Consider the following 227612-nt stretch of genomic DNA (forward strand, 5'->3'; position numbering starts at 1 on the left):
AAGGGCTCGACCATCCAGGAGGGCCACCTCGACGAGCGCACCCTCGCCCACGTGCGCCGGCTCAACGACATCGCCGCCGCGCGGGGCCAGAAGCTCGCCCAGCTCGCCCTGCAGTGGGCGCTGCGCGACTCCCGGGTGACCTCGGCCGTGATCGGCGCCTCCTCCGTCGAGCAGCTCGACACCAACCTCGATGCGCTCTCCGGTCCGCCCCTGACGGAGGAGGAGCTCAACGCGATCGACCGCGACGCCGTCGACGCCGGCGTGAACCTCTGGGCCAAGCAGACCCAGGAGTAGACGCGGGGTCACCTCTGGCCGGACGCGGGGTCACCTTTCGCCGGACGCGGGGTCACTTTTGGCCGGACGTGGGGTCACCTTTCGCCGGACGCGGGGTCACCTCCCCGGCCTTGAAGGGGCAGATGACCTCGGGATGGCTCAGATGTGACCCCGCGTCCTTGGGAGGTGACCCCGGGTCGCCTCAGACCTGACCCCAGGACGCTGGGACGTGACCCCGCGTCCCGGACGTCCCGGACGTCTCGGACGGCGGGGCCGGCGACGCCGGGCCGTCGGGGGAGGCGGGCGTCCTGGCCGGGCGCGAGGGCCACCAGATCGCCCGCCCCACGTCGTAGGCCACGGCCGGCACGAGCAGCGACCGCACCACCACGGTGTCCAGGAGCACGCCGAACGCGACGATGAACGCGATCTGCACGAGGAAGAGGATCGGGATGACCCCGAGCGCGGCGAACGTGGCCGCGAGCACGACGCCCGCGGACGTGATCACCCCGCCCGTCAGGGAGAGCCCGCGCAGGATCCCCGGGCGCGTCCCGTGCGCGAGGGACTCCTCCCGCACCCGGGTCATGAGGAAGATGTTGTAGTCCACGCCGAGGGCCACGAGGAACACGAACCCGAACAGCGGCACCGCGGCGTCCGCCCCGGGGAACCCGAACACGTGGTTGAAGACGAGCGCCGAGACCCCGAGCGCGGCGGCGTAGGAGAGCACCACCGAGCCGATGAGGATCAGCGGCGCCACGATCGAGCGCAGCAGCAGGATCAGCACGAGCAGGATCACCCCGAGCACGAGCGGGATGATCCTGCGCAGGTCCGCCTGGGCCGTGAGGTTGGTGTCGAGCGCGATCGCGGTCACGCCGCCCACGAGGGCCTGGGGGTCGACGGCGTCGAGCGAGGACCGCAGGTCGGTCACCGTCCGCTCGGCGTCGGCGGAGTCGGGCTGGCTCGCGAGCACGGCGTTGACCAGCACCCGCCCGTCGCGCACGACGGCGGCACTCGCCGCCGTGCCCGGCGCACCGGGCGCCGTGGCACCGGCATAGACCGAGGCCGAGCTGATGCCGGGGGTGTCCTGGACCTTCTTGAGGACGTCGGCCGCGCGGTCCTCGGAGGCCACGACCACCACGGGGCTGCCGGTGCCGGCGTCGAAGTGGCGGGCGAGCGCCTGCTGGCCGGCCACGGAATCGGTGGCCGTGAGCACGAGCTGGGTCTGCTCGACCCCGTTGGCCTTGAGCTGGGGGAGCCCGGCGGCGCCGAGACCGAGGAGCACGAGGGCCACGATCCACGTGGTGCGCGGCCGCCGGGCGATCAGGCCGCCGACCCGCCGCCACAGGCCCCGCACGTCCTCGAGGCCCACGGGAACGGCAGCCGCCCCGGCCCGCGCGGACGGTGCGGCGTGCCGCCGAGCCGCGGGCCCGGCGTCGTACGCGGGACGCAGCGGCCAGAAGGCGGAGCGGCCGCACAGGACCAGCAGCGCGGGCAGGAACGTGAGCGAGGACAGGAGCGAGAAGGCGATGCCCATCGCGGCGATCGGTCCGAGGCTGCGGTTGGAGTTCAGGTCGGAGAAGAGCAGGCACAGCAGGGCCAGGATCACCGTGGCACCGGAGGCCAGGATCGGCTCGAACGCGGCGCGCCAGGCCCGGCGCATGGCGTCCCAGCGGGATTCGACCGCGTGGAGCGCCTCGCGGTAGCGGGCCACGAGGAGCAGCGCGTAGTCCGTCGCCGCGCCGATCACGAGGATCGAGAGGATGCCCTGGCTCTGGCCGTTGAGCGTGATCCACCCGGCCTTCGCGAACCAGTAGATGGCGAGGATCGCCCCGCACAGCGCGGCGATCGCGGAGAACAGCACCACGAAGGGCAGCACCACGGAGCGGTAGACGAGCGCGAGGATCACGAACACCGCGCCGACCGCGACGAGCAGGAGGATCCCGTCGATCCCGCCGAAGGCCGAGACGAGGTCCGCGGTGAGCCCGGCCGGGCCCGTCACGTAGGCGCGCAGGCCCGCCGGCACGGTGCCGGCCGCCTCCCGCAGGCCGGAGACGACGGCTCGGACCTGGTCCGCGTCCGCGACCGGGACGATGAACTCGGCCGCGCGGCTGTCCTTGGACGGGATGGGGCCCACGACGCTCGACGGCGCCCCGGCGGCGGGCGGGGCCACGCCCGCCACGGACGCGAGCTTGGCGCCCAGGGGGGCGAGCGCGGCCAGGTCGTCCCGGGAGAGCGTGCCGTCCTTCTCCACGACGACGAGCGCGGGGATCGCGGTGGAGGCCGTGAACTTCTCCTGCCAGGCGCGCACCTCCGTGGACTCCGCGCTCGCGGGCAGGAAGGTCGCCTGGTCGCTGCTCGAGACGGAGGAGAGCTTGCCGAAGGTCGGGCCGCCGAGCCCGCTGAGCGCGAACCAGGCGAGGACAAGGAGGGCAGGGAAGAGCCAGCGCAGGCGCCGCCGGAACGTCGTCATGGATGGTCCTCTCGGGGAGCGGCGGGTGCGGCGGGTGCGGCGGATGCCGCGGGAGCGGCGGGTGCGGCGGGGGCGGGCGCGGACCGCTCGGCCTCCGCCGCCGCGGCGATCCGCGAGGCCATGCCCCGGAAGATCACGCCGTGGAAGGGGAGCACGGAGAACCAGTACAGCCGCCCGGCCAGCCCATGGGGGACGAACACGGCCCGCTGCGAGTAGGTGCTGCCGGTGCCGCGGGGCTCGACGGTCATCTCGAGCCAGGCGCGCCCCGGCACGCGCATCTCGGCGCGCAGGCGCAGGAGGCGGCCGGGCTCGAGGGCCTCGACGCGCCACCAGTCCAGGGCCTCGCCGAGCTGGAGCCGGTGGGGGTTGCGGCGCCCGCGGCGCAGGCCCACCCCGCCCACGGCCTTGTCGATCCAGCCGCGCACGGCCCACGCGAGGGGGAAGGAGTACCAGCCGTTCTCGCCGCCGATCCCCTCGACCACCTCCCAGAGGCGCTCGGGCGGTGCGGTGGAGGCCTCCGTCCGCACATCGGTGAAGACGGTCCCGCCGGACCAGCCCGGGTCGCTGGGCAGCGGGTCGCTGGGGGCGTCCAGCGGCGAGGAGCTGGCCCACGTGGTCTCCACCTCGCCCTTGGCGATCTTCCCGAGCGCGAGCTCCACGGCCCGCTGGTAGGAGGTCAGGCCGCCCTCGGGCCGGGGCACGTAGGCGTCGATGCTGTGCTCGCGGACCACGCAGTCGTTCTGCAGCGATTCGACGAGCGGGATCGCGAGGGCGCGCGGGATGGGGGTCACGAGGTTGACCCACTGGGCCGCGAGCCATGGCGTGAGCACGGGCAGGGCGAGGATCACGGGCGGGCGCAGCCCGGCGGCCTTCGCGTACCCGCGCATCATGTCGGCATAGGTGAGCACGTCCGGTCCGCCGATGTCGAAGGCCCGGTTCACGTCGGAGGGGAGGTCCGCGGCGGCCTCGAGGTAGTGCAGGGCGTCCCGGACGGCGATGGGCTGGACCCGGTTGAGCACCCAGCGCGGCGCCGGCATGACGGGGAGCACGTCCGTGAGGTGGCGGACCATCTCGAAGCTCGCCGAGCCGGAGCCGATCACGAGCCCGGCCTGCAGCACGGCGGCGGGCACCCCGGACTCCAGGAGGATCCTTCCCACCTCGGTGCGGGAGGCGAGATGGCGGCTGAGCCTGGTGCCCGGGTTGAGGCCGCTGAGGTAGACGATCCGCTGCACTCCGGCGTCCCGCGCGGCGGTGGCGAGCGTCTGGGCGCATGCGCGCTCGCGGGCCGGGAAGTCGTCGTCGGCGTGGCTGCCCATGGAGTGCACGAGGTAGTAGGCCACCTCGGCCCCGGCGCACAGCGCGGCGGCCGCCTGGGGATCGTCGAGGCTGCCGGTGACCACCTCGACGTCCTGCCCCCAGGGCACGTCGCGCAGCTTGGAGGTGTCCCGCGTCAGCACGCGGACGCGGTTGCCGGCGGCGAGGAGGCGGGGGACGAGGCGGCCGCCGATGTACCCGGTGGCGCCGGTGACGGCGATGACGCGGCTCATGCTGGGGCCTCCTTGGACCGGTGGGCGAGGGGACGGCCGGGGCGCCCGGCCTTCAGGCGCGCGGCGATCGCCACGGCGAGGATGACGGCGGCCGCGACCGCCGCGGTGACGCCCACCACGGGCATCGGGGCCGGTCCCGCGAGACGTCCCACGGCGATCCAGGCGAGGCCCCACGCGAAGGAGAGCAGGGGGGAGATCCGGCCGCGCAGGGCGAGGGCCACCCCGACGGCGGCGGCCACCGCGAGGACGACGACGGCCACCGCCGCCGCGCTGATTCCGCCGGGCAGTGCGGGCTGGGCAGCGCCGGGGGCGATGCCCAGCAGTGCGGCCACGAGGGCGGCGGCGTTGGCGACCGTGGCCACGCAGATCCAGCCGAGGTAGAGGCCGAAGGTGCCGTCGGAGACCACGGACTCTAGGAAAGAGGCCGACGGGGTGCTGAGGTGGAGCACGAGCATGCGGCACAGCACGGCAAGGAGGGCGAGCATGACCGCGAGCGAGACCGGCAGCGCCACGGAGGGGGAGCCCAGCTGGGCCGCCCACAGCCATGCGGCGTTGAGGAGCATCGATGCCGCGGCCCAGGGCCTGAGCGCGCGCTGCCGCCCGCTGGCCAGGGCACCGGGCAGGAACTGCCACACGGCGTAGGCCAGCAGGCCCAGGTAGATCAGGCTCCAGATGGAGAACGCGGCGGCCGCCGGCGCCACGGGCGTGGCCGTCGCGGAGAGGTACCCGCCGGCGGCGTCCTGGACGGTGGTGCCCCCGAACGCGCCGGAGCCCCAGGCGGCGAGGAGGAGCGCCGCGACGGCGGACGCGGCCGTCGCGACTGCGGCGGCCAGCGGCCTGGGTCGGGCTCCGCCGGCGGTGTGATGGTGCTGGTGCATCGGTCCCCCTTTACAACCGTACGATCCTAGACAATCATATTTGTAGTTAATCGAGACATCAAGAAGTCGAGAGGACGGGCTGGGAACGGCCCCCAGAGGAGGACCCATGCGATCCGCGACCACGACCCCCGGTCTCACGCTTCCTGCCACCCGGTCCCGCGCTGCGGCCGAAGAGCCCCAGGGGGCCGGCCGCCGGCTCACCTGGGACGAGGTGGGGCCGGCCACCGAGCGGGTCCTCGAGACCTGGGTGGCCACCTCCCGCGGCACCGCCGGCACGCCGGGGCTCGCGCTCCTGTGGGAGCGGATCGAGGAGTGCCTCCAGGGCGGCAAGCGGCTGCGCCCGCAGCTCGTCTTCCACGCCTACTCGGCCTTCGGCGGCACCGACGCCGAGGCCTGCGCGACCCTCGGGGCCGCCGTCGAGCTCCTGCACGGGGCGCTCGTGGTGCACGATGACGTGATCGACCGCGACTTCATGCGCCGGGGCCGGACCAACCTGGCCGGCCAGTACCGCGAGGACGCGGCGGCGCGCGGCCTGCCCGACGCCGAGGCCCGCCACCTGGGCGCCTCCATCGCCGTCATCGCGGGCGACCTGCTCCTCGCCGGGGCCTTCCGCCTCGCGGACCGGGCATGCCGCGACGAGGAGCTGGCCCCGCGGATCGCGGACGTGCTGCACTCCGCGGTGACCGACGCGGCGGCCGGTGAGCTCGACGACGTGCTCATGGCCCACGACGCCGAGCGCACGGTCGAGGACGTCCTCGCCATGGAGCAGCTCAAGACCGCCGCCTACTCCTTCGCCGCCCCCCTGCGCCTCGGCGCCATCCTCGCCGGCGCCCCCGCGGAGCGCGCCGAGGACGTGGCCCGCGTCGGCATGCTCGTGGGCACCGCGTACCAGGTCATCGACGACGTCCTGGGCACCTTCGGCGACGCCGGCCAGACCGGCAAGTCCGTCACCTCGGACCTGCGCGAGGGCAAGCTGACCATCCTCACCGCCTACGCGCGCACCCACCCCGACGTGGCCCGCCACCTCGCCCCCGGCACGGCCGCGCCCGGCGAGGAGGCCGACGTCGACCGCGTCCGGGCGGCCCTCGAGGCCAGCGGCGCCGAGTCCTACGCGCTGACCCTCGCCCACTCGATGGTCACGGACGCGCTCGAGGAGGCGCGCCGCGGCGACCTCCCCCCGGCGCTGCGGTCCGAGCTGACCCGGATCTGCAACCACGTCCTCCACCGGGAGCGCTGAGATGGGAGCCCTCGAGGAGTACACCGCCGCCGCCGTGGCCGGCGCCGCCGTCGTGATCCGGCGCTACTCGACCTCGTTCGGCCTCGCCTGCCGGCTCCTGGGGGCCGGGCAGCGCGAGGACATCGAGAACGTCTACGCCCTCGTGCGGATCGCCGACGAGGCTGTGGACGGGGCCGCCGCCGAGGCCGGCCTCACCGGCCCCCAGGTCCTCGCCCAGCTCGACCGGCTCGAGGAGGAGACCGGGCTCGCCCTCGAGCTCGGCTACAGCACCAACCCCGTGGTCCACGCCTTCGCCCAGACCGCGCGGAAGGCAGGGATCGGCCGGGACCTCGTGGCCCCGTTCTTCGCCTCGATGCGCCGCGACTGCGACCCGCATGCCCATTCCGAGGACTCCCTCGGCGCCTACATCTACGGCTCGGCCGAGGTGGTGGGCCTCATGTGCCTGCGCGTGTTCCTGTCCGGGCTGGCCGTGCTCCCCGCGGACCGCGCCGCGATGGAGCACTCGGCCCGCTGTCTCGGCGCGGCGTTCCAGAAGGTCAACTTCCTGCGCGACCTCGGGCAGGACGGCGAGGAGCTCGGCCGCGCCTACTTCCCCGGCGTTGACCCCCGGCGCCTGACCGAGCAGCAGAAGCACGCCCTCGTGGCGGACCTGCGCAGCGACCTCGACGCCGCCCTGCCGGGCCTGCGCATGCTCCCGCAGGGCTCCCGGCGCGCCGTGGCCCTCGCGCACTCGCTCTTCTCCGAGCTCGCGGACCGCATCGACGCCTGCCCGGCCTCGGTGCTGGTCACCACCCGGGTCCGCGTCCCCGGGCACGTGAAGCTGCGCCTCGCCGCCGCCGCGGTGGCGGGGACGGGTCCGGCGTTCGCGCCCGCGGTCGCGGGCTCGCCGGCGGCGGCCGAGGGGAGGGCGGCGTGAACCGCCCCCAGCGCCAGCGCGCCGCCCGGGTCCCGGGGCGCCCCCGGCACGCCAGCACCGTGGTGGTGGTCGGCGGCGGAATCTCCGGCCTCGCGACCGCCGGACTGCTGGCCCGCGACGGCCACGCCGTCCAGCTCCTCGAGCAGCAGCCCGTGCTCGGCGGCCGCGCCGGGCGCTGGGAGGCAGACGGCTTCGTCTTCGACACGGGCCCCTCGTGGTACCTCATGCCCGAGGTGATCGACCACTGGTTCCGGCTCATGGGCTCGAGCGCCTCCGCCGAGCTGCGCCTGCGGCGCCTCGACCCCGGCTACCGCGTGTTCTTCGAGGGCGAGCAGCGCCCGGTGGACGTGCCGGCCGGGCGCGAGGCCGCCGCTGCGCTGTTCGAGTCCCTCGACCCCGGCTCCGGGGGGGCGCTCACCCGGTACCTCGAGGAGGCCGAGGACGCCTACACCGTGGCCCTGGCGCACTTCCTCTACGACGACTTCGCCTCCCTCCGCGGGCTCGGCCACCGCGAGGTCCTCTCGCGCCTGCCGCGCCTGGCGGCGCTCCTGGGCCAGACCCTGCACGGGCGCGTGGCCCGGCGGTTCCGGGACCCGCGGCAGCGCCAGATCCTCGGCTACCCGGCCGTGTTCCTGGGCACCACCCCCTACCGGGCGCCGGCCCTCTACGAGCTCATGAGCCACCTCGACCTCACCCAGGGGGTCCTGTACCCCGAGGGAGGCTTCGCGGCCCTCGTGGACGCGATGGTGCGCTTGGCCCGCGACGCTGGCGTGCAGATTCGCACGGGCGCGCGGGCCGAGAGCATCGTGACCGGCCCGGCCCCCGGCGGAGCCCGGGTGGAGGGCGTGGTCTGGAGGGACGCGGACGGGCGCCAGCACCGTTCGGGCGCCTCGGTGGTGGTCGGCGCCGCGGACCTGCACCACCTCGAGACCGAGCTCCTGCCGCCGGCGCTGCGCAGCCAGCCGGAGTCCGCGTGGAGCCGCCGCGACCCGGGCCCTGGCGCGGTCCTGGCCTGCCTGGGCGTGCGCGGGCCGCTGCCCGAGCTGGCCCACCACAGCCTGTTCTTCTCGCGCGACTGGCAGGACGGCTTCGCTCGGATCGGGGACGGGCGCGAGCCCGCGGCCACGACCTCCCTGTACGTCTCGCGGACCAGCGCAACGGATCCCGGCGTGGCCCCGGCCGGCGACGAGAGCCTGTTCGTCCTGGTGCCCACGGCCGCCGCCCCGGCGTGGGGCCGCGGCGGCGTGGGCGGCGCGGGCTCGCCGCAGGTCGAGGCCATCGCGGACGCCGCCGTCCGTCAGATCGCCGCCTGGGCACAGGTCCCCGACCTGGCCGAGAGGATCACGGTCCGCCGCACCATCGGCCCCGCGGACTTCGCCGCCGACGTCAACGCCTGGCGCGGCGGAGCCCTCGGGCTCGCCCACACCCTCGGGCAGAGCGCGTTCTTCCGGCCGCCCAACGCGAGCCGGCGCGTGGCCGGGCTGCTCTACGCGGGCGCCTCCGTCCGGCCGGGCATCGGGGTGCCGATGTGCCTCATCAGCGCCGAGCTCGTGCTCAAGCGCGTCCGCGGCGAGCGGCGCCCCGGCCCCGTCGGCCCGCCGCTCGTGCCGGTGCGCGGCCTGGTGGACGCCACGCCGCGCCCCGCCGAGCGCGCCCCGCGCGACCGGGAGGAGGCCCCATGGCCTACCTGATCGCCCTCCTCGTCTCCGCCGCCGGCGTGGCGACGCTGGACGCCCGCTTCCGCCTCGCGTTCTGGCGCGCGCCCCGCGCCGCGGCCCTCACCGTCGCGGCCGGCACCGTGTTCTTCCTCGCGTGGGACGCGGCCGGGATCGCGGCCGGGATCTTCCTCCACCTGGGCTCGCCGCTCGCGACCGGGATCATGCTCGCTCCCCAGCTGCCCCTCGAAGAGCCCGTGTTCCTCGCCTTCTTCTGCTACACGGCCCTTGCCCTGTACGCCGGGGCGGAGCGGGCGCTCGCCGCCCGCTCGGGGCGCCGGCGGGGGGTGCGGCCGTGAGCTACCTCGTGGTCGACCTCGTCTTCCTCGCCCTGGCCGCGGCGCTCGCCGCGCTGCTGTCCCGCCGCGCACGACGCCGGCCGGGAACCTGGGCGGCCGTCCTCGCCGGCGGCGCCGTGCTGCTCGTGCTCACCGCCGTGTTCGACAACGGGATCATCATCCTCGGGCTGTACGGGTACACGCCCTCGGCGCTGTCGGGCCTGTTCCTCGGCGCCATGCCGATCGAGGACTTCGGCTACCCGCTCGCCGCCGCCGTCCTCGTGCCCCTCCTGTGGCGCGCGCTCACCGCCCGGCAGGCTCCGGGCAGCGCCAGCCCGGAAGACCGCCGTCGTGCGCCGCGGGCGCGCGCCCTGAGAACCGAGGAGCGCCCATGACCGCCGCCTCCGCCGCCCCGGCGAGCCCGGCCCGCCACTCCCTGGCGGGGGCCCTGCTCGTCTCCTCCCGACCGCTCTCGTGGGTGAACACCGCCTACCCGTTCGCGGCCGCGTACCTGCTTGCGGGCGGCGGAGTGGACTGGCGGTTCGTGGTGGGCACGCTGTTCTTCCTCGTGCCGTACAACCTCGCGATGTACGGCACGAATGACGTCTTCGACTACGCCTCGGACGTCCTCAACCCGCGCAAGGGCGGGGCCGAGGGGGCCGTGCTCCCGCCGCCGATGCACCGGGCCGCGCTCGTGGCCGCGTGGGGGGCCTGCGTCCCGTTCGTCGCCGCGCTCGTGGCCGGAGGGCCGCCGGCGAGCTGGGCCGTCCTCGCGGTCTCGCTCTTCGCCGTCGCCGCGTACAGCGTCCCGCGCCTGCGGTTCAAGGAGCGCCCGGTCCTGGACTCCGTCACCTCCAGCACCCACTTCGTCTCCCCGGCCGTGTACGGGCTCGCCCTCGCGCACGGTGCCGCCGGCCCCACGGCGGTGGCCGTCCTCGCGGCGTTCTTCCTCTGGGGGATGGCGAGCCACGCGTTCGGCGCGGTGCAGGACATCGGCCCGGACCGCGAGGCCGGGATCGGCTCGATCGCCACCCTGTTCGGGGCCCGCGCCACCGTGCGGCTCGCCGTCCTCGGCTACCTCGCCGCGGGCGTGCTCCTGCTCGCCCTCACCGTCTGGGCGGAGGGCCTCGTGCGGCTCGCCCCCGTGCTCGCCCTCCCGTACGCCGCCAGTTCCGGTGCGTTCTGGTCCGTCACCGACGCGACGGCCGGCGCCACCCGGGCCGGCTGGCGCCGCTTCCTCTGGCTCAACTACCTCACCGGCTTCGCCGTCACCCTCCTCATCATCTCCGTCTGGATGCACGCATGACCTCCTCCGACACCACCGCCACCCCTGCCCTGGTCTGGTTCCGCGACGACCTGCGGGTCCGCGACAACCCGGCCCTGCGCGCCGCCCTCGCCCACGGACCCACCGTGGCGCTCTACGTCCTCGACGAGGAGTCCCCCGGGATCCGCCCGCTCGGCGGCGCCGCCCGCTGGTGGCTCCACCACGCGCTTGAGGACCTGGCCGCCTCCCTCGGGCAGCTGGGCGTGCCCCTCGTGCTGCGCCGCGGCACGGCGGCGGCGGTCGTGCCCGACGTCGCCGCGAAGGCGCATGCCGGCTACGTGGCGTGGAACCGCCGCTACGGCGGACCCGAGCGGCGCGCCGACACGGCGGTCAAGTCGGTCGTGCGCCGCGCCGGGCGGGAGGCCGAGAGCTTCCAGGCCTCCCTCCTGCACGAGCCCTGGGACGTCCTGACCCAGCAGGGCACCGGCTACAAGGTCTTCACCCCGTTCTGGAAGGAGGTCTCCGGCCGGGACCACCGCCACCCGCTCCCTGTGCCGCGGCCCCAGCGCGAGGCGCCCGAGCATGTGCCCTCCGGCGACGACCTCGGGGCGTGGGCGCTCCTGCCCCGCGACCCCGACTGGTCCGGGCCGCTCGCCGAGGCCTGGACCCCGGGGGAGGAGGCCGGGCTCGCCCTCCTGAAGGACTTCGTGGGGCCGGACACCGCGGACACCGCCGTGGCACTGTACCCCGACGAGCGGGACCTGCCCGACCGCGCCGGCACGAGCCGCCTCTCGCCCTACCTGCGCTGGGGCCACGTGAGCCCGTTCCAGGTCTGGCACGCGGTGGCGGACCGCCGCCGCGCAGCCCCCGAGGGCAGCGCCGTATTCGCCTCCGAGCTCGGCTGGCGCGAGTTCGCGTGGCACACCCTCTACCACCACGCCGACCTCGCCTCGGAGAACCTCCGCCGCGAGTTCGACGCCTACCCCTGGTGGCTCCCGCACGCGGGGAGGGGCGGCGCGCACGACGCCGCGCACGGCCGCGCGCACGGGGCCCCGCCCGCCGTCGTGCTCGGCGACCGGGAGGCGAACCGCCTGCTCGACGCGTGGCGGCGCGGCCGCACGGGCTTCCCGATGGTCGACGCGGGCCAGCGCGAGCTGTGGGCCACGGGCTGGATGCACAACCGGGTCCGGATGGTCTCGGCGAGCCTGCTCGTGAAGAACCTCGGCATCCACTGGCGGCTCGGCGAGCGGTGGTTCTGGGACACCCTCGTGGACGCGGACCCGGCATCGAACCCCTTCAACTGGCAGTGGGTCGCGGGATCTGGCGCGGACGCCGCCCCGTTCTTCCGCATCTTCAATCCGCGCACCCAGGCCGCCAAGTTCGATCCCCAGGGGGCGTACGCGAGGGCGTGGATCCCCGAGCTGGGCACCGACGAGTACCCCGACGAATGCGTGGACCTCGGCGAGAGCCGGGCCGAGGCGCTCGAGGCCTACCGCTCGCTCGGCGCGGCCCCGGGGCGCGGCCAGGGACGGCGGCGAGCCTAGAATGTCCGCCGTGCACCCTTCCGATCCCAGCGAGAGCCGCGACATGATGCGCGGCGCCCCGGGCTTCGAGCTCATGTTCCTGCTGCAGAAGTTCACCAACGAGGCGGACCGCTACGCCGAGACCGTGCGCCGCAGGCACGGGCTCGCGCGCAACGACGTCCACGCCCTCAGCGCCGTCATGGAGGCCGAGCGCCAGGGGGAGCGCGCCACCCCCGGCGCGCTCCGCGAGCGGCTCGTGCTCAGCTCCGCCGCCATGACCTCGGTGATCGACCGGCTCGAGGCCTCCGGCCACCTCGAACGCCGCCACTCGAGCACGGACCGCCGGCAGATCGAGGTGACCCCCACCCCGAGCGCCCGCGAGACCGGCCGCGAGATGTTCGACCCCATGGTCCGGCACATGCTCCCGGTCCTCGCCGAGTACACCCCCGCGCAGCTCGAGCTCGTGGAGGGCATGGTCGCCCGCCTCATCCAGGCCATCACGGACGCCCGCAACGAGGTGAACGCGTCGGGCTGACGCACAGGCCGGAGGGCAACCCCCTTGCGCGCCGCGCGTCACGGCCCCACAATCATGTGCTAACAAACAATCGTTGGCAGGCGCTACCGCGCGGCCGAATCCATCGATGCCTTCTGGCGGGGGCAGAGGCAGGAAGACCCCCATGAACACCATGAAGATCACCGTGTCCGTCCCGCACGCCGCCGTGCGCGACTCCCTCCTCAACGACGCCGAGGACTCCCTCCGGCCGCATGCCCTCGCCGTCGGACACGGCATCCTCGTCACGCGCCACAGCCCGACCCAGTACAGCGTGGCCACGTCCGCAGCCGTCCCGGTGGGCGAGACGCACGAGACCTGCCTCCTCGAGCCCGCCTGAAGGTCACGTCCTGAAAGTCACCTTCTGAAAGTCACCTTCTGAAGGTCACCTCCTGAGGGGCACCTCCTGAAGGTCACCTCCTGTGGGTACCCACGGGAGGTGACTCCCAGGAGGTGACTTTCAGAAGGTCCTTCGCCTGGGGCCCGCACGCGTCTGGGAGTTCCCGGGGAGTTTCCCGTCCCCTCCGCCACAACGGCCGCCGGCAGCCCTAGGGTGAAGGGGTCCGCCCCGGTCAGAGAGCGCAAGGAGCTGCCCATGCACCTGACACCCCGCGAGCAGGAGAAGCTGCAGATCGTGGTGGCCGCAGACCTCGCCCGCCGGCGGCAGGCCCGCGGGCTCAAGCTCAACTTCCCCGAGGCGGTCGCGATCATCACCTACGAGCTCATCGAGGGTGCGCGGGACGGCAGGACCGTCGCCGACCTCATGAGCTACGGCACCACCATCCTCACGCGCGAGGACGTCATGGAGGGCGTGCCCGAGATGGTGCATGACGTGCAGGTCGAGGCCACCTTCCCCGACGGCACCAAGCTCGTCACCGTCCACCACCCGATCCGCTAGGAGCACCGCATGATCCCCGGCGAATACGTCCTGGCCGATGGCCCCGTGCTGTGCAACGAGGGGCGCGAGACGGTCGAGCTCGAGGTGACCAACACCGGCGACCGCCCCATCCAGGTCGGCTCCCACTTCCACTTCTCCGAGACCAACAGGGCCCTCGACTTCGACCGGGCCGCCGCCCGCGGCTTCCACCTCGACATCCCGGCCGGCACGGCCGTCCGGTTCGAGCCGGGCGACCGGAAGACGGTCCGCCTCGTGGCCATGGCGGGCGCGAGGGCCGTCTACGGCTTCTCCAACGCCGTCAACGGACCCCTCGGCTGAACCGGACCCCACGGGAGGAGAACCCATGAGCTTCGAGATGAGCCGGCGCCAGTACGCCGACCTCTACGGACCCACCCGGGGCGACGCCGTGCGCCTGGCGGACACCGGCCTGTTCCTCGAGATCGAGGAGGACCTCACCGGCCACGGCGACGAGGCGGTCTTCGGCGGCGGCAAGGTCATCCGCGACGGCATGGGCCAGGACGGCAACACCGTGCGCGACGGTGCGCCCGGAGACCTCGCGGTGGCGGACACGGTGATCACGAGCGTGGTCGTCCTCGACTACACCGGGATCTACAAGGCGGACCTCGGGCTGCGCGACGGGCGCATCCTCGCGATCGGCAAGGCCGGCAACCCGAACATCATGGACGGCGTCACGATCGTGATCGGGCCCAGCACCGAGGTCATCTCGGGCGAGGGCCGGATCGTCACGGCCGGCGGCATCGACACCCACATCCACTTCATCAGCCCCGACCAGTTCGCCACCGCCCTCAACTCCGGGATCACGACCTTCATCGGCGGCGGCACCGGCCCGGCCGAGGGCACCAAGGCCACCACGGTCACCCCCGGGCCGTGGAACCTCGCGAACATGCTCAAGGCGGTCGAGGACGTGCCGCTCAACGTGGGCTTCCTCGGCAAGGGGCACGCGAGCTCGGTCGAGCCGCTCGCCGAGCAGATCAAGGCCGGCGCGATCGGGCTCAAGGTCCACGAGGACTGGGGTGCCACCGCCGCGGCCATCGACGCATCGCTGAAGGTGGCGGACCACTACGACGTCCAGGTCGCCATCCACACGGACACGCTCAACGAGGGCGGCTTCGTCGAGGACACCATCGCGGCGATCGCCGGGCGGGTCATCCACACGTACCACACCGAGGGCGCCGGCGGCGGCCACGCCCCGGACATCATCCGGATCGCGGGGCTTCCCAACGTGCTCCCCGCCTCGACCAACCCCACGCTGCCCTACACGCGCAACACCGAGGAAGAGCACCTCGACATGCTCATGGTGTGCCACCACCTCAATCCCGACATTCCCGAGGACGTGGCGTTCGCGGACTCGAGGATCCGGCCCGAGACGATCGCCGCGGAGGACGTCCTCCAGGACCTCGGAGTCTTCTCGATCACGAGCTCCGACTCCCAGGCGATGGGCCGCGTGGGCGAGGTCATCATCCGCACCTGGCAGGTCGCGGACAAGATGAAGGCCCAGCGCGGCAAGCTCGAGGGGGACACCGAGCGCGGGGACAACTTCCGCATCAAGCGGTACGTCTCCAAGTACACGATCAACCCCGCCATCGCCCACGGGGTGGCCGAGTACATCGGCAGCATCGAGGTGGGCAAGCTCGCGGACCTCGTCCTGTGGGACCCGGCGTTCTTCGGCGTCAAGCCGTACGCCGTCATCAAGGGCGGCCAGATCGTCAGCTCGCTCATGGGCGATTCCAACGGGTCCATCCCCACGCCGCAGCCCCAGACCATGCGCGCCTCGTTCGGCGCGATGGGCACGGCCGTGCACGCCTCCTCCATCACCTTCATGTCCCAGGCGGCCGTGGACGCCGGCGTTCCCGAGGCGCTCGGCCTGCGCAAGAGCGTCCGCCCGGTCCGCGGCATCCGCGGGCTGCGCAAGGCGGACCTCAAGTTCAACGGCGAGACGCCGCAGATCGAGGTGGACCCCGAGACCTACGAGGTCCGGGTGGACGGCGAGAGGGCCACCTGCGACCCGGTGGACGTCCTGCCGATGGCCCAGCGCTACTTCCTGTTCTGAACCATCGGACCCGTCACGAGCCGGCCACGCGAAGGGAAGGTGGAAAGCCAGTGATCGTCGAGAGCATCGCCGGGAACGTCGAGGAGCTCGCCCCGGAGGAGCTCGGGCGCCTCCACGTGGAGAAGGTCGTGCTGCCGAGCGCCGCCCTCGTCCGGCGCATCCAGCGCGTGACCACGGACCACGGGCGCGAGATCGGGCTGCGGCTCGCCGCGGCCCCGGGGCCCGACGGCGACCTCCGGGACGGCGACATCCTCGTGCGGGACGAGCACGGCCTCGTGGTGGTCTCCGTCGAGGCCACCGACGTGCTCGTGATCGCCCCGCGGTCGATCCACGAGATGGGGGTGACGGCGCACGCCCTCGGCAACCGGCACCTGCAGGCGCAGTTCTTCGACGCCGCCTCCGAGTACGGGGCGGAGGTCATGGTGGTCCAGTACGACCACACCGTGCAGGACTACCTCGACCACCACAACGTCCCCTATGCCCGGGCCGACCGGGTGATGCCCGTGCCGTTCCGCCATGCCGGGCACACGCACTGACGGTCCGGAGCACGCGATGGACTGGCTCCTGCCGCTCCTGCAGCTGAGCGACTCCGCGCTGCCCACGGGGGCCTTCGCCCACAGCTTCGGGCTCGAGACCTACCTCGCCCGCGGCGCCGTCCACGACGAGGAGAGCTTCCGGGCCTGGCTCGAGCGGTTCCTCGACCTCCAGCTCGTGCCGGCCGACGGACTCGCGGTGCGCCTCGCCGCCGAGGCGAGTGCCGGCGTCGGACGCGATGCCGCGGACACCCTCGAGGACCTCGACGCCCTCCTGCACGCCCAGGCCCTCCCCCTCCAGCTGCGCACCGCCGGGGTGACCATGGGGCGGCGGCTCATCGAGATCGGCCGGAACGCGCTGCCGGGCCCGCGGCTCGAACAGTACGGGCGGCTCGTGGACGCCAGGCGCTGCCGCGGGCACCAGGCCATCGCGTTCTCGCTCATCGGCGTGGACCACGGCGCGCCCGCGGACGTCCTCGTGCGCACGTACCTCTTCTCCACCGTGACGACCCTGACACAGAACGCGGTCCGCGGCGTGCCGCTGGGCCAGAACGCGGGGCAGCGGGTCCTCGGCGCCCTGCGGCCCCGCGTCGAGGCGGCGGGGCGCCGCATCGGGAGCCTCGACCGCCGGGACCTCGGCGCCGTGCCGCCGGGGCTCGAGATCGCCCAGATGCAGCACGAGACCCAGAGGGCCCGGCTCTTCATGAGCTGACGACGGAAGGACAGCAGCATGCACCCGGTGAAGATCGGAATCGGCGGCCCGGTGGGAGCCGGCAAGACCCAGCTCGTGGAGCGCCTGACCCGCGCCCTGAGCCACGAGATCTCCATGGCCGCCATCACCAATGACATCTACACGGTCGAGGACGCCAAGATCCTCGCGCGCACGAGCGTGCTCCCGCTCGACCGGATCGTGGGGCTCGAGACCGGCGGCTGCCCCCACACCGCGATCCGCGAGGACACCTCCATGAACCAGGCGGCCGTGGACCGGCTCATCGAGGCCCACCCTGACCTGCAGGTGATCTTCATCGAGTCCGGCGGGGACAACCTCTCGGCCACGTTCAGCCCCGAGCTCGTCGACTTCTCCATCTACATCATCGACGTGGCGCAGGGCGAGAAGATCCCGCGCAAGGCAGGCCAGGGCATGATCAAGTCGGACCTGTTCATCATCAACAAGACCGACCTCGCCCCCCACGTCGGCGCCGACCTGACGGTCATGGAGGCGGACTCGCGCGAATTCCGCGGCGAGAAGGCCTTCTGTTTCACGAACCTCAAGACGGACGAGGGCCTCGAGCATGTGATCCGCTGGCTCAAGCACGACGTCCTCATGATGGACCTCGTGTGAGCCTGACCGCGCGCGGCGAGCTCGACCTCGTGATCAGGCGCCGAGGGGAGCGGTCCGTCGCCGCGGCGCAGTACCACCGCGGGGCGCTGCGCGTGCTGCGCCCCATGTACCTGGACGGGACCGGGCAGGTGACCTACGTCGTCGTCAATCCGGGCGGGGCGTACCTGGACGGCGACCGGTACCGCCTGGACGTGACGGTGGAGGACGGCGCCCAGCTGCTGCTCACCACCCAGGCGGCCACCAAGGTGTACCGCACGCCCCGGGACAAGGCGGTCCAGGACCTGACGGTGCGGCTCGGGCCGGGGAGCCGGCTCGACTACCTCCCCGACCAGCTCATCGCCTACCGGGCCTCCCGCTACGAGCAGGAGACGCGGATCGAGATGGACCCGTCCGCGAGCCTGGTCCTGGCGGAGGTGGTGACGCCGGGCTGGTCGCCGTCCCGGGCGCCGTTCGGCTACGACCGGGTCCGCCTGCGCACCGAGGTCAGCATGGGCGGGCGGCCCGTGGTCCTGGACAACCTCGTCCTCGAGCCCTCGGCGAGCCACGACGGCCTGGCGGGACTCGGGCTGCTCGAGGGCCGCTCGCACCTCGGCTCGCTGCTCGTGGTGGACCCCCGCGCCGGCGAGGAGACGGTGGGCCTGGCCAGGGCACTCCTCGCCGAGCGCGCCGACGGCCTGCTCGGGGGCGTCTCGGCCCTGCCCGTGCCCGGGTTCGCGCTCCGCGTCCTCGGCCACTCCACGCAGGCCGTGGACGCGCTCATCCTCGCCGTGGTCAACGCGCTCCGCGCCGCGTGGCACAGCCAGGGCGCCCTCGACCTGCGCAAGTACTGACGCGGCGGCCCGGCCGGGCAGGCGATACTGGGCAGATGCGCGAACTCGTGGTCCTCGGCACCGCCTCGCAGGTGCCCACGCGCGCCCGCAACCACAACGGCTACCTCCTGCTCTGGGACGGCGAGGGGATCCTCTTCGACCCGGGCGAGGGGACGCAGCGGCAGATGATCCACGCCGGCGTGGCCGCGACGAAGGTGACGCGCATCTGCCTCACCCACGTCCACGGGGACCACTGCTACGGGCTGCCCGGCGTGCTCTCGCGCCTGGCGCTCGACCGCGTGGAGCACCCCGTGCACCTGCACTACCCCGCCTCCGGCGAGGAGGTGGTCCGGGCCCTCGTCGCCGTCTCGACCCCCGGGATCGACCTGCGCCTCGTGCCCCACGGCGCGGCCGGGGAGATCGCCCCCGGGCTCGCGGTCGAGCCGCTCAGGCACCGCATCGGCACCTTCGGCTACCGGCTCGCGGAGCCGGACGGGCGCACCATCGTGCGCGAGCGGCTCGCGGCCGCCGGCATCCGCGGCCCGGACGTGGCGCGGCTGCAGCGCGAGGGGCGCCTCGGCGGCGTGCGGATCGAGGACGTGAGCGTCCCGCGCCGCGGGCAGCGGTTCGCGTTCGTCATGGACACCGCCCCGTGCGAGGGCGCCGTTGCGCTGGCCGAGGGCGCCGACCTGCTCGTCACCGAGTGCACGTTCAGCGACGACGACGCCGCGCTCGCCGACCAGTACCTCCACCTCACCGCGGGGCAGGCCGGGTCCATCGCCGGTGCCGCCGGCGCCCGGAACCTCGTGCTGACCCACTTCTCCTCCCGGTATCCCGAGACGGCCCAGCTTGAAGGCCAGGCGCGGCGGCGGGCGGGGAACGCCGTCGTGCGCGCCGCGGCGGACCTGGACCGGATCGGCTTCCCGCGGCGGCGGGGCGCGTGGATGGGGGAGGGGGACCGCGATGGCGATGGGTAGCGGCGAGGCCGAGGAGCTCACCGTCGGCCAGCTCGCGGCCCGCAGCGGGCTCTCCATCTCCGCCCTGCACTTCTACGAGCGGCAGGGCCTGATCCACAGCCGCCGCACCTCCGGCAACCAGCGGCGCTACCCCCGCTCGATCCTGCGCCGCGTGGCCGTCATCAAGGCCGCGCACCGCGCCGGCATCCCCCTCGCCACCGTCGCGGACGCGTTCGAGCTGCTCCCGCACGACGGCGTGCCCACCCAGCAGGACTGGGGGCGGCTCTCCAGGGCATGGCGCACCGAGATCGACGAGCGGATCGCCCGCCTCGAGCACCTGCGGGACCGGCTCGACGGGTGCATCGCGTGCGGCTGCCTCTCGCTCTCGACCTGCAGCCTCGTCAACCCGCAGGACCGGCTCGGCGCCTCCGGGGCCTCGGCACTCGAGCCGTAGAGGGGTGACAATGGTCACGTTCGATTGACCTCAACGATTGTTGAGGTCCTAGCGTCGTAGGAGGTCCCGAGTGCTCGGGCACCCCGACGAAAGACCAGGCATGACTGTGACCCCGACCTTCCTGAGCGTCTCCGGCGCCGACTCCGCCCTCTTCCGGGACGCGTTCCGCTCCCATCCCGCGGGAGTTGCCGTCGTGACGGCCGCGAGCCCTGAGGGGCCGGTCGGGCTCACGGCGTCCTCCGTCGCCTCCGTGGCGGTCGATCCCCCCTCCCTGGCCTTCTCCGTCTCTGGCGGACGCTCGGCCGTGCACATCGCGGAGGCGGAGACGGTCCTGGTGCACCTCGTCGACGCGGAGCAGGTCGGCCTGGTCCGCACGTTCGCCACTCCCGGCTCGCCCCGCTTCACCGAGGCGATGGACTGGGAGGCGCTGCCCACCGGCGAGCCCTGGCTCCGCGCCGCGCCGTGGGCGCTGCGCTGCGCCATCACGCACCGGGTGCCCGTGGGCGGGTCCGTCCTGCTGGCCGCGACGGTGCTCGAGGTGCTCGCCCAGGAGCGCCACGGCGCGCCGCTCGTGTACCACGACCGCGCCTTCCATGCCCTCGGGGCGCATTCGCAGCTCGACTAGCCTGATGTGGGCCCCGGCCGGCCCGCAGCCGCGCCCACGGCGCCCGTAACACCGAGACCTGTCCGCTGCGTTTACAGGACACCCACAGGTCCGTGCGGTATCCGTGTGGACCGGAGGGACAGATCATGCAGCTCGAAGATTTCCCGGTCGGCGCCCAGGCTCAGCAGCAGGCACGGCGGCCGCACGGTATGGGCCGGTACGGCACTCACGGCGAACAGCTGCCCGACGGGACCAGCCTGCTCAGGCGCGTGGTGTTCGATCCCGTCCAGGCTGCGGCCCTGGACGCCGACAGGGTCGTGGCCGCGTGGGCACACAGCCACCGGCGGCTGGCGCGTGCGGTGGACTGGGTCGGGCGCGGGCTCGTCCTCGTGCTCGGGCTGGCGCTCGGCTGGTCCGTGCTCTCGGGGCGCGCCGAGCTCGTTCTCGCGGCGGCCGCGGCCGCCGCGCTCTTCGTCGCGCCGGACCTGCTGGCCAGGCTGGGCCGCGCCCTGAGGGCACGGCGTGAAGCGGCACTGTCCCGCCTCGCGATGGCCGCTCACTTCAACCACCACGCGGCGCCGTGGCTCGCTGCCCTGTCGCCGGCGGAACGGGCCCGCTGCTACCGGAGCCTGCTCCTGCGCGGGGAGGCCCTTCTGCTGGGCGTTCGGGCCCAGCTGGTCCGCGCCGAGGGCGGCGCGGCCCACCTGGTCGTGACCACCCTCCCCGCTCTGGGCGCCGCACTCCGGCCTGCCCGCCCCTGAACGAGTAGGGCACGACGCCGAAGCTCGCCTCGACCTCAAGGGTCCCGTAGGGCAGCCGGTCGCCACGGAGGAGGGCCGGCTCCGGGACCCGCCGCCGCCCCCTGTCTGAACCTATTGACAATGCTGTGATCCTCGTCGCACCATCGATGCATACACATTTGGATGCCGAATAAAAATGTCGGTAAGCCCGATACGCGTCATCGAAGGCAGAGGAGACGAACAATGACGTCACGTCCAGCGGTGCGACTCGCAGGGGCGGCCATGGCCGCAGCGATCGCCGTGCTCCCCCTGGCGGCATGCGGCCAGGACAGCAGTGCGGGATCCGGCGGCAAGAAGGTGATCGGCGTCTCCGTGGCCGACCAGAAGTCGCTCTTCTACGTCGCCGAAGTCGCCGGGATCAAGGATGAGGCCAAGAAGCAGGGCTACGACGTCAACGTCACCTCGGCCAACAACGACTCTTCGGCGCAGATCAAGCAGGTCAACGACCTGCTGACGAAGCAGATCGGCGCCCTGATCTTCACGTCCCAGGACTCGACCGCGGCGGCGGCCGGCGTGCGGGCGGCAAACCAGGCGCAGGTGCCCGTCGTCGCCGTCGACCAGCGGCCGGAGTCGGGGCAGGGCAAGCTGGCCACCTACATCGCCACGGACAGCGTCAAGGCCGCCCACGATATCTGCACCTGGATGTTCAAGCAGATCGGCGGCAGCGGCGAACTCGCCATCCTGCACGGCGTGCTGGGCTCCACCGCGGAGATCCAGCGCACGCAGGGCTGCCAGAACGCGCTCAAGGAGAACCCCGGGATCAAGCTGGTCGCCGAGGAGACCGCCAACTGGGACGAGACGGAGGCCTACAAGGCCACGCAGAACATCCTCACCGCCCACCCCAACGTCAAGGCCGTCTTCGGTGAGAGCGATGCGATGGCCCTCGGCGCGGCGAAGGCCTCCAAGGCGGCCGGGAAGCAGATCTTCTCGGTGGGGATCGACGGCTTCCCCACGATGTTCGACGCCGTGGCCAGCGGGCTCACCCAGGGCACCGAGGCCCAGCAGCCCTACAAGATGGGCAAGCTCGCCGTGGACAACGCGATTGCCCTCATGAACGGCAAGGGCGGCGACATCCCTCAGGAGCAGTACCAGGACACCGTGCTGATCGACAAGGCAACGGTGGGCCAGAACAAGGTCGAGGACTTCTACGGTCCTGACGCCAAGTCCTTCAAGTGACCCGACGGGTCCGCACGGGTGGGAGGGATCATGGGCGCAGAAGGCGCTGACGGCCTGGTGGCCGAAGGCCTGGTCAAGGCATACAGCGGTGTGACTGTCCTGAAGTCGGTCGACTTCCGGGTCGCGCCGGGGACGGTGGTGGGGCTGGTCGGTGAGAACGGTGCGGGCAAGTCCACGCTGAGCTCGGTGATCACCGGCGTCGTCAAGCCGGACGGAGGGCGCATGACGCTCGACGGGGCGGACTACGCGCCCTCGAGCCCCGCGGAGGCGCTGCGGCAGGGCGTGGCGCTCATCCATCAGGAGACGAGGCTGATCCAGGACCTGTCCGTGGCCGAGAACATCTTCCTCGGCAGGGTCCCGCAGCATGCCGGACGCGTCGACTGGGGCCGGATGCGGCAGGAGGCCAAGTCGGTCATGGACTCCCTGGGAGTCGACCTGGACGTCCGCCGCCCCGTGCGCGGCCTCTCGATGGCACTCCAGCAGGAGATCGAGATCGCCAAGGCCCTCAGCCGCAGCCCGCGGTACGTGGTGTTCGACGAGCCCTCGGCGTCCCTCGGCGAGTCGGAGACCGAGCATGTGCTCGAGAGGATCCGCACCCTGCGCGCCGGGGGAGCCGGGGTCGTGTACATCTCGCACCGGCTCGACGAAGTCCGGGACGTCGCGGACGAGATCGTCTGCCTCCGCGACGGCTCGCGCGTCATGTCCTGGTCCTCCGGCGACGTCGCCAAGGAAGCCATCATCAACGCGATGGTGGGGCGCGAATTCACCTACGAGCACATCCCGCCGCAGCCGAGCCGCGACCACACCGTCCTCGAGGTCCGCGGGCTGGGTCGCCGCGGGGCCTTCGAGGGGATCGACTTCGAGCTCAGGCAGGGGGAGGTCCTGGGCATCGCGGGCCTGGTCGGCGCCGGCCGCACCGAGGTGGTCCGCGCCATCGCCGGAGTGGACCGTCCCGATGAGGGCGAGGTCATCCTCGAGGGGCGCAGGCTGCCCTGCACGAGCCCCGAGTCCGCGATCCGGGCCGGCATCGTCATGGTGCCCGAGGACCGCAAGGGCCAGGGGCTCAACCTCGACCGGACCGCTGAGGAGAACCTGACGCTCCCGTGGGAGCGCCGCCTCACCCGGTGGGGGCTGGTCACGAAGAAGGCCATCCGAGAGGTGGCCACCTCCCAGGGCCGCCGGCTGGATGTGCGCGGCAACATGACCCTTCCCGTGAAGTCCATGTCGGGCGGGAACCAGCAGAAGATCCTCATCGGCAAATGGCTGGTGAAGGATCCCAAGGTCCTCATCGTCGACGAGCCCACGCGGGGGGTCGACGTGGGGGCGAAGATGGCGATCTACGAGATCATCAGGTCCCTCGCAGCCGAGGGCATAGCGGTCATCGTGGTCTCCTCCGAGCTCGAAGAGGTCCTGGGACTCTCCCACCGGGTCCTCGTCATGGCCGGCGGCCGCCAGCGGGGCATCCTCCCGCGCGCCGAGGCCACCCCCCAACGAGTCATCGACCTGGCCTTTCATTCGGCCGCGACACCTCAGCGATAGAGAGAGCAGTCATGGGAACCACCACTCACCAGGCATCCTTCGGGGAGCCCTCGGCATCCCGCGGGGACACGCAGGTCCAGAACACGGCGTCGCCCGCGACGCGCACCGCCAGGACCTCTCCCGCCGGCGTCCGATCAGGGGCCGCCCGCGCCCTCCGGGCCCTCCCGGGCCCGCTGCTCGGGCTCGTCGCCGTCATGATCGTGTTCTCGATCCTCTCGCCCTACTTCCTCACGTGGCGCAACCTGTCCAACATCATCAGCCAGAACGCCGACCTCGGCATCATGGCGGTCGGGGCCGCGCTGGTCATCCTCATCGGCGGGATCGACCTCTCCGTGGGCTCCAACCTCGCGCTGTCCCTGATGGTCAGCGCGTGGCTGTTCCGCTCGGGGGGCCTGCCGTTCGGCCTGTGCGTCGTGATCGGGCTCGTGACCGGCGCGGCCGTGGGGCTGGTCAATGGGATCCTCTCCACCTACGGGCGCATCCAGCCCTTCGTCGCGACGCTCGCCACCATGTCCGCCTGCGCGGGCCTGGCGCTCTACGTCACCAACGGCAACCCCATCAACGACTTCCCGGACTGGTACCTCGCCCTCACCAGCACCCCCGTCCTCGGCATCCCGCTCGAGGGGCTCATCATGGTCGCGATCTTCGTGCTCGCCGCCTTCTGGCTCCGCTTCCGCCCCACCGGGCGGGCGCTGTACGCCATCGGAGGCAACGCCGAGGTGGCGCGCCTGTCGGGCCTGAACGTGACCAGGATCAAGATCGGCGTGTACATGATCGCCGGCCTCCTGGCCGCGGTGGCGGGCGTGATCGTCGGATCCCGGCTCGACTCCGCGCAGCCGACGGCGGGCACGGCCGACCTCCTCAACGTCATCGCCGTGGTCGTGATCGGCGGAGCGAGCCTCTCCGGCGGCTCGGGCGGAATGCTCAACACCTTCATCGGCCTGCTCATCATCGGGGTCCTCAACAACGGGATGTCGCTGCTCAATGTCTCCCCGAACCTCCAGCCCGTGGTCATCGGGGTCGCCATCATCGTCGCCGTCCTGACCGACCGCGCCAGCCGAAGCCGCCAGGGCTCATGACGCCGGGCCGCGCGCAGAAGAGGAATCTCCATGTCCACTGAGACGTACATCGTCGAACCGATCGCCGAGATGCTCGACGAGGCCGATCCGGGGCGGACGCTCGCCCCCTGCGGCATCGACCAGCTCATCATCGGCCCTGACGCGCTGAGCGCCGTGCCGGCCACCCTGGGCGAGCTCCTGGCCTCCGCGGCGGCGCCGCGGGACGGGGCTGCCCGGGCGCGCGTGGCGCTCCTCGTCGACAGGACCCCGATCCTGCGCGGCGAGCAGAACGTCAAGGACGCCGTCGAGGCGCAGCTCGCCGACCAGTTCGACGTCACCCGCACGGTGCTCGACGACGGGCACCCTGAACTCCACGTGGTGGACCCGATCCTCGACGAGGCGGCCGAGGCGGCCGCGGGCAAGGCCGCGGTGGTGGCCATCGGCGGGGGCACCATCAGCGACATCGCCAAGGTCGCCGTCCAGCGGGCAGGGGAGGCCGGAGAGCGGCCGGTCCTGCTCACGGTGCAGACTGCCGCCTCCGTGGACGGCTTCACGGACGACGTCTCCGTGGTCCTCCGCAACGGCGTCAAGCGCACGGTGCCCTCGGCATGGCCGGACGCGGTGGTCTCGGACACGCTCACCATCGCCGGCGCACCGGAGGCCATGAACCGCGCTGGCTTCGGCGAGATGACCTCGATGCTCGTGGCGCCCGCGGACTGGCGCCTCGCCTCCCTCGTGGGGACCGACCCGACGTTCAAGCCCAGCGCGGTGACGCTGCTCGCCTCCGTCGGCAAGGACCTCGAGAGCTGGAGCGCGGGAGTGCGCGAAGCCCGCTCCGATGCGGTGGCCTCCCTGGCGCGCGCACTCGCCCTGCGCGGCATCGTCACCGGGGTGGCAGGGACCACGGCCGTGCTCTCCGGCGTCGAACACCTCATCAGCCACATGCTCGACCAGTACCGCGGCGGCCACGGGCTGCCGATCGGCCTCCACGGCGCCCAGGTCGGGGCCGGCGCGGTCATCGCCGCGACCGCCTGGGAGATGCTCTTCGAGCGCCTGGAGCGTGCCTCGGACCGGCCGAGGATCGCCACGAAGGCGCTGGACCGGGGCCGCAGCCGGGAGCGTGTGCTGTCCGCCTTCGAACGGGTCGATCCTAGCCTGCAGGTCGCCGAGGAATGCTGGAAGGACTTCTCGGCCAAGCTCGACGCCGTGGAGCGGAACCTCCCTCGCATCACTGCTCTGCTGGGCGACTGGGCCGAGGCCCGGGACGAGCTCCGCGGCCTCGTCCGCCCCGCGGACGCCATCGCCTCGGCCCTCACCGAAGCGGGCGCACCTGCCGCCCTCTCCGATCTCGAACCGGCGGTGGAGCCCGAACTGGGCCGCTGGGCCGTCGAGAACTGCGCGCTGATGCGCAACCGGTTCACGGTCGTGGACCTGCTCACGCTCCTCGGATGGTGGGAGCCGCAGGATGTGGACGAGGTGCTGGAGCGGGCCGCGCGCGCCGGCGCGAAGGCGGAAGCAGGAGGGAAGTGACACCATGCAGCGGGACTACGTGATCGGCGTCGACTGTTCGACCACCGCCGCCAAGGCGGTCGTGTGGAACTCCCGCGGCGACGCCCTCGCCCAGGCGCGCTGCGCCTTCGGCCTGAGCCAGCCCCATCCGGGGTGGGGCGAGCAGAATGCAGAGGACTGGTGGGCGGCCTCGGTCGAGGCGATCCGGCGGGCCTCCCAGGCCGTCGACGTCTCGCGCATCGGCGCCGTGTGCATCACCCACCAGCGCGAGAGCTTCGTCTGCCTGGACGCCGAGGGCCTCCCCCTCAGGCCCGCGATGCTGTGGCTGGATACCCGGGCCACCAAGGAGGTCTCCGCGTTCGGGACGGAGGAGGTCCACCGGCTCACCGGCAAGCCCGCCAATCCGACGCCGGCCTGGTACAAGCTGCACTGGCTGGCCGCCAACGAGCCCGACACCGTCGCCCGGATCGGGAAGGTGGTCGACGTCCACGGCTTCCTCGTCCACCGCTTCACCGGGCAGTGGCTCACCTCCTGGGCCTCCGCCGACCCGCTCGGCCTCGTCGACATGACGACCTTCGACTACGACCAGTCCCTCCTGGACGCCGTGGGCCTCGAGCGCGGCCAGCTCAGCGAGCTGCGCGCCCCGGGGAGCGTGCTGGGTCGTCTGACGGACGACGCCGCGCGGCAGCTCGGTCTTCCCCGCGACGTTGTCGTCGTGGCCGGCGCGGGGGACGGCCAGTGCGCCCAGCTCGGGTCCGGGGCCACGGTGGGCGGGCGGGCATACCTCAACCTCGGCAGCGGCATCGTCTCCGGCACGTTCTCCGAGCACTACTCCTACGCCCAGGAATACCGGACGCTCTCGGCGGCCCAGCCGGGCGCGTACACGCTCGAGACCTTCATCGGCGGCGGCACCATCAACCTGACCTGGTTCGTCGAGAAGTTCTCCGGGATCACGCAGGGCGCGCTCGGCCTCGACCTCACTCCCGAGCAGATCCTCGAGACCGCTGCGGCGAAGCTGCCCCCGGGCGCCGAGGGCCTGCTGGCGCTCCCGTACTGGACCGGGGCGCTCACGCCCTACTGGGACCACCACGCCCGGGGAGTCCTGGTCGGGCTGACCGGCATCCACGGCAAGGCCCACGTCTACCGCGCCCTCCTCGAGGGGCTCGCCTTCGAGCAGCGCCTCCTGACCACGGGGGCCGAGCAGGCCCTCGCGGAGCCGGTCGCCGAGATCATCGCCCTGGGCGGCGGGTCGCGGAGCCCGGTGTGGTGCCAGATCATCGCCGACGTCATGCAGCGCAGCGTCTCGGTGGTCCGGGAGCCGGAGAGCACCTGCCTGGGTGCGGGGATGCTGGCGGCCTCGGCCGTGGGCCTCCACGAGTCCGTCGCGGCCGCGGCCAAGGCCATGAGCGGGCTCGGTGTCTCCTATGAGCCGCGGCCGCAGCAGGCCGCGGTCTACGACCGCCTCTACGACGTCTACCGGGACATCTACCCGTCCAACCGGGCACTGTTCGCCCGCCTGGCAGAGGCGGTGCGGCCATGAGGGCGCCGGCTCCCGGGGCGCCGGGGGTGCCCGAGGCCACGGACGTGAAGGCCTACGAGGGCTACCTCTTCGACCTCGACGGCACGATCTACCTCGGAGACGAGCTCCTGCCCGGAGCCGAGGACCTCATCCGGGGGCTGCGCAGCTCCGGCCGGGAGACCCTCTTCCTGTCGAACAATCCCACCAAGGACCCCCAGATGTACGCCGACAAGCTGACCAGGCTCGGCCTGGCCACGTCGCCGGAGCGGATCGTGAACCCCTTGGTCACGATCGTCGCGTGGCTGCGTCGGGAGGCGCCGGGCGCGGCGGTCTTCGTCATCGGCGAGGACCCCCTCGTGCGGGCCATCAGCGCGGCGGGCTTCCGCCTGACCGAGGACCCCCGGGAGATCGATGTGGTCGTGGCCAGCTACGACCGCGGCTTCGACTACCGCAAGCTGCAGATCGCGTTCGATGCGCTGTGGCAGTACCGGCGGGCGCGGCTGGTCGCGACGAATCCCGACGCCTACTGCCCCATGCCGCAGGGCCGGGGCGAACCGGACGCCGCGGCGGTGATCGCCGCCATCGAGGCGAGCACGGGAGCCAAGTGCGAGGCGAACGTGGGCAAGCCCGCGGCCGTCATGCTCACGACGGCGCTCGAGGTGCTGGGTCTGCCCGGGGCGCAGTGCCTCATGGTGGGCGACCGGCTGCACACCGACATCGCCATGGCTGCCTCGGCCGGCATCGACTCCGCACTCGTCCTGACGGGCGAGAGCACCGAGGAGATGGCGCGCCAGCTTCCGCGGGACCGCCAGCCCACCTACATTCTGCCGCGGATCGACGCGCTTCTGGCCCCGTTCGCCGGGGCCTAGGAAACCGGGTTGAAGAAGCCCTTGCTCCATGGCCGCACCCATCGGTAGAATTTCAATTCAGATCAGGAATATTTACTCAAAGCGAGGAATGATGGATCTCTCCCCAACCACCCAGCTGGAGATGCAGCGGCGCATGCTGCGGATCCGCCGCTTCGATGAGCGGGCCTCGCGCATGGTCAAGCGCGGGCAGATCCCGGGAACCGTGCACACGAGCATCGGCCAGGAGGCCCAGGTCGTGGGCGCCTGCATGGCGCTCGGCGACGGCGACTACATGTCCGGGAACCACCGCAGCCACGGGCACCCCATCGGCAAGGGCTCGCCGCTGGGCCCGCTGATGGCCGAGCTCGTGGGCAAGGCCACCGGAGTGTGCCAGGGCAAGGGCGGGTCCCTGCACCTTGCGGACTTCGCCGTCGGCAGCCTGGGGGAGTCGGGCATCGTCGGCTCCTCGATCCCGATCGCCACCGGTGCGGCCCTGTCGAGCAAGGTGCTCGGCAACGGCAAGGTCTCCCTGGCGTTCTTCGGGGACGGCGCCGCCAACCAGGGCTGCCTGTACGAGGCGATGAACCTCGCCGGCGTCTGGAAGCTGCCCGTCGTCTTCCTCTGCGAGAACAACCAGTACGCGCTCTCGACCCCCGCCCACACGGTCACCTCCGGCGTGATCGCCGAGCGTGCCGCCGGATTCGGCATGCCCGGCGTGCGCGTCGAGGACGGCCAGGACGTCCTCGCGGTCCACGAGGCCGTGGTCGAGGCGGTCGAGCGCGCCCGCCGCGGAGAGGGCCCGTCCCTCGTGGAGGTGGTGACCTACCGCTTCAACGAGCATTCCGAGGGCCTGCGCCTCGGCACCGACTACCGCGACGCGAGCGAGAAGGCGGCCTGGGTCGAGCGCGACCCGATCGTCCTGTTCCGCCAGCGGCTCGAACGTGAAGGGGTGGCCTCCGCCGAGGAGCTGGACGCCCTCGAGGCCGAGGTCATGGCCGAGGTCGACGAGGCGGTGCGCTTCACCGACGAGAGCCCCTACCCGGACCCCAGCGTCGCCTTCAAAGACCTCTACACCGAACCGATCGGAGCGATCGCATGACTGTCATGAGCTACCTCGGCGCCATCGGTGCCGCCCAGCGCGAGGCCATGGAGGCCGACGAGCGGGTGGTCATCATCGGCGAGGACGTCGAGGCCAACGTCTACGGCACCACGGGCGCCGGCAAGTCCCGCAAGGACAAGGGCGACTTCCTGGAGATGTTCGGGTCCAACCGGATCCGCAACACCCCGATCTCCGAGGAGGTCATCGTCGGTTCGGCCATCGGCGCCGCGATGACGGGCCTGCGCCCTATCGTCGACCTCTCGTACTCGAGCTTCCTGTACATGGCCATGGACCAGTTCGTGAACCAGGCGGCCAAGAACCGGTACATGTTCGGCGGCCAGGCCTCCATCCCCGTGGTCTTCCGCTCGGCGATGTTCTACGGGCTCAACACCGGAGCGCACCACTCGGACCGCCCGTACCCGATGTTCATGAACGTCCCCGGCCTGAAGATCATCGTCCCCGCCACCCCGTACGACGCCAAGGGGCTCCTGCGCACTGCGGTCGACACCGACGACCCGGTGCTGACCTTCGAGGCCTGCATGCTCTGGGGCAGCAAGGGCGAGGTGCCCGAGGAGGAGTTCTGGATCCCCTTCGGCCAGGCCCGGGTGGCGCGCCAGGGCAGCGATGTCACGGTGGTCGCGATCTCCAGCGCCGTGCCCGAGGCCCTCGCGGCCGCAGAGGTCCTGGGAGAGGACGGCCTCTCCGTCGAGGTGATCGACCCGCGCACCCTCGTGCCGTTCGACACCGAGGCGGTGATCCGGTCCGTGCAGCGCACCGGCCGGCTCGTGATCGCCGATCCCGCGCACCGCACGTGCTCCGCGGCGGCGGAGATCTCGGCGATCGTCGCGGAGGAGGCCTTCGAGTCGCTCAAGGCGCCGATCATGCGCGTCACGACGCCGGACACCCAGATCCCGTTCAGCCCGGCGCTCGAGAAGCAGCTGTACCCGAACCGGGCCAAGATCGAGGACGCCATCCGACGGGTCACCGGCCTGATGGCGAACACCTCCAACCCAGAACTGACGTCGCCCGCGCCGCGGATGTGACGGTCCTACAGAACACCGATTGAAGGAGAGAAGACATGGCTAGAGTCGAGGTCCTGCTGCCGCAGTGGGGTATGGGCATGAGCGAGGGCACCGTTGCCACGTGGCTCAAGAACGTCGGGGACAGCGTCGCCGAAGACGAGCCGCTCGCCGAGGTCGAGGCGGAGAAGGTCGAGGAGACCCTCGAGTCGCCGGCCTCCGGCGTCCTGGCCGAGATCGTCGTCCCCGAGGGCGAGACGGTCGAGGTCCGCGCCGTGCTGGCCTACATCGAGACGGCCTGACCGGGGCCGGGAGCAGGAAGGGACAGGACCATGCCACAGGTTGACCCCCGCCAGATTGTCGACGAGGCCACCAGCGGCGGCTACGCCGTCGGAGCGTTCAACATGCACAACGAGGAGACCACCGAGGCCCTCGTCAGGGCCGCCGAGCGCGCCCAGTCTCCGGTCTTCCTCCAGGTCGGACGGGCGATCGTCCCGCACATGGGCCTCAAGAAGGCCTACGAGATGACGCGGCGGATCGCCGAGGAGTCGGACGCGGAGTACGTCATCCACCTGGACCACGGCCCGTGGGACGAGGTCTTCGAGGCGATCAAGCTCGGCTTCACGTCCATCATGTACGACGGCGCGCACCTTCCGTTCGAGGAGAACATCCGCACCACCCGCCGGGTGGTCGAGGTGGCCCACGCATTCGGCATCCCGGTGGAGGCCGAGCTGGGCAAGATCCCCAACGCCGACGAGCAGGTCGACTGGTCCTCGTACTACACCGACGTGGCCGAGGCCGAGCGGTTCGTTTCCGAGACGGGAGTGGACTTCCTCGCGATCTCCGTGGGCATCGTCCACGGCGTGCCCCTCGCCAAGCCGCAGCCGCTCGACATCCAGCGCGTCAAGCAGATCGAGGCCGCGGTCGGCATCCCCCTGGTCCTGCACGGCGCCTCCGGGGTGCCCGACAACGAGATCCTCGCGGCGATGGCCGCCGGCGTGCACAAGTTCAACGCCGACACGGACCTCCGCCTCGCCTTCCGCTCGGGCATCGAGGATGTCTGGGCCCAGGGCGACCGCCAGCTCGAGGAGGCCATGGCCGAAGGCCGCGAGCGCATGATCGAGGCAACCGTCCAGAAGATGAAGCTCTACGGCTGTGCCGGCAAGGCCCAGCATCGCCGGCAGCTGGTCCAGCAGTGACCACCGAGCAGCGCGAGGACAGCGTCACCACCCCCCTCAAGGGCATCCGGCGCACCGCCGCGCGGCGGATGACGGCCGCCTGGGGCGCGCCGGCGTTCCACCTCTCGACGAGCGTTGACATGGGTTCGGCGCTCTCCGTGAAGGAGCGCGTCCCGGGGGCCACGGTCACGGACGCCATCCTCGCGGCCTGCGCGGCGGCGCTCCTGGAGCATCCGGCGATCAACGCCCACTACGCCGACGAGGCCGTGACCGCGTTCGGGCAGGTCAACCTGGGCCTCGCCGTCGACACCCCGGCCGGACTCATGGTGCCGGTCATCAAGGATGCGGCCCGGCTCGACCTGACTGGCATCGCGGAGGCGAGGCGCGACCTCGCCCAGCGTGCCCGCCAGGGCAGCCTGACGATGGCGGACGTCTCGGACGGGACCTTCACGGTCTCCAACCTGGGCATGCTGGGCATCGACTACTTCGACGCCATCCTCAACGTGCCCCAGGTGGCGATCCTCGCCATCGGCACCACGCGCGAGGAGCAGGTCAGGGACGGCGACGGCGCCATCAGCTGGCGCCCTCGGGCCCGGATCACCCTGACGTGCGACCACCGGGCCGTCGACGGCGCGACCGGGGCCCGGTTCCTCACCACGGTGAAGGACCGGCTGGAGACCGCGTAGCGCAGCGCGGACTGAGGCCACTGCGGCAGAGAGGGCGCCCCCGGCCGGGAAGGCCGGGGGCGCCCTGTGGCTTGGCGCGAGAGGGCACGTCAGCTGTTCGCGGGCACCTTCCGCGGCTCTGGGGCATCCTGCGAGGCCAGCCATTGGGCACGGTCCTCAGCTGGCAGCCAGCCCTTGTCGACACACCGGACTTTGAAGATCCAGGCGGACGCGACCAGAGCCAGGGCGAGTGCAATCATGCTCACCGGGGCGAGCGGCATGCCCGTCCGCGCGATCAGCCCGTCCACGGTGCCGAACCACCCGAAGTCGGCGTCGCCGAACGTGCTGTTGGCCATGCCGAGCGAGCCGAGCACGGTGAGCAGGAACGCGGGCAGGAGCGTGATCAGGACGCCGTTGAGGAAGCCGCCCACGATCGCGCCCCGCCGGCCTCCCGTGGCGTTGCCGAACACCCCGGCCCCTCCGCCGTCGAAGAAGTGCGGGACCATCCCGGGAAGGATGAGCGCCAGCCCGAACTGCGGGCCGAGCCAGACGGCGATCAGGGTCAGGGCCACGAGGCCGCCGGTGAAGGACGCGAGGAACCCGATGAGCGACGCGTTGGGTCCGAAGGGGAAGACGATCGGCACGTCCAGCGCGGGCTTGGCGCCCGGCACCACGCGCTGGGCGATCCCCTGGAACGCCGGAACGAGCTCACCGAGGATGATCCGGACGCCGTAGAGGATGATGCTGACGCCGATCCCGAACTGCAGCGCCTGGGCGAACGCCGCCATGACGTAGGCGCCGATGTCTGCGGAAGCGCCCGACGTGGAGTCCGCGAAGACCTTCAGGAGCGCGTCGTGCGGAATCGCGATGATGCCCCAGACGGCGAAGACCATGTAGAGCACCATCATCAGCACGGTGGTCGAGACCATGGAGTCCCTGAGGAAGCTGAGCCCATGGGAGAACTTCACTTCCTCGGCGGACCTCGAGCGCTTCCCGACCGCGGCCCCCGCGGCTCCGGCGATGATGTAGCCCAGGGTATTGAAGTGGCCGATGGCCAGGTTGCCGTCCCGCGACCCGACAATGCGGTTCATGAACGGCTGGGCGAAGGTCGGCATGACGACCATGATGGCGCCCATGAGCACGGACCCGACTGCGATGACCCAGAAGTCCTGGTGGGCGCCGAATCCGACGGACAGGACGACGGCGAGGAGCGTCGACATGAAGACCATGTGGTGTCCCGTGAGGAAGACATACCTCAGGGGGGTGAACCTCGCCAGCAGCAGCATGATGATGAATCCGAAGACGATGATGTACGCCGACTGGGCTCCGAACTGGCTCGCTGCCTGGGCGGTGATCACCTCATTGGTCGGGACCACACCGTGGGCCCCGGTGTCCTTGAGGATGAGATGCCCGAAGGGCGACAGGGAGTTGATCACGACGGTGGCGCCGGCGCCGAGGATCAGGTAGCCCATCGCGGCCTTGAGGGCCCCGGCGACCACTTCCCCCGGTTTCTTCTTCATGGCGATCAGCCCTACGGCCGCCACGATCCCCATCAGGTAGGCGGGGACGTTGAGAATCTGGACGCTGATGAAGTGCAGAATCGAAATGAACCACGACATTGTAGTACCTCTCTCCACGAAAGCCGTGAACTCAGGCCCGGGGGAGATGGCCGGAGAGCGCGGACTCGATCTCCTGGGCGTCCATGAAGTTGTTGACCACGGCGACGGGCGCAGGGATGTCGGCCAGCTTGTCCGCCAGCTCGGCCGAGGTCAGCACCAGGTCGACCCCCTGCGCAGCGCCGCGGGCGGCACTGATGTCGGCCGTCGTCACCGTGCCGGGGACATTCAGCTTGCCGAGGGCGGACTCGGTATTCATCTTCAGCAGGATTGACGTGCCGATTCCCAGTCTGCGGACATCATCATGACCAACGCCGAGATGGCCCGGCTGCTCGGCGACCTTGCGAGCCCGGTCGCAGTGATCGCCAACTTCATGGACACGGACGAGATCATGCGGGCGGTTCGGGCCGTCATGGAGAAGCCGTAGATCCGCTGCGCCGAGTGCCGTGGCGTGGGACCTCGCCTGCCCGCGGGACGTGCAGAAGGGCTCCCCGGGCATGAGGCCGAAAGTACTTCAGCCCCGTGCCCGGGGAGCCCTGCAGTGCGGCGCGGATGCTGGTGTGCCGCGGCCGAGCTGGACGAGCGGGTCGCCGTCAGTGGAGGCGGCTCACCACCTCGCGGATGAGGGGCCACACGCGCGCCACCGAGGTGAAGTTCACCGACTCCTTGGGGGAGTGGAGGTCGTGGAGCTCCGTGCCGATCGAGATGATGTCGAGGCCTGGCAGCTTCTGGCTGAACATGCCCAGCTCGAGGCTGCACTGGGAGACGTGGACCTCGGGATCGGTGCCCATGACCTCCGAGTAGGCCTTCCGGGCGACGTCGAGCAGCTTCGAGTCCGGCCGGTAGGGGAACTCCGGCGCGTCGAGCCCGTACTGCTCGACCGACGCGCCGCCGCCCGCGAGGGCGACCAACGAGCGCACCCTGTCCAGGATCTCGTGCTTGCGCGAGGTGACGGCCGCCGTGATGGTCGACATGAGCCGTGCGCCGTCCGCGGTGGTGCGGACCGTCCCGAGGTTGTTCGAACTCTCCACGATGCCCGGCACCGTGAGGCTCCAGCTCAGGACGCCGTTCGGGATCAGCGCGGTGAGCCGCGCGAAGCGCGCCCCCGCGGCCGCCGAGAAGACGTCCTCCGGGCGCTCCGCCGAGTCGAGCTCGAGCCGGATGCCCGGATCGGCCTTGCGGTACTCGTTGAGCAGCGTGCGCTCGAGCTCGGAGACGGCGTCGGCCACGGCGCGGACGTCCTCCGGCCGCAGCGACAGCACCACCTGGGCGTCCGCCGGGATGGCGTTGTTCTGCGCTCCGCCGTGGGGATCGCTGATCCTGACGTCGAACCGGTCCATCAGGGTCGTGAGCGCCCGCGCCAGGACGAGGACGGCGTTCGCACGCTCCAGGTGGATGTCGAATTCGCAGTGCCCGCCGGCCAGGCCGCGGACCTTGAGCAGACGCGTCTCGGTATGCGTGCCGGGCACCGGCTCCCACTCTGCGGGCACGTCGACGGTGAAGGTCACGTCGCCGCTGCAGCCGGCGAGGATCTCCTTGTCGGTGATCCAGTTGAAGTCGATCATCCGCTTCCCGGACAGCTTCGACGTGTCGAACTGGGCGGCTCCCACCTTCCCCTTCTCCTCCATGGCGGTCAGGACCGCCTCGAGGGGCGGGTGCGGGATGTCCTTCGAGTCGAGGAGCGCCAGGATGTAGGAGACGCCGATGCCGTTGTCGGCCCCGAGGGAGGTCCCGTTCGCGGTGACGAAGTCACCGTCGATGAGGAGCTCGATCGGATCCTGTTCGAAGTCGTGGGTGACGCCGTCCTCCTTCTCGCACACCATGTCCAGGTGCCCGTGGAGGATCAGCGGCGGTGCGCCCTCCAGGCCATGCTGGCCGGGCTTCTTCACGAGGACACAGTGCAGATCGTCCTGCGTCGCCTCGAGGCCGCGCTCGCGGGCGAAGTCGACGACCCAGTCGGCGACCTCCTTCTCGTTGCCGGAGCCGCGGGGGATGTTGGACAGGCTCTCGAAGAACGAGAACACCTCTTGGGGCTGGATCGATGTGAGGGTGGGCATCGGGCTGTTCCTTCTCTGGCTGCCCGGGCCGCCTGCGAGGGGCGGCCCCGGATGGTGGTCGTGGAGGCTGGGGGAGCGACCTGGGGCTACTTCACCACGCCTTGGCGCTTCCTGCCCATGGTCAGGGCAACGGCGACGATGATGACGAGCCCGTAGACGAGGCTCTGGGCCTGGGGGCTGATGCCCACCGAGGTCGCGCCGATGGGCACGAGGCCCACGGTGAGGGCGCCGAACACGATGTTGATCGGATTCGTGACACCGCCGGTGATGGCCGTGCCGCCCACGATCGCGGCGGTGATGCCCGGGAGCAGCAGGTCGCTGCCGAGCCCGAAGGAGGAGGCTGCGCCCGCCTGGGCGATGACGAGCACGCCGGCCAGCCCGGACAGCAGGCCCGAGAGGGCGAAGGCTGCCACCTTCAGCCAGCGTGTCCGCAGGCCGGAGAAGAGGGCGCCGCTCTCGTTCAGGCCCACGGCGGTCATCCCCTGCCCGGACCGGGTGAACCGGAGCACGGCCCACAGGACGACGGCGCACACGACGCCGACCCAGAACGCCAGGGGCAGGCCCACGAGCGCGGTGCCGAACAGCGGGGCGAGCAGATCCGTGTTGGCGGTGGCGTAGACGGTCGTCGCGTGGCTGACCTCGAGCGATGCGGCCTGCACGATGCCGAGCGTGCCGAGCGTGAGGGCGAACGAGGGGATCTGGCCGAAGGCGATCAGGAACCCGTTCACGGCGCCGATCAGGGTCACCACGACGAGCGTGAGCAGGGGGGCCGCCGGGCCGAGGGGCTCCAGCGCCTGCGCGAGGATCATCGCCGAGAGCACCACGGTGGCGGCGTTGGAGAGGTCGATGGAGCCGACGTTGAGCACCATCGCCTGGCCCAGGGCCACGAGCAGGATGGGCGCTGCCTGCACCGTCAGGATGCCGAGGCCGCCGCCTGTGACGAAGGTCGGAGTCAGGACGGCCACCAGGGCGAACAGGGCGATGAAGACGGCGACCGGGCCCACGGTCTGCCACAGGCCGGCGGGGCGCAGGGTCACCCGCTTCTGCTTGCCCGAGGAGGGGGCGGAGAGCGGCTCCGGTCGGAGAACGGCGTTGTGTGTCATGGGATCACACCATCTTTTCCAGGAGGTCTAGGGCTGTGGGGGACTCGACGGAGAGGTCGAAGCTGCCGGTGATCTCGCCGTCGCGCATCACGAGGACGTCGTCGCCCATCTCGAGCGCCTCCTCGAGCGTGTCGGGGAGGAGGACGACGGCGGCTCCGGCACTCTGGGCGGCACGGATCTGTTCGTTCACCGTCTGGGCAGCTCCGGGGTCGAGGCCCCTGAGCGGGTGGTCGAGGAGGAGGATCTTCAGCTCGTCCGAGGCGAGCCACTTGGCGAGGACCACCTTCTGCTGGTTGCCGCCGGAGAAGCTCGCGAGGCGGAGGCGCGGGTTGCGCGGGCGGATGTCGAGCCGCTCGAACCAGTCGGCTGCCGCCTTCGCCTGGGTGCGCCGCTTCAGGAACGGGCCCCACGCGGCCTTCCCGGGGTGGGCGAGGGTGAGGTTCTCGGCGGCGCTGAAGCCTCCGACCATCCCTTCGACCTTCCGTTCGGCGGGGATGTAGGCGATTCCGGAGCGCACGGCCGCCCGGATGGACCATGAGCGGACGGGACCGCCGGCGACGGCGATCGTGCCCGAATCGAAGGTCTCGGCGCCGAAGATCGCCCGGCTGAGGGATTCGCGTCCTGAGCCGAGGGCGCCGACGATGGCGGTGCAGCGGCCCGGGGCGAGGGAGAAGGAGATGTCCTTGAACTGGCCCTTCTTCTTCAGGTCCTTCACCTCCAGCACGGCAGGCTCGGGCGCGGTCCGCTCGGCCCGCTGCTTCGGGGCGGCCTTGGCCTCGTGGCCGATCATGAGTCGGAAGAGGTCATCCTCGGTCACGGATTCCCGCCGCCGGTCGGCAACGACCTGGCCGTGCCGCATGACGATCACGCGGTCGCAGATCCTGAGGATCTCGTCGAGGCGGTGGGAGACGAAGAGCACCGAGCCGATGCGCTTGAGGGCGCGGATCTCGCGCTCGAGGATCTCCGTCTCGTTGCGTTCCAGGACGGCCGTGGGCTCGTCCAGGATGACCAGGGGCGCGGCGTGGACTGCCTCGTCGACGCGCAGCGCGCGGGCGATCTCCACCATCTGGCGGTCCACGAAGGAGAGATCGCCGACGGTCGCGCGGGGATCGATCGTGGAGCCGACGCGCTCGAGGACCTTCCCGGCCTCCTGGTTGAGGCGGTTCCAGCGGTAGAAGCCGTACCGGGTGGCCGCATCCTTCGAGGAGAGGGCGTTCATCGCGATGTTCTCGGCCACGGAGAGGTTCGTCAGGAGTGACTGCTCCTGGTGGACGACGCCGATCCCTGCTGCCACTGCGTCCTGCGGCCGGCGGAACTTCACCTCGCGGCCGTCTGCCTCGATCACCCCGGAGTCGGGCTGGTGGAGGCCCGTGAGGATCTTCAGGAGCGTGGACTTGCCGGCGCCGTTCTCGCCGATCAGGCCGACGACCTCGTGCCTCGGGATCTCCAGGGAGATGTCCTTCACGGCCTGGACGGGGCCGAAGGACTTCGAGACGCGGGTGAGCTTCAGGGCGGGGCTGTGGAGCGCTGCTGTGGCGGGTGCCACGGATGCGTGGGTCATTTGACGATCCTCAATCTGCTGCGATGGGGCCAGGCTGCGGCGAGGACAGCCGCGATGAGGACTGCTCCGGACACCGCGGACTGGAGGTTCGGGCTGACGCCGCTGAGGATGAGCCCGTTGTTCAGGACGGTGAGCATCAGCACCCCGACTGCGGTGCGGAGGATTCCGCCCTTCCCTCCTGCGAGGGAGGTCCCGCCGATCACGACGGCGGCGATGGTGAGGAAGAGGTTGCCGGTTCCGACCGTAGCCGAGCCTGCGCCGAGCTGCAGGCTGGCGAGGATCCCCGCGCCGGCACTGCAGGCGCCTGCCGCCACGAAGACGTAGACCTTGTACCTGCCGACGGGCACGCCGTTGGCCCGGGCGATCTCCTCGTTGTTGCCGATCGCGTAGGCGAAGCGGCCGAGGCGGGTGAACCTGGTGACGCCGATGCCCACCAGGGCCACCACGGCGGCTAGGAGGAACGAGTTCGGCAGGCCGAGGGTGAGGCTCGTGGGCCAGGACTTGAGGCCCTGGTCGGAGAGGAACGGGATGGACGCCTGGCCGAACAGCAGCGTGGCGATGCCGAGCCCGACGAACCACACGCCGAGGGTGACGATGAAGGACGGCACCTTCAGCTGGGTGTGCACGAGGCCGTTGACCAGGCCGAGCCCTGCGCCGACCGCCAGCGCGACCGGGATGGCCCAGAACCCGAGGTCGGCGGTGCCGCGGCTGTTGGCCGAGAGGAGGACGAAGGTCATCCCGGCGGCCCCCATGAGGCCCTCGACCGAGAGGTCGATGGAGCCGGTCAGGATGACGAGCGTCGACCCGACCCCGATGATCAGGGGAAGCGCGGCGTGGTCCAGGATCGTCCGGGCGTTGTCCGGGCTGAGGAAGGAGGAGGGGTTGAGTGCCGCGAACACCGCGATCAGGGCGATCAGGGCGGCAACCTCGCCGAGATTCCTGAGCTCGAAGCGGTGCCGGCTCGGGGTGGGTTTGTGCTGAGCGGGTGCCGGGATCAGAAGCCCCGTGCCGCTGTCCTTTGCTGTCATTGCTCTCTCACCTGCTGTTGTTCGGGTGTGCGGCGGCTCCGTCAGGAGTCCGGACGGAGCCGCCGCACGGGGCCGTCAGGGCAGCTTCTCCGGACCGCCGCCGACGAGGGGGGTGGGCTGGGTGTCCCACGGCCCGTTCTTCACCAAGTCGTCGATCCAGCCGTCGATGTTGCTGTCGTACTTGGTGAACTCGGAGAGGTTCTGCGGGGTCACGCAGCTGAGCTTGAAGAGGCTGTCCCGCTTCTCGTGGGGCAGCTCCGAGGGCTTGATCGCGCCGGTCGCCGCCTGGTAAGCGGTGTACAGGCCGATCGCTGCGGCCATGAAGCCGCGGTGGAAGGTCTCGCCGACGATCGCGTCATTGCCCATGTGGTTCTGCATGTCGGCGACCTCCTGCGGGTAGAGGCCATCCGTGGCGAACTTGACGTCGTTGATCCGCCCGGCGTTCTGCACAGCCTGGATCGCGCCGATCGTCATGCCGTCGTCGGCCGACCAGATACCGTTGATCTGGTTGCCGTACTTCGCCATGAGGTTCTGGGTGACCTGGAGGGCCTGCTGGGGATCCCAGTTGGCCGGCTGCGTGTCGAGCAGGTGCACGTTCGGGTAGGCCTTCAGGGCCTGCTGCATGCCCGCCACGCGGGTCTGGCTCGTGGTGCTGTCCTGCACGCCGCCGAGGGCGACGATGTTCCCCTTGCCGCCGATGCTCTTCGCGAGCGCGTCGGCCGTGCACTGCCCGCTCTGGACGCCGGAGTACTTCTGGAAGGCGACGAAGTTGTCGCCGACATTCCAGGGCTCGTAGTTGTCCGGCTTGTTCCACCAGACGCTCACGTAGCCGCCGGCGGCCTTGACCGCGTTGACGATCGGCGCCGCATCCGAGCTCGCGACCGTGTTGACCATCAGCGCGACCTTCTTGCCCTGGGCGAGGATGGCCTGGATCTTCGAGATCTCCGTCTGCGAGCTGCCCTGGGAGTCGACGATCTGCAGGGGGACGCCGAGCTTCTTCGACAGGGCCTGCGCGCCCTGGATCATCGACGCCATGTACGGGTTGGTGGTGTTGATGACGGACGCGACGAGGACGATGTCCTTCTTGTCGATCGGCTGCGACGACGCGGCGGTCGTCGAGGTGCACGCTGTCATCGCCGCCAGCAGGCCGACTGCGGCCACGCCGGCCGCCAGCCGCTGTCGAATGCTGTTCCGGAGGGGCATCAGTGACTCCTTCGTAAGAGATGGCCCGGGGTTCCTGCAGATCGATGAATAACAATTCAGTGCCTGCATTTGGATTCTTCGAGTGTGCGGCACGTCACTTCTGCGTGTCAAGGGATCAAATTCCCGCGGGGCCAGAAGACGCCCGCGGCGCGGAAAGAGGGAGGACCCTGCGGGGCAGGGTCCTCCCTCTTCGGGCGGCGGCGAGCCGTCAGCGGAAGGCGCGGAAGAAGGTCCTCACGTCGTCGACGTACGTGTCCGGCACCTCGAGGGGGGCGAAGTGGCCGCCCTCGTCATGGACGCGGTACTGCTGGAGATTGAAGTACTTCTCGGTCCACGTGCGCGGGGGCTTGTAGATCTCCCCCGGGTAGATGGACACCGCGGTGGGGGCACCCACCACGGGCAGCCCGTCGTGGCTCGGGCGCCACGGGTTCCCGCGGCATTCCCAGTAGTAGCGTGAGGAGGTCCCGCCGGTGTTGGTGAGGAAGTAGACGGCCGCGGTCGTGACGAGATCCTCCTTGGGCCACACCCGCTCGAAGGGCTCGGTGCCGACGCCGCGCTCCTCGAGTCCCCAGAAGTAGCGCTTCTCGGTGATCCAGGCCAGCTGGCCGGCGGGCGAGTCGGCGACCAGGGCCGCGAGCGTCTGCGGCTTGGTCAGCTGGATCTCCCCGTAGCCGCTCTCGTTCTGCACGAAGAGCTTGCCGCGTTCGAACCACCCCTTCTCGGTCGAGTCGTCGTACTCCTCCGCGGCCGGAAGGCCCAGGACGGGGTCGAACTTGACCCCCGGAGGGGCGTCGGGGTGCTCGGCCAGGTAGTGGCTCATCTGGGCCGGGAAGTGCGTGTAGACGCCGAAGACATCCTTCTCGTACTTGTGGCCGTGCTGCTGGGCCACGAGGGCGCCCCAGTCCCCTCCCGCGGTGGCGTACTTCTCGTACCCGAGCACCTTCTTCATGAGGGTGTTCTCGAGGTCGGCAGTCCGCCACCAGTTCCATCCCGGCTCCGTGAGCGGAGAGGAGAACCCGTAGCCGGGGAGGGAGATGAGGACGACGTCGAAGGAGTCCGCAGGGTCGCCGCCGTAGCTCGCGGGATCGGTCAGGGGGCCGATCACCTTGCGCAGGTCCCAGAACGTCCAGGGCCACCCATGGTGGATGAGGAGGGGCATCGGGTTGGGCCCCTTCCCCTTGGCATGGATGAAGTGGAGCGGCACGCCCATCAGGTCCGTCTTGAAGTGGGGCAGCTCATTCATCCGCCGCTCCACGTCCCGCCAGTCGTATTCGTTGATCCAGTAGTCGACGAGCTGCTTGTGGTACGCCGTGTTGTAGCCGTACCGCCAGTCGTCGTTGGCGAAGTCCTGCGGATAGCGGGTCTTGCGGAGCCGCTCGTACATGTCCTTGAGGTCTTCTTCGGGGATGGAGATCGTGAAGGGACGGATCTCGCCTTCGTGGTGCGCAGCCATTGCGCCTCCTCGTGAGATGGGTGGGGTCGGAGGATGAAGTTCGTGGGGCGCCCAGGGGGCGCCGGGCGCCGTTCAGGCGATGTTGTAGAGGGCCCGTGCTTCCTGCTGGGTGGCGATGGGGCGGCCCACTTCGCGGGCGATCTCCTGCACCTGCTGGAGGAGCTCGAGGTTGGTCGGGTTGCGCGCCGGGTCGTAGAAGAGCTCCAGGCCGGTCTTGACGTGGCCGCCCAGCTCGATGGCCCTGCGCAGGATCCCGGTGTCGTCCAGTGCACCCTGGCCCCAGACCGAGACGTACCACGGATGCTTGACCTTGGCCTCCTCGATCATCCAGAGGTAGTAGTAGAGGCTTTCGAGGCTCGGCTTCATGCCGTTGGTGCCGATGGGCTCGGTGGCCGTGAGGCCGTAGTCGCCGATGAGGTAGAAGTCCCACATCGAACCGGGTGTCGAGAGCCCGCGGTTCACGTAGTGCATCGCGTGGCGCAGATGTCCGGGCTCGTAGATGCCGAAGACCATGGCAAGATCGCGTTCTCGGAACATCTTGACCTGGCTGGCGACCCGCTTGAAGTTGAACCCGAACTCCGGCCCCGAGAGGTACCCCTCCTCGTCGGTGTCCACTGCGAAGAGCGTCAGGCCGGTGTCGACGCAGCCGATCCGCACGTTCGCGCCCTCGTAGAGGAACGGCACATGCTCCAGGCCGTTCTCCTCGGGCTGCAGCCGGAGGTTGTTGCAGGTCGTGGGGTACCAGGTGATGTCCGGGTACTTGGCAAGAACGCTCTCCCACGTGCGCATGTAGTCTTTGTAGGCGTTCTCGCCGAGCAGGTCGAAGCTCGTATTGTGGGCGTGGATGGCGCCCGCGCCGGCCTCCCAGCACCGGATGGCATCCTCGGCGATCTCCTCGTAGGTGATCGGGGTGTTCGGGTTCATCTCCTTGGTGCGGACCCCGTTGATGTGGGACTCGATGACCACCGGATAGTCCCACTGCGGTTCCATGTCCGCGTACTTGTCCAGTGCAGTAGGCACGGCTACCTCCAAGAGCGACGGACCGAGCGGCCCGATGACAGCTGTGAATTGATATTCGTAGATCCAATCAATATGCACTCATGGTGCGATGCGGATCACACTGCTGTCAACGGTCCGTGCGGAATCGATGCTCTCCGCGCCGTCAGGGGGCGGTGCGGGCCCCTGCCCGTGCGGCCTCGGCGGCTGAGCCGGCCGGCTCGCTCAGGAGGAAGGCCGCGGTTCCCGCATCAGTGACGAGGGTGTCCACCCAGCCTCCGGCCACCGCGGCGCGGATGGCCTGGTGCTTGCGTTCCCCACCGGCCACGGCCCACCGGTGGCGGGCGTTCCGGAGCTGGTCGAGCGTCACTCCGACCACGAGGTCTTCGAGCTCGGAGTCGATCGGCTTCCCCTCCGCATCGATGAAGTGCAGGCATACCTCGCCGACCGCGCCCCGCTCCCGGACGTGCTCGAACTGCTCATCCGTGAAGAAGTTGTCTCCGGAGCGCAGCTCGGGGTCCCGCTCGCACGTGCCGATGCCGACGAGCGCGACGTCGATGGAGTCCAGCATCTCCATGGCCATGCGCACGTACGGGTCCCGCGCGATGAGGAGCTCCTTGATCTCGCGGCTGGGCACGACTCCCGGGGTCCGGAGGAAGACCGGCTGGGCGCCGGTCAGCGTGGCGAACTGCTGGGTGGAGCGGGCCGCATCGTGCTGCAGCTCGGGCGGCCCGAGGTCACCGAGGGTCTCCACCACGTACTCGCCGCGCGTCCGCAGGGGCAGGAGGGCATCGACCATGAGCCGCAGCGTCTTGCTCCACGAGGTGAAGGCGATCGTCTTCACCTCGAACGCCAGCTCGTAGAGGAGGGAGGCCATGGTGTGGGCGAGGTCCTTGTTGACCTCGGACTCGTCGTGGCTGACCGTGTCGACCACGTGCACCTCGCTGAGTCCGTAGCGCGCCTCGATCTGCTCCTCGAGCTCGGCATGGATGTGCTGGGGCACGGCGACGACGGTCCGGACGATCGAGGCCTCTTCGGCCTGGGCGAGCAGCCGGGAGACGCGCGACTGGGAGATCTGGAGACGCTTGGCGATCTCCGTCTGGCGCACGCCGTGCGTGTGGTAGAGCCGCGCCACTTTGATCATGAGGCGCTGGGTGTCATTGTCAGCCATGGTGCTCCGTTTCTTGCCTGTCAGGGAGGAGTATCGCGCGGCGGGCGCCGTCACCGGAACCCCCGACCCTTGACACCGGGATCGCCGCAGCAGACACTCGTAAATGTCCATGCGACTGCTAAATATTTATTCTAGCGATGTTCCGGCAGGAAGGAAACTGCAATGGAGGAGCTGGCTGCCCCGTTCGACCTCATCGTCGTAGGCGGGGGCATCAACGGGCTCGGAATCGCCCGCGACGCCGCGGTGCGCGGCCTGCGGGTGATCCTGCTGGAGCAGGACGACCTGTGCAGCGGGGTGTCGGCCTGGTCGGGCCGCCTCGTCCACGGTGGCCTCCGCTACCTCGAGCATCGCGACTTCCCCCTCGTGCGGGAGTCGCTGCGCGAACGCGAACGGCTCTTCCGCCTTGCCCCGCACCTCGTGAAGCCGCTGCGCCTCCTCATGCCAATGTACTCCCACAGCAGGCGTCCGGCGTGGCTGATCCGGGTGGGGATGTACCTCTACGACGCGCTCTCGTTCGACAAGAAGACCGAGGGCCATGAGGTCCTCAGTGCCGAGGCGACACGCAGGCGGTTCCCCGGCATCGCCGACGACGGCCTCCGGGGCGCGGTCGTGTTCACCGACGGGCAGGTCGAGTACGCCGAGCGGCTGTGCGCCGAGGTGGCCGTCGCCGCGGCCGGCGCCGGGGCCGTGATCCGGACCAAGGCCCGGGTGGAGGAGCCCGTCATGAAGGCCGGGCGGGTGGCGGGCGTCCGGTTCCGCGACATGCTCACGGGAGAGATGCACGAGGCCCTCGCGCCGGTCGTCTTCAACGTCGCCGGTCCGTGGATCGACCGCATCTTCCGGCGCGGGGCGCCCGAGCAGCCACGGCTCAACGGCGGGACGAAGGGGAGCCACCTCGTGGTGGACCCGTTCCCCGGGGCGCCCTCCGACGTGGTCTACTACGAGTCCAAGACCGACGGCCGCCTGGTCCTCGTGATCCCCTGGATGGGCCGCTACCTGATCGGCACCACCGACCTCCGCTTCGACGCCGATCCGGGCGAGGCCAGGTGCGACGCCGACGAGATGGCGTACCTGCTCGGCGAGGTGAACGAGCTGATCCCCGAGGCGCACCTGACGCCGGACGACGTGCTGTTCACCTACTCCGGGGTCCGGCCGCTGCCGTACGCCCCGGGGGTGCCCGAGTGGCGGGTGCCGCGCAGCCATATCCTCCACGACCACGCCCCCGACCTCCCCGGCCTGGTGACCGTGGTCGGCGGGAAGCTGACGACGTATCGCCAGCTCGCCCAGGACGCGGTCGACGACGTGTTCAAGCGGCTGGGCCGCAAGAGCCCCGCCTGCGTCACGGCCAACCTCCCGCTGCCCGGGGCCGCGGGGAACCTCGAGGAGGCCCGAGGGCACCTCCTGGCCGGTGGCCTGCCGGCGGCGACCGCAGACCGGCTCGTGGCCCTCTACGGAAGCCGGGCACTCGACGTCGTCCGCGAGGCCGAGGGCGACAGCAGCCTCCTCGCCGTGCTGGACCCGGGAACGGGAGCCATCGCCGCCGAGCTGGTGTTCGCCGTGCGGCACGAGTTCGCCAAGACGCTCACCGACGTCCTGGCCCGGCGCATGCTCCTCGCCTTCGAACCCGACCACGGGGTCCCGGCCGTCCAGGAGGCCGCCGCCATCCTGGCCTCGCAGCTCGGCTGGGACGCGGAAAGGAAGGCCAGCGAGATCGCCGCGTACTTCGACTGGCTGTCCCGCCTCGCCGTTCCCGGCCGCGCCGGAGCGCAGGCGGACAGCGCCCTGGGGGGACCGGTCCGGTGACTGCGCGGTACGTCCTCGCGCTGGACGAGGGCTCCACGAGCGCCAGGGCAGTCCTGGTCAGCCTCGAGGGCGAGATCGTCGCCGAGGCACGCAATCCGGTGGTCCCGACGTTCCCGCGGCCCCGCTGGGTGGAGCTCGATCCGATGGCCCTCTGGGAGACCCAGCGCCGGAGCATGCAGGCGGCCATGGCCAAGGTCGGCGCGACCACGGACGATCTCGCGGCGGTGGGGATCACCACCCACCGCGAGACGTGCCTGGTCTGGGACAGGCGCACCGGCGAACCTGTCCACCCGGCCCTGATGTGGATGTCGAAGCAGACCGACGCGATCATCGACGGCTGGCGCCTGGACGGCCTGGACGCCGAGTTCAGGAGCAGGACGGGCCTCTTCAACGACTCCTTCTTCAGCGCGGCGAAGCTCGCCTGGATCCTGGAGAACGTCCCGGGTGCGCGCGCCCGCGCGGAGCGGGGCGAGCTCGCGGCCGGCACCGTGGACACGTGGCTCCTCTGGCAGCTCACCGGCGGCAGATCGCACTTCACGGACCACAGCGAGGCGTCCCGGACGGCCCTCTTCTCGCTCGACGCGCTCGACTGGGACGAGAAGCTCGCCGAAGCGTGCGGCATCCCGCTGCGCCTGCTGCCCCCGGCCCTCGCCTCAGACTCGCACTTCGGCGAGATGCGGCCGCAGGACGTGGGGCTGCCGGGGACCGCCTCGGTCCCCATCATGGCCATCATGGCCGACCAGCAGGCGGGGATGTTCGGGCAGGCCTGCTTCGAGTCCGGCTCGGTCAAGAACACCTACGGCACGGCGGGCGTGCTCACCGCCAACACCGGCTCCACGCCGGTCGTCGTGGACGGGCTGACGGCCAGCGTCGGCTGGACGGTGGCCGGCACCACGGCGTACGAGCTCGAGGGCGTCGTGTTCCACTGCGGCCAGACGCTCCAGTGGATGCGCGAGCGCCTCGGGGTGCTCAAGCCCGAGGAGCAGATCGAGGAGGTCGCCTCGCGCGTGCCGGACACGGGCGGCGTCTACGTGGTGCCCGCCTTCGCCGGGCTGTGCGCGCCCCACTGGTCGCGGGACAGCCGGGCCAGCATCGTCGGGCTGACCCTCGAGAGCGGTGCCGAGCACGTGGTCCGCGCCGGGGTGGAGGCCATGGCCTACCAGACCCGCGACAACGTCGACGTCCTGTGCGCCTCGGGCCTGGCCGTTCCCGAGCTCAAGGTCGACGGCGGCGCAGCCCGCAGCGACCTGCTCTGCCAGTTCCAGTCCGACATCCTCGGCATCCCGGTGCGCCGGCCCGCGGAGCTCGAGAGGACGGCCCTCGGCATCGCCCACCTGGCCGGCATGGGGGTCGGCCTCTGGGAGCAGGACGACCTCGCGACCGGATGGCGGCTGGACCGGGTGTTCGAACCCCAGATGTCCGAGGACCGCCGCGAGGCCCTGTATGCGGGGTGGCAGGACGCCGTCCAGAGTGTCCTCGGCCGCCACCCCGCAGCCAAGGCCGCTCCGTGAGCGTGCCGGGCCCGTTCGGCACCGGCCCGATGATCCTCGACTACGGGATGGGCCGCCGGTCGGGAGACGAGGACATGGAGCTGGCCGCCAGCCGTCTCGCCGCCCTCGCCCGCGGGGGCCACGCCGGGATCGACATCTCGATCCCGCAGCAGACCGCGGCCTTCGGACGCCTCGACTCCCGCCTCGCGGGCTACGGGCAGGCCCGGGCGGCGCTCGCCGAACGGGGCTACGCGTCCGTCATCCGCCCGGTCGGCGGCCACCTCGCCGTCTACGGCCCGGGGGACCTCGTGGTCCACCTGTGGGCGCCCCACCCGGTCTCCCGCCTGCACATCCGCGAGCGTTTCGAGCTCTTCGGCCACGGGACGGCGCGGGCGCTGCGGGCGCTGGGCATCGACGCGCGCATCGGGTCGGTCCCCGGCGAGTACTGCAGCGGCGAGTACAGCATCAATGAGGCCGGCACCTCGAAGCTGGCCGGAACCGGCCAGCGGATCACCAAGCACGGCTACCTCTTCAGCGCGGTGGTCATGGTGGAGGAGGCCGGGCCGGCGCGCGCCGCCCTGCAGGAGGCCTACGGGCTGCTGGGCCTCGAGTTCTCGCCGGCCAGCGTGGGCTGCGTCGCGGACTCCGCGCCGGGGGTCACCGCCGAAGAGCTCGGGCACCTGCTTGCCGCCGAGCTGCAGCACGTCCTGGCCCCGGCCACCGGGATGCTCGTCTCGGTCCCGTTCCACGCGACGGGGGCGCGCCGGTGACGGAACTCCCGGCAGCACACCTCCACCACCACACCACGGAAGGAGTCCTGGCATGACGATCGCCCCCGAGGGCCGGCGGATGCTGCGGATCGAGCAGCGCAACGCGGCCGTGCCGGTCGAGCGCAAGCCGGACTGGATCAAGGCCAAGGTCCAGATGGGCCCGGAGTTCGTCCAGCTGAAGAAGCAGGTGAAGAAGGAGGGCCTCCACACCGTGTGCGAGGAGGCCGGCTGCCCGAACATCTTCGAGTGCTGGGAGGACAAGGAGGCCACCTTCCTCATCGGCGGCTCCGAGTGCACCCGCCGCTGCGACTTCTGCCAGATCGACACCGGCAGGCCCTCCCCGCTGGACCGCTTCGAGCCGACCAAGGTCGCCCGCTCGGTCCAGTCCATGGGCCTGCGCTACGCGACCGTGACCGGCGTGGCCCGCGACGACCTCGAGGACGAGGGCACCTGGCTCTACGCCGAGACCATCCGCAAGATCCACGAGCTCAACCCCGGCACCGGGGTGGAGATCCTCATCCCGGACTTCTCCGGCAAGCCCGAGCACATCGGCGCGATCTGCGAGGCCGCCCCGGAGGTCTTCGCGCACAACGTCGAGACCGTCCCGCGCCTGTTCAAGGCCATCCGGCCCGCCTTCCGCTACGAGCGCTCCCTGGACGTGCTCACCCAGGGCCGCGACCACGGCATGGTCACCAAGTCCAACCTGATCCTGGGCATGGGCGAGACCCGCGAGGAGATCTCCCAGGCCCTGGCCGACCTGCACCAGGCCGGCTGCGACCTGATCACCATCACCCAGTACCTGCGCCCCTCCGAGCGCCACCACCCCGTGGAGCGCTGGGTCAAGCCCGAGGAGTTCGTCGAGCTGTCCCAGGAGGCCGAGGAGATCGGCTTCCTCGGCGTCATGAGCGGGCCCCTCGTGCGCTCCTCCTACCGCGCCGGCCGCCTCTGGGCCACCGCCATGCGCAAGAAGGGGCGCACTCCTTCCTCCCCGGATTCCTACCCGAACGTGAACGAGTAGAGCTCGACGCCGGGGCTCGCCTCGACCTCGAGGGTCCCGGAGCGCTGCTGGTCCCCGTCGAGGAGGACGTACGAGCGCGGGGTGCCGCCCACCTCGACGGTGCGCTCGCCGTCCGGTCCCCTGACCGTGAGCTTCCCGGTGCCGCCCACCACGGCCTGGACCTGCTTGGCGGTGAAGTCCAGCCGCACGGACGGCTCTCCAGTAGGCGAGCCGGCGGCGGCGGGCGAGGGGCCGGCGTCGTGCGCGGAGCCCGCGGTGATCCGCTGGGAGTCGAGCGTCCACGGCCCGGAGAGCGCGAACGAGCCCGGGCGCTGCTGGGCGGGGAAGGAGAAGGTGCCGGGGCCCGCGCGGTACGCCCCGGGGCCGGCGTAGGCGTTCTGCTTGGCCACCCCGAGGAAGGTCTCCGGGGTGGTCCCGGCTGCGACGGCGGTGCCGGCCGACTCGACGGGCTGGGGGAGCGCGATGCCGGGGTGGGCGTCGGTGAGCAGCTGCCGCACGAGGGCCTCGGTGGTCTGGTAGCCGCCCTCGCCCTGCTGGATGTGCCGCACCGTGCCGTTGGCGTCGATGAGGTACTGGGCCGGCCAGAAGCGGTTCCGGTACGCGGTCCAGGTCGCGTAGGAGTTGTCCATCGCCACGGGGTAGTCGATGCCGTGCTCCTTCACCCCGGCCTCGACGTTGCGCTGCTCGCGCTCGAAGGCGTACTCGGGGGTGTGGATGCCGATCACCTCGAGTCCGGCGGACTTGTAGGCGTCATTGAGCTGGACGATGTGCGGCAGGGAGCGCTGGCAGTTGATACACGAGTAGGCCCAGAAGTCGATGAGGACCACCTTGCCGCGCAGGCTCTTCAGGTCCAGGGGCTGCGAGCCGATCCAGGCCGTCGCGTCGCGCAGGGCGGGCGCGGGGCCGCAGTCCTGCAGCGACGTGGCGCCCTGGGTGCAGTTGGACAGCGCGCGGTTCTCGTCGGTGACGAGGCCGCCGAGGTCCAGGGGTGTGCCCGCGGAGGGGCGCAGCTGGTCCTGGAGGGACGCCGTGTAGTCGGGGATGAGGCGCTGGAGGGTGGCCGGGAGGTCGAGCGCGAGGCCCGCCGCGAGGGCGATCATGAGCGCGCCGGCTGTGAGGCGGACGCCCCGCTGGCGCCTGCGGAAGGCCTTGAGCCGCTCCGCGAGGCCGCGGCCGGCCAGGGCGAAGAACAGCAGCGGCACCGAGACCCCGACCGCGAACGCGAGGGTGAGCGCCACGGTCTCGGGCCCGATCCGTCCCGTGGCGCCCGAGACCGTGATGGCCGCGAGCACCGGCCCCGCGCACGGGACGAACACGGCCCCGAGCGCGAGCCCCAGCCCGAACCCGCCCCGGCGGGCGTCGACGCGGCGCTGCGGGATCCACGAGAACGGCTTCTCGAGCCACTCCTCGACCCGCGGGACCATGAGCCCCAGCCCCACCGCCGCGAGCACGGCGATGCCGGCCCAGCGCAGCACGTCCTGCGGCAGCCCGAGCGCCGAGAGCGCGAGCGAGCCCAGCAGGGTCACGAGGCTGAAGCTCAGCACGAGCCCGCCGATGACCTGGAAGGGGCGCCAGCGGGACGCCTGCCGCACCCCTCCGCCGAGGTCACCCCGTGCGCCTGCTGCGGCGGGGGCGGACGACGGCGCCCCCCTCCGCGCGCTGTCCAGCCCGCCGGAGAAGAAGATCACCGGCAGCACCGGGAGGATGCAGGGCGAGATGCCCGTGATGAGACCGCCGAGGAAGCCGATGAGTATGTTCTCGCCCATGCTCCCAGTTCGGGGCGGGGGCCGAGTGTGGATTGGGGGCATGCCGCGCCGGTGGGCCGGACGACGGCCGAGGATCCCCGCACCGACCGTCAGCGGAGTGCGATGAGCAGCATTTGCGACGTACCGGGGATGCAGGTCTGGAGGAAGATGGGCGGGTAGCCGCCGGCGAAGCCTCCGAGTACTCCCTCCCCTGCGCCCTTGGGCACCACCATCCGGGCGGAGGCCGTGAACGTGCCGTAGCCCTGCACCGTGACCTTGGTGCCCGGCTGGATCCAGCTCATCCTGTTCCATCCACCGCACAGGTCGTGCTCGGCGATGCTGATCGACACCGTAACGGGGGTGAAGCGGACCGGTCCCTGACAGGCGTCCACGGAGGCTTGGCCTCCGGCGCCGACCACCGGGATGAAGGCGCTCGGCGGCTGGGCGGGTGCGGGTGCCGGCGGGACGGCGGCGGGCGGAGCGGCCGCGACCTGCGCCGGCTGTGTGTGGGCGGCCTGCGCCTGGGCCGCGGCCTGCCGCTGGGCCTGCTGCGCCGCCGCCTGCTGGGCGGCAGCTTCCTGCGCAGCGCGCTGGCGGGACTCTTCCGCTCGGGCGCTCTCAACGATCTGTGCCACCCGCTGGTCAGCCGCTTCATGGGCGAGCTGGGCCAGCGTGTGTTGCTCCGCGGCGGGATCGGGAGCTGGAGCGGCCTCACGGACCACGCTGGCCGGAACAGACGGAGCAGCAACGACGGCGGACAGCCCCCCGATACCCAGGAGGCAGATGACGACCGCTGACGGCGCGACGCGGGATCTCTTGAAGGCTGGGAGTGGGGCCATGGCGACGACCTCTGATCGGGCCGGAACTGGCTCCGGCGTCTGATCTCCAAGGTCCTCAGAGGCGGTAATGGCGGTAAAGGCGGTCAAACCGAATGGCGTCCTGATCAGGCGCAAGTCAAGTGGAAGGGTCCTCGCTCCGCGTGGCTACCAAGTACTGAGGGCAAGCAGAGCAGGTAGGAGTGCCGGAACCCGGGCGTGAAAGCTCGGGGCCGGCCCCCTCGATCAGAACGTGGGTGCGCCTTCCGTCGGCGGGGCCACGGCATCTGCCGCTGCTGCCGCTGCAGGCTTGATGTTCTGGTTGACGTGGAAGAAGTTGTCCGGGTCGTACGTTGCCTTCACCGCGGACAGCCGGGCGTAGTTCCCGGCGTAGTTGGCCTCGATCCTGGACTGGTCGTCCGTGTCCTGGAAGTTGATGTAGCCGCCGGGCTCTGAGTACTCGTGGAGGGCGGACCAGTAGTCGCGGACCCAAGAGATGTTCTGGCTGTTCTCCGAGGGGTCGGGCCACTGCCCGGCGATGACGGGAGCGAACCGGACGTCGCGGTAGGGGAAGGCCGTGGCATCGGGGGCGACGCGTTGCACCGCGCCGTCGATGGGGTAGAAGTGGTTGGCCGAGTGCACGGTGGGGATGCCGGCGGAGTGCTCGACCGCCACGCGGAGCGCGTCGTCGCTGAGCGTACGGAGGAAGTCCGCCTTCCAGTAGCCCTGGAGCCCGGGGACCCCGCTGAGGCCGTCGAACATGATGTTGAGGGCCGGATACGGCAGCGGCGCAAACATGGAACCGAGTACCGGTCCAGCGTCGAGCAGGGGCTGCCAGTGGGCCGGTCCGGCGTCGACGTCGCCCGTCCACATGCCGGCAACCACTGCGACCGGCCTGCCGTGCCACTCCTCCGGGAGGAACGGGACCGGCGGGCCCTGGTGGAAACCGAGGAAGGCGCCCATCTCCTCCGGCTCGTCGGCGAGCCACTCGCGGTACGAGGCGCCGATATCGGCCCCGAGTGCCGCGTCGTAGAAGATGAGCCCCACGTGGACCATATCGACCGGATGCAGCCGGAACTCGAACGAGGTCACGGCCCCGAAGTTCCCGCTGCCGCCGCGCAGGGCCCAGAACAGGTCTGTGTTCGCCGTCTCGCTGGCAGTCACGAAGGTGCCATCGGCGAGGACGACGTCTGCTGAGATCAGGTTGTCGCACGAGAGTCCGTGCTTCCGGGCCAGGTAGCCGATCCCGCCCCCCAGAGTCAGGCCGGCGACGCCGGTCGTGCCGATGATGCCACCCGTGCTCGCGAGGCCGAACGCGTGGGTCGCGTGATTGAAGTCGGCCCAAGTCGCGCCCGCCTCGACGCGGGCCGTCCTCGCCGCGGGGTCGACCCGGACTCCGCGGCGGGCCGAGAAGTCGAGGACGAGCCCGCCGTCGACCGTCCCGAAACCCGGCGCGCTGTGGCCGCCGCCCCGGAGGGCAACGTCGATGCCGAGCCCGTGGGCGAACCGGACGGCCGCCATGACGTCGGCGACCTGAGACACCCGCAGGATCGCGGCGGGCCGCCGGTCCACCATGCCGTTGAAGACGTGGCGCGCCACCTCGTACTCGGGATCATCGTCCTCTACGACCTGGCCGCGGACCTGGCCGCGGAGAACATCGAAGCGCTCGGTACCCATGGCTGGCTCCAGCACGTTGACGAGACCGAGGGCGGACCGCGCCGTGCGAAACCCAGCCAGAGCGATCCGATGACCTCTCCGGTCTACGCTCCCTCCCCGGGCAGGTCAAGAGGCCATGCGAGCGGGCCGCGCGACGCGCCGGGCCAAGGCGTCCGCGTGTCCGACGATTGTCTCAATCGGCTCGTCGAAGCCCACCGTGATCCCGTCCTCATCGTCCCCGAGGGGCTCGAGCGCGGCATACTGGCTCTCCACGAGCGAGGCCGGCATGTAGTGGCCCTCCCGGGCCTCGACTCGGGCGCGGACCACCTCGGCGGACCCGGCCAGGTGCAGGAACCTGACCGGCCACGCGTACTCGCGCAGGGTGTCCCGGTAGGCCCGGCGCAGGGCGGAGCAGCTCATCACCGCTCCGTCCCTGCGCTCGGCCAGCCACGTCCCGACGGCGGCGAGCCATGGTGCGCGGTCGGCGTCGTCCAGCGCCACCCCGGACTGCATCTTCGCGACGTTCGCCGCGGGATGCAGATCGTCTGCGTCGCCGAACGGGACGCCGAGGTGGGCGGCCAGGGCCTGGCCCGCCGTGGTCTTGCCGGCGCCCGAGACGCCCATCACGACCCAGAGGCCGGGGCCGGGGAGGTGCTCCATGTCAGGCCTTGAGCTCGGAGGCCTCGAGCGCACCTTCGCGGTCCACGTAGCCGTAGAGCTCGGGAAGGATGAACTTCGCGGACAGGAGGCCGATGAGCGAGAGGACGGACACCGCGACCGTGGCACCGACCTTGCCCCAGGACGCCGTCATGAGCGGGAAGACGAACGCGCCGAAGAACGAGGCGGCCTTCACGAACACGTAGCCGAACCCCGAGGCGGTGGCACGGAAGCGGGCCGGCGCGACCATGGACACGACCGTCATGCCGTTCGACGCGGCCCAGTAGTGGCCCCACATGAGCACGCACGCGCCCAGGACGATCAGCCACTGGATGTTCGCCCCCAGTGCGGCGGCACCGATCAGGAGGCCGACGAAGGCGAGGCCGAAGCCCCACATGGACACGCCGCGGTGGCCGATCTTGGTGATCATGATCGGCGCCACGAGGCCCGAGATGGTAGCAAGCACGTAGATGCCGGCCGTGACGAAGTTGGTGCCCGTGATGTTCGCCGCGGCGCCGCCGCCCACCACGCCCACGCCGGCGCTGACGAGGATGACGGGGAGGTAGAAGCCGAAGGCCGTGAACTCGGCGCCCTGGCAGGCGTTCGAGATCCATCCGAAGATGGTCGCGCGGCGCCGGGTCCGGTCGGCCCAGGTGACCCGCAGGAAGTCGCCGACCTTGGGCCGCTCGATCACGACGTCCTCGTTCGGGAGCATGTCGAGCGGCTCGTCGAAGAGGCGCAGCGAGACTTCCTTGGCCTTGGTGAACTTGCCCCGCTGGATGAGCGAGAGCGGGGTCTCGGGCAGGTCGAGCCGGGCCAGCAGCAGGATGAAGGCGGGGATCGCACCGATCGCGAGGGCCACGCGCCAGAGCACCGCGTGGTCCATGCCGGTCATGTACATGACGGTGATGACCACGATCGAGAAGACCTCGCCGAGGCCGAACATGAACTGCCACCGGCTGCCCATGACCTCGCGGGACCCCTTCGACATCGACTCCATGATGTAGGCGTAGCCGTTGGAGATGTCGGACCCGAGCGGGATGCCGATGAGGATGCGCAGGATGATCAGGTCCCAGACGTTCTGGGAGAACCCCTGCGCGATCGCGAGCACGATGAACAGGACCATCGTGAGGACGAAGACCCGCTTGCGCCCCAGTCTGTCCGCGACGTAGCCGCCCAGCAGGGCGCCCACGAGCGCGCCGCCCTGCACGCCGGCGGTGACGAGGCCGAGCTGCGCGACGGTGGGGTGGTACTCGGCGCTGATGAAGACGAGGACGAAGGAGATCGCGTAGAGGTCCCACGCCTCGATGAGGATCGTGGCGATCATCATCCAGCCGCCGCGGCGACTGGATGCCGTGCCGTTCTTGTTGAGCAGGACGTCGGTTGCCTGGTCGGACAACCGCCTGATTGTCGTTTGGTCCATCATGGTCTCCCTCGCTGGGAGTCCCGGTGCGCGGCACTGGCCGGCGCGGCCGCATGAGCTGACGCCATAGTCACTCCCGATGGTGTTTACATCTGTTCTTTGCCGTTCCGGCAAGGTTTAGATCATATCTAAAGACGTGACTTCTGCAACAGCTATGATGTGGGAGTCCCCGATGACGGGATCGCGACCCGGAAGGAGGCCCATGGCAGGCACCGGTTCGCCGCGTCCGGCGGGGCCCTCTGCACCGGGTGGCCTCCATACGAAGCTCGTGGAGAGCCTCGGCTCGGCGGTCGCCGAGGGGACCCTCGCCGAGGGCAGCGTGATCCAGATCGAGGAGCTCGAGGAGCGCTACGCCGTCTCCCGCTCCGTGGTCCGCGAGGCGCTCAGGGTCCTGGCTGCCATGGGCCTCGTGGCCATGCGCCGCCGGCTGGGCATCCAGATCCTCCCCGCCAGCGAGTGGAACGTCTTCGCACCCCAGGTGATCCAGTGGCGGCTCGCCTCGGCGGGCCGCTTCGCCCAGCTGCGCTCGCTCACCGAGCTGCGCGGCGCCGTCGAGCCGGAGGCGGCCCGCCTGGCTGCGACCCGCGCCGGCGAGCACGAGACCGCGGAGCTCCTCGAACTCGCGGGCGAGCTCTGGGCCGCGGGCCAGAGCGCGGACGCGGAACGATTCCTGCGCGTGGACACCGAGTTCCACCGCTTCATCCTCGCGGCCTCGGGCAACGAGATGTTCGCCGCGCTGCACCCCAGCGTCGCCGAGGTCCTCGCCGGGCGCACCCACTTCGGCCTCATGCCCTCGCGCCCTCACCCGGACGCGCTCCAGCTCCACATGGACGTGGCCGCCGCGATCCAGCGCTCGGACCCCGACGCCGCCCACGCCGCCATGCGGGCCATCATGACGCGCACCATGGCGGAGCTCAGCGAGCTCCACGCCCCGGGCGGCACGCCGTCCCCCGGTGCCCTGCCGGCATGAGGACCGTCGACGTCGCGATCACGGGCTACGGCCGGATAGGCCGTGAGATCGCCGGAATGCTGCAGGCCCGCACCGCGGCCTACCGGGAGCGCCATGGCGTCCTCGTGCGGATCACCGGCGTCTGCGGCTCGGCTGCCGGGCTCGTCGATCCCGCGGGCCTCGCGCCCGAACGGCTCGCCGCCCGCGGCAGCTTCGTGCCGGGCCTCACCGGCGACGCCTTCCTCGAGGCCGTCCGCGCCGACGTGTTGATCGAGGCCGGCCCCAGCGACTACCGCACCGGTGGGCCGGCCCTGGGCTACCTCCGCTGGGCCCTCGGCCGCGGCCTCGATGTCATCGCGGTGTCCAAGGGCGCCCTCGTCCTGGACCTGCGCGGGCTCCTCCGCCTCGCCGCCGGCCACGGAGGGAGCCTGCGCTTCAGCGGAGCGGCCGCCTCCGCGCTGCCCACGGTGGACCTCCTGGCGCACAGTCTGGCCGGTGCCACGCTCGAGGGTTTCGAGGCGGTGCTGACCGGCACCACGACCTTCGTCCTCGACCAGATGGCCACCGCCGGCCTCGGCCTCGCGGACGCCGTGGCGCTCGCCCAGGCGCGCGGCATCGCCGAGCCGGACCCGAACTTCGACCTCGACGGCTGGGACACCGCCGCCAAGCTGGTCATCATCGCCAACGCCGTGCTCGATGCCGGCCTGGGACTCGACAGTCTGCCGCGGGAGGGGATCGGCGCGGTGACCCCCTGCGACATGGCGCGGTGGGCGGCGCAGGGCCTCGCGCCGCGCCTCGTCGGCTTCGTCGAGCACGACGGCGGGGGGTTCCGGGCCGGCGTCGAGCTTCGCCTCTACGGGCAGGACCACCCGTTCGCCCAGCTCCGCGGGAGCATGAAGGGCCTTCGCGCGGTCACCGAGGAGATGGGCGCCCTGACGGTGACCGGGGGAGCGTCGGACCCGCGCGCCACCGCCGCCGCCGCGCTGAAGGACATCGAGCACGCGGTGGCCGCGCGCCAGTGACCAGCGGCGTGACGACCGCGAGGGGACTGCTCGCGACCTCGGTGGTCGTCCCCGCCTAGCACTCAGAAGAGAGTGGGCGCGTCCTGCTCGTCGGTGTCCTCCTCGGCCGTCCAGGGCTCGCCGAGGTCCGCCAGCGCCTCCTCGATGGACGTCTGGCCCTCGAGTTCCTCATCCGTGGCCACTCCAAGACCGTAGAGGCCCGCGGGCCAGATTCGGCCGAGGCACGCGGTCGACGCGGCTAGGGTTGGCCCCATGGACCTGCTCGAGTCCGAATCTGCTGCCGCGGCGGGGGACCGCCCGTGACCCTCGACGCGCTCGCCCGCCGCGCCGCCTCCCTCGTCCCCGAGGAAGGCGGCCGGGCCATCCTGGGCATCTGCGGCGAGCCCGGGGCGGGCAAGACCACGCTCGCCGAGCAGATCCTCGAGCGCCTGCGCTCTGCACACGGCGCAGACTGGGCGGCGCACGTGCCCATGGACGGGTTCCACCTCGCCGACGTCCAGCTCGCGCGCCTCGGGCTCCTGGACCGCAAGGGCGCGCCCGAGACCTTCGACGCCGACGGGTATGCCGCTCTGCTCGGCAGGATCGCCTCGGGCGCCGGGTCCGTGGTCTACGCACCGGGGTTCGAGCGCCGGCTCGAGCAGCCCCTCGCCGCCGCCATCGCGGTCCCCCCGGAAGCACGCCTGATCATCACGGAGGGCAACTACCTCCTCCTGGGGGAGGCGCCGTGGGCGGCTGCCCGGGCGCGGCTGCGGGAGGTCTGGTACCTCGACGCCGAACCCGTCACCCGGGTGGACCGCCTCATCCGCCGGCACATCGAGTTCGGCAAGGACCCGGAACGGGCCCGCGAATGGGTGCTCCGATCCGACGAGGCCAATGCGCGCCTGATCAGGGCGGGCCGGGACAGCGCGGACTACGTCATCGCCGCGCAGGACTGTACCGACTGATTATTCCGCAGTGCGGAAATAAAAAACCCCCTTGTGGAATCTTGGGGAGACCTCTATCTTTGGTATACCAAAGAGATCGGGATCACATCCCGCCAAGGACAAGCGATCGCACCCTTCGAGCGCAGACCCCCATCCCAGACCAGAGAGTTCCCCACATGACCAGCACTTCGGACACCGCTGTCCAGCAGCTGAACATCGACGGCGAAGCGGAGGCGCCCATGGGCCACGGCACCGCCACCCTTCCGGCGGGCCTCAGCCCCCGGCTCTACAACACCGACCTCGCTCCGACCCAGCGCGCCGGGCGCAGCTGGACCGCCTACAGCATCTTCACCCTGTGGGCCAACGATGTGCACAGCCTCGGCAACTACGCCTTCGCGATCGGGCTCTTCGCCCTCGGCCTCGGCGGCTGGCAGGTCCTCGCGGCCCTCGGCGTCGGCGCAGTCCTCCTCTTCGCCCTCCTGAACCTCTCCGGCTTCATGGGCCAGAAAACCGGCGTCCCGTTCCCCGTGATGAGCCGCATCGCCTTCGGCATCCACGGCGCCCAGATCGCGGCCCTCACCCGCGGCGGGGTGGCCGTCGCCTGGTTCGGCATCCAGACGTACCTGGCCTCGGTGGTGCTGCGCGTCCTCGTGATCGCCATCTTCCCCGGCCTCAGGCCGCTCGACGACGGCTCGATCCTCGGCCTGTCCCCGCTCGGCTGGATGGCCTTCGTCTTCCTGTGGATCGTCCAGGTCGTGATCGTGTCCTACGGCATGGAGATGATCCGCAAGTACGAGGCCTTCGCCGGCCCCATCATCCTCGCCACCATGCTCGCCCTCGCCGTCTGGATGTTCGCCAAGGCCGGCTTCTCCATCGCGTGGAGCACCGGCAAGGACCTCTCCGGCGGCGACATGTGGCTGCACATCCTCGGCGGCGGCGCCCTGTGGGTCTCGATCTACGGCACGTTCGTGCTCAACTTCTGCGACTTCACGCGCTCGGCCCGGACCAAGAAGTCGATCGTCAAGGGCAACTTCTGGGGCATCCCGATCAACATGCTCCTCTTCGGAGCCATCAGCGTGGTCCTCGCCGGGGCCCAGTTCAAGATCGACGGGCACCTCATCGAGAGCCCCTCGGACGTGGTCGCCTCGATCCCCAATACCTTCCTCCTCGCCGCGGCGAGCACGGCCCTCCTCGTCCTGACCGTCGCGGTGAACCTCATGGCCAACTTCGTCGCCCCCACCTACGCGCTCACCAACCTCTTCCCCCGCAGGCTCAACTTCCGCAGGGCGGCCTTTGTCTCCGCCGTCATCGGCCTGCTCATCCTGCCGTGGAACCTCTACAACAACCCGGTGGTGATCGTGTACTTCCTCGGGGGCCTCGGCGCCCTGCTGGGCCCGCTGTTCGGCGTGATCATGGCCGACTACTGGCTGGTCCGCCGCGGCAAGGTCTCCGTCCCCGCCCTCTACTCCGAGGACGCCGACGGCACGTACCACTACCGCAAGGGCGTCAACCCCAAGGCCATCGCCGCCCTCGTGCCCGCCGCGGCAGTGGCCCTCGCGATCGCCTTCATCCCGGCCCTGGGCGCCCTGAGCTCGTTCTCGTGGTTCTTCGGCGCGGGGATCGCGGCCGTGAACTTCTACGCGCTGGCCGACCGGAAGCAGACCTTCGAGGACGTCGACGGCGAGGCGATCGCCGTCCCCAGCGTCCACTGACCCTTCCGGTCGTCCGCCTCCACGAGCACGACGGCGCCGGGCCGGCCCCCAGAGCTGGCCCGCCGCCGTCGTGCCTCGCCTTCCCCCAGCCAGCACCACCCAAGGACCCCCGATGCGCATCCTCGTCGCCAACGTCAACACGACCCAGACCATGACCGACTCCATCGCGGCGGCGGCCCGGGCCGCAGCCTCGCCGGGCACGGAGATCGTGGGCATCACCCCCCGCTTCGGCGCCGACTCCTGCGAGGGCAACTTCGAGTCCTACCTCGCCGCGGTCGCGGTGATGGACGCCGTGATGCGCTACGAGGGCGAGTTCGACGCGGTGGTCCAGGCGGGGTACGGCGAGCACGGCCGCGAGGGCCTGCAGGAACTCCTCGACGTGCCAATCGTGGACATCACCGAGGCGGCCGCCGCGACCGCGATGTACCTGGGCCACAAGTATTCGGTAGTCACCACCCTTGACCGGGCCGTGCCGCTGATCGAGGACCGGCTCAAGCTGGCCGGCCTCGGTGCGCGCTGCGCCTCGGTACGGGCCTCCGGCCTCGGCGTCCTCGAGCTCGAGGAGGACCCGGAGCGTGCGGTCAAGGAGATCGTCGCCCAGGCCGAGAGCGCCGTCTATGACGACAAGGCCGAGGTGATCGTGCTCGGCTGCGGCGGCATGAGCGGACTCGACGCGCAGATCCGCGAACGCTGCGGGGTGCCGGTGGTCGACGGCGTCGCGGCGGCGGTGGCGGTCGCGGAGGGCCTGGTCCGGCTCGGGCTGACCACCTCCAAGGTGCGCACCTACGCGGCGCCCCGCCCCAAGGCCGTGACGGGCTGGCCGCTCCCGGTCCGCTGACCGGCTCAGATCGTCCCCGTCACCGACTGCAGGCCGAGGCTCGTCAGGGCCACCGCGGCCCAGAGCATCCCCCCGAGCAGGAGCGGGCGCGGGCCGGCCCTGCGCATCTCGGCGAAGCGCAGGTTGAGGCCGATCCCGGCGAGGGCCACCGTGATGAGGAAGGCGGCCAGCGCGGAGAGGCCGGGATGCCACGCCGTGGGAATGGCGCCCACCGTCTCCAGCGCCGCGGCGAGGACGAAGCCCACGAGGAAGGCCGGGACCATGCGCCGCCAGGGCACGCCGGCCCGGCCGCCGCGGCCGTCCGTGCGCTCCCGCCGGGCCCGCAGGGCTGCGAGGGCCATGACGATGGGGATGATCATGAGCGAGCGGGTGAGCTTGACGACCACCGCGTAGGACTCCGCGCCGCCCCCGTAGCTCGCGGCCGCGGCCACGACTGAGGACGTGTCGTTCACCGCCGTACCGCTCCACAGGCCGAAGGAGTGCGGGCTGAGGCCGAGGAGGTGGCCCACCGCGGGGAAGAGGAGGACGGCCGCGATGTTGAAGGTGAAGATCGTGCCGATCGCGTAGGCGACGTCCGCCTCCTTGGGCCTGATCACGGCGGTCGTCGCCGCGATCGCGGACGCGCCGCAGATCCCCGTCCCGACCCCGATGAGGGTCCGCGTGTCCGCGTCGAGGCGGAGCGCGCGGCCGAGCAGTGCCGCGCCGCCGAGGGCGACGGCGAGCGTCCCCAGCATCACCGGCAGCGAGCCGGCGCCCACCTGGGCCACCTGCTGGAGGGACAGGCCCGTGCCGAGGACCACGATGGAGCCCTGCAGGACGTGGGAGCCGGCCGCGCGGTACCCCGGCGTCCACAGGCCGCCCCGCAGGGGCCGGATGGCCGCCGCCGCGAGCAGCCCCAGGAGGATCCCGAACACGGGGCCGCCGATGACGGGCACGAGCTGGCCGAGCACGGTCGCGACCGCGGCCACCGCCGCCGCGACGCCGAGTCCCGGCAGCGTGCGCAGGAGTGTGACGCGCATTGACGTGGCACTGCCGCCCGACTCTGATGTCGCCGTATCGTGGTGCGGGAGTACGTGTGGGGGCTTCATTCCATTGACTCTCCCGCCCGCGGCCGAAGACCGGTAGCCCGCTTTCGGATATGGGCCCCATGCGCTCGGGATATGGGTGTGGTCCCTTCCGGTCGAGACGCTCCTCATGGGACCAGCAGGAGCCCGTCGGCGCGGGGTGACAGGAGCTCGTTGAGCACGAGGCAGCCGGCCCCAACCGCCGCGACGTCCTCGGCCAGCGCCGAGTCGACGAGTTCCAGGGGGTGGATTGCCCCCACGGCCTTCCGGTCGGCGAGGGCCTCGCGCATCACGGCGAGGTACAGGCCGCTGACGGCAGGCCAGGACGGCCCGCCGAAGACGATGCGCTCGAGGTCGAGCAGGCTGGCGATGTCCTCGACGGCCCGGGCCAGCCGCGTCGCCGAGTCCCGCAGGATCGCCCGTGCCGCCGCGCTGCCCTCGCGCGCCTCCGCGGCGAGGAGGCGCAAGCGCGCCATGGTCTCCTGCAGGTCGGGCTCTCCTGCACTCGGTTCGAGGATGCCCGCCTCGACGGCCCGCCCCACGAGGTAGGACGGCATCGTGGTGAGCCCGACGCACCCGGGACGGCCGCAGCTGCACACCGGCCCGTCGATCCCGGCGGAGAAGTGGCCGATCTCCCCGACGTTGTTGGAGCTTCCCCGGACCACCTCGCCGTTGATGACCAGGCCTGAGCCGAGTCCTGTGCCGAGGTAGACGAACGCGAAGTCGTGCGGGGCGCTCTCGCCGCTGATCCAGAGCTCGCCGTGGGCCGCGGCGGTGGAGTCCTTGTCCAGGAAGACCGGCAGGCCGGTGGCACCGCGCAGCCCTTCGCACAGGTCGACGCGCTCCCAGCCCGTCAGCAGGGGCGGACCGACGACCCCGCCGCCGGAGGCGTCCATCGGTCCCGGGGCGGCCATCCCGACGCCGATGACCCGCCCGCGCTCGACGCCGCTCTTGTCGATCAGGGCATCGACGGCCTCCGCGATGACGCGCACGGTCTGGTCGGGCCCGGCGACCGAGCGGATGGGGATGTGCGAGCGGGCGGCCACTGCGCCCGAGAGGTCCAGGAGGACGCACGAGATGACGGAGGGGTCCAGGTGCACTCCCACCGCAAAGCGGCTCAGCGCATCGATCCGGAGGAGGGTGCGGGGCTTGCCCATCTTCCCCGCGACCTTCCCGGTCTCGGCCACGAGGCCCTCCTCGAGGAGCCGGCGCACGATGTTCGAGACGGTCTGGGTCGACAGGCCGGTCGACTCGACCAGCTGCACGCGGCTGAGGCCCTCTCCGGACCGCCGGATCAGATCGAGCACCACGGTGAGGTTGTACCTGCCGACGCGCTCGAGATTGGACCCCTTGTGCATGCGCACCTCCATCGGTGTGAGTGCTCAGACTATATCAAATAGGTTGACTAAGTTGCGCCAGTGTGACTAGCGTGGTCCCGCCAGTGCATGTGACGGCGCTCACTGCCGCATCGAAGGCCGATCGCAGCCGTCCGCCCCGCGCCACCCAGCGCGTCAAGTAAGGAAGAACGAGGGAGTTCCCATGAAGAAGATCTGGCCCAGGTACCTTGCGGGCGGAAGCGCCGCCATCGTGGGCGTGCTGGCTCTGGCAGCGTGCGGCGGCACGAGCAGCGGCGCCGGCAGTTCGCCGAGCCTCAACGCCGATGCAAAGGACGTCACCCTCACCATCACGAGCAACTCGATCTCCGGCGGCAAGAACGCCACGGGCGCGGACTGGATCACCAACTACGTCATCCCGAAGTTCGAGGCGGCCGAGAAGGCGAAGGGCGTCAACGCCAAGGTCACGTTCCAGCCGAACGGGGTGGACGACCAGGCCTACAAGACCAAGATCTCGCTCGACCTGTCCACCGGGCGCGGGGCCGACATCGTCGCCGTCGACGGCATCTGGGTGGGCGAGCTCGCCGACGCCGGCTACATCAAGCCGCTGGAGGACCTCGTGGGCGGATCCACGGTCCAGGGGTGGGACGGCTGGAAGCAGATCAAGCCGGCCGTCCAGCAGATCACCACGTACAACGGCAAGCTCTACGGGATCCCGGACGGCACCGACGGCCGGGTGATCTACTTCAACAAGAAGCTCTTCGCCCAGGCGGGCCTCCCGGCCGACTGGCAGCCCAAGAGCTGGGACGACGTCCTCAGCGCCGCCGCGAAGCTCAAGTCGCTGCCCGGCGTGACCCCGCTGCAGATCAACGCCGGGACCGCCATGACCGAGGCCACCACCACCCAGGGCTTCCTGCCGCTGCTCGAGGGCACCGGGCAGCCGATCTACAAGGACGGGAAGTGGCAGGGCAACAGCCAGGGCGTCCGGGACGTGCTGGGCCTCTACTCGAAGGTCTACGGCGCGGACAAGCTCGGCGACCCGGCCCTCCAACAGGACGCCAAGGGCCGCGACAAGTCCTTCCAGGAGTTCTCGCAGGACAAGCTCGGCATCATGATCGAGAGCGACTACCTGTGGCGCTCGGTCATCAACCCCAAGTCCGGCATCGACCCGATGAAGGACCGTGATTCGGCCGTCGGCTGGGCCAAGATCCCGGCCGAGGCCCCCGGCAAGGGCGTCAGCGGACAGGACTTCGTGAGCATGTCCGGCGGCTCCGGCGAGGTCATCAACCCCAACACCAAGTACCCGCAGCAGGCCTGGGACCTGCTCCAGTTCATGAACTCCCCGGAGGCCATCAAGGCGCGCATCGGCGCGAACCCGCAGATCTCCCCGCGGGACGACGTCAACTCCCAGGTCCTCGGGTCCGACCCCCTGCTGAAGTTCATCTCCACCGAGGTGCTGCCCATCACGGCCTACCGCCCCTCCTCCTCCGACTACACCCAGGTCTCCACGGCCATCCAGACCGCGACCGGCAAGGTGGCCTCGGGCGGCTCGCCCGACCAGGCGGCCAGCGACTACCAGAAGGCCCTGGAAGGGATCGTCGGTGGCAGCGACAAGATCTTCAACTGACGTGCTCGCCGCGCCCTCGGCGGCCCCCGCGGGGGCCGTCAGGGCTCGGGCCCGGCGCGCTGCCGACGACGGGGACGTCGCCGGGCTCGGCAGGGCACGGGCCGCGGCGTTCGTGGCCCCCAGCCTCGTGCTCATCGGCGTGTTCCTCGTCTTCCCGGCGCTGTGGACCCTCTATCTGGGCCTGACCAACTACCGGCTCAGTGGCTCGGCGGCCCTGCATCCCAAGTTCGTCGGCATCCAGAACTACCTCTCGGCGCTCTCGGACGACCGCTTCGCGAACTCGCTCGTGCTCACGCTGGCCTTCGTCTTCGGGTCCGCCGTCATCGGCCAGTCGGTGCTCGGCTTCAGCATCGCCTGGCTCGCGACCCGGCTGAACAGCACCGTGCGGTCCGTGGTGGAGTTCTTCGTCCTGCTGGCGTGGATCATCCCCAGCTCCGTCACGACCTTCCTCTGGTACGCGCTGCTGGACGGAACCGACGGCACGCTCAACTCGATCCTGGGCACCGCCCACCTGGCCTGGCTCCTGCAGTACCCCCTGCAATGCATCATCGTCTTCAACACGTGGGTGGGCACGGCGTTCTCGATGATGCTGTTCAGCTCTGCGCTCGCCTCGGTCCCGCCGTCCCAGCTCGAGACGGCGCGGATGGCCGGGGCCGGGACCTTCGCCCAGTTCCGCGACGTGATCTTCCCGCACATCCGCGGCCATGCCCTGACGAACACCCTGCTCATCACGCTGTGGACCTTCAACACGTTCACCCCCTACCTGCTCACGGCGGGCGGCCCGGATGACCGGTCTAACATCCTGCCCATCTTCATCTACCGGCTCGCCCTCAACGACGGGGCCCTCGGGCAGGGTGCGGCGATCTCCCTGATCATGATCGTCATCAACCTCGTCATCGCCACCGTCTACCTGCGGCTGCTGAAGGAGAGGAAGAAATGACCTCCGCCACCGCTCCCGTGCGCACCCCCGAAGAGGAGGCCGCCCGGAACCGGGTGCGCCACTTCATCGGCATCGTCGGCAAGACGGTCTTCATCGCCCTGATCCTGGCCTTCTTCGTCCTGCCGGTGCTGTGGCTCGTGTTCGCGCCCTTCGATGCCCACCCGGGCCTCAACGTCAAGGTGCCCGACTTCACCCTGCACAACTTCGCGGTGCTCTTCGCCAACGCGGACGCGATGGCCTCGCTGGGGAATTCGCTGATCCTGGCGATCGGCTCGATGGTCATCGTCCTGGTGCTCGGGTCGCTGTCCTCCTACGCGCTCTCCCGGGTGCGGATCCCGGGGCGGGACGTGCTGCTCTACTCCCTGCTGCTGCTCTCCTCGATCATCACGGGGACCGCGGCGATGGTCCCGACGTTCCTGCTCATGGTCAAGCTCGGCCTCATCGACTCGCAGTTCGGAGTCATCCTGGTGCTCAGCGGCGGGATCCTGCCCACGGTGATCTTCATCCTCAAGGACTTCATGGACTCGACCCCCAAGTCCTACGAGGAGTCGGCCCGGCTCTACGGCGCCAAGCCCCTGCGCATCCTGTGGGACGTCGTGGTCCCGCTGGCCCGTCCGGGCCTCGCGGCGATCGCCGTCTGGGCGGTCGTGCAGGTCTGGGGCAACTTCCTGGTGCCTTACATCCTGCTGAGGTCGCCCTCGAAGTCCCCGGCCGCCGTCGTGATGTACACGTTCTACACCGAAGGCGGCCAGCCGGACCTCGCCCTGATCTCCGCCTTCTCCCTGCTCTTCTCCCTGCCCGTCGTCGCCATGTACTTCTTCGTCAGCAGGCGCTACGGGTTCCGCTTCCATGGAGGTATCAAAGGCTGATGGCCGCTATCACCACACGCTCGCTCATCAAGGAGTACCCCGGCGGTGTCCGCGGCGTCGACGAGATGGACGTCACCATCGAGGACGGCGAGTTCTTCGCCCTGCTCGGGCCCTCCGGCTGCGGGAAGACCACCCTGCTGCGCACCATCGCGGGGCTCGAGAAGTCCACCTCGGGCACGATCACGATCGGGGACCGGGACGTGACCGATCTCGAGCCGGGCCAGCGCCACGTCGCGATGGTCTTCCAGGACTACGCGCTCTTCCCCCACATGTCGATCGCGGACAACATCTCGTATCCGCTCAAGATCCAGAAGGTCGGCCGCAAGGAGAGGCACGCCCAGGCCTCCTCCGTGAGCGAGAAGCTCTCCCTCGGCGGTCTCCTCGAACGCCGCCCCGGCCAGCTCTCGGGCGGCCAGCAGCAGCGCGTCGCCCTGGCCCGCGCCGTCTCGAGCCGCCCCGAGGTCTTCCTCTTCGACGAGCCGCTCTCCAATCTGGACGCCCGCCTCCGGCTGGAGGCCCGCACGTTCCTGAAGAAGCTGCAGCTCGACCTGGGCGTGACGACCGTCTTCGTCACCCACGACCAGGCCGAGGCCCTCGCGCTCGCCGACCGCATCGCGATCATGAAGGCCGGCAGGCTCCAGCAGCTCGGGACGCCGCGCGAGGTCTTCCAGCGCCCCGCCAACACGTTCGTGGCCTCGTTCGTCGGCTCCACGTCAATGAACCTCATCGAGGGCGTCGTCGTCTCGGGCGCGGTGGACATCGGCCGGCACCGGCTGCCGCTCCCTCCCGCTGCGGCCGGGCGGGTCGCCGAGGGCCAGAAGGTCACCTGGGGAGGACGGCCCGAGTACCTCTCACTCGTTCCGGCCGGCCAGGGCGAGTTCTCGGGCACGGTGACCGTCGCCGAGAACCTGGGGCCGCGGTGCTCGTCACCGTGGAGCTCCCCGAGGGAGCCATGGTGCAGGCCGTCGTGGGGGAGGACCTCGAGCCCGAGATCGGCTCCGCAGCCGGCGTCACGGTCGAGCCGCGCCGGACCCTGCTGTTCGACGCCGACGGCGTGCGGATCGGCGACTAGGTGCGGATCCGTCGGCTGCTGACGGTCGAGGACCAGGCCGAGGGCCCCTACGTCGAGGTGCCTTTCGAGGTCCACGGCGCTCGCAGTCTCGAGGTAGTCCTCGACTACGACACCTCGTCGGCGGTCATCGACCTCGGCTGCGAGGGGCCCGGGGGCTGGCGCGGCTGGTCGGGAGGGGCGAAGGAACGCTTCGTCATCACTGCCGAGCGCGCCTCGGGCGGCTACCTCGCAGGCGAGCTCGAGGACGGCGTGTGGAAGGTCGTGCTCGGCCTCCATCGCCTTCCCGCGGAAGGGGTCGAGGCGATCCTCGACATCCACCTCCCCGCCACCGGCGGTGTGGAGCCCGAGCCGGCGCCCCCTCGCCCCGCATCGGAGGCGAGAGGACGACGGCGGGACCTCCCGTCGTCGTCCGGGCTCACCTGGTTCGCGGGGGACTGCCACGCCCACACGCTCCACTCCGACGGGCGGCTCAGCCTGAAGCAGCTGGCCGCCCACGGCGCGGCAAGGAACCTCGACTTCCTCGCGGTGACGGAGCACAACACCGTCAGCCACTTCGCCGAGCTCGCCGGCACGGGGGCGGCGTACGGCATCACGCTCCTGCCCGGCCAGGAGGTCACCACCGCCCGCGGCCACGCGAACGCCTTCGGACGCATCGGATGGGTCGACTTCCGCCAACACCCGGACCGCTGGGTCGAGCAGGCCGAGGAGCAGGGCGGGTTCCTCTCCATCAACCATCCGATCGCGGACGACTGCGCGTGGCAGTGGCCGCTGACGCGCAGGCCGGCCCACGCCGAGATCATGCACTCGACGTGGCTCGCCCGGCCCGCCGACAGCGGGATCTGGGCGTGGTGGACCGCGTGGGGGACCGACGTCGTCCCGCTCGGCGGCGGAGACTTCCACCGCCCCGAGGACGGCCACCCGGTCGGTGCGCCGACAACGTGGGCGGCGGCCCACGACGCCGGCGAGGAGGCGGTGCTCGACGCCCTGAAGCAGGGGCGCACCGCGGTGAGCCTCGGGACCGACGGGCCGCTCCTGCTCCGCGTCGACGGGCAGCTGGTCGCGGTCGGCGCCGAGGGCACGGTCTTCGTCACGCTCGACGGACGACGGCGCGTGGTCCGCAGCGCGCACGAGGAGCTCCCCGACGGTGTGGGCCCGTACCGCCTCGAGACGCCCGACCGCCGCATCCTCGCCATCAGCCAGTGAACGGGTCCGCACCGCGGGCCGCTGGCACCACCTCTGGGAAGGAACGAGACGTGATCGACATTGCTGGCGCCCCGGTCAGCTTCGGCCTCTTCGCCCTCGGCGACGCCGAGGGCGGCACGCTCCCGGGTCCGGACGGGCTCTGCGCCGTCCTGGCCCGCCAGGGCTACACCGGGATCGACCTCGGACCACTCGGCTTCCTCGGCCGCGGCCGAGAGCTCACCGACCGGCTCGCACGCCACGGGCTCGCGCTCGCCGGCGGGTGGATCGACCTCCCGTTCACCGAGGACGAGCGTCTTCCCGCGGCCCTCGAGGTCCTCGAGACAGTGCTCGACGCGTTCGCCGAGGCCGCGGCGGGGGCCGGCGGGACGGCCCGCGCCGCCCTGCCGACGCTCGCGGACAGCGGGTCCGGAGTCCTCCGCCATCCCGGCACCGGGTGGCAGCCGGCACTCGACGAGGACCAGTGGCGCCGCCTGACGCGCAACATCCGGCTCGCCGTCGAACGCGTCCGGGCCCGGGGGTTCGAGCCGACCTTCCACCACCACGCCGGAACCTGGATCGAATCGCCGCAGGACATCGACCGGCTGCTCGAGGAGACCGACGTCGGCCTGACCCTGGACACCGGCCACCTCCTCCTCGCCGGCGGCGACCCCGTCGGCGCGCTCGCCCGCTGGGGGGACCGGATCAACCACGTGCACCTCAAGGACGCCCGCGTCGACGTCCTCCGTTCCGTGGCAGAGACCGGCGGCACGCTCCGTGACGTCTGGACGCGCGGAGCCTTCGTGCCGCTCGGGCACGGCGACCTCGACGTCGACGGCTTCATGGGCGGACTCCTCGGGCAGGGGTACGACGGGTGGCTCGTCATCGAGCAGGACCGTGTTCCCCGACCCGGCGAGGACCCCAGCGCCGTCGAGCGCGACCATGCCATCAACCGACACGCCCTCAGGAAGTGGATACCCTCATGACCGTCCTCCGCATCGGAGTCGTCGGACTCGGCGCCATCGCCCAGTCCGTCCACCTGCCCCTCCTCTCACGCCGCTGGGACCTCTTCGAGATCGCCGCGGTCGCCGACGCCTCCCCCTCGCTCCGGGCGAGCATCGGCGAGCAGTACGGAATCGGGCCCGGGCACCGGCACGAGAGCCTCGCCGCGCTCCTCGACTCGGAGAGCCTGGACGCCGTGGTGCTCCTGACCTCCGGCTCGCACGGCACCGACGCCCTCGCCGCGATCCGCCAAGGGGTCCCGGTCCTGTGCGAGAAGCCCCTCGCCTACTCGGTCCGGGAAGCGGAGGAGCTCCGCGCCGCCGAGGAGGCCCAGGGGCGCCCCATGCTCCTGCTCGGCTACATGAAGGAGTACGACCCCGCGGTGCTCGCCCTGGGCTCCACCCTGCCGCCGGCCGAGGGGGTCCGGTACGTCGGGGTCGAGGTCCTGCACCCGAGCGGGGCCTCGCAGCTCGCCTACGCGAACCTCCGCCCGGCTGCGGGGGACGTTCCCGCCGAGGCCCTGGCGCGGTTCCGGGACGCCGACCGGACCCACCTCGACGCAGCCCTCGGCGGGGAAGCGCCCGACCTTGCCCGCCGGCTCTACGCCAACGTGGTGCTCGGCAGCCTCATCCACGACATCGCCCTGGTCCGCTCGCTGTTCGGACCCCTCCGGACGGTGGAGGCCGTGCGCCACTGGGCCCCCCAGGACGACCCGGGATCGATCGAGGTCGCCGGAACCCTGGGCTCGGGCGCCCGGTTCCACCTCAACTGGCACTACATGGCGGACTACCCCGAGTACCGGGAGACCGTCACGGTCCATCACACGGAAGGGAGCGCCGAGCTCACGTTCGGCGTGCCCTACCTCCTCAACAGCCCCACGCGCCTGCGGACCGTCGAGCGCGAGGGCGCCGGCGTCGTCGTCCGCGAAAGGAACGACGTGACCGAAGCCTTCGAGACCGAATGGGAGGCGTTCCACGCCATGGTGACCCAGAAGCAGCCCCCGCCCACCGGGATCCCCGAGGGGACCACCGACCTGCGCACGGCCCAGAAGATCATGCGCGTGCTGCTGGACGGGATGGGCATGGAGGCCGCGGGAGAGGTGGCGGGGGCGTGACGATGACCAGCAGCGTCACGGCAGGGGGCCAGGACCAGGCCGCGGAGACGGGGATCGTCCTCGTGCCGCACACCCACTGGGACCGCGAGTGGTACGAGCCGTTCCACGTGTTCCGCTACCGGCTCGTCACCGTGCTCGACGCGGTGCTCGGGATGGCCGAGGCGGATCCCCGGTTCCGGTTCACCCTCGACGGCCAGACGGCTGCGATCGAGGACTACCTCGAGATCAGGCCCGAGAGCCGGGAACGGGTCGCGGCCGCCGTTGCCCGCGGCCAGCTCGCCCTCGGCCCCTGGCACATCCTCCTCGACGAGTTCCTCTGCTCGGGCGAGACGATCGTCCGGAACCTCCAGCTGGGCATGGCCGGCGCGCAGGCGCTCGGCGGCAGCATGGCGATCGGCTACCTGCCCGACATGTTCGGGCACGTCGCCCAGATGCCGCAGATCCTCCGGCGTGCTGGCATCGAGCATGCGAGCCTCTGGAGGGGGGTGCCGTCCGAGGTGGCAGAGCACTCCTTCCTCTGGGAGTCCCCGGACGGTTCCGCGGTGCGCGTCGAGTACCTCTTCGACGGCTACGGCAACGCCCTGGACCTCCTGGCCATCCCCGAGAAGATCCCCGCTGCGCTGGCCGGCTACCGCGACCGGACCCGCTCCCGCTGGGCCGGGGCCCCGATCCTGGGCATGCTCGGAACCGACCACATGGCCCCGGACCCACGCCTCATGGAGTGGGTGGACCGCTATGGGGACGAGCCCTTCCCCATCACGGTCGGAACGCTCGAGGACTACGTCCGCGGGCTGGGCCCCGACCGACCCGCCCGCACTATCCGGGGCGAGCTGCGCTCGCACGCCCGCGGCAACATCCTCCCCGGCGTCTTCTCGATCCGGCGCGGGCTGAAGACGGCGATGAGCCGCGCCGAATCGCTGGTCCTCGAGGCAGAGCGGCTCGCGGCAGCCCACACGGCGGCCGATTTCGAACCCTATCTGGGGATGGCCTGGCGCCGGATCATCGAGTCGAGCGCTCACGACTCCGTGGTCGGCTCAGGGACGGACGAGACCGTGCTGCAGGTCGACGCGCGGCTCCAGGAGGCCGCCCAGCTGGCCCGCTCGGTCCGCGATGACGTGCTCTCGCGGGTGACCCGGGACGTCCCGGAGGATGCCTTCTCGGTGGTCAACTCGCTGCCGTTCCCCCGCCCCGGCCTCGTCGAGCTGACCATCGCCCGCGGGAACGCGGACGCGCCCCTCGTCGCCGAGACAGCGGACGGGGCGATCCTTCCCGCGCAGCCCGTCGGCGAGCTGCCCACCGTGCTCGGAGACGAGACGATGGACGCCTCCGTCCTGGTGGCACGCGTGATGAACCGTATCCACGGGCGCGAGCTCTTCGGCCAGCTGATCGACGCCTACCGCATCGAGCCGGGGCTCCTCGAGTTCTCCGTGGCCGAGGTCCCTGCCGCGCCGGTGTTCGACATCGCCGAGTTCGCCTCCGCGCTGGAGGCCGCGGTGGGCAGCAGCCCCGGCCCGTGGCAGCTGAGGATCCTCGCCCAGCGCCGGACCCGCGTCCTCGTCGACGTGCCCGTGCCCGCCTCCGGGACCACCGCGCTGCGCGTGCGCCCGGGGACCGAGGTCGCGTGCCCCGGCGGCGTCCGCTGCGTCGACGGCGGCCTCGCCAACGGCGCCGTCACCGCGACCATCGAGGCGGACGGCACCCTGACGGTGAGCGCGGCCGACGGGACGATGCTGCGCGGGGTAGGCGCCTTGGTCGACGGCGGCGACAGCGGCGACACGTACAACTACGGGCCCCCAGCCAGGGACCTCCTGGTCAGCAGCCCGTCCGAGGTGGGGGTGGAGGTGCTCGAGGAGGGGCCGCTCCGCGCGGTCATCCGGGTAGTCCGCCACTACGCCTGGCCCCGGGCGCTCGACCCCGCAACCGGGGGCCGGTCCGAGGACACGGTGGACGTCCCCGTGGTGATGGATGTGGAGCTCCGGCGCGGGGAGCCGTTCGTCCGCCTCTCCGTGCGCTTCCGCAACCCGGCGGCCGACCACCGTCTGCGCCTGCATATTCCGTTGCCGGAATCTGTCTCGGGCTCGGCTTCGGAGGGCCAGTTCGCCGTGACGCGGCGTGGTCTCACGGCCGAGGGCGGAGGCGGCGAGCATCCCCTTCCGACCTTCCCCGCCTACCGGTTCATCTCGGCCGGCCCGGCCACGGTGCTCGTCCGGGAGGCGACCGAATACGAGATCGTCGACGCCTGCGAGATCGCCCTGACCGTGCTGCGGGCCGTCGGATCGATGAGCGTCAACGTCCACCCCCTCCGGGACGAGCCGGCTGCGGCAGAGATCCCCGTTCCCGGCGCCCAGGAGCTGGGCGCCGAGGTGGGCATCGAGCTCGCCGTCGTCCCCTCGGCGGAGGGCTGGTCCGAGGCGGGGGCCGTCCGGCTCTCTGAACTCTTCACCTCCCCGGTGGCCGCGGTGCGCGGTCTCGGGGGCCGCGGGGGGACGCTGCCCCGGCCGTCGGAGGGGCTGCGGCTCGAGGGCCACGGCACCCGCCTGACGAGCCTCCGGCGGGTCGGCGGAGCGCTGGAGGCCAGGCTCGTGCTCTTCGCGGACGAGCCGGAGGACGCGGTCCTCTCGGGGACCTTCTGCCGCGCCGCCACCGTCGACCTGACGGGAGCGGTGCTCGAGGACACGGCCGCCGAGGGGCGCCTCGCGCTCCGTCTGCAGCCCTGGGAGATCCGGACCGTGCGGCTCTCCTGAAGGACGTCTCTCCCGCCGGTCACCCGTGCCGGTCGAGCGCCGCGAGCAGGCGCTTGACCGAGCCGCCGAGGTTCCACGCGGCGGCGAGCCCCTCGAGCTCGCGGCGGGGGCCGCCGTCGACCGCGCGGAGCCGCGCCGCGGCGGCGTCGAGCGTGGGGAGGTCGAGGTCGCGGACCACGTTCACCACCGCGGGCGCCACGTCCAGGTAGTCCGCGGCGGCGGCGAGCTTGGCCCGCATCGGGGCGGGCAGCCCGCTGGCCGGGTCCTCCGCCGCCTCGAGGAGGCCCTCGAGCGTGCCGAAGCGGGCGAGCAGGGTCGCGGCGGACTTCTCGCCGATGCCCGCCACGCCGGGCAGCCCGTCCGAGGCGTCGCCGCGCAGCACCGCGTAGTCGGCGTACTGCTCGGGCAGCACGCGGTACTTGTCCACCACCACGGCGTCGGTGACGGTCTCGAGGTTCTTCATGCCGCGGGCGGTATAGACGACGCGCACGCCGCGGGCGTCGCTGACCACCTGGAAGAGGTCGCGGTCGCCGGTCACCACGTCCACGGGCAGTTCGGCGCGCGCGGCGTAGGTGCCGATGACGTCGTCCGCCTCGTGCTCGGGGGCACCGACGACGGCGATCCCGGCGAGGCCCAGCACGTGGCGGATCAGCGGGACCTGGGCGACGAGCCCCGCGGGGACCGTCTCGACGTCGGGGCCGTCCGCGACCTGCCGCTCCACGCGGTGGGCCTTGTAGGAGGGGATGAGGTCGACGCGCCACTGGGGGCGCCAGTCGTCGTCCCAACACGCCACGAGGTGCGTGGCGCCGAAGTCCGCGGTGAGCCGGGCGATCATGTCCAGCAGGCCCCGGACGGCATTGACCGGCGTCCCGTCCTCCCGCCTGATCGTCTCGGGCACGCCGTGGAAGGCACGGAAGTACAGCGAGGCGGTGTCGAGGAGCATCAGGCGCTCGGTCATAGCCCATCCTGACACGGACGTGGCGCGGGGCGGAGTCCTGGCTAGGGTCGAAACGCCTCTGGCGGCGGACGGATATGACTGATATTGTCATGCGACCGTCACCGCGCACCATGCGCAAGGCATGACCGGGCCAGGGCTCCAAACAGCGGAGCTGGCCCGTTTCCTTGCTCGGTGTCGGCACGCTGGATGTTCACAGAATTGAGGAGATCAATGGCGATCACCGTGGAATCACCGTCAGCCTCGGGGGGTCGGCCCGCAACGGCGCGACATCAGAAGGCCCCGGACCTCGGACGTCGAGAAGAGCAGGCGCTCCACGCCCTGGTCAAGGCGGGGATGAGCACGCAGACGGCTATGGAGCAGATCGTGCGCCTCGCCGCCGGAGACATCTGGTCGGGCTGAGTCGACGAGCCACGCGCCCTGCTGCCTGAGCGGGAGCGCCGCGGCGCTACGAGAGCCGCGCCTACTCTGCCGCGGAGAGCCCGCGCCCGATCAGGCTGCCCCCGAACCCGACCAGGAGCTCGCGGGGCGAGGCGAAGACCTCGGCCGCGCCCGCCTCCTCGAGTTCGGCGGCGCTGTACCCGCCGCACGCGAGCCCGATGGTCGGGATGCCCAGCGCTGAAGAGGCCTGCACGTCCCAGACGGCGTCGCCCACGAACACGACCTCGGATGCCTCCAGCCCTCCGGCCCTGAGCGCCGCCTCGAGGATGTCCGGCGCGGGCTTGGGCTCGTCCGCATCGGCCGAGCTGGTCGCCGCGTCCACCGACCCCTCGGCGTCCACCACCGAGCGCAGCACGGAGAGGTCCTGCTCGCGGGCCGAGGACGCCAGGACCACGGACAGGCCCGCCTCCTTGCAGCGCCCCAGCAGGTCGCGGGCCCCGTCGAAGGGCCGCAGGTGGGGCCAGAACGTGGAGAACACCGCCGCATGGGTGTCCAGGATCTCGCTGTCCTGCGACGCGTCCCGCTCCGGCCCGAGCAGGCGCTCCACGATCTTCTGCCCGCCCATCCCCACGAGGCGGTGGATCTCGTTCATCCGCACGTCGTGCCCGAAGCGGCGGAACCCGTGCCACCAGGCGAGCGTATGGAAATAGGTCGAGTCCACGAGGGTGCCGTCCACGTCGAAGAGGACGCCGCGAAGCGAGGTAGCCATGGCCCTTCCCTACCCCCGGCGGCCCCCGGCCAATCTGGCTAGGCTCGGAACCATGGGCTGGCACATCGGCACGTCGGGCTGGAGCTACGACCACTGGGAGCACGCCCTCTACCCGCCGCGCACCCGCCCCTGGGACCGCCTCGGCATCTACTCCGCGGCGTTCTCCACCGTGGAGCTCAACGCCAGCTTCTACCGCTGGCCGCGCACGACGGCGTTCGCCAGCTGGCGCCGTCGGCTCCCCGAAGGCTTCCTCCTCTCGGTCAAGGCCCCGCGCGGGCTGACCCATGCCAAGCGCCTCTACGCGCCCGAGGCCTGGGCCGGGCGCATCGCGGACTCATGGCACGAGCTGGGGCCGCGCCGGGCCGTGCTGCTAGTCCAGCTCTCGCCCCACCACGCCCGGGACGACGCCCGGCTGGACTGGTTCCTCGGCACCCTGCCGCCCTGGATCCGCACCGCGGTCGAGTTCCGCCACCCGAGCTGGCACGACCCGGGCGTCTTCGACATCCTCCGCCGGCACGGCGCGGCGTACTGCGTCATGAGCGGCGCCGGCCTGCCGTGCATCCTCGAGGCGACGGCCCCGCACGTCTACGTGCGCCTGCACGGCCCCGACCACGGGCACCTCTACGCCGGCTCGTACTCCGACGCTGACCTGGGCTGGTGGGCCGGCCGCATCCGGGAGTGGGACGCCGCAGGACACGAGGTGTTCGCCTACTTCAACAACGACGGCGGCGGGAACGCCGTGCGCAACGCCTTCACCCTGCGCTCGCTGCTGGGCTGAACGGACCTCCTCGACGCCGGTCCAATCCGCCCTCGCAGCCGCTCCGAACTACAGGTGCACGCCACCTTCGACGGCATGCCAACCTCGAACAGGAGTGAAGCCATGAAGACCACCCATCGCACCCCCGCCGTTGTGGGCCTCGCCGCGCTCGCCGCGGTCTCCGCGCTCAGCCTCTCCGCCTGCGGCGGGTCGACGGCGGCGGCCGGCGGCTCGTCGTCGTCCGCACCCGCCAGCGCCGCGGCTGGCATGACGACGCCGAGCGCGAGCGGCATGAGCAGCCCGATGGCCTCGGGCAGCATGAGCGCCGACCCGGCCGCGAACCTCGTGGGCGCCGGCTGCGCCGACTACGCGAAGGCCAATCCCTCCGGGCCAGGGTCGGTCCAGGGGATGAGCGCCGACCCGGTCGCCGTCGCCGCGTCCAACAACCCGCTCCTGACCACCCTCACCTCGGCGGTCTCGGGCAAGCTCAACCCCAAGGTCAACCTGGTCGACACCCTCGACTCGAGCCAGTTCACGGTGTTCGCCCCGGTGGACAGCGCGTTCGCGAAGATCGACCCGGCCACCATCAACTCGCTCAAGACCGACGACGCGACGCTGAAGAAGATCCTCACCTACCACGTGGTCCCGGGCCAGATCGAGCCTGACTCGATCGCCGGCACCCACAAGACGGTCGAGGGCCAGGACGTCACCGTCACCGGTTCGGGGAACAGCCTCAAGGTCAACGGCGCCAACGTGGTCTGCGGCGGCGTGCACACGGCCAACGCCACCGTGTACCTCGTCGACTCCGTGCTGATGCCCCCGGCGAAGTAGCACACCAGAACAGCCACCGACGGCGGGCCGGGCGTGCTGGTTGCCCGGCCCGCCGTCGGCGCGCGGCCCCACAGCTGCAGGAGGTGAGGAAGGGCATGGCTCTTCGTGAGACAGTGGTCTACATGCCGGACCACTACGCCGGGGCGCCCGCCCCGGACCTCGACGACCTCATGGACTGCGTGGCGCGCGGGACCAGGCGGCCTTCGGCCAGCTCTACGACGCCCTCGCCCCGCTCGTCCATGGCCTCGTGCTGCGCGTGGTCCGCGACCCCGCCCAGGCCGAGGAGGTCACCCAGGAGGTGTTCCTCGAGGTCTGGCAGCAGGCCAAGAGGTTCGACGCCGACCGCGGCCGCGCCCGCGCCTGGATCACCGTCATGGCGCACCGCCGGGCCGTGGACCGCGTCCGCGCCGCCCAGGCCGCGGCGGACCGGGACCTGCGGCAGGGCATCAAGGAATTCCAGGAGAGCTACGACGACGTCGAGCACCGCGTCGAGGTGGCCCTCGAGAGCGACCGGGTCAACCGGGCCCTCGAATCCCTGACCGAGGTGCAGAAGCAGGCGATCCGGCTCGCCTACTACGGCGGCTACACCTACGGGGAAGTCGCCACCGCCCTGGGGCTTCCCCTGGGCACCGTGAAGACCAGAATCCGCGACGGAATGATCCGCCTGAGAGACGTGTTGGGAGTGAGCCATGGATGATCAGCTGCACCTGCTGACCGGTGCCTACGCCCTCAACGCGCTCGACGACGAGGAGCGCCGCCGCTTCGAGCACACCCTCGGCTTCGGCGACGAGACGGCCGAGGAGGCGCGCGAGCTCGCCGAGACCGCGGCCCTGCTCGCCGCGGGCACGACCCCCGTCGCGCCGCCGCCGGACCTCAAGGCCCGCCTCATGGCGCAGATCGCTGTCACGCCGCAGCTCGACGCCGTCGAGGAGCCCCGCCCCGCCGCCCGCGACGCGGGGTCAGCTCCCGCAGACGCGGGGTCACGTCCCAGCGTCGCGGGGTCACGTCCCAGCGTCGCGGGGTCACGTCCCTACACCCCGGCGCCCCCCGCCGAGGCGACGGTGGCCGACCTCGGCGAGCACCGCCGTCGTGCGCTGCGCCTTCCCGTCTCCACCCGGTGGCTCGCTGCCGCGGCGGCTGCACTCCTCGTGGTGGCCGGCGTGAGCGGCGCGTGGGCCATCCGTGCCCAGCAGCAGCGCGACGATGCCCTCCGGCAGCTCGCCCTCGCCGCGGACGCGCCCGGAACGGTGATGGGGCGGATCCTCGCCGCCCCGGATGCCAAGGTCCAACAGGTCAGCGTGCCCGGCGGCGGGACCCTGGTCCTCGCCCACTCACGGCAGGACGCGGTGGCCGGCGTGGTGACGCTGGGCCTGCCGCAGCCCGCCCAGGGGCATGTCTACGAGCTGTGGCTCGGCGACGCGTCCGGCACGATGAAGCCCGCGGGCCTCGTGAAGGGCACCGGGTCCACGTGGAACGAGCTGCCCGGCGGTATCGGATCCTCGACGGTCCTCGGCGTGACGGTCGAGCCGGCGGGCGGATCGAAGCAGCCCACCACCGCGCCGATCGTCGTCCAGCAGTTCTCGTAGCCTCCTCGGCGACCCCCTTCCGGAGGGCTCGCGCAGATTGGTCCAATCCGTCTGCGCGGGCCCTCCGAACTATTGGTGCGGGAACACCGCACCGGCGCGTCAGACGGCACGCCGGGGACCTTCACAAGGAGACACCATGTCCACCTCAGTCCTCTCGAACCGCCGCACCGCAGTCCAGGTCGCCGCGACCGTCGTCGGTGCCGTCTTCCTCCTCGTCGGGGTGCTCGGCTTCATCCCCGGCATCACCTCCGGCTCGGGCCTCGGCTTCGCGGGCCACCATTCGGACGCGTACCTGCTCGGCCTGTTCCAGGTCTCGGTGCTCCACAACGTGGTCCACCTGCTCTTCGGCATCGCCGGCCTCGCGCTCGCCCGCTCGGCGGCGGGCTCCAAGGGCTTCCTCGTCTGGGGCGGCGCGATCTACCTCGTCCTGTTCGTCTACGGCCTCGTGTTCGGCGGCGAGTCGGCCGGCAACTTCGTCCCGCTCAACGCCGCGGACAACGGGCTGCACCTCCTGCTCGGCGTCGGCATGCTGGTGATCGGCCTGGTCCTCGGGCGCACGGCCTCCCGCCAGGCGTCGGCTGCCCGCCGCTGAGACGGGCCGCCACAACCGTGGCGAGCCGAGAGCGCCCCGGCCGCCCGCCCCTCCGTCTGAAGGTCACCTCCTGAAGGTCATTGTCCTGCCTTTGACCCCCGGGAGGTGACCTTCAGGACGTGACGCGCCCTGGGGCGGCCCCTGCTCACCGGCCAAGTGGTCGGGCGTGGCCACACAACGGCCTTCGAAATCACGCCTCCGATGAGCTGGACGTGGACCGCTCGGTCATGTTCGGGTGCCCCCTGCGAAAGGCGAGACACGACCGAGTTCGGGCAGCATCCGGCTCACGCGTGCTGGACGCATAGAAGAGGCCTCCGCCGCTGTAGCGGCGAAGGCCTCCTGTATGTACGGCTCGGTTAGCTCTGACCCGTAGTGACCGTGCAGTCCCGGTGTCAGTGGGAGAAGTTTGCGGAGATCTCTGCGAGGGTGCGTCCCTTTGTTTCAGGTGCGAGCCATTGCGAGAGGACTGCGCCGAGCAATGCGACGGCGGCGGCGGCGACCATGCTTGGGCCCATGCCGATGTTGCTGATCGCCCATGGCAGGGCGAAGGTGCCGAGTGCGGCTCCGATGCGGCTGAAGGCCGCGGCGAAGCCCATGCCGATCCCGCGCAGGTGCCCGGGGAATACCTCGGCCGGATAGACCTGGGTCAGCGTGGTGTAGCCGGCATTGAAGTAGGAGAAGGCGAGGAACAGGACGAGCACGAGGATCGCCGGTGCGTTCCCCCAGAGTCCGATGATCAGCAGGATGCCTGCGCAGAGCCACTGCCCGGGCACGGTGAGGATTCGGCGGCCGAGCTTGTCGATCAGAAGCACGGTGGTGACAACGCCCGCGGTCGCAAGGGCGGACAGGCCGACTCCGCCGGCCCAGCCGCCGCCGAAGCCGAAATGGTTGAGCACGTCGTCGGCGAAGGTCGCGATCGCGAAGTACGGAGTGACCGCGCAGAACCAGAAACCTGAGGTGAAGAGGGTGGCGCGCCAGTGCTGCCTCGAGAACAGCATTCCGACGGAGGCGCTCTTGATCTTTGTCCTGCCCTGCGCGGCCTGGGCCTCCTGGATCCTTCTCAGATCGATCTCTTCGGTGATGCTGTGGTGCATCTGGGGCGATTCGACGTATCTGCGTGCGATCGCGAGCGCTTCCTCGCGCCGTCCCTTCGTGATGAGCCAGCTCGGCGATTCGGGGAGGCCGAAGCGGGCGAGGAACAGGACCAGGGCGAGGATCGTGCTCGTGCCGATGACGAGGCGCCATGGGGTTCCGGCGTCGTGCAGGAGGGTGCCGATGATGAATGCCATCATGAAGCCGACGTACCAGGCGATCAGAGTCAGCCCGAGCAAGCGCCCGCGGAGCTTTGGCGGGGAGAACTCTGACAGCAGGGGTCCACCGATTGAGTACTCGCCGCCGATCGCGACGCCCATGAGGAACCGGATGATGGCCAGCTGGACCACGGCCCCGTCTCCGGAGGCTACGAAGAACTGGGCCGCTGAGGCGAGCAGGAACAGGCCCATGTCCACGAGGAACATGGGCTTGCGCCCGAACTTGTCAGTGGCCCAGCCAGCCAGCGGCGCGCCGACGAAGATGCCTGCCAGCGGGCCTGCAGCGATCATCCCCAGGGACAGTGAGTCGAGCTGGAGATCTGACCGCATGGGTCCGGTGACGGGGCCGATGATTCCGAGGATGTAACCGTCGAGGAACATCCCGCCGATGAACACAGCGACAAGCCGCACCATGAAGCGGCGTTTGAACGTGGAGCTGGTCTCTTTTGAAATGGAGGCGTCGGCGGAGGCCGCCGTCCTGGTCGAATGGATCACTGAGATTCGTTCCCTTCTGGCTTCAGCGCATAGCGCTGCCGGCACCGGGGCGCCGTTTCCTGGACGCATGGACAGCCGCAGCAGCCCTGAGCGACCGGCGGACGAGGCCGACTGGCTCGATGCCAGCCGATATGGCCGGGCAGGACCCGGGAGATGACTTCGGCGTCGTCCCCAGGTTCCGGTGCTCCGCACTGCTTTGATCGACGGTGCTGCCACCTTTGATAGTCATAAACAGTTTCCCTTAGTGATGAGAGCTGCCGCATGGACGCTGACAACGCTGTGCGGTCTATGCGCGAGAGGGGGCTCCCCTTGATCGGTCTTCTTGAATTCGTTTGTCACGCGCATCCACGGGCGGAGTCCCGGGCGGGGGCATATCCGGGCCAGCTTCGTTCCGCCATGATCAACAACGTTCGCTCTGTGCAACAGATCGTGCGCTCGCTCACACTCAATGTCAAGGGCATGGCCTGTGAAAGACAGAGTATGTAAGCGTTCTTGCTTCTTGCTCCGGGGTATGCCGAAGGCCCACGTCAGGTGAGGCTCGGCATCGAGGAGATCGAACGCCTGCCCGCCGTCCGGGTACCGAAGCAGAAGCGCAGGCACATCAACTCCGACGCATGACGCACCACCTCGTACGAGACAAGGAATCGCCCAACCAGTCACGCCGATTGGAGGGCCCCGTCTTCCGAAAGCGGTGCTTCGATGAGGAATGCCTCCCCAGGTCTCAGGCCCATCGAAGCACCCTTCACGGAAGACGGGACGCCCGCTGCGAACGCTGAGCACTATGACATCGGCTCCTGCAGCGCAGGCCTGCAGCGGCAGGCGGCTATGGCAGCTTGCCGATGGTCCCGGTGCCGACCGGCCTGGCGCCGGACGGCGCCGCCCCGTTCGGGCGCTGTTCCGTCATGCTCAGCCTCGCAGCCGGGACATGGTGGGGTCGTACAGCGGATCCTGGGCCACGGTGGCCATGATGCGGCGGCCGAAGTACTCGATCTCCACCGAATCGCCGACTGAAACTTCGGCGGGCAGGTAGGAGTAGGCAATGGGCTTGCGGATGGAGTAGCCGTAGGCGGCGCTGGTGACATAACCCACCGCCCGGCCCTTATAGAACACCGGTTCCTTGCCCAGCACGAGGCTGCGGCCGTCGTCGACAGTGAGGCAGCGCAGGCGCCGGGAGGAGTTCTCCTCGGTGCGGCCCTCCAAGGCTGCTTTGCCCACGAAGTTGGCCTTGGCCATCTTCACTGCGAAGCCGAGGCCGGCCTCGAAGGGGTCGTGCTCAGTGGTCATGTCGGAGCCCCAGGAACGGTAGCCCTTCTCCAGGCGGAGCGAGCTGAAAGCTGCGCGGCCTGCAGCGATGATGCCGAAGGGCTGGCCGGCCTTCCACAGCGCATCCCAGAGACGCTGGCCGTTGTCGGCGCTGGTGTACAGCTCCCAGCCCAGTTCACCGACGTAGGACAGGCGCATGGCTGTGACCGGGATGCCGCCGATGACAGCCCTCTTGGACCGGAAGTACTTCAAGCCGTCGTTGGAGAAGTCGTCGCTGCTGACCGCGCCGACCACCTCCCGGGCGAGCGGACCCCAGAGGCCGATGCAGCAGGTGCCGCCGGTGGTATCGCGCACCTGGACCCAGTCCCCGGCGCTGCCGCTTTCGGTCTGGTGGCGGGCTGCCCGCTCGAAGTAGGCGGTGTCGATGTTGCCGTTGGCGCCGAGCTGGAAGGTCTGCTCATCCAGGCGGGCCACGGTGATGTCGCTTCGGACGCCGCCCTGGTCATCCAGCAGGAGCGTGTAAGTGACGGCTCCGGGCTTTTTGTTCAGGTCCCCGGTAGTCAGTTCCTGGAGCAGCTTCAGTGCGCCGGGCCCGGAAATCTCCAGGCGCTTGAGCGGAGTCATGTCGTACATGGCCACGCCAGTACGCGTCTTCCATGCCTCGGCCGCGGCAATGGGGGAGCTGAACATGCCGGACCAGGAATCGCGAGCCGGCGGCTGCCAGTCTGCGGGCAGTTCCTTGAGCAGTTCGGCATTGGCCTCGAACCAGTAGGGCCGCTCCCAGCCGCCGCCTTCGAGGAAGAAGCCGCCCAGCTGCCGGTGGCGACCGTGGAAGGGGCTGACGCGCAGGTTGCGTGGGGAAAGCTTGGGCTGCAGCGGGTGCAGGACGTCGTAGATTTCCACGAAGTTCTGCTGCGAGGTTTCGCTGACGTACTCGGGGGTCAGCTGCACTTCCTCGAAGCGGTGGATGTCGCAGTCGCCTAGGTCGATGGAGGACTTGCCGTCCACCAGTAGTTCGGCCATGGCCCGGGCGATACCGGCGGAGTGGGTGACCCAGACCGCCTCGGCCACGAAGAAGCCGTCAAGTTCCTTGGACTCGCCCACCAGCGAGCCGCCGTCGGGGGTGAAGGAGAAGATGCCGTTGAAGCCGTCCTCGATCTCGCTCTCGCACAGGGCGGGCAGGATCTGCTTGGTGGCTTCCCAGGCCGGGAGGAAGTCCTCGAGGGTGAAGTCCAGACGGGAGGGCATGTTGTGTTCGCTGATTTCGGTCGGCTTGAAGCTGCCGAGCTCGTCCAGGTCCACGGGCATGGGTTTGTGGGCGTAGGAGCCGATGCCGTAGCGGTCGCCGTGTTCGCGGTAGTAGAGGTCCTGGTCTTGGTGACGGAGGATGGGCAGCCGCGCGCCGTTGGGCAGCTCGTTCTTGCCCTGCTGTGCCGGAACCGGGGTGGTCTTGACGTACTGGTGGGCCAGGGGCAGCAGCGGCACCGACATACCGATCAGCTCGCCGACCTTTGCGCCCCAGAAGCCGGCGCAGGAGACGACGATGTCAGCCGGGATCACGCGGTCGGGCGTCTGGACACCGGTGACGCGGCGGCCGGACTGCTCGATGCCGGTCACTTCGGTGTTGCCGATGTACTTTACGCCGGCCGCCTCGGTGCGCTTGATCAGCAGTTGGACCGCGCGGGCGGCGCTGGCCAGGCCGTCGCCGGGAACGTGGAGTCCGCCGAGGATCTCGTCCTCATTGATAAGGGGGTAGAGCTCCTTGCATTCAGCGGGGGAGAGGATGGAGCCCTCAATGCCCCATGAGGAGGCGTAGCCAAGCTTGCGCTTCAGGTCCGCGAGGCGGGTTTCGGTGGTGGCGACTTCCAGCCCTCCCACCTGGTTGAAGCAGCTGACGCCGTCCTCGGTGAGGGACAGGAGCTTCTCCACGGTGTACTTGGCGAACAGTGCCATGGACTTGGAGGGGTTGGTCTGGAAGACCAGGCCGGGGGCGTGGGACGTGGAACCGCCCGGCATGTTGAGGGGGCCTTGGTCGAGGACCGTGATGTTGTTCCACCCCTTCGCGACGAGTTCGTCCGCGAGGTTGGTGCCCACGATGCCGGCTCCGATGATGACAATGCGGGGCGTCGATTCCATAAGGTTCTCCTGCTGCTCTACGAATTAATGTCTGTGCCGGGTGCCGGCTACCGGAACACCACGGTGCTGGTCTCGTCCAGCAGGACGCGGTGCTGACAGTGCCAGCGGACGGCGCGGGACAGGGCGAGTGCCTCGGCGTCCTGCCCGACGGTGGACAGGGCGGAGGGGCTGTAGCTGTGGTCTACCCGGATGACTTCCTGCTCGATGATCGGGCCCTCGTCCAGGTCGGCGGTGACGTAGTGCGCGGTGGCACCGATGAGCTTCACGCCGCGTGCGTGGGCCTGGTGGTAGGGCTTGGCACCCTTGAAGCCGGGGAGGAAGGAGTGGTGAATGTTGATCGCACGGCCTTCCAGCGAACGGCAGAGCTCGTTTGAGAGCACCTGCATGTATCGGGCAAGGACAACCAGATCGACGTCGTATTCATCCACGAGCTCCAAAAGGCGGCGTTCGGCGTCAGCCTTGGTGTCCGAGGTGACCGGGATGTGGATGAAGGGCAGGCCCGCAGCCTCGGCCATGGCACGGTGGGTCTCGTGGTTGGAAACGACCAGGACCAGCTCACCGCCCAGGCTGCCGCCGCGCCAGCGGAAGATGAGGTCGTTGAGGCAGTGGCCGAACTTGGAGACCATGACCAGGACACGCTGCTGGGTCTGGTCGTGGAAGCTGAACTTCATGTCGAACCGCTGCGCGATGCCGCCGAACTCTTCTTCGAGCTTCGCGGGGGTGTAGCTGGGGGGTCCGGAGAAGGCGGTGCGCAGGTGGAGCGTCTCGCGCAGGCTGTCGTCGAACTGCTGGTGCTCGTCGATATTGAAGCCGCGCTCGAAAAGGAACGTGGTCATTGCCTGCACGATTCCAGCCTGCTCCCGGCAGGACAGGGTCAGCACGAACTTCTGGGCGTGCTCGTCCTTGAGCTCCGGCCGGACAGCCGTGGCAGGTGCCGTTTCGATGAGGGCCATGTCCCTCCTCCTTCAGATATATTCAAGATCAAAAACTGATATATTACGCACGGGCGAGCTGTGCACGTCGGCAGGCAAGGCATGCATCGGGGCCTTCTGTGTGGGGCGGCGGCGCGTCGCTCCCGGGGAGCGTCTAGGCGTCGATGACCATGTCGGTGCGCGCCGTGGAACAGCAGGGGAGGAATTTGCCTGCGTCGATCTCCCGTTTGCGGATTCCGCCTTGGTGGTTCATCTCGACCTCCCCGGAAAGCTTGACGACCTTGCAGGAGCCGCACATGCCCTCCTTGCAGTTGGCGCCGATCCTGACGCCCGCCCGCTGCGCCACCTCGAGGATGTGCTGGTCGGGATCGATCCGCACATTGATGCCGGTGCGCATGAAGGACAGGGTGAGACTTCCCGTTCCAACCGTGTCGAAGCTCGAGGCATCGGGGCTTCCAGCCTCCCGTTCCGCGTCCGAACTGCCTTCGGGGGTTCGCGCGTCCGGGTTGGCTGTTTCGAGCGGCAGCCCCGTGGCCGGCAGGGTTCCATCCTCGTCGTAACCGGGCTCATAGAGCCCGAACGGGCTGGGCTGGCTTTCGTAGTAGTCCTCAGCGGAAGTGGCGATTTCCTCCGCGATCTCCTCTGCGATGTCCGCCGCGAGGGCGAGCTCGGCCTGGTACTCGAGGATGGTCTGGCGATCACCCGAGAAGAACTCCATGTAGATGGAGGTGTCGTCGACGCCCACCTGCTTGAGGAGTTCGGTGGCGCTGTTCAGGTAACCCTCGGGGCCACAGGCATACACTTGGCGGCCGTTTGCATCCGGAGCAACCTGGTCGATCATGGCGGCCGTGAGCCTTCCGCTGAGCCCTTCCCACCCGTCGGGTTTGCTACGGTCGCCCAGGGAGTAGAAGACCTTGACGCGCGAGTCCACGGATGCGATGTAGGCCAGTTCCTGGTGGAAGGCGAAGCCGCCGGCTTCCGCGCCGTGGTAGAGCACCACAACATTGGCATGTCCTGGCAGGGAGTGGATGGTCCGCACCATGGACATGATGGGGGTGATGCCCGCGCCGGCGGCCAGGAATAGGTACCGTGCACGCCGATCGGCATCCGGCAGATGGAACGCCCCGACCGGTCCGAGCATGTCCAGGACGGTGCCGGGCCTGACGTTCTCATGCACCCACGGTGAAACAAGTCCCGTATTGTCGCGTTTCACGCTGATGCTGAAGGTCCACGGCTGGGTGGGCGAACTGGACAGAGAGTAGCTGCGGTCTACCGGCTCCTGGTCCTGGCCGTTGACGGGGAACGCGACGTTTACGTACTGGCCCGCACGGAATGCCAGGGGCGCACCGTCGCGGCGGCGGAACACGAATGTCATCATGCCGCCTGCCTCGGGAACGGTCTCCACACATTCGGCCATGAACTCCTGGGGATGCCACGGGCCCAGCGCACGTGCAGCGCTGGCAGGTCCTTCGATGCTGCCCATCACCCTGTTCCACGGCATTTCCAGGCCGCGGATGCGCTGTGGCTCCTGGATGGGTGTCTCAGTGAGGAGGTCCGTCATGCCAGGTGCTCCTGCACGCGCTGGACGTACCAGTTGATGAATGCCTCTACCTGGTATTCGCTCTTCATGTAGGGGCCGGGCTCGTACGCTGGGCTGGCAGCACCCTGCTGGCACAGCTCCACGAACGCCTTGTCCTGCAGGTTGGTCTGCTTCCAGGTGTAGGTGAGCTTGTCGAGGTCGTAGTCCACGCCCTCCTCGGCGTCGTCGGCCACCAGCCAGGTGGTGCGGACCAGCGACTGGTGTTCGTTGATGGGGAAGACGCCGAACGTGATCACGTGGTCGCCGAGGAAGTGGAACCAGCTGTTGGGCTGAAGGTGCATGGAGCAGCGGCCCAGGCGGAAGTCCGGGAGGTCACCGAGCAGCTTCTTGGAGAGCCGGCGCCCATCGGCCGAGAACGACTCGCCTTCGCCGTCCAGGGATTCGCGTGAGATGCGGATGCCGGCTATACGGGTGTCAAGCTCCTCGATCACTCCGTAGGGCAGGCCGTAGCGGCGGCACCGCTCCTCGAGGGACGACTGGGCCTCCTTGTTGCGTTCCCACACTTCCTCGAGGTGGGCCGGGATAAGGCCCTCGGTCAGGCCCCAGGTGGGGAAGAGCGAGCAGGCGAGTTCCGGGTGCCCGTCGCAGTGGTAGCACTCACGGTTGTTCTCCATGACGAGCTTCCAGTTGCCCTCTTCGATGATGTTCTGCTGGTAGGCGATCTTCGTCTTGGACAGGTCGTGGGGTGCGAGGTAGGGCTCGAAGATCTTCGAAGTCTCGTCGAAGTCTGCGGGCGGCTCGTCAGCAATGCAGACGAAGATGAGTCCGGCAACCTCGCGGCTGTGGGCACGCTTGAGGGCGAAGCAGTTCTTGTCGAACTTCGCTTCACCGGGAGCGGAGGCGTGGATGAGGTTGCCCTCTGGGGAGTACGTCCATGAGTGATAGCCGCAGACGAGGTTTCCGGTGGAACCGGCAGCCTCGGTCAGGACGCGGGCACCGCGGTGGCGGCATACGTTGTGCAGGACGTTGACGTCACCCTCGTCTGTACGCAGCACGATCAGGGAGTAGGGGCCGTAGTCCACCGTGATGTAGTCGCCCGGCTCCGGCAGCTCGGCAACGCTGCCGGCAAAGATCCAGTGCCGGCCGAAGATGGCCTCCATGTCGAGCTTGAAGAGCGTCGGGTCGGTGTAGAAGGGGGCATCAAGTGAATATCCCTTACGCCGGAACTCAAACAGCGCAGCGATTTCCGCGAGCTTCTCTGCCGGCAAGGTCGAAGCGAGCTTTCCGCGTGAATTGAGGGGCGCGTTCACTGGAGCAGTCATTGATTCCTCCCGGGAGGGCTGGGCAAATGTGGCTTCTGGGCGACTACGGCGTAGGTGGAGGCAGCCGACATCGTCTGGGAATGAAGTTGCGCGTTCAGGAGGAACGGCGAGGCGCGAGAAGGGGTCCCGCGGGCGATGCTTGGAACGGATCCATACCTGGCCCTTCGACGAGTGCGCGTCCTACGCAACAACAATCAGCATGTGCAACAGCGTGACGCAGGCCACCCTCGCTGTCAAGCTATGACGGATGCGTTCTGAGTCTCCGCAGGCAGGAGACGACGGCCGGGCTCGGCCGGGGTATGCCGTGCTGCCGGATGAACGGCAGGCGAGGACCCGACGGTGCAGACCACCAAAGCCACGATGATGCGCGCCGCTCCCAGCGGGGCATGGCCTCCAAGACCTAGGACAAGAACACGAGCGGTGTCCTAGTTCCCATCGAGCACCAGGCGGGCGCGTGCCGGGGCTGAGGAAAAGGTTGGCGAGGGCCCGCCCGCGGCAAAGGCCGGCTGGGCGACAGCGCCGGCATCCCCAAGTGGCACTCCCAAGCTGGGCAGCCGCACTGACCATCGGACGCAAGGAACCGATCCCGGCCCCCGGAACATATAAGGGCAACTGCAGACAGCTCATGGCCTTCGAAGACAGGCAATGGGCCCGAGTCGTTTTGGCTCCGGGACGGTTGATGGTCCTAGCGACGCGTGTAGCCCATGTTGGCGCTGACCTTGAGTCCGGCTTCCGTGAGCGTTTCCAGCAGGCCGGGGATCTTCTCGGGGTCGAACCGGAACGCGGGCCCCGAAATGCTGATGGCGCCCGTTACTTCGCCCTGGTGGTTGTAGACGGGCACCGCCACTGCATTCAGGCCGATCTCGAACTCCTCCCGCACTACCGCGTACCCTTTGGCGCCCACCTCGAGCAGCTGCTCATCCAGTTCTTTCCGGCTGGTGATGGTCTTGGCCGTGCGGGCTTTCAGTCCGGTCTCTTTCAGGATACGGTCCCGTTCATCAGCACCCAAGGCGGCCAGGAGCACCTTCCCGCTGGAGGTGGCGTGCAGCGGCGTCAGGCTTCCCACCCAGTCATACGTTGCCAGTGTTGAGGGGCCCATGGCTTGGTCCACATTGACGGCATAGTTGGACCGCAGGACGGCGAGGTTGACCGTTTCCTTGAACTCTTCGGCGAGGCTCTCCAGCACAGGCCGGGCCTCGTGGACCAGACTCAGCCGCCCCGGAATGGAGCTGGCCAGGCGGAGGATCCCAAACCCGAGCTCGAACTTGCCGCGGTCGCTGTTCTGGTGGACCATCCCACGGCTTACCAGCGACCCCATCAGCCGAGAGACGGTGGACTTGTGGATGCCCATCTCCTCGGCGATCTCACTGACGCCTGCGTGCCCTTCTCGCGCCAGGATCTCCAGGACAGTCAGCGCACGCTCCACGGACTGCACGCCGCCGGACTGGCCGCCCTCGACGTCGGCATCTGATCCCGGTTCATTTTTAGGAGCCATACCTGATGATCCTATGCGGGGAACCGTGATGGCGGTGACAGCGGATAGGACCAGGCCGTAGAGGCGACCGGACCACTCGGTACCGCATTACTGCGGCCACCCAACAGTAAAACCTGGTTCAATGCGAACCTCTGAATCCCGGTCCTCGTTGTGGCTCATCGTCGTTGGCGCCAAGCCAGGATCGGCGCCTGGGGCGCCGCAGAAGGGCGGGTCAGAGGACCGTGCGCGCGGCCTGGAGGAAGGCCCGGATGAGGCCCAGGTCCTTCACCCCGCGCGAGGACTCCACGCCGCTCGAGACGTCCACCCCGCCGGGCCGCAGCGCGGCGACGGCCTCGCCCACATTCTGAGGGGACAGGCCGCCGGCCAGGGCCCAGAACCCGGCGGGCGGGGCGCCCAGCTCGTCGTCGGAGAACCGCTCACCGGAGCCGGGAACGGCGGCGTCGAGCAGGAGCCGGTCCGGGGAGGACCAGCCCGTCGCCGTGCGCCGCGTGTACTCACCGGCGGAGAGGGCGCGGATCACGCGGAAGCCGGCCCCGCGGAGGGCATCGGCGGTCGCATCGGGCTCGTCTCCGTGCAGCTGGACGGTGTCGACGCCCGCCTCCCGGGCCAGCGCCGCGACTTCCTCGAGCGTCTGGTCCCGGACCACCGCGACTGTCTCGATCTCGCGTCCGGCCCTCGCCGCGGCGTCCCGGGCGGCGGCCACGAGCCGGGCCGCCAGCGCGGCCCCCACGGTCCGAGGGCTCCCCGGGGCGAGGACGAAGCCCACAGCGTCGGCGCCGGACTCGACCGCCGCCTCGACGGCCTCGGGGGTGGACAGGCCGCAGATCTTCACCCAGAGCATCAGGCCTTCTCACCGCCGGCCGGGGCAGCGTGCTCCGCCTCGTAGCGGACCTTGATGGCCCCCCGCTTGACCTTCACTTCGAGGATCCGCACGCCGGCCAGGTCGGAGAGCGAGCGCACGTGGGTGCCGCCGCAGGGCTCGGCATTGACCCCCTCGATCGTCACCGTGCGGTGCCCGCTCGCGTCCACCGAGGAGGAGACGGCACCGCCGCGGGCGAGCACGGCGTCCATCTGCGCCTGGATCTCGGCGCACACGGCCTCGCGCAGCTCCGGGGTGGCCAGCTCGTCCTCGTGGCCGGCGGGGTCGAAGTCCAGCCGCGCCTGCCCGGGGAAGTGCGAATGCCCCGAGTGCTGCCACCCGCGCGCCTCCCCGAGGTGTCCGAGGACGTGGCCGGCCGTGTGGAGCGCCGCGTGCCGGCGGCGCAGCGCCGCGTCGATGCGGCAGACGACGGCGGCCCCCACCTCGGGCGCGGACGTCGCCCCGGTGAGCACCACGAGCCCGGACGCGTCGCGGGCCGGGGTGACCGGGTCGCCGTCGAGCGTCCCCTCGTCCGAGGGCTGGCCGCCGCCCTTGGGGTGGAAGATGTTCGGCGACACGGCCGCCCAGGCGCCGTCCTCGCCCGTCCCCGAGGCGACCACGGTCGCCGTCGCCTCGGTGAGGTAGGTGTCGTCGAAGTACGCGTTAGTCTGCTGGGCTACGGCCGTGGTCATCCTTCAAGTCTAGGCGGGGCAGCCCCGGCCCCGGCCGGGCTCTGTCTCATCGGGGGCGCCGCTGGGTAGTGTCGGTGCATGGGAGATCCGATCAGGACCGGTCCGGGCACCGCCGCGCCCACCACCCCCGGCATGGCGACGGCCTACTGGACCACCGGCCCCCGCCGGGGCGAGCTGCGTCCGGTGCCTGTTCCGGAACCGGGCGAGGGGGAGGCCCTCGTCCGCGCCCTGTACTCGGGCCATTCGCGCGGCACCGAGAACCTCGTCCACGCCTGCAAGGTGCCGGACCGGGTTGCGGACCTCATGGAGGCCCCCCATCAGGAGGGCAGCTTCCCCGCCCCCGTGAAGTACGGCTACCTCTCGGTGGGGGTGGTGGAGCGCGGGCCGGCCGAGCTCGAGGGCCGCACCGTGTTCTGCCTGTACCCGCACCAGGACCGCTACGTCGTCCCGGTCGCGGACCTCACCCCGGTGCCCGAGGGCGTGCCGCCCCGCCGCGCCCTCCTCGCCGGCGCCGTCGAGACCGCTGTCAACGCCCTCTGGGAGGCCGGCCCGCGCATCGGCGACCGGATCGCCGTGGTGGGCTGCGGCCTCATCGGCGCCTCGGCCGTCGCGCTGCTGCGCCGCTTCCCGCTGGACCGGCTCGAGGCCGTGGACCCTGACCCCGGCAGGCAGGGTCTCATGGACGCGCTCGGCGTCCGGCTCGTTGCGCCCGCGGACGCCGCCGAGGACTGCGACATCGTCCTCCACGCCTCCGCCACCCCGGAGGGGCTGGCCCGCTGCTTCGAGATCGTGGGCGACGACGGCGAGGTCATCGAACTGTCCTGGTACGGCGACCGCAGCGTCCAGGTCCCGCTCGGGGCGGACTTCCACGCCCGCCGCCTCTCGCTGCGGGCCAGCCAGGTGGGCCAGGTCGCCCAGCCGCGGCGCGTCCGGCGCACGACGGCGCAGCGGCTCGCCCTCGCGCTGCGCCTGCTCGAGGACCCCGCGTTCGATGCGTTCCTCGGCGAGCCCTCCGACTTCGCCGACCTGCCCGCCACGATGGACCGCCTCGCGGAGGGCGGAGACGTGGCCGGCGCGTGGCCCGGGCTGTGCCACGTGATCCGCTACCCCGGCGCCCCCTGATTCCCCGCAGCCCCCGAGAAGGAGAGCCATGTTCAGCCTGACCGTCCGCGACCACGTGATGATCGCCCACAGCCTCCCGCGGCCCGCCTTCGGCCCCGCCCAGGGACTCCACGGCGCCACCTTCGTGGTCGAGCTGACCGTGCGCGCCGAGGCACTCGACGCGAACTCGACCGTGATGGACATCGGCGAGGCCTCCGAGCTCCTCTCCTCGATCCTCGACGGTCTGCGCTACCGCAATCTGGACGAGCACCCCGACTTCACCGGACGCCTCACCACCACCGAAATGCTCGCCCAGCACATCGCGGTGGGCGCCGCCGAGGACCTGCGCCGCCTCGGGCACCTCACCGCGGTCGAGGTCACGCTCCGGGAGAACCCGGACGCGTGGGCCTCCTGCACCGTGGACCTGGCCTCGGATCGCGCCCGCTGACATGGAGCGCACCGGGGTTCCCGCCGCGGCCTCAGTCCCGGCCCAGGTCCGGCTCGTGGTGCCGGACGGGCTCGGATACACCTCGGGCGGGACGGTCTACAACACCCGGCTCGCCGAGGCGCTCCGGATGCTCGGCGCGGCGGTCGAGGTGGTCGGGGTGCCGGGGGCGTGGCCGGTCGGCTCGGCCGAGGACCGGCGGCGCCTCGCCGCGGCCCTCCTCCCCGGCGGCGAACCGGCCCACGTCCTGGTCGACGGGCTCCTCGCGCTCGGCGCCCCGGACGAGGTCGCCTCGGCGGTCGCCGCCATGCGCGGCGGCGGAGGGCGCTTCGGCATCCTCGTGCACCTGCTGCTCGCCGACGCCGCCGGGCTCTCCGCGGACGAGGCCGAGCGGCTCGCCGCGCTAGAACGGCGCGCGCTCGCCGCGGCGGACGTGGCCATGGTCCCGAGCGGCTTCTCCGCCCGGCGGCTCACCGCGCGCTACGGGATGGTGCCCGAGGTGGTGCGGCCCGGCGTCGCGGGCGGGCCGCCGGCCCGGGGGAGCCTCCCAGACGGCAGGGCCCCGCACGTGCTGTGCCTCGCGGCCCTCCTGCCGGGGAAGGGGCAGCTGCGGCTCCTGCGCGCCCTCGCGGCCCTCCGCGACCGGCCCTGGACGCTGACGCTCGCAGGGTACGACGCCGCCGACCCGGCCTACGCGCGCGCCGTGCGGGAAGCCGCCGCGGACCTCGGCATCGCCGACCGCGTGCGGGTGCCCGGCGAGCTGCGGGAAGGGGCGCTCGAGGCCGAGTGGTCCGCGACGGACCTCACGGTGCTCGTCTCGGACCCGGAGACCTACGGGCTCGCGGTGGTGGAGTCGCTCGCGCGCGGCGTCCCGGCCATCGTCACCTCTCGCACCGGTGCGGTCGAGGCGCTGGGGCTCTCCCTCGAGGGAGGTCTGGGGACGGCCGGGGCCGCGGTGGAGTCGCCCCGGGAGACGGGGCGAGGAGCCGAGGACCCCCTCGTGCGGGAGCTCGCGGGGTGGCTGGACGACGCGTCGGTGCGCGCGCGGTGGCGGGCCGCGGCGCTCGCGGCGAGGCCGCTGCTGCCCGGGTGGGAGTCGACGGGTCGCGCGGTGCTCCGCGCGCTCAGCCTCGCCAGCGCAGGGTCATGAGGAACCCGACGATCGCGATCCCGAACCCGGCGAGGATGTTCCAGTTGCCCAGCTCGGGGAAGGGGAACAGGCCTTGGGTCACGTAGAACGTGATGATCCAGAGCAGGCCCACCACCATGAGCCCGAACATGACGTACTTGTACCACTGAGGCGTGGGCCCGCTGGCGCGCTGGGCGCGCCGCTGCCGCTTCGCCTTCTTCGCGGCCCTGCGCTCGGCCGCCTTGCGGTCGGCCGACCGGCGATCGGCGGCCTTGGGGTCTGCTGCCTTCTTCGGCGCGGCCGCAGCCGGCTCGTGCTGTGGCTTGTCCGTCGACTCGGGCACTCGTCCTCCTCGGGGCCCGCCCGTCACGCCGCGGGGCCCGCTTGATATTCTGCTAAGCACCAACACGCTGCACCGCGGGTGCGGGCCGTGCGCTTCTGAGGCTCCAGTCTAGCCGCAGGAGCCCGCCGCCCCGCGCCGGCCCGGACGAAACGGCTACTGACGCATGACCACCCGCATCCTCGTCATCGACAACTACGACTCGTTCGTCTACACGCTCGTCGGCTACCTCCAGCAGCTGGGCGCCGAGACGACCGTGGTGAGGAACGACGACGTCTCGCTCGCCGAGGCGATCGAGCTCGCCGCCGCCCGCGACGGCGTCCTCGTCTCGCCCGGACCGGGCAACCCGGCCGAGGCCGGGGTGTGCATCGAGCTCATCAGGTGGTGCGGGGAGAACAGCAAGCCGATGCTCGGGGTGTGCCTGGGCCACCAGGCCCTCGCCGAGGCCTACGGCGGCACGGTCACCCACGCCCCGGAGCTCATGCACGGGAAGACCTCCCTCGTCGAGCACGAGGGCAGGAGCGTGTTCGCCGGCCTTCCCTCGCCCTTCACGGCGACCCGCTACCACTCCCTCGCCGCGGTCGCGGACACGATCCCGGAGGTCCTCGAGGTCACCGCCCACACGCACTCCGGCGTGGTCATGGGCCTCGCGCACCGGACCGCGCCCCTGTGCGGTGTGCAGTTCCACCCCGAGAGCGTGCTGACCGAGGGCGGCTACCAGATGCTCGGCACGTGGCTCGAGTCCCTCGGCCTGGCCGGCGCCGCCGAGAAGGCCTCGCACCTGAGCCCGCTCATCACCGCCGGCTGAGGCCGCTCAGCCGTTCCCCCCGCCCTTCTTGCCCGGGGGATTGCCGCTGTTGCCTGGGCCGGACGGCGCAGGGGCCGTGCTCGTCGTGTCGGTGGGCGACGGCGAGGGACTCGGTGCCGGGGGCGGCGGCGGTGCCTTCGCCACGATCAGGGACACCGTCCCGCCCTGGTCCACGCTGCCGTCCGCGGCCGGGTCCTGGTAGGTGACCGTGCCCGGCGCCGCGTTGGCGTCCTCCTGCTCCTGCACCGCGGCCTTGAGGCCGCGGTCCGCCAGGGCCTTCTGCGCGTCGGCGACCGCCATGCCGCGCAGGTTGGGGACGCTGACCTTGCCCGTGGAGACCGTCAGCTCCACCTCGGTCCCGAGTCCCACGGTCTGGCCCGCGCCGGGGTTGGTCGCGATGACGGTGCCGTAGGGCGCCTTGGGATCGTTGGCGAGGATCGAGCGCGGCTTGACCTGGAGCCCCAGCGCCTGCAGCGTCGAGCGGGCGCCCGACTCGGTGGCGCCGATGATCGAGGTGGGGATGGTCGCGTTGGCCGGTCCGTCCGAGATCTCGAGCGAGATCGAGGAGCCCTTCGCGAGCTGGGTGCCCGCGTCGGGCACCGTCTTGATCGCCGTGCCCTTGGGCACCGTGGGGTCCTTGGGGTGGGAGATGTTCGGCTGCAGGCCCAGCGACTGGAGCTTGAGCGCGGCCTCGGTCTCCGACATGTTGGTGACCGCCGGGACGGTGATCATCTGCACCGCGGAGGGCTGGTTCATGTACTGGTAGAGCAGCAGGCCGCCGCCGGTCGCCACGAGCAGCGCCATCACGAGCAGCACCACGATCCAGGTGCGCCGGCGGCCGCGTCCACGGCGGGCGCGCTCCTCGTCGCGGGCGTCGTCGAACTGGATGAGGTCGCCAGGCGGAGGCGCGTAGGCCGGGAACTCGCCCGTGTCGCCGAGGTGGGACGAGGACCCGGCCCCGTCCGCGGATTTTGCCCCGGCCCCGTCCGGTCCGGCGCCGTCCTGGCCCGGGCCCGCACCGTTCTGTCCGCCGCCCGACTCGCCGACGAGCCCGACCGCGGCGGTGGGGACCCCGCCGTCGTCCGCGGCGGCTCCGGCGGCGGCTCCCGCCGTGGCCGCGCCCCGACCGGGGCGGGCGGGGACGACGACGCCGGCCCGCGCCCCCCGCAGCGCGCGCTGGAAGGCGGCGGCGCTCTGGAAGCGGTCGTCGGGGTCCTTCTCGAGGGCGCGGTCCAGTACGCTCTGGAGCGCCGGCGTCACGTCGGGGTTGAAGTCGGCAGCGGGCCGGGGCACCGACTGGACGTGCTGGTAGGCCACCGACACCGCGGACTCGCCCACGAAGGGCGGCCGCCCCGTGAGGAGCTCGTAGAGCAGGCACCCGGCCGAGTAGAGGTCGCTGCGGGCATCCACCACCTTGCCCTGCGCCTGCTCGGGGGAGAGGTACTGGGCGGTGCCGACCACGGCCTGGGTCTGGGTGACCGTCGCGGAGGTGTCCGCGGTGGCCCGGGCGATCCCGAAGTCCATGACCTTCACGGATCCGGGCTCGTTGCACGCCATGACGTTGGCGGGCTTGATGTCCCGGTGGATGATGCCGTGCTGGTGGCTGTACTCGAGCGCGGAGAGCACGCCGAGCAGGGCGTCGATGGAGTCGTCGATGCTCGGGGTCCCCTCGCGGATCACGTCCCGCAGGGTCCGGCCCTCGACGTACTCCATGACGATGTACGGCACCGCGACGCTGTGCGGCGAGAGCGGGTCCGAGTTGTGCTCGCCGGTGTCGTAGACGCCCACGATCGAGGGATGGTTGAGCCCGGCGACGGCGCGGGCCTCGCGTTCGAAGCGGGCCCGGAACTGCCCGTCGCGGGCCATGTCCGGGCGCAGCATCTTCACCGCGACCCGGCGCCCCAGCCGCAGGTCGAGGCCCTCGTAGACGTCCGCCATCCCGCCCCGGCCGATCAGCTCGCCGAGCTCGTATCTGCCCGAGAGGACGATGGGAGCGGGCATAGGCTCGTCCTCTCGTTCCAGGGGCGGGTGGGCGGAATAGGTCACAGGGTCAGCTGCTCGGGGCGATCGGCAGCGTGGACGGGAGGGCACCTGCTGTCTGCGACGGCGTCTGCGACTTGGCCGGGCTGCTCTTGGGCGGCGCGGTGGAGGACGGCGCGGGCGGCACGGTGACCGGCGGCTGGACCGAGAGGTAGGTGACGGTGATCGTCGACCCGACCGTGACCTGCCCCGCGGGCGTGACGTCGGTGACCTGGCCCATCGTTCCGGTCTGCGACTGGACGGCGTTGAGTGCCACGTTCATGCCGAGCTCCTCGAGCTGTGACTTCACCTGAGTGTAGTTCTGCCCGATGTAGTTCGACGGGACGATCGTGACCGTGGCGGGCGCCGGCGGCGCCGTCGAGCTCGGCGGTTCGCTCGTGGGCGGCGCCGAGCTCGTGCTCGGGGCGGCGCTCGAGCTGCTCGGTGCGGTCGAGGGCAGCGGCGACGGGCTGAACAGCCCGGCGTTGGAGAGCCACACGCCGATCAGCACGAACAGGAGCAGGAGCAGCAGGGCCACGAGCGGCCACGTGAGCGGGCTGCGCTTGCGCTGCTTGCGGGCCACGGGCGGCTCGGGCTGCTCGTCGTCCTCCGGCGCGTACAGCGGCTGGTGCACGTCCTCGCCCGCGGCATCGGCCCCGCGGCCGCCGTCGCCCACGAGGGGCAGGGCCGACGTCGCGGGCGCGCCGCGCGAGGCCGAGGCACCCGCCGCTGCGGCGGCCGCAGCGGCTCCGGCGGCCAGGCCCGCGCCCCCGACGACGGCGGTGGGGGCCGTCTGGCGCTGCAGCTTCCCGGTCGAGACCGCGTCCATCGCCTCGGTCGAGTCCTCCTGCAGGAGCATGCCCGGCACGGCGGCCTGGGCGGCCCGGATGTCGCCGCGGCGGATGGCCTCGGCCGCCTCCGCGAGCTTGATCGCGTTCGCCGGCCGGTTCCGGGGGTCCTTCGAGAGCATCGACATGAGCAGGGCGCGCACGGGGGCGGGAAGGTGCTCGGGCAGCGGCGGCGGGGCGTCGTTCACCTGGGCGAGCGCGATCGCGATCTGGCTCTCGCCCGAGAACGGGCGGTGGCCGGTGAGGCACTCGTAGCCGATCACGCCGAGCGAGTAGATGTCGCTCGAGCCCGTGGCCTGCTGGCCCGTGGCCTGCTCGGGGGCCAGGTACTGCGCCGTGCCCATGACCTGGCCGGTCTGGGTCAGCGGGACCTGGTCGGCGAGGCGGGCGATGCCGAAGTCCGTGACCTTGACCCGGTGGTCCGGGGTGATGAGCAGGTTCCCGGGCTTGACGTCGCGGTGCACGAGGCCCTGCCCGTGGGCGACCGCGAGGGCGCGGGCGGTCTGGGCGATGATGTTGAGGGTCCGGTCCGGGGAGAGGACACGCTCCCGCTCGAGGATCGCGCTGAGCGGCTCGCCCGGGACGAGCTCCATGACGAGGTAGGCGGAGCCCTCCGCCTCGCCGTAGTCGAAGACGTTGGCGATCCCGCTGTGGTTCAGCAGCGCGGTGTGGCGGGCCTCCGCGCGGAACCGCTCGAGGAAGCTCGGGTCGCCCGCGTACTCCTCCTTGAGGATCTTGATCGCGACGATGCGTCCGAGCACCTCGTCGCGGGCACGCCACACCTCGCCCATGCCCCCGATGGCGATCCGGCTCTGCAGCTGGTACCTGCCGCCCAAGGTGATGCCTGACGTCGGTCTCACTTATTCAACACCGCCTCAAAGATCTTTCTCGCTGTCGGACTGGTCAGCGCGGCGCCCTGGTAGATGTCAACACCTTCCATCACCACGGTCACCTGAACCTGGGGGTTGTCCGCGGGAGCGAACCCGGTGAACCAGGAATTGTTCAGCATCTGGCCCTTGCTGTTGGTCACACCGAGCTCCGCGGTGCCGGTCTTGCCCGCCACCTTGACGCCCGGGACCGCGGCCGCGCCGGCGATGCCCTGCGAGACCACGTCGGTCATCCACTCGGTGATCTGGCGGGCGATGTCCGGCGTCGTGGACGTGCGCAGCACCTCAGGCTTGGGCTCCGAGACGACATGGAGGTCCGGGGCCGTGATGCTCTTGACGAGCGAGGGCTTCATCTGGACGCCGCCGTTCGCGATCGCGCTCGTCACGAGGGCGATCTGCAGCGGGGAGGCCTTCACATCGAACTGGCCGATCGCGGACTGGGCGAGCTGCGCCTGGTTGAGCTTCTGCGGCCAGACCCCGGGGGAGTAGTCGAGGTGCAGCTGGTCCCCGGCGTCCTGGCCGTAGCCGAACGCCGCCGCCTGCTTGGCGATGGCGTCCTGGCCCAGGTCGAGGGCGATCGAGGCGAACGGCGTGTTGCAGGACTGCTCGAGGGCGAAGGCGAAGTCCGCCTTGTCGCGCGTGTAGCAGTTGCCGCCGGCGTAGTTCGGCAGCTGCGTGTTGGTCCCCGGCAGCGTCATCTGGGCCGGGTTGGGCAGGACGGAGTCCTTGTTGTACTTCCCCGAGGCCAGCGCCGCCGCCGTGTCCACGAGCTTGAACACCGACCCGGGCGCCAGCAGCGCGCCGGTGGGGCCGCTGACACCCTGGTTGAGGTTGATGCCCTGCTCGGACTGGATCTTCTGCATCGCTGCCGACGCCGCCGCCTGGTCCTGCGTGGCGATGAGGTTCGGGTCGTAGCTGGGCTTGGAGACCATGGCGATGATCGCCCCGGTCTTCGGGTTCGTCACGACGATCGAGCCGCGCTGGCCGTCGGGGATGAGGTCGTAGGCGAGCTTCTGGATGGCCGGGTCGATCGTGAGCTCGACCGAGGCCCCCTGCGGCTGCTCGCCGAGGAAGAGCTGGCGGATCCGGTCCATGAGCAGCTCGTCGGAGCGGCCCGTGAGGGTCGAGTTCATCGTGTTCTCGAGGCCCGAGGAGCCGTACACGTTCGAGTAGAAGCCGGTGATGCCCGCGTACAGGTCCTGCCCCGGGAAGGTGCGCTGGAACTTGCACGTGTCGGAGCCGCTCTCCACGGACTGCGCGATCGGCTTGCCGGCCACCAGGATCGGCCCGCGCTCCTGGCAGAACGTCTGCAGGATCGCCCGGTTGTTCCAGGAGTTCTTGTTGAGGTCGTCCGCCCCGATGACCTGCACGTAGCTGATGGCGCCGAGGATGAGGGCGAACATGACCGCGATCGCGATCCACGCATTCCTGATCGCCTGGTTCATCGGGTCCTCACCGCCTGCGTGGTCATGGTGTCTCCGGGTTGGGCCAGGTCGGCGTGCCGCGCGCTGCCGTGGCCGTCGTCGGCCACGAGGGGCCCTTGGGCCGTGGGCCTGCGTGCCGCGTTCGAGATCACGAGCAGCAGGGCCACGATGATCCAGTTCGCGAGCAGCGAGGAGCCGCCGGCGGCGAGGAACGGCGTCGTGAGGCCGGTCAGCGGGATGAGGCGCGTGACTCCGCCGATGATCACGAAGACCTGGAGTCCGATCGCGGCCGAGAGCGCCGAGGCGAGCAGCTTGCCGAACGAGTCGCGGGCGCCGAGCGCGGCGCGGAAGCCCCTCGTGACGAGCAGGGCGTAGAGCAGCACGATCGCGAACAGGCCCACGAGGCCCAGCTCCTCGCCGAACGAGGCCACGATCATGTCCGAGTGCGAGAACGGGACGAGGTCCGGGCGCCCCTGGCCGAGGCCCGTGCCGAGCAGGCCGCCGTTGGCCATGCCGAACAGGCCCTGGACGATCTGGTAGCTGCTGCCCGAGGTGCGCCCGTAGACCTCCGGGGAGAAGGCGTTGAGCCAGCCGTCGATGCGCAGGCGGATGTGCGGCAGCGCCAGGCTCGCGGCCATCGCGCCCGCGAACATGAGCAGGACGCCGAGGATCGCCCAGCTCACGCGGCTCGTGGCGATGTAGATCGTGGAGATGAAGATGCCGAAGAACAGGATGGACATGCCGAGGTCGTGCTGGAAGATGAGGATGCCGATGGCCGCGAGCCACGCCACGACCATCGGGCCGAGGTCCTTGAACCGCGGCAGCTGCAGCTTCCCGATCCGGCGTCCCGCGAGCAGGATGAGGTCCCGGTTCGTGGACAGGTAGCCGGCAAAGAACACCGCGATGGTGATCTTCGCGACCTCGCCGGGCTGGAAGGTCGAGCCGCCGATCCGGATCCACACCTGGGCGCCGTTGATCTCGCCCGCGGTGATGCCGGGGACGAGGGGCAGGAGCAGCAGGACCGCGCTCACGATCAGTGAGATGTAGGTGAACCGGCGCAGGATGCGGTGGTCGCGCAGGAACCAGACCACGGCGATCGCCAGCACCATCCCTACCACGGTCCAGCGCGCCTGCGTGTTGCCGTAGTCGGTCTGCGGCGTATCGAGCCGGTGGATCATCGCCAGGCCCAGGCCGTTGAGCGTGACCACGATGGGAAGGATGAGCGGATCGGCATACTTCGCGCGGAAGCGCAGCACCGCGTGGATCGCCAGGGCCGGGACGGCCAGGAGGGCCTCTTGGAGCCAGAAGTCGCTGCCGAAGGCGGTGCCGTCCTGCAGGCCCTTCATCGTGTTCGCGCCGATGGACACGGCGAAGGCCAGGAGCAGGAGCAGCAGCTCCACGTTCCGCCGTGGCTTCTCCACGGTCTCCACGCCGCTCATCGGGTGCCTCCCAGGCAAGGGTCGGGGGTGGTGGTCGGGCTGGGGCTCGCGCTGGCACTCGCGCTCGGCGCGGCAGAGCCTGAGGCCGAAGGCTTCGCGCTGGCGGATGGCTTCGCGCTGGCCGACGGGGCCGTGCCGGCCCCCGCCGTGCCCGACGGGGCCGGGCTCGCGGTGGCGCCCGAGCCGGGCAGGCAGCCTCTCGGGTCGGCCTGGATGCCCTTCACGATGTCCTCGGCGGCCTCGAGGCCGTCCGCGGGCACGCCGGCGCGGAGCCGCTGCTGCGTGTACGGGCTCAGCGAGTCGAGGGGGATGTTGGTGGCCGAGTGGACGTGCGAGAGGGAGATGGGGCCCAGCTGCTGCGAGACGCCGTTGTAGATGGCTACCCGGTTGTCGTAGGCGCCCACGTAGTAGCGGGTCTGGGTCCAGGCGTAGCCGAACCAGACGCCGAGGATGAGGGCCAGGGCGGCGATCGCGCCGAGCCCGATCCGGAACCAGCGCCGCACGGGACGGACCGGTGCGGGGGGCTCCTCCGCGTCCTCCTCGGGCTCGGGGCTGCGGTGGGTGAGGATCGCGGCAGCGCGGCGCGCGGCCGTGCGGCTGGCGACCGAGGGGAGCGAGCCCGTCTCGGCGGCGGAGGCGGCGGCGCCCACGAGTTCGTGCGGACGGGAGTCGAGCTCCCGGCGGAGCACCTCGGCGGAGAGATGGGCGCCGAGGTTCGGGTCCGTCTCCGGCTCCTCGCGGCCGGTCTCGCCGCCTTCGCCCTCGGGGACCGTCGTCTCGCCGGTCTCCGCGGCGGGCGGCTCCGGCGACGCCGCGGCGGCGGGCGCCGAGGCCGGTGCGCCCTCGGCGGCCGCGGCCTGCTCGGCCGCGTTGGCGCGGGGCGGGTTCGCGGCGGCAGCCGAGGTCACGGGCGTGCGGGCGGCCGCCGCTGCGGTGAGGGTCGCTGCAGCCGGGGCCTGCGCGGGCGGTGCCGCCTCGCCGTCGTCCTCCCCGGCGGCGACGACGTCGGCGACGATCACGGTCACGTTGTCCGGTGCCCCCGCGGCCAGGGTGAGCTCGACGAGGCGGTCGGCGCACTCGGCCAGGTCCTCGATCTCCCCCAGCGTGCGGTGCACGAGTGGCAGGGGAACGTAGTTGAGGCCGTCGGAGCACAGGAGCCAGCGCTCGCCCTCGACCGCCGGGAACGTGGCCAGGTCCAGCTCGGGGCTCGCGTCCACGTCACCGAGGACCCGCATGAGCACGTTCTTGTGCGGGTGGGTCTCGGCCTCTTCCGGACGGAGGCGGCCCTCGTTGATGAGCCGCTGGACGAAGGTGTGGTCGGTGGAGACCTGCTCGAGGTCGTTGCCGCGCAGCCGGTAGGCGCGCGAATCGCCGATGTGGGCGAACGCGAAGGTCCCGTCGGAGAGCAGGAGGGCCGTGACGGTGGTGCCCATCCCGGCCAGGAGCGGATTCGCGCTGACGAGCTCGGACAGGAGGGAGTTCGCGGTCTGGATCTCGTCGGCGAGCTGGGTCGCCGCCTCGCCCTGCTCGTACCCGCCGTGGTCGAGGTGGATGAGGTCCAGGACGGTGGAGGCGCTCGCCACGTCGCCGCCCGCGTGCCCGCCCATGCCGTCGGCAACCACCATGAGATGACGGCCCGCGTAGGCGGAGTCGTCATTCTTCGAGCGGAGCCGGCCCACGTCGGAGCGGGCCGCGTAGCGCAGGATCAGCGGGGCCTCTGCCAAGGTCAGGGCCTCAGCTCGATCACAGTCTTGCCGATCCGGATCGGCACGTTCAGCTCCACGGGCTGGGCGCGGGTGAGCTGCTGGTCCGCGAGGTAGGTGCCGTTCGTGGAGCCGAGGTCCTCGATGAACCAGCGGCTGCCCTGCGGGAACAGGCGGGCGTGGCGGCCGGAGGCGTAGTCGTCCTCGAGCACGAGCGTGGCCTCCTGGGCCCGCCCGAGCAGCACGGGGCTGCCCTCGAGCGGCAGGCTGGTCCCGGCAAGGGGCCCCTCGACGACGACGAGGCGGTGCGCCTGCTGGCGCACGGGCGGCTCGGCGAGCTCGGGGTTGCGCCGCACCTGGCGGGCGGTGGGGGCGCCGGTCTTGTTCCGCCGCCCGACGGCGAGGTCCCGGCGCATCGCGCCCACGACGCTGAAGACGAGCAGCCACAGGAGCAGGAGGAACCCCAGCCGCAGGGCGGTGAGCGTCAGCTCGTTCACGCGTTCCCTCCCCGGGGTGCCGGAAGCATGCGGAAGACGATCTTGGTGCGTCCCATGGTGATGGTGGTCCCGTCGTGGAGAACGGCGCTGCCCTCGATGCGGTGGCCGTTGATGTAGCTGCCGTTGGTCGAGCCGAGGTCCACCGCGTAGGTCGTGCTCCCGTCGGTGCGGATCTCGAGGTGCCGGCGGGACACGCCCGTGTCGTCGACCACGATGTCCGCCTCGTTCGAGCGCCCCAGCACCACGGAGTCCGCGTTGACCGAGTACCGCTGCCCGTCGATCTCCAGCACGGGCGAGAGCCGCACGGGCTGGCGGGTCGGGGCGGCCGGGAGGTTCGGGCGCGACTCGTTGCGCTCCGTGCGCGAGTCGACCTCGAACTGGCCGGGCTTGAGCGCGGCGTCGTGCCGGAACGTGAAGCGGACCGGGCCCTGCAGGGTGTAGCCCTGCGAGCGGGCGTGCTTCACGGCCACGTCGCACAGCTCCTCCGCCAGGGGCTGGCCCCAGCCGCGGGCGCGCTCGAAGTCATCGTCCGAGAGGTGCGCCTCGAAGACGTTGGGCGCGAGCGTGCGGCCCTGGTCGATCGAGAATGCCTGGCGGTCCATCTCGCGGCGCAGCCTGCTGGCGATCTCCACGGGCTGCACCTGGCCCTTCGAGCCCGTCGAGAAGACGCCGTGGACGGCCTTCTCGATGCCGCGCTCGAGCCTGTCGAGCAGTCCCATGGCCCCTCCTTCCAGGTCCAGGGCCCGCGGGTGCGGGCACAGTGCCACAGCTTGACGGAGCCGCGCACGCTGCGTGCACAGTCCTCACCCGATACTACTGGGCGCCTCTGGGTGCCGTCTGAACCGGGGTGTACCGACCGCGTAACGACCGTTCCCCGGCGCGCCGTCCCTTATCCTCGCCCATGCCCGCAGCCGCCGCGGGCAATTTCGCAATCCGCGGACCGCTCGGCTATGCTGGACCTCGCTGCTTTCGCAGGGCCGGGTATCTGCCGGACTGTGAGAGTGCTGCGCGCGAGTGGCGGAACGGCAGACGCGCTGGCTTCAGGTGCCAGTGTCCGAAAGGGCGTGCGGGTTCAAATCCCGCCTCGCGCACCACAGGAAGGGCCCCGGTCAATGACCGGGGCCCTTTTCGGTGCCGGATCAGCCCCCGGCCTCCTCGTTCTCGCGCAGGGTGAGCGGCCGGACGAGCACCCGCAGCGGCGTGATGACCCAGCGCTGGTGGGTCTGCCGGAACTCGGCGTGGGTCGAGAACTCATACAGCGCGGACCGCGCCCGCACCCAGCGCGGCCGCTCGCCGTGGAACGGGTCCTCGCGCAGGAGCCTGAGCGTGGCCGGGTCCGCTGCCAGGAGCTTGACGAGGAACGCATAGAACCAGTCCTCGTGCACGGTGCGCAGCGGCAGGAACCACATGAGCCAGTCGAGCCGCAGGTGGTAGGGCGCCCACTGCCGCGGGATGCGCTCCGGTTCGCCGGGCTTCCCGCGGAACCTGTACTCGCGCCAGTCGGCGTCCTCGGCCGGCACGGTGTCCAGCGTGCCCTCCACCACGATCTCCACCCGGTTCTTCGTCACGGACCCGAACGCGCCGTACGTGTTCACGAGCTGCCACCGGTTGAAGGCGGCGTTCATGAGCTGCCGGCTCGAGACGAGGTTCTTCGCGGGCCACCACGAGAGCACGAGCAGCAGCAGCGAGGCCGCGAGGACGACGCCGACCCACACCCAGGTGACCCAGTCGCCCGGGGCGGGCCACGCCGTCGTGCGCCCGGCGCCCGGGGGCCGGCGTTCCACGCGGCGGAGGAGAGCCGCTCGGGGACGAACGGGAGCAACCAGTGGACCGCCGCGTCGCCCACGGCGGCGAACGCGAGGACGATCGCGGACCAGTTGAGCCACGCGAAGTTGCCCGAGAGCACGAGCCAGAGCTGCGTCACGACCACCACAGCCGCGGCGGCCGACCCGACCGGCTGCGGGAAGAACAGGAGGAACGGCACCACGAGCTGCGCAACATGGTTCCCCACCACCTCGGAGCGGTGCATCCACTTGGGCAGGAGGTGGAACTGGCGGCTCAGCGGCCCGGGCATCGGCTGGGTCTCGTGGTGGTAGTACAGCGCCGTGAGGTCCCGCCACTCGGCGCCCCCGCGGATCTTGATCATGCCCGCCCCGAACTCCAGCCGGAACACCAGCCAGACCACCAGGATGAGGATGGGGCGTGGGGGCGGGACCTGGTCCGAGCCGAGGAACGCGACCGTGAAGCCCGCCTCGAGCAGGAGCATCTCCCAGCCGAACGCGTAGAACGTCTGCCCGACGTTCACGATCGACATGTACAGCCCCCACAGCACCAGGAACGCCGCGAGGGGCACCCACCACGGGCCGGCCTGCGGCACGCCCAGCACGAGCAGCCCCGAGACCGCGAGCCCCACGGCCGCCGCCCAGCGGAACAGCCGGTCCGAGTAGCGGTACCGGAACAGGCTCGGGCGGCGCACCCGGTGGAAGCCCTCGAGGTACCGGGGGACCGGCGCAAGGCCCCGCTCGCCCACGAGGGCGGGGAACTGGTTAAGGCTCGAGAGGAACGCGACGAAGAACAGGGCCGCGACGCCGCGCTGCAGCACCCAGCGGGCCACCTCCGCATCGGTGGCCGCGAACCACGCCATGAACCCGGATGCCGCGTCCACGCCTCCACGCTACGCCCGCCCCGCCGCGCACAGGGAGGGGCGGTAGGCTCTACCCGCCGTGACTTCCGACCCTCGCCTCCCCGTTCCGGGCCCCGCGCACGACGGCGCGCCCGCGCCGCACGCCGGGCACGCGCCGTCGCGCCTGCCCGCGCCCGCGCGGCTCGCCCACCCGTTCTCCCCGGGGGTGCTCGCCCTCGTGTTCGGCGGCGGGCTGCTCGGCGCCCTGTCCCGGTGGGCCCTCGGCGCGGCGATCCCCGCACCGGGCGGCTGGCCGCTCGGGACGCTCGCCATCAACCTCGTCGGGGCGCTGGCCCTCGGGGCGCTGCTCGAGTCGCTCGCGCGGCGCGGCCCGGACGTGGGCGCCCGGCGCCTCGTCCGCCTGACCGCGGGCACGGGCTTCATCGGGGCGTTCACCACCTATTCGACCCTCGCCGTGGACGCCTCGCGCCTCGTCGTGGCCGGCCGGGCGTACGACGGCGCGTGGTACCTCGCGCTGAGCCTGCTCGGCGGCGCCGCGGCCACCCTGCTCGGGGTCGCCGGGGCGGCGTGGCTCCACCGCGAGGACCGGCGCGGTCTGGCCGCCGAGGCGCACGTCGCGGCGCATCCCCACGGCGGGCGCCCGCACCCCGACCGTGAAACCGCCCCTCCTTCCGGTCAGGACCACCGCCTCCAGCGGGGGGCAAAGACCGAAACTGGGGGCGAAACCGGCAGCGGCGGCGCGGGCGCTCAGGACATCCCGGAGGAGCCCCGATGAGCCCGCTCGAGGCCCTGCTGCTCGGGGTGGCGGGCGGCCTGGGGGCAGTGGCCCGCTACGTGCTCGACACCGCCGTGAGCCGCCGCGTCAGGGGCCCGCTGCCGTTCGCGACCATCGGCATCAACGTCACGGGGTCCCTGGCGCTCGGCCTGGTCACGGGCGCCGTGCTCGCCGGTGCCGACCCCGCCGTGCAGGCGGTCCTCGGCACCGGATTCCTCGGCGGCTACACCACCTTCTCCACGGCGAGCTACCAGAGCGTCAGCCTCGCCCTCAGCGGCCGGTGGGCGGCCGCCGTCGTCAACGGGGTGGGCACCATGGCGCTGTGCGTGGCCGCGGCGCTGGGCGGGCTCGCGGTGGCCGCCGCGCTCGCCGGCTGAGGCCGGCAGGGCAGGCCTGGGGGCTGGCGGCCGTGAGGACAGAGGGGGCCGCGTCCGCCGGGTCTCCCCGGCGGACGCGGCCCTCCAAGCGCGAGCTAGTCGATCTTGCCGGTGACCACCAGGCTGGCGCGGCCGAGGGTGTGGAAGAAGATGTTGAAGCCCAGGAACGCCGGGGACGAGTCGGCATTGACGCCGATGTCCTCGACGTCGAGCGCGTGCACGGTGATGAAGTACCGGTGGGTCCCGTGTCCCGAGGGCGGGGCGGCGCCGACGAACTGGGCCGTGCCGCCGTCGTTCTTCAGCTGGATGGCGCCGTCCGGCATGTCCTCGCCGGTGGCGGTCCCCGCGCCCTCGGCCAGCTCGGTCACCGACGCGGGGATGTTCGCCACGGCCCAGTGCCAGAAGCCCGACTGGGTCGGCGCGTCCGGGTCGTAGACCGTGACCGCGTAGCTCTTGGTGCCCTCGGGCGCGCCGGACCAGGACAGCTGGGGCGAGACGTCCTCGCCGCCCGGGACGCCGAACGCGCCGGAGTACTGCGCCGCCGGCCAGGGCTGGCCGTCGGCGACAGTGGTGCTCGTGACGGTGAAGCTCGCCGCCTCCGGGATGCGGTCAAAGGGATCGTTGCCGCTCATGTGCAGCTCCTCTCTCGCGGGGAGCGGGGCGTTGCGCCCACGCGCTTCCGATCCTAGGGTGCCAAATGTTGGGTTGAGCAGGGTGCGCGGCGTCCGGACTGTGCCCAACTCAGCATTTCCGCCCGCCTCGGGGCGCCCGCAGGACCCGCAGGACGACGACGGCGGCCCCCACCATGAGCGCCGCGCCGAGGGCGGCCGTGTACGCGACGCCGGAGTCGAAGGCCCGGTGGGCCGAGTCCAGGAGGGCCCCGGCGGCATCGGCGGGCAGGAGCCCGGCGGCCTCGACGGCGCCCCCGAGCGTCTCGCGCGCCCTGGCCGCTGCCGCGGCCGGGAGCCCGGCCGGCACCTGCACCCCGGCCCGGTACGCCGCGCCCAGGATGCTCCCGAGCACCGCCGTGCCGAGGACCGCCCCGAGCTCGTAGGCCGTCTCGGAGATGGCCGACGCCGCCCCGGCCTTGGCCGGCGGCACCGAGGCCAGGATGAGGTCGTTGGAGAGCGTCTCCGCCAGGCCCACGCCCGCGCCGGTCACCGCGAAGCCCGCCAGGAGCCCCGCGAGCGAGCCGTCCCGCCCGGCCCCGAGCACCACCGCGTATCCGAGGCCGTTCATCAGCAGCCCGGCCACCATGACCGACCTGACCGAGAACCGGGCCGCGAGCCGCACCGCCGCGAGGCCGGCCACCACGGAGAGGACCATGCCCGGCAGCATGAGCAGCCCGGCCTCGAACGGCTCCTTCCCGGCCACGAGCTGGAGATGCTGGGAGAGGAAGAACATGAACCCGACGAGCGAGAAGATGCTCAGCAGGTTGGCCGCCAGCCCCGCGCTGAACGCCGGACGGGCAAAGAGGCGGACATCGAGCATGGGGCCCCGGCCGCCCGCGGCACGGCGGAGCTGGCGGCGCACGAAGGCTGCACCCAGCCCGAGCCCGAGGAGGATCGCGGCGGCGGGGGCGGGGCCGGCGTCGTGCGCGAGCGCCTTGATGCCTCCCACGAGGGCGACGGCGGCGCCCACCACGAGCGCGATGCCCACCGGGTCGACGGGCGACGGCGCCGGGTCGCGGGATTCGGGCACGAGGACCGGGGCGAGGGCCAGGGCCGGGACGAGGAGGGGCACGGCCAGGAGGAAGACGGAGCCCCAGGCGAAGTGCTCGAGGAGCGCCCCGCCTACGAGGGGGCCGAGCGCGGCGCCGCCGGAGAAGACCGAGGCCCAGATGGCGACGGCCAGGCGGCGCTCGCGGTCGTCGGCGAAGATGTTCCGGATCAGGGACAGGGTGGCCGGCATGATCATCGAGCCGAACACGCCGATGAGCGCCCGCGCCGCGATGAGCTGGGCCGGGGTGGCGGCGAACGCCGCGGCAGCGGAGACGCCGGCGAAGCCCGTGGCGCCGATGAGGAGGATGCGGCGCCGGCCGATGCGATCGCCGACCGACCCCATGGGCACGAGCAGGCCCGCGAGGACGAGGGAGTAGACGTCCACGATCCACAGCATCTCGGTCCCGGTGGGCGCGAGCGCGAGCGAGATCGCGGGGACCGCGAAGCTCAGCACCGTGTTGTCCACGGCGATGAGCAGCACAGGGAACATGAGCGCGGCGAGGGCGAGCCAGCGGCGCGCGGCGGTCTGGGGGGCGAGGCGGGGTGATGCCTGGGCGGTGGCCTGGTTCATCGGGGCTCCTGGGTGGGGTTGCTATAACTATACCGTCTGGACGGTACTGTCGCAACGCCGCGTACAGTGTCGGTATGCCCAGACCCCCCAAGGCCCGCGCGGCGATCCTCGACGCCTACCGGGACCTCCTCGTCTCCGATGGCGAGCGGGCGGCGACCATGGACGCCGTCGCCGCGGCGGCCGGCGTCTCCAAGGGCGGCCTGCTGTACCACTTCAGGAGCAAGGACGCCCTGGCCGAGGGGCTGCTCGGGCGGCTGGCCGAGGCCGCCGCCGAGGACCGGGAGCGCATGGCGTCCGCCGCCGAGGGCCCCTCGCGGTACTTCGTGCGGACGTCGGTGAGCACGGGGTCCGACCTGGACCTCCTGTTCGTCGCCACCGTGCGGCTCGCGCAGGCCGGGCACGCGGGGGCCCTCGCCGCGCTCGAGGAGCTCGACGCCGCCTGGCTCGAGATCATCCGGCGCGAAGTCCCGGACCCCGATGCCTCCGCCGCGATCATGCTCGTGGGGGAGGGGCTGTACCACTACTCCACCCTCGCCGGCGGCTGGCCCGAGGCTGCGTTCGGGACGAGCCTCGAGGGGCTGCTCGCCGTCGTGGACCGGCTGCGCGGGGCGTGACGGCCGCCTCGCGGCGATGGCCGGGGCGGTTCGCCCAGCCGGCCGGGCGAGCTGGCCGCCGTTGGGCCCTGATTTCACGCTATTGACGAGCGTCATGATCCTGATATCGTCGATGTATGTCCCCCACCACACCGGCCGAGGCCGAGGGCGTGAGGAAGATCGAGGACTCCGTCCGCACCGACTTCCACGGCGCCATGACGTACGGGCGCTACCTCGCCCTCGACCAGCTCCTGCACGCCCAGCACCCGCAGAGCCAGCCGGAGCACCACGACGAGCTGCTGTTCATCGTCCAGCACCAGACCAGTGAGCTCTGGCTCAAGCTCGTGCTCCACGAGCTCCTCGAGGCGCGCCGGCTCATGGACGCCGACGACCTCGGCAAGGCGCTCAAGTGCCTGGCCCGTGTCAAGGCCATCCAGCGCACGCTCACCGAGCAGTGGAGCGTCCTCGGGACCCTCACGCCCCGCGAGTACGCGCAGTTCCGGGGCTCGCTCGGCAACTCCTCGGGCTTCCAGTCGTACCAGTACCGGGCCATCGAGTTCGTGCTCGGCAACAAGCACCGCGGCATGCTGAAGGTCTTCACGAGCGAGCCCGAGGCGCATGCCCTGCTCTCCCGGGTCCTCGAGGAGCCCACGGTGTACGACGCCTTCCTGCGGCTGATCGCCCGCAGCGGCTACGACATCCCCGAAGCCGTGCTCAACCGCGACGTCAGCGAGCCCTGGACCCTGCACGAGGACCTCGTGCCCGTCTTCCAGCGCATCTACGAGGAGGACTCCACCCCGTGGGGCCTCTACGAGGCATGCGAGAGCCTCGTGGACCTCGAGGACAACTTCCAGGCCTGGCGCTTCCGCCACCTGCGCACCGTCCAGCGCACCATCGGCTTCAAGCGCGGCACGGGCGGGTCCTCGGGCGTCGACTTCCTCAAGCGCGCCCTCGATCTGACCTTCTTCCCCGAGCTGTACGCCGTCCGCACCGAGATCGGAGCCTGAGCCGTGACCTCCGCAAGCACCTCCACCCCCCGCGCGCACGACGGCGCCGCCTCGCCCGCCGCCGTCGGCCTCCCTCCCGCGCTCCCCAGCCTCGACGCGGCGGCGCTCGACGCCGCCGATCCGCTCGCGCGCTTCCGCGACCGCTTCCTCGGGGCCGGCGGCCCGGACGGGGACGGCGTCATCGCCTACCTCGACGGCAACTCGCTCGGCCGCCCGCTCGCCGACCTCGGCGAGCGGCTGGCAGAGTTCACGGCCGGCCCGTGGGGCAACCGGCTCATCCGGGCCTGGGACGAGCGGTGGATGGACGAGCCGGTCCGGCTGGGCGACCGCCTCGCCGAGGTCGTCCTGGGTGCTGGACCGGGGCAGACGGTCGTCGCGGACTCGACCTCGGTCATGATCTACAAGCTCGTCCGCGCCGCCCTCGACGCGCAGGGGCGCTCCGACGCGCGCCGGGACGAGATCGTCATCGACCGGGGGAACTTTCCCACCGACCGCTTCCTCGTGGAGGGCATCGCGGCCGAGCGCGGCGCCACGATCCGGTGGATCGAGCCCGACCCCACCACCGGGGTGACCCCCGCGGACGTCGAGGCCGCGCTCTCGCCGCGCACCGCCGTCGTGCTCCTGAGCCACGTCGCCTACCGCTCCGGGTTCATCGCGGACGCGGCGGCGATCACCGACGCCGTGCACCGCGCGGGCGCGCTCGTGGTGTGGGACCTGTGCCACTCGGCCGGGTCGGTTCCCCTCGAGCTGGACGCGTGGGGCGTGGACCTGGCGGTGGGCTGCACGTACAAATACCTCAACGGGGGCCCCGGCTCGCCCGCCTTCGGCTACGTGCGCGCCGGCCTCCAGGACCGGCTCCTCCAGCCGATCTGGGGCTGGATGGGCGCCGCGGACCCGTTCGGCATGACCGAGTCCTACACGCCCGCCTCCGGAATCCGCCGCTTCATCACCGGCACCCCGCCGATCCTCGCCATGCAGCCGCTGGCGGCCATGGTCGAGGTCATCGCCGAGGCCGGCATGGACGCCATCCGCGCCAAGTCCGTGCTGCTCACCGAGTTCGCGGCGGCCCTGGCCGGACGGCTCCTGGCACCCTACGGCGTCGAGCTCGCGAGCCCGAGCGACCCCGCGGTGCGCGGCTCGCACATCACCCTCAACCACCCGCGCTTCCGCGAGGTCACGGCCGCGCTGTGGGAGCGGGGCGTCATCCCGGACTTCCGGCCCCCGCACGGACTGCGCATCGGTCTCTCGCCGCTGAGCACCTCCTTCGCCGAGCTCCAGGCGGGGATCGAGGCGATCCGGGACGTCCTGGCCGAGCTCGCATGAGCGCCGCCGGGCACGCCGGTGCCCCCGTCCGCCTCGAGGAGCCCGCCCACCTCGAGGCCCCTGCCCCGCTCGAGGAGCCGCGGGTCGCGGACGACATGGTCTCGCGGCCCGGCAGCGCGGTCTCGCTCTTGCGCACGGTCGTGGGCCTGTACCTGCGCGAGGCGGGCGGCTGGATGCCGGCAGAGGCGTTCCTCGCCCTGCTCGGCACCCTCGGCGTGCCGGTCCCGCAGGCGCGGACCGCGCTGAGCCGGGTCAAGGGACGCGGCCTGCTGACGGCGGAGGCGCGCGACGGCGTGGCCGGCTTCGCGCTCGCCCCCGGGGCCGCGGCGATGCTCGCCCGCGGCGACCGGCGCATCCACGAGCCGCGCAGCATGGCGGCCGACGGCGAGTGGTGCCTCATCGTCTTCTCCATCCCGGAGACGATGCGCGACGCCCGGCACCAGCTGCGCAAGCAGCTGATGTGGATCGGCTGCGGAACCGTCGAGGCGGGGGTGTGGATCTGCCCGGAGTTCCTGCGCGGCGAGGTCGAGGACGTCGTCGCCGGGCTCGGGCTCGCAGGCCACGTGGTGCTCTTCACGGCGCGCGGCCTGCCCGCGGGGGCCGCCGCGGCCGGGCAGGTGGGGCAGTGGTGGGACCTGGCCGGGATCGCGCGGCTGCATCAGGCGTTCATCGACGGCCAGACGGGGGCCCCCTCGCAGAGCGGGGGGCCCGCGGAGAGCTTCGCCGCGTACGTCAGGTGCATCGACGCCTGGCGCGTCATCCCCTATCTCGACCCGGGCCTGCCGCCCGAGCTGCTTCCCGCCGACTGGCCCGGCCCCGAGTGCATCGCCCTCTTCTGCCGCATCCGCGAGGCGCATGCGGAGGCCGCTGCCGAGTTCGTCCGGCAGGCCCTCGCCACCGCCGGGGGCTGAGCCGCCCGCTCGCGTCCTGGCGCGCTGGCGTCCCTCAGGCGCTGCGGCCCGCGGCGTAGGAGCGCGCCGCCCTCGCCTGCTCGCGCGTGAGCTCCTCGATGCGGCCGCAGGCCAGGCAGAAGAGGGTGAACGGCCGGTGCCGCAGGGCGGCGCCGAAGGCCCGCGCGCTCCCGCCCACTGGTGCGATGGCGTGGTCCGCGAGCGTGTCGCAGGCCGGGCAGTGCAGGGCCGCGATGGTCAGGGTCTCCCGCTGCGGGGCTCCCGATGGGTTGTGACGCATGTGTCCCCCTGCCCGTCCGCCGCGCCGGGCCGAGGCGGAGTCGTCTGGCTGGTGCAAGGCATCGAAATTGACAGGATTTTACTCTTCTGTCACATGCCGGGCAAGAGGTCCTTGGGCACCCGCGGCGAGCGGTTACCGGTTCCGCCCCCGGGCGGCCACCTGCCAGCGGTCCACGATCTCCCCACCGCTGACCACGGTGACCTCGTCGACGAGGTTCACGGCCACGCAGACGTGGTTCGGGACCACGCGCAGGCGCTCGCCGAGCGCGGGGAGGGCGGCGCCGTCCGGGAAGACCACGGTGGCGTGGTGCTCCGAGAGGCCGGTGATCCGTGCCTCGGGGACGTCGGCGAGCCGGCCGAACCCGGTGGCCCAACCCGGCCGGTCCCCGCCCAGGACCTTGCTGCCGGCATCGAGCACCACGCGCCGCGGCACGTCGGAGGAGCCCTCATGGCGGCTCACCACGGTCGCGGCGACGGTGAGGGCCACGTCCTCGGGCGCGCAGCGGCCCAGCTCGAGCTGTTGGGCATCGCCGAACACGTAGACACCGGGGCGGACCTCGTTGGTAGGCCCGGCCTCGGTGAGGAGGGCGCTCGGGGTGGACCCGCCGCTGACCCGGGTGACGTCGAACCCCGCCTCGGCGAGCAGCCGCGCCGATTCGGCGAGGGCCCGCCGCTCCGCCTCGGCCGCCTCGGCCGGCATGCCCGGGGCGTAGGAGTGGCCGGGGAAGGTGAAGACGCCGGCCACGCGCAGTCCGGCGTCCGCCGCCGCGCGCGCCACCCCGACCGCCTGCTCGGGCGTCACCCCGCTGCGGTGGTGGCCGCTGTCGATCTCGACGAGGACCTCGACCTCGGCCCCGGCCAGATGGGCGCCCATCGCGCGGGCGGCCTCGGCCGAGTCGGTGCCCACCGCGACCCTCGCCCGATGCGCGAGCCGGCGGAGCCGTTCCCCGCTCCGCTCGGTGACCCAGAGGGGGTAAGCGATGAACAGGTCCGCGGCGCCGTGCTCGGCGAACACCTCGGCCTCGCCGATCGTGGCGACGGTGAGGCCCACGGCGCCGGCGGCCAGCTGCAGCGCGGCGATCTCGGGGATCTTGTGCGTCTTCGCGTGCGGTCGGAGGGCGAGGCCCTTGGCCGCCACGCCCGCGGCCATGCGCTCGATGTTCCGCCGCAGCGCGTCGGCGTCCACCATGATCTCGGGGGTGTCGATCTGCGGGGGGACAGCGCTCACGGTTGCTCCTGGGCTCGGGGTCGGGCGGAACCCAGCTTAGGCCGGGCGGGCAGGCGCGGCGCAGGCGCGGCGTCGGGCGCGCTGCCTGAGGCCTAGGCCGGCCTGCAGGAGCGTGCCTAGGCTGTGCGGATGAGGATCAAGATGTGCTCCATCCACGTGACCGACCCCGCCTCGGCCTTCGATTTCTACACCTCGGTCCTCGGCTTCGACTCCCTGCTCGCGATGCCCGAGGCGAACCTGTTCATCGTCACCACCCCGGACTCCGGCGGCGTGGGCCTGCTGCTCGAGCCGAGCGACAACCCCGTCGCCGAGGCGTACCGCCGGGGCGTGTACGACGCCGGGCTGCCGGCCATCGTCCTGGGCTCGCCGGACGTGGTGGGGGACTACGAGCGCCTCCGCGACGCCGGGCTCGAGTTCCGGGGCGAGCCCGTTGAGGATCCCTCGGGCATGTCCGCCGTGTTCGACGACCGGCACGGCAACTGGATCCAGCTCCATCAGGACTGAAGCCTCCGGCCGCAGGGCCCGCCCGCACATCCGCGTCACAGCTTGGCGCGGGCAGCCTCACAGCGCGGCGCGCGAGGCTGGAGGGCATGGAATCCTCGAACAGCCGCCGCCCTCGGCGCGCCCGCCTCCGGTCCGCGATCCTCGCCGCCCTGGGCGTCGCCGTGTTCGGCCTGGCGGCGCTGCCGGCCCAGGAGGCACAGGCCGCCGGCATCGTGGCCGGCGTCCGGCACGTCTCCGCGGTGGAGGGTGCGGCAGCGGCCGCGCAGCCGCCCGTGGCGTCGCGCCGGGACGGGCAGCAGGCCTAGGGCGCCGGGGTGTCCAGCCGCGCGGCTCGGGCCGGGGGCGCCTCAGCCGTGGCGGCCGCCCCGCATCGACCGCTCCGCCGCGGCGCCGTGCGCCCCGGACGCCGCACGCGCCGCCTTCTCCTCTGCCGCGGCCTTGACGCGCCGCGCCTCCTCGCGCACCGCGGCCATGTTGGCCCGTTCCTCCTGGAGCCACTGCGGCCGGTTGTTGAGCAGCTCGGTGATCTGCTCCGTGGTGAGCGGCTCCGTGATGCCTCCGCGGGCGAGGCCCGAGATCGTCACGTTGAGCTTCTGCGCCACGACCGGACGAGGGTGCGGCCCGTGCTCGCGCAGCTCGGTGAGCCACGCGGGCGGGTTCTCGCGCAGCTGGTCGAAGTCCTCGCGGGAGACCGTGCCCTCCTGGAACTCCGCGGGGGCGGCGGGCAGGAAGATCCCGAGCTTCTTGGCGGCGGTGGCCGGCTTCATGGACTGGGACGCGCTGCCCTGGGGGTTCGAGCTCATGGATCAAGGCTACCGTTGACGCATGCAGTCCGAGAGTGCCCAGGCCCTGAAGGTTGCCTTCGTCGCGGGGGTCGCGCCGGGCAAGTGGTTCCACCGGTGGGAGGAGCGCTTCCCGGACGTGCCGCTGGCCTCCCTGATGGTCGACGACGCCGACCAGCTCTCCGTGCTCCGCGACGGACGGGCGGACGTGGCCTTCGTCCGGCTCCCGGTGGACAGGGAGCGCGAACAGCTGCACGTCATCCCTCTCTACGAGGAGCTCCCTGTGGTGGTGGCCCCGAAGGGCCACGAGATCCAGGCCTTCGAGGAGATTCCCCTCGCCGAGGTCGAGGACGAGCTCTTCGAGTACGACGGCGGGCCCTCCGAACGCCTGGACCTCGTCGAGGGCGGTGCGGGGCTCGCGATCATGCCCATGTCGGTGGTGCGGCACTTCAACCGCAAGGATCTGCGCTATCGGCCGGTGACGGGCATGGACCCGTACGGGGTCGGGGTGGCGTGGCGGCGGGAGGACGAGTCCGAGCACGTCCAGGAGTTCATCGGCGTGGTCCGGGGGCGCAGTGCGAACAGCTCGCGGCAGGCTTCCGTGCAGCGGGACCAGGCCGAGGCCGCCAAGAAGCGCCGCGAGGACCGGGCCGCGTCGCAGTCCAAGGACGCCAAGGCCCGCAACGAGGCGAGCCGGGCGGCCAAGGCCACGCGCACGGGCGGCGGGCGCGGGCGTGCCTCAGGCAGGCGGGGGCCCTCGGCCGGTGGGCGTCCGGGCGCGGGGAAGCGCCGGGGCCCCTGATCGGGCGACGGCCCTCCCGGCGCGACGTGTCCGCGGTTAGCCTGAGCAGGATGGAACGCTCTGCGGCGGCGAACGGCCACGGCCCGGCCTGCGCGGCGGGCACCGCGGGTGCCCGCCGCCGGTTCCTCCGCGTCGGCGGCAGGCGGTAGGGCGCCATGGAGCAGACCGACCGCGCCAACCCCTTCGAGGGCATGCCCTCCTTCAGGCTCGGGTCCGGGCCGCCGCTCGTGGTGATCCCGGGGCTGACCCCTCGGCACGAGGTCCCGCGCGGGCCCGCCTTCCTCGCCGAGTCCCAGCCGCTGGGCCCCCTCGCGCGGCAGCGCGAGGTCTGGTGGGTGAACCGGCGCTCGGGGCTGCCCCCGGAGACCACCATGGCGGACATCGCAGCGGACTACGCCGAGCGGCTGCCGCGGTTCGGGGCGCCCGTGGACGTCCTCGGGATCTCCACCGGGGCGGCCGTGGCCCTCCAGCTGGCGCACGATCGTCCCGAACTCGTCCGCAGGCTCGTCCTCGTGGCGGGCGGCTGCCGGCTCGGGCCGGTGGGAAAGGCGGGCCAGCGGGCGCTCCTGCGCCGGCTCGAGGCCGGAGACCTCCGCGGTGCGGGGATCGAGATGGTCCGGCTCGGCGGGCTGCGTCCGGCAGCGCGCAGCCTCGAGAGCTGGGCCGGGTGGGTCATGGGCCCGCTCATGTACCGCGGCTCCACGACGGACGTCATGGCGGTGCTCCGCGCCGAGGACCGCTTCGACCTCACCGCGCGCCTCGCCGGCATCGAGGTGCCGACCCTCGTGGTGGGCGGCGACGAGGATGCTCCCTACGGCGCCACGGTGTTCCGCGAGACAGCCCGCGGGCTGCCGCGGGGGCGCCTGATCATCTACTACGGCCGCGGCCACGTCGGCATCCCGCTCGCCCCCAGCTTCGCCAGTGACGTCCTCGCGTTCCTCGACGTGCCCTGACGCGCCGCAACTGCGGGACCGGGCCGGCTGCGGGAATCAGCCGAGGCGGGTGAGGAGCGCGTCGAGGATGGGGATCTGGCCCTTGACGAGCTTCACCCGGGCCACGGGCTCGCTGACCCACTCGGCGCGGTCCACTTCGGGGTACTCCTGGACGCGTCCCGAGCCCTTGGGCCACTCGAGGGCGAACGTGTTGCTCACGACGTCGGCCGGCTCGAACTCCGCCTCCGCCGCGAACGCCGTGATCACCTTGCCGGAGGGCTGCCGGAACTCGCCGAGATGCACGTAGTCGGCCTCGGGCGGCGGGCTGCCGATCTCCTCGGCGAACTCACGCTGGGCCGCGGCGAGGGGATCCTCGTCCCCCTCGCACAGCCCCTTGGGCACGGACCAGCCGTGCTCGTCCTTGCGGGCCCAGAACGGGCCGCCCATGTGGGCGATCCAGACCTCCAGCCCGTCCGGGGACCCGGCCGGGCGGCGGTACAGCAGGATGCCCGCGCTCCTCATCGGCATGGAACCTCCATGGCCCCAGCCTACGAGACGCCGCCCTACGAGACGCCGCCGGGGGCCGAGGAAGTCCTCGGCCCCCGGCGGCGGGCGGCTCTGCTGGCGTCAGGGCTCAGTGGCCGTGGTGCGATCCGCTGTGGTCGCCGGACTCCTGCTGGCCGTCCTGGGACGCGTGCTGCTGGGCCGCGCCAGGCACGTACTGGTGCACCCACTGCGACACCCAGCGCGGAGCCGGGGTCGAGGGCCGGGAGTGGGCGGCGATGTAGGCCTGCTTGCCGACCTCCGAGGCCTGCTCGGCAGGGCCGCTCCCGTCCGAGGCGGCGCTCTGCGTCGGATCGGCCGTCTCGGTGGGCTCTGCGGTCTCGCTCGGCTCCGGCGACTCGGACTCGGTCGGCTGGGCGGACTCGGTGGGCTCTGCGGTCTCGCTCGGCTCCGGCGACTCGGACTCGGTCGGCTGGGCCGTTTCGGTGGGCTCTGCGGTCTCGCTCGGCTCGGGCGAGTCCGTCTCGGTCGGCTGGGCCGTCGACGTGGCGGTGGGCTGGTCTGCCGCGGGCTGGACGCCCGGGGCGGCGATGGCGGCGGCCGCGGCTCCGCCGAGGCTGATCGCCCCGGCGGCTACCGCAGCGACCACCAGCTTGTGCGAGGCAAGTGCGCTGAATCTGGACATGAGATCTCTCCTGTTTCGGGGGACGTCTTCCCCGGGGGCATCTGAGATGGCAAGTCTATGATTCGTGACAGGAGCTGTACATGTCACTACTGCACGCGACTATTTCAGAAAAGTTCATGTCGAGAGCATGGCTGCGGGCTCCCTGAGAGGCGCACCCAGCACCCACCCTGGCCCCTCCAACGCCGCGCCTCGAGCTGCCAGGGCGAGGACCGCAGTTGGCGCTCACAGGTGCAGTCGGATGACGAAGAGGAAGTAGCACCAGACGGGCAGCGTCACCACCGACACGACGGCCATCCCGGTCCGTTCCAGGGAGTGCTCCCGCAGGAGCGCGGAAAGCAGCCTGAACGTGAAGACTCCGATCATTCCTCCGACGCAGTTCAGGATCACGTCGTCGACGTCCGATGCTCCGACCGCAAAAACACCCTGGATGACCTCCACAGCGGCGCTGACCAAGGCGACCGTGAGCATCGTCGTCCATGCGGCCGCCCGCTGTCGGAGCCACGATACGTAGAACCCGAGCGGGATAAAGATCAGGATGTTCCCGGCGATGTTGGCGAACGCCACTCTTCCGGTTCCGGAAGAGTGGCTGGACACAAATTCCGCGATACTCGCGAACGGAATCAGATTGAGCGATCTCTCCGAACCCGGTGCGCGAGAAAAGAGAAGCAGCCTCAAGAGGAAGGCCGTGTAGAGAGCGAAGACGGCGAAGATGATCCCGGTCTCCGCTTTCGCCCGTTTCGTGGCGGATCGCCACCTCGGGTCATCCACCCCAGCTGAGGCGGGTTGGGGTCGCACGTCCATGCGGCGGGACGTTACCCAGGGAACCTGTTGTGCTCCTGTGAGATGTGGGTTCGACAACCGCCGAAGCGCCACGAGGTCACGAAGGCCTCCGGGGCGCGCAGGCCCCCCCTGCGCGCCCCGTCCAGCATGCGGTCCCGCCCGGGTGTGGCGTCGCTCCCGGAGCGTGCGGTCCCGCCTGATGCACCGTCGTCGAGTCAGAGCTTGACAGTCATTGCCGTCGGGTTCGGGTTCCCGAAGCGGTGCGCCGTGACGGAGACGGCCTGCTCGTGGAGGAAGGGGAGCAGCTCCACGCGGCCGGCGGACACGACAGGGTGCGCGTAGACGGCCACGTCCGGGGTGCCGCCCACGGCGTCGGCGAGCGCCCGCGCGGAGGAGGCCGCGTCGTCGTCCGTGCCGGCGATGAGCCGGACCCGTCCCGACCCCAGGGCCGCCGCGCGCCGCAGCCACGCGGCGGAGTCCTCGACCGTCACGGTCACGCCGTGGCGGCGCAGCACGTCCTGGGCCTGCCCAGGGAGGCCGACGGCGGTGCTCACCGTCACGGTGGATCCCGCCACCAGCCCGGCTGCTGCCACCCGCAGCAGTTCGGCGGTCCCGTGTCCCGAGGTCGCCGCGTCGAACCGGACGGTCACCGGGACGGAGCGGTAGCGGAACACGTTGCGCTCGCAGGCCAGCGCCGAGACGTCCTTCGAGACCCCGAACTCTTCGGCCCAGGCTGCGGCGTCCGAGCCGAGGGCGGCCGCCAGCCACGCGGCGTCGTCGGCGGGGAGAACGGTGCGGGCGGCGGCGAGGAGGTCCGCGGCGGCACGGCAGAGGTTCCGCTCTGCCGCCGGCGCGGCCCCGTCCGGGGCGTCCGTCCACGAGCCGAGGCCCACGAGGTAGTTGGGGCCGCCGGCCTTCGCCCCGGCGCCGACCGCGGACTTCTTCCAGCCGCCGAACGGCTGCCGCTGGACGATGGCGCCCGTGATGCCGCGGTTGACGTAGAGGTTGCCGGCCTCGATGTGCCCTGCCCAGTAGTCGATCTCGGCGGGATCGAGGGAGTGCAGGCCGGAGGTGAGGCCGTAGTCGACCCGGTTGACGAGCTGCACGGCCTCCTCGAGCGTCCTGGCGGTCATGACGCCGAGGACGGGGCCGAAGTACTCGGTCAGGTGGTACTCGCTGCCCGGGCGCACGCCTGCGCGCACCCCGGGGCTCCAGAGCTTGCCCGAGTCGTCCAGCTGGCGCGGCTCGAGCACCCAGTGCTCGCCCGGCCCGAGCTCGGTGAGGCCGCGGCGCAGCTTCTCACCCGGAGACTCGATCACGGGGCCCATCTGGCTGCGCGGGTCCCACGGGTAGCCGACGTGGAGCGACTCGACCGCGTCGACGAGCTGGTTGCGGAACCGCTGGGACCGGGCGACGGAGCCCACGAGGACCACGAGCGAGGCGGCCGAGCACTTCTGCCCCGCGTGCCCGAACGCCGAGTAGGCCACGTCCTTCGCCGCGAGGTCCAGGTCCGCGCTCGGCGTGACGATGATGGCGTTCTTCCCGCTCGTCTCGGCGAGCAGCGGCAGGTCCGGCCGGAAGGAGCGGAACAGCTGCGCGGTCTCGTAGCCGCCCGTCAGGATCACACGGTCGACCTCGGGATGTGCGATGAGCTGCCGGCCGAGTCCACGCTCGGGCAGCTGGACGAGCTCGAGCACCTCGGGCCCCACCCCGGTCTGCGCGCGCGTCGCCTCGAGCGCCTCCCACAGGGCGGCGACCATGACTGCGCCGCAGCGCCGGGCCTGCTGGGCGGGCTTGATGACGACGCCGGAGCCCGCGGCGAGCGCCGCGAGCGTGGACCCGGCCGGGATCGCCACCGGGAAGTTCCACGGCGGCGTCACGACGGTGAGGCGGCTGGGCACGAAGCGGGCGCCGTCCACGGCATCGAGCTCGCGGGCCAGCGTCGCGTAGTAGTGGGCGAAGTCGACCGCCTCGGAGACCTCGGGGTCGCCTTGGTCGAGGGTCTTGCCGGCCTCGGAGGCCATGGCCTCGAGCAGGTCCGCGCGGTGCCGCTCGAGCGAGCGGCCCATCTCGTCCAGCACAGCGGCGCGCTGGGCGCCGGTGAGCGCGCCCCACGCCTCGCCGGCGGCGGCAGCCGCGCGGACGACGCCGTCGAGCTCGCCCTCGGTGCCGATCGTCGCCTGCTCGATCGTGTCCATGCCGATGCGGCTGTCTTCCGATCGGGCGATGATCGCGCGACCCCAGGCGCGGTTCGCGGGGAGGTCCGGGTCGGTGTCCGGGGTGTTGGCGAACCCGGCCCCGGCCTTCCCCCTCGAGGTCAGATGCTGGGAGTGGCCCGAGACGGCCTGGAGGAGGCGCTCCCCGGACGGGGCGGGGACGTCCCGGTTGCGGTCCTGCGTCCGGTTCGGGGCAGGAATGGCCGGCCGGCCGTCGGGGCCCGTGAACGGCGCGGAGCCGAGCGCCTCGAGCGAGGCGAGGAAGCGCTCCTTCTCGCGCTCGAAGAGGGCAGCGCCGCGGGGGTCGTCCGAGCCCAGCTCGAAGACCGCGGACATGAAGTTCTCCTGGCTCGCACCCTCCTCGAGGCGGCGGATGAGATAGGCGATGGCGACGTCGAACTCGTCCGGGTGGACCACGGGGGTGTAGAGCAGCAGGTGGCCCACATCGGCCAGGACCGCCTGCGCCTGGGCGGAGGCCATGCCGAGGAGCATCTCGAACTCGATCAGGCCCGAGCCGGCGCTCACCCCGGTGTCCACCCCGCGGGCCTTCGCGAGCAGCCACGCGAGGGCGACGTCGAACAGGTTGTGCCCGGCCACGCCCACGCGCACGTTGGCCAGGTGCTCGGGCGTGAGCGAGTAGTCGAGGATCGCCTTGTAGGACGTGTCGGTCTCGCGCTTGGAGCCCCAGGTGGCCGCCGGCCAGCCGTGGATCTCGGCGTCCACGTGCTCCATGGGCAGGTTGGCGCCCTTGACCACGCGCACCTTGATCGGCGCGCCGCCGCCGGCGACGCGCCGCGCGGCCCACTCCTGGAGGTGGACCATCGCCCCGAGGGCGTCGGGAAGGTACGCCTGGAGGACGACCCCGGCCTCGAGCCCCCGGAACTCCTCGCGCTCGAGCAGCTGCGTGAAGACGGCGATGGTCAGGTCGAGGTCCTTGTACTCCTCCATGTCGAGGTTGATGAACTTGCGCGTGGGGGCCGAGGCCGCCAGGCGGTACAGCGGCGTGAGCGACTCGACGATGTGCTCCACCGCCTCCTCGAAGGCCCAGTGGTTGTGCGGGGCCACCGTCGCGGAAACCTTGATCGAGACGTAGTCCACGTCGTCGCGGGCGAGCAGGCGCCGGGTCCCCTCGAGCCGCCGGGCCGCCTCGCCCCGGCCGAGGATCGCCTCTCCGAGCAGGTTCATGTTCAGCCGAATCCCGGGCTTGCGGATCTTGGCGATGGCGGGGCCGAGCCGGGCGTCCGAGGCGTCCACGATGAGGTGGCCCACCATCTCGCGCAGCACGCGTCGGGCCACGGGGACCACCATGCCGGGCGCCGCCGGGGCCAGCGCCCCGCCCGCTGCGAGCGCTGCCCGCAGGGGCCACGGAAGGAAGCCGGGCGCCTTGGCCGAGAGGGCCTTGAGGTTGCGGGCCGCGACGCCGAGGTCCTCCGGGCGCACCACACCGTCCACGAAGCCCACGGTGAAGGGCAGGCCGTCGGGGTCCTGGAGCACGCCCGCGAGCTGGGCGGCGGCGGGATCGACCGGAAGCGCGGCGGCGGCGTCGAGCCACGAGCGGACCTGCGCGACGGCGGCGTCCGCGAGGTCCTGCGGGCGGATCGGATGCGGCGCGGCCGGGGCCGCCGAAGCGGGTGCCTGGGCCGGGGATTCGTCAATGCGGCCCGCAGAGCGCCGGGCCTGGATGTGCGTGGTCATGGAGCCAGTATGTGACGCACAATACGAAAGGAGAAGCGATGATTTCCGATCGATACCCGTGAGGAAATCCGATGAATTGGGAGGCATCATGCTCGAGATCCGCCGGCTCAGACTGCTGCGCGAACTGAGCATCCGGGGGACGCTCGCCGGGGTGGCGGAGGCCCTCGCCTACAGCCCCTCGTCGGTGTCGCAGCAGCTGGCCCTGCTCGAGGGCGAGGCAGGGGTGCCGCTGACGCGGAAGTCCGGCCGCGGCGTCGTGCTCACCCCCGCGGCCGAGGTGCTCGTGGCGCACACGGAGAACCTGCTCGCCGAACTCGAGCGTACCGAGGCGGCGCTCGCCGCGAGCGCGAGCGAGGTCCAGGGAACCGTCCGGCTCGCGGTCTTCCAGACCGCAGCGCTCGCGCTCCTGCCTGCCGCCCTGCGCGCCCTGGGGGAGCGGCATCCGCTCCTGCGGGTCGAGATGGTCCAGCACGAGCCCGAGACCGCGCTGCGCGAGACCTGGGCGCGCAGCTTCGACATCGTCGTGGCAGAGCAGTACCCCCACCACGCTGCGCCCCACTACCCCGGCCTGGACCGGCAGCGCCTCATCCAGGACGCGATCCGGCTCGCCCTTCCGCCGGCGGGCACCGGCCAGGCCTTCGACGCCGCGGACGGCCTGTCGGGGGCAGCGGCACTGCCGTGGGTCATGGAGCCGCACGGCGCAGCCTCGCGGCACTGGGCCGAGCAGAGCTGCCGCGCCGCCGGCTTCGAGCCGGACGTGCGCTACGAGACCGCGGACCTGCAGGCGCACGTCCGCCTCGTCGAATCCGGCAACGCCGCGGCCTTCCTGCCGGACCTCGTCTGGGTGGGAAGGACTCCCGCGGCGCGGCTCGTGGCGCTCGACGGCGCCCCGCACCGGACCGTCTTCACCTCCATGCGCTCGGCGGCCGCGCAGAATCCCGTGATGCTGGCCGTGCGGCGGGCGCTCGAGGAGGCCGCGCAGGCTGTCCTGCCGGCCTAGGCCGGTGCCCTAGGGGGCGGTCGTCTTGGCCTTCTCCGCGCCGACCATCCACGAGAGCTTCTCCAGCTGGAGCAGGATCTGGTTGAGGATGTCGGTCGTGGCGGCGTCGTCCTTCTCCACGGCGTCGTACACCCCGCGCACGGTGGCGCAGACGGAGTCGATGGCGGCCACGACGGCGTCGACCGTGCTGGAGGTGCTCACGAGGCCGTCATTGGGCTCGGACAGCGAGGTGGTCTTGGCGACCGTGGCGGTCCGGCCGTCCGGAACGGCGTGGAGGGCGCGCAGGCGCTCGGCGACTTCGTCGGCGTGGAGCCGGGCCGCCGCCACCACCTCGTCGAGCTGCAGGTGCAGGTCGCGGAAGTTCGGTCCCACGATGTTCCAGTGCGCCTGCTTGCCCTGGAGCGAGAGCTCGATGAGATCCACGAGGATCGCCTGCAGTCCGTGGGCAAGCTGGTCGGAAGCCTTCATGGCCGGGTCCTTTCCATCGGGACGAATCGGGATACCGGCCTCTTACCCCAGCCGCAGCCGGGGAAAAACCCTAGCGCCCGGCGCGCTGCGCCTGCCCGGCGTCGGGCACCGGACGGCGGGCGAGCCACGCTGCCACGACTGCTCCGGAGACGTTGTGCCACACGGAGAACACCGCCGAGGGCAGCGCCGCGAGCGGCGTGAAGTGCGCGCCGGCCAACGTCGCGGCGAGGCCGGAGTTCTGCATCCCCACCTCGAAGGCGAGCGCGCGGCGGGCCCTGCGATCGAGGCGGCCGGCCTTCCCGGCGAGGTAGCCGAGGCCCAGTCCGAAGCCGTTGTGGAGCACTACGGCGAGCAGCACGATCCCGCCCGCGGCCACGAGCTTGCTGGCCGAGCCGGCTACGACGATCGCCACGATCGCGGCGATGACGGCCGCCGAGATCCAGGGCAGCGCGGGCTGGACCTTCGCCACGGCCTTCCTGAGGAACACGCGGACCACGAGCCCGAGGACCACCGGGATCAGCACGGTCTTGACGATGTCCAAGATCATGCTCCCGGCGTCGACGTGCAGGAACGAGCCCGCGAGCAGGAGCGTCAGCGCCGGGGTCACGAGCGGCGCCACGAGGGTGGAGACGGTCGCGACGGCCACGGAGAGCGCGACGTCGCCCTTGGCGAGGTAGGCCATGACGTTCGACGCCGTGCCCGAGGGCGCGCAGCCCACGAGGATCACGCCGACGGCCAGCTCCGGCGGCAGCTGCAGCGCCGTGGCGATGGCCCAGCCGGCCCCCGGCATGATCACGTAGTGCGCCACGAGGCCGAGGGCCACCGCCCACGGCCTCCTGGCCACGGAGGCGAAGTCGGGCGGGGTGAGCGTGAGCCCCATGCAGAACATGATGACGCCGAGGAGGTACGGCACCGCCGGCGCTCCGGCCTTGATCGGGCCGGGGATGAGGAAGCCGACGAGGCCTGCGAGGAGCACGAGGACCGGGAAGACGGTGACGGCGAGCTTCGCGTCGCGGTCGGCGCTCGAGGGCGCGGGGGCAGGGGCTGTCTGCTGGGATGGCGCGGGGATCACGGTCCTATGGTTGCATCGGGCACCTAATCAAGCGACCCGCGCCCGTCATCCGGACGGCGAATCGCCGACCGCGGGCATGGTCTGCGCGCCGCCCGGGTCGTATCGTCGCCGGTACCGGACCGCACCCTCCCGCAGCCACGGGCCCGCGGGGCCCACGAACGGAGAACGCCATGACCGACCAGCCAGCCCCCGGATCCTCCGCCGAGGAGCCCAGCGTCATCCTCGAGGGCTCGGAGCGCGCCCCCGCCCCCGGCCTCGCGGCGCGCCAGGCGGCCGACCCGGCCGAACGCATCCAGATCACCGTGGTGCTGCGCCGCAGGGCCCCCCTTCCGTCGGAGCCCTCCGAGGCGCCGCTCTCGCCGGAGGAGCTCGCCGCGCGCCACGGCGCCTCGGACGAGGACCTCAGGCTCGCCACCGAGACGTTCACCCGGCTCGGGGCCGAGGTGGTGGAGGCCGACGCCGCCTCCCGCAGGATCCGCCTGGCCGGCACCGTCGAGCAGCTCTGCCGGATCTTCGGCACGAGCCTCGAGAGCGTCACGAGCTCCGGGCCGCACGGGCAGTCCGTCGCGCACCGGCACCGCACCGGAAGCCTCCGGATTCCCGCCTCGCTGGACGGCGTGGTCACGGCGGTCCTCGGCCTCGACGACCGTCCCCAGGCACGCGCGCAGTTCCGGGCGATCCCGCGCGCCGCCGCCGGCACGAGCTACAGCCCGCCGGACCTCGGCCGGATCTACGGATTCCCCGCCGGGACGGACGGCACGGGCCAGGCGGTCGCCATCCTCGAGCTCGGTGGCGGGTTCGGGCAGGCGGACCTCGACGCCTACTTCGGCGGCCTGGGCCTCCCCACCCCCTCGGTGACCGCCGTGGGGGTGGACGGCGCCGCGAACCAGCCCGGCCAGGACCCGCAGGGCGCGGACGGGGAGGTGCTGCTCGACATCGAAGTGGTGGGCGCCCTGGCCCCCAAGGCCGCGATCAGCGTCTATTTCGGCCCGAACACCGACGCCGGCTTCCTCGACGCGCTCGTGCAGGCCTCGCACGCCACGCCGGCCCCCTGTTCCCTGAGTATCAGCTGGGGCCAGAGCGAGGACGCCTGGACCGCCCAGGCGCGCAACGCGATGGACCAGGCACTCGCCGACGCGGCGGCCCTCGGCGTCACCGTCACCGCGGCGGCGGGGGACCGCGGCAGCACGGATGGCGTGGGCGACGGCAAGGACCACGCCGACTTCCCCGCCTCGAGCCCCCACGCGCTCGCGTGCGGGGGCACCCGTCTGGTCGCCGACGCTGCGTCCGGGACCATCACCTCGGAGACGGTCTGGAACGATTCGCCGACCACATCCGCGACCGGAGGCGGGTACAGCGACGTCTTCCCCGCCCCGGCCTGGCAGAACTCGTCGGCTGCGGCCGCCCGGCACAGGCCCAAGCCCGGGCCGCACCCGGCGAAGCACGGCCGCGGCGTCCCCGACGTGAGCGCGGTCGCCGACCCGCAGACCGGCTACCAGGTCCGCGTGGACGGTACCGACATGGTGATCGGCGGGACGAGCGCGGTGGCCCCGCTGTGGGCGGCCCTCGTCGCCCGGCTGGCCCAGGCCACGGGCCGGCGCCTCGGGCTGCTCCAGCCCGCGCTCTACGCGCAGGCGGGGGCCTTCCGGGACATTACCTCGGGCAGCAACGGCACCTACCACGCGGGCCCCGGCTGGGACCCGTGCACGGGCCTGGGGTCCCCGAACGGCACTGCGCTCCTGGCGGCCCTGGGCGGCCAGGGCGGCTGAGCGGGCCGGGCGCTGCCGCCTACCGGCCGGTCAGGCGGTAGCGCTCGATCTGCTTCAGCCGCCGCTGGAGGGAGTCCCGCCGGGGGTGGGGCCCGGCGTCGGCCGGCTCGGCCGTGAGCTCGATGTGCTCCCGGCCGTAGCGCCACAGCAGGAGGTCGTCGAGGAGGCGGTCGGGGCCGGGGGAGTACCGGTGGTCCAGCGCCTTGCGGACGTCGGTGATCCGTTCGGCGTCGAGCAGCTCGACCAGCTGGCGCGTCTCGGTGAGCCCGTGGGCGGCCACGAGCTCGGCGGCCCAGCCCCAGTCGTCGTCGATCTTCCGGTCCACGTGCGGCAGGAGGGTCTGCCAGACCTCGCGGATGCGCTCGGGGGTGAGCGGGGCGGCGCCCTCGCCGGCCTCGTCCCAGAAGCTCACCACGGTCTCGTAGCGCTCGTGGAGCTCGGCGAACTCCTTCTCCACGACCTCGAGCATGGCCGCCGTGGCGGTGAACTGCCGGTCGAACTGGGGGCTCCAGGCCCTCGGGTCCTCGCCCTTGAACCGGATGTCGTGCTCGATCTCGCTCCAGGCGTGCGCGAAGACGGTCCGGATCTGGCATTCGAAGAAGTAGGAGCCGTTGGCCGGCAGCTCGGGGTTGAACACGGCCTGGTAGGCGCGCACGGTGTCGTTCTGGAGCGTGCGCAGGATCAGGTGCCGACTCGAGTACCCGTACGTGCCCGACTCGATCGAGCCGATGGCCTTCTCGCGGTCTCCGCGGCAGTCGAAGATCTGCCGCTGCCGCTTGATGAGGTTCGCCACCACGGCGTTCTCGGCGGGCAGCTTGGTGATGACGCGGACCCCGACCATGTCGTTGAGCGTCCGGAACGGGTCGGGGAACTTGAGCGTGGGCTCGCCTCCCGGCACGGCCGGCGGGTCGAGCCGGGAGATCTTCTCCCGGAAGGACTCGACCGTCTTGGTGCGGCCCGTGACGAACAGCGGCGTCACCTCGGCGTCCTTGAACATCGAGATGAGCGTCTGGATCATGTCCCTCGTGACGCTCTTGAGCATCGGCCGGACGCGCTCGTACGTCGCGACGGACGCGTCCACGATGGCGCGCTGCCCGGCGTCGAGGTGGTCATAGGTGGAGGCCATGCAAGAACCGTAGCAACCGGGGCCGACACCCGGGCCGCGGACCGGTGCCGTCCGTTCCTGTCCAGCTTGGGCCGCCGCACACGCCGATCACCGGCGTGCCTCGCGAGGCGCGCCGGTGATCGTGGCCCAATGTGGGCAGGAACGCACGTCCCGCCCGCCGGGAGCGGCTACTTCTTGTGCACGAGGTAGATCGCGCCGGTGGTGACGTCCTCCTCGAGGGCCTCGAGGGTGCGCCCGCGGCTCTCGGGCACCTGGGTGATGACGAAGACCAGGGCGAGGGCGCCGACCACGGCGAAGAGGAAGAACGTTCCCGTGATCCCCATCGCGGCGACCATCGAGGGGAAGTAGAGCGAGAGGAACCCGTTGACCACCCACAGGGCGAACACCGCGACGCCGATCCCGAAGCCGCGCATGTGCAGCGGGAAGATCTCCGAGAGGTAGACCCAGACGGCGACATTGAGGAAGGTCTGCATCGAGCCGACGAACGCCACGACGAGGAACAGGATCACGAAGGGGCGGGCCGGGTTGCCGACCGGCAGGGCCATCGAGGCGATGCCGATGAGCACGTGGCAGGCGGTGGTGAGCGAGAGGCCCGTGATGAAGGTGGTCCGGCGGTCGAGGCGGTCCATCATCTTCAGGGCGATGATGCCGCCGACCACGGCGATGACGCCGGGGGCGATGTTGGCGATCAGCGCGCCGTCCTTGCTGAAGCCGGACTCGGTGAGCACGGTCTGGCCGTAGTACATGATCGAGTTGATGCCCGTGAGCTGCTGGGCCACGCCGAGGCCGATCGCGACCAGGAGGATGCGGAGCAGGTTCTTGTTGGAGAAGATGGCGCGCCAGCCGATCTGGTGGCTCTCGCGCTCCTCCTTGGCCACGAGCTCGACGTCGGCGAGCTCGGCCACCGCGCGGTCGCCGGCCCGGACGGTCTTGAGCACGGCGAGGGCCTCCTCGTGGCGGCCCTTCTCGACGAGCCAGCGCGGCGACTCGGGCATCCGCAGCATGCCGAAGAACAGGGCGACGGCGGGCAGCGCGCAGATGGTGAACATGATGCGCCAGACACCCGGGATGGTGCCGAAGACGTTGCCGATCACGGCGTTGATGACGAACGCCGCGAGCTGGCCGATGACGATCGCGAGCTCGTTGCGGCCCGCCACGGAGCCGCGGATCTCGTAGGGGGCCAGCTCGGCGAGGAACACCGGCACCACCGTCGAGGCGCCGCCCACCGCGAGGCCGAGGAGGATGCGGCCCAGGACGAGGACCTCGAAGTTGGGGGTCGCCACGACGGCGACGGTGCCGGCGAAGAAGAGGACGGCGAGGAGGATGATGGTGGTCCTGCGGCCCCAGGCGTCCGAGAGGCGGCCGCCGAAGATCGCGCCGATCGCGGCCGCGAACACGAGCGAGGCGGTGACGACGCCCTCCGTGATGGGGGTCAGGCCGAGCTCTGCGGACATCGGGTTCAGGGCGCCGTTGATGACGCCGGTGTCGTAGCCGAAGAGCAGGCCGCCGAACGTCGCGACGAGCGCGATGAGGCCGAGGCGCTTCGAGTGGGGGCCGGGGACGAGCGCGGGGAGCTTCGTCGCCGGCGGATTATTGTGCGGTGCTGCCGTAGCGGACATCGGGGACTCCTTTGTCTGAAGACTGCCGGGTCTGTGACCCGTCTCACTTCAGCCTAACGCGCGAAAGGGAAGTTTGTAAGGTCATATGGACAACATTTCAAAAAATCTCGGGTAGATCCAGAGTGGAACGATAGGGCACGTGGCCGCCCCGTCCTCTCCCCGTCCCCCGCGTCCTGCCACCCAGGCCGACGTGGCGCGGGAGGTCGGCGTCTCCCGGACCCTCGTCTCGTTCGCGTTCCGCAACGCCCCGGGCGTGAGCGAGGAGACCCGGCACGCCATTCTGGAGGCCGCCCGCCGGCTCGGGTACCGCCCCAACCGCATCGCGGCGGACCTGGCCCGCAAGCGGGCCGCCACGGTGGGCCTCTACCTCCTCGACCTGCACAACGAGGTCTACGCCGACATCTTCGCCGGGGTCCGCGAGGCGCTCGAGGGCTCGGGCGTCCGGGTCATCCTCAGCGTCGGGGACGTGCGGCGCCGCGGCGGCGCCGAGCCCGGCGACGAGGTGGAGTCCCTGCTCGAGGCGCGCGTCGGCGTCATCATCGCCGCGACCCTGACCGGCCCGGATGCGAGCCTGCGGGAGGCCGCCGCGGCCGTGCCGCTCGTGAGCGTGGCCCGCCGGATCGAGGGCGTGGACAGCATCTACTCCGACGACGCCGCCGGGGCCCGCGCCGCCACCGGGCACCTGCTGGACCTCGGCCACACGAGGATCGTGCACCTCACCGGCCCGCGCTGGGAAGGGCACACCGAGCGGCAGCGCGCCTACCGCGAGGCGATGCACGACGCCGGCCTGCCGCCGCGCGTCGTCGCCGCACCGGAGTTCACCTTCGAGGCAGCCCAGGCCGCCGCGGCCCGGATCCTCGAGGGCCCCGACCGGCCCACCGCCGTGTTCGCGCACAACGACCAGATGGCCCTCGGCGTCCGCGAGGCCGCCGAGGCGCTCGGGCTCAGGGTGCCCGAGGACCTCTCGGTCGTGGGCTACGACGACTCCCGCATCGCCCGGCTCGCGGGCATCCGGCTCACGAGCGTGGACCTCGACGCGCATGCCCTCGGGTCCGCGGCGGGGGCCGCGGCGCTCGCGCGGCTGGCCGATCCGTCCGGCCCCGCCGTGGACCGGTGCAGCGCCCCGCGGCTCGTGGTGCGCACCTCGACCGCGCCCCCGCCGCAACCCAGGCGCTAGGTCCTCTCCGGCGGGTCCGTCCCGCACCCCCGGCTGCTACCGTGAAGGGCATGCTGACAGTCATCGGCGAGGGACTCATCGACGTGGTCCGCCGCCCCTCCGGCACCGAGTCCCACCCTGGCGGGAGCCCGCTGAACGTGGCCGTCGGCCTCGCGCGCCTCGACCACTCCGTCCAGTTCATCGGCCGGTACGGCGACGATGCCAACGGCCGGATGCTCACCGACCACCTCCGCGCCGCCAACGTACTCGTGGCCCTGCCTGCGGACGAGAGCCCCACGTCGGTGGCCCTGGCCGAGCTCGACCACCATGGCGCGGCGAGCTACCACTTCGAGCTCGACTGGCACCTGCCCAGCCTCCGGGACCGGCTCGAGGGGCTCCTGGGCCCCACGACCCTCCTGCACACCGGCTCGATCGCCGCGGTCCTCGAGCCCGGCGCCGACCAGGTGCTGCGGGCCGTGGAGCGCGCCCGGCCCCGCGCCACCATCTCCTTCGACCCGAACTGCCGCCCGACCATCACCACGGACGCGGACGTGGTCCGCGGCCGGGTCGAGCGGCTCGTGGCCCTCGCCGACGTGGTCAAGGCCTCGGACGAGGACCTCGCCTGGCTCTACCCGGGCGCCGACCCTCTCGACTCCGCCCGCCGCTGGCTGGGCCTGGGCGCCCCCGAGGGGCCCGCGCTCGTGGTCGTGACCCGGGGCGCCGAGGGGCCATGGGCGGTGTGCCGGGACGGCGAGGCCTCGGCGCAGGCCCCGAGGGTGCGCGTCGCGGACACGGTCGGGGCGGGCGACTCCTTCATGGCCGCGCTGCTCTCGGCCATCGTGGACCGCGAGCTCGACGGCGCCCAGCGCCGCCCCGAGCTGCGCCGCCTCGACGCCGCAGAGCTCGGCCGCATGCTCGATTTCGCCGCGCGCGCCGCCGCGGTGACCGTCTCGCGCCCCGGTGCCAACCCGCCGTCGCGCGCCGAGATCCGCACGGGAGGAGCGTCATGAGCCCGGAACCGTTCTCGCTCAGGAGCCAGGACCTCGTGGACGGCGCGGAGCTGCCGCGCCCGCAGACGAGCGCGTACTTCGGCCTCGACGGGCAGGACCTCTCGCCCCAGCTGGCCTGGAGCGGCGCGCCCGAGGGGACGCGCAGCTTCGCCGTGACCGTCATGGACCCGGACGCCCCGCGGGCGGGCAGTTTCTGCCACTGGGCCGTGGTGAACATCCCGGCCGAGGTCGACGAGCTGCCCGAGGGCGCCGGCGGCGCCCCGGACGGCATGGGGCCGGCCGATTCCGAGGCCGGGCTCCCCAACGGCTGCCTCGAGCTCCTCAACGACGCCGGCTTCACCGGCTTCGTCGGGGCCGCGCCGCCGCGCGGCTCGGGACCCCACCGGTACGTGTTCACCGTGCACGCCCTCGACGTCGGCAGCGTGCCGGGGACCCCGCGCAGCAAGGGATCGCGGGTCCTGCGGGACGTCGCCGCCCACGAGCTCGCGACTGCGACCATCACCTGCACGTACGAGGTGCGCTGACATGCCCGGCGCGGACGGGGGCGGGAACCCCGTGGAGCGGCTCATGCGGCTTGTGGCCAGCGACATCGACGGCACGATCCTGCGCCGGGACGGGCGGATCACCGAGCGCACGGTGCAGGCCCTGCACGCGTGCGAGCAGGCCGGCGTCGAGCTCGTCTTCGTCACCGGGCGCCCGGCGCGGTGGCTCACCCCGCTGAGCGAGCAGCTCGGCCACGCCGGGCGGGTGATCTGCTCGAACGGCGCCCTCGTCTACGACCTCGAGACGATGTCCGTGGTCTCCTCGGAGGCGATCCACCGCGAGACGATGCTCGAGGTGCGCGGAATCATCCAGGGGCTGTTCCCCGAGACCGCGTTCGCGGCGGAGACCCCGGCCGAGTTCGTCATGGAGACCGCGTTCGCCGAGCCCCGGCACCGGGCCCTGCTGGACCAGGTCCGCCACGGCGACCTCGCCGAGCTGGTCCCGGGGGACGAGGTGGTGAAGTTCATGGCGAAGATCGAGGGCATCACCGCCGAGGAGTACCTGCGGGTGGTGGCGCCGCACGTCTCGCACCTCGTCTCGATCACGCACTCGGCCGTGGACCTGACCATGCTCGAGATGGCCCCGCTCGGGGTCAACAAGGCCGTGACCCTGGCCGAGTACGCGCACGCGCTCGGGATCGTCCCCGCCGAGGTGGTCGCCTTCGGGGACATGCCGAACGACGTCGAGATGCTCGCCTGGGCCGGCGAGGGGTATGCGATGTCGTCGGGGCACCCCGAGGCGCTCGCCGCGACGGAACTGCACGCCCCCGGCATCGAGGACGACGGCGTCGCCCAGGTCCTCGAGCGAAAGCTCGCCGCGGGGGGCGTCGGCCGGGCGCCGCGGCCCGGCAGCCTGGCCCGGTAGCAGGTGCGCTGACAGCAGGCGCGCTGACAGCAGAGAGGGCCATGGGCGGGTCTCCCCGCCCATGGCCCTCTCCGCCAGCCTCGTCCTGGATCCGTGAAGCCGGTCCGCTGCCCGGCCGGGGCCGCTACCGCGTCACGCGCGCCGGTGCGACAGCTTCATCGAGCCGATGATCATCAGCATGAGCGCGGCCCACAGAAACATGTAGACGCCGCCGCCGATGTCCACCAGCAGGCCCAGAACGAAGATGGCCAGCATCACGATGCCCCAGATGAACAGCTTCATCGACAACTCCCTTTGATCGCCCAGCATTCAGATTCGAATGCCTCCATTATGGCGGGAGCGGGGCCCGTGGCTCCGGCTCGGCCGGTCAGACCGCCCTGCGCCGTGTGACGAAGTGGACGATCAGGGCGATGACAGCGAGCACGATGAGAATGTGGACGATGCCTCCGAGGCTCGGAAGCGCGATGAATCCGAGGAGCCAGAGGACGAACAGAATGAGTGCAATCCAGAGCAGCACGGTGATCTCCTAAGGTCGGATGTACAACGGTGAGTTGTACAGCGGTCCACTCTTTCCCTGCACACGCGTGATCCAAACAAGCTTTCGCGGAGGATCTGCTGCGGCACCGTTCGCCCCGCGCGATACCGGGCATGGGGCCCGGTCCCTGAAGCGTTGCAGGAGCATGAGCGAAGACCGTGACGCCGGCCGTCCAGCCGAGGAGTCGGCCATGGACGCGTACTCCCGGGTCGTCACCGGCGTGGCCCGGCACCTGACCCCCCGCGTCGCCTCGGTGCGCACCGAGCGGGGGGCCGGCAGCGCCGTCGTGCTCAGCGCCGAGCGGCACCTCGTGACGAACGCCCACGTGGTCGGGCGGCTCGGCCGCGGTCAGGTGGCGTTCGCCGACGGCACGGCGGGGCCCTTCGCGGTGGTGGGCCGCGACCCCCTCTCCGATCTCGCCGTCCTGCGCAGCAGCATCGACGTGCCAGAACCGCCGGAGTTCGGCGACGCGGACACGCTGCTGGTCGGCTCCCTGGTGGTCGCGGTGGGCAGCCCGCTCGGCCTCGAGGGCAGCGTCACCGCCGGCGTGGTCAGCGCCCTCGGGCGGTCCATCCCGGCCCGCGGCCGCACGGCCTCACGGCTCATCGAGGACGTCATCCAGACCGATGCCGCGCTCAACCCGGGCAACTCCGGCGGGGCCCTCGCCGACTCGCGGGGCCGCGTGGTCGGGATCAACACCGCCGTGGCCGGATTCGGCCTCGGCCTCGCCGTGCCGGTGAACGCCACGACGCGGCGGATCCTCGACTCCCTCCGCCTCGACGGGCGGGTGCGCCGCGCCTATCTGGGGCTCGTGAGCGTGCCGACCCCGCTCGAGGCGCGATGGGCGGCGCGGACGGGGACGCGACGGGCGCTGCGCGTCGCCGAGGTTGTGGGCGGAAGCCCGGCCGAGTCCAGCGGCATCCGGCGCGGCGACCTCCTGCTCGCCATCAACGGCGAGCCCCTCAAGGACGCCCAGTCGCTCCAGCGCCACATGTTCGCCGAGGCGATCGGCCGGCGCACGGAGATCACCGTGCTCCGGGGCGAGGCGATGGTGGACGTCGTCACCGAGCCCGAGGAGCTTCTCGACTAGAGCGCGACCTGACCGCGGACGCCCATCACTGTGTCCCCGCCGACCCAGACGTCCGCACCGTCCGCGGTGATCCTGACCAGCCCGCGCCGGCCGAGGACGGTCCCCTGCTGCGCCACGTAGGAGCGCGGGGCGCGGCCGCCCGCGATGAGCCACTGCGCGAGCCCGGCATTGAGGCTGCCGGTGACGGGATCCTCCGGGACGGCGAGGTCGGGGCAGAACGCCCGCACCTCGAACGCGGCCGGGTCCCCATCCGGGCGCGGGCCGATCACGCCCACCTGGTAGGCGCCCATGGCGGCGAAGTCCGGGCGGAGGCCGAGCACGGTGTCCGCGTCGCGCAGGAGGAGCCCGACCCACCCCGGCCCGTTGTCCACCCACGCGGCGTCCACGACCTCCTCGGGGCGAGCCCCAGCGAGGCCGCGATCGCGGCCAGCTCGGCCGGGTCCACGGGCCCCGAGCGCAGGAGGTCCGGGGCAGCGAAGGCGAGGCGCCCGCCGTCGTCCCTGACCGTCACGAGGCCCACGCCGCACTCCTGGACGATCCGCCCCTCGGCCGCCGGCACCCCGCCTGCCTCGAGCCACGCACGGGCCGAGCCGAGCGTCGGGTGGCCCGCGAAGGGCAGCTCGCCGCCCGGGGTGAAGATGCGGAGGCGGTAGTCGGCGCCCGGCTGCGTGGGGGCGAGGAGGAAGGTCGTCTCCGAGAGGTTGGTCCAGCGGGCGAACGCGGCCATCTCCTCGTCGGGGATGCCGTCGGCGCCGTGCACCACGGCCACGGGGTTGCCGCGCAGGAACTCGGAGGTGAAGACGTCGACCTGGCTGAACTGCCTCACAGGACCTCGACGCCGTCCTCGAGCTCGAGCGTGCGGGCCTCCGCGAGCCCCGTGAGCGCGGCCTCGATGTGCCGCGCCCCGTGGTCGCCGAAGTACTCCTCGAACTCATCGGCCCGCACGAACCGCCACTCGGTGAGCTCCTCCTCCTGGAGCGAGACGGAGGCGCCGGGGGGCAGCGATCCGCCGTCGTACAGGAAGCTCAGCCCGTCCCCGACGGGGGCCGGGAAGGCCGAATGGGCGATCAGCAGCAGGGCCCCGGGCTCGATGTCGAGCCCGAGCTCCTCGCGGCCCTCGCGGCGGGCGGCCTTGCGCGGGGCCTCGCCCGGGTCCACCGTCCCGCCGGGCAGCAGCCAGCCGTCCCGGTAGTTGGGCTTGACGGCGAGGACGCAGCCCTCCCCGTCGCGGATCACCAGGCCGGCGGCGACCCGCCGTCGTGGCAGCGTGCGGAAGTACTCGCGGCTCGCGGCGCTCAGCTCCATGGCGCCAGCCTACTCGGGTGGCGGTAGCGTGGGGCCGTGCCGTTCTTCCACCCGGCCCCCATGGCCTTCGCGCACCGCGGGTTCTCCCCCGAAGGGCTCGAGAACACGCTCACCGCGTTCCGCGCGGCGTGGGACCTCGGATTCACCCACCTCGAGACAGATGTGCGGGCGACGCGTGACGGCGCGCTGGTCGCCTTCCACGACGAGCGGCTCGACCGCGTCACGGACCGGACCGGAGCCGTGGCCGAGCTGGACCTCGCGGCCGTGGCGGCCGCCCGGATCGGTGCCTCCGAGCGCGTGCCGCTCTTCGCCGAGCTCGTCGAGGAGCTCCCCGAGGCGTCCTTCAACGTGGACGTGAAGTCCGCCGGCGCCGTGGTGCCGCTCGCCGGGCTCATCGAGCGGATGCGCCTGCACGACCGGGTGCTCGTCACCTCGTTCTCCGACGCCCGCCGGCGGGCGGTGCTGTCCCGGCTCTCGCGTCCGGTGGCGTCCTCGTCCGGCATCGAGTCCGCCGGGCTGATGCGGCTCCTCGGGGCGCCCCTTCCTGAGGCGCTGCTGCGCCGCGCGCTCGGGGGCATCGGCGCGCTCCAGGTGCCCGAGCACTTCTGGGGCCTGCAGGTGGTGACGCCCGGGTTCGTTGCGCGCGCCCACCGGCTCGGCCTGCAGGTGCACGTGTGGACCGTCAACGAGGCCCCGGACATGCACCGGCTCCTGGACGCCGGCGTGGATGGGCTCGTCACGGACCGCGCCGACGTGCTGCGCGAGGTGCTCCTGGGGCGCGGCGCCTGGCCCCCGCCCGCCCGCTGAGGGGTCCCTGCCACCCCTGTGGGTCCCCGGCGCGGCGGCGAGGGCCGCGCCGCCCTCAGCTGCCGTCGTCGCCCGTCGCGGCGCCCTCGGCGACGGCCCGCTCGATCCGCCGGTCGGGCACGATCCACAGCGCCGCCACCGCCACGTAGGCGGCCACGCTGATCCACGTGGACACGAACGCCCCGGCGCACCCGAGGACGTAGAGGGCCATGGACCACTTGCCCTTCACATCGTTCCGGATGGCCCGCGCGAGCCGGCTCCCGGCGCCCTGGAGGCGGATGAGCCGGGTCTGCAGGATCGTGTAGGAGACCGCGGCGGCCAGCAGGTTGATCCCGTACACGAGCACGGGCAGCTCCGCGAGGCTGCTCTCGTCCATCCAACGCGTGGTGAACGGGACCACCGACAGCCAGAACAGCAAGTTCAGGTTGGCCCACAGGGCGCCCCCGTCGACCCTGCGGGTGAGGTGCATCAGGTGGTGGTGGTTGGTCCAGTAGATGCCGATGTACACGAAGCTGAGCACATAGGTGAGCAGCGTGGGCAGCACCGCGGCGAGGCCGTGGAGGTCCGGGGTCTCGGGGGTCTTGAGCTCGAGCACCATGATGGTGATGGCGATGGCGAGCACGCCGTCGCTGAAGGCCTCGACGCGTTTGGTCTCCATGGGGACATTGTGTCAGCGGGTACTGGCAGGATAGGGGCGTGCGCATCCTCATCGCCCCGGACAAGTTCAAAGGCTCCCTCACCGCCGCCGAGGCCGCCGACGCCATGGCGGAGGGCGCCCTGAGCGTGTACCCCGACGCCGAGATCGTCCGCGTCCCCGTGGCCGACGGCGGCGAGGGCACCCTCGAGGCGGCCGTCGCCGCGGGCTTCGAGGAGCGCATCCGCGCCGTGACCGGTCCGCTGATCAAGCCCGTCGGGGCCGCGTGGGCGCTGCGCGGCACCACTGCCGTCATCGAGACCGCGCAGGCCTCCGGGCTCGCCGCGCTCGGTTCCGAGCCGGACCCGGAGACCGCCGGCCGCGCCCACTCCTACGGTGCCGGGCAGCTCATCGCGGCGGCCCTGGACGCCGGGGCCACGGAGATCGTGCTCGGGCTCGGCGGCTCGGCGATGACCGACGGCGGCTCCGGCGCCCTGCGCGCCCTGGGGCTCCGGCCGCTCGACGCGGCCGGGAACGTCGTGCCGCTCGGCGGGGCCGCGCTCGCCGAGGTCGCGTCCCTCGACGCGTCCGCCCTCGACCCCAGGCTCGCGGCCGCCACCCTGCGCATCGCCGTCGACGTCCGCAACCCGCTCGTCGGGCCGGACGGCGCGGCGCACGTCTTCGGGCCGCAGAAGGGCGCGGACCCTGACACGGTGGCGGCGCTCGACGCCGGCCTGCGCACCTGGGCGAAGCTGCTCGCCGAGGCGACGGGACGGGACGTCGACGTCCCCGGTGCCGGCGCGGCCGGCGGCTTCCCCGCGGCGTTCCTCGCCTTCACGGCGGCGCGGCTCGAAAGCGGTTTCGACCTCGTGGCCGAGCTCGTGGGGATCGACGCGCGCCTGGCCGAGGCAGATCTCGTGATCACGGGGGAGGGCTCGCTCGACGGGCAGTCGCTCACGGGCAAGGCGCCGATCGCGCTTGCAGACCGGGCGCGGGACCGGGGCATCCCCGTCATCGCGGTGGCCGGGCGCATCCTCGCCGAGCCGGAGCAGCTCGCCGAGCACGGCATCGAGGCCGCCGGCGCGCTCGTGGACCTCGCCCCGACCCCTGCCGAGGCCATCGCCCATGCCGCCCAGTACGTCCGCCGCGCCGTGGCGGAGCTCCTCGCCGGCGCCTGACGCGGCTCCTCGGCAGATTCTGCCCTGGCTTTCGGTCAAAGCCCCGTGCTGAAGCGCGGGGTTCTGTCCGAAAGCTGGGGTCACCCCCGCCGGGGGACTCCTAGTCGCCCTGCGCGGCCAGGGCGTCGAGCTGCATGACGAGCCACGGGCTGAACGCATAGGGCGCGGCGGCGACGGCGGCGCGGAAGTCGGCCGGGTCGGACCAGGCCCACTCGGCGACCTCGTCCGGGTTCGCCCGGGGATCGGAGGCGGCCACGGCGCGGAAGACCGGGCAGACCTCGTACTCGACGATCCCGGACGCGTCCACGGCCCGGTAGCGGAAGTCGGGCAGGACCGGCTCGATCGAGCCGACCTCGAGGCCGAGCTCCTGTTCGGCGCGCCGCCGGATGGCCTCCTCGAACGGCTCGCCCGGGGCCGGGTGCCCGCAGAACGCGTTGGTCCAGACCCCGGGCCAGGTCTTCTTGGCCAGGGCCCGGCGGGTCACGAGCACGCGGCCGTCGGAACCGAACACGTGGCACGAGAACGCGAGGTGCAGCGGCGTGCTCTCGGTGTGCACGGTCGCCTTCGGGGCGGTGCCCAGGAGGGTGCCGTCCTCGTCGACGAGTTGGACGAGCTCTTCCGCGGGGGTGTCAGCCATGGGGCCCATTCTTCCAGCAGCCGGCCACGCCGCGGCTCAGCGGCTGCGGACGGCGGGCTCGGTGGCGTCGTCCGTCGCGGTGCCCCGCCAGCGGGCGAGCGCGCTCATGCCGTGGAAGACGACGAGGGCGGCCGCGGAGCCGAGCGCGATGCCGGCGAAGGCCAGGTCGCCCACCTTCCACGTGTAGTCCGCGATGCCGACGATGAGCGCCACCGCCGCCGTGGTGATGTTCACCGGGTTGGAGAAGTTGACCCTGTTCTGCACCCAGATCTTGACCCCGAGCACGCCGATCATGCCGTAGAGCATGGTGGCCGCGCCGCCGAGCACGCCGGCGGGGACGGTGGCGATGAGCGCGCCGAACTTGGGGGAGAAGCTCAGCAGCAGCGCGGTGATGCCCGCGACCCAGTACGCCGCGGTCGAGTAGACCTTGGTCGCCGCCATGACACCGATGTTCTCCGCGTACGTGGTGGTACCCGAGCCGCCGCCGAGGCCTGCGAGGACGGTCGCGGCGCCGTCCGCCATGAGGGCCCGGCCGGCCATGTCGTCCAGGTTCGCCCCCGTCATCGCGGCGACGCTCTTCACGTGCCCCACGTTCTCGGCGACGAGCACGAGGACCACCGGCACGAACAGACCGAGCACGCCGAGGTGGAAGGCAGGGGTCTGGAAGTGCGGCAGCCCGATCCACACGGCGGCGTCGATCTTCGTGAAGTCCACCTCGCCGCGCCACACGGCCACGAGGTACCCGACCACCACGCCGATCAGGATGCTCAGCCTGCCCAGGATCCCTCGGAAGAGCACGGAGACGAGGATGATCGCCAGCAGCGTGGCGAGTGCCGTGACGGGCGCGGCGTCGAAGTTCTGCTTCGCCGCGGGAGCGAGGTTGAGCCCGATCAGCGCCACGATCGTGCCGGTGACCACCGGGGGCATGACCACGTTGATCCAGTGCGCCCCGAACGCCTGCACCACGGCGCCCACGGCGGCGAGCACCGCGCCGGCCACGACCACGCCGCCGAGCGCCCCCGCGACGCCGAACTGCTGCTGCGAGGCCAGGATCGGGGCGATGAACGCGAACGAGGACCCCAGGTAGCTCGGCACCCGCCCCCGCGTGAGGACGAGGAACAGGAGCGTGCCGATGCCCGAGAAGAACAGGGTCGTCGCCGGCGGCATGTGCGTCAGGATCGGCACGAGGAACGTCGCGCCGAACATCGCCACGACATGCTGGAGGCCCACGCCGATGGTGATCGGCCACGCGAGCCGCTCGCCCGGCGCCACCACCTCGCCGGGACGGACGGAGCGGCCGTCGCCGTGGAGCTTCCATCTGGTTCCGAGCATGCTCATGCGGCGCCTTCCGAGCGTGGGGGAGCGGGAATATCGGGGGACATCCTACTCGCTGGTCGGGGCCGCCATCGCGGGCGCTGCGGCGCGCACGACGGCGGCCGGCGGCTCCGCCCGCGAGGCGAGCGGGCGGCGTCGTCCGCGCCACCAGCCGAGCGGCTGGACCGGAATGTAAGCAACATCACCCCGCCGGACGGGATGCTCCGGGCGCCGGCCCCGGTTGTGAGGTTGATGAGGGCGGCCGCCGGGCCGCCGTGAGGAGACATGCATGAGCATCGCCCATCAGGAAGCTGCGCTCGACGCCGACGCCGTCAACGCCCTCTTCGTCGAGGCCCGCACCGCCAACACGTTCACCGGGGAGGTGACCGACGAGCAGGCGCAGGCGATCTACGAGCTCGCGAAGTTCGGCCCCACCGCGTTCAACAACCAGCCGATGCGGGTCACCTACGTGCGCTCGCCCGAGGCGCGCGAGCGCCTCGTGTCCCACCTGAGCCGCGGCAACCAGGCCAAGACCCTCGCCGCGCCGCTCGTGGCCGTCCTGTCCTTCGACACCGAGTGGCACGAGCGCTTCGAGACGTTCCTCCCGCAGGCCGCCGGGCTGAAGTCGATGTTCGACGACGACGTGGTCCGCTACGGCACCGGCCGCGACAACGCGCACCTCCAGGCCGGGTACTTCATCCTCGCCGTGCGCTCGCTGGGCCTCGCCGCCGGCCCGATGACCGGCGCGGACTTCTCCGCGATCGACGCCGACTTCTTCCCCGAGGGCGGGCGCAAGAGCTTCCTCGTGGTCAACATCGGCCGTCCGGGCGAGGACGCGTGGGGCCCCGCGAAGACCAAGTTCGCCTACGAGGACGTCGTCGAGACCGTCTGACCCCCGACTCCCCCGAGGACCTGGCCGCCTGCCCCGTGAGGGCCGGCGGCCAGGTCCTTCTGTGTCCCCTCCTGGGCCGTGCCCACGCCTCCGACCCGACGCGGGGTCACGTCTGGTTGGACGCGGGGTCACCTCTCGGCGCACCCGGGGCCACGTCTCGGCGCACGCGGGGTCACCTCTGGTTGGACGCGGGGTCACCTCTCGGCGCACCCCGGGTCACCTCTCGGCGCACCCGGGGTCACGTCCGCGTGCCTTGGCCCCTCCCTGCTGGGAGCCGCTAGTTCCTCGGGGCGACCGCGGGCTGTGAGCCAGTCGTCGTGGCCGGCGGCCGTCGCGGGAGCCGCAGCGACGGGCCGCGCTGGGGCGCCGGCGACAGGGCTTCGGCGGCCGTGTCGCGGGCCGGTACCGTCGGCGGCTGCGGTGCGGGCTCGGCGTCGTGCGCGGAAGGTGACCCCGGGACGGCGGAAGGTGACCCCGCGTCCGAGGTGCCCGGGGAGGCGAGGGCGGAAGCGGCGCGGGCTGCGCGCCGTTCGGCCCAGACGGCGCGGAGCTGCTCGCGGAACGTGCCCTCTCCCCAGCGCGCCAGCGCCCAGACGCCCACGGCACCGGCCACGAGCGCGGCGAGCCCACCGGCCAGCACGGCCCAGCGCGTGCCGACCGCGTTCGCGAGCCAGCCCACGAGCGGTGCCCCGATCGGCGTGCCGCCCTGGATCACCGCCATGTACAGGGCGAGGACCCGGCCGCGGTACTGGGGCTCGGTGGTGAGCTGGACGATGGTGTTGGCGCTGTTGAGGAACGTCAGCGCCGAGACGCCGACGAACACGAGCACCACGGCGTACGAGAGGTAGCTGGGCATGGCGGCCGCGACGATCGTGGCGACGCCGAGCCCCACCGCGGCCCCCACGAGCAGCGTAAGCCGCGGCTGCTTCCGCCGCGCCGCCAGGAGCGCGCCCCCGAGCGTTCCGATCGCCTGGATGGAACCGAGGAAGCCGTAGGCGTCGGCGCCGGTGTGGAACACGTCGGCTGCCATGAGCGCATTGGTGACCTGGAAGTTGAGCGTGAACGTGCCGACGAGCCCGGCCATCACCAGGATGAGCAGGATCCTCGGCTCGGTGCGGACGTACCGGACGCCCGCCATGATCTGGCCCTTGCCCCGTGGAAGCGGCGGGGTGCGGTGCAGGAGGTCCACCCGCAGCCGCGTGAGCGAGAAGAGGACGCCGAGGAAGGTTGCGGCGTTGAGCATGAACACCCAGCCCGTGCCGATGAGGCCGATCAGCACACCGGCGACGCCGGGACCGGCAAGCCGCGCAAGGTTGAAGGAGGCCGAGTTGAGCGCCACGGCGTTGGGCACGTCGGCGCGGCCCACGAGCTCCGAGACGAAGGCCTGGCGCGGCGGGGCATCGAATGCGCTCGCCACCCCGAGCAGCAGCGCGATCGCGTAGATGTGCCACAGCTGGGCCGCGCCGCTCAGAACGAGGACGCCCTGCACGAGCGCGAGCAGCCCCATCGCGGTCTGCGTGGCGAAGAGGAGCTTGCGCTTGTCGAGACGGTCGCCGAGAAGGCCGGCGTAGGGGCCGAGGAGCAGGATCGGCAGGAACTGCAGACCGGTGGTGATGCCCACTGCCGCGCCGTCGTGGTTCGTGAGCTGGGTCAGGACGAGCCAGTCCTGGGCCACCCGCTGCATCCAGGTCCCCACGTTGGAGACGAGGGCGCCGGCAGCCCAGAGGCGGTAGTTCGGGTGCTGGAGTGCGCGGAACATGCTGGTCATCGGGCGGTCATCTCCAGCAGCAGCTCGGCGGCGCGGTGCAGGGCGGCCTGGTCACCGGGCGGGAGCGCATCGAGGCGGCTCGCGAGCCATGCGGCCCGCAGCCGCCGGGATTCCTCGAGGACTGCGCGGCCGGCGTCGGTGAGCCCGACCACCACGAGCCGCCCGTCGGTCGGGTGCTCCGTCCGGGCCACGAACCCGCCCTCGCACAGGTGGTTCACCGTGCGCGTCATGCTGGGGGCCTGCACGTGCTCGATGTCAGCAAGCTGGCGCATCGTGAGCGGGCCGCGCTTCCCCAGGACGGACAGCACCGAGTTCTGGCCGGGGCTCACCACGTCGCTCGTCGCCTGCGTGCGCAGGATCCGGGACGTGCGCATGATCGCGACGCGCAGTTCCGCGGCGAGCTCGAGGATGTCGGGGGAGGCAGAGGTGTCGGGGGCGGCGTCAGTGAGGTTCGGGGGAGTCATCGGTACTTAGCATAACTCATTACCCATGCTAAGGATATGACCGCGGTCACCCACGATCTGGGGGCCACCTCCTGTGGGTCGCGTCAAGCGATGACCCGCAGGAGATGGCCCCCAGAAGGTGACCTTCAGAAGCTGACCTTCAGAAGCTGACCTTCAGGTGGTGGCTTTCAGAAGGTCAGGCGATGACGGAGTCGACGAGTGCCTTCGCCTCGGCCTGGACCTGCTTGAGGTGGTCGTCGCCCTTGAAGGACTCGGCGTAGATCTTGTACACGTCCTCGGTCCCGGACGGGCGTGCGGCGAACCAGGCGTTCTCGGTCGTGACCTTCAGGCCGCCGATCTTGGCGCCGTTGCCGGGGGCCTCCGTGAGCTTGGCGGTGATGGGCTCGCCGGCGAGCTCGGTCGCCGTGACGTCGCTCGCGGACAGCCTGCCGAGCTTCGCCTTCTGCTCCCGGGTCGCCGCGGCGTCGATCCTTGCGTACGACGGCGACCCGTACTTCGCGGTCAGCTCGCCGTAGAGCTCGCTCGGCGACTTCCCCGTCACGGCCCTGATCTCCGAGGCCAGGAGGTTCAGGAGGATGCCGTCCTTGTCGGTGGTCCAGACGCCGCCGTCCCGCTTGACGAAGCTCGCCCCCGCGGACTCCTCACCGCCGAACGCACCCTGGCCCGACAGCAGCCCGGGCACGAACCACTTGAAGCCGACGGGCACCTCGACCAGCTTCTTGCCGAGGCCCTCGGCCACGCGGTCAATCATCGACGAGCTCACGAGCGTCTTGCCCACCACGGTGTCCGGGCGCCAGCCGGTGCGGTGGCGGTAGAGGTAGTCGATCGCCACCGAGAGGTAGTGGTTCGGGTTCATGAGGCCGGCGTCGGGAGTGACGATGCCGTGCCGGTCGGCGTCCGCGTCGTTGCCGGTCGCGATGTCGTAGCCGGCGCCCTGCGAGACCTTCTGGATGAGCGAGGCCATGGCGAACGGCGACGAGCAGTCCATGCGGATCTTCTCGTCCCAGTCCAGGGTCATGAACGCCCACTGCGGGTCCACGGTCGGGTTCACGACCGTCAGGTCGAGGTGGTGGCGCTCGCCGATCTCGCCCCAGTAGTCCACCGACGCCCCGCCCATCGGGTCGGCGCCGATGCGGACCCCGGCGTTGCGGATCGCCTCGATGTCGAGCACGAGGGGCAGATCGTCGACGTAGGAGGAGAGGAAGTCGAACTGGCCGGTGGAGTCCGCGGCGAGCGCGTCGGCGAGCTGGATGCGCCGCACGCCCGCGAGGTCCGCCTCGAGGAGCTCGTTGGCCCGGTCGGCGATCCACCCGGTCGCATCCGTGTCCGCGGGGCCGCCGTGCGGCGGGTTGTACTTGAAGCCGCCGTCCGAGGGCGGGTTGTGGCTCGGAGTGACCACGATCCCGTCCGCCCGGCCCGGGTCGTCCTCGCCGCGTCCGGCGTTGTACTTGAGGATCGCGTGGCTCGCGGACGGCGTGGGCGTGTAGCCGTGGCGGGCATCGACCAGGACCTGCACGCCGTTCGCGGCGAGGACCTCGAGCGCGGTGTTGGTGGCCGGCTCGGAGAGGGCGTGCGTGTCCTTCGCGAGGAAGAGGGGGCCCCGGATGCCCTGGCCCGCACGGTACTCCACGATCGCCTGGGTGATGGCGGCGATGTGCTTCTCGTTGAAGGAGGCCTTGAGGCTCGAGCCGCGGTGGCCGGAGGTCCCGAAGGCCACGCGCTGGCCGGGGTCGCTCAGGTCCGGGGACACGTCGTAGTACGCGTCGAGGAGCGCGGTGATGTCCACGAGGTCGCTGGGGAGGGCTACGGTGCCTGCTCGGTTCGCCATGTGCCTAGCTTTGCAGAGAAGGCCAACAAAGGGTGGCCACTCGGTGAAGATTTCGCCTGTCTCCCGGCCCACGGGCGCTACCGGCCCTCCGCGAGGACCTTCTCCGCCAGCTCGCGGAGGGCGCCCTGCAGCGTGGCGTCGGGGACCTCGAACCGCTCGCGTCCGAACCTCAGCGTCCAACAGAAGGCGTCCCGGACGCGGGGGGCGGGCTGCGCAGCCGGGGTGTCGGGCAGCCGCCGCCGCTCGCTGCGTGCAGCCCTGTAGAGGGAGGCCCACTCGGTGTCGGCGGGCTCCCGTGGCCCGCGCACCCGGAACTCGACCCGGCCGCGCCGCGGGATGCCGGCGACGCCGCCGGAGCGGATGACCTCGACCTTCATCGCCCCTCCTGGCGTCTTGGCGCGGCCCCCTTCCTCGGCGATCGGGCACCGTTCTCCGAGAGCCGCACCGTGATCCCGACGCCGCGCCATCCGGCGCGCACGGCCTTCTCCTCGGCCGACTCCCGCCCGAACAGCGCCCGGGCCACACGCACAGTCTCCCGCGCGAATCCGCGGAAGTCGACGTCGACGGGGAGCCTGCCCGTGGCAATGGCCTCGAACCAGACGCGGCCGGCGCGCTCCCACGCGTGGCCCCCGAGGGCCTCGGCGGCGAGGTAGAAGGCCCGGTTGGGGATGCCGGAGTTCAGGTGCACACCGCCGTTGTCCTCGCGGGTGCGCACGTACCCGTCCATGTGGGCCGGCTGCGGGTCCCTGCCCAGGGCAGGGTCGTCGTAGGCGGTGCCGGGCGCCTTCAGGGACCGCACCCCCACCCCCTTGATGCCGGGCAGGAAGATCCCGTGCCCCACGATCCACGTCGCCGTCTCCACCGTGTCGCCGCGTGAGAACTGGTCCACGAGCACGCCGAACACGTCCGCGAAGGATTCGTTGAGGGCCCCGGACTGGCCCTCGTACGCGAGGTCGGTGGTGTGCTGCAGGAGCCCGTGGCCGAGCTCATGGGCGACGATGCTCAGCGAGCCCGTGAAGGACGAGAACACCGTGCCGTCGCCGTCGCCGAAGACCATGCGGGATCCGTCCCAGAACGCGTTGTCGTAGCCAACGCCGTAGTGCACGGTCCCCTCGAGCGCGAGCCCCGCGCCGTCGACGCTCGAGCGGTGGAGGACCTGCTCGAGGAACCGGTAGGTCTCGCCGAGCCCGTCGTAGGCCCGGTTGACGTCGGCGTCCGCCACAGGATCCTGTCCCTCCTTGCGCACGAGCCGGCCGGGCAGCTCCTCCGTGGTCTCCGCATCACTGATCTCACGGTGGAGGGCTCCCGGTGCCGCGCGGAGGCCGCGCTGGTCCCCGAGCGGGCGCCCCCGGCGCCGCTCGCGGAGCCGGGCGTCCTCGAGCAGCGTCCGGCGCGCGAGCTCGGCGACGGACTCGATCCCGCGCGTGTCCGCCGCGAATCCGTTGGCGGGTCCCTCGCCCGAGAGCGCCCGCGCCCGCCGTTCACGCAAGCCCGCGAGGCGCTCGAGCAGGTACGGCGGCACCGCGCCCTGGTGGCGGCGCGGCCGGGTGGAAGGTGCTGCTGGGTACGTGCTGGACATCGTCATTCCCCCTCCGCTGAGATGGGCCGAGCATGGCACCCGGTACCGACAGTTCTCGCAAGCCTTCCGGCGGCGCCGGCGGGTAGGCTGGGAGCACGTCGAAGGCATGGAGCGGAGGGGGCATCTGATGTCGGAGCAGTCGGAGCGCCGGGACCAGGGCGCGCCGCAGGAGGGCCAGCCGGAGGGGACCGAGGCCCCGGAGCCGGGGAGCACCGAGCGGCCCCGCTACACCCCGCCCCCGTATGTCCCGCCGGTCACCTTGGACAAGGACCGCGGCAACCCCACCGAGCCGATTCCCTCCAACCCCACGCAGCCGCTCCCGCCGGGCGCCCCGCCTCGGCCCGGAACGTTCCAGCAGCCCGCCGGCGGACAACCGGCCGCCGGGCAGCCCGCCGTCGGGCAGCCCGCCGGCGGGCAGCAGCCTCCCTGGTTCGGCCAGCAGCCGGGCGGCCCCGCCTACCCGATGCAGGGGTACCCCGGCCAGCAGCCCTACCCGGGCGCGCCCGGCCAGCAGCCCTACGCGGGCCAGCAGCCCTATCCCGGCCAGCAGCCCTACCCGGGCCTGCCGGGCCGGACGCCGTACTACGCGGCCCCGGCGCCGCGCGGCCTGAGCATCGCCGCGATGGTGTGCGGTATCTCGGTGTTCGTGGGCTTCGGGTTCCTCGTGCTCCCGCAGATCGCCGCCGTGGTCCTCGGGCACCTCGGCCTCGCCCGCGAGCCCGCGGGCCGCGGCATGGCGCTCGCCGGCCTCGTCCTGGGCTACGTCGGCATCGCGCTGACCGTCGCGTTCCTCGCGGTCTTCATCCTCGTGCTCAGCATGGCCCCGAGCCGCTCGGGCTACTGACGCCGCTCCGGCTACTGACCAGGGGCCGGCGAGGGCATGTGGAGCATCCGCGCCACCTGCAGCAGCAGCCTCTCCGAGCCGGGTTTCCCCACCGCCTGGACGCCCATCGGCAGCCCGGCCGCGGTCCAGTGCGTCGTCGCCACCACGGCCGGCAGCCCGCACACGTTCACCCAGGAGGACCAGGGCGCGAACTCGCACTGGCGGCGGTAGTCGTCGTCGGCGGTCCCGCGCCATTCGGGGCCTGCGAACCAGCCCACCGGCCGCGGGGTCTGGGCCAGCGCCGGTGAGAGGAGCACGTCCCAGTCGGCGAGCTGGGCGAGCATGTCGCGCTCGAACTGGCGCAGGAAGGCCAGCGCCTCCTCGAGCTTCGCGGGGGAGCGCTGCTGTGCCCGGCGGCGGAACGACCGCGTGAGCGGGGTCAGGAGCGGCTCGCGTTCGGGGCGGATCCTCGCGGTCCCCACCCCCGCCGTCCATGCGGCGGTGAACGCGTCCGGGTAGCGGTTGTCGAACCGCGGGTCGGCCTCGACCACGAGGTGCCCGGCCGCGGCCAGCGCTTCCGCGCCGCGGCGCAGCGCCTCGAGAGCCTCAGGCTCCGGCTCGATGCGGTAGCGCGCGTCCCAAGGGCTCGACAGCCCCACGGCGACCCTCAGTCGCCCCGGTTCGCGCACGACGGCGTCCGCGAACGTTCCGGCGTGCCGGCCGGTGTGCGCGTGGTCGCCTCGCGCGGGCCCTGCGGCGGGGGCCCCGGCGACGAGCGCGTCGAGGAGCAGCGCGGCGTCCTCGGCTGAGCGCGCGAGCGGCCCGGCGACGACGAGGCGCGCGGCGTCCCCCGCGCTCTGCCCGGCGGGAACGAGCCCGCGGCCGGCCTTGAGCCCCACGATCCCGCACGCGGCGGCGGGGATGCGCACGGACCCGCCGCCGTCGGAGCCGGGGGCGAAGGGCACGAGGCCGGCGGCGACGGCGGCGGCCGAGCCGCCCGAGGACCCGCCCGAGCTGAGCGCAGGCCCGTGCGGGTTGCGCGAGGGCGGCGCGATCCGGTTCTCCGAGTACGCCGTGAGCCCGAACTCGGGCACCTGGGTCTTGCCCAGGGAGATGGCGCCGGCGGAGCGCAGGAGGGCCACCACGGGGGAATCCTCGAGCGCGGGACGGGCCTCGAGGGCCGCCGAGCCGTGCGTCGTCGGCACCCCGGCCACGTCGGTCAGGTCCTTGAACGCGGTGGGCATCCCGTGCAGCGGCGGCAGCTCGCCGAGCCGGCCCGAGCGGGCGAGGCGCGCGTGCAGCGCGTCGGCGGCAGCAGCGGCGTCGTGCGCCTGCTCCGCGGTGACGGTGAGGAAGGCGCCGAGGAGGCGGTTCTCCGCCTCGATGCGCGACAGGAAGTGCTCCGCGACCTCCCGGGCCGAGAGCTCGCCCGAGCGGAGGGCGCCGCGGAGGGCCACGGCCCCCAGGGCGGCGATCCCGGCGTCGACTGTCACCGGGCCACTATAGGCTGGAGGGACAAGCATCTCCGGAGGCGAAGAATGTCTGATTTCGAGACTGTCCGTGTCGAGGCGCTGCCGGCGGACGGCACCCTGCTCGATGTGCGCGAGGACTACGAGTGGGAGGCCGGCCACGCCGAGGGCGCCGTGCACATCCCGCTCGAGCAGCTGCCGGCGCGCCTTGACGAGCTCGACCCCGACGACGACCTGCTCGTCATCTGCCGCACCGGCGGCCGCTCGGCCCGGGCCACCCAGTGGCTCGTCGCGAACGGCTACTCGGCGGTCAACGTGGCCGGCGGCATGGACGCGTGGCTCACCGCGGGCCGGCCGCTCGTGGCCGAGAACGGCCAGCCTCCCACGGTGCTCTGAGCCGTGCAGTACACCTTCCTGGGTCCCGAGGGGACCTTCACCGAGGCCGCCCTGCTCAAGGTCCCCGGTGCCCGGGACGCGGCCCGCACGCCCGCCACCACCGTCAACGCTGCCCTCGACGCCGTCCGGGACGGCACGGCGGACGCGGCGATGGTCCCCATCGAGAACTCGGTCGAGGGCGGCGTCACCGCGACCCTCGACGCGATCGCCACGGGCCCCGAGCTGCGGATCGTGCGCGAGGAGGTCGTGCCCATCACCTTCGTGCTCGTGGCCCGGCCCGGTACGCGGGCCGCGGACCTGCGGCGCATCTCCACGCACGGCCATGCGTGGGCCCAGTGCCGCGGCTGGGCGGCAGCGAACGCGCCCGACGCCGTCCACCTCGCCGCGAGCTCGACCGCGGCGGGGGCGCTGGCCCTCCTCGACCCCGCCTCGCGGCCCGGCGACGCCGCGATCTGCGCTCCCATCGTGGCCGAGGAGCATCCCGAGCTCGAGGTCCTTGCCTCCGACATCGGCGACAATCCCGGAGCCGTCACCCGGTTCGTGCTCGTGTCCCGGCCGGGGACGCTGCCAGCGCGCACCGGGGCGGACAAGACGTCCGTGGCGGTGCCCCTTCCGGAGGACCGGGCCGGGGCGCTCATGGAGATCCTCGAGCAGTTCGCCGCCCGCGGCGTCAACCTCTCCCGCATCGAGTCGCGGCCCACGGGCCGGTACCTCGGGCACTACTTCTTCTCGATCGACGTGGACGGGCACATCCAGGACGCCCGCATCGCCGACGCGCTCGCAGGCCTGCACCGCATCAGCCCGCAGATCCGCTTCCTCGGCTCCTACCCGCGGGCCGACGGCGCGCGCCCTCTCGTCAGGGACCACGTCACCGACCACGCCTTCGCGTCCGCGCGCGGCTGGGTGGACGGGATCCTCGGCGCCCCCGCGCGATGACTGGGGGCGCCGGGAGGACGGGCCGCGGCGACGCGCGCTTCCTGTCCGCCTACTTCCGCCGCATCGGCTACACCGGCGACGCCGCCCCCACGCTCGCGGCCATCGCCGCGGTCCACGCCCACCACACCCGCGCCATCCCCTTCGAGAACCTGGCCCCGGCCACCGGGTCCGCGGTCGACATCACGGACGAGGGCATCGAGACCGCCCTCGTGGACCGCCGGCGCGGGGGCTACTGCTTCCAGCATGCAGGGCTGCTCTCCCGCGCCCTCGCGGCGATGGGCGTGGACGGGGTCGAGAACCACCTGTGCCGCGTCTACTGGGGCCGCGGGCCGGGCGCCGGCGCGCCAGCCCGCACGCACCAGGCCACCGTCGTCGAGGCCGAGGGGCGCCGCTACCTCGTTGACGCCGGCTTCGGCGGGTTCAACCCCTCGGGCATCCTCCCGCTCGGGCTCGCCCCCGAGGACTCCGCGGTCTCCACGCCGCTCGGGACGTTCCGCGCCGTGGACGTCGCCGTCGCCGGCCTGCCCGCCGGCGACACCCCCGGGATCGACCTCGTGGTCCAGGCGCGGCTCGGGGAGGGCTGGGCCACGCTGTACGGGGTGGACCTCGGCGCCCACGCCCGGGCGGACTTCGAGGTCGCCAACTGGTACGTCTCGACCTCGGACATTCCGCCGTTCACGCGCTCGCTCATGGCCTCGATCCGCACCGAGACCGAGCGGATCACCCTCGCCAACCTCGAGCTCGCGGTGCGCACGTACAGGCCGGACGGGGCATCCACCGTCCAGCGGAGCACGCTCGGCAGCGCCGACGAGCTCCGCGAGGCCGCCCGGGAGCTGTTCCGCATCGAGGACGCGACCCTCGACTGGGACCGGGCCTACCGGGTGGCGGCACAGGCCTAGGCGGGCCGGACAGCGCCGGGCGGCAGGGCGGCGTCGTGCGTCAGGCTACCCGCACGAGCAGGCTCGCCGGGCGCACCTCGACGTCGACCCTCGTCGCGGACCCGACCACGTCGCCGTCCACCTGCGCCTGGATCGGCTCGGGGACGCGGATGGCGACCCGTTGCGCGCCGTAGAACTGCATGACGGGCAGCTGCCGCTTGTGCTGGACCATGATCTTCACGTACATCGCGATCCAGCCGATAAGGCTGCGGGGACTCATGACGGCGACGTCGAGCACGCCGTCGTCGATGAACGCGTCGGGGATGAAGTCCACCCCGCCGGGCAGCTTCGAGCAGTTCGCGAAGAGGACGCTGCGGACCCGGCGGGTCTGGAAGTCGCCGCCGTCGAGCGAGATCTCCACGCGGCGGCGGCGCTGGCCCGGCATGTGCCGGATGCCGGCCTCGGTGTACGCCATCCAGCCGACCACCCGCTTGAGGTCCTCGCTCGTGTCGTTGAGGATCTCGGCGTCCATGCCCACCCCGGCGATGACCAGGAACGTGTGGGTGGACCGCGTGCCGTCCGGGGCGGTGAGGACGAGGGCGGCCGTGTCGATCCGCCGCTGCCGGCCGAAGACCGCCGTGTGGACGCACTGAGCGAGCCGCGTGACGTCCAGGTCGAGGTTGCGGGCCAGGAGGTTGCCGGTCCCGAGGGGAACGAGCCCGAGGGCGGCGTCCGTGCCGGCCAGCACCTCGGCGACCACCCGCACCGTCCCGTCCCCGCCGCAGGGGATCACGACGTCGGCCCCCGCCTCGAGCGCCCGGCGCGCGGCGGTGTAGCCCGGATCGGCCTTGGTGGTGTGGAAGACGAGCGGCTCCGGCCAGCCGGCCCCGCGGCAGGCGGCCTCGATGAGCATCCGCGCCTCGTCGGCGCGCTCCTTGATGGGGTTGAGCACCACGGCGACCTGCTGGGGCCCCGCCGGCGGCGGCCCGGCGGGCTCCGCCATGGCGCTGCGGGCGTGCTGCTCCTTGAGCCGGCGCACGCCCCACCAGCTGGCGACCGCGACGCCGCCAGCGGCGGCTACAGCACCCGCAATGATCCACCCGCGCATGATGCTCTCACTCTATCCCGCCACGCTCGGGCACCGATCCGCCCCCCAGGGCCGCCGGGCCCGGGCCCCTCGGTCCCGCGGCGCTGCCGCCTCCGGTTAGTCTTGGACTCGTGATCGACGTCAAGGACCTTACTGAGAATCCGGACAAGTACCGTGCGAGCCAGCGCGCCCGCGGGGCGGACGAGGCGCTCGTCGACTCGATCATCGCTGCCGACACGCGGCGCCGCGCATCGCTGACCGAGTACGAGTCGCTGCGCGCCCAGCAGAACGTGTACGGCAAGAAGGTCGCCGCCGCCAAGGGCGAGGAGAAGCAGGCGCTCCTGGCCGAGGTGAAGGACCTCGCGCAGAAGGTCAAGGCCGCGCAGGCCACTGCCGACGAGGCGCAGGGCGAGATGGACGAGCTCATGCGCGTCGTGCCGAACCTCATCGTCGAGGGCGTCCCGGCCGGCGGCGAGGATGACTACGCGGTCGTCAAGACCGTCGGCACGCCCCGCGACTTCGCGGCCGAGGGCTTCGAGCCGCGCGACCACCTCGAGCTCGGCGAGCTCCTCGGCGCGATCGACATGGAGCGCGGTGCCAAGGTCTCCGGCTCGCGGTTCTACTTCCTGCGCGGAGTCGGGGCCCGGCTCGAGCTGGCCCTCCTGCAGATGGCCATGGACCAGGCCGTCCAGAACGGCTTCATCCCGATGATCACCCCCACGCTCGTGCGTCCGGAGACGATGCAGGGCACCGGGTTCGACGTCGCGCACGACGCCGAGATCTACCGCCTGGCCGAGGACGACCTCTACCTCGTGGGCACCTCGGAGGTGGCCCTGGCCGGCTACCACGCCGACGAGATCCTCGACCTCGCCGGCGGCCCGATCCGCTACGCCGGCTGGTCCTCGTGCTACCGGCGCGAGGCGGGTTCGCACGGCAAGGACACCCGCGGGATCATCCGCGTGCACCAGTTCAACAAGGTCGAGATGTTCATCTACTGCCCGCAGGAGGAGGCCGAGGCGGAGCACGCCCGCCTGCTCGCGTGGGAAGAGGAGATGCTCGCCAAGGTCGAGCTGCCCTACCGGGTCATCGACACCGCCGCCGGGGACCTCGGCATGAGCGCGGCCCGCAAGTTCGACTGCGAGGCCTGGGTCCCCACCCAGGGACGCTACCGCGAGCTGACCTCGACCTCGAACTGCACCGGCTTCCAGGCCCGCCGGCTCAACATCCGCGAGCGCGTGCTCGACGCCGAGGGCGCGTCCAAGGGGACGCGCGCCGTCGCGACGCTCAACGGCACCCTCGCCACGACGCGCTGGATCGTGGCCATCCTCGAGCACCACCAGAATGCCGATGGCTCCGTGAACGTGCCCGCGGCCCTGCGCCCGTACCTCGGCGGCCTCGAGGTCCTCCCCGTCCTGTAGCCGCCCCCGCCGCTGCCCTCAGCGGACGACGGCGGGTGCGCGCCCGTCGTCGTGCGGCGCGGTCCGCGCCCCCAGCCACAGCGCCCTGCGTTTCGGTCAACGCCACGGTCTCTCTCCGCGGGCCTGGACCGAAGCGCAGGGCCTTCTGCAGCCGAGGCGGGGGCTGGGGTTGTCCACATACACCCCCAAGGCCCTCCAGGGGCGCGGCTGGAGACGCTGTGCTGGTGCCGTGAGATTTCCCCAGACCGCCTTCGCCAGCTCTCTTTCAGCCCTCACGGGCCGCACCCCACGTCGACTCGCACGCGCGTACGCCGCGGGGGCCCTCGTCCGGTTGCGCCGAGGCGTCTACGTCGGCATCGACGAGTGGTTCGCCGCGACGGCGGCAGGACGCTACGCGATGACGACGGCGTCGCTCGCCGTCGGCGGCAACGCACCGGTGCTGTGCCGCGAGACCGCGCTGCTCGCCTGGGGGCTCGAGCTCCCGAGCATGCCCAGCCACGTCCGCTACCGCACAGACCGCCGCGCAGCCGTGGGCGGGGGTCCTCCGCCTATGCTCTACGGGAACCCTGAGTCGGCGGAGCGCCTGTGGCAGGAGCGGACGCGTGAGCAGCCGGGGCCCGTCCCGCTGGGGTTTCCCGATGCGAAGCACCTGGGCTTCCCCACGGCAGCCGCGGTTCCCCTCTATCTGCCCCACCTCGATCTCACGTTGCCCCTCGAGCCCTTCGACGAGGCCTTCGTGGACACGGTGCCGAGGCTCAGCTTCGCCGAGGGCCTGGTCTTCGCGGATGCCGTGCTCGCCCGCCGTCCCGGGCTGAAGGTCACCCGGACGCTCGAGGATCTCCGGCGGCTGTGCGCCGCGATGGACAACCGCGCTGCGCAGGCGCGCCTGAACCAGGTTCTGGACCTCGCGTCGGGTGCGTCGGAGTCCGTGGGCGAATCCCTCAGCCGCGCTCTCATGTGGGACCTGGGATTCGAGATGCCGGAGCTCCAGGTCTGGATCGTCAAGGACGGGCGGCGCATCGCCCGTGTCGACTACCGCTGGGCCCAGATCCGGCTCGTGGGAGAGTTCGACGGCCTGCAGAAGTACCTCCGGTCCCAGAAGCTCAGCGGGAAGTCGGCCTCGCAGGTGGTCGTCGAGGAGAAGCTGCGCGAGGACGAGATCCGCTCGACGGGGGAGCGCGTGGTGCGCTGGGTGTGGGCCGACCTTCTGGAGCCGGCACGGTTCGCTGCGATCCTGCATCGCGCCGGTGTGCCGCGGCGCACGACGGCGCGAGCGGCCTGGCGTTGAACGCCGCGCCCTGCGTTTCGGTCAGGGCCCCGGTCCCGTTCCCGAGGCGTTGACCGAAAGGGAGGGGCATTCAGGGCCGGCGGATGGGCACGCGCCGTCGTGTGTTCACGCCGATTTCATGCCGTGTGTGTCATGAGTCCTACGGCCTGCACAGGCCGGGGTGCTTCACTAGTACGCATGACAACAACGCTGAATGCTGGCATCGATGACCAGCGAACTGCCTTCAACCGCAGGCTGATCGGCCTCGACGTGGACGGGACCCTCGTCGACCACTACGGCCACATGTCCCCGGCCATCCGCGAGCTCGGCGCCGCGGTCGTCCAGGCGGGCCACGAGGTCGTGATCGCCACCGGCCGCTCCCTGGGGGCCACGCTCCCGGTCGTCGAGCTGCTCGGCGTGGACCACGGGTACGCCGTCTGCAGCAACGGCGGCGTGACGGTGCAGATCCACGCGGGCGCCGACGGCGGGTACACGGTGATCGACCGGCGCTCCTTCGACCCCGCCCCGGCGCTCAAGGCGCTGCGCCACCGCCTCCCGAACGCCAAGTATGCCCTTGAGGACATCCAGGGCAACTTCCTCTCCACCGAGCGCTTCCAGGATGCGAGCTTCGGCGTCGAGGCCACCGGTGTGACCTTCGAGGAGCTCCTCGAGGCCGAGGCCGTCAGGCTCGTCGTGTTCTCCACCGACTCGACCGCCGAGGAGTTCGGCACGGCGGTGCAGTCGATCGGCCTGCACGGCGTGACCTACTCGGTGGGCTGGACCGCGTGGCTGGACATCGCGGCCCAGGGCGTGACCAAGGCCAGCGGCCTCGAGAACGTGCGCGAGCTGCTCGGCGTCGACCGCGCCCACACGGTCGCGATCGGCGACGGCCGCAACGACATCGAGATGCTCCAGTGGGCCGGCCGCGGCGTGGCCATGGGGCAAGCGCCGGCCGAGGTCAAGGCCGCCGCCAACGAGGTCACCGCGACCGTTGAGGAGGACGGTGCCGCCGCCGTCCTCCGCTCGCTCCTCTAACGCGGCGGGGCGTCAGCGAGCCCCAGGAGCCGGGCGGCCGCGGGCCGCGCAGCCCATTCCTCGGGCCAGTGCGCCCGGGCGATCGCCTTGGACACGGCCTGCGCGGTGATGCCGAGCGCCTCGGCCACGGCCTTCTGCTGCCCCCGGACGCCGGGGGTGAGCAGGTCGAGGACCCGCCACTCCGCCGCGGTGCGCTTCGCGACGGCGAGGCCGATCAGGCGCAGGACCCCCTCGGCGTCCCGTGCGAGGTCCGGATCCGGCGCGTCCACCGCGATCGCGGGCGCGTCGCCGCTCGCCTGCGCGCGTTCGACGGCGCGCCGCGAGTGCACGAGTGCCTCGCCGCGGACGTCCGCGACCCCCAGCGGGAGGGGCTCGTCGAGACGCCCGACGCCGATCCCCACGTTCCAGCGCACGCCGCCGCACGCGTCGGGCCGCAGGGCGGTGAGGGCGGCGTCGACCACCGGGCCGGGCGCGGCGAAGACGGCCTGGGCCTCGTCGCCCACGGTCCGGTCGAAGGGCACGTCCGGCTGCAGCCGGGCCAGGGCCCGGAGCAGCTCCGGGACACGGTCGCCCGGGCCTCGCTCGCGCTGGTTGATCGTGACCGTGTACATGCACAGAGCGTAGCGGCGGAGCCGCGGCGAGCCACGGAAGCCGGCGGAGGTGGCTCCCCAACGAGGCGGAGGTGGCTCCCCAACGACGCGGAGGTGGCTCCCCACCGTGGGTGAGGAGCCACCTCCGCAGGCTCGAGGGGTCACGTCCGCGCCCCTCGAGGAGTCGCGCCGCGACCGGGGACTAGTGTCCCTGCGCCTCGAAGCGCTTGATCGAGGCCTCGAGCTCGGCCTCGGCGGCCGCGCGGTCGGCCCAGCCGGCCGGCTTGACCCACTTGCCCGGCTCGAGGTCCTTGTAGCGGGTGAAGAAGTGCTCGATCTCCTTGATGAGGAACTCGTCCAGGTCGGACGCCTCCTGGATGTGGTCGAAGCGCTTGTCCGCCGGGACGCACACGAGCTTGGCGTCGCCGCCCGACTCGTCCTCCATGTTGAAGATCGCGATCGGGCGCGCCTCCATGACGATCCCCGGGAACAGGTCGACGTCCGGGTACCAGACGAGCGCGTCGAGCGGGTCGCCGTCCTCGCCGAGGGTGTCCTCGAAGTAGCCGTAGTGCGTCGGGTACTGCATCGAGGTGAAGAGGACGCGGTCCAGGCGGACGCGGCCGGTCTCGTGGTCCACCTCGTACTTCACGCGCGAGCCGCGCGGGATCTCGATCGTGACATCGTGCTTCATAGGTGCTCCTTGCATGGCCCCGCTGGGCCGGACGGCATCGTTCACGGCGGCCGCCGGGGCCCGGCGCGTGAGGGCCCGGCCACGGCGGCGACTACGATGAAGGATATCTGCCTTGGGGCCCTCGCTCCCCGTATCGAGGCCACACCTGCACCCGAGGACGGAGCCCTCCATGACTTCCGAGCGCGGCCGCCGCACGCCCCTGGGCAGTGCGTGGGCGCTCGTGGCCTGCGCCGTCGTCCTCGCGGTCGCGGTGGCCGCCGCCCTGCTGGCCACGGGCGCGGCGACCCGCGCGCGGGCGGCACTGTTCCCGGCGCCGAGGCCCGCCGCGACGACCCCGGCGTGGCTCGCGCCGCCGTCGTCCGCCCCCACGCTCGAGGGGGCCGCGACCCTCTCGCCCGCCGCGGCGGAGCCCGCGCCCGCCGCCCTCGCCAAGGAACTGGGGGACGCGTTCAAGCCCGCCGGGGGCACGATCAGCGCCACCGTGCTCGACGGCCTCACCGGCCAGACGCTCTACTCGCAGGGCGGCACCGAGGGGCACGTGCCGGCCTCCAACCTCAAGCTCCTCACGGCCGCCGCAGCCCTGACCACCCTCGGCCCGGACACGACGCTCAGCACCAAGGCCGTGCGCGGACAGGACCCCGGCACGGTGGTGCTCGTGGGCGGCGGCGACGTCATGCTCGGCGCCGGGGCCTCCCAGCCGGACGCGGTGATGGGCCGGGCCGGCATGGCGACGCTCGCGGACCAGACCGCCGCCGCCCTCCTCCAGGCCGCCGCGCCGTCCACGCACGACGCCGCGGGGGCGCCCCGCGCGTCCGCCTCGCCGCCGGCGCCGCTCCCCGCCACGGTCACGGTGCGCCTCGACGACACCCTCTTCACGGGCCCCTCCCTCAATCCGGCGTGGGACCCCGAGGACGTCGCTGCCGGCGAGATCGCCCCCCTGTATGCCCTCGCCCTCAACGCCGGCCGCAGCGCCCCCGGCGCCGCCGGCCCCCGCCCCCAGGACTCCGCGATGGACGCCGCCGCGGCCTTCCGGACCGAGCTCGCCAAGGACCTCGCCGCTGCCGGCGTGAAGGTCGCGGACGGGATCGAGCGCGCCGCCGCCCCCGCCGGGGCGCCCCAGCTCGCCGCCGTGCAGAGCGCCACGGTCGCGGACCAGCTGGGCTACACGCTGCGCGAGTCGGACAACTACGCCGCCGAGGCCCTCGGCCGCCTCGCCTCCCACGCCGCGGGCGGCCCGGCCAGCAACGACGGCGCGGTGGCCGCGCTCAAGGCCGCGGCCTCCCGGGTCCTGGGCAGCGCGGACGGCTTCCAGCTCTCCGACGCGTGCGGGCTCGCCATCGCCGACCGGGCGGCGCCGACCGCCCTCGCTGGCCTGGTCCGCGCCATGGCGCTCGGGTCCGACCCCCGCCTGCGCGCGGCCCTCGACGGCCTCCCCGTCGCCGGGCTCGACGGCACCCTGGCGGGGCGGTTCGGCGGGGCGGCGGCGGGCGGCGCCGGCGTGGTGCGGGCCAAGACCGGGACGCTGAACACCGTGGCCGCGCTGAGCGGCTACGCCGTCGACGCCGACGGGCGCCTGCTCGTGTTCTCGGTGCTGGCCAACGGGCTCGACCCTGCCAAGCGCGAGTCCGTCCTGGCGGCCATCGACGACGGGGTCGCGGCGCTCGCCGGCTGCGGCTGCAGGGGCTGATCACCCGCCGCGAACCTCGCCCGCCCCGGGCCGAATGTCAGCTGCGTGTGGTCGAATGGTGCCATGGATGCCCCGCAGATGGCCGGCCAACTGATCAACTGGGACCTCGCCGCCGCGACGGCGGCCCGGCTCACGCCGCCGGGCCCGGCGCTGAGCGCGGCTGAGGCCAGGGAGGCGGTGGAGAGCCTGCGCCGCCTGGCCGACGCGTCCGTGCCCCATGTCCACCGCATCACGGGCCTCGCCGTGGCCGAGGACCTCCGCGACTCCCAGCTGCTGATCGTGGACCGCGCCTCGTGGGCCAAGGCGAACGCGCAGGGCTTCGAGGTCATGATGGCCCCGGTCCTCGCGCACCTCGTCGAGAAGAAGGCCAGCGAGCTCACGCCGGCCGCGGCCCGGGTGGGCGGCGCGATCACCGGCGCCCAGCTGGGGGCCATCCTCGCCTACCTCGCGAGCCGGGTCCTGGGCCAGTACGAGCCCTTCGCCGCCCTCGCCCCCGGCTCCACCGTGCCGCCCGCCGGCCGGCTGCTGCTCGTGGCGCCCAACATCGTCCACGTCGAGCGCGAGCTCGCGGTCGACCCGGAGGACTTCCGGATGTGGGTGTGCCTCCACGAGCAGACCCACCGTGTCCAGTTCGCTGCGGCGCCGTGGCTGCGCGGGCACATGACCGAGCAGATCGGCAAGCTCAGCGAGAGCCTCGTGGGCAACGTGGACAGCATCATGGAGCGGGCGGCGGCGGCGGCGAAGTCCCTGCGCGACCGCACCGGCACGTCGGCGAACCTGCCGAGCAAGGGCGCGATCCTCGACCTCCTCCGGGACCCCGAGGAGCGCGCGGCGATCTCCCACCTCACCGCGGTCATGAGCCTGCTCGAGGGGCATGCCAACGTTGTGATGGACGCCGTCGACGCGTCGGTGGTGCCCAGCGTGCGCACCATCCGCCAGCGCTTCCAGGCCCGCAACGAGAACCGCGGGCCGATCGAGACCTTCGTGCGCCGGTTCCTGGGGCTGGAGGCGAAGATGCGCCAGTACACGGACGGCCAGGAGTTCGTCCGCCACGTGGTGGACACCGTCGGGATGGCCGGCTTCAACCGGGTCTGGGAGTCCGCCGAGCACCTTCCGACCGAGGAGGAGATCCACGACCCCGCCGCGTGGGTTGCCCGGATGGGGCTGTGAACCCGGAGGCCCCCGGCGGAGACGGCACTGCCTGGGACCCCGCCCGCGACGCGGCCTCCCCGGCGCGGCGGCGGCTGCACCCCGCGGTGGGAGCCGCCCGCAACGCGGTGAGGTCCGCCCTCGAGGAGGCCGGCTGGCCGCCCGTCGTCCTCGTCGCCTGCTCCGGAGGCCCCGACTCGCTCGCGCTCGCCGCCGCGGTGGCGCACTTCGCGCGCAGGGGGAGCGTCCGGGCACCCGGCGGCGGCAGCCGCCCGCTGCGGGCCGGGGCCGTCGTCGTCGACCATCAGCTGCAGGAGGGCTCGGGCGAGGTCGCGCGCACGACGGCGGCCGTGCTGGCCGGCCTGGGCCTCGCACCGGTGCGGGTGGTCCCCGTCGAGGTACGGGCCGAGGGGGAGGGGCCGGAGGCGGCCGCGAGGACCGCACGGCACGCCGCCCTCGAGGAGGAGGCCCGGGCGCTCGTGGCCGGGGCCGTGCTGCTCGGCCACACCCTCGACGACCAGGCCGAGCAGGTGCTGCTGGGCCTGGCCCGCGGCTCCGGGGCGCGCGCCCTCGGCGCCATGCGGAGAGTCCGGGGCCTGTTCGTGCGGCCGTTCCTCGGACTCCGCCGTGCCGAGACCCTCGACATCTGCGCGGCGGAGGGCCTCGAGCCCTGGTTCGACCCCACCAACGAGGACCAGAGGTTCATGCGTTCCCGCGTGCGGGCGTCGATCATGCCCTTCCTCGAGACCGAGCTCGGGCCCGGCGTGGCCGAGGCGCTCGCCCGCACGGCCTCGCTCCTGGGCGCCGACGCCGACTTCCTCGACGCCCACGCCCAGCGGGCCTACGAGTCCCTCGCCGAGGTCGTGGCCGCCGAACCGCCGACCGCCGAAGTGGCGGCACGCGCCGGAGCCGGGCCACGCGCCGTCGTGCTCCCCGGGGACGCACTCCGTGACCTGCCGCCGGCGATCCGGGGGCGCGTCATCGCCCTCGCCGTGGCCGAGCTGGGCGGGGAGGCGACCTACGAGCGGCTCCGCGCCGTCGAGCGGCTCCTCGACCGGCGGGGCTCGGCCGGTCCCGTCGAGGTGCCCGGACACGTGAGCGCCTACCGCCGGAGCGCGTCCGGCCCTGCACCGGGCACCAGAGGAATCAGTCCCGGCGCACCCGGGGCGCTAGTCTTGGTATCGCACCGCTGAACCCAGCGGCCTCGCGCCCCAGCAGTCACGCTCGCAATCTCAGGAGCCGCAGGTGGAATCGACCGACGTCCAGGCAGATCTCAAGCACGTCCTCAAGTCGAAAGACGAGATCCAGAACCGCATTGCCGAGCTTGCCGCGGAGATCGACCGCGACTACGAGGGGCGCGACCTGCTGATCGTCGGCGTGCTGAAGGGCGCCGTCATGGTCATGGCCGACCTGGCGCGGGCGCTGCACTCGCACGTGACCATGGACTGGATGGCGGTCTCCTCCTACGGCTCGGGCACCCAGTCCTCCGGAGTGGTCCGCATCCTCAAGGACCTCGACTCGGACCTCATGGGCAAGCACGTCCTCATCGTCGAGGACATCATCGACTCGGGCCTGACGCTCTCGTGGCTCAAGACCAACCTCGAGTCCCGCGGGACGGCGTCGGTCGAGATCTGCACGGCCTTCCGCAAGCCGGATGCCGCTAAGGTCGCGATCAATGTCAAGTACGTGGGCTTCGACATCCCCAACGAGTTCGTGGTGGGCTACGGCCTCGACTACGCCGAGAAGTACCGCAACCTCGACTTCGTGGGCACGCTCGCGCCGCACGTCTACGAGTGATCGTTTCGCCCTGAGCGCACGGGCGGGGAACTTCCGCCGCTCGGGGGAACTTTTGCCCGTCTCCATGCGTGAACGCTTCCGAACGGTGTCATGCTGGTGGCCACACTCTGGTGCATGACGGTACCGGTGCATGAGAAGAAGGGACGGGGCCCAGCCCCGATTTCATGAACGTCAAGAGCTTCGTCAAGGGTCCGGGAATCTGGATCATCGTTGTGATCGTCCTGCTGCTGCTGGCCTTCGGGACCCTCGCACCGGGCGGCAGCACGCGCGTGGACACCTCGGTGGGGCTCCAGCTCATCAAGGACGGGAAGGTCTCGCAGGCGAAGATCTTCAACGGTGACGAGCGCGTCGACATGGTCCTCAAGGACGACTACGTCGTCGACGGGCAGGACAAGGGCAAGAACGTCCAGTTCTACTACGTGACCCCGCGCGGCAACGACGTCATCAACGCGATCGACGCCGCCAACCTCCCGCAGGGCTTCTCGGACCAGCCGGTCGAGAACAACTGGTTCAGCTCCATGCTGTCCCTGCTCATCCCCGTCGTGCTCCTCGGGGCGCTCTTCTGGTTCCTCCTCTCGCGCATGCAGGGCGGCGGCAGCCAGGTCATGAAGTTCGGCAAGTCCAGGGCCAAGATGATCACCAAGGACATGCCCCAGGTGACCTTCTCCGACGTCGCGGGCGCGGACGAGGCCGTCGAGGAGCTCCACGAGATCAAGGAGTTCCTCCAGGACCCGGGCAAGTTCCAGGCCGTCGGCGCCAAGATCCCCAAGGGCGTGCTCCTCTACGGCCCTCCGGGAACCGGCAAGACCCTCCTGGCCCGCGCGGTGGCCGGCGAGGCCGGGGTGCCGTTCTTCTCGATCTCCGGCTCGGAGTTCGTCGAGATGTTCGTCGGCGTCGGCGCCTCCCGCGTCCGCGACCTCTTCGAGCAGGCCAAGGCCAACGCCCCCGCGATCGTCTTCGTCGACGAGATCGACGCCGTGGGCCGCCACCGCGGCGCCGGAATCGGCGGCGGCAACGACGAGCGCGAGCAGACCCTCAACCAGCTCCTCGTCGAGATGGACGGCTTCGACCCGAAGGCCAACGTCATCATCATCGCGGCCACCAACCGGCCCGACGTCCTCGACCCCGCCCTCCTGCGCCCGGGCCGCTTCGACCGGCAGATCCCCGTCGAGGCTCCGGACCTCCTGGGCCGCGAGCACATCCTCTCCGTCCACGCCAAGGGCAAGCCGCTCGCGCAGAACGTGGACCTCAAGGCCGTCGCTAAGAAGACCCCCGGCTACACGGGCGCGGACCTCGCGAACGTCCTGAACGAGGCCGCACTCCTCACGGCGCGCTCCAACGCCCAGCTGATCGACGACCGTGCCCTCGACGAGGCCATCGACCGTGTCATGGCCGGCCCGCAGAAGCGCTCCCGCGTCATGAAGGACCTCGAGCGCAAGATCACGGCCTACCACGAGGGCGGGCACGCCCTCGTCGCCGCCGCCCTGCGCAACTCCGCGCCCGTCACCAAGATCACGATCCTCCCGCGCGGCCGCGCCCTCGGCTACACGATGGTGGTGCCGGAGGAGGACAAGTACTCGGTGACGCGCAACGAGCTCCTCGACCAGCTCGCATACGCCATGGGCGGCCGCGTCGCCGAGGAGATCGTCTTCCACGACCCATCCACCGGCGCCTCGAACGACATCGAGAAGGCCACGGGCACCGCGCGCAAGATGGTCACCCAGTACGGCATGAGCGAGCGCGTCGGCGCGGTGAAGCTCGGCCAGGGGGGCGGCGAGCCCTTCCTGGGCCGCGACGCCGCCCACGAGCGCAACTACTCCGACCAGGTCGCCTACGTGGTGGACGAGGAGGTGCGCCGCCTGATGGACCAGGCCCACGACGAGGCGTACGAGATCCTCACGGACAACCGGCACGTCCTCGACCGCCTCGCCGCGGCGCTGCTCGAGCACGAGACCCTGAACCAGCGCGAGATCGCCGAGATCTTCACGGACGTGCGCAAGCGCGACTTCCGCGAGGTCTGGCTCTCGAAGGGCACCCGGCCGGTGCAGGACATCCCGCCGGTCGAGACCGAGTCCGAGCGCAGGGCCCGCGAGGAGGCCTCCAAGGCCCGCCACGAGGAGCCCCTCGACGTCGGCCAGGCCCACCATCCGCACGGGGAGCAGGAGTTCGTCAAGGACCGTCACGACGGGGTGTGACGGCCCCGAAAGGGACCTGGACGCCACGCACCGATAGGATCATTGACGTGACCCACTTCGATGACGACGACGTGTCCGCGCTGCCCGCCGAGGCCGAGAAGATGGATCTGCCGCGTATCGAGGCGGCCGTGCGCGAGATCCTTCTCGCGGTCGGCGAGGACCCGGACCGGAGCGGACTGAAGGACACCCCCCAGCGCGTCGCGAGGGCCTACGCCGAGACGTTCGCCGGCCTCCACCACGACGCCGAGGAGATCCTCGGGGTGACCTTCGACATGGACCACGAAGAGCTCGTGCTCGTGAAGGACATCCCGTTCTACTCGACGTGCGAGCACCATCTCGTACCGTTCCACGGCGTCGCGCACGTCGGGTACATCCCCTCGCACGACGGCCGGGTCACCGGGCTGAGCAAGCTCGCCCGCCTCGTGGACGTCTACGCGCGCCGACCCCAGGTGCAGGAGCGCCTCACGTCCCAGGTGGCGGACGCCATCGTCAGCCACCTCAAGCCCCGCGGAGTGATCGTGGTCGTCGACTGCGAGCACATGTGCATGTCCATGCGGGGTGTCCGCAAGCCGGGCGCCCACACGGTCACGAGCGCCGTCCGCGGTCAGCTGCACGACCCAGCCACCCGTGCCGAAGCCATGAGCCTCATTCTCGGAAAGTGAGCACACGATAGTGGACTCTCTCGCAGCAGCGCCCGGAACCGGGCCGAACACCTCACCCCTCCCCGTCCTCCGCAAGCCGCGTCCCAAGGCCACCTTCGAGGGCCTGCCCCGGGACCGCGCCGTGGTCATGGGCATCCTCAACGTCACCCCGGACTCGTTCTCCGACGGCGGCGACCACGCCCAGGCAGACACCGCGATCGCCGCGGGCCTGCGCATGTTCTACGCCGGCGCCGACATCATCGACGTCGGCGGCGAGTCGACGCGGCCCGGAGCCGAGGAGGTGCCTGAAGACGTCGAGCAGGAGCGCGTGCTCCCGGTCATCGAGGCGCTCGCCAAGGCCGGGGCCCTCGTGTCCGTGGACACCCGCCGCGCGAGCACCGCCGCGAAGGCCCTCGATGCCGGCGCCACGATCGTCAACGACGTCTCCGGGCTCGCGGTCACCGACGAGATGATTCGCCTCGTGGCCGAGCGCGACTCCTACTACGTCCTCATGCACAACCGCGGCGACTCGAAGTCCATGGACGGGCTGGCCTCCTACGGCGACGTGGTGGAGGACGTCATCGCGGAGACCCTCAAGGTCCGCGACCGGCTGCGCGCCGGCGGCGTGAGCGACGCCCGCATCATCCTCGATCCGGGCCTCGGGTTCGCCAAGCAGGGCGAGCAGAACTGGGAGCTGGTCAAGCACGTCGGCCGCTTCACGGCCCTCGGCTACCCCGTGCTGGTCGCGGCCTCCCGCAAGCGGTTCCTCGGCGAGCTGCTCACGAGCGCGGGCAAGGCCGCCGAGCCGAAGGACAGGGACGCGGCCACCGCCGCGATCACCGCCCTCGCGGCGGCCGCGGGCGCGTGGGGCGTGCGCGTGCACGACGTCGTGGCGAACCTCGACGCCGTCAAGGTCGCCGCCCGGGCGAAGGCCTAGGGCGCGGTGGGCAGCCACCCGGGCGCCGGTGGCGCAAGGACCCGCAGGCCCGACCTGATCACTCTCACCGGGGTCAGGGCGGTCGGGCACCACGGCGTGCTGGACTTCGAACGGCGGGACGGGCAGCCCTTCGTGGTGGACGCCGTCCTGCACACGGAGTTCGGCGCCGCGGCGTCGTCGGACGACCTGTCCCGGACTGCCAGCTACGCCGAGGTCGCCGAGCGCATCGTCGCACTCGTCGAGGGCGACCCGGTCGACCTGATCGAGACCCTCGCCGTGCGCCTCGCCGACACGCTCCTGGCCGAGTTCCCGGTCGATGCCGTGGAGCTGACCGTCCACAAGCCGCAGGCCCCGATCACCGTGCCGTTCGGCGATGTGTCGGTCACCGTGTTCAGGGAGCGCTGAGATGGAGACGGGTCACCACGGCTGGGTCAGGTCGGTCCTGGCGCTCGGCAGCAACCTCGGGGCCCGGGCCGAGACCCTGGCCGAGGCCGTCGCCGACCTCGTCGACCGCCCCGAGGTGCGCCTCGTCGACGTCTCGCCCGTCGTGCAGACTAAGCCCGTGGGCGGCCCCGAGGGCCAGCCGGACTTCCTGAACATGGTCGTGATCGTCGAGACCACGCTGGGCCCCCACGAGCTGCTCGAGCACTGCCACGCCGTGGAGGCCAAGCACCACCGCACCCGCGAGGTCCGGTGGGGCCCGCGCACGCTCGACGTCGACATCATCACCTACGGCGACCTGCAGCTCGACGACCCGGACCTGACGATCCCGCACCCCCGGGCGGCCGAGCGAGCGTTCGTCCTGTTCCCGTGGCTCGTGATCGAGCCGCTCGCCGTGCTCGAGGGCCATCCGATCGTGGAGCTGCTGGAGTTCTGCGCCGATGCCGACGGTGTCGAGGGCTATGACATGCTCACCGATGGAGGCACCCAGACCGGAGGGGGAAGCCAGTGAAGCCGCTTAAGCCGTGGGTCCTCGTGCTCGTGGCCATCGTCGTGGGGCTCCTGGGCGTCGCCGCGAACGCGTTCGCGATGCGCAGTTCCGCGCCCACGCCCGTGCTCCCGATCAGCGCCATCGGCTCGATGGCGGTGATCGCGGTCGTGACGCTGGGCCTCGGGATCAGGGTGCTCCGCTGGCGCACCGGACACCGTTCCCACATGCTCGACCCGATCTTCGCCGCCCGGACCCTCGTCCTCGCGCACGCCTGCGCCTATGCGGGCGCCGTCCTCCTCGGCTGGCACGGGGGCGTCATCGCGGACCAGGTCCCGCTGCTCGCCTCCCGCGCTGGCACCCCCGCCGTCGAGACCGCCCTCCTGCTGATCGCCGGCAGCGTGGTCATGGTCGCCATCGGCTTCATCGTCGAGCGCTTCTGCCGCATCCCGCCCGAGGAGGGCGACGACGACGGCCTCTCCGAGGGAGGCCGGACCCCGGACACCGAGGGCGGCCTTGCCTAGCTCCGCCTCCCGGCAGCCCTCCCGCCCCGGCAGGCTCGGCGTGGGCGTCATCGGCGCCGGCAAGGTGGGCGCCGTCCTCGGGGCGGCGCTGCGTGCGGCCCAGCACGCCCTCGTCGGGGTCTCGGCGGTGTCCGAGGAGAGCCGGGAGCGCGCCGAGCTGCTCCTGCCCGGCGTGCCCGTCCTCGAGGTCCCCGACATCGTCGAACGCTCCGAGCTCGTCCTGCTGGCCGTGCCCGACGACGCACTGGGGCCGCTCGTCGAGGGCCTCGCCAAGCTCGGCGCCTGGCAGCCCGGCCAGCTCGTGGCGCACACCTCCGGGCGCCACGGCGTGGGCATCCTCGCCCCCGTGCGGGCGGCGGGCGCGATCCCGCTCGCCATCCACCCCGCCATGACGTTCACCGGGATGTCCCTGGACCTCGCGCGCCTGACCGACTGCTGCTTCGGCGTCACCGCGGACCCGGCAATGCTGCCGATCGCGCAGGCGCTCGTGGTCGAGATGGGTGCCGAGCCCGTGGTGGTCGCGGAAGGGGACCGTGCCGCCTACCACGCTGCCCTCGCGCACGGATCGAACCACCTCGTCACCCTCGCGTCCCAGGCCGCAGAGATCCTCGGCCGGATCGGCGTCCCGGACCCCGGCGCCGTCCTCGGCCCCCTCCTGCGCGCCTCGCTCGACAACGCGCTCTCGGCCGGCGAGTCCGCGCTGACCGGGCCGGTGGCCCGCGGCGACGTCGGCACCGTCGCCGCCCACATCGGTGCCCTGGCCGAGCTCGCCGCCGATCCGGATGGCGCCGGCGGCGCCGCGGATATCCTTGAGGCGTACCGGGCCATGGCCCACGCGACCGCCGTCCGCGCCGAGCGCAGGGGTCGGCTCACCGCCTCGGCCCGCGAGGCCATCGAGAAGGCGCTCGAGAGCACGGAGCCCGGCGACGAGACACGAGAGGACCTCTGATGCCCGCTGAGTCGGTTCCCGCGATCGAGATCGTCCGCACCCGCGCCGAGCTCCAGCCGGCCATTGCCCGCCACCTCGCCGCGAAGCGCCGGGGCCCCGGGGCCCCGGCGCTCGGGCTCGTGCCGACCATGGGCGCCCTGCACGCGGGCCACCGCGCCCTCGCGGAGGCCGCGGTGGCCCAGAATGACGTCGTGGTGGCGAGCGTGTTCGTCAATCCGCTCCAGTTCGGCGACGCCACCGACCTCGAGCGCTACCCACGCACCCTCGACGCGGACGCAGCTCTCCTGGCCGAGGCCGGGGTGGACCTCGTCTTCGCCCCGGACGTCGAGGAGATGTACCCCGGCGGCGAGCCCGAGGTGCGCGTTGCCGCGGGGCCCCTGGCCCAGAAGTGGGAGGGCGCCTCACGGCCGGGACACTTCGACGGGGTGTGCACCGTGGTGTCGAAGCTGCTCCACCTGGCGATGCCGGGCGGGTTCGACGGCGCACGGGCGGCCTACCGCGCCTACTTCGGGCAGAAGGACGCCCAGCAGGTCGCCGTCGTGCGGCGGATGGTCCAGGACCTGGACTTCCCCGTCGAGATCGTCGCGGTGCCGATCGTGCGCGACCCGGACGGGCTGGCCCTCTCGAGCCGCAACCGCTTCCTGTCCGGGCAGGAGCGCGATGCCGCGCTCGTCCTCTCGCGGGCCCTGGGGCTCCTCGAGGACCGGGCCCGCGCGCACGAGCCCCTCAATCCCGACGACGCCGAGGCGCTCATCCGGTCCCAGCCGCTCGTGGAGCTGGACTACCTGGACGTCGTGGACACGGACACGCTCGAGCCGCTCGCGTTCGCCTGCCGGGAGACGCCGTTCACGGGGGAGGCGCTCGCGATCGTCGCCGCCGCCGTCGGCCCCGTGCGCCTCATCGACAACATGCCGCTGCGGGCCCGCTGAGTCTTCCGTCCGCGCCGGCTCAGCTCGCGAAGAACTCCGCGAGGCGGTCGACCAGCGGCTTCGCGGCCCGGGTCGGGGCATCGTGTGCGAGCTTGGGCAGGATCGCGATGTCGGAGGCCGGGAGCACGCCGTCGAGCTTCTGGGCCGCCTCGGCGAAGTACTCGGGGCTCGCGCCGCCCACGAGGAAGAGCGTCTCGAGGGGCAGCTCGTCGAAGCCCTTGGCCTCGGCGTCGGCCGCGACGACCGCCCGGATCTCGGCGGGACCGGTCGGGAGCAGGCGCGAGAGCTCCTTGCCCAGCGGCGTCCGGCTGCCGATCCGGTTGAGCACGGTCAGCACGGGCAGCGGGAGCTTGGAGATCGGGCCCGCCGTCTGCAGCCCGCGCAGCAGCACGGCGAGGGCCTTCTCCTCGTCCTTGGCCCGCAGGGCCTCCTCGAACTCGGGCATCCACGCGGCCTTGATGCTGCCCTCGAAGGAGATGATGGGGTCGTAGACAGCGATCTGCCCGATCCGCAGCTCGCGGCCGGCGTGCAGCGCGATGCAGCCGCCGTAGTTGTGGCCGAACACCGCGTCGCTGCCGGTGTGGGCGAGGACGGCGGCCAGGTCCGAGATCTCGGTGGCGAGCGAGTAGTCGGCCGGTTGCGGCGAGGAGGCCCCGCGCCCGCGCCTGTTGTACACGTGCACGGGAACGTGCAGGGCTTCGGCGAGCCGGACCGCGAGGTCCTTGTACAGCTCGGCGGTCACCATCGACCCGTGGACGACGACGATGCCTCCCCGCGCGGTCATCCCGCCTTCGGGGGCGGTGAAGAGCTCGAGGGACGCGCCGTCCATGGTGGCCACGGTGGAGGAGGTCAGCTGCAGTGCACCCATGGACAGAGCCTAGCCGCAATCGCCGCAGCAGCCCCACCGGCCACAGCGCGTGCGCACCCGCACGAGGGCCCCTCCGGAGCTCACAGGCAGCTGGCCTAGAATTGAATGCTGTGACTGCACAGAACCCCGCACCCGAGGCCCGGCCCGCCGACACCAGCGAGCAGATGCACATCCGCCGGGACAAGCGGGAGAAGCTCCTCGCCAACGGTGAGGCGCCGTACCCGGTCAAGCTGCCGCGCACGCATTCCCTCGCCGAGGTCCGGGCGACGTACCCCGAGCTCGAGCCGGACACGGCTACGGGGGAGACGGTCGGCGTCGCCGGTCGCGTCGTGTTCATCCGCAACACCGGCAAGCTGTGCTTCGCGACCCTGCAGGAGGGCGACGGCACGCGCCTGCAGGCCATGCTGAGCCTGGCGAACGTGGGCGAGCAGCGCCTCGCGGACTGGAAGGCCCTCGTCGACCTCGGCGACCACGTCTTCGTCCGCGGCGAGGTCATCTCCTCCCGGCGGGGCGAGCTCTCCGTCATGGTCGAGTCTTGGCAGATGGCCTCGAAGGCCCTGCGCCCCCTGCCCACGCTGCACGCGGGCCTGAATGAGGAGACGCGCGTCCGCCAGCGCTACGTGGACCTCCTGGTGCGCGAGGAGGCCCGCCAGATGGTCTACACGCGCTCCAAGATCACCAAGAGCGTGCGCGACACCCTCGATTCCCACGGCTACGTCGAGGTCGAGACGCCCATGCTCAACCTCGTCCACGGCGGAGCGACGGCCCGGCCGTTCGCGACCCACCTGAACGCGTTCGACCAGGACATGACCCTGCGCATCGCCACCGAGCTCTACCTCAAGCGGGCCGTCGTCGGCGGGATCGAGCGGGTCTATGAGATCGGGCGGGTGTTCCGCAACGAGGGCGTCGACTCCACCCACAGCCCCGAGTTCACCACGCTCGAGTGCTACGAGGCGTACGCCGACCAGTTCACGATGGCGGAGCGGATGAAGGAGATCATCCTCAACGTTGCCGACGTCATGGGCACGCGCCAGATCGAGACGCCCGAGGGCACGATCGACCTCGACGGCGAATGGAAGTGGATCGGCGTCTACCCGGGCCTGTCGGAGGCCGTCGGCGAGGAGGTCACCCCTGACACCCCGCTCGAGCGCCTCCTGGCGATCGGCGACGCCCACGGCGTCAAGACGGACCCGCTGTGGACCCAGGAGAAGGCCGTCATCGAGCTCTTCGGCGAGATCGTCGAGCCCACCCTGCTCAACCCGACGTTCGTCTACGACTACCCGCCCTCCGCCCAGCCGCTCGCACGGCCCCACCGCGAGGATCCGCGCCTCATCGAGGCCTGGGACCTCATCATCGGCGGCATGGAGCGCGGCACGGCGTTCTCCGAGCTGATCGACCCCGTGGTCCAGCGGGAGCGGCTCACGGAGCAGTCCCGCCTGGCCGCCGAGGGCGACGACGAGGCCATGGCCCTCGACGAGGACTTCCTCCGCGCCCTCGAGTACGGCGCCCCGCCCATGGGCGGGATCGGGCTCGGGATCGACCGCCTGGTCATGCTGTTCACGCAGGCCGGAATTCGCGAAACCATCCTCTTCCCCCTTCTGAAGCCCGAGGCCAACTGATGGATTACGTCCTTGCCCTGCTCCCGCCGGTGGTCGTGGGGCTCATTTTCTGGTTCGCCATGCGCGCAATCTTCAATGCGGACAAGTCCGAACGGGAGGCGCTCGCCCGGGCCGAACGCGAATCCCAGGATCGCGCCGAGAATTGATGCACGCGAGTCGCTTTTGACTCGCAGCCTTTTGTGCCTTCATACTGTAATTGCTCAGCCGGTTCGGCGCCCCACGGCCCCCGGACGCTGATTGCTTGAACTCACATTTGCTGAGTCCCCCCGGCGATGACAGAGAAGAGAGCCCAGATATGGCACAGAAGGTCCAAATCATCCTCGAGGATGACATCGACGGTGGCAAGGCTGACGAGACCGTCCGCTTCAGCCTCGATGGGTCGAATTACGAAATCGACCTTTCCTCGGCCAACGCCGAGAAGCTGCGCGGCGCGCTGGCCCAGTACATTTCCGCCGGCCGCAAGGCCGCAGCACGCACTGGCGCCGCCCCCAAGGCCCGTGCAGCCTCCTCCGGGTCCCGCAATTCCGACTCCGCGAAGATCCGGCAGTGGGCCCGCGACAACGGCTACAACGTGAATGCCCGCGGGCGGATTCAGCAGGAGATCCAGGAGGCCTACCGCCAGGCCAACGGCTGATACTCCTTGCGAATACTCAGATAAGGCACCCAGAGGGTGCCACCACGAATTCCCGGTGCATTGCACCGGGAATTCGTGCTTTCGCTGGCGGAACAATCGCAGCCCGGCGAATGCTGATTTTCCTCCGGACGACGGCGCGGGCCCACCTTCCGTCCCTGGCGTCCGCGCGGCGTCGTCCGCATCCAACCCGGGTCGCGCCCGGCGGCCGGGACCCGGTCGCGGCGGTTCACCCTGTGGCGAACAGCCCTACCGGCCGCGGCCCCGGCACGTAGCATCGAACTACGCAGTGCACCCAAGCTAAACCGGGGAGTCCGAGCAATGTTCGAGAGATTCACAGACCGCGCCCGCCGCGTGGTGGTGCTGGCCCAAGAAGAGGCCCGCATGCTCAACCACAACTACATCGGGACCGAGCACATCCTCCTGGGGCTGATCCACGAGGGCGAAGGGGTCGCGGCCAAGGCTCTCGAGTCCCTCAGCATCTCGCTCGACGGCGTCCGCGAGCAGGTGCAGGAGATCATCGGCCAAGGCCAGCAGGCGCCGAGCGGGCACATCCCGTTCACGCCGCGCGCCAAGAAGGTCCTCGAGCTGTCGCTGCGCGAGGCGCTCCAGCTCGGCCACAACTACATCGGCACCGAGCACATCCTCCTCGGCCTCATCCGCGAGGGCGAGGGGGTCGCCGCCCAGGTGCTGGTCAAGCTCGGCGCTGACCTCAACCGCGTGCGCCAGCAGGTCATCCAGCTCCTGTCCGGCTACCAGGGCAAGGAGACCGCCGCGACCGGCTCCGGCTCGGGCCAGCCCGAGGGCACGCCCGCGGGCTCGGTGGTCCTGGACCAGTTCGGCCGCAACCTGACCCAGGCTGCGCGCGAGAACAAGCTCGATCCCGTGATCGGGCGCGAGCACGAGATGGAACGCGTCATGCAGGTCCTCTCGCGCCGCACCAAGAACAACCCCGTCCTCATCGGCGAGCCCGGCGTCGGCAAGACCGCCGTCGTCGAGGGCCTCGCCCAGGCGATCGTCCGCGGCGACGTGCCGGAGACGATCAAGGACAAGCAGCTCTACACCCTCGACCTCGGCTCCCTCGTGGCCGGCTCCCGCTACCGCGGCGACTTCGAGGAGCGCCTGAAGAAGGTCCTCAAGGAGATCCGCACCCGCGGCGACATCATCCTGTTCATCGACGAGATCCACACCCTCGTCGGGGCCGGCGCCGCGGAGGGCGCGATCGACGCGGCGAGCATCCTCAAGCCGATGCTCGCCCGCGGCGAGCTGCAGACCATCGGCGCGACGACGCTCGACGAGTACCGCAAGCACATCGAGAAGGACGCCGCGCTCGAGCGCCGCTTCCAGCCGATCCAGGTCTCCGAGCCGTCCGTGGCCCTCGCGATCGAGATCCTCAAGGGCCTGCGGGACCGCTACGAGGCGCACCACCGGGTGACCATCACCGACGGCGCCCTCGCCGCGGCGGCCAACCTCGCGGAGCGCTACATCTCCGACCGGTTCCTGCCGGACAAGGCGATCGACCTGATCGACGAGGCCGGGGCGCGCCTGCGCATCCGCCGGATGACGGCGCCGCCGGAGTTGAAGGCCCTCGACGAGCGCATCGCCGGACTCAAGCTCGAGAAGGAGTCCGCGATCGACGCGCAGGACTTCGAGGGCGCCGCCTCGCTGCGCGACAAGGAGCAGAAGCTCATCGCCGAGCGGGCCGAGCGCGAGCGCGCCTGGAAGTCCGGCGACATGGACGGCGTGGCCGAGGTGGACGAGGACCTGATCGCCGAGGTGCTCGCGAACTCGACCGGCATCCCGGTGTTCAAGCTCACCGAGGAGGAGTCGACCCGCCTGCTCCACATGGAGGAGGAGCTGCACCGCCGCGTGGTGGGCCAGGACGACGCCATCAAGGCGCTCTCCCGCTCGATCCGCCGCACCCGTGCGGGCCTGAAGGATCCGAAGCGTCCCGGCGGGTCGTTCATCTTCGCCGGCCCCACCGGCGTGGGCAAGACCGAGCTCGCCAAGGCCCTCGCCGAGTTCCTCTTCGGCGAGGAGGACGCGCTCATCACGCTGGACATGTCCGAGTTCTCCGAGAAGCACACCGTCTCGCGGCTCTTCGGTGCCCCTCCGGGGTACGTGGGCTACGAGGAGGGCGGCCAGCTCACCGAGAAGGTCCGCCGCCGCCCGTTCTCCGTGGTGCTGTTCGACGAGGTGGAGAAGGCCCACGCGGACCTGTTCAACTCGCTCCTGCAGATCCTCGAGGACGGCCGCCTCACGGACTCCCAGGGACGCGTGGTGGACTTCAAGAACACCGTGATCATCATGACCACGAACCTCGGCTCGCGGGACATCTCCAAGGGTGTCATGACGGGCTTCCAGTCTGGGACGGACACGAAGACCGGGTACGAGCGGATGAAGGCCCGCGTGACGGAGGAGCTCAAGCAGCACTTCCGGCCCGAGTTCCTCAACCGCGTCGACGACGTCGTCGTGTTCCCGCAGCTGACGCAGGAAGAGATCATCGAGATCGTGGACCTCATGGTCGTCCGCCTCGAGAAGCGCCTCAAGGACAAGGACATGGGCATCGAGCTCACCCAGGCCGCCAAGGTCCTGCTCGCCACGCGCGGCTACGACCCGGCCATGGGTGCCCGCCCGCTGCGCCGCACGATCCAGTCCGAGATCGAGGACCAGCTCTCCGAGAAGATCCTCTTCGGCGACCTCTCCGCGGGAGACATCGTGGTGATCGACGTCGAGGGCGAGGGCGACGCGGCGAAGTTCACCTTCACCGGGACCCCGCGCCCGGAGGTCCCCGAGGTCGTCTCTCTGACCAAGGGCGGCGGCAAGGAGCTCGGCGCCTGACGGCGCCGGCCGAGCGGAGTCGAATCCCAAGAGCGGCCACCCACCTCCTCGAGGTGGGGGCCGCTCCGTGTCGCGGCCACGCTCCGGCCCCAGGGAGGACCTGTGCCCGGATGTTTCGCTGCGGCCGCCAGGGGGCAGTGACCGGGCGACCCGAAGACCACACGCACGGCCAGAGGAGGACCCGATGAGCAGCCAGAACTCCGAGAACCCGGAGACCACCGAGACCGGCGAGGGCGGCGGCTACGGCGAGCCGACCCCCGAGCAGGAGCTAGGCCAGCAGGCCGGGCCCGGCCAGCAGGACAACGCGGGCCGGCAGGACAACGCGGGCCGGCAGGACAACGCGGACCAGCAGGGCAACGCGGGCCAGGAGGCCGCCGAGGACAGGGCCGGAGAGCAGCAGGACCCCGTCACCGGCGAGACGCCCCGTCCCGGCGAGGCCGAGAGCCCGGGCTGATCCCGCAGGCCCGAGCGGCACGCGGCCGGCGCCCCCGCACGGAAGGTGCGCAGGGCGCCGTCGTGCGCCCTGTCCAAAGCACGCCGACGGGCGGTACGCTCCGAAGCACACCCGGGATGCCGTGCGAGACCGTGCGAAGGAGCGCGCCATGAAGAAGCTCATCAACGATCCCCAGAAGGTGGTCGACGAATCGGTGGAGGGCTTCGGCCTGGCCCACGCGGACCTCGTCGCCGTCCACACCGACCCCATCTTCATCAGCCGGGCCGGCGGCGCCGTGCAGGGCAAGGTCGGGCTGGTCTCCGGCGGCGGCAGCGGCCACGAGCCGCTCCACGGCGGCTACGTGGGCCGCGGGATGCTCGACGCCGCGGTGCCCGGGGCCGTCTTCACCTCCCCGACCCCTGACGCGATCATCCCGGCGACCCAGGCCGCGGACGGCGGGGCCGGCGTGGTGCACATCGTGAAGAACTACACCGGGGACGTCCTCAACTTCGAGACCGCCGGCGAGATGTGCGCGGCCGAGGGCATCGAGGTGCGCACCGTGCTCGTCAACGACGACGTCGCGGTCGAGGACTCCCTCTACACCGCCGGGCGGCGCGGTGTAGCCGGCACGGTCCTCGTGGAGAAGATCGCCGGTGCCGCGGCCGAGCGCGGAGACTCGCTCGACGCCGTCGAGGCCGTGGGCAACCGGGTCGTGGCCAACGTCCGATCGATGGGGCTCGCCCTCACCCCGTGCACCGTGCCGCACGCGGGCAAGCCGAGCTTCGAGCTGGCCGAGGACGAGATCGAGATCGGCATCGGCATCCACGGCGAGCCCGGCCGCCACCGCGTAGGCCTCGAGCCCGCGGACGCGCTCACGGAGCACCTGCTCACCCCGGTGGTCGAGGACCTCGGGATCGGCTCGGGGGAGAAGGCGCTGCTGTTCGTCAACGGCATGGGCGGGACCCCGCTGTCCGAGCTGTACATCGTGTACCGCAGGGCCGCCCAGCTGCTCGCCGACCGCGGCGTGACGGTGGAGCGCAGCCTCGTGGGCAACTACATCACCTCGCTCGAGATGCAGGGCTGCTCGGTGACCGTCCTGCGGCTCGACGACGAGCTGACCGAGCTGTGGGACGCGCCCGTGCACACGCCCGCCCTGCGGTGGGGGGCCTGATGCCGGAACTGGACGCGGTCTGGGCCGAGCGGTGGCTGCGCGAGAGTGCGCGGGTCATCGCCGAGCACCGTGAGGAGCTGATCGACCTCGATCGCGCGATCGGGGACGGCGACCACGGCGAGAACATGGACCGGGGCTTCAGGGCCATCGTGGCCAAGCTGGACGAGGAGACGCCGGATTCGGTCGCGGCGGCGCTCAAGCTGGCCGCCATGATGCTCATGAGCAAGGTGGGCGGGGCCGCGGGGCCCCTCTACGGCACGGCCTACCTGCGCGCCTCCACGGCGGTCAGCGGGGCGGACGCCCTCGACGGATCGGCCGTCGCGGCCATGCTCACCGCCGGCAGGGACGGGATCGTGGCCCGCGGCAAGGCGGAGTCGGGGGACAAGACCATGGTGGATGCCTGGACCCCGGCCGCCGAGGCCGCACAGGATGCAGGGGACGGCGTGGCCGCGCTGTCCGCCGCCGCGGACGCCGCCGAGGCCGGCGCCCAGGCCACGAAGCCGCTCGTGGCCCGCAAGGGCCGGGCCAGCTACCTCGGGGAACGCAGCGCGGGCCACCTCGACCCCGGGGCCGTCTCGAGCGCGTACATCCTGCGGGCCGCGGTCACCGCGGCCACGAGCGGGGACATGGCGTGACTCCAGTCGGGCTGCTCATCGTCTCCCACAGCGCGCGCCTCGCCGAAGGCGTGGTCGAGGTCGCCGCCCAGATGGCCGCCGGGGTCCCCCTCGTCGCGGCAGGAGGGACGGACGACGGCGGGGTGGGCACCTCGTTCGAGAAGGTCATGGAAGGCATCGTGGCCGCCGACACGGGGGAGGGGGTCGTGGTCCTGACAGACCTCGGTTCCGCGGTCATGACGGCCGAGTCCGTGCTCGAGTTCCTTGACGACGAGCAGCGCGCCAAGGTCCGGATCGCCGACGCCGCGCTCGTGGAGGGCGCGGTCGCGGCCGCCGTCGCGTCGAAGGCGGGCGCGGGGCTGGAGGGGGTGGCCCGGGCCGCCGAGGAGGCCGTGCACGGGGCCGAGGCGGAGGAGGCCCCCGAGCTCACGGAGCCCACGGAGTCCGCCGTCCTGACGCTGACCAATCCCCTGGGCCTGCACGCGCGGCCCGCCGCGATCCTGGCCGGGCGCCTCTCGGCGTTCGACACGGCGGTGACCGTCAACGGTGTCGACGGCCAGTCCGTCATGGCGCTGATGGCCCTCGGCGCCGGCCAGGGCGAGCAGCTCGTCGTCGAGGCTTCGGGCCCCGACGCCGCCCAGGCCCTCGCGTTCGTGCGCGAGCAGGTCGAGGCGGGCTTCGGCGAACACTGAGCCCCGCCTTCTGAAAGTCACGTCCTGAAGGTCACCTCCTGAAAGTCACCTCCTGTGGGTACCCGCAGGAGGTGCCCCACAGGAGGTGCCCCACAGGAGGTGACTCCCAGAAAGGGCCGGGGGTTGTGAAAGGAGTGTTTCACCAACAGTGAACGCCCCTGTGCTTCACGCCACATCGCGGGGTTGAATCGGAGGCATGACTGCCGAGACCGCCGCCGTCACCATGGCCGGCACCACGCCCGCGTCCGCAGAGCCAGCCGCCCGGCCGGAGACGCCGTTCCACGACCTCGACCACTACGTGGCCATGCCCCGCCTCTCCGGGCTGGCCCTGAGCCCCGACGGCGCCCGGCTCGTCACCACCGTCGCGACGCTGAACGGCAAGGGCACCGAGTACGGGACCGCCCTGTGGGAGATCGACCCCGCCGGCCACGCCCCGGCGCGCCGCATCACCCGCAGCGCCAAGGGCGAGGCGGGGGCCGCCTTCGCCGCGAACGGGGACCTTTACTTCACCTCGGCCCGGCCCGACCCGGACAAGCCCGACGAGGAGCCTGTCAACGCGCTCTGGCTCCTGCCGCGCGCCGGCGGGGAGGCGAGGGTCGTGCTCGGCCGCGCGGGCGGCGTCGACCGCGTCATCACGGCCCAGAAGGCGGACGCGACCTTCGTTCAGGCGTCCGTGCTCCCCGGCAGCGCCGACGAGGCCGACGACGAGGCACGCCGCAAGGGCCGCAAGGAGGCCAAGGTCGCGGCGATCCTGCACTCCTCCTACCCGGTGCGCTTCTGGGACTCCGACCTCGGGCCCGCCGAGCCGCGGCTGTTCGCCGTCGAGCGCTCGACGGCCGCGCCCGAGCCCGGCAAGCCCGCCACGGTGGACGCCGCCCCGGCGCTCGAGCTCCGCAGCCTCACCGCAGACGTCGGCCCCGCCCTCCGCTTCGGCGAGGCGCACGCGAGCCCCGACGGCCGCACCATCTACGCCTCGGTCGCCAAGCCCCTCGCGAAGGGCGACCTCCGCAGCGAGCTCATAGCGATCGACGTCGCCTCCGGCACGCGCCGCACGCTGCTGTCCGAGGATCGGATGGACTACACCGCCGGCCCGGTGAGCCCGGATGGGCGGACCGTCGCCGTGGTCGTCGAGCCGCACACGACGCCGACCAGCGCCTACCGCAGCGAGCTCCACCTCCTCGATGTCGAGACCGGGCAGCTGCGGCGCCTGGCGCCCGAGTGGGACCGGATGCCGCACCCGGCCGCGTGGCTCCCGGACGGCTCCGCGCTGCTCGTCACCGCGGACGAGGCCGGCCGCTCGCCCGTGTTCCGCCTCGACCCCGCCAGCGGGGAGGCCACCGCGGTGACGCACGACGACGCGGCCTACACCGACGTCCTCGTCGCGCCGGAGGGGGCCACCGCGTACGCCCTGCGCAGCTCCTACCTCTTCCCGCCCGAGGCCGTGCGGATCGACCTCGCGACCGGCGAGACCACGCGTCTGGGCAACCCGGTGGAACGGCCGGAGATCCCCGGCCGCCTCGAGGAGGTCACGGCCACCGCCGAGGACGGGACCCCGCTGCGCGCGTGGCTCGCCCTCCCTGCGGAGTCCCCCGACGGCGGCAAGCACCCCCTCCTCCTTTGGATCCACGGCGGCCCGATCAGCTCCTGGAACGCCTGGACGTGGCGGTGGAACCCCTGGCTGCTCGCGGCGCAGGGCTACGCGGTCCTGCTCCCGGACCCGGCCCTGTCCACGGGGTACGGCCAGCACTTCATCGACCGCGGCTGGGGCCGGTGGGGCGCCGAGCCGTACACGGACCTCATGGCCGTCACCGACGCGGCGCTCCGGCGCGGCGACCTCGATCCCGAGCGCACGGCGGCGATGGGCGGCTCCTTCGGCGGCTACATGGCCAACTGGGTGGCCGGGCACACTGACCGCTTCCGCGCGATCGTGACGCACGCGAGCCTGTGGGCCCTCGACGCCTTCGGCCCGACCACCGACATGGCGCTGTACTGGGCCAAGGAGATGGACGAGGCCATGATGCAGGCCAACTCCCCGCACCACTCGGTCGGCGAGATCCGCACGCCCATGCTCGTGATCCACGGTGACAAGGACTACCGCGTGCCGATCGGCGAGGGCCTGCGCCTGTGGTGGGAGCTCCTCTCCGCCTCGCAGCTCGCCGCGGACGACGAAGGCAGGACCCCGCACCGGTTCCTGTACTTCCCGGACGAGAACCACTGGATCCTCCAGCCCCAGCACGCCAAGGTCTGGTACGGCGTGGTGTCCGCCTTCCTCGCCGAGCACGTCCTGGGCGAGTCCCGGGAACTGCCGAAGGAGCTCGGCCTCTAGCGCTGGGGGCGCCCGGCCGGCGGGGGGCCGCCCCGCGCCGTCCGGGCGCCTCGATGCGCCGGAACTAGGATGGAGCGCATGACCGAGACCGTCGCCGCACCTGCCCCGCCCTTTACCCTCCGGCGGGCGCGGACGGGAGACGTGGCGGCGATCAAGCGCCTCGTGGCCCCGCTCGCCGAGCGCCGGATCCTCATCTCGAAGGAGTCGGTGGCCTACTACGAGGCCATCCAGGAGTTCCGCGTCGCCGAGGCGCCGGACGGCGAGCTGGTGGGCTGCGGCGCCCTCCACGTCATGTGGGAGGACCTCGCCGAGATCCGCACCCTCGCCGCGGCGGATTCGTGGCGCGGGCGCGGCGTGGGGCACGCGCTCGTGGAGCAGCTGCTGCGGGAGGCGCGCGACGTTGGGGTACAGCGGGTCTTCTGCCTCACGTTCGAGGTGGGCTTCTTCGAGCGGCACGGCTTCGAGGTCATGGCCGACCAGTCCGGCGTGGACCCCGAGGTGTACTCCGAGCTGCTGCGCTCGCACGACGAGGGCGTCGCCGAGTTCCTCGACCTCGCCCGGGTCAAGCCCAACACCCTCGGGAACACGCGCATGATCCGCTGGCTGCACGGGCGCGCCCGCGAGTAGGAGGGCATATCGACACAACTCACGGCCGGTACAGGGCAGAAATGCGCCGAAGGGGGCGTGAGCTGTGTCGAAATGCCCGGGACGTTCAGGGCAGCCGCAGCCGGCCGGCCTCCTCGACTGCGAGTCCGTCGGCGAGCAGCCCGGCAACGGCGCGCTCAAGCTGGTCGGGGCCGGTCCCCAAGGCATGCAGCCTGCCCAGCGCGGCCGTCACGGCACCCCCTGCCGGCGGCCCCGCAGCACCGGGCACGGGCGCCTCGAACAGGACCCGGGCCACGGGATGCTCGGCGGCCCGGAGCACGGCCATGACCGCGCCGCGGACCTGCCGGTCCGTGCCGTGCCATGCCTGCCCGCGCGGCGTGTACGTGGGCGGCGGCTCGCCCGCGGCGCGCCACGCGCACTCGGCGGCGACGGGGCACGCCGCGCACCGGGGGGAGCGGGCCGTGCAGACCACGGCGCCCAGCTCCATCGCCGCCGCGTTCCACGCGACGGAGAGGGCCGTGTCCTCCGGCAGCAGTGCGGCCGCCCGGCGCTGCTCCGCCGCCGTGAGCGCCGGGGCCGGCAGGGCCTCGCCGCCGAGGAGTCTGGCGTGCACCCGGCGGATGTTCGTGTCCACCACTGTGGCCCGGCGTCCGAAGGCGAACGCGGCCACGGCCGCCGCGGTGTACGAGCCCACCCCGGGCAGCGCCCGCAGCGCCTCCTCGGTGTCCGGCAGCTCTCCGCCGTGCTCGGCCACGATCACGGCAGCGGCCGCGTGCAGCCGCAGCGCCCGTCGCGGATAGCCCAGGCGCCCCCAGGCGCGGACCGCCTCGCCGGACGGCTCGGCCGCGAGGTCCGCCGGGTTCGGCCACCGCTCCATCCACTCGCGCCACACCGGCAGGACCCGCACCACGGGGGTCTGCTGGAGCATGACCTCGCTCACGAGCACGCCCCAGGGCGTGCGGTCGCCGGCACGCCACGGCAGGTCCCGGGCCTCGCGCGAGAACCAGTCGGCGAGTTCGGTGTGGAGGTGCGCGAGCGCGCCGGTCCCGCCGGACGCGGTCTCGTCGGATCCTGGCGCACGACGGCGGGTCGCGGCTGGAGCGGTCACGGGGGCCTTTCGGGACACGGACGCCTCGCGGCGGTCGGGACGGTGAGGGGTGCGTCCCACTGTAGCGGCCCGCGGCGCGCCGGGCGGAGCTGGCCGCCCATTGCTCCGTAGCCTAGGAGCATGGCAGGGCAGGGCAACGACAGGGCACGCACGCGCACACCGAAGGGGGCGCGGCGCCAGAGCCCCGAGGTGTACCGGCGCCGGCGCATCGCCGTGGGCGTCCTCATGGCCCTCATCCTGATCGTCCTCGGTGGCGGCGTCTGGGCGGCAGTGGCTGCCGTGAGCTCGAGTGCAGGGGGACCCGGGCCGGCGCAGTCCTCGGACGCTGCGGCGGCCCCGAGCGCGTCCGCGACGGACTCGGCGGCGGCCAGCCAGCCGGCGTCGTCCTCGGCCGCCCCGTCCGCCTCGGCAGCCCAGAGTTCCGCGGCCCCGAGCCCGAGCCCGAGCGCCACGCCGGCCTGCGACCCGCACCTCATCTCTGTCTCGGCGGCGACGGACAAGGCGAGCTACGCGCCCGCGGACAAGCCGGTCTTCACCCTCAAGGTGACCAACGGGAACACGGTCCCGTGCGCGGTCAACGTGGGCACCACGCAGATGGAGTTCCTCGTGGTCAGCGGCGCGGACCGCATCTTCTCCTCCAAGGACTGCCAGGCCGACGCGCAGGACCTGATCAAGACGATCCCCGCCGGCGGCTCCGAGACGGCCAACTTCCCGTGGCAGCGCGTGCGCAGCACGGAGGGCTGCAAGGCCGTGACGGGCGAACCGAAACCGGGCATCTACGTGCTGACGGCCTCGCTCGGCCCTGTCACGAGCTCCAAGGCCGTGTTCGAGCTCAAGTAGCGCCCGGCTCCACGTCTCAGAGGAAGCGGTCGAGCAGGCTGGCCTCCGCCATGCGCGAGAGGCCCTCGCGGACGGTGCGGGCACGCTGCTCGCCGATGCCGTCCACCGTCATGAGGTCCTCGATCGTCGCGGCCATGAGGTTCTGGAGTCCACCGAAGTGGTCCACGAGCCGATCCGAGACCGCCCGGGGCACGGACTTGAGGCCGGAGATGAGACGGTAGCCGCGAGGCTGGACCACAGCATCGAGGGTCTCGGTGCCGCCGGCGTAGCCGAGGATGCCCGCGATCTTGTTGAGGTCGATCAGGTCCACGCTCGAGAGCTGGGTCAGTGCCGCTGCGGCGGCGTCGATGGTCTCGAGGGGCACCCCGTCCCCGGCGTAGTCGCGGATTACGACGTCGGCGCCCGGCCCGAGCCCCGTGGTGAGCTCCTCGAGCTGGAGCGCGAGGAGGCGGCCGTCGTCGCCGAGTTCCAGGACGTACTGGGCGATCTCCTCCGAGATGCGCTGGACCATGACCTGGCGCTGGAGCGTCTGGGCGACGTCCCGGACCGTGACCATGGCCTCGATCTCCAGCGCGGAGAGGGAGTGGGTGACCTGGTCGAGGCGGGCGCGGTAGCGCTCGAGGGTCGCGAGGGCCTGGTTGGCGCGCGCGAGGACCCGCTCGGAGTTCTCGATCACGTGCCGGATGCCCTGCACGTACAGCGCGATGATCTGCATCGACTGGCTCACCGAGATGACGGGCAGGCCCGTCTGCTTCGCGACGCGCTCCGCGGTGCGGTGGCGGGTGCCCGACTCGTGGGTCTCGATCGAGGAGTCGGGGACGAGGTGCACCGCGGCCTTGACGATGGTGCGGGCGTCGCGGTCGCAGACGATCGCCCCGTCCATCTTCGCCAGCTCGCGCAGCCGGGTGGGGGAGAACTCGATCCCGATCTCGAAGCCGCCCGAGCACAGCGACTCGACCGTCCGGTCATAGCCGAGGACGATCAGCGCACCCGTCCGGCCCCGCAGGATGCGCTCGAGGCCGTCGCGGAGGCCTGTTCCGGGTGCGACCCGGGCCAAGGTGGCTTTGAGCACGTCCTCGGGGGTCCGAGCCATGAGTGTTTCCCTTTCCTGCGCCGCGCGTGGCGCGGAGCACGGTTCCCATGGTATCCGCGCGTGTCGCGGGCGGAGACGGTTGTCAGGGCGCGGAAGGCAACGATTCGGGCACGACCCGGGCCCTACTCGGCGCCGGGGATGAGGAGCTCGAGGGCCTCGGCGACGTGGCTGACCTCCTTGACCCGGAAGCCCGGAGGCACTTCGCCCGGTCCGTTCGGGCTCGCGGGCACCACCGCATGGGTGAAGCCGAGGCGGTGCGCCTCCTGGATGCGCCGCCCGATCCCCGGGACCGGGCGGACCTCGCCGGCGAGGCCCACCTCGCCGAAGGCAATGAGCCGCTGGGGGAGCGCCGTGCGGGTCTTGGCGGACGCGACGGCGAGCGCCACGGCGAGGTCGGTGGCCGGCTCGCTCAGCCGCACCCCGCCCACCGTCGCCACGTAGGTGTCGTCCTTGTGCAGGAGGCAGCCCGCGCGCTGCTGCAGCACCGCGAGGAGCATCGAGACGCGCGAGGAGTCCAGGCCGCTCGTGGCGCGCCGAGGCTGCGAGGTGGCCGACTCCGCGAGCAGCGACTGCACCTCCGCCAGCAGCGGCCGGCGGCCCTCGAGGGTGACGGTGATGCACGTGCCCGAGACCGGGTCCTTGGTGCGGGAGACGAACAGCCCGGAGGGGTCTGCCACGCTCATGATCCCGGTCTCGGCGAGGTCGAAGCAGCCCACCTCGTCCGTGGGCCCGTACCGGTTCTTGACGGCGCGCAGGAGCCTGAGCCGCGAGTGGCGCTCGCCCTCGAACTGGCAGACCACGTCGACGAGGTGCTCGAGCAGCCGCGGGCCGGCGATCGAGCCGTCCTTCGTCACGTGCCCGACGAGGAGGGTGGTCATGTTGCGGCGCTTCGCGGCGGCGATGATCGAGGCCGCGACCTCGCGCACCTGGGAGACACCGCCCGCGCTCCCGTCCACCTCGGGGCTCGAGAGCGTCTGCACCGAGTCCACGACGAGCAGCTGGGGTGCGACCTTCTCGACGTGCCCGAGGGCCTGCGACAGGTCGGTCTCCGAGGCGAGGAAGAGCCGCGGAGCGACGGCGTCGATCCGCTCGGCGCGCAGCTTGACCTGGGCGGCGGACTCCTCGCCCGTGACGTAGAGGACGTCCTTCCCGCCCCCGGCCACCTTGGCCGCGACATCGAGCAGGAGGGTGGACTTGCCGACCCCGGGCTCGCCGGCGAGCAGGATCACCGCCCCCGGGACGAGGCCGCCGCCGAGCACCCGGTCCAGCTCGCCGACCCCGGTGGGCAGGAACGCCGCGTCCGTCGCGTCGACCTCAGCGATCGGGCGCGCTGCCTCGAGGACGGTCGCCGCCGCCGTCGTCCGGGCCACGACTCCGCCGACCTCTTCCACGGTGCCCCACGCCTGGCACTCCCCGCAGCGGCCCACCCATTTGGCGGTGGTCCAGCCGCATTCGGCGCAGCGGTAGCCCGGTGCCTTCCCGGAGCGTGCCGCCGTGCGCGTAGAGGTCTTGGTCGCCATGCGCCAAGGCTATTGCAGGGTGCCGACACTTCTCGCACGGCGGACCCGGCGCCGGCCCGCGAGCCTAGAGGCGCGGCAAGAGCGCGACCGCCTCCTGGCGGTCGTAGCCGGTGGCCTCGAGCAGGTCGATGACCATGGGCCGCAGCAGGATCACGAGGGCCTCGCCCTCGAGGCGCTCGACCCGCAGCTTGCGGGGGTGCACGCGGGCCGCGATCTCGGACAGGGCCAGCCGGGCCGAGCGCATCTGCGCGCTGCGCTCCTCCTGGCGCTCGGCGATGAGGCCCCGGGCCACGTCCTCGAGGGCATCCGCAGTGTCTTCGAGCAGCTGGGCGATGCTCTCCGCGGCGCCCTCGGCCAGGGCCGCGTTGTTGATGACCGAGGCGAGCCGCCGCGCCACGACCCGCCCGTTGCGCAAGGCGAGGTCGAGGTACTCGACCGCCGTCTCGATCTCCTCGAGCTCCGCCCGGTGGCGCCGGTACGCCGGGGCGAGCCGCGCCACCTCCGAGGAGGCCACGAGGCTCGCCCGGATCGCGTCGACCTTGCCCTGCGAGCCCCGGCCCCGGACGAGGGCGTGCCACGCCTGGGTCGAGTCGGCCTCGGCGAGGGCGCCGGCGCACTCGCGCAGCATCGTGGAGAATGCGTCGACGAGCTCGCGCAGGTCCCGCCGGGGCTGGACCCGGGGATCGCGGGGGAAGAGGGCCGTGATGGCCAGGGCCATGAGGCCGCCCACGATGGCGTCGAGGCTGCGCGTGAAGGGCCCGCCGCTTGCCGGGGGCAGCAGCACCACGAACAGCGACTGGACCCCGAGCTGGGTCGCCAGGATGACCCCGCGGTCGATGAACCGCGCGAGCAGGATCGAGATGAACAGGATGACCCCGGCCTGCCAGAGCCCCGCCCCCAGCAGGTGCATGAGCAGGTCGCCCACGGCGATGCCGAGCGTGCAGCCGACCGCCACCTCGAGCACCTTGCGCACCGTGAGGTCCCGGCCGAATCCGAGCGAGACGAGCGCGGAGGTGGCCGCGAAGATCGGGGCGGTGTGCCCCAGCACGTACTCGGCGATGAAGTACGCCAGCACCGCGCCGAGCGTCATGCCGACCGCGGGCATGAGGGACCGGCGCACCCGCACGGTGCCCGAGGACTGGAGGTCCTTGAGGTAGTCGCGCGCGATCGACCACGCCCGCGCCGCGGCCGGGGCGCCCTTCGTGTCCATAGACGCCAAGTCTAGGGAGCGACCCCAGCCCGCAGGGGCCGCGGGGATGGTGCATTAGTGCGGTGTGATGAAGATGGCAAGTCTTAGGGCCAAGGGTCACGGCGAATCCGCGTGCAGTTCATCTTTCGTTAACCATGCGCGCGCAGACTCGTTACCTGTCGGCCCTAGCTTCGACAACAGTACGGCTCGTACGCACCCACACCACCCAAGAAGGGGCAATCTTCGTGAAGGCACTCCGTTTCGGCCGCCTCTCGGCCGTCGCTGTCGTCGCTGCCGGCGCGCTCGCGCTCTCCGCCTGCGGCTCCGACAACGCGACCGGCACCCAGAACACCGCCGCCGCTTCCGGCTCCAAGGTCACCGGCACGCTCACCGGCACCGGTTCGAGCGCCCAGGCTTCCGCCATCGACGCCTGGAAGCAGGGCTTCACCCAGGCCAACCCCGGCGTGACCGTCCAGTACTCGCCGGACGGCTCCGGCGCCGGCCGCAAGACCTTCATCTCCGGCGCGAGCCAGTTCGCCGGCTCCGACGCGGCGATGAAGCCGGAGGAGCTCACCTCCGCCAAGCAGGTCTGCGGCCCCGACGGCGCAATGGACATCCCGGTGTACATCTCCCCGATCGCCGTGACCTTCAACGTCCCGGGCGTCAAGGAGCTCAACCTCACCCCGGACACGATCGCCAAGATCTTCCGCGGCACGGTCACCAAGTGGAATGACCCGGCGATCGCCGCGGACAACTCGGGTGTCAGCCTCCCGGACCTGAAGATCACCCCCGTGCACCGCTCCGACGACTCGGGCACCACCCAGAACTTCACGGAGTACCTGGCGGCCGCCGCCCCGTCCGTGTGGACCGACAAGGGCGCCCAGACCTGGCCGTCCTCGCTCCCGGGCGAGAACGCCAAGGGCACCTCGGGCGTCGTCAAGACCGTCACCGACACCCCCGGTGCGTTCGCGTACGCCGATGACTCCGCCGTGACCAGCAGCCTCGGCAAGGCCAAGGTCAAGGTCGGCAACACGTTCGTGGCCCTCTCCGCCGACGGTGCCGCGAAGGCCGTGGCGCTGTCCAAGCCGGCTTCCGGCCGCGCCGCGAACGACCTGGCCCTGAACCTGGACCGCACGCCCACGGACTCCTCGGCCTACCCGATCGTGCTCGTGTCGTACCACGTCGTCTGCACGGCCTACAAGGACCAGGCCACGGCCGACCTCGTGAAGGCCTGGGAGACCTACGTGGTCTCCGACGCCGGCCAGAAGGCCGCCGCCTCGGCCGCGAAGAGCGCCCCGCTCTCCTCGGACCTCGCCGCCAAGGCCAAGACCGCGATCGACTCGATCAAGGTCAAGTCCTAATTTCCGCGCCGTGCCTGCCCGTCCCGGCCGATTCCGGCCGGGGCGGGCATTGCACTGGGTACCAGAGGACGTGACAAGATGACGAGAACTGACGGCGGGCATCTCGATGCCGCACTCGAGGGACCGGACGTGACAACCACCCAGACCGATACGAACTCCGAGCAGTCCGAGGGCCGCGGCCGCTTCGGAGCCGGCAGCGGTGCCTCGGGCGACAGGATCTTCTCCGGCGCTGCCCTCGCGGCGGGCGTGGTGATCCTCGTCGTCCTGTTCGCTGTCGCCGCGTTCCTCGTCGCCCAGGCCGTGCCCGCGCTCGTCGCCCCGCAGGACCAGGTGGCAGGGGGCCAGGGCTTCTGGGCCTACATCGTCCCGCTCGTCATCGGCACCGTGATCGCCGCGGCGATCGCCCTCGTCATCGCGACGCCCATCTCGATCGGTGTGGCGCTCTTCATCTCGCACTACGCCCCGCGCAAGCTCGCGCAGGTCCTCGGCTACATCATCGACCTCCTCGCGGCCATCCCGTCGGTCATCTTCGGCGCCTGGGGCATCCTGTTCCTCGCCCCCGCCGTCGTCCCCGGCTACACTTGGCTCGCCTCGACGCTCGGGTGGATCCCGATCTTCGCCGGGCCGGCCTCGGCGACCGGCAAGACGATCCTCACCGCGTCCATCGTCCTCGCCGTCATGGTCATCCCGATCATCACCTCGATCTCGCGCGAGATCTTCCTCCAGACGCCCAAGCTCCACGAGGAGGCCGCGCTCGCCCTCGGCGCGACCCGCTGGGAGATGGTCCGCATGGCCGTCTTCCCGTTCGCCCGGCCCGGCGTCATCAGCGCGATCATGCTCGGCCTGGGCCGCGCGCTCGGAGAGACCATGGCCGTGGCGCTCGTACTTTCCTCGGGGCCGCTCATCGCGAGCCTCATCCGGTCCGGCAACCAGACCATCGCCGCCGAGATCGCCCTGAACTTCCCTGAGGCCTCGGGTCTCAGCCTCAGCACGCTCATCGCGGCGGGCCTCGTGTTGTTCGTGATCACCCTGCTGGTCAACGTCATCGCACGCTGGGTCATCAGCCGCCACAAGGAATTCTCGGGAGCCAACTGACATGGCCACGACCGTCCTCCAGCGGCGCAGCTCCGCGCTGACCCGCAACCGCCTGCCCCGCTTCGCGCCCTGGGCCGCGCTCGCCGTCGCCCTCGTGGTCGGCGCAGCCGCGGCCTCCCTCGTCGGCTTCAGCCTCTTCGGGTGGGGCATCTTCGCCGCGATCGCCTTCACGGTGGTCTACGCCGGCTGGAGCGCCGCGGTCGAGGGTCCCCGCAAGGCCAAGGACAAGCTCGCCACGTGCCTCGTGGTCGGCGCGTTCCTCATCGCGCTCCTCCCGCTCGTCTCCGTCCTGTGGACCGTGGTGGTCGAGGGCCTCAAGGGGCTCACGACGCCGGGCTTCCTCGGCACGTCCATGAACGGCGTGAGCGGCATCCAGGACAACGAGTCCGTCAACAACGGCACCCATGTGCTCGGCGGCATCTACCACGCCCTCATGGGCACGCTGCTCATCACCCTCTGGGCGACGATCATCTCCGTGCCGATCGGCCTGCTCACCTCGATCTACCTCGTCGAGTACGGCAACGGCCGCCCCCTCGCGAAGGCGATCACGTTCTTCGTCGACGTCATGACCGGCATCCCCTCGATCGTCGCGGGCCTGTTCGCCGCGGCCTTCTTCGCCACGCTCCTCGGCCCCGGCACCAAGACCGGCTTCGTGGCGGCCGTCGCGCTGTCGGTGCTCATGATCCCCGTGGTGGTCCGCTCGAGCGAGGAGATGCTGCGGATCGTCCCCAACGAGCTGCGCGAGGCCGCATACGCGCTCGGCGTGCGGAAGTGGCGCACCGTCCTCAAGGTGGTGATCCCGACGGCGATCTCCGGCATCGCCTCCGGCGTCACCCTCGCGATCGCCCGCGTCATCGGCGAGACGGCACCGATCCTCGTCACCGCGGGGTTCGCGACGAAGATCAACCTCAACGTGTTCTCCGACTGGATGTCCTCGCTGCCGACCTTCATCTACACGCAGATCCTCAACCCGACCTCGCCGTCCAACCCGGATCCCAGCACGCAGCGCGCCTGGGGCGCGGCCCTCGTGCTCATCATCTTCGTGATGCTCCTGAACCTCATCGCCCGGCTGATCGCCCGCGTCTTCGCCCCGAAGACCGGCCGCTGACGGCACGCACCGACTACGAAGGAAACCATGTCCAAGCGAATCGACGTCAAGGACCTGAACGTCTACTACGGCGACTTCCGCGCCGTCGAGGGCGTTACCATGAACATCGAGCCCAAGTCGGTGACCGCCTTCATCGGACCGTCCGGCTGCGGCAAATCGACGTTCCTGCGCACGCTCAACCGCATGCACGAGGTCATCCCCGGCGCCCGCGTGGAGGGCGAGGTCCTCCTGGACGGCGACGACCTCTACGGCCCCGGCGTGGACCCCGTGGCCGTGCGGACGCACGTGGGCATGGTCTTCCAGCGCCCCAACCCCTTCCCCACGATGTCGATCCGCGACAACGTGCTCGCCGGCGTCAAGCTCAACGGGCGCAAGCTCTCCAAGGGGGACGCGGACTCGCTTGTCGAGCAGTCGCTGCGGGGTGCGAACCTGTGGAACGAGGTCAAGGACCGTCTGGGCAAGCCCGGCTCCGGCCTCTCGGGCGGCCAGCAGCAGCGCCTCTGCATCGCCCGTGCGATTGCCGTGAAGCCGGACGTGATCCTCATGGACGAGCCGTGCTCGGCCCTCGACCCGATCTCCACCCTCGCCATCGAGGACCTCATCGAGGAGCTCAAGGAGAACTACACGGTCGTCATCGTCACGCACAACATGCAGCAGGCGGCCCGCGTCTCGGACAAGACGGCGTTCTTCAACATCGCCGGCAGCGGGAAGCCTGGCAAGCTCATCGAGTACGCGGACACGACCACGATCTTCAACAACCCGGGCCAGAAGTCCACCGAGGACTACGTCTCCGGCCGCTTCGGCTGATCGTCGGACCCGCAGCGGACGACGGCGGGCTGCCGCGCCTCGGGCGCGGCGGCCCGCCGTCTTCGTCCGGCGCCTACCTGAGGCCGGCGAGCGGGGCGAAGGCGAGCGCGAAGACCAGGCCGAGGGCCGCCGTCGCGAGCGGGGCGACGAGCCAGAAGCGGATGAGGCGCACCACGAGCGGACCGTTCACAGACGAATAGTCCTGGTTCACCCCGGCCCCCAGCACGGAGGCGACCACCGTGTGCGTGGTCGAGAGCGGCATGTGGAGGCCGAGGGAGCCGAAGGCGAGCATCGCGCTCGTGACGAGCTGGGACACGAAGGCCCGCAGGGGGTCCATGCGGACGAGCCGGTGGCTGAGCGTGTAGGTGATGCGCCACCCGCCGGCGAGGGTGCCCGCGCCCAGCGCCAGCGCGCCCAGCACGGCGGCCCACACGGGGACGTGGTCGAAGCTCGCGCCGGATCCGAGCGTGGAGAGGACGAGGAGCGCCACGAGCCGCTGGCCGTCCTGGAGCCCGTGCCCGAAGGCCACGATGGCCGCGCCCACCGACTGGGCGGCGCGCAGGCCGGCGTGCGCCTGGCTCGGCTGGGTATGGCGGACCATCCACGTCACCGCGGGGGTGAGGACGAACGCGGCGCCGAAGGCGAGCAGGGGCGAGAGGATGAGCGGCAGCCCGATCGCGAGCCAGAACACCTGGTCGAGGCCGCCCGGCAGGTGGCCGCCGAGGATCGCCGAGGCGACGGTCGCCCCGATGAGGCCGCCCACGAGCGCGTGGGTGGACGAGGACGGGTAGCCCTTCCACCAGCCGTAGACGCCCCACAGGGTCGCCGCGACGAGCGCCGCCGCCAGCGCGGTCAGCCCCCCGCTGCCGGCCGGGACGGTCACGAACACGGTCCCGAAGGCCCTGAGCAGCCACGCCCCGGCAAGCGTGCCGAGCACGTTGAACCCCGCCGTGAGGACGACGGCGATCCCCGGCGTGAGCGCGCGGGTGCGGACCGTGAGGGCCACCGCGTTGGAGGCGTCGCGGAAGCCGTTGAGTAAGCCGAACGCGCACACCAGCACGATCGATGCGCCGACGAGCGCAGCGGCCACGTCAGGACTCCCTGACGATGATGCGCCCCACCTGGATGGCCACGGACTGGAACGCGTGGACCGCCTCGAGCAGCGACCGGGCGACCTCGACGGTGCGGGCGAACTGGGTGATCGAGAGCTCGCGGAGGGCGTTCGCGCTCCACACCCGGTACGTGCGCTCGGCACGCTTGGAGAGCCGGACGATGTCCGCCCAGTAGTCCTCGAGGTCTTCGAGCCGCGTGAGGCCGCGCATGGCCGCGGTGGTGAGCTCGGCCTGTCGGTTGACGATGTCCAGCATGTCCGCAGCCTCGGACGGGAGCCTGTCGATCCGGTGCAGCTGGATGAGCTCGCCGACGGCCACGAGGTGCCCCACGGCCTGCGAGAGCCACTCGGAGAGGATCAGCAGGTCCTCGCGGGGGAGCGGGTTGACGAAGCTCGTGCGGAGCCGGGTGAGGAGGGTGCGGCGGAACTCGGTGGTGCGGGCGTCGTTCGCGGTGAGGGTGTCCACGAGCTTCTCGTAGTCGGCGCGTTCGGCGCCGAACATCTCGGAGAGCGTCTGCACCCCGAGCATGGACTGCTGCGCCATGGAGGCGAGCAGCTCGAGGCCTGCCGTCTCCTGGGGGAACAGCCTGAACTTCATGGGTCTCCGAGCGGGGCGATGCGGCCTTCCGGCCGCCGCAGTCCCCGGCGCGATGGCCTCGTGCCAGCGGGATGCCGGCCCATCGAATCTTACGTGACCGGGATGAACGCCCTGCGCGGGCTGGATCCTCGCCGGGCCCGCTCCAGCGCGGGCCCCCAGCGAGGGAAGCAAAGGCGCCGAACCGGGACCGCCTCTCGGCGGAAGGCCGCTCGAAGCGGCTGAGAGTTGGAGCCCGGGGGTGCCGCGGTCCGACGCCACCACCAGTGTTCTACGGCCGTTGGGGGAGAGTCAACCCGGTTGACAGCTCCGTGTGCATAGGCAGGGGGTGCGAGCCTGGGGGCTCAGTCCAGCTGCCCGCGCCGCCACGCCTTGGCGGAGGCCTCGAGGTCCTCGGCCGTCTTCACGAGCTGGTGGGCGCTGCGCGTGAGCTTGGTCGCATGCTGCGAATTGGCCCACTCGGCGCTGTCCGCGACCGTGGCCTGGCCGAGAGCGACGACCCGGCAGAACGCCGCCGAGCGCTCGAGCGCGACGTCGAACTCGCCGTCGAACGCGCCGGAGAGGATCGCGTCCGCCATTGCGGTGAGCTCTTCGGCCCCGGGAGGCTCGGCGACGCCGGCGACGGCGTGCGAGACCTGGGCGGTGTCCTTGCCCGCCGTGAAGTACACCGAGATGCGCTCCGGGTCCTGCTTCGTCGCCGCCCGCAGCGCATACAGTCGCCAGAGGGCGCCCGGGAGGGACCGCGCGGGGCTCTCGGACCACATCTCGGCGATGGCGTCGAGGCCCTGCTCGTCGGCCAGGCGGACGAGCCTGCGGGTCACCTCGGGGTCGTCGCTCTCGCGTCCGCGGCGCACGAGCGCCTGCGCGGCGAGGTGCGCTGCCTCGGACACGCGGGCGGGGTCGGCGCCGCCCGCGAAGGGCTCGAAGTCGACCGGCGCGAACGGCTTCGGCTTGTGGTGCCTGACCGGTCCCGACCCGCTGGATGCTGGGTTCTCGCTCATGCGGCTGCCTCGTTCATGCCCAGTACGGTACTCCTCTCGCGGGGGAGTGCCCATGCGGGGTCCGCGGCCCGGCCCCGGGCGCACGACGGCGCGCGGTTGCCCTGCGCTAGAGTTGTGCCGTCCGGCGCGTGCCGGGCGCCGGGCCTCTAGCTCAGTTGGTAGAGCGCTGCTTATCTACGCAGTCAAGTCCACTTCGCAGTGTTCGCGTGCCTCCCGTCGGCGTGAACATGTTGATGCCGAGGCCGATGGAACCGGGTCTGCAGAGTCGGGGTCAGACTCGGCAACTATCGTCCGGTAGACTCCTGCGTGAGCTAGGGCCTTTAGCTCAATTGGCAGAGCAGCGGACTTCAATAGGAGCGCCACGGGGGAAACCCTGTGGATGACACCACTCAAAGTCGGGGAACCCTTCCTGGGCAACCAGATGGCAATCCCGAGCCAAGCCGAGGGGAACCTCGGAAGGTGTAGAGACTGGACGGGTGGCACCTTCGGTGAGAGCCATGGTGAAGGGACAGTCCAGACCACGAACGCTTTCGAGCGGCGGTGAAAACCGAAGTGGCAGGTTAATCCGCGGGTTGTGGGTTCGAGTCCCACAGGGCCCACCGTTTCTTGAATACTCCATCGTGGGTGAGATGGGGCCCCGCCCTGTCCCCGACGTGAATGCATCCTGTCCGTTTAGGCCCTGGTCTTCGGCGCCTGGGGGCACGTTCACCGCGCCGCTGGAGGCCGGACCGATCCCGCGATGGGGCGCCTCAGGGGTGGGGCAACGCCCACCGGCAGGAGGAAGCGCCGAAAGTTCGCGAGCGAAATGGCGGCGGCGGCGTCCCTGGGCCGCCGATTCTGGGAGCAGCGACGATATGCTAACCGAGATCAAATCGTAGCGGCAGACATCCATGGTCCGCCGACGTTGGGGCGGTCGGAAGGATGGGGCTTGGCCAAGGCGAGAATTATGCGTGGAATCGGAACCGTCAGGGACAGCTGCGGCTTGGGCGCAGCTACTTCTGCAGCATGTGCTGGGCGCGGTGAAGGAGCGCTGTGGGGCGCGCGGTAACTTACTTGGTCGTGGTGCTGGTCTCGATAGGTTTCATGTTCCTCTCGGATCCAGCCAGCGGTTGGTTCGCTGTCCCAAGTGGTCTCGCTATCGGTTTTACCATACCTCTCGTGGACACGTTGATGAGTAATGCGCGCTTCCTTCGAATCATGTGGTCCTCTATTCGCACTTGGAGAAAACGGGTGAGGATTTCGGCTTCGTACCTCTACCGCATCCGAATCGACAACGAGTATCTGCTCATCCGCGGGCAGCGCTTCGATCAATATCAGCCAGTTGGAGGTGTCTACAAGAGCCACCCGTCCTCCTCGGGAGTCCTGGGCGAAATGAACGTGCTGAATGATGACCTGCTAGCCCCTGACGCCATCAGTGAGGGAGACCTGAGGGTGCGGGTCCCAGGGAAGCATCTGTTGCCGTTTGTGCGGTGGTTCGAAGAGGGTCATGGTCGCGAGATCGACGGTTGGCGCGAATTCTATGAGGAACTCGTCGCGACGGGCATTCTAAGCAAGGAGCTATTCCGATTCGTCAAGTATGATCACGTGAAGCGCTTGTATCAGCCGATGAGGTTTAGCCCCTGGGCTAATAGCCAAGAAATCCTGATTGCGGATATCCTCGAACTTCTGCCGACGCCTGCCCAAGAACAAGAACTGCGGCAATTGAAGAGTAAGTCGCATCCGGATATATTCTGGGCTTCGGAGACTCAAATCCGTCGATTGGGAGCAGTGGAAGGCGCGGCTCACCAGAAGACTAAAATAGCCCAGACAGCGGTCTGGACCATTGATACTCTGAACTGAGAGAAGCACCGCACCGCTGCCCTCATGCTCCGCATTTTTTGACGGTAGGACGGAATGAGCCAATCGAGCGATTTCAAATCGTTTCTCATTAACAAAGTCAACCTGAACCAGACCAGGTTGAACGTGCTCTCTCAGCGTGTCGCTGCGATCGAGAACTTTCTCGCGAACGATGATGTGCTCGGTGAGTCCATAACAGAAGTGATCCCGCAGGGCTCCTTTGCCCATGGAACAATCATTAAGCCGGTCGGGACAAAGGAATTCGACGCTGATGTTTTGGTCCCCATGGACGAAGTCGATGGTTGGACCGCTGCCGACTATGTGCAGAAGCTCTACGAAGCCTTTGGGCGAAGCGCGACCTACGCGACGATGCGTTCCAGAAAGAAACGATGTGTGACCCTGGACTACGCAGGCGATTTTCACTTGGACGTCGTTCCCTTTGTTACAAGGCAAGGGGAAGCGTACGTTACCAACAGGATCACCAACCAATTTGAGCTCGCCGCTCCCGATGAGTTCACAGAATGGCTGGAGGAGAAGAACCGGATAACGGGTGGGAATCTCGTCAAGGTTGTCCGACTCCTGAAATATCTCCGCGACCACAAGGCCCGCTACACTGTGCCTTCGGTCACCTTGACGGCGGCTTTGGCGCATCACGTAAGCGAGGCGGTGTCGATAGCCACCCCGGATGCATACCGAAACGTAGCAGCTACGCTCCGCACGCTGTCAGATGCGCTGGCCGTCCAGCTCACCACGTACCCCTACAACCCTCCGTACATTAGAGATCCTGGCACCGGCCAAGACCTAGCAGGTCGGTGGCGTAATGAAAACTATCAAACGTTCCGTAGCCGCTTCACTGCTCATGCCGAAAAGATCGGTACGGCGTGCGACGAGGCAGACTACGACCGCGCCGTTGTAATCTGGCAAGATCTCTTCGGGCCGGAATTTGGTGCGATAGCGAAGGCTAGTAGCGTCCTCGCGAGTGTCTCGGCAGAGACTGCAGCACCGGCATCGGAGCGTTTTCTCGATCGCGACTTCGACATACGTGACGCCTTGAACCCGTCATATCGATTCAAGGTCGTCGGTTACGTTGTGGCTCGAAAGGGGTTCCGCGACGGCTCACTCCCTAAACGAGGTGACAGGGTTGGTAAGAATCGATCTTTGAAGTTCAAGATCGAAGGTTCGAACATTCCCGGCCCGTACGATGTGTACTGGAAAATTCGCAACTACGGCCAAGAGGCAGAGTTGGCTGGCTCTCTGCGGGGAGATATCCATAAGGATGACGGCACGCGGAGCTGGTCGGAGTCCACCTCGTACATAGGTCACCATTACGTCGAAGCGATGATCGTCAAGAGCGGTTTTTGCGTCGCAAGAAGCCGCCAAAATGTTATCGTTATATAGAAACTAAATTCGGCATAAGAAGTGAGCGCGCCCGCTCGCCCTTCAGCGTATTGAACTCCGCCAAACCTACTCGTCTGCCCAAAATTCGTCGGGCAGGATGCCCATTCGGTTCTGTCGCGTCCAATTCGCGACACGTTCAAGCGCCACATTGGCGGCGCGCAGAGTTTGCACAGCCTCGAGTGGCGAACCGGGCAGCAGTCCACTTTCCAAAAGTGGGTGTTTGCTTCCGTAGCTCGATACCTCGCGGATCAGCCGTTGAACGGTGGGAGACTTATATGCGACTCCCTCGCTGTGCTGCAATTCTACCCTGAGGTGCGGGAGTGCCATGGGGATAAGTTGGGCGTAAAGGTCGAGTGCTCTCTTGTACTTCTCCTCGGCTGCACGAACGGGTGCATATCTCTCGAAGGCCTCGCGTCCGTTTGGTGCGGTTGAATTTGATTGCTGCTTAGCCCAATGGTCATATTCGTCGCGCGTTTCGTCGAAGGCGACGCGTGCGGCTCCCAGTTCCGGGAGGTATGTCTGGGCCTCCGGTGCGGCAGCAGCGGCGGCAAGGTTCCGGAGGATCTCGAAGACTGCCCAGCTTTCGTCGTAGGTTCTTGATCCGATGGAGAGGTGCTGAACGAACATAGGCCTGAGCTGTTCATAGAGCCGCTTGCTGGCAGACGGCAGGTTGCCTTCGCACAGGCGTACCGGCTCAAGAACTTGGACTGCATAATCGCGCCGCGTCCCGCGACGATCACCTTCGAGCGAGAAGAGCGCAGAGACCGTGCCATACCTGCCTGCCGCGAGGGCCCCGACGCCGGTCGCGTAAAAGAGCCGCATCATGACAACGTTGTGCAGATCGAGAACCACAGTCACACCGCCCGATTTGGGCGCTTCAGCGAAGTTCCTGATCTCGCTGAGTATCCACCGGTCGGTGGTTTCATTGCCCCAATAGGCGGCCGCGCTCATCGCGGCCACCAGCACGTTCGACGCTTCCTCGATCCTCCCAACCATGCCGGCGTACGCCCCGTTTTCGGAGACGGTCCCCGTGTAGCTGAGGACTAGATCGTCTTGGCGATGGAGCCTGTCGGCCTCCTGCTTCACGAGATCGTGAAGGTGGAATGCGGTGTAGCGCCCGGAGAGTTCGCTGCGGACGGTCGATGCGACCACGGCTGGGGTTAGCGGATGCCTTGCCGCTGCCCTGTCGCGAAGCGCAATGCAGGCATCGTGGAGCTTCCCGAGCGCATCGTCCGCCGAAGACTCCACCTTCACCGCGCCCAGCTGCTCGACCAGTTCACTCGCCTCATCGGCGAAAGCTGCTGGCTCGACCCAGTACGGTACGTAGATCCGACGGAAGCTTCGTTTGACGGCTGCTCTGAGCTGAGGGTCGTAGCGGGCCGACCAGCCAACGAACAGGAGTCCGTACTCCTCCATGATTCGGTCCAGGAAGCGCTCTGCAGCCGGCTCATAATGCCCTAGCTCCAGCTCGGTGTTGCGCATTTCCTCCGGTGCCAAGTAGTCGCCATGAAGATGGACCACCAAGACCCGCGCCGTGTGCATGGGTGGTAGTCCTTTGAGGTCGTTCTGCCCCCGGATAACAACCGGTGTGACCGACTGCTCGCGCAGGGCTGCTTCCATCAGGTTGTCGAAGTTGAGTGTGACGATCACCCTGATGAACCCGGCCGCGACCAGACGCGCGATCGCGCGATGAGCTGCAGTGGGCTGCTTCTTCCCCTGCTCGGCCTCTTCGGGCGTAGCTTCGAAGTACCCCCTCAGGAGTGCTTGCCGGTCCCGGGGTGCCGGGGCGAGCCTTTCCAGGACCCTCTCATACGTCGGGTCCTCACCGTATTCATCCTGGTACCAGGAGAGACGGCCGTCATCGCCCTCCGGCTCGGCTCCTTTGGCTCCTGCCAGCTGCGAGAGCAGGTCCTGTAAGACCCCCCAAGCCGATGGCACTCCGCTTCCAGTCGAGATTCCCGCCCCTAGTACAACGGCATACGAGGCGGGGGTGGAAGTCAAAGAGAAGGCGAGACTGAGCAGTTGGTCCTCTCCGTACTGTTGGGCTGGGCTTCCAGGCAGCGTCATCGGTCCGTCACCCCCGTGAGAGGGAAGAGGGCGGCCCGCGGCGCGGTGGTGATCTGGCTGGCTTCCGCCGCGTGATCGGGCTGACCCGCGACGGCTACGGCTGAGACTTCGCACACAGGCGGCACACTACATCGAAAGCTTGAGCGGCACGGCCGGGCCACCGGGATTGAGTAGCAGACCGAACGCGATGGTGCCGGGACTCCTACTACTCAAGGACCTGGCCGCCTGCCAGTTGGTGCTCTTCATGGCTGATTGGCCGCACCAGTATCAACACGAGCGCGCATCCCGGGACGTCGTATTCAGCTCGCACACTGGAGCGGCCCGTCAGTCTCCTTGGCGGCGGCGGAATCGCGGAGGATGCGGGCAACGGCGCTTGCCTCTTCAGCTTCGAGCTCGATGGAGAGGTAGCTCACCTCGGCCCGCTCGTCGCCCGGCTCGGTCTTCCGAAGATCCTTATTGACGTCGAAGGTGTCCGGGATACAGGAGAGGAAGTTCCACAGGTCGCAGATCGTGACCCTCTCGTCGAGCGGCAGGACTACTTGTACGACCACGGTGATGGACCTCCTGAAGCATGGGCAGCACGAATTGCCTCATGCACAACTAGTTGGGCAGACAACAATGTCCCATCTTAATGACATGAGGTGTGCCCATCCGACCTCGCGAAGTCTCCAAGCAACAACTCGACCAGTGGCGGGCTCGGAGGGAGCAGGTAGGCGCGCGCATCAGAGAGCTTCGACTTGACCGAGGCCTGACCCAGGAGTCCCTCTCGCTTGAGGCAAGGCTGTCCCGCAACATGCTGATCGGGGTGGAGTGGGGCCGGCAGAGCCTTGCCTACGAGCGGCTGTGGGATATCGCAGACGTGCTCGGAGTCACCGTCGAAGACCTCCTGAAGCCACCGGCAGGCTCGGCCAAACGGCAACCGTACCGAGGCGGTAGACGCCGTCTGGAGGATGGAGACCCTGCCTAGCAGGGGGGGACCAGCATCATGTTGATGAGTGCGGCCCTGCGAGGAGGAAGCGTGGGTCGGAGCCCAGTATCGAATCGATCGCGCGGGCGTGGAGGAGAAGATGCACGACTCGCGGGCAGCCGACCGGGCGCGGCATGCGGGCGCGGCGCCTTCCGACGAGACGGAGCTCTTCCATGCTCCCGTCGCCGCCATCACGCTTTCGCAGCATGGTCCTGGCGACATTGTCCGCCCGCGCACCGGCCTCAGTCACGCCCCCCGGCACTGGTGTCTCGATAGAGTGAAGGCCGCAACTCAACTGCTCGAAACACGGGGACAATCATGGCCAACAGCCAGACGCTGGCATCCTTCATCTGGTCCATTGCGGACACGCTTCGGAGCACCTACAAGGAGAAGGAGTACGGCGATGTCATCCTTCCCTTCACGATCCTCCGCCGCTTCGACTGCCTCTTGGAGCCGACCCGTCAGCAGGTCCGGGATGCTTACCTCGACAAGCGCGACGCCTACAGTGAGAGCGCGCTCGATGCCCTGCTGAAGACCCGCTCCGGCCTCACCTTCTACTGCACGTCCGAGTTCGACTTAAGGAAGCTCCTCGCGGATCCGGAGAACATCCGCCAGAACCTCTTGAACTACATCGAGGGGCTCTCGCCGAACGTCCGGGATATCTTCACGCTCTTCGAGCTGCCGAAGACGATCACGAAGCTCGCCACGAAGAACCTCCTGTTCCGGGTGGTGAGCCAGTTCGCGGCCGTGGACCTGCACCCGGACACGGTGAGCAACATCGAGATGGGCACCCTGTTCGAGGAGCTGATCCGGCGATTCAGCGAGTCCACGGACTCCCCGGGCGAGCACTTCACGCCCCGCGAGGTCATCCGCCTCATGGTGGACCTCCTCTTCGCGCCGGACGACGACGCCCTCACGACGCCGGGCGTGGTCCGGTCCATCTACGACCCGACCGCGGGGACTGGCGGCATGCTCTCCGTCGCGGACGAGTACCTCCGGACGCTGAATCCGCAGGCGCGCCTGAGCATGGCGGGGCAGGAGATCAACGACCAGTCGTACGCGATCTGCAAGGCGGACATGGTCATCAAGGGGCAGGAGGTCTCCGCGATCCGCAATGGGGACACCCTCCGCGACGACCTGCACGAGGACCGCACCTTCAACTACGTCCTCTCCAACCCGCCCTTCGGTGTGGACTGGAAGGAGATCAAGCAGGACGTCGAGGACGAGCACCTCAAGCTCGGCATGAACGGCCGCTTCGGCCCGGGGCTGCCGCGCGTGAGCGACGGCTCCCTGCTGTTCCTCCTCCACGTGCTCTCCAAGCTCCGCCCCGTGGACGAGACGGCGACCGAGGAGTCGAAGAAGGGCGGCGGCCGCGCGGGGATCGTGCTCAACGGCTCCCCGCTGTTCACCGGCGGCGCCGGGTCGGGGGAGTCGGAGATCCGCCGGTACGTGATCGAGAACGACCTGCTGGAGGCCATCGTGGCCCTCCCGACGGACATGTTCTACAACACCGGCATCTCCACCTACGTGTGGATTCTCACCAACCGGAAGGCGGAGGAGCGCAAGGGCACCGTCCAGCTGATCGACGGCTCCGGATTCTGGGAAAAGATGCCCAAGAGCCTCGGCTCGAAGCGGAAAACGCTCAGCGAGGGCCACATCGCCGACATCGTCAAGCTCTACGGGGAGTACGCCGACGCCGACCCTGAGGTCTCCAAGGTCCTCCGCAACGAGAACTTCGGCTACCGCGCGATCACGGTCGAGCGCCCGCTGCGGCTCAACTTCTCGGTTGCCCCGGAGCGGGTCGAGGTAGCCCTGTCCCAGAAGGCACTGGAGAAGCTGCCCGAGGAGACCCTCACTGCACTGCGCGCTGCTCTCGCTACGCTCGACGACATGGGCAAGGTCTGGAAGGACCGCGACGACTTCATCGCTGAACTCACCCCCGCCGTGCTGAAGCCGGTGAAGCTCAGCACGCCGCAGTTCAAGGCGCTCTGGCAGGGGCTCTCGGAACGGGACGAGACGGCATCGGTGTGCACCGACAGGAAAGGCACGCCTGAGGCGGACGGCGATCTCCGAGACACCGAGAACGTCCCCCTGACCGAGGACGTGGACGAGTACTTCGCGCGCGAGGTGCTCCCGTTCGCACCCGACGCGTGGATCGACCGCTCCAAGACCAAGATCGGCTACGAGATCCCCTTCACCCGCCTCTTCTACAAGTACGTGGAGCCGCGGTCACTGGAGGAGATCGACGCGGATCTTGAGAACGTGCTTGGACGCATACGTGCTCGACTCGCAAGGCTCGAAGAGGTGAGCGCGTGAACGACTGGTTTGGAAGCGTGCCTACTGATTGGACTGCAACCGCCCTCAAGCACATGGTCACCGAGATTACTGACGGCGCTCATATATCGCCAGAGACCAGTGGCGGAGTCTTCGATTTCGTGTCCACCCGTGACCTATCCCCCGGTGGAATTGATTTTGAGGGGTCCTTAAAGACGTCTCCTGAGACGTATGAGTACATGGTTCGGGCGGGATGTCAGCCCCTTGATGGAGATGTCCTGTTCAGTAAAGACGGGACGGTCGGCCGCACTGTTGTCGTACGTGGCAACCACCCATTCGTAGTCGCTTCTTCGCTAATCATAATTCGTCCGAATCAAGATAAGCTGACGTCTCGATTCCTGGACTATCTGTGCCAGTCTCATGGTGTCCAAGAGCAAGTCCGCTCTTTCGTGAAGGGGGCTGGGCTGCCTAGATTGTCCATTGCCAGCCTTCGTAGGATCGATGGCGTGTTCCCCCCTTTGCCCGAGCAGCAACGGATCGCCGACTTCCTCGACCGCGAGACGGGCGAGATCGACGCGTTTATCGCGGATCAAGAGGAACTAGTCGCAGTGCTGCAGGAGCGGCGGGAGGCTGTAGTCACTCATGCGGTCACGGAGGGCTTGAATGCCGGTGCGCCGACAAAGAATAGTGGCGTGGCGTGGTTTGGAGATATTCCGCTGCAGTGGCAGCTGCGCAAGCTCAAATCGATCGTCTCGACGCCTATCACAGACGGACCGCACGAAACTCCTGAAGCGCAAAGTTCTGGGGTTCCTTTCGTATCCGCGGAAGCGGTGTCTTCAGGAGCGGTGGATTTTGAAAAGATTTGGGGTTTCATCTCGCGCGAGGATCATGCGCGATTTTCGAGAAAGTACAAGCCGCAGCGCGGCGACATCTACATGGTCAAGTCGGGTGCGACAACAGGGATCTGCGCAATTGTGGAGACCGACTTGGAGTTCAATATTTGGTCGCCATTGGCTGCTATTCGATGCGGTGCTTCCGCGCTTCCTCGATTCGTCCTGCATTCGCTGAGGTCGCACAACTTTCAAGACTCGGTTGCCCTCCACTGGAATTACGGCACCCAGCAAAATATTGGAATGAAGGTGATCGGCAATCTTTCAATTCCACTGCCGCCGCTGGAGGAGCAGGCTGAGATTGCCGCTTACCTGGACCGTGAGACCGCTGAGATTGACGCTGTCATTGCGGATGCGAAGGAGGCTATCGAGGTTTCGAAGGAGCGCCGCGCGGCCCTGATCTCTGCTGCCGTCACCGGCAAGATCGATGTCTGTAACCATGTCGCCACGATGGGGGTTTGAGCGATGACCGCACTGCACAACGAGATCAACTTCGAGGCCGAACTCTGCGACCACCTCGCCCAGAACGGGTGGGAGTACTCGACCACGGACGAGGGCTACGACCCTCAGCTGGCGCTCTATCCGGCGGACGTTCGGGCGTGGCTGGAAAACACCCAGCCGGACGAGTTCGCGAAGGTCGTCAACCCGAGCGCTCCCGCAGCTGAACAGGAGGCGGACTTCGGGCGGCTGCTGAAGCGCCTGTCGAAGGTGCTCGGCGAGGACGCGGAGGCGAAGGAGGGCGAGGGCACGCTGAACGTCCTCCGCAAGGGCTTCAGCCACGAGTCCGCCCACTTCCAGATGAGCCAGTCGAAGCCGCCGACGGCAGCGAACCTGAAGATCGTGGAGCTGTACCAGAAGGTCCGCCTGCGGGTCATGCGGCAGGTCCACTACTCGGTCAGCAACGGGCACAATTCACTCGACCTCGTGTTCTTCCTCAACGGCCTCCCGGTGGCGACCGCAGAGCTGAAGACGGACTTCACCCAGTCCGTGGCTGATGCGGTGGAGCAGTACCGCACGGACCGGCTCCCGAAGGACCCGAAGACTAAGAAGATCGAGCACCTGCTCGCGTTCGGCACCCGCGCCGTCGTTCACTTCGCTGTCTCGAACTCCGAGGTTCGGATGACGACGAAGCTGGCGGGGAAGGACACCTACTTCCTGCCGTTCAACATGGGCAACGACGGGCGCGCCGGGAACCCCATCAACCCGACCGGGTCCCGCACCTCCTACCTGTGGGAGCAGGTCCTCGAACGGGAGAGCTGGCTCCGGATCCTGCACTCCTTCATGCACCTGCTGGTGGAGAAGAAGAAGGACCCGATCACCAAGAAGTTCAAGACGACCCGGACGCTGCTCTTCCCGCGGTTCCATCAGTGGGAGGCGGTGAACCAGATGGTGGCTGCCGCGGCCGACGAGGGCCCCGGCTGCCGGTACCTGGTCCAGCACTCGGCGGGGTCGGGGAAGACGAACTCGATTGCGTGGCTCGCGCACCGGCTCGCCTCGCTGCACGGCGCCGGAGGCAAGCTCGTGTTCGACTCGGTGATCGTCGTCTCGGACCGCACGGTCCTTGACCGGCAGCTGCGCGAGGCGGTCCAGCAGATCGAGAACACGAAGGGCCTCGTCGAAGCGGTGGACAACCGCAAGCAGGGGGCGAAGTCCACGCAGCTGGCGGACCTGCTGTCGAAGGGCACCCGGATCATCAGCGTGACGATCCAGACGTTCCCGTTCGCTCTCAAGGCGATCCAGCAGGACAAGAAGCTCGCAGGGAAGACGTTCGCCATCATCGCGGACGAGGCGCACTCCTCGCAGTCGGGGACGGCGGCGAACAAGCTCAAGGAGGTCCTCTCCCCGGAGGAGCTGGCCGCGCTGGAGGACGGCGGCGAGGTCTCCATCGAGGACGTCATGCTCGCGGAGATGGCAACCCGCGCGGAGGCGAAGAACATCTCCTACTTCGCGTTCACGGCGACGCCGAAGGCGAAGACCCTGGAGCTGTTCGGCCGACCCGGCCCCGACGGGAAGCCGGTGCCGTTCCACCTGTACACGATGGAGCAGGCGATCGAGGAGGGGTTCATCCTGGACGTCCTCAAGAACTACACCCCGTATGACCTCGCGTATCGGCTCAGCAACGAGGCGAAGACCGCCCACGGGGATGACGCCCTCGTGGACAAGAAGCAGGCCACGAAGGAGATCGTGCGGTGGGTGAAGCTGCACCCGCACAGCATCGCCCAGAAGGTCCAGATCATCGTCGAGCACTTCCGCGAGAATGTCGCGTGGCGGCTGGAGGGCAAGGCCAAGGCCATGGTGGTCACCGGCTCCCGCAAGGAGGCGGTGCGGTACAAGCTGGCCATGGACAAGTACATCCAGTCCAAGGGCTACAAGGACGTCGGCACCCTCGTCGCGTTCTCTGGCAAGGTCACCGACCCGGAGTCCGCCGCGGCTTGCCCGACGGCGCTGGCCGGTGGCAGCGACGAGTTCACCGAGGCGAACATGAACCATGCCGCCACCGGGGACCTCGCCGAGGCCTTCGACGGCGACGAGTACCAGGTCATGCTCGTGGCCAACAAGTACCAGACTGGGTTCGATCAGCCCCTGCTCGTCGCCATGTACGTGGACAAGCGGCTCGGCGGGGTGAACACGGTCCAGACGCTCTCCCGCCTCAACCGGACTATGAGGGGCAAGGACACCACCTTTGTCCTCGACTTCGTCAACAAGCCGGACGACATCCTCGCCGACTTCAAGCCCTACTACCGGGCAGCGGAGCTGAGCGCGACCACCGACCCGAACCTCGTCCACAACCTCCGGTCCAAGCTCGACGCCGTGGGGATCTACGACGACGAGGACGTGGAGCGGACGGTGCAGGTCTGGTTCTCCACGGCCGGTGCCCGGAACCACGGTCTGCTCTCCGCGAGCGTCGCTCCGGTGAAGGACCGGTTCAACGCCCTGTACGACGCCGCGCAGGAGGACGGCGACAGCGAGGAGCTCGACCGGCTGGAGACCTTCCGCAAGGACCTCACCTCGTACGTCAACGCGTACAACTTCCTGTCGCAGATCATCAACTATGGGCAGACCGCGCTGGAGAAGCGGGCGATCTACTACAGCCTCCTCTCCCGCGAGCTGTCCGACGACAACCGGCACCGCGAGGTCGTTGACCTCTCCGGGATCGAGCTGACCCACTACGCCCTGCACGCCCGCGAGCAGCAGAACTTGGGACTGCAGGGCGGCGAGCAGCTGGACCCGATGCAGGAGAGCGGAAGCGGGAAGGCCAACGAGGCCGAGTACGTGCATATGTCGGAGCTGATCAGCAAACTCAACGAAGTGTTCGCCGGGTCCGGCCTATCGGATGCCGATCAGATCAACGTGATCAACTCCGTGATCGGCAAGGCCAGCGAGGACGAGATGCTCCAGCTGCAGGCAGACGCGAACGCAGCGCAGGACTTCTACGACTCCCCAGACCTGTCCACGGCTCTCCTAAAGGTCATTCTTTCAGCGGGCCAGCAGCACGAGACAGGGATCGACTGGCTCGCGAACACAGTGAGTCAGGAGAAATTGCTCGACCTAGCTAAAGCCATGGACCTCTTCACCCACGTGAGGGAACGGAAGACGCAACTATAGGACCGCGGAGCCTTGTGGGTGCCTCAGGGCTCCTCCGAGGGGACCTGGGGTTCACTGCTCGCAGTATGCCGCGTGCCTCCACCCTGGTTCCCGCGCGGGTGCGGAGCCCTGCTCGACGGGGGAGAGACGGCATGTCAATGACGGGGCGGGCGTATCAGCGCGGGGAAGGCGGGCACCGGGGAGGCTGTGGCGGCCGGGGCGCCGGGGCGCGTGGGCGCTCATGCCGAACTACTGGTCAACGTGCCTTGCGCTTGTCGGACCTCATTGCTGACTGCGCTGGCCACTCCGTGGCGTAGTGGTCACGGCCGGTCTCAAAGCAGCCGGCCCTCGTGGCGGATCACGCGTGGCGACGCCTCCAGGCGGACGCCGCGACGTGCTTCATTCGAGGTGGAAATCGACCCGGTACTTCATGAACCGGATGTTCGGGGCGACGCTCAGCGCCCGTCGGATGCGCTGGTCGTCGTCTCGGGCGATGATCACGCCTTCAACTGACTGTCCCTCTTCCAGCAGCTCGTCCTGCACGTAGCCCATGTACCGCTGGATTTGGCCCACGACCACGTCGCTCGCGCGGTCGCGCTTGAGCTCGACCACAAGCAACCGCTTCCGGTCCTTACTGATGGCGAGGATGTCGATCCGTTCCCGGCCGTCGGCGGGGAACTGCTGGCCTTTGACCTCACCGTCTTCGTAGATGTCGTACTCACGCCCGAGGCTTGTACCGGCCCAGTTCTGAACGAGGAAGTCTTCGAGCTGCTTCTCCATTTGGAAGGCGAGCTGCTCTTCGACTTCCGCGGTCACAGCGTATGCGAGGGGCGCAGCGGGGATGGCAGCTCCATTGAGCGCGGCCAGTTCTGCGGCGTACCCAGAGAGTGAGTAGACCGTCATCGGAACTCTGGCCGCGGCGGCGAGTTCAGGGCTCATCTCGTCTTGGGTGAAGGTGTGCGCATGCCATGCGACGGGGCGCCGGTGGGGCAGCTCGGTCCCAGGCGCAAACTCGTAGCCGCCCGTCACTGTGCCGGTGATGAAGGACTGGTCGGCCTTGCGGGTGAGCACGACATCGCCCTCCTGCATCCCCTCGCAGGCTACCCACGTGTTCCCCATAGCGAGCCCGGCGGAGACTCTCGACTTGCCGGGGTTCTGGGCGAGCCAGGCATCGTTCATGGCTCTGTGGAACGCGTCGGCGCCCTTTCCCAGATGGGGGCCGAGGTCGAAGTCGATGCCATAGCTGACGCCCACGTACCCGGCGGCCATCATCTCCTCGGCGTGCTTTCCGCCAGAGCCCAGTCGGAACATCCAGTACTCGGTCAATGCTGTCCCCTCGATAAAGGATCTGTCTGCTGCGCGGTTCTCGCGGCATGGCGGCCAGGCTGGCGGTCCATGGGTCTACCGTAGACGGACGTAGGTCCGGACCGTCACGCGCGGAGTGAGTCGCGAGGTCTGCACCGATCGGCCTCGGATGACCCCGTCGGCGAGGTGCGCTGAACGCCGTGCTCGATGGCAGGTCCGGGCGCGTCCGCGACGAGGCCGTATGAGCCGCGGTCAGACGAGATGTCCTCTGGCCGGGTGCGGTTGTCATTCCGCATCGGCACACACGCGGGCTGGGCTCTCCGTGCTTGGTTGGCTTGCGGCGGGAGGATTCCATGTCGGTCGGCGCGTGGGCGTCCTTCGCCCTTCTGCTCCTCATAGCGGCAGCCGCGATTCTCGAAGGCGCAATGGAGGCGCGACCGACGGCCGCCATCAGCGAAGAAGATGACCCATTAGGGCGGCGGCTCCGCTGGGAACCGTCGGGCGCCCTAGACGCGGATGTAGGCGAGGAGCTCTGCCGGGTCTAGAGATCCTCGGGCCTCTGCATTTCTTCGTGTCCGCCCCGTCGGTAGCTGTGACTCAGAACCTGAATCTCAGCGAGGCGGATAACCGGGTCATACGCCGCGCCCTAGGCTTCCAGGACGCCCCCAAAGTGTGAGGCGGGGAAGCCGTTGTGAGTCACCGAAGCAGGTTACCTCTTTCGACGATCCTGGGCTTCGACACGCGGAAAGAGATATTCACCCTAGAGACCACTGCCAGTCCCGAGTCGCATAGTACTGTTGCCATCGTCTCCCGGACTTACTCGCCGGTGGATATCGGTTCAGTCCAAAGGGGAACTGTGATGAAGTGCGTCAAATGCGGCGGCGAAGACGTCACCGTCGAAATGCTGCAGACGGGCGGAAAGACCCGGAAGAGCGGGGTCGGCCTCGGCGGCCACACGAACAATGCGGCGCGTGGCATTACCGCGATCTCCACTCTTGGCATGTCGAACCTCGTATGGAAGAAATCCACGGGCACAGGGAAGACGACGTTCAAGACTCAGAAGACGGCTCTCTGCCAGAGCTGCGGCCATGACTGGGCGATCCGCTAGGTTTGCCCGGACCGTGACGACTGGCAACGATGCCGGCCGCGAGCCGTTCCTGGTTGCTTTGCCGGAATAGGGCAGTCGCTGTCGTCTCCCGGCTGCCTCGTTGGTCCCACCACCGCCGTACCTCAGGAGTCTGCGGCGCTGCGCGGCCGGGGCGGGGTCGGCATCGCCTTCGTGAGCCGTCCGATCGCGTCGAGAGTGAGGTGCGCGGTCATCGCGACGCGGGCACCCCCGCACGGTCCGGAGACGGTGGGGTCGGCGAGGTGGATGGCCTCGTTTGAGAGGACCTTCCCCGAGGCGCTGACGGTGAGGGGGTACGTCCCTGCGGTGTCCGACGCGGGTGCTTGGAGGATGGTGGTTGGGACCGTTGCGGTGAGCTGGGCGCACCTCGATGCAAGACAAGCCTGCAGGATCCGGCCGGGGTGGGCGTGGAGCCACACCGTCGCGTCGAGGGTGATGGCAGGCGGCCCGGACTCGGCTTCTGCGCAGAGCAGGGGAGCGGTGCAGCCTGCGACGGTCAGGACCCGCTGCGAGGGCGAGGACTGTCCCGGCTCGACCTCGACGTGGGCGCACGCGAGCGGCTCGCACGAGTGTGGGCGCACAAGCTAGGGATTAAGCTGGCCCGTCTCCGAGTTCCATCGACGCAACTGCGATAATCCAGAGTGGAGTCTTCTGGCCGCGTCTGCTGTCCTCGATGATGCGAGAACGGGCCGCTCCGACTTGCGTTCGGTAAGCGAGCCTGGCCGCCTCATCAGTGCCGATCTCAAGAGCGGCCAGTTCTCGCACCCACTGGGGACTCCGCTTTCCCAGCTTCCGGTCCGTGGTGAGACGCAACCGCGCCGCAGCTGCTTTCACGCGCCACGTCGTGGCGCTCATGAGCGGCGTACCGCTCCCCGGCGGCATCGCGTCGCCCGTTCGAGCCCGCCGTTCACCCATGGCTACATGCTACTGGCACGACCTCTCGCGGGGGCCCAGCCGTGGTGATGGCCCTGTCCCGAACCGTTGGCTGGGCGCGCATTCGCGGGTCCCGGCCCTGAAACGGCCACTTCGGGCGACCAAGGAAGCATACAATCTCTCTGTGACCTCACCGGACAAGAACCCCTCGGACTTCACGCAAAACTCGCTGGCAGCCGTTTTAGGAACCATTCTTGGGGGTTTGGTCCTGATTGGTCTCGCCGGGCTCTGGACAGGGACGATCTCGGGGCCGACAAATCCTGATTTCTGGCGACAGACAGCGCCCTACGGGTTTGGGGCGTTGATCATTGTGTTGCTGGCAGCCCGGCCCTCGAGGCGGGTAGTCATCGGAGGGTTGAAGTGGCTGTTTGGCCTGAGAGTGCTCACGCGAAAGCAGCGAAATGTACTTGTCGCGCAAAAAAAGGGATCGCCGAATGCCACCCGCTTACGGACGTCCGGCGTCCCCGGTCTTACAAAGCATGGAAGCCTTAGCGCTCGACGCAATGTGCAGACCAACGAGCTCAAGGTTAAGTGGACATCCAATCGAGCCGAGGTGGGGACCCTCCGTCCGGACCGAGCCGGAGGCTGGGAGGTTGTCTACGAGGAAACAGGCGAATGCTTGGGCCGAGTCGATTCCAAGGAGCTCGGCATGGAGCGCCTAGAAGCGAGGGCTAGGCAGGAAGGCTAGGTCTACGACAGCTGCGCTAGCGCTAAGGGCTGTGGGTATGTAAACAAGTACGAGGAGGAAGATGCCGGCTTGACTCGGGACGTGTACAGGGAGCTCACGCCGGTGGACTCGACTGTTGCCCTTGCCGGAGGTCAAGCGCAGTGCGCGACCGCCCACTGGACGATGGGGTGGTCGTGCATTTCAGGGTTGCTTCGTCAACTTCATAGCTGCGCGCCTACTCTTGCCGCATGTTTCTCTTGGCCCCCTCCGTCTGATCCGGATGCATGGGACTGCTTTCTCCCGAGCCCCTGTAGTGGTACAACCGAGACATCCGTCCTTCGGCCCCCAGCCGCAGGGTCATGAACGACCGGCATGCGCTTCTGACCAGAGCGGTCCTGCTGGAGAGCCAGCTCAATCGAGCCTCAGTCCGTCCAAGACCGTCCCGCAGCCCCTCGCGCCCGGGCGCGTCGGAGGCGAAGTCGAATGACTTCGGTCCGATCGTAGATCGTTGTCGGACGAGGATCTGCTCGCAGGGAACGGCGCCCAATTGCGCTTCCGCTTAGCCCCTTTGGTCTTCCTCGGCTGTTACAACGTTGAGGCCATTGCGGACGAGCGGCTCCAAACCGGCGCTGTCTTCAAGGATTTTGGCTGTCAATTCAGGTTTCAGGCCAGCACTGGCCACCCGTTGCCGCAGTTCAGCTTCGGAGGCTGGTTCGATGCGGAGGCTGGCAACTGAAGCTTCACTCATGGTTCGTCGCTCCATTTCAGCCGCAGCATTGGCCCGTTCTTTCTCATGTTCGGCGATCTGGTGCTCATGTTCAACGCGTTGGCGCCCTAGCTCAGCTCGTCGATACTCACGTCGTTCTTCGAGCCACAGTTCACGCTCCTGGCGTCGCGCTAACATGAAGAGGAATGAGAGTAGCTGTCGGTTGTGTTTCCTTCCGACAATAGCGGCAGTACCTGCTATGGCTCCCCCGAGCTGGACGTAGGAGGGTACCTGTTCGACCAGATCAATCCACCAGGGGCTTCCATAGTGCATTGATCGCACCGTAACGAAAGAGGGCTGTCCGGTTGCCGTAGTCAGCAGAGGTCCCACAGATTCAGACGAGAGCTCAGGGAGCCGCTCGTGTTGAAGCTGGGCACCCACCTGCATCGATAGGCGTGCGACGATTGCTGCGGAGGAAGCTAAGTCGGCCAAGGTCTGGGGGTCACTGTTCTCGGGAAGCTCAACTACAAGGCGAACGACGTCTAAATCGGCGAGCTTCTTACTTGAGCTGGACTGGAGGGCCCTCAATAGCGTCTCGCCGGCGGCGTTTACGGTGTTTAGGTCAATCTTCGCGCTTGTAAGGTCCGCTTCGGTGAGATCCGCATTCGTGAGGTTCGCCCGGTTAAGGGTCGCGCTTGTGAGGATCGCTCCGTTGAGCTTCGCGTTGTAAAGCTGCGCTCGGGTTAGGTCAGCGTTCATGAGATGCGCACCGGTCAGGTTTACCCGTCTGAGGTTCGCGGCGGTAAGCGCCGCCCCGACCAGGTTCGCTTCGATCATGGTCGCTCCGGTCAACCTAGCGTGATCGAAGTCCGCCTCAGTAAGGTCGGCTCCGATGAGATCGGCGGCGGTCAAGTTCGCTCCCGTGAGGTCGGCTCCCGTGAGGTTCGCGTCGTTGAGCATCGCCCCCGCGAGGTTCGCGTCGGCGAGGTTCGCCCCCCTGAGGTCCGCGTCGATCAGGAGGGTCTTGGCGAGGTTGGCCCGGCTCAGGTCCGCGCCAACGAGGTTAGCTCTTGATAGATCACGATAGTCGAGGGCCGCGCCTGCTAGTTTCGCCCCTGCTAGATCCGGCCGTTGATCCTGTGGCAGTCGTTTGAGGTATGCATTCCACACCTGAGAATTTGTGAGAAGGGCAACGACCGCGGGCTTAGTCATAGCGAGGAGACTAGTCGTCCATGCGGGATTTGTGATCCTCGGCCGCGCTCTCACGTCTGCAGCAAGTGGCCCGAAGCGGTGCAAAAGGAGGGCCGCGGTGGTCAAGCGTGCTGACTATCTACGACGAGAACCTTTCCTATCCCGCGAGTAGATGCACCTGTTCAGCAGAACGCCAGCGGAACCATCCGGCGCCCGCGTGGGCCAAGAGTCATTCGTCGTGCCCTTGTACACACCTTTGCGGGCCACCCTAGAGTCGCGGAGCGCGGTCCTCAAGCCGGGCGCCACCACCTCGCCGTCGAACCGCTCGATGTCAGCAAAGCGGTCGATTGCTTTCGGATCAAATTGAGCCAGTCGAAGGCCCCCGATCGCCCGATTCGGCTGCTGGAGTACGAGGACTGTCAGCCCTGATCAACTCGGGAACCGAGAACGGATGCGGTAGCGGATCCCCTTACATCTATGAGCTTCAAAAGGAAGAGAGAGCGATTGAGGGCGAGACGAACCCGCTCGTCATCGGATACGTCGGCGCCTCAGGCCGGCTCTGGTCATAAGGCGCCCTCAGCGACGGCTCCGGCCCCGCCCTGAGCCACATGGACCGCATGTCTCAGCGAGGAGAAGCCATTGAATGCTTCGGGCACGTCCCTGGCTGTTGCGCCAAGCTTGCCGGTCTTGTAGGCCTCCGAGAGCAGCACCGGATCGGTGAACCCGTCAGTGGCTGTCTCGTCCTGTTGGAACAAGACGTTCATGACGGCAACTGCCCATTCGTGCACGGTCTCGACTGGGGCACCGGAGGCAGCCAGCGCTGACACATCAAACTCGTACACCACGTATGCACCGTCGTACCGCCCTCCGACCGCCGCCATTCTCACGCCGCTCGGATCTGTCAGGAACAGGAAAGTCCGGATCTGCTCTTCCTCAGGGAGCTGCTTCTGGGGTGCCCAGAACTCGACATCGACGGGGCCCTTCATGCCTCGGATCGCTCCGATCCGCCAAGCGACCAGCCTGTCTGTCGTAGGGGTCTCTGCACGACCACGTAACTCTGCCGGGCAAGTTCCCCATAAGGACTGATGCGGTCATTAGGACGGCGCCCCACGAGCCCGCTACGGCCCGTCACCGGCATCACCACTGTCCTCGCACGTCTCCCCGGCCTTCTACCATTCCGGCAGATCTTGCTTCCACGGGTGCTCAGGTGGGAGGCCGATCTTGGAGTCGAGGGCAAGTTCGCGGAACCGCCGCGGAAGTAGCACAAGAACCTCGTTCGTGGGAGTTCCGAGCAGGTCCCACCTGCCCTCGTACTGGAGGACGATCTGCAGCCCCAGCCGGGGGCGGTCCACCCCGACGTTGCGCTTCCCTGACGGAACGGTCGGGTGTAGAGCCATTCGCGGTGCTCGATCCACTCGGCTGCGGTGACGCGGTCTCGGGGCATCACGAACGTGCGGGGGCCGCCGAGAGCGAATCGGGATCGAGGAGGACCAGCGTGTACCACTCGTGCTGCGAGAGCGCCGGGCGCTGCGCCTTCACGGAAATGGGCCAGGACGACACCGGCCCGGTGGACTTTAGAGACTTGACCTGCACCTCAATGGTCTCCCGGTCCGTCCCCTCGGTCTGCACGGCGAGGATGTCGGTTCGCTCCAGCCCGTCCCGGGTCAGTGCCGTATCCCAGCCATACCGCGACAGCACAGAGCAGACCCAGTGCTCGCAAGCGCTTTTGGTCACCTTCGTATCCGTCACAGGTTGGAGCGTAGCAATCCTAGGCCCAGGCGACCGAGCGTCCGCCGAAGGTCCTACTTCCGTGAGACGCGTTGCTCCATCTGATGATGGATAGGCGCTCCAGCGGCTGTCCGGTTCGTGATGTGAATGGACTGACCGATGATGCGCTGTTTCTCTTTGCCTTGAGCCTCTGCCCTTGCCATCAGTGACAGCATCGCGATCCCCTCACACTGGAGGCCCTCGTCGTTTGAGTTCGCGGCGTCCATTGCCCAACGACATCGGTCCCACCATCGCGTCCGCCGACAGGACGGCGCATAAGACTGCAAGAACGCTCGAGGAGCCAACTTGGAGCCACCATTCACTCGGCTGGTATCCAAGGAGGAACACAGCTGTGGAGGGGGCTAGCTCATGAGAACTAGATTCTAGCGTTTGCTTGCGTCCTACCCGTACGCGTCCCTTCATCGCCTTCCATGGGAACCAGTACCATGAGGCGCGCTACCTCACCGGTCAGTCGCTCCACCTTTGCAGATAGCTCCTGCGCCTCCTGCCTACTTGCAGCGAGTGCATCGAGAGCGGTTACCAGACGAGACCTCAGACTGGCCTCCGAAGAGGACGAGGAGGAACGAGGCCGATCCAATCGGCCGGGTTGCGTGTCTGCGCTGCGCTGCACGGAACTCAAGAGGTCTGCTTGTTGATAAATGAAGTTACGCGAGACGCCCGCACGAACCGCCACTGTGCTGACATTGATCGTCAATCCTGCCTTGTGCATTGCCCGGAGCGCATCTTGGACGTGTCCCCTTTTTCGGGCTGTACGCGCACGATTGGCTTCTGCCAGTAAAGCAATTCTCTCATTGCGACTCGGCATTGCCCTCTTCCTCAATCTTTCCTATGATCCGATTAAGCGTCTCCATCGGCTTCTTATTGATCTGAACAATGCGAAGATGTCCGTTAGCTTCAGCCTTGCTGATCAACCGCGCGTGATTGTCGCGTTGCTGAATTAGAACAGGCAAGAAGTCGCGAGATGTCATGAAGTGGACGCAGTCGTTAAGGCAGGCGTGTTCATGGGGGCAACTCTGTTGGATCGGGAGACCACAATACCCGTTGGGGAGAGCCTGAGTGGCTCGCGCGATTCGGTGCAGAAGCCATTCTGCATCTCCCTCAGGACCGTCAGATATCGCAATCGACTCCCCGCGAACATCTAAAAGCTGTGCCTTCTCCCACTCCTCACGCAGCCTCTTATTGGACACATGGGCGTAGATTTGAGTGCTCGTCAGATTTCTGTGCCCGAGGAGTTCCTGCACAATCTCGATCGGAACGCCCTTCTCCAGGTTCTCGGTCGCGAAAGTGTGCCGAAAACGATGGGGAGTCACGACAGCGGGCGAACCATCGGTCTCGCGCAGGCCCAGTCGAGCCACCCATTCATGTATCGTCGTGTTCAACCTTTCGACGGTGAGCCGACCTATTTTGTAGGCTCTGGGGCTGAAGAATAGGAATTCGGGTGCATCCCCGCCCAGAAGGGTACGCTGTTCATTTTGAAATGACAAAATATCTTGAGCTAGGTCCGGGGGCAGCGGTAGCATGCGGTTCGAGTTTGACTTGGTGTCGAGAAACGCGAGTGCCCACTTATCCGAGCTGCCATTCCTGTTTAGATCTTTGAGGCAGTCAAATGGCAGATTACAGGTGTGGCCCGCACGTATCCCAGTTCCCATCATGATCCTGACGGCGAGACGATGGGCACGGTTTTCGATGAGGGCTAAGTTCTCGGGTTTGCGAAGTGCATCGATTATGTGGGGCTCAAGAAACCTCGGACGAGGTTCTTCACGTTGTGGCAGTTCCCCAGGTCGGTATCGAGCATTGGTGGGAATGGGATAGTTGAACTCAGATCGAAGAACCTCGACAAAGCTTTCGACTGCAGACACAAGCTTCAGGCGCCAACTGGCAGACAGATGCTTTCCTGTTCGCGGGTTTTGTAGGCTATTTACGTGGCCAAGCCAGTCGAGCAGGAGGCCGCGCGTGAGATCTTCTGGCGATCTGACCGACTTCTGCTCACACCATTCCGCGAACTCAACCATTGCCGTCTGTTGAGCTTGAAGATAGAGCGTCGAGTTTCCACTGGTGTTATAGCGGAAAGTCGCCCACCGGCCAACGAGCTCGCGAAGCCACGATTGCTTTATGTTCTGATAGGTAGTGTAGACGGAAGCGCCGTTGTACCTTGCTCCTATGCGACGCCGCGCCTCGGGTTCGCCTCTGGCGATCTTAATTTGGTTGATCGTTTCGTTGATGATCCCCTTCGCGGAGTCATAATAGCTCCCACATTGATCCGCGAGATCACCGATGTCTTCTGGCTCTAGCTCCAGCAGACTGATGATATGCGTCTTGTTAATCTCAGCAACTAATCTGTTGAAGGCTGCCGGGCGTGCTGGCCCAAATCCATTTTCCGGGTTGGCCCTCTTGCTCATTCCAAAGGCCAATTCGGCCCTTACGGTCGGATGGCTTACGGCCCCGAAATCGAAAATACCACGAACCGAGACCGACGATATTCTGAGTTTGGTTGTCTCTTGCTTCTTGTCGTTATTTATTTTGACAAACTGCTCCAACTCCAGCTTTTTGGCCCGGCGCTCGTCGTTGTGGATGCGACATAAGCGAGTAGCGGGGTCCTGCGAAATGCGGGGACAAAAGTGCAGCTGACACGGAGGATAAGAATATACTCCGCGAGGATCCGCGGTGAGATGTGCGACGCTGAATTGCGCCGGTACCAGATCTTGGATCCACTTGAGATAATTGAAGTCGGGAGAATCGCTTCTGAAGGGCACGAGATTTTGGCTACTCATGCCGGGGACTCCCAAGCCCCGGTGCGGATCAGGGCCTCCCTGAGGTCATCGGCGGAGAGGTGGCTGTACGTTTCTATTGTAGTTTGAATGTGAGCGTGTGTTACAAGGTTGCTAAATATTTCGATCGGAACGCCCGCTTGCCTCTGTAGGGTAACGTAAGTGTGCCGGAGTGTGTGGGGAGTCCAGCCATATATCTGCGTGCGCCGTTGAATCGAGCGAACAGAAGCGTAGATGGAACTCGGTGCGAGGGGCCGACCCACCCGCTTTCCCGTTAGCGAGATGAATACGTATCGGCTATCAATGTGGCCGTACTCTTCGTGCATGTATTCTTCGTACAGGCGTGCGAGTTGTCGGGTGATCGGAATGGAGTGTGGCTTGCGAATTTTGCCACGGACTCCGTTCTCATTGTCGTCCCGGGGTCTTATCCATATGGTACGACTTCTTGTATCCATGTCTTCGTGGCGAAGTCCGAGAATCTGACCAATTCGCATGCCAGTCGTAAATGCTAAGCAGAAGAAAAGGCGGTGCTGGTAGGTTCGGCAGGCCCCCAGAATCGTATTGACCTGTTCCACGGTCAAAGTCTTCATCGTCTTCTGGACAACAGGCAGCCGTGGACCGATGCGATGGCCATCGCGCTTTCGCCTCGCGCTGCCGACATTGTCAACGAGGCGTCGATTCGCTCGGTGAAAGATGTGGGCTGTTTGCATCAGTCTAGTGAAGGCAAGGTTTCCAATTGCGCCTTCCCCGTATGAGCCCAAGTAGGCGTAGAACGAAGCAACCGCTGACAATGAGCGATTGACGGTGGTGCGAGAACGCGCAACCGACTGTTCCGAGACGGCTGTCACGGACGCCTGGGGAGACCGAAGCCAATGCGCGAACCGTCCAAGCAGGTCGTTGGTGGCGTCGTCGATCTTAAAGTCGAACTCGTCGAGGAAGGTGAGGTAGAGGGCTAGGTCGTGGGCGTACGCCTTGCAGGTGTTCGGGGACCGCTCAATTTGGGACAGGTGCGCGAGGAAGCGAGTTGCCTCCAGCACAGGAAGGCCTTGCTCGTCTACGACGCACCACCCGGCTGGTACCCCGGAATCGGTTCGAGATGTAACCTGCACCTTCACCGCGGCTCCCTTGGAAACGACAGTGTGTCTTGGAACATGTTGACTCCGAGGGGGCTAGTGAGTCCTTGCGACACGCCGATGACGGAGATGACACCCTTCCCAGCTACATTGATAACAGCGGACTTTTAATCCGCGGGTCGTGGGTTCGAGACCCACGGGGCCCACCCACGTCACCGCGCAGCCGCCGCATGCTGCGGCAATCCCGACGACCGAGACGCCCGGGCCCGTTGATCACGGAGCCCGGGCGCCCTGGCGCGACAACGACTTCCGCACCACTCCCCAGCAGTGGCGGCATGCCGCGCGGGGTCGAGGCTATCAGCGTGCCGTGTCCAGAGTGAAGGCTGTGGATTCTGTGAACCCCGCCGGCCCATCGGGTGAGGGCAGGGAACAGGGTCCATCCCATGGCCTGTGGCCTTGGCGGCCGGGACGGCGACGTAGCCTGAGGGGAGAAGTGCAGGGCGGTAGCGCAGCAGAAAGGTGGCGGCATTGACTTCGTTGCTGCAAGGTGTTCGGGCCGGTGACCTGCGGCGCGCGAACGGGCGCGTCGTGTTGGAGAACCTGATCTCCTCGGGTGCGGCCACGGTCCCCGAACTGGCGCGCCGGACTGCTCTGTCCAAGCCGACGGTCGCTTCTGCGCTCAGGGCGCTGCAGAATGCCGGGCTCGTGGAGGAACGGGGCCTGCGGTCCGGCCAGTCCGGGCAGGCGCCCGTCGTGTGGGGGATCGACAACTCGGCGGGTGCAGTGCTCAGCGTCGATGTCGGAACCCAGTGGGTGCGCCTCGCTCTGACGGGTCTCGACGGGACGCGGGCGGCCACGTGGCGCGAGCGCCCTGCATCTCCTTCCGCGGACGGTGTTCTTGCGGCGCTCGATGCGGGGCTTGAGCACGTGGTGGAGGAGGCAGGCCTCAGGCCCGGGACGATCGCCTTCACCGTGGTCGGGAGTCCCGGAGTCGTCCGCCCCGAGTCGGGCGTACTCGAGCACGCATCGAACCTGCCGGGCTGGGGCGACGCGAGGACTCTGGACGCTCTTCGGGCCCGCTTCGGGTCGGGCCTGTTGGTGATGAAGGACGTCTATCTCGCCGCGCTCGGCGAGGCTCGCGCGCGTCGGGACGCCGGCCAGGGTGACTTTGTGCTGTTCTCCATAGGCCGCGGCGTAGGAGCGGCCGTGGTCCGGGACGGGCAGCCTCTCTCGGGGACCCATGGCATGGCAGGCGAGATCGCGTTCCTGCCGCTTGCTGCCACGCGGGCCGCTGGGCAGGAGAACGACGGCCCATCCGCCCGCGGCGCCTTCGAAGAGGCCGCTTCGGCTGACGCGATGCTCGAGCAGGCGGCACGCGCCGGGGCTCGTTTCGGCACCGTCGCCGAGCTGATGGAGGCTGCCAGAGAGGGCAGCCCTGAGGCAGAGGCCGTGGTGCTGCAGGAGGGCACGCTCGCAGCCTTCGCGCTGAGTGCTTTCACCGTCGCGGTCGACCCGCCGCTGATCGTCCTTGCCGGCAGCGTGGGGCTGCATGGCGGTGACCACTTCGCTCGCGCGGTGCGCGCTGAGCTGCAGTCAGCACTCCCCTTCGAAGCCCCTCCGGTCGAGGTCAGCAGGGCAGGCGAGGACGCCATCCTGGAAGGAGGCGCCGAGAAGGCCCTCCAGCTCGCCTGGGAGAAGCTCTCCTCAGCGCTCTGAGAAAGAGGTGTGCGCGTGAGCGGCCGCGCACCCCCTTGACGCTGATCGGAAAAGTCTTTTACGATCAAGGGGCTTCGCCGCAAGGCCCGTCTTCCTCTCGGGCTGCGGCCTCCCTCTTCCAGCAAGGAATCCACGATGGCGTCATTCCCTGACCGCGCGCCGCAGCTGCGGCGCCGCATCGGCTCCTTCCAGGCCACCGCGATGAACATGTCGCAGATGGTCGGGATCGGCCCGTTCATCACCATCCCGGCCATGATCGTGGCCTTCGGAGGCCCGCAGGCCGTGGTCGGCTGGATCGCAGGCGCGATCCTCGCGCTGGCGGACGGGCTGGTCTGGGCCGAGCTCGGCGCGGCCATGCCGGGCTCGGGCGGGACCTACGTGTACCTGCGCGAGGCGTTCAAGCGCCGGACAGGCCGCCTGATGCCGTTCCTCTTCGTCTGGTCCGCGGTGCTGTTCATCCCGCTGATCATGTCCACCGGCGTCATCGGCTTCGTCCAGTACCTCGGATACCTCATCCCGGGCATGGATGACATGACCGGGAATGTGGTCGGGCTGGCGCTGATCGCGGTGATCACCGTGGTGCTCTGGCGGCGGATCGAATCTCTCGGCCGGCTCACGGTGGTGCTGTGGGTGATCATGGTCGCCACAGTGCTGACCGTCATCCTCGCCTGCTTCACCCACTTCAACGCCGCCCAGGTCTTCGACTTCCCTGCAGGGGCGTTCGACATCTCCTCGGGCGGGTTCTGGGTCGCCTTCGTGGCCGGCCTGACGATTGGGATCTACGACTACCTCGGCTACAACACCGCCGCCTACATGGGCGCCGAGATGAAGTCCCCGGGCCGGACGATCCCCCGCTCGGTCGTGTTCTCGGTGTTCGGAATCATGGTGATCTACCTCTTCACCCAGATCGGTGTCCTGGGCGTGGTGAAGTGGCAGGAGATGCTCGACACCGGCTCCCAGGCCTACACCTCGGTCGTCTCACTCCTCCTCGAGCGAACCTGGGGTCCCGGGGCCGCCGCGGTGGTGACCGTCTTCATCCTCGTCACCGCGTTCGCCTCCCTCCTGGTCGGCCTACTCGCGGGCTCGCGCGTCCCCTACGACGCGGCCCGGGACGGGGTGTTCTTCAAGGCCTTCGCCAAGCTCCACCCCACCAAGGAGTTCCCGATCGCCGGCTTGATCACTATGGGCGTCGGCACGATGGCAGGCTTCCTCATCGGCCGCTTCACCGACATCTCCGCCCTGATCCAGCTGCTGACCGCCGTGATGGTCCTCGTCCAGGCTCTCGGCCAGATCGCGGCCGTGGTGCTCCTGCGCCGCCGGCGGGACATGGTGCGGCCCTACCGCATGTGGCTCTACCCGCTGCCCCTGATCGTCGCAGGGGCGGGATGGATCGCGGTCTACCTCTACTCCGATGCCAACGCTCCGGGGCTGCACCCGATCGAGCTCTCCCTCGGCTGGGTCGCCCTCGGCGTGGTGCTCTTCCTCGTCTGGGCCAAGCGCGAGAAGACCTGGCCGTTCGGCCCGCTGCCCGTCGAGCCGAACGAGGTCGACGCCGAGATCCACCTCGACGAGGTCCGCGCGTGAGCGCTCCCATCCCCCTGGCGATCGGCGTGGACATCGGGGGGACCAAGGTCAAGGTCTGCGCGGCGGACCTTGACGGACGCCTCCTCGCCGTGGCCACGCATCGCTCCCGGTCCGGCCGTCCCGCCCAGGAGACGCTCGCCGAGGTCCTCGAGTGCTACCGCGAGGCCACGGCCTCCGCAGCGCTGCACGCGGGCGGTCCCGTGCGGGCAGCGGCGGTAGGCCTGGCAACTCCGGGCGTCGTGACCGAGGAGGGCATTGGCCTCGTCCCGAACAACCCGGGCATGGAATCCTCCGTTCCTGCGGACGTCCTGTCCACCGCTCTCGGCGTGCAGGAGGTCGCGTGGGCCAACGACGTCAAGGCCGCGGCCATGGCCGAGCACCAGTGGGGGCAGCTGCGCGGAACCCAGTGTGGCCTGTACATCAACCTCGGCACCGGCCTCTCCGCGGGCGCCGTCATCGAGGGCAGGCCGTTGATGGGAGCCCACGGGGCAGCCCTCGAAATCGGCTACCTGCTGCCCACGGCGCCGGCCCGCCCTGCCGGGCACCGCAGCGGATCAGCGCCGCTGGAGGATCTGATCTCCGGCCGTGCGCTCACGCGGCGTGCGGCCGCCCTCGGCGTCGGCCACATCGACGCCTCAGAGGTCCTCGCTCTCGCGGGTCGTTCCGGGCCCGGTGACGCCGTGCGTCCGGAGATGAGACGCCTCGCGGAGGGGGCAATCGCCGAGCTCGTCCATGCGGTGGTGAACCTCGCCGTAGTCCTCGACCCGGAGAGGATTTCCATCGGAGGGGGAGTGGCCACCCGTGCCGCGTCCCAGGCCTTCCTGGCCCCGCTCCGCACTGCGCTGGAGGAATACGTGCCCTGCCCGCCCGAGGTCTTCGTCTCCTCATCCGCGAACGAGCTCTCGATGCTGGGCGCCCTCCTCCTCGCCTACCGCAGCATGGGCTGCGCAGTCCCCGCCGTTGACATGACTGCCGATGCTGTTCATGAACCGGTGGCCGAGACCCTAGAAGCCACGATCGCCTGAGGAGCCCGATGGAGCTGATCATCACCGACACCACCTCACAGCTGGGAGAGGCCGCGGCCACCCTCGTCGCTGAACAGGTGCATCGCCAGCGAAACAGCGTGCTCGGGCTGGCGACCGGATCCTCACCGCTCCCGGCCTACGAGCACCTTGGCCGCACTATCCGCACGGACTTCGCCGGGGTGACCTGCTTCGCCCTTGACGAGTACGTGGGCCTGACCGCTGCGCACACCCAGAGCTACCGCCGGTTCGTCGCTGAGCGCATCACCGGCCCCCTCGGCATCGTGCCGGGGCGCGTCCACGTCCCAACCGGGGACGCCGAGGACCTCGACGCCGAATGCGCCGCCTACGAGCAGGCCATCGCCGACGCAGGGGGAGTGGACCTCCAGATTCTGGGCATCGGCCGCAACGGCCATCTGGCCTTCAACGAGCCTGGCTCGGCCTTCTCCTCCCGCACTCGCCCGGTGCGCCTCGCCGAAGATACCCGGCGCGCGAACGCTCGCTTCTTTGACGCACCCGAGCACGTCCCCCAATACGCCCTGACCCAAGGCCTCGGCACCATCATGGAAGCGCGCCACCTGCTGCTCGTCGCTGCAGGGCCGGGCAAGGCAGCGCCCCTCGCCGCCGCCCTCAACGGCCCTGTCACCGAAGACTTCCCGGCCTCCATCATCCAACGCCACCCCAACGTCACGGTCATCGCAGACAGCGCTGCTGCGGCCCTGCTCCATCCCGCGTCCGCCGTCACCGTGCCCTGATCGGAACAGGCTGCATCTGCTCCGACCAGGCTGCCCGGTGCCGACCGCGACGGACGTTCCGAGGTACTCGGACGCGCCGCGGCCCAGCGGCGGATCTCCTGTGAGTGCGCTCACTCGGAGGGTGGGTGGCCCGTCTATGATGGACGGGATCAATCCGGCGCGCGCACGGGCGGGGCAGCACCCCGCAGGCCGCCGCGCGCCCGAGGAACAATGCGAATCCGGGGGGTGGGAGGAGAGAGCAGGCATGGGACGCAGGGTCGCAGGCCGGGTCGGGACGACGAAGGGCTGGCGGTCGAGACGCCGGCGGAACCGGTTCGCGAGGGTGGTGATCATCGTCGCCTCCGCGCTCGTGGCCCTGGGGCTGGCAGCCTGGGCGTTCGTGCCCCGCCTGGTCCAGGCCACGGCAGCGAACTGCGCCACGACCCAGACCTACACCCTCCTCGCCGATTCCACCACGCTTCCCGCGGTCAACGACGCCCTCAGCCGGGTCAGTCCGTCGGCGTGCGCGAAGTTCAGGGTCGACGTGGCCGACCAGGCGGCCATCGCCGCCAAGGTCGCCGCGGGCACGCAGGCCCCCGACCTCTGGCTCGCCGACACCTCCGCGCGCGTCTCGGCGGTCAGCGCCGCCCCCAAGCCGGAGATCGCGGTGCCCTCCGTCGCCTCCTCGCCGGCCGTCGTCGTGCAGGCCAAGGGGGCGAAGGCGCCCGCGACCTGGTCGGCCGTCCTGGCCGCTCCCGGAGTGCTCCTGGGCGACCCGCTCTCGAGCGCGAGTGCAGGGGCCGCGC

Annotated in this window: 209 protein-coding genes, 1 tRNA gene and 2 pseudogenes (2 of these 212 cut by a window edge); 127 read left to right on the forward strand and 85 right to left on the reverse strand. The window is 70.6% G+C overall.

Going from position 1 to position 227612, the window contains the following annotated elements:
- Nucleotides 1–294, forward strand: partial view of an L-glyceraldehyde 3-phosphate reductase gene (gene mgrA / locus SA2016_RS00540; RefSeq protein ID WP_066494254.1) — the final stretch only. 738 nt of this gene lie to the left of the window's left edge; only the last 294 of its 1032 coding nucleotides appear in the window; its start codon lies off the left edge, out of view; it ends in the stop codon at nt 292–294.
- A 181-nt stretch (nt 295–475) separates the two neighbouring features.
- Here mgrA and SA2016_RS00545 read toward each other — a convergent pair whose 3' ends face one another.
- The 3 genes from SA2016_RS00545 to SA2016_RS00555 are packed head-to-tail and all read right to left on the reverse strand — an operon-like array spanning nt 476 to nt 5165.
- Nucleotides 476–2740 (reverse strand): MMPL family transporter, encoded by a 2265-nt coding sequence (locus SA2016_RS00545; RefSeq protein WP_084249199.1) that lies wholly within the window; start codon nt 2738–2740, stop codon nt 476–478.
- The gene (locus SA2016_RS00550) at nt 2737–4287 is read right to left on the reverse strand and encodes an SDR family oxidoreductase (protein ID WP_084249200.1); all 1551 of its coding nucleotides are present in this window, start codon (nt 4285–4287) and stop codon (nt 2737–2739) included. The genes SA2016_RS00545 and SA2016_RS00550 overlap by 4 nt, the downstream gene beginning before the upstream one ends.
- A complete protein-coding gene (locus tag SA2016_RS00555; RefSeq protein WP_244932810.1) occupies nt 4284–5165 on the reverse strand; it encodes a TspO-related membrane protein in 882 nt (293 codons plus the stop codon). The genes SA2016_RS00550 and SA2016_RS00555 overlap by 4 nt, the downstream gene beginning before the upstream one ends.
- A 106-nt stretch (nt 5166–5271) precedes the next feature.
- Here SA2016_RS00555 and SA2016_RS00560 point away from each other — a divergent pair, with 106 nt between their 5' ends.
- The 31 genes from SA2016_RS00560 (at nt 5272) to SA2016_RS00710 (ending at nt 32746) form a co-directional block, all read left to right on the forward strand.
- Nucleotides 5272–6402, forward strand: coding sequence for a polyprenyl synthetase family protein (locus tag SA2016_RS00560; RefSeq protein ID WP_066494256.1), 1131 nt, complete (start codon nt 5272–5274; stop codon nt 6400–6402).
- Between the two features lies 1 nt (nt 6403).
- Complete coding sequence (locus SA2016_RS00565; RefSeq protein ID WP_066494258.1) at nt 6404–7318, forward strand: phytoene/squalene synthase family protein; 915 nt, start codon at nt 6404–6406, stop codon at nt 7316–7318.
- On the forward strand, nt 7315–9009 hold the full coding sequence (gene crtI, locus SA2016_RS00570) for a phytoene desaturase family protein (protein WP_084249201.1): 1695 nt from the start codon (nt 7315–7317) through the stop codon (nt 9007–9009). Before SA2016_RS00565 ends, crtI begins: the two co-directional genes overlap by 4 nt.
- Entirely contained in the window at nt 8997–9332 is a 336-nt protein-coding gene (locus SA2016_RS00575) for a lycopene cyclase domain-containing protein (RefSeq protein WP_066494260.1), read from the forward strand. Before crtI ends, SA2016_RS00575 begins: the two co-directional genes overlap by 13 nt.
- Nucleotides 9329–9706, forward strand: coding sequence for a lycopene cyclase domain-containing protein (locus SA2016_RS00580; RefSeq protein ID WP_084249202.1), 378 nt, complete (start codon nt 9329–9331; stop codon nt 9704–9706). Before SA2016_RS00575 ends, SA2016_RS00580 begins: the two co-directional genes overlap by 4 nt.
- Nucleotides 9703–10617: a prenyltransferase gene (locus SA2016_RS00585; protein ID WP_066494262.1), complete on the forward strand. Its 915-nt coding sequence runs from the start codon at nt 9703–9705 to the stop codon at nt 10615–10617. The genes SA2016_RS00580 and SA2016_RS00585 overlap by 4 nt, the downstream gene beginning before the upstream one ends.
- Complete coding sequence (locus tag SA2016_RS00590) at nt 10614–12119, forward strand: cryptochrome/photolyase family protein (protein ID WP_066494263.1); 1506 nt, start codon at nt 10614–10616, stop codon at nt 12117–12119. The genes SA2016_RS00585 and SA2016_RS00590 overlap by 4 nt, the downstream gene beginning before the upstream one ends.
- A gap of 10 nt (nt 12120–12129) precedes the next feature.
- Nucleotides 12130–12633, forward strand: a complete 504-nt coding sequence (locus tag SA2016_RS00595; protein ID WP_169803027.1) for a MarR family winged helix-turn-helix transcriptional regulator — start codon at nt 12130–12132, stop codon at nt 12631–12633.
- A 142-nt stretch (nt 12634–12775) separates the two neighbouring features.
- Nucleotides 12776–12988, forward strand: coding sequence for a hypothetical protein (locus tag SA2016_RS00600; RefSeq protein WP_066494265.1), 213 nt, complete (start codon nt 12776–12778; stop codon nt 12986–12988).
- A 255-nt stretch (nt 12989–13243) separates the two neighbouring features.
- Nucleotides 13244–13546, forward strand: a complete 303-nt coding sequence (locus SA2016_RS00605) for an urease subunit gamma (protein WP_066494266.1) — start codon at nt 13244–13246, stop codon at nt 13544–13546.
- A 9-nt stretch (nt 13547–13555) separates the two neighbouring features.
- Nucleotides 13556–13864 (forward strand): urease subunit beta, encoded by a 309-nt coding sequence (locus tag SA2016_RS00610; protein WP_066494268.1) that lies wholly within the window; start codon nt 13556–13558, stop codon nt 13862–13864.
- A gap of 25 nt (nt 13865–13889) precedes the next feature.
- On the forward strand, nt 13890–15617 hold the full coding sequence (gene ureC, locus SA2016_RS00615) for an urease subunit alpha (protein ID WP_066494270.1): 1728 nt from the start codon (nt 13890–13892) through the stop codon (nt 15615–15617).
- Nucleotides 15618–15667: 50 nt separating this feature from the next.
- Nucleotides 15668–16153, forward strand: coding sequence for an urease accessory protein UreE (gene ureE / locus SA2016_RS00620; RefSeq protein ID WP_066494272.1), 486 nt, complete (start codon nt 15668–15670; stop codon nt 16151–16153).
- Nucleotides 16134–16862 carry an urease accessory protein UreF gene (locus SA2016_RS00625; protein ID WP_066494274.1) on the forward strand — a complete coding sequence of 243 codons (729 nt, stop codon included), beginning with the start codon at nt 16134–16136 and terminating at the stop codon, nt 16860–16862. The genes ureE and SA2016_RS00625 overlap by 20 nt, the downstream gene beginning before the upstream one ends.
- A gap of 18 nt (nt 16863–16880) precedes the next feature.
- Nucleotides 16881–17492, forward strand: a complete 612-nt coding sequence (ureG, locus tag SA2016_RS00630; RefSeq protein WP_066494276.1) for an urease accessory protein UreG — start codon at nt 16881–16883, stop codon at nt 17490–17492.
- Entirely contained in the window at nt 17489–18322 is an 834-nt protein-coding gene (locus SA2016_RS00635) for an urease accessory protein UreD (RefSeq protein WP_229710861.1), read from the forward strand. The genes ureG and SA2016_RS00635 overlap by 4 nt, the downstream gene beginning before the upstream one ends.
- A 35-nt stretch (nt 18323–18357) precedes the next feature.
- Complete coding sequence (locus tag SA2016_RS00640) at nt 18358–19278, forward strand: ribonuclease Z (protein WP_066494278.1); 921 nt, start codon at nt 18358–18360, stop codon at nt 19276–19278.
- Nucleotides 19265–19711, forward strand: coding sequence for a redox-sensitive transcriptional activator SoxR (gene soxR / locus SA2016_RS00645; RefSeq protein WP_066494280.1), 447 nt, complete (start codon nt 19265–19267; stop codon nt 19709–19711). The genes SA2016_RS00640 and soxR overlap by 14 nt, the downstream gene beginning before the upstream one ends.
- A gap of 100 nt (nt 19712–19811) precedes the next feature.
- Nucleotides 19812–20336 (forward strand): flavin reductase family protein, encoded by a 525-nt coding sequence (locus SA2016_RS00650; protein ID WP_066494282.1) that lies wholly within the window; start codon nt 19812–19814, stop codon nt 20334–20336.
- Between the two features lie 125 nt (nt 20337–20461).
- On the forward strand, nt 20462–21076 hold the full coding sequence (locus SA2016_RS00655; protein ID WP_066494284.1) for a hypothetical protein: 615 nt from the start codon (nt 20462–20464) through the stop codon (nt 21074–21076).
- Between the two features lie 222 nt (nt 21077–21298).
- Nucleotides 21299–22291, forward strand: a complete 993-nt coding sequence (locus SA2016_RS00660) for a substrate-binding domain-containing protein (RefSeq protein WP_169803028.1) — start codon at nt 21299–21301, stop codon at nt 22289–22291.
- Nucleotides 22292–22321: 30 nt separating this feature from the next.
- Complete coding sequence (locus SA2016_RS00665; RefSeq protein ID WP_066494288.1) at nt 22322–23830, forward strand: sugar ABC transporter ATP-binding protein; 1509 nt, start codon at nt 22322–22324, stop codon at nt 23828–23830.
- Nucleotides 23831–23841: 11 nt separating this feature from the next.
- A complete protein-coding gene (locus tag SA2016_RS00670) occupies nt 23842–24909 on the forward strand; it encodes an ABC transporter permease (RefSeq protein WP_084249204.1) in 1068 nt (355 codons plus the stop codon).
- Between the two features lie 30 nt (nt 24910–24939).
- Nucleotides 24940–26418 carry an iron-containing alcohol dehydrogenase gene (locus tag SA2016_RS00675; protein WP_066494289.1) on the forward strand — a complete coding sequence of 493 codons (1479 nt, stop codon included), beginning with the start codon at nt 24940–24942 and terminating at the stop codon, nt 26416–26418.
- Nucleotides 26419–26422: 4 nt separating this feature from the next.
- Complete coding sequence (locus tag SA2016_RS00680; RefSeq protein WP_066494290.1) at nt 26423–27937, forward strand: xylulokinase; 1515 nt, start codon at nt 26423–26425, stop codon at nt 27935–27937.
- Nucleotides 27934–28785, forward strand: a complete 852-nt coding sequence (locus SA2016_RS00685) for an HAD-IIA family hydrolase (protein ID WP_066494291.1) — start codon at nt 27934–27936, stop codon at nt 28783–28785. The genes SA2016_RS00680 and SA2016_RS00685 overlap by 4 nt, the downstream gene beginning before the upstream one ends.
- Nucleotides 28786–28876: 91 nt before the next feature.
- Complete coding sequence (locus SA2016_RS00690) at nt 28877–29863, forward strand: thiamine pyrophosphate-dependent dehydrogenase E1 component subunit alpha (protein ID WP_218030605.1); 987 nt, start codon at nt 28877–28879, stop codon at nt 29861–29863.
- Complete coding sequence (locus SA2016_RS00695) at nt 29860–30906, forward strand: alpha-ketoacid dehydrogenase subunit beta (protein WP_066494295.1); 1047 nt, start codon at nt 29860–29862, stop codon at nt 30904–30906. Before SA2016_RS00690 ends, SA2016_RS00695 begins: the two co-directional genes overlap by 4 nt.
- Nucleotides 30907–30941: 35 nt before the next feature.
- Nucleotides 30942–31184, forward strand: coding sequence for a lipoyl domain-containing protein (locus SA2016_RS00700; protein WP_066494297.1), 243 nt, complete (start codon nt 30942–30944; stop codon nt 31182–31184).
- A 30-nt stretch (nt 31185–31214) separates the two neighbouring features.
- Nucleotides 31215–32081 carry a class II fructose-bisphosphate aldolase gene (locus SA2016_RS00705; RefSeq protein ID WP_066494299.1) on the forward strand — a complete coding sequence of 289 codons (867 nt, stop codon included), beginning with the start codon at nt 31215–31217 and terminating at the stop codon, nt 32079–32081.
- Nucleotides 32078–32746, forward strand: a complete 669-nt coding sequence (locus tag SA2016_RS00710; protein WP_066494302.1) for a 2-oxo acid dehydrogenase subunit E2 — start codon at nt 32078–32080, stop codon at nt 32744–32746. The genes SA2016_RS00705 and SA2016_RS00710 overlap by 4 nt, the downstream gene beginning before the upstream one ends.
- An 89-nt stretch (nt 32747–32835) precedes the next feature.
- Here SA2016_RS00710 and ulaA read toward each other — a convergent pair whose 3' ends face one another.
- Nucleotides 32836–34344: a PTS ascorbate transporter subunit IIC gene (gene ulaA, locus SA2016_RS00715; protein WP_066494305.1), complete on the reverse strand. Its 1509-nt coding sequence runs from the start codon at nt 34342–34344 to the stop codon at nt 32836–32838.
- Nucleotides 34345–34375: 31 nt separating this feature from the next.
- Complete coding sequence (locus SA2016_RS22035; protein ID WP_257125875.1) at nt 34376–34630, reverse strand: PTS sugar transporter subunit IIB; 255 nt, start codon at nt 34628–34630, stop codon at nt 34376–34378.
- 15 nt (nt 34631–34645) lie between these two features.
- Between SA2016_RS22035 and SA2016_RS22040 the strand changes: the two genes are divergently transcribed.
- Nucleotides 34646–34768 carry a hypothetical protein gene (locus SA2016_RS22040; protein ID WP_257125889.1) on the forward strand — a complete coding sequence of 41 codons (123 nt, stop codon included), beginning with the start codon at nt 34646–34648 and terminating at the stop codon, nt 34766–34768.
- A 166-nt stretch (nt 34769–34934) separates the two neighbouring features.
- Here SA2016_RS22040 and pepD read toward each other — a convergent pair whose 3' ends face one another.
- The 8 genes from pepD to SA2016_RS00760 form a co-directional block, all read right to left on the reverse strand.
- Nucleotides 34935–36398 (reverse strand): beta-Ala-His dipeptidase, encoded by a 1464-nt coding sequence (gene pepD / locus SA2016_RS00725; protein WP_066494309.1) that lies wholly within the window; start codon nt 36396–36398, stop codon nt 34935–34937.
- Nucleotides 36399–36484: 86 nt separating this feature from the next.
- Entirely contained in the window at nt 36485–37501 is a 1017-nt protein-coding gene (locus SA2016_RS00730; RefSeq protein WP_066494311.1) for an ABC transporter permease, read from the reverse strand.
- 4 nt (nt 37502–37505) lie between these two features.
- Nucleotides 37506–39062 carry a sugar ABC transporter ATP-binding protein gene (locus tag SA2016_RS00735; protein WP_066494312.1) on the reverse strand — a complete coding sequence of 519 codons (1557 nt, stop codon included), beginning with the start codon at nt 39060–39062 and terminating at the stop codon, nt 37506–37508.
- On the reverse strand, nt 39059–40090 hold the full coding sequence (locus SA2016_RS00740) for an ABC transporter permease (protein ID WP_084249206.1): 1032 nt from the start codon (nt 40088–40090) through the stop codon (nt 39059–39061). Before SA2016_RS00740 ends, SA2016_RS00735 begins: the two co-directional genes overlap by 4 nt.
- Before the next feature lie 75 nt (nt 40091–40165).
- Nucleotides 40166–41293, reverse strand: a complete 1128-nt coding sequence (locus tag SA2016_RS00745) for a sugar ABC transporter substrate-binding protein (RefSeq protein WP_066494314.1) — start codon at nt 41291–41293, stop codon at nt 40166–40168.
- Nucleotides 41294–41501: 208 nt separating this feature from the next.
- Nucleotides 41502–42746, reverse strand: a complete 1245-nt coding sequence (locus SA2016_RS00750) for an epoxide hydrolase family protein (protein ID WP_066494315.1) — start codon at nt 42744–42746, stop codon at nt 41502–41504.
- A 72-nt stretch (nt 42747–42818) separates the two neighbouring features.
- The gene (locus SA2016_RS00755; RefSeq protein WP_066494317.1) at nt 42819–43766 is read right to left on the reverse strand and encodes a beta-keto acid cleavage family enzyme; all 948 of its coding nucleotides are present in this window, start codon (nt 43764–43766) and stop codon (nt 42819–42821) included.
- 142 nt (nt 43767–43908) lie between these two features.
- On the reverse strand, nt 43909–44913 hold the full coding sequence (locus tag SA2016_RS00760) for a sugar-binding transcriptional regulator (RefSeq protein WP_066494320.1): 1005 nt from the start codon (nt 44911–44913) through the stop codon (nt 43909–43911).
- Nucleotides 44914–45075: 162 nt separating this feature from the next.
- On the opposite strand from SA2016_RS00760, the gene glpD reads away from it, so the two are divergent.
- From glpD to lipA, 4 genes are read left to right on the forward strand one after another with little or no spacing between them, the layout of a single operon-like run.
- The gene (gene glpD / locus SA2016_RS00765; RefSeq protein WP_066494322.1) at nt 45076–46716 is read left to right on the forward strand and encodes a glycerol-3-phosphate dehydrogenase; all 1641 of its coding nucleotides are present in this window, start codon (nt 45076–45078) and stop codon (nt 46714–46716) included.
- Entirely contained in the window at nt 46713–48227 is a 1515-nt protein-coding gene (locus SA2016_RS00770; protein WP_066494324.1) for an FGGY family carbohydrate kinase, read from the forward strand. Before glpD ends, SA2016_RS00770 begins: the two co-directional genes overlap by 4 nt.
- Nucleotides 48224–48976: a lipoyl protein ligase domain-containing protein gene (locus SA2016_RS00775; RefSeq protein WP_066494326.1), complete on the forward strand. Its 753-nt coding sequence runs from the start codon at nt 48224–48226 to the stop codon at nt 48974–48976. The genes SA2016_RS00770 and SA2016_RS00775 overlap by 4 nt, the downstream gene beginning before the upstream one ends.
- 52 nt (nt 48977–49028) lie before the next feature.
- On the forward strand, nt 49029–49994 hold the full coding sequence (gene lipA / locus SA2016_RS00780) for a lipoyl synthase (protein WP_066494329.1): 966 nt from the start codon (nt 49029–49031) through the stop codon (nt 49992–49994).
- Here lipA and SA2016_RS00785 read toward each other — a convergent pair.
- From SA2016_RS00785 to SA2016_RS00810, 5 genes are all read right to left on the reverse strand, one after another.
- Entirely contained in the window at nt 49973–51760 is a 1788-nt protein-coding gene (locus SA2016_RS00785; protein WP_066494333.1) for a redoxin domain-containing protein, read from the reverse strand. The two genes, lipA and SA2016_RS00785, sit on opposite strands and share 22 nt — an antisense overlap.
- Before the next feature lie 89 nt (nt 51761–51849).
- Nucleotides 51850–52374 (reverse strand): hypothetical protein, encoded by a 525-nt coding sequence (locus SA2016_RS21200; protein ID WP_157089096.1) that lies wholly within the window; start codon nt 52372–52374, stop codon nt 51850–51852.
- 426 nt (nt 52375–52800) lie between these two features.
- Nucleotides 52801–54231 (reverse strand): FAD-binding oxidoreductase, encoded by a 1431-nt coding sequence (locus SA2016_RS00800; RefSeq protein WP_066494345.1) that lies wholly within the window; start codon nt 54229–54231, stop codon nt 52801–52803.
- 105 nt (nt 54232–54336) lie between these two features.
- The gene (locus SA2016_RS00805) at nt 54337–54870 is read right to left on the reverse strand and encodes a gluconokinase (RefSeq protein ID WP_066494347.1); all 534 of its coding nucleotides are present in this window, start codon (nt 54868–54870) and stop codon (nt 54337–54339) included.
- 1 nt (nt 54871) lies between these two features.
- The gene (locus SA2016_RS00810; RefSeq protein ID WP_169803029.1) at nt 54872–56266 is read right to left on the reverse strand and encodes an MFS transporter; all 1395 of its coding nucleotides are present in this window, start codon (nt 56264–56266) and stop codon (nt 54872–54874) included.
- A gap of 226 nt (nt 56267–56492) precedes the next feature.
- On the opposite strand from SA2016_RS00810, the gene SA2016_RS00815 reads away from it, so the two are divergent.
- The 5 genes from SA2016_RS00815 to SA2016_RS00840 all read left to right on the forward strand — a co-directional run bounded on the left by SA2016_RS00815 (nt 56493) and on the right by SA2016_RS00840 (nt 61734).
- Entirely contained in the window at nt 56493–57260 is a 768-nt protein-coding gene (locus tag SA2016_RS00815) for a FadR/GntR family transcriptional regulator (protein WP_066494352.1), read from the forward strand.
- The gene (locus SA2016_RS00820; RefSeq protein ID WP_066494354.1) at nt 57257–58261 is read left to right on the forward strand and encodes a homoserine dehydrogenase; all 1005 of its coding nucleotides are present in this window, start codon (nt 57257–57259) and stop codon (nt 58259–58261) included. Before SA2016_RS00815 ends, SA2016_RS00820 begins: the two co-directional genes overlap by 4 nt.
- A gap of 299 nt (nt 58262–58560) precedes the next feature.
- Nucleotides 58561–59205 carry a nucleoside/nucleotide kinase family protein gene (locus SA2016_RS00830; protein WP_066494357.1) on the forward strand — a complete coding sequence of 215 codons (645 nt, stop codon included), beginning with the start codon at nt 58561–58563 and terminating at the stop codon, nt 59203–59205.
- A gap of 218 nt (nt 59206–59423) precedes the next feature.
- Entirely contained in the window at nt 59424–60896 is a 1473-nt protein-coding gene (locus tag SA2016_RS00835; RefSeq protein WP_229710930.1) for an NCS1 family nucleobase:cation symporter-1, read from the forward strand.
- Between the two features lie 112 nt (nt 60897–61008).
- Nucleotides 61009–61734, forward strand: coding sequence for an aspartate/glutamate racemase family protein (locus SA2016_RS00840; RefSeq protein ID WP_066494364.1), 726 nt, complete (start codon nt 61009–61011; stop codon nt 61732–61734).
- Nucleotides 61735–61739: 5 nt separating this feature from the next.
- On the opposite strand, the gene SA2016_RS00845 is transcribed toward SA2016_RS00840, so the two are convergent.
- Nucleotides 61740–62753, reverse strand: coding sequence for a YeiH family protein (locus SA2016_RS00845; RefSeq protein WP_066494366.1), 1014 nt, complete (start codon nt 62751–62753; stop codon nt 61740–61742).
- A 173-nt stretch (nt 62754–62926) separates the two neighbouring features.
- On the reverse strand, nt 62927–64156 hold the full coding sequence (locus tag SA2016_RS00850; RefSeq protein WP_169803030.1) for an ROK family transcriptional regulator: 1230 nt from the start codon (nt 64154–64156) through the stop codon (nt 62927–62929).
- Nucleotides 64157–64337: 181 nt separating this feature from the next.
- Between SA2016_RS00850 and SA2016_RS00855 the strand changes: the two genes are divergently transcribed.
- The 8 genes from SA2016_RS00855 to SA2016_RS00890 are packed head-to-tail and all read left to right on the forward strand — an operon-like array spanning nt 64338 to nt 74679.
- The gene (locus SA2016_RS00855; RefSeq protein ID WP_066494371.1) at nt 64338–65759 is read left to right on the forward strand and encodes an extracellular solute-binding protein; all 1422 of its coding nucleotides are present in this window, start codon (nt 64338–64340) and stop codon (nt 65757–65759) included.
- Complete coding sequence (locus SA2016_RS00860; protein ID WP_229710929.1) at nt 65734–66699, forward strand: carbohydrate ABC transporter permease; 966 nt, start codon at nt 65734–65736, stop codon at nt 66697–66699. The genes SA2016_RS00855 and SA2016_RS00860 overlap by 26 nt, the downstream gene beginning before the upstream one ends.
- The gene (locus SA2016_RS00865; RefSeq protein ID WP_084249209.1) at nt 66696–67568 is read left to right on the forward strand and encodes a carbohydrate ABC transporter permease; all 873 of its coding nucleotides are present in this window, start codon (nt 66696–66698) and stop codon (nt 67566–67568) included. The genes SA2016_RS00860 and SA2016_RS00865 overlap by 4 nt, the downstream gene beginning before the upstream one ends.
- The gene (locus tag SA2016_RS00870) at nt 67568–68662 is read left to right on the forward strand and encodes an ABC transporter ATP-binding protein (RefSeq protein ID WP_218918322.1); all 1095 of its coding nucleotides are present in this window, start codon (nt 67568–67570) and stop codon (nt 68660–68662) included. The genes SA2016_RS00865 and SA2016_RS00870 overlap by 1 nt, the downstream gene beginning before the upstream one ends.
- Complete coding sequence (locus SA2016_RS00875; RefSeq protein WP_218030625.1) at nt 68641–69843, forward strand: CehA/McbA family metallohydrolase; 1203 nt, start codon at nt 68641–68643, stop codon at nt 69841–69843. The genes SA2016_RS00870 and SA2016_RS00875 overlap by 22 nt, the downstream gene beginning before the upstream one ends.
- A gap of 50 nt (nt 69844–69893) precedes the next feature.
- Nucleotides 69894–70805 carry a TIM barrel protein gene (locus SA2016_RS00880; protein ID WP_066494375.1) on the forward strand — a complete coding sequence of 304 codons (912 nt, stop codon included), beginning with the start codon at nt 69894–69896 and terminating at the stop codon, nt 70803–70805.
- Nucleotides 70802–71935: a Gfo/Idh/MocA family oxidoreductase gene (locus tag SA2016_RS00885; protein ID WP_066494377.1), complete on the forward strand. Its 1134-nt coding sequence runs from the start codon at nt 70802–70804 to the stop codon at nt 71933–71935. The genes SA2016_RS00880 and SA2016_RS00885 overlap by 4 nt, the downstream gene beginning before the upstream one ends.
- Nucleotides 71936–71937: 2 nt before the next feature.
- A complete protein-coding gene (locus tag SA2016_RS00890) occupies nt 71938–74679 on the forward strand; it encodes a glycoside hydrolase family 38 N-terminal domain-containing protein (protein WP_066494379.1) in 2742 nt (913 codons plus the stop codon).
- A gap of 19 nt (nt 74680–74698) precedes the next feature.
- Here the strand turns inward: SA2016_RS00890 and SA2016_RS00895 are convergent, their stop codons facing one another.
- A complete protein-coding gene (locus SA2016_RS00895; RefSeq protein ID WP_174835446.1) occupies nt 74699–75637 on the reverse strand; it encodes a 5'-3' exonuclease in 939 nt (312 codons plus the stop codon).
- A 210-nt stretch (nt 75638–75847) separates the two neighbouring features.
- On the opposite strand from SA2016_RS00895, the gene SA2016_RS00900 reads away from it, so the two are divergent.
- Nucleotides 75848–76036 carry a hypothetical protein gene (locus SA2016_RS00900; protein ID WP_066494383.1) on the forward strand — a complete coding sequence of 63 codons (189 nt, stop codon included), beginning with the start codon at nt 75848–75850 and terminating at the stop codon, nt 76034–76036.
- 61 nt (nt 76037–76097) lie between these two features.
- Here the strand turns inward: SA2016_RS00900 and SA2016_RS00905 are convergent, their stop codons facing one another.
- Nucleotides 76098–76784 (reverse strand): HAD family hydrolase, encoded by a 687-nt coding sequence (locus tag SA2016_RS00905; RefSeq protein WP_066494385.1) that lies wholly within the window; start codon nt 76782–76784, stop codon nt 76098–76100.
- A gap of 52 nt (nt 76785–76836) precedes the next feature.
- Between SA2016_RS00905 and SA2016_RS00910 the strand changes: the two genes are divergently transcribed.
- The 5 genes from SA2016_RS00910 to SA2016_RS00930 all read left to right on the forward strand — a co-directional run bounded on the left by SA2016_RS00910 (nt 76837) and on the right by SA2016_RS00930 (nt 80550).
- Complete coding sequence (locus SA2016_RS00910; RefSeq protein ID WP_066494389.1) at nt 76837–77562, forward strand: DUF72 domain-containing protein; 726 nt, start codon at nt 76837–76839, stop codon at nt 77560–77562.
- A gap of 102 nt (nt 77563–77664) precedes the next feature.
- A complete protein-coding gene (locus SA2016_RS00915; RefSeq protein WP_066494395.1) occupies nt 77665–78372 on the forward strand; it encodes a fasciclin domain-containing protein in 708 nt (235 codons plus the stop codon).
- A 175-nt stretch (nt 78373–78547) separates the two neighbouring features.
- Entirely contained in the window at nt 78548–79069 is a 522-nt protein-coding gene (sigK, locus tag SA2016_RS00920; protein ID WP_066494398.1) for an ECF RNA polymerase sigma factor SigK, read from the forward strand.
- Complete coding sequence (locus SA2016_RS00925; protein ID WP_066494400.1) at nt 79062–79958, forward strand: anti-sigma factor; 897 nt, start codon at nt 79062–79064, stop codon at nt 79956–79958. Before sigK ends, SA2016_RS00925 begins: the two co-directional genes overlap by 8 nt.
- A gap of 136 nt (nt 79959–80094) precedes the next feature.
- A complete protein-coding gene (locus SA2016_RS00930) occupies nt 80095–80550 on the forward strand; it encodes a DUF4383 domain-containing protein (protein WP_066494402.1) in 456 nt (151 codons plus the stop codon).
- A gap of 392 nt (nt 80551–80942) precedes the next feature.
- Here SA2016_RS00930 and SA2016_RS00935 read toward each other — a convergent pair whose 3' ends face one another.
- From SA2016_RS00935 to SA2016_RS00970, 8 genes are all read right to left on the reverse strand, one after another.
- The gene (locus SA2016_RS00935) at nt 80943–82355 is read right to left on the reverse strand and encodes an MFS transporter (RefSeq protein WP_157089097.1); all 1413 of its coding nucleotides are present in this window, start codon (nt 82353–82355) and stop codon (nt 80943–80945) included.
- Nucleotides 82356–83261: 906 nt separating this feature from the next.
- Nucleotides 83262–85754, reverse strand: coding sequence for a GcvT family protein (locus SA2016_RS00940; protein WP_066494403.1), 2493 nt, complete (start codon nt 85752–85754; stop codon nt 83262–83264).
- 47 nt (nt 85755–85801) lie between these two features.
- Complete coding sequence (gene purU / locus SA2016_RS00945; RefSeq protein ID WP_066494404.1) at nt 85802–86707, reverse strand: formyltetrahydrofolate deformylase; 906 nt, start codon at nt 86705–86707, stop codon at nt 85802–85804.
- A 133-nt stretch (nt 86708–86840) separates the two neighbouring features.
- Entirely contained in the window at nt 86841–88247 is a 1407-nt protein-coding gene (locus SA2016_RS00950; RefSeq protein WP_066494405.1) for a ferredoxin reductase, read from the reverse strand.
- Nucleotides 88244–89548 carry an aromatic ring-hydroxylating oxygenase subunit alpha gene (locus tag SA2016_RS00955; RefSeq protein ID WP_066494408.1) on the reverse strand — a complete coding sequence of 435 codons (1305 nt, stop codon included), beginning with the start codon at nt 89546–89548 and terminating at the stop codon, nt 88244–88246. The genes SA2016_RS00950 and SA2016_RS00955 overlap by 4 nt, the downstream gene beginning before the upstream one ends.
- 685 nt (nt 89549–90233) lie before the next feature.
- Nucleotides 90234–91043, reverse strand: a complete 810-nt coding sequence (locus SA2016_RS00960; protein ID WP_066494410.1) for an IclR family transcriptional regulator — start codon at nt 91041–91043, stop codon at nt 90234–90236.
- A gap of 211 nt (nt 91044–91254) precedes the next feature.
- Nucleotides 91255–91884: a phosphoribosylanthranilate isomerase gene (locus tag SA2016_RS00965; RefSeq protein ID WP_066494412.1), complete on the reverse strand. Its 630-nt coding sequence runs from the start codon at nt 91882–91884 to the stop codon at nt 91255–91257.
- Nucleotides 91884–92594, reverse strand: coding sequence for an alanyl-tRNA editing protein (locus SA2016_RS00970; protein WP_066494414.1), 711 nt, complete (start codon nt 92592–92594; stop codon nt 91884–91886). The genes SA2016_RS00965 and SA2016_RS00970 overlap by 1 nt, the downstream gene beginning before the upstream one ends.
- Nucleotides 92595–92672: 78 nt before the next feature.
- Between SA2016_RS00970 and SA2016_RS00975 the strand changes: the two genes are divergently transcribed.
- The 3 genes from SA2016_RS00975 to SA2016_RS00985 are packed head-to-tail and all read left to right on the forward strand — an operon-like array spanning nt 92673 to nt 95290.
- Nucleotides 92673–93716, forward strand: a complete 1044-nt coding sequence (locus SA2016_RS00975) for a zinc-dependent alcohol dehydrogenase (protein WP_229711003.1) — start codon at nt 92673–92675, stop codon at nt 93714–93716.
- Between the two features lie 28 nt (nt 93717–93744).
- Entirely contained in the window at nt 93745–94143 is a 399-nt protein-coding gene (locus tag SA2016_RS00980; protein ID WP_066494418.1) for a 6-pyruvoyl trahydropterin synthase family protein, read from the forward strand.
- 1 nt (nt 94144) lies between these two features.
- The gene (locus SA2016_RS00985; protein WP_066494420.1) at nt 94145–95290 is read left to right on the forward strand and encodes a glycosyltransferase; all 1146 of its coding nucleotides are present in this window, start codon (nt 94145–94147) and stop codon (nt 95288–95290) included.
- Here the strand turns inward: SA2016_RS00985 and SA2016_RS00990 are convergent.
- Nucleotides 95265–95612: a cell division protein CrgA gene (locus SA2016_RS00990; protein WP_084249211.1), complete on the reverse strand. Its 348-nt coding sequence runs from the start codon at nt 95610–95612 to the stop codon at nt 95265–95267. The two genes, SA2016_RS00985 and SA2016_RS00990, sit on opposite strands and share 26 nt — an antisense overlap.
- A 163-nt stretch (nt 95613–95775) precedes the next feature.
- Here SA2016_RS00990 and SA2016_RS00995 point away from each other — a divergent pair, with 163 nt between their 5' ends.
- Complete coding sequence (locus tag SA2016_RS00995; protein ID WP_066494422.1) at nt 95776–96417, forward strand: aminodeoxychorismate/anthranilate synthase component II; 642 nt, start codon at nt 95776–95778, stop codon at nt 96415–96417.
- Nucleotides 96418–96423: 6 nt separating this feature from the next.
- Here SA2016_RS00995 and SA2016_RS01000 read toward each other — a convergent pair whose 3' ends face one another.
- From SA2016_RS01000 to SA2016_RS01030, 7 genes are read right to left on the reverse strand one after another with little or no spacing between them, the layout of a single operon-like run.
- Nucleotides 96424–98418 carry a protein kinase domain-containing protein gene (locus tag SA2016_RS01000; protein WP_066494424.1) on the reverse strand — a complete coding sequence of 665 codons (1995 nt, stop codon included), beginning with the start codon at nt 98416–98418 and terminating at the stop codon, nt 96424–96426.
- A 49-nt stretch (nt 98419–98467) separates the two neighbouring features.
- On the reverse strand, nt 98468–100144 hold the full coding sequence (locus SA2016_RS01005) for a serine/threonine-protein kinase (RefSeq protein WP_066494426.1): 1677 nt from the start codon (nt 100142–100144) through the stop codon (nt 98468–98470).
- A complete protein-coding gene (locus SA2016_RS01010) occupies nt 100141–101616 on the reverse strand; it encodes a peptidoglycan D,D-transpeptidase FtsI family protein (protein WP_066494429.1) in 1476 nt (491 codons plus the stop codon). The genes SA2016_RS01005 and SA2016_RS01010 overlap by 4 nt, the downstream gene beginning before the upstream one ends.
- Nucleotides 101613–103034, reverse strand: a complete 1422-nt coding sequence (locus SA2016_RS01015; RefSeq protein ID WP_084249213.1) for an FtsW/RodA/SpoVE family cell cycle protein — start codon at nt 103032–103034, stop codon at nt 101613–101615. The genes SA2016_RS01010 and SA2016_RS01015 overlap by 4 nt, the downstream gene beginning before the upstream one ends.
- Nucleotides 103031–104758, reverse strand: coding sequence for a PP2C family protein-serine/threonine phosphatase (locus SA2016_RS01020; RefSeq protein WP_229711012.1), 1728 nt, complete (start codon nt 104756–104758; stop codon nt 103031–103033). Before SA2016_RS01020 ends, SA2016_RS01015 begins: the two co-directional genes overlap by 4 nt.
- 2 nt (nt 104759–104760) lie before the next feature.
- Nucleotides 104761–105234, reverse strand: coding sequence for an FHA domain-containing protein FhaB/FipA (locus tag SA2016_RS01025; protein ID WP_066494431.1), 474 nt, complete (start codon nt 105232–105234; stop codon nt 104761–104763).
- On the reverse strand, nt 105231–105953 hold the full coding sequence (locus SA2016_RS01030) for an FHA domain-containing protein (protein WP_066494434.1): 723 nt from the start codon (nt 105951–105953) through the stop codon (nt 105231–105233). Before SA2016_RS01030 ends, SA2016_RS01025 begins: the two co-directional genes overlap by 4 nt.
- A 289-nt stretch (nt 105954–106242) precedes the next feature.
- Between SA2016_RS01030 and SA2016_RS01035 the strand changes: the two genes are divergently transcribed.
- Nucleotides 106243–106328: transfer RNA gene (locus SA2016_RS01035), tRNA-Leu, on the forward strand.
- Between the two features lie 45 nt (nt 106329–106373).
- On the opposite strand, the pseudogene SA2016_RS22570 reads toward SA2016_RS01035, so the two are convergent.
- A pseudogene (locus SA2016_RS22570) lies at nt 106374–107878 on the reverse strand (lipase maturation factor family protein).
- Between the two features lie 79 nt (nt 107879–107957).
- Here SA2016_RS22570 and SA2016_RS01045 point away from each other — a divergent pair.
- On the forward strand, nt 107958–108653 hold the full coding sequence (locus tag SA2016_RS01045; RefSeq protein WP_244932796.1) for a fluoride efflux transporter FluC: 696 nt from the start codon (nt 107958–107960) through the stop codon (nt 108651–108653).
- On the forward strand, nt 108650–109030 hold the full coding sequence (locus SA2016_RS01050; protein WP_066494436.1) for a fluoride efflux transporter FluC: 381 nt from the start codon (nt 108650–108652) through the stop codon (nt 109028–109030). The genes SA2016_RS01045 and SA2016_RS01050 overlap by 4 nt, the downstream gene beginning before the upstream one ends.
- A 95-nt stretch (nt 109031–109125) precedes the next feature.
- Here the strand turns inward: SA2016_RS01050 and SA2016_RS01055 are convergent, their stop codons facing one another.
- Both SA2016_RS01055 and SA2016_RS01060 read right to left on the reverse strand, forming a co-directional pair.
- Nucleotides 109126–109662 (reverse strand): YbhB/YbcL family Raf kinase inhibitor-like protein, encoded by a 537-nt coding sequence (locus SA2016_RS01055; protein ID WP_066494439.1) that lies wholly within the window; start codon nt 109660–109662, stop codon nt 109126–109128.
- Nucleotides 109663–109771: 109 nt separating this feature from the next.
- Nucleotides 109772–111322, reverse strand: a complete 1551-nt coding sequence (locus SA2016_RS01060; RefSeq protein ID WP_066494441.1) for an MFS transporter — start codon at nt 111320–111322, stop codon at nt 109772–109774.
- 74 nt (nt 111323–111396) lie between these two features.
- Between SA2016_RS01060 and SA2016_RS01065 the strand changes: the two genes are divergently transcribed.
- The 4 genes from SA2016_RS01065 (at nt 111397) to SA2016_RS01080 (ending at nt 115156) form a co-directional block, all read left to right on the forward strand.
- Nucleotides 111397–111936, forward strand: a complete 540-nt coding sequence (locus SA2016_RS01065) for a TetR/AcrR family transcriptional regulator (RefSeq protein ID WP_066494442.1) — start codon at nt 111397–111399, stop codon at nt 111934–111936.
- Nucleotides 111937–112052: 116 nt separating this feature from the next.
- Nucleotides 112053–112922: a tryptophan 2,3-dioxygenase gene (gene kynA / locus SA2016_RS01070; protein ID WP_066494444.1), complete on the forward strand. Its 870-nt coding sequence runs from the start codon at nt 112053–112055 to the stop codon at nt 112920–112922.
- Nucleotides 112923–112925: 3 nt separating this feature from the next.
- On the forward strand, nt 112926–114245 hold the full coding sequence (locus SA2016_RS01075; protein WP_066494450.1) for a kynureninase: 1320 nt from the start codon (nt 112926–112928) through the stop codon (nt 114243–114245).
- A complete protein-coding gene (locus SA2016_RS01080; protein WP_084249214.1) occupies nt 114242–115156 on the forward strand; it encodes a PaaX family transcriptional regulator in 915 nt (304 codons plus the stop codon). The genes SA2016_RS01075 and SA2016_RS01080 overlap by 4 nt, the downstream gene beginning before the upstream one ends.
- Nucleotides 115157–115190: 34 nt before the next feature.
- On the opposite strand, the gene SA2016_RS01085 is transcribed toward SA2016_RS01080, so the two are convergent.
- Both SA2016_RS01085 and SA2016_RS01090 read right to left on the reverse strand, forming a co-directional pair.
- Nucleotides 115191–115436: a hypothetical protein gene (locus SA2016_RS01085; protein WP_066494451.1), complete on the reverse strand. Its 246-nt coding sequence runs from the start codon at nt 115434–115436 to the stop codon at nt 115191–115193.
- Between the two features lie 132 nt (nt 115437–115568).
- The gene (locus tag SA2016_RS01090; protein WP_066494453.1) at nt 115569–116663 is read right to left on the reverse strand and encodes an alanine racemase; all 1095 of its coding nucleotides are present in this window, start codon (nt 116661–116663) and stop codon (nt 115569–115571) included.
- Between the two features lie 129 nt (nt 116664–116792).
- Here SA2016_RS01090 and SA2016_RS01095 point away from each other — a divergent pair, with 129 nt between their 5' ends.
- Nucleotides 116793–117167, forward strand: a complete 375-nt coding sequence (locus tag SA2016_RS01095; protein ID WP_066494454.1) for a VOC family protein — start codon at nt 116793–116795, stop codon at nt 117165–117167.
- Between the two features lie 86 nt (nt 117168–117253).
- On the forward strand, nt 117254–117472 hold the full coding sequence (locus tag SA2016_RS01100) for a hypothetical protein (RefSeq protein WP_066494455.1): 219 nt from the start codon (nt 117254–117256) through the stop codon (nt 117470–117472).
- A 42-nt stretch (nt 117473–117514) separates the two neighbouring features.
- Here SA2016_RS01100 and SA2016_RS01105 read toward each other — a convergent pair whose 3' ends face one another.
- The gene (locus SA2016_RS01105; RefSeq protein ID WP_066494456.1) at nt 117515–117970 is read right to left on the reverse strand and encodes a DUF5997 family protein; all 456 of its coding nucleotides are present in this window, start codon (nt 117968–117970) and stop codon (nt 117515–117517) included.
- 22 nt (nt 117971–117992) lie between these two features.
- On the opposite strand from SA2016_RS01105, the gene SA2016_RS01110 reads away from it, so the two are divergent.
- Nucleotides 117993–118751 carry a LysR family substrate-binding domain-containing protein gene (locus tag SA2016_RS01110; RefSeq protein WP_066494458.1) on the forward strand — a complete coding sequence of 253 codons (759 nt, stop codon included), beginning with the start codon at nt 117993–117995 and terminating at the stop codon, nt 118749–118751.
- Nucleotides 118752–118906: 155 nt separating this feature from the next.
- The gene (locus SA2016_RS01115; RefSeq protein WP_066494460.1) at nt 118907–119704 is read left to right on the forward strand and encodes an alpha/beta fold hydrolase; all 798 of its coding nucleotides are present in this window, start codon (nt 118907–118909) and stop codon (nt 119702–119704) included.
- A gap of 36 nt (nt 119705–119740) precedes the next feature.
- On the opposite strand, the gene SA2016_RS01120 is transcribed toward SA2016_RS01115, so the two are convergent.
- From SA2016_RS01120 to SA2016_RS01135, 4 genes are all read right to left on the reverse strand, one after another.
- A complete protein-coding gene (locus SA2016_RS01120; RefSeq protein WP_066494462.1) occupies nt 119741–120211 on the reverse strand; it encodes an NUDIX hydrolase in 471 nt (156 codons plus the stop codon).
- Between the two features lie 106 nt (nt 120212–120317).
- The gene (locus tag SA2016_RS01125; RefSeq protein ID WP_066494464.1) at nt 120318–120872 is read right to left on the reverse strand and encodes a hypothetical protein; all 555 of its coding nucleotides are present in this window, start codon (nt 120870–120872) and stop codon (nt 120318–120320) included.
- A 222-nt stretch (nt 120873–121094) separates the two neighbouring features.
- Nucleotides 121095–121673, reverse strand: a complete 579-nt coding sequence (locus SA2016_RS01130; RefSeq protein ID WP_084249215.1) for a VanZ family protein — start codon at nt 121671–121673, stop codon at nt 121095–121097.
- Nucleotides 121674–121867: 194 nt separating this feature from the next.
- Entirely contained in the window at nt 121868–125563 is a 3696-nt protein-coding gene (locus tag SA2016_RS01135; RefSeq protein ID WP_084249216.1) for a proline dehydrogenase family protein, read from the reverse strand.
- An 88-nt stretch (nt 125564–125651) separates the two neighbouring features.
- On the opposite strand from SA2016_RS01135, the gene SA2016_RS01140 reads away from it, so the two are divergent.
- Nucleotides 125652–126563, forward strand: a complete 912-nt coding sequence (locus SA2016_RS01140) for a LysR family transcriptional regulator (RefSeq protein ID WP_066501790.1) — start codon at nt 125652–125654, stop codon at nt 126561–126563.
- Nucleotides 126564–126572: 9 nt separating this feature from the next.
- Here SA2016_RS01140 and SA2016_RS01145 read toward each other — a convergent pair whose 3' ends face one another.
- Together SA2016_RS01145 and SA2016_RS01150 are read right to left on the reverse strand one after the other, a co-directional pair.
- Nucleotides 126573–127031 carry a Dps family protein gene (locus SA2016_RS01145; RefSeq protein WP_066494468.1) on the reverse strand — a complete coding sequence of 153 codons (459 nt, stop codon included), beginning with the start codon at nt 127029–127031 and terminating at the stop codon, nt 126573–126575.
- A 70-nt stretch (nt 127032–127101) separates the two neighbouring features.
- Nucleotides 127102–128100: a bile acid:sodium symporter family protein gene (locus tag SA2016_RS01150; protein WP_229710823.1), complete on the reverse strand. Its 999-nt coding sequence runs from the start codon at nt 128098–128100 to the stop codon at nt 127102–127104.
- Between the two features lie 173 nt (nt 128101–128273).
- On the opposite strand from SA2016_RS01150, the gene SA2016_RS01155 reads away from it, so the two are divergent.
- Entirely contained in the window at nt 128274–129872 is a 1599-nt protein-coding gene (locus tag SA2016_RS01155; protein WP_066494472.1) for a S53 family peptidase, read from the forward strand.
- A 19-nt stretch (nt 129873–129891) separates the two neighbouring features.
- On the opposite strand, the gene SA2016_RS01160 is transcribed toward SA2016_RS01155, so the two are convergent.
- Together SA2016_RS01160 and SA2016_RS01165 are read right to left on the reverse strand one after the other, a co-directional pair.
- Nucleotides 129892–130998, reverse strand: coding sequence for a GTP pyrophosphokinase (locus tag SA2016_RS01160; protein WP_066494474.1), 1107 nt, complete (start codon nt 130996–130998; stop codon nt 129892–129894).
- 167 nt (nt 130999–131165) lie between these two features.
- A complete protein-coding gene (locus SA2016_RS01165) occupies nt 131166–132617 on the reverse strand; it encodes a sugar porter family MFS transporter (RefSeq protein ID WP_066494475.1) in 1452 nt (483 codons plus the stop codon).
- 139 nt (nt 132618–132756) lie between these two features.
- On the opposite strand from SA2016_RS01165, the gene SA2016_RS01170 reads away from it, so the two are divergent.
- Genes SA2016_RS01170 through SA2016_RS01185 form a run of 4 tightly spaced genes read left to right on the forward strand, consistent with a single transcriptional unit; the run spans nt 132757 to nt 136190 of the window.
- Complete coding sequence (locus SA2016_RS01170; protein WP_066494476.1) at nt 132757–133794, forward strand: LacI family DNA-binding transcriptional regulator; 1038 nt, start codon at nt 132757–132759, stop codon at nt 133792–133794.
- Between the two features lie 50 nt (nt 133795–133844).
- A complete protein-coding gene (locus SA2016_RS01175; RefSeq protein WP_066494478.1) occupies nt 133845–134783 on the forward strand; it encodes a carbohydrate kinase family protein in 939 nt (312 codons plus the stop codon).
- Nucleotides 134780–135307: a YbhB/YbcL family Raf kinase inhibitor-like protein gene (locus SA2016_RS01180; protein WP_066494480.1), complete on the forward strand. Its 528-nt coding sequence runs from the start codon at nt 134780–134782 to the stop codon at nt 135305–135307. The genes SA2016_RS01175 and SA2016_RS01180 overlap by 4 nt, the downstream gene beginning before the upstream one ends.
- 43 nt (nt 135308–135350) lie before the next feature.
- Nucleotides 135351–136190, forward strand: a complete 840-nt coding sequence (locus SA2016_RS01185) for an HAD family hydrolase (protein WP_066501792.1) — start codon at nt 135351–135353, stop codon at nt 136188–136190.
- 132 nt (nt 136191–136322) lie between these two features.
- Here the strand turns inward: SA2016_RS01185 and SA2016_RS21205 are convergent, their stop codons facing one another.
- Entirely contained in the window at nt 136323–136472 is a 150-nt protein-coding gene (locus SA2016_RS21205; protein ID WP_157089098.1) for a hypothetical protein, read from the reverse strand.
- An 85-nt stretch (nt 136473–136557) separates the two neighbouring features.
- Nucleotides 136558–136707, reverse strand: a complete 150-nt coding sequence (locus tag SA2016_RS21210) for a lmo0937 family membrane protein (protein ID WP_141305408.1) — start codon at nt 136705–136707, stop codon at nt 136558–136560.
- A gap of 163 nt (nt 136708–136870) precedes the next feature.
- Between SA2016_RS21210 and SA2016_RS01190 the strand changes: the two genes are divergently transcribed.
- On the forward strand, nt 136871–137815 hold the full coding sequence (locus SA2016_RS01190; protein ID WP_066494482.1) for a S1C family serine protease: 945 nt from the start codon (nt 136871–136873) through the stop codon (nt 137813–137815).
- Here SA2016_RS01190 and SA2016_RS01195 read toward each other — a convergent pair.
- Together SA2016_RS01195 and SA2016_RS01200 are read right to left on the reverse strand one after the other, a co-directional pair.
- Nucleotides 137812–138641 (reverse strand): annotated as a pseudogene (locus tag SA2016_RS01195) (PhzF family phenazine biosynthesis protein). The gene SA2016_RS01190 and the pseudogene SA2016_RS01195 sit on opposite strands and share 4 nt — an antisense overlap.
- A complete protein-coding gene (locus tag SA2016_RS01200; protein ID WP_066494483.1) occupies nt 138638–139120 on the reverse strand; it encodes an NUDIX domain-containing protein in 483 nt (160 codons plus the stop codon). The pseudogene SA2016_RS01195 and the gene SA2016_RS01200 overlap by 4 nt, the downstream one beginning before the upstream one ends.
- A gap of 60 nt (nt 139121–139180) precedes the next feature.
- On the opposite strand from SA2016_RS01200, the gene SA2016_RS01205 reads away from it, so the two are divergent.
- Nucleotides 139181–139927 (forward strand): glycerophosphodiester phosphodiesterase family protein, encoded by a 747-nt coding sequence (locus SA2016_RS01205; protein ID WP_084249695.1) that lies wholly within the window; start codon nt 139181–139183, stop codon nt 139925–139927.
- A gap of 55 nt (nt 139928–139982) precedes the next feature.
- Here SA2016_RS01205 and SA2016_RS01210 read toward each other — a convergent pair whose 3' ends face one another.
- Nucleotides 139983–140585 (reverse strand): TMEM175 family protein, encoded by a 603-nt coding sequence (locus SA2016_RS01210; protein WP_066494487.1) that lies wholly within the window; start codon nt 140583–140585, stop codon nt 139983–139985.
- Nucleotides 140586–140623: 38 nt separating this feature from the next.
- On the opposite strand from SA2016_RS01210, the gene SA2016_RS01215 reads away from it, so the two are divergent.
- Nucleotides 140624–141739, forward strand: coding sequence for a glycerate kinase (locus SA2016_RS01215; RefSeq protein WP_066494489.1), 1116 nt, complete (start codon nt 140624–140626; stop codon nt 141737–141739).
- Between the two features lie 100 nt (nt 141740–141839).
- Here the strand turns inward: SA2016_RS01215 and idi are convergent, their stop codons facing one another.
- Nucleotides 141840–142376: an isopentenyl-diphosphate Delta-isomerase gene (gene idi, locus SA2016_RS01220; protein ID WP_066494491.1), complete on the reverse strand. Its 537-nt coding sequence runs from the start codon at nt 142374–142376 to the stop codon at nt 141840–141842.
- Between the two features lie 36 nt (nt 142377–142412).
- On the reverse strand, nt 142413–143714 hold the full coding sequence (locus tag SA2016_RS01225; RefSeq protein WP_066494492.1) for a uracil-xanthine permease family protein: 1302 nt from the start codon (nt 143712–143714) through the stop codon (nt 142413–142415).
- Nucleotides 143715–143979: 265 nt separating this feature from the next.
- Between SA2016_RS01225 and SA2016_RS01235 the strand changes: the two genes are divergently transcribed.
- The gene (locus SA2016_RS01235; RefSeq protein WP_066494494.1) at nt 143980–144582 is read left to right on the forward strand and encodes a malonic semialdehyde reductase; all 603 of its coding nucleotides are present in this window, start codon (nt 143980–143982) and stop codon (nt 144580–144582) included.
- A gap of 277 nt (nt 144583–144859) precedes the next feature.
- On the opposite strand, the gene SA2016_RS01240 is transcribed toward SA2016_RS01235, so the two are convergent.
- The 5 genes from SA2016_RS01240 to SA2016_RS01260 form a co-directional block, all read right to left on the reverse strand.
- The gene (locus tag SA2016_RS01240; RefSeq protein ID WP_084249217.1) at nt 144860–146350 is read right to left on the reverse strand and encodes an MFS transporter; all 1491 of its coding nucleotides are present in this window, start codon (nt 146348–146350) and stop codon (nt 144860–144862) included.
- Nucleotides 146347–146814, reverse strand: coding sequence for a MarR family winged helix-turn-helix transcriptional regulator (locus SA2016_RS01245; protein ID WP_066494495.1), 468 nt, complete (start codon nt 146812–146814; stop codon nt 146347–146349). The genes SA2016_RS01240 and SA2016_RS01245 overlap by 4 nt, the downstream gene beginning before the upstream one ends.
- A gap of 175 nt (nt 146815–146989) precedes the next feature.
- On the reverse strand, nt 146990–148642 hold the full coding sequence (gene pgm / locus SA2016_RS01250) for a phosphoglucomutase (alpha-D-glucose-1,6-bisphosphate-dependent) (RefSeq protein WP_066494497.1): 1653 nt from the start codon (nt 148640–148642) through the stop codon (nt 146990–146992).
- A gap of 77 nt (nt 148643–148719) precedes the next feature.
- Nucleotides 148720–149019 carry a protealysin inhibitor emfourin gene (locus SA2016_RS01255; RefSeq protein WP_066494500.1) on the reverse strand — a complete coding sequence of 100 codons (300 nt, stop codon included), beginning with the start codon at nt 149017–149019 and terminating at the stop codon, nt 148720–148722.
- Nucleotides 149016–150221 (reverse strand): M4 family metallopeptidase, encoded by a 1206-nt coding sequence (locus SA2016_RS01260; protein WP_066501794.1) that lies wholly within the window; start codon nt 150219–150221, stop codon nt 149016–149018. The genes SA2016_RS01255 and SA2016_RS01260 overlap by 4 nt, the downstream gene beginning before the upstream one ends.
- Before the next feature lie 127 nt (nt 150222–150348).
- Between SA2016_RS01260 and SA2016_RS01265 the strand changes: the two genes are divergently transcribed.
- Complete coding sequence (locus SA2016_RS01265) at nt 150349–151065, forward strand: DUF4190 domain-containing protein (RefSeq protein ID WP_066494502.1); 717 nt, start codon at nt 150349–150351, stop codon at nt 151063–151065.
- 11 nt (nt 151066–151076) lie between these two features.
- On the opposite strand, the gene SA2016_RS01270 is transcribed toward SA2016_RS01265, so the two are convergent.
- Nucleotides 151077–152567 (reverse strand): amidase, encoded by a 1491-nt coding sequence (locus SA2016_RS01270; RefSeq protein ID WP_066494504.1) that lies wholly within the window; start codon nt 152565–152567, stop codon nt 151077–151079.
- Nucleotides 152568–152582: 15 nt separating this feature from the next.
- Here SA2016_RS01270 and SA2016_RS01275 point away from each other — a divergent pair, with 15 nt between their 5' ends.
- Genes SA2016_RS01275 through SA2016_RS01285 form a run of 3 tightly spaced genes read left to right on the forward strand, consistent with a single transcriptional unit; the run spans nt 152583 to nt 154744 of the window.
- Nucleotides 152583–152909, forward strand: coding sequence for a rhodanese-like domain-containing protein (locus SA2016_RS01275; RefSeq protein WP_066494506.1), 327 nt, complete (start codon nt 152583–152585; stop codon nt 152907–152909).
- 3 nt (nt 152910–152912) lie between these two features.
- Nucleotides 152913–153845: a prephenate dehydratase gene (gene pheA / locus SA2016_RS01280; protein ID WP_066494508.1), complete on the forward strand. Its 933-nt coding sequence runs from the start codon at nt 152913–152915 to the stop codon at nt 153843–153845.
- On the forward strand, nt 153842–154744 hold the full coding sequence (locus SA2016_RS01285; protein WP_066494510.1) for an arylamine N-acetyltransferase family protein: 903 nt from the start codon (nt 153842–153844) through the stop codon (nt 154742–154744). The genes pheA and SA2016_RS01285 overlap by 4 nt, the downstream gene beginning before the upstream one ends.
- Nucleotides 154745–154784: 40 nt before the next feature.
- On the opposite strand, the gene SA2016_RS01290 is transcribed toward SA2016_RS01285, so the two are convergent.
- Nucleotides 154785–155831, reverse strand: a complete 1047-nt coding sequence (locus tag SA2016_RS01290; protein WP_066494511.1) for a diacylglycerol/lipid kinase family protein — start codon at nt 155829–155831, stop codon at nt 154785–154787.
- A 110-nt stretch (nt 155832–155941) separates the two neighbouring features.
- Here SA2016_RS01290 and serS point away from each other — a divergent pair, with 110 nt between their 5' ends.
- The 3 genes from serS (at nt 155942) to SA2016_RS01305 (ending at nt 159530) form a co-directional block, all read left to right on the forward strand.
- On the forward strand, nt 155942–157228 hold the full coding sequence (serS, locus tag SA2016_RS01295) for a serine--tRNA ligase (protein WP_066494513.1): 1287 nt from the start codon (nt 155942–155944) through the stop codon (nt 157226–157228).
- A 229-nt stretch (nt 157229–157457) separates the two neighbouring features.
- Entirely contained in the window at nt 157458–158516 is a 1059-nt protein-coding gene (locus tag SA2016_RS01300) for a hypothetical protein (RefSeq protein ID WP_141305410.1), read from the forward strand.
- Between the two features lie 177 nt (nt 158517–158693).
- Nucleotides 158694–159530: an HAD family hydrolase gene (locus tag SA2016_RS01305; protein ID WP_066494517.1), complete on the forward strand. Its 837-nt coding sequence runs from the start codon at nt 158694–158696 to the stop codon at nt 159528–159530.
- Here the strand turns inward: SA2016_RS01305 and SA2016_RS01310 are convergent.
- A complete protein-coding gene (locus tag SA2016_RS01310) occupies nt 159527–160141 on the reverse strand; it encodes a hypothetical protein (protein ID WP_066494518.1) in 615 nt (204 codons plus the stop codon). The genes SA2016_RS01305 and SA2016_RS01310 overlap by 4 nt on opposite strands.
- A 181-nt stretch (nt 160142–160322) precedes the next feature.
- Nucleotides 160323–160811: an inorganic diphosphatase gene (locus SA2016_RS01315; protein ID WP_066494520.1), complete on the reverse strand. Its 489-nt coding sequence runs from the start codon at nt 160809–160811 to the stop codon at nt 160323–160325.
- Nucleotides 160812–160980: 169 nt separating this feature from the next.
- On the opposite strand from SA2016_RS01315, the gene dacB reads away from it, so the two are divergent.
- From dacB to panC, 12 genes are all read left to right on the forward strand, one after another.
- Nucleotides 160981–162498, forward strand: a complete 1518-nt coding sequence (dacB, locus tag SA2016_RS01320; protein ID WP_066494521.1) for a D-alanyl-D-alanine carboxypeptidase/D-alanyl-D-alanine endopeptidase — start codon at nt 160981–160983, stop codon at nt 162496–162498.
- Between the two features lie 63 nt (nt 162499–162561).
- On the forward strand, nt 162562–163668 hold the full coding sequence (locus SA2016_RS01325) for an Rv3626c family coenzyme F420 biosynthesis-associated protein (protein ID WP_066494523.1): 1107 nt from the start codon (nt 162562–162564) through the stop codon (nt 163666–163668).
- A gap of 107 nt (nt 163669–163775) precedes the next feature.
- Nucleotides 163776–164840, forward strand: coding sequence for a tRNA lysidine(34) synthetase TilS (gene tilS, locus SA2016_RS01330; protein WP_084249696.1), 1065 nt, complete (start codon nt 163776–163778; stop codon nt 164838–164840).
- Nucleotides 164841–164892: 52 nt separating this feature from the next.
- Nucleotides 164893–165444 (forward strand): hypoxanthine phosphoribosyltransferase, encoded by a 552-nt coding sequence (hpt, locus tag SA2016_RS01335; RefSeq protein WP_066494525.1) that lies wholly within the window; start codon nt 164893–164895, stop codon nt 165442–165444.
- 164 nt (nt 165445–165608) lie between these two features.
- The gene (gene ftsH / locus SA2016_RS01340) at nt 165609–167639 is read left to right on the forward strand and encodes an ATP-dependent zinc metalloprotease FtsH (protein ID WP_066494526.1); all 2031 of its coding nucleotides are present in this window, start codon (nt 165609–165611) and stop codon (nt 167637–167639) included.
- A 47-nt stretch (nt 167640–167686) separates the two neighbouring features.
- On the forward strand, nt 167687–168301 hold the full coding sequence (gene folE / locus SA2016_RS01345) for a GTP cyclohydrolase I FolE (protein WP_066494527.1): 615 nt from the start codon (nt 167687–167689) through the stop codon (nt 168299–168301).
- A 10-nt stretch (nt 168302–168311) separates the two neighbouring features.
- Nucleotides 168312–169217: a dihydropteroate synthase gene (folP, locus tag SA2016_RS01350; RefSeq protein WP_066494528.1), complete on the forward strand. Its 906-nt coding sequence runs from the start codon at nt 168312–168314 to the stop codon at nt 169215–169217.
- Nucleotides 169218–169223: 6 nt separating this feature from the next.
- Nucleotides 169224–169622, forward strand: coding sequence for a dihydroneopterin aldolase (gene folB, locus SA2016_RS01355; protein ID WP_066494530.1), 399 nt, complete (start codon nt 169224–169226; stop codon nt 169620–169622).
- Between the two features lies 1 nt (nt 169623).
- The gene (gene folK, locus SA2016_RS01360; protein ID WP_066494531.1) at nt 169624–170169 is read left to right on the forward strand and encodes a 2-amino-4-hydroxy-6-hydroxymethyldihydropteridine diphosphokinase; all 546 of its coding nucleotides are present in this window, start codon (nt 169624–169626) and stop codon (nt 170167–170169) included.
- Entirely contained in the window at nt 170166–170669 is a 504-nt protein-coding gene (locus SA2016_RS01365; RefSeq protein WP_066494533.1) for a DUF3180 domain-containing protein, read from the forward strand. The genes folK and SA2016_RS01365 overlap by 4 nt, the downstream gene beginning before the upstream one ends.
- Entirely contained in the window at nt 170662–171618 is a 957-nt protein-coding gene (locus SA2016_RS01370) for a Rossmann-like and DUF2520 domain-containing protein (RefSeq protein WP_066494535.1), read from the forward strand. Before SA2016_RS01365 ends, SA2016_RS01370 begins: the two co-directional genes overlap by 8 nt.
- Nucleotides 171618–172547 (forward strand): pantoate--beta-alanine ligase, encoded by a 930-nt coding sequence (gene panC, locus SA2016_RS01375; RefSeq protein WP_066494539.1) that lies wholly within the window; start codon nt 171618–171620, stop codon nt 172545–172547. The genes SA2016_RS01370 and panC overlap by 1 nt, the downstream gene beginning before the upstream one ends.
- A 19-nt stretch (nt 172548–172566) precedes the next feature.
- Here panC and SA2016_RS01380 read toward each other — a convergent pair whose 3' ends face one another.
- Entirely contained in the window at nt 172567–173415 is an 849-nt protein-coding gene (locus tag SA2016_RS01380) for an alpha/beta fold hydrolase (RefSeq protein WP_066494540.1), read from the reverse strand.
- Nucleotides 173416–173579: 164 nt separating this feature from the next.
- On the opposite strand from SA2016_RS01380, the gene lysS reads away from it, so the two are divergent.
- The 10 genes from lysS (at nt 173580) to SA2016_RS01425 (ending at nt 184369) form a co-directional block, all read left to right on the forward strand.
- Complete coding sequence (gene lysS, locus SA2016_RS01385; protein WP_066501798.1) at nt 173580–175034, forward strand: lysine--tRNA ligase; 1455 nt, start codon at nt 173580–173582, stop codon at nt 175032–175034.
- The gene (locus tag SA2016_RS21685; RefSeq protein WP_169803031.1) at nt 175034–175180 is read left to right on the forward strand and encodes a hypothetical protein; all 147 of its coding nucleotides are present in this window, start codon (nt 175034–175036) and stop codon (nt 175178–175180) included. Before lysS ends, SA2016_RS21685 begins: the two co-directional genes overlap by 1 nt.
- A gap of 149 nt (nt 175181–175329) precedes the next feature.
- The gene (locus tag SA2016_RS01390) at nt 175330–175668 is read left to right on the forward strand and encodes a histone-like nucleoid-structuring protein Lsr2 (RefSeq protein ID WP_066494541.1); all 339 of its coding nucleotides are present in this window, start codon (nt 175330–175332) and stop codon (nt 175666–175668) included.
- Nucleotides 175669–175986: 318 nt separating this feature from the next.
- Nucleotides 175987–178506 (forward strand): ATP-dependent Clp protease ATP-binding subunit, encoded by a 2520-nt coding sequence (locus SA2016_RS01395; RefSeq protein ID WP_066494542.1) that lies wholly within the window; start codon nt 175987–175989, stop codon nt 178504–178506.
- Nucleotides 178507–178690: 184 nt separating this feature from the next.
- Nucleotides 178691–178960 (forward strand): hypothetical protein, encoded by a 270-nt coding sequence (locus tag SA2016_RS01400; RefSeq protein WP_066494544.1) that lies wholly within the window; start codon nt 178691–178693, stop codon nt 178958–178960.
- Between the two features lie 148 nt (nt 178961–179108).
- Nucleotides 179109–180110, forward strand: a complete 1002-nt coding sequence (dhaK, locus tag SA2016_RS01405) for a dihydroxyacetone kinase subunit DhaK (RefSeq protein WP_066494550.1) — start codon at nt 179109–179111, stop codon at nt 180108–180110.
- Nucleotides 180110–180745, forward strand: coding sequence for a dihydroxyacetone kinase subunit DhaL (dhaL, locus tag SA2016_RS01410; RefSeq protein WP_066494552.1), 636 nt, complete (start codon nt 180110–180112; stop codon nt 180743–180745). Before dhaK ends, dhaL begins: the two co-directional genes overlap by 1 nt.
- Nucleotides 180742–181416, forward strand: a complete 675-nt coding sequence (dhaM, locus tag SA2016_RS01415) for a dihydroxyacetone kinase phosphoryl donor subunit DhaM (protein ID WP_066494555.1) — start codon at nt 180742–180744, stop codon at nt 181414–181416. Before dhaL ends, dhaM begins: the two co-directional genes overlap by 4 nt.
- A gap of 223 nt (nt 181417–181639) precedes the next feature.
- A complete protein-coding gene (locus SA2016_RS01420) occupies nt 181640–183742 on the forward strand; it encodes a S9 family peptidase (protein ID WP_066501804.1) in 2103 nt (700 codons plus the stop codon).
- A 78-nt stretch (nt 183743–183820) separates the two neighbouring features.
- On the forward strand, nt 183821–184369 hold the full coding sequence (locus SA2016_RS01425) for an amino-acid N-acetyltransferase (RefSeq protein ID WP_066494557.1): 549 nt from the start codon (nt 183821–183823) through the stop codon (nt 184367–184369).
- An 85-nt stretch (nt 184370–184454) separates the two neighbouring features.
- Here the strand turns inward: SA2016_RS01425 and SA2016_RS01430 are convergent, their stop codons facing one another.
- Nucleotides 184455–185456 (reverse strand): iron-sulfur binding domain-containing protein, encoded by a 1002-nt coding sequence (locus tag SA2016_RS01430; RefSeq protein WP_141305413.1) that lies wholly within the window; start codon nt 185454–185456, stop codon nt 184455–184457.
- 120 nt (nt 185457–185576) lie between these two features.
- Here SA2016_RS01430 and SA2016_RS01435 point away from each other — a divergent pair, with 120 nt between their 5' ends.
- Complete coding sequence (locus tag SA2016_RS01435; RefSeq protein WP_066494558.1) at nt 185577–186296, forward strand: hypothetical protein; 720 nt, start codon at nt 185577–185579, stop codon at nt 186294–186296.
- Between the two features lie 16 nt (nt 186297–186312).
- Here the strand turns inward: SA2016_RS01435 and disA are convergent, their stop codons facing one another.
- From disA to SA2016_RS01450, 3 genes are all read right to left on the reverse strand, one after another.
- Nucleotides 186313–187389: a DNA integrity scanning diadenylate cyclase DisA gene (disA, locus tag SA2016_RS01440; protein ID WP_066494559.1), complete on the reverse strand. Its 1077-nt coding sequence runs from the start codon at nt 187387–187389 to the stop codon at nt 186313–186315.
- Between the two features lie 122 nt (nt 187390–187511).
- Entirely contained in the window at nt 187512–188909 is a 1398-nt protein-coding gene (radA, locus tag SA2016_RS01445) for a DNA repair protein RadA (RefSeq protein ID WP_066494560.1), read from the reverse strand.
- Between the two features lie 64 nt (nt 188910–188973).
- Nucleotides 188974–190119 carry an FUSC family protein gene (locus tag SA2016_RS01450; protein ID WP_066494562.1) on the reverse strand — a complete coding sequence of 382 codons (1146 nt, stop codon included), beginning with the start codon at nt 190117–190119 and terminating at the stop codon, nt 188974–188976.
- 224 nt (nt 190120–190343) lie between these two features.
- Between SA2016_RS01450 and pstS the strand changes: the two genes are divergently transcribed.
- The 4 genes from pstS to pstB all read left to right on the forward strand — a co-directional run bounded on the left by pstS (nt 190344) and on the right by pstB (nt 194469).
- Complete coding sequence (pstS, locus tag SA2016_RS01455; RefSeq protein ID WP_066494564.1) at nt 190344–191459, forward strand: phosphate ABC transporter substrate-binding protein PstS; 1116 nt, start codon at nt 190344–190346, stop codon at nt 191457–191459.
- Nucleotides 191460–191537: 78 nt separating this feature from the next.
- Entirely contained in the window at nt 191538–192554 is a 1017-nt protein-coding gene (gene pstC, locus SA2016_RS01460; RefSeq protein WP_084249219.1) for a phosphate ABC transporter permease subunit PstC, read from the forward strand.
- Between the two features lies 1 nt (nt 192555).
- Nucleotides 192556–193662 carry a phosphate ABC transporter permease PstA gene (gene pstA / locus SA2016_RS01465; protein WP_066494567.1) on the forward strand — a complete coding sequence of 369 codons (1107 nt, stop codon included), beginning with the start codon at nt 192556–192558 and terminating at the stop codon, nt 193660–193662.
- A 27-nt stretch (nt 193663–193689) separates the two neighbouring features.
- A complete protein-coding gene (gene pstB, locus SA2016_RS01470; protein WP_066494568.1) occupies nt 193690–194469 on the forward strand; it encodes a phosphate ABC transporter ATP-binding protein PstB in 780 nt (259 codons plus the stop codon).
- A gap of 73 nt (nt 194470–194542) precedes the next feature.
- On the opposite strand, the gene SA2016_RS01475 is transcribed toward pstB, so the two are convergent.
- From SA2016_RS01475 to SA2016_RS01485, 3 genes are all read right to left on the reverse strand, one after another.
- The gene (locus SA2016_RS01475) at nt 194543–195559 is read right to left on the reverse strand and encodes an inorganic phosphate transporter (RefSeq protein ID WP_066494571.1); all 1017 of its coding nucleotides are present in this window, start codon (nt 195557–195559) and stop codon (nt 194543–194545) included.
- A gap of 1 nt (nt 195560) precedes the next feature.
- Complete coding sequence (locus tag SA2016_RS01480; RefSeq protein WP_066494572.1) at nt 195561–196178, reverse strand: nuclease PIN; 618 nt, start codon at nt 196176–196178, stop codon at nt 195561–195563.
- A 341-nt stretch (nt 196179–196519) separates the two neighbouring features.
- On the reverse strand, nt 196520–197176 hold the full coding sequence (locus SA2016_RS01485; RefSeq protein WP_066494576.1) for a hypothetical protein: 657 nt from the start codon (nt 197174–197176) through the stop codon (nt 196520–196522).
- 1158 nt (nt 197177–198334) lie between these two features.
- Here SA2016_RS01485 and SA2016_RS01490 point away from each other — a divergent pair.
- Nucleotides 198335–199015, forward strand: a complete 681-nt coding sequence (locus tag SA2016_RS01490) for an SMODS-associated NUDIX domain-containing protein (protein WP_218030565.1) — start codon at nt 198335–198337, stop codon at nt 199013–199015.
- 54 nt (nt 199016–199069) lie between these two features.
- Nucleotides 199070–200410 (forward strand): SMODS domain-containing nucleotidyltransferase, encoded by a 1341-nt coding sequence (locus SA2016_RS21215; protein ID WP_141305414.1) that lies wholly within the window; start codon nt 199070–199072, stop codon nt 200408–200410.
- 66 nt (nt 200411–200476) lie between these two features.
- Here SA2016_RS21215 and SA2016_RS01495 read toward each other — a convergent pair whose 3' ends face one another.
- Nucleotides 200477–202477, reverse strand: a complete 2001-nt coding sequence (locus SA2016_RS01495) for an SIR2 family protein (RefSeq protein WP_084249220.1) — start codon at nt 202475–202477, stop codon at nt 200477–200479.
- Nucleotides 202478–202776: 299 nt separating this feature from the next.
- Complete coding sequence (locus SA2016_RS01500) at nt 202777–203028, reverse strand: hypothetical protein (protein WP_066494582.1); 252 nt, start codon at nt 203026–203028, stop codon at nt 202777–202779.
- A gap of 92 nt (nt 203029–203120) precedes the next feature.
- On the opposite strand from SA2016_RS01500, the gene SA2016_RS22575 reads away from it, so the two are divergent.
- From SA2016_RS22575 to SA2016_RS01515, 4 genes are all read left to right on the forward strand, one after another.
- Nucleotides 203121–203444 carry a helix-turn-helix domain-containing protein gene (locus SA2016_RS22575; RefSeq protein ID WP_084249221.1) on the forward strand — a complete coding sequence of 108 codons (324 nt, stop codon included), beginning with the start codon at nt 203121–203123 and terminating at the stop codon, nt 203442–203444.
- Nucleotides 203445–203762: 318 nt separating this feature from the next.
- The gene (locus SA2016_RS01505) at nt 203763–205760 is read left to right on the forward strand and encodes a type I restriction-modification system subunit M (protein ID WP_066494583.1); all 1998 of its coding nucleotides are present in this window, start codon (nt 203763–203765) and stop codon (nt 205758–205760) included.
- Complete coding sequence (locus SA2016_RS21690) at nt 205757–207070, forward strand: restriction endonuclease subunit S (protein WP_169803033.1); 1314 nt, start codon at nt 205757–205759, stop codon at nt 207068–207070. The genes SA2016_RS01505 and SA2016_RS21690 overlap by 4 nt, the downstream gene beginning before the upstream one ends.
- A gap of 3 nt (nt 207071–207073) precedes the next feature.
- Complete coding sequence (locus SA2016_RS01515; protein WP_066494586.1) at nt 207074–210214, forward strand: type I restriction endonuclease subunit R; 3141 nt, start codon at nt 207074–207076, stop codon at nt 210212–210214.
- A gap of 378 nt (nt 210215–210592) precedes the next feature.
- Here the strand turns inward: SA2016_RS01515 and SA2016_RS01520 are convergent, their stop codons facing one another.
- Complete coding sequence (locus SA2016_RS01520; protein WP_066494587.1) at nt 210593–211519, reverse strand: DUF8426 domain-containing protein; 927 nt, start codon at nt 211517–211519, stop codon at nt 210593–210595.
- 838 nt (nt 211520–212357) lie between these two features.
- On the opposite strand from SA2016_RS01520, the gene SA2016_RS01530 reads away from it, so the two are divergent.
- Complete coding sequence (locus SA2016_RS01530; protein ID WP_066494591.1) at nt 212358–212606, forward strand: hypothetical protein; 249 nt, start codon at nt 212358–212360, stop codon at nt 212604–212606.
- 2177 nt (nt 212607–214783) lie between these two features.
- Here SA2016_RS01530 and SA2016_RS20610 read toward each other — a convergent pair.
- The 6 genes from SA2016_RS20610 to SA2016_RS22585 form a co-directional block, all read right to left on the reverse strand.
- Nucleotides 214784–216142: a pentapeptide repeat-containing protein gene (locus tag SA2016_RS20610; protein WP_084249223.1), complete on the reverse strand. Its 1359-nt coding sequence runs from the start codon at nt 216140–216142 to the stop codon at nt 214784–214786.
- A 542-nt stretch (nt 216143–216684) separates the two neighbouring features.
- Complete coding sequence (locus SA2016_RS01545) at nt 216685–217107, reverse strand: hypothetical protein (RefSeq protein WP_066494594.1); 423 nt, start codon at nt 217105–217107, stop codon at nt 216685–216687.
- 457 nt (nt 217108–217564) lie between these two features.
- Nucleotides 217565–217870, reverse strand: a complete 306-nt coding sequence (locus tag SA2016_RS01555) for a hypothetical protein (protein ID WP_066494597.1) — start codon at nt 217868–217870, stop codon at nt 217565–217567.
- 394 nt (nt 217871–218264) lie between these two features.
- Nucleotides 218265–218714 (reverse strand): DUF6262 family protein, encoded by a 450-nt coding sequence (locus tag SA2016_RS22580; RefSeq protein ID WP_371326641.1) that lies wholly within the window; start codon nt 218712–218714, stop codon nt 218265–218267.
- The gene (locus tag SA2016_RS20615; protein ID WP_169803034.1) at nt 218698–220446 is read right to left on the reverse strand and encodes a tyrosine-type recombinase/integrase; all 1749 of its coding nucleotides are present in this window, start codon (nt 220444–220446) and stop codon (nt 218698–218700) included. The genes SA2016_RS22580 and SA2016_RS20615 overlap by 17 nt, the downstream gene beginning before the upstream one ends.
- Before the next feature lie 230 nt (nt 220447–220676).
- On the reverse strand, nt 220677–221792 hold the full coding sequence (locus tag SA2016_RS22585) for a tyrosine-type recombinase/integrase (RefSeq protein WP_084249225.1): 1116 nt from the start codon (nt 221790–221792) through the stop codon (nt 220677–220679).
- A 546-nt stretch (nt 221793–222338) separates the two neighbouring features.
- On the opposite strand from SA2016_RS22585, the gene SA2016_RS01565 reads away from it, so the two are divergent.
- The 5 genes from SA2016_RS01565 to SA2016_RS01585 all read left to right on the forward strand — a co-directional run.
- Nucleotides 222339–223466: an ROK family transcriptional regulator gene (locus tag SA2016_RS01565; RefSeq protein WP_169803036.1), complete on the forward strand. Its 1128-nt coding sequence runs from the start codon at nt 222339–222341 to the stop codon at nt 223464–223466.
- A 135-nt stretch (nt 223467–223601) separates the two neighbouring features.
- A complete protein-coding gene (locus SA2016_RS01570; RefSeq protein ID WP_084249226.1) occupies nt 223602–225050 on the forward strand; it encodes an APC family permease in 1449 nt (482 codons plus the stop codon).
- Nucleotides 225047–226075, forward strand: coding sequence for an ROK family protein (locus tag SA2016_RS01575; RefSeq protein ID WP_066494599.1), 1029 nt, complete (start codon nt 225047–225049; stop codon nt 226073–226075). Before SA2016_RS01570 ends, SA2016_RS01575 begins: the two co-directional genes overlap by 4 nt.
- Nucleotides 226076–226083: 8 nt before the next feature.
- Nucleotides 226084–226827 (forward strand): glucosamine-6-phosphate deaminase, encoded by a 744-nt coding sequence (gene nagB / locus SA2016_RS01580; protein WP_066494600.1) that lies wholly within the window; start codon nt 226084–226086, stop codon nt 226825–226827.
- A 244-nt stretch (nt 226828–227071) separates the two neighbouring features.
- Nucleotides 227072–227612: the 5' portion of a substrate-binding domain-containing protein gene (locus SA2016_RS01585; protein WP_066494602.1), read on the forward strand. Its footprint extends 527 nt past the window's final position; 541 of the gene's 1068 nt are visible here — the first part of the coding sequence; its start codon is at nt 227072–227074; the stop codon falls past the right edge of the window.

It is taken from the genome of Sinomonas atrocyanea (genome assembly GCF_001577305.1).
In the GTDB taxonomy this organism is placed as follows: domain Bacteria; phylum Actinomycetota; class Actinomycetes; order Actinomycetales; family Micrococcaceae; genus Sinomonas; species Sinomonas atrocyanea.

What these genes read in the sequence shown, in the direction of transcription:
- SA2016_RS00545 (WP_084249199.1), bottom strand. Translation starts at nt 2,740, where the DNA reads ATGACGACGTTCCGGCGGCGCCTGCGCTGGCTCTTCCCTGCCCTCCTT.
- SA2016_RS00550 (WP_084249200.1), bottom strand. Translation starts at nt 4,287, where the DNA reads ATGAGCCGCGTCATCGCCGTCACCGGCGCCACCGGGTACATCGGCGGC.
- SA2016_RS00555 (WP_244932810.1), bottom strand. Translation starts at nt 5,165, where the DNA reads ATGCACCAGCACCATCACACCGCCGGCGGAGCCCGACCCAGGCCGCTG.
- SA2016_RS00560 (WP_066494256.1), top strand. Translation starts at nt 5,272, where the DNA reads ATGCGATCCGCGACCACGACCCCCGGTCTCACGCTTCCTGCCACCCGG.
- SA2016_RS00565 (WP_066494258.1), top strand. Translation starts at nt 6,404, where the DNA reads ATGGGAGCCCTCGAGGAGTACACCGCCGCCGCCGTGGCCGGCGCCGCC.
- SA2016_RS00575 (WP_066494260.1), top strand. Translation starts at nt 8,997, where the DNA reads ATGGCCTACCTGATCGCCCTCCTCGTCTCCGCCGCCGGCGTGGCGACG.
- SA2016_RS00585 (WP_066494262.1), top strand. Translation starts at nt 9,703, where the DNA reads ATGACCGCCGCCTCCGCCGCCCCGGCGAGCCCGGCCCGCCACTCCCTG.
- SA2016_RS00590 (WP_066494263.1), top strand. Translation starts at nt 10,614, where the DNA reads ATGACCTCCTCCGACACCACCGCCACCCCTGCCCTGGTCTGGTTCCGC.
- SA2016_RS00600 (WP_066494265.1), top strand. Translation starts at nt 12,776, where the DNA reads ATGAACACCATGAAGATCACCGTGTCCGTCCCGCACGCCGCCGTGCGC.
- SA2016_RS00605 (WP_066494266.1), top strand. Translation starts at nt 13,244, where the DNA reads ATGCACCTGACACCCCGCGAGCAGGAGAAGCTGCAGATCGTGGTGGCC.
- SA2016_RS00610 (WP_066494268.1), top strand. Translation starts at nt 13,556, where the DNA reads ATGATCCCCGGCGAATACGTCCTGGCCGATGGCCCCGTGCTGTGCAAC.
- ureC (WP_066494270.1), top strand. Translation starts at nt 13,890, where the DNA reads ATGAGCTTCGAGATGAGCCGGCGCCAGTACGCCGACCTCTACGGACCC.
- SA2016_RS00625 (WP_066494274.1), top strand. Translation starts at nt 16,134, where the DNA reads ATGCCGGGCACACGCACTGACGGTCCGGAGCACGCGATGGACTGGCTC.
- ureG (WP_066494276.1), top strand. Translation starts at nt 16,881, where the DNA reads ATGCACCCGGTGAAGATCGGAATCGGCGGCCCGGTGGGAGCCGGCAAG.
- SA2016_RS00640 (WP_066494278.1), top strand. Translation starts at nt 18,358, where the DNA reads ATGCGCGAACTCGTGGTCCTCGGCACCGCCTCGCAGGTGCCCACGCGC.
- soxR (WP_066494280.1), top strand. Translation starts at nt 19,265, where the DNA reads ATGGCGATGGGTAGCGGCGAGGCCGAGGAGCTCACCGTCGGCCAGCTC.
- SA2016_RS00650 (WP_066494282.1), top strand. Translation starts at nt 19,812, where the DNA reads ATGACTGTGACCCCGACCTTCCTGAGCGTCTCCGGCGCCGACTCCGCC.
- SA2016_RS00655 (WP_066494284.1), top strand. Translation starts at nt 20,462, where the DNA reads ATGCAGCTCGAAGATTTCCCGGTCGGCGCCCAGGCTCAGCAGCAGGCA.
- SA2016_RS00660 (WP_169803028.1), top strand. Translation starts at nt 21,299, where the DNA reads ATGACGTCACGTCCAGCGGTGCGACTCGCAGGGGCGGCCATGGCCGCA.
- SA2016_RS00665 (WP_066494288.1), top strand. Translation starts at nt 22,322, where the DNA reads ATGGGCGCAGAAGGCGCTGACGGCCTGGTGGCCGAAGGCCTGGTCAAG.
- SA2016_RS00670 (WP_084249204.1), top strand. Translation starts at nt 23,842, where the DNA reads ATGGGAACCACCACTCACCAGGCATCCTTCGGGGAGCCCTCGGCATCC.
- SA2016_RS00675 (WP_066494289.1), top strand. Translation starts at nt 24,940, where the DNA reads ATGTCCACTGAGACGTACATCGTCGAACCGATCGCCGAGATGCTCGAC.
- SA2016_RS00680 (WP_066494290.1), top strand. Translation starts at nt 26,423, where the DNA reads ATGCAGCGGGACTACGTGATCGGCGTCGACTGTTCGACCACCGCCGCC.
- SA2016_RS00685 (WP_066494291.1), top strand. Translation starts at nt 27,934, where the DNA reads ATGAGGGCGCCGGCTCCCGGGGCGCCGGGGGTGCCCGAGGCCACGGAC.
- SA2016_RS00690 (WP_218030605.1), top strand. Translation starts at nt 28,877, where the DNA reads ATGGATCTCTCCCCAACCACCCAGCTGGAGATGCAGCGGCGCATGCTG.
- SA2016_RS00695 (WP_066494295.1), top strand. Translation starts at nt 29,860, where the DNA reads ATGACTGTCATGAGCTACCTCGGCGCCATCGGTGCCGCCCAGCGCGAG.
- SA2016_RS00700 (WP_066494297.1), top strand. Translation starts at nt 30,942, where the DNA reads ATGGCTAGAGTCGAGGTCCTGCTGCCGCAGTGGGGTATGGGCATGAGC.
- SA2016_RS00705 (WP_066494299.1), top strand. Translation starts at nt 31,215, where the DNA reads ATGCCACAGGTTGACCCCCGCCAGATTGTCGACGAGGCCACCAGCGGC.
- ulaA (WP_066494305.1), bottom strand. Translation starts at nt 34,344, where the DNA reads ATGTCGTGGTTCATTTCGATTCTGCACTTCATCAGCGTCCAGATTCTC.
- SA2016_RS22040 (WP_257125889.1), top strand. Translation starts at nt 34,646, where the DNA reads ATGACCAACGCCGAGATGGCCCGGCTGCTCGGCGACCTTGCGAGCCCG.
- pepD (WP_066494309.1), bottom strand. Translation starts at nt 36,398, where the DNA reads ATGCCCACCCTCACATCGATCCAGCCCCAAGAGGTGTTCTCGTTCTTC.
- SA2016_RS00730 (WP_066494311.1), bottom strand. Translation starts at nt 37,501, where the DNA reads ATGACACACAACGCCGTTCTCCGACCGGAGCCGCTCTCCGCCCCCTCC.
- SA2016_RS00735 (WP_066494312.1), bottom strand. Translation starts at nt 39,062, where the DNA reads ATGACCCACGCATCCGTGGCACCCGCCACAGCAGCGCTCCACAGCCCC.
- SA2016_RS00740 (WP_084249206.1), bottom strand. Translation starts at nt 40,090, where the DNA reads ATGACAGCAAAGGACAGCGGCACGGGGCTTCTGATCCCGGCACCCGCT.
- SA2016_RS00745 (WP_066494314.1), bottom strand. Translation starts at nt 41,293, where the DNA reads ATGCCCCTCCGGAACAGCATTCGACAGCGGCTGGCGGCCGGCGTGGCC.
- SA2016_RS00750 (WP_066494315.1), bottom strand. Translation starts at nt 42,746, where the DNA reads ATGGCTGCGCACCACGAAGGCGAGATCCGTCCCTTCACGATCTCCATC.
- SA2016_RS00760 (WP_066494320.1), bottom strand. Translation starts at nt 44,913, where the DNA reads ATGGCTGACAATGACACCCAGCGCCTCATGATCAAAGTGGCGCGGCTC.
- glpD (WP_066494322.1), top strand. Translation starts at nt 45,076, where the DNA reads ATGGAGGAGCTGGCTGCCCCGTTCGACCTCATCGTCGTAGGCGGGGGC.
- lipA (WP_066494329.1), top strand. Translation starts at nt 49,029, where the DNA reads ATGACGATCGCCCCCGAGGGCCGGCGGATGCTGCGGATCGAGCAGCGC.
- SA2016_RS00785 (WP_066494333.1), bottom strand. Translation starts at nt 51,760, where the DNA reads ATGGGCGAGAACATACTCATCGGCTTCCTCGGCGGTCTCATCACGGGC.
- SA2016_RS00800 (WP_066494345.1), bottom strand. Translation starts at nt 54,231, where the DNA reads ATGGGTACCGAGCGCTTCGATGTTCTCCGCGGCCAGGTCCGCGGCCAG.
- SA2016_RS00805 (WP_066494347.1), bottom strand. Translation starts at nt 54,870, where the DNA reads ATGGAGCACCTCCCCGGCCCCGGCCTCTGGGTCGTGATGGGCGTCTCG.
- SA2016_RS00815 (WP_066494352.1), top strand. Translation starts at nt 56,493, where the DNA reads ATGGCAGGCACCGGTTCGCCGCGTCCGGCGGGGCCCTCTGCACCGGGT.
- SA2016_RS00820 (WP_066494354.1), top strand. Translation starts at nt 57,257, where the DNA reads ATGAGGACCGTCGACGTCGCGATCACGGGCTACGGCCGGATAGGCCGT.
- SA2016_RS00835 (WP_229710930.1), top strand. Translation starts at nt 59,424, where the DNA reads ATGGGCCACGGCACCGCCACCCTTCCGGCGGGCCTCAGCCCCCGGCTC.
- SA2016_RS00840 (WP_066494364.1), top strand. Translation starts at nt 61,009, where the DNA reads ATGCGCATCCTCGTCGCCAACGTCAACACGACCCAGACCATGACCGAC.
- SA2016_RS00845 (WP_066494366.1), bottom strand. Translation starts at nt 62,753, where the DNA reads ATGCGCGTCACACTCCTGCGCACGCTGCCGGGACTCGGCGTCGCGGCG.
- SA2016_RS00850 (WP_169803030.1), bottom strand. Translation starts at nt 64,156, where the DNA reads ATGCACAAGGGGTCCAATCTCGAGCGCGTCGGCAGGTACAACCTCACC.
- SA2016_RS00855 (WP_066494371.1), top strand. Translation starts at nt 64,338, where the DNA reads ATGAAGAAGATCTGGCCCAGGTACCTTGCGGGCGGAAGCGCCGCCATC.
- SA2016_RS00865 (WP_084249209.1), top strand. Translation starts at nt 66,696, where the DNA reads ATGACCTCCGCCACCGCTCCCGTGCGCACCCCCGAAGAGGAGGCCGCC.
- SA2016_RS00870 (WP_218918322.1), top strand. Translation starts at nt 67,568, where the DNA reads ATGGCCGCTATCACCACACGCTCGCTCATCAAGGAGTACCCCGGCGGT.
- SA2016_RS00885 (WP_066494377.1), top strand. Translation starts at nt 70,802, where the DNA reads ATGACCGTCCTCCGCATCGGAGTCGTCGGACTCGGCGCCATCGCCCAG.
- SA2016_RS00890 (WP_066494379.1), top strand. Translation starts at nt 71,938, where the DNA reads ATGACCAGCAGCGTCACGGCAGGGGGCCAGGACCAGGCCGCGGAGACG.
- SA2016_RS00895 (WP_174835446.1), bottom strand. Translation starts at nt 75,637, where the DNA reads ATGACCGAGCGCCTGATGCTCCTCGACACCGCCTCGCTGTACTTCCGT.
- SA2016_RS00900 (WP_066494383.1), top strand. Translation starts at nt 75,848, where the DNA reads ATGGCGATCACCGTGGAATCACCGTCAGCCTCGGGGGGTCGGCCCGCA.
- SA2016_RS00905 (WP_066494385.1), bottom strand. Translation starts at nt 76,784, where the DNA reads ATGGCTACCTCGCTTCGCGGCGTCCTCTTCGACGTGGACGGCACCCTC.
- SA2016_RS00910 (WP_066494389.1), top strand. Translation starts at nt 76,837, where the DNA reads ATGGGCTGGCACATCGGCACGTCGGGCTGGAGCTACGACCACTGGGAG.
- SA2016_RS00915 (WP_066494395.1), top strand. Translation starts at nt 77,665, where the DNA reads ATGAAGACCACCCATCGCACCCCCGCCGTTGTGGGCCTCGCCGCGCTC.
- SA2016_RS00925 (WP_066494400.1), top strand. Translation starts at nt 79,062, where the DNA reads ATGGATGATCAGCTGCACCTGCTGACCGGTGCCTACGCCCTCAACGCG.
- SA2016_RS00930 (WP_066494402.1), top strand. Translation starts at nt 80,095, where the DNA reads ATGTCCACCTCAGTCCTCTCGAACCGCCGCACCGCAGTCCAGGTCGCC.
- SA2016_RS00940 (WP_066494403.1), bottom strand. Translation starts at nt 85,754, where the DNA reads ATGGAATCGACGCCCCGCATTGTCATCATCGGAGCCGGCATCGTGGGC.
- purU (WP_066494404.1), bottom strand. Translation starts at nt 86,707, where the DNA reads ATGGCCCTCATCGAAACGGCACCTGCCACGGCTGTCCGGCCGGAGCTC.
- SA2016_RS00950 (WP_066494405.1), bottom strand. Translation starts at nt 88,247, where the DNA reads ATGACGGACCTCCTCACTGAGACACCCATCCAGGAGCCACAGCGCATC.
- SA2016_RS00955 (WP_066494408.1), bottom strand. Translation starts at nt 89,548, where the DNA reads ATGACTGCTCCAGTGAACGCGCCCCTCAATTCACGCGGAAAGCTCGCT.
- SA2016_RS00960 (WP_066494410.1), bottom strand. Translation starts at nt 91,043, where the DNA reads ATGGCTCCTAAAAATGAACCGGGATCAGATGCCGACGTCGAGGGCGGC.
- SA2016_RS00965 (WP_066494412.1), bottom strand. Translation starts at nt 91,884, where the DNA reads ATGCTCTGGGTGAAGATCTGCGGCCTGTCCACCCCCGAGGCCGTCGAG.
- SA2016_RS00970 (WP_066494414.1), bottom strand. Translation starts at nt 92,594, where the DNA reads ATGACCACGGCCGTAGCCCAGCAGACTAACGCGTACTTCGACGACACC.
- SA2016_RS00975 (WP_229711003.1), top strand. Translation starts at nt 92,673, where the DNA reads ATGGGAGATCCGATCAGGACCGGTCCGGGCACCGCCGCGCCCACCACC.
- SA2016_RS00980 (WP_066494418.1), top strand. Translation starts at nt 93,745, where the DNA reads ATGTTCAGCCTGACCGTCCGCGACCACGTGATGATCGCCCACAGCCTC.
- SA2016_RS00985 (WP_066494420.1), top strand. Translation starts at nt 94,145, where the DNA reads ATGGAGCGCACCGGGGTTCCCGCCGCGGCCTCAGTCCCGGCCCAGGTC.
- SA2016_RS00995 (WP_066494422.1), top strand. Translation starts at nt 95,776, where the DNA reads ATGACCACCCGCATCCTCGTCATCGACAACTACGACTCGTTCGTCTAC.
- SA2016_RS01000 (WP_066494424.1), bottom strand. Translation starts at nt 98,418, where the DNA reads ATGCCCGCTCCCATCGTCCTCTCGGGCAGATACGAGCTCGGCGAGCTG.
- SA2016_RS01010 (WP_066494429.1), bottom strand. Translation starts at nt 101,616, where the DNA reads ATGAACCAGGCGATCAGGAATGCGTGGATCGCGATCGCGGTCATGTTC.
- SA2016_RS01015 (WP_084249213.1), bottom strand. Translation starts at nt 103,034, where the DNA reads ATGAGCGGCGTGGAGACCGTGGAGAAGCCACGGCGGAACGTGGAGCTG.
- SA2016_RS01030 (WP_066494434.1), bottom strand. Translation starts at nt 105,953, where the DNA reads ATGGGACTGCTCGACAGGCTCGAGCGCGGCATCGAGAAGGCCGTCCAC.
- SA2016_RS01050 (WP_066494436.1), top strand. Translation starts at nt 108,650, where the DNA reads ATGAGCCCGCTCGAGGCCCTGCTGCTCGGGGTGGCGGGCGGCCTGGGG.
- SA2016_RS01055 (WP_066494439.1), bottom strand. Translation starts at nt 109,662, where the DNA reads ATGAGCGGCAACGATCCCTTTGACCGCATCCCGGAGGCGGCGAGCTTC.
- SA2016_RS01060 (WP_066494441.1), bottom strand. Translation starts at nt 111,322, where the DNA reads ATGAACCAGGCCACCGCCCAGGCATCACCCCGCCTCGCCCCCCAGACC.
- SA2016_RS01065 (WP_066494442.1), top strand. Translation starts at nt 111,397, where the DNA reads ATGCCCAGACCCCCCAAGGCCCGCGCGGCGATCCTCGACGCCTACCGG.
- kynA (WP_066494444.1), top strand. Translation starts at nt 112,053, where the DNA reads ATGTCCCCCACCACACCGGCCGAGGCCGAGGGCGTGAGGAAGATCGAG.
- SA2016_RS01080 (WP_084249214.1), top strand. Translation starts at nt 114,242, where the DNA reads ATGAGCGCCGCCGGGCACGCCGGTGCCCCCGTCCGCCTCGAGGAGCCC.
- SA2016_RS01085 (WP_066494451.1), bottom strand. Translation starts at nt 115,436, where the DNA reads ATGCGTCACAACCCATCGGGAGCCCCGCAGCGGGAGACCCTGACCATC.
- SA2016_RS01095 (WP_066494454.1), top strand. Translation starts at nt 116,793, where the DNA reads ATGAGGATCAAGATGTGCTCCATCCACGTGACCGACCCCGCCTCGGCC.
- SA2016_RS01100 (WP_066494455.1), top strand. Translation starts at nt 117,254, where the DNA reads ATGGAATCCTCGAACAGCCGCCGCCCTCGGCGCGCCCGCCTCCGGTCC.
- SA2016_RS01105 (WP_066494456.1), bottom strand. Translation starts at nt 117,970, where the DNA reads ATGAGCTCGAACCCCCAGGGCAGCGCGTCCCAGTCCATGAAGCCGGCC.
- SA2016_RS01110 (WP_066494458.1), top strand. Translation starts at nt 117,993, where the DNA reads ATGCAGTCCGAGAGTGCCCAGGCCCTGAAGGTTGCCTTCGTCGCGGGG.
- SA2016_RS01115 (WP_066494460.1), top strand. Translation starts at nt 118,907, where the DNA reads ATGGAGCAGACCGACCGCGCCAACCCCTTCGAGGGCATGCCCTCCTTC.
- SA2016_RS01120 (WP_066494462.1), bottom strand. Translation starts at nt 120,211, where the DNA reads ATGCCGATGAGGAGCGCGGGCATCCTGCTGTACCGCCGCCCGGCCGGG.
- SA2016_RS01125 (WP_066494464.1), bottom strand. Translation starts at nt 120,872, where the DNA reads ATGTCCAGATTCAGCGCACTTGCCTCGCACAAGCTGGTGGTCGCTGCG.
- SA2016_RS01130 (WP_084249215.1), bottom strand. Translation starts at nt 121,673, where the DNA reads ATGGACGTGCGACCCCAACCCGCCTCAGCTGGGGTGGATGACCCGAGG.
- SA2016_RS01135 (WP_084249216.1), bottom strand. Translation starts at nt 125,563, where the DNA reads ATGACCACGCACATCCAGGCCCGGCGCTCTGCGGGCCGCATTGACGAA.
- SA2016_RS01140 (WP_066501790.1), top strand. Translation starts at nt 125,652, where the DNA reads ATGCTCGAGATCCGCCGGCTCAGACTGCTGCGCGAACTGAGCATCCGG.
- SA2016_RS01145 (WP_066494468.1), bottom strand. Translation starts at nt 127,031, where the DNA reads ATGAAGGCTTCCGACCAGCTTGCCCACGGACTGCAGGCGATCCTCGTG.
- SA2016_RS01155 (WP_066494472.1), top strand. Translation starts at nt 128,274, where the DNA reads ATGACCGACCAGCCAGCCCCCGGATCCTCCGCCGAGGAGCCCAGCGTC.
- SA2016_RS01160 (WP_066494474.1), bottom strand. Translation starts at nt 130,998, where the DNA reads ATGGCCTCCACCTATGACCACCTCGACGCCGGGCAGCGCGCCATCGTG.
- SA2016_RS01165 (WP_066494475.1), bottom strand. Translation starts at nt 132,617, where the DNA reads ATGTCCGCTACGGCAGCACCGCACAATAATCCGCCGGCGACGAAGCTC.
- SA2016_RS01175 (WP_066494478.1), top strand. Translation starts at nt 133,845, where the DNA reads ATGCTGACAGTCATCGGCGAGGGACTCATCGACGTGGTCCGCCGCCCC.
- SA2016_RS01180 (WP_066494480.1), top strand. Translation starts at nt 134,780, where the DNA reads ATGAGCCCGGAACCGTTCTCGCTCAGGAGCCAGGACCTCGTGGACGGC.
- SA2016_RS01185 (WP_066501792.1), top strand. Translation starts at nt 135,351, where the DNA reads ATGCGGCTTGTGGCCAGCGACATCGACGGCACGATCCTGCGCCGGGAC.
- SA2016_RS21205 (WP_157089098.1), bottom strand. Translation starts at nt 136,472, where the DNA reads ATGAAGCTGTTCATCTGGGGCATCGTGATGCTGGCCATCTTCGTTCTG.
- SA2016_RS01190 (WP_066494482.1), top strand. Translation starts at nt 136,871, where the DNA reads ATGAGCGAAGACCGTGACGCCGGCCGTCCAGCCGAGGAGTCGGCCATG.
- SA2016_RS01200 (WP_066494483.1), bottom strand. Translation starts at nt 139,120, where the DNA reads ATGGAGCTGAGCGCCGCGAGCCGCGAGTACTTCCGCACGCTGCCACGA.
- SA2016_RS01205 (WP_084249695.1), top strand. Translation starts at nt 139,181, where the DNA reads ATGGCCTTCGCGCACCGCGGGTTCTCCCCCGAAGGGCTCGAGAACACG.
- SA2016_RS01210 (WP_066494487.1), bottom strand. Translation starts at nt 140,585, where the DNA reads ATGGAGACCAAACGCGTCGAGGCCTTCAGCGACGGCGTGCTCGCCATC.
- idi (WP_066494491.1), bottom strand. Translation starts at nt 142,376, where the DNA reads ATGGCTGACACCCCCGCGGAAGAGCTCGTCCAACTCGTCGACGAGGAC.
- SA2016_RS01225 (WP_066494492.1), bottom strand. Translation starts at nt 143,714, where the DNA reads ATGAGCATGCTCGGAACCAGATGGAAGCTCCACGGCGACGGCCGCTCC.
- SA2016_RS01235 (WP_066494494.1), top strand. Translation starts at nt 143,980, where the DNA reads ATGAGCATCGCCCATCAGGAAGCTGCGCTCGACGCCGACGCCGTCAAC.
- SA2016_RS01240 (WP_084249217.1), bottom strand. Translation starts at nt 146,350, where the DNA reads ATGACCAGCATGTTCCGCGCACTCCAGCACCCGAACTACCGCCTCTGG.
- SA2016_RS01245 (WP_066494495.1), bottom strand. Translation starts at nt 146,814, where the DNA reads ATGACTCCCCCGAACCTCACTGACGCCGCCCCCGACACCTCTGCCTCC.
- pgm (WP_066494497.1), bottom strand. Translation starts at nt 148,642, where the DNA reads ATGGCGAACCGAGCAGGCACCGTAGCCCTCCCCAGCGACCTCGTGGAC.
- SA2016_RS01255 (WP_066494500.1), bottom strand. Translation starts at nt 149,019, where the DNA reads ATGAAGGTCGAGGTCATCCGCTCCGGCGGCGTCGCCGGCATCCCGCGG.
- SA2016_RS01260 (WP_066501794.1), bottom strand. Translation starts at nt 150,221, where the DNA reads ATGTCCAGCACGTACCCAGCAGCACCTTCCACCCGGCCGCGCCGCCAC.
- SA2016_RS01265 (WP_066494502.1), top strand. Translation starts at nt 150,349, where the DNA reads ATGTCGGAGCAGTCGGAGCGCCGGGACCAGGGCGCGCCGCAGGAGGGC.
- SA2016_RS01270 (WP_066494504.1), bottom strand. Translation starts at nt 152,567, where the DNA reads ATGCTTGTCCCTCCAGCCTATAGTGGCCCGGTGACAGTCGACGCCGGG.
- SA2016_RS01275 (WP_066494506.1), top strand. Translation starts at nt 152,583, where the DNA reads ATGTCTGATTTCGAGACTGTCCGTGTCGAGGCGCTGCCGGCGGACGGC.
- SA2016_RS01285 (WP_066494510.1), top strand. Translation starts at nt 153,842, where the DNA reads ATGACTGGGGGCGCCGGGAGGACGGGCCGCGGCGACGCGCGCTTCCTG.
- SA2016_RS01290 (WP_066494511.1), bottom strand. Translation starts at nt 155,831, where the DNA reads ATGCGCGGGTGGATCATTGCGGGTGCTGTAGCCGCCGCTGGCGGCGTC.
- SA2016_RS01305 (WP_066494517.1), top strand. Translation starts at nt 158,694, where the DNA reads ATGACAACAACGCTGAATGCTGGCATCGATGACCAGCGAACTGCCTTC.
- SA2016_RS01310 (WP_066494518.1), bottom strand. Translation starts at nt 160,141, where the DNA reads ATGTACACGGTCACGATCAACCAGCGCGAGCGAGGCCCGGGCGACCGT.
- SA2016_RS01315 (WP_066494520.1), bottom strand. Translation starts at nt 160,811, where the DNA reads ATGAAGCACGATGTCACGATCGAGATCCCGCGCGGCTCGCGCGTGAAG.
- dacB (WP_066494521.1), top strand. Translation starts at nt 160,981, where the DNA reads ATGACTTCCGAGCGCGGCCGCCGCACGCCCCTGGGCAGTGCGTGGGCG.
- SA2016_RS01325 (WP_066494523.1), top strand. Translation starts at nt 162,562, where the DNA reads ATGGATGCCCCGCAGATGGCCGGCCAACTGATCAACTGGGACCTCGCC.
- ftsH (WP_066494526.1), top strand. Translation starts at nt 165,609, where the DNA reads ATGAACGTCAAGAGCTTCGTCAAGGGTCCGGGAATCTGGATCATCGTT.
- folK (WP_066494531.1), top strand. Translation starts at nt 169,624, where the DNA reads ATGGAGACGGGTCACCACGGCTGGGTCAGGTCGGTCCTGGCGCTCGGC.
- panC (WP_066494539.1), top strand. Translation starts at nt 171,618, where the DNA reads ATGCCCGCTGAGTCGGTTCCCGCGATCGAGATCGTCCGCACCCGCGCC.
- SA2016_RS01380 (WP_066494540.1), bottom strand. Translation starts at nt 173,415, where the DNA reads ATGGGTGCACTGCAGCTGACCTCCTCCACCGTGGCCACCATGGACGGC.
- lysS (WP_066501798.1), top strand. Translation starts at nt 173,580, where the DNA reads ATGCACATCCGCCGGGACAAGCGGGAGAAGCTCCTCGCCAACGGTGAG.
- SA2016_RS21685 (WP_169803031.1), top strand. Translation starts at nt 175,034, where the DNA reads ATGGATTACGTCCTTGCCCTGCTCCCGCCGGTGGTCGTGGGGCTCATT.
- SA2016_RS01390 (WP_066494541.1), top strand. Translation starts at nt 175,330, where the DNA reads ATGGCACAGAAGGTCCAAATCATCCTCGAGGATGACATCGACGGTGGC.
- SA2016_RS01395 (WP_066494542.1), top strand. Translation starts at nt 175,987, where the DNA reads ATGTTCGAGAGATTCACAGACCGCGCCCGCCGCGTGGTGGTGCTGGCC.
- SA2016_RS01400 (WP_066494544.1), top strand. Translation starts at nt 178,691, where the DNA reads ATGAGCAGCCAGAACTCCGAGAACCCGGAGACCACCGAGACCGGCGAG.
- dhaK (WP_066494550.1), top strand. Translation starts at nt 179,109, where the DNA reads ATGAAGAAGCTCATCAACGATCCCCAGAAGGTGGTCGACGAATCGGTG.
- dhaL (WP_066494552.1), top strand. Translation starts at nt 180,110, where the DNA reads ATGCCGGAACTGGACGCGGTCTGGGCCGAGCGGTGGCTGCGCGAGAGT.
- SA2016_RS01420 (WP_066501804.1), top strand. Translation starts at nt 181,640, where the DNA reads ATGGCCGGCACCACGCCCGCGTCCGCAGAGCCAGCCGCCCGGCCGGAG.
- SA2016_RS01425 (WP_066494557.1), top strand. Translation starts at nt 183,821, where the DNA reads ATGACCGAGACCGTCGCCGCACCTGCCCCGCCCTTTACCCTCCGGCGG.
- SA2016_RS01435 (WP_066494558.1), top strand. Translation starts at nt 185,577, where the DNA reads ATGGCAGGGCAGGGCAACGACAGGGCACGCACGCGCACACCGAAGGGG.
- disA (WP_066494559.1), bottom strand. Translation starts at nt 187,389, where the DNA reads ATGGCTCGGACCCCCGAGGACGTGCTCAAAGCCACCTTGGCCCGGGTC.
- radA (WP_066494560.1), bottom strand. Translation starts at nt 188,909, where the DNA reads ATGGCGACCAAGACCTCTACGCGCACGGCGGCACGCTCCGGGAAGGCA.
- SA2016_RS01450 (WP_066494562.1), bottom strand. Translation starts at nt 190,119, where the DNA reads ATGGACACGAAGGGCGCCCCGGCCGCGGCGCGGGCGTGGTCGATCGCG.
- pstC (WP_084249219.1), top strand. Translation starts at nt 191,538, where the DNA reads ATGACGAGAACTGACGGCGGGCATCTCGATGCCGCACTCGAGGGACCG.
- pstA (WP_066494567.1), top strand. Translation starts at nt 192,556, where the DNA reads ATGGCCACGACCGTCCTCCAGCGGCGCAGCTCCGCGCTGACCCGCAAC.
- pstB (WP_066494568.1), top strand. Translation starts at nt 193,690, where the DNA reads ATGTCCAAGCGAATCGACGTCAAGGACCTGAACGTCTACTACGGCGAC.
- SA2016_RS01480 (WP_066494572.1), bottom strand. Translation starts at nt 196,178, where the DNA reads ATGAAGTTCAGGCTGTTCCCCCAGGAGACGGCAGGCCTCGAGCTGCTC.
- SA2016_RS01485 (WP_066494576.1), bottom strand. Translation starts at nt 197,176, where the DNA reads ATGAGCGAGAACCCAGCATCCAGCGGGTCGGGACCGGTCAGGCACCAC.
- SA2016_RS21215 (WP_141305414.1), top strand. Translation starts at nt 199,070, where the DNA reads ATGAGCCAATCGAGCGATTTCAAATCGTTTCTCATTAACAAAGTCAAC.
- SA2016_RS01495 (WP_084249220.1), bottom strand. Translation starts at nt 202,477, where the DNA reads ATGACGCTGCCTGGAAGCCCAGCCCAACAGTACGGAGAGGACCAACTG.
- SA2016_RS01505 (WP_066494583.1), top strand. Translation starts at nt 203,763, where the DNA reads ATGGCCAACAGCCAGACGCTGGCATCCTTCATCTGGTCCATTGCGGAC.
- SA2016_RS01515 (WP_066494586.1), top strand. Translation starts at nt 207,074, where the DNA reads ATGACCGCACTGCACAACGAGATCAACTTCGAGGCCGAACTCTGCGAC.
- SA2016_RS01530 (WP_066494591.1), top strand. Translation starts at nt 212,358, where the DNA reads ATGAAGTGCGTCAAATGCGGCGGCGAAGACGTCACCGTCGAAATGCTG.
- SA2016_RS20610 (WP_084249223.1), bottom strand. Translation starts at nt 216,142, where the DNA reads ATGACTAAGCCCGCGGTCGTTGCCCTTCTCACAAATTCTCAGGTGTGG.
- SA2016_RS01545 (WP_066494594.1), bottom strand. Translation starts at nt 217,107, where the DNA reads ATGAAGGGCCCCGTCGATGTCGAGTTCTGGGCACCCCAGAAGCAGCTC.
- SA2016_RS22580 (WP_371326641.1), bottom strand. Translation starts at nt 218,714, where the DNA reads ATGCCGAGTCGCAATGAGAGAATTGCTTTACTGGCAGAAGCCAATCGT.
- SA2016_RS01570 (WP_084249226.1), top strand. Translation starts at nt 223,602, where the DNA reads ATGGCGTCATTCCCTGACCGCGCGCCGCAGCTGCGGCGCCGCATCGGC.
- nagB (WP_066494600.1), top strand. Translation starts at nt 226,084, where the DNA reads ATGGAGCTGATCATCACCGACACCACCTCACAGCTGGGAGAGGCCGCG.